The organism is Spirosoma luteolum (genome assembly GCF_054778875.1).
Window position 1 is genome coordinate 516,579 of sequence record NZ_BAAGZE010000005.1, and the last position, 177,796, is coordinate 694,374.

The 177,796-nt window shown below is 57.5% G+C and carries 142 protein-coding genes and 1 tRNA gene (1 of these 143 running past the window's edge); 76 read left to right on the forward strand and 67 right to left on the reverse strand.

Going from position 1 to position 177,796, the window contains the following annotated elements:
* Positions 1–117, forward strand: the end of a protein-coding gene (locus ACYVAC_RS09800) for a Yip1 family protein (protein ID WP_461097452.1). Its footprint begins 537 nt before the window's first position; the window shows 117 of its 654 coding nt (coding positions 538–654); its start codon lies beyond the left edge, outside the window; the stop codon is at positions 115–117.
* 30 nt (positions 118–147) lie between these two features.
* Here ACYVAC_RS09800 and ACYVAC_RS09805 read toward each other — a convergent pair whose 3' ends face one another.
* Positions 148–507 (reverse strand): DoxX family protein, encoded by a 360-nt coding sequence (locus ACYVAC_RS09805; RefSeq protein WP_461097453.1) that lies wholly within the window; start codon positions 505–507, stop codon positions 148–150.
* 104 nt (positions 508–611) lie between these two features.
* Between ACYVAC_RS09805 and ACYVAC_RS09810 the strand changes: the two genes are divergently transcribed.
* Positions 612–995, forward strand: a complete 384-nt coding sequence (locus tag ACYVAC_RS09810) for a winged helix-turn-helix transcriptional regulator (RefSeq protein ID WP_461097454.1) — start codon at positions 612–614, stop codon at positions 993–995.
* On the opposite strand, the gene uvrA is transcribed toward ACYVAC_RS09810, so the two are convergent.
* From uvrA to ACYVAC_RS09870, 12 genes are all read right to left on the reverse strand, one after another.
* Positions 992–3,526, reverse strand: a complete 2,535-nt coding sequence (uvrA, locus tag ACYVAC_RS09815; RefSeq protein ID WP_461097455.1) for an excinuclease ABC subunit UvrA — start codon at positions 3,524–3,526, stop codon at positions 992–994. The two genes, ACYVAC_RS09810 and uvrA, sit on opposite strands and share 4 nt — an antisense overlap.
* Before the next feature lie 75 nt (positions 3,527–3,601).
* Positions 3,602–4,918 carry a gluconate:H+ symporter gene (locus ACYVAC_RS09820; RefSeq protein WP_461097456.1) on the reverse strand — a complete coding sequence of 439 codons (1,317 nt, stop codon included), beginning with the start codon at positions 4,916–4,918 and terminating at the stop codon, positions 3,602–3,604.
* 42 nt (positions 4,919–4,960) lie between these two features.
* On the reverse strand, positions 4,961–6,271 hold the full coding sequence (locus ACYVAC_RS09825) for an McrC family protein (protein ID WP_461097457.1): 1,311 nt from the start codon (positions 6,269–6,271) through the stop codon (positions 4,961–4,963).
* Between the two features lie 36 nt (positions 6,272–6,307).
* Positions 6,308–9,703 (reverse strand): VCBS repeat-containing protein, encoded by a 3,396-nt coding sequence (locus tag ACYVAC_RS09830; protein WP_461097458.1) that lies wholly within the window; start codon positions 9,701–9,703, stop codon positions 6,308–6,310.
* Positions 9,704–9,831: 128 nt separating this feature from the next.
* Positions 9,832–11,691 carry a RagB/SusD family nutrient uptake outer membrane protein gene (locus ACYVAC_RS09835; RefSeq protein WP_461097459.1) on the reverse strand — a complete coding sequence of 620 codons (1,860 nt, stop codon included), beginning with the start codon at positions 11,689–11,691 and terminating at the stop codon, positions 9,832–9,834.
* A gap of 13 nt (positions 11,692–11,704) precedes the next feature.
* Entirely contained in the window at positions 11,705–14,920 is a 3,216-nt protein-coding gene (locus ACYVAC_RS09840) for a SusC/RagA family TonB-linked outer membrane protein (RefSeq protein WP_461097460.1), read from the reverse strand.
* A 201-nt stretch (positions 14,921–15,121) separates the two neighbouring features.
* Entirely contained in the window at positions 15,122–17,230 is a 2,109-nt protein-coding gene (gene recG, locus ACYVAC_RS09845) for an ATP-dependent DNA helicase RecG (RefSeq protein ID WP_461097461.1), read from the reverse strand.
* A 90-nt stretch (positions 17,231–17,320) separates the two neighbouring features.
* A complete protein-coding gene (locus ACYVAC_RS09850; RefSeq protein ID WP_461097462.1) occupies positions 17,321–18,751 on the reverse strand; it encodes a DUF5723 family protein in 1,431 nt (476 codons plus the stop codon).
* A gap of 160 nt (positions 18,752–18,911) precedes the next feature.
* Entirely contained in the window at positions 18,912–19,514 is a 603-nt protein-coding gene (locus ACYVAC_RS09855; protein ID WP_461097463.1) for a NifU family protein, read from the reverse strand.
* 188 nt (positions 19,515–19,702) lie between these two features.
* A complete protein-coding gene (gene rpmA, locus ACYVAC_RS09860; protein WP_461097464.1) occupies positions 19,703–20,014 on the reverse strand; it encodes a 50S ribosomal protein L27 in 312 nt (103 codons plus the stop codon).
* Between the two features lie 98 nt (positions 20,015–20,112).
* Positions 20,113–20,430: a 50S ribosomal protein L21 gene (rplU, locus tag ACYVAC_RS09865; protein WP_461097465.1), complete on the reverse strand. Its 318-nt coding sequence runs from the start codon at positions 20,428–20,430 to the stop codon at positions 20,113–20,115.
* 167 nt (positions 20,431–20,597) lie between these two features.
* Entirely contained in the window at positions 20,598–21,047 is a 450-nt protein-coding gene (locus ACYVAC_RS09870) for a PaaI family thioesterase (RefSeq protein ID WP_461097466.1), read from the reverse strand.
* Between the two features lie 131 nt (positions 21,048–21,178).
* On the opposite strand from ACYVAC_RS09870, the gene ACYVAC_RS09875 reads away from it, so the two are divergent.
* The 6 genes from ACYVAC_RS09875 (at position 21,179) to ACYVAC_RS09900 (ending at position 28,798) form a co-directional block, all read left to right on the forward strand.
* The gene (locus tag ACYVAC_RS09875; RefSeq protein WP_461097467.1) at positions 21,179–21,943 is read left to right on the forward strand and encodes a phosphosulfolactate synthase; all 765 of its coding nucleotides are present in this window, start codon (positions 21,179–21,181) and stop codon (positions 21,941–21,943) included.
* 117 nt (positions 21,944–22,060) lie between these two features.
* Positions 22,061–22,702 (forward strand): DedA family protein, encoded by a 642-nt coding sequence (locus ACYVAC_RS09880; RefSeq protein WP_461097468.1) that lies wholly within the window; start codon positions 22,061–22,063, stop codon positions 22,700–22,702.
* A 281-nt stretch (positions 22,703–22,983) separates the two neighbouring features.
* Complete coding sequence (locus ACYVAC_RS09885; RefSeq protein ID WP_461097469.1) at positions 22,984–23,730, forward strand: shikimate dehydrogenase family protein; 747 nt, start codon at positions 22,984–22,986, stop codon at positions 23,728–23,730.
* Between the two features lie 119 nt (positions 23,731–23,849).
* Positions 23,850–24,134, forward strand: a complete 285-nt coding sequence (locus ACYVAC_RS09890; RefSeq protein WP_461097470.1) for a putative quinol monooxygenase — start codon at positions 23,850–23,852, stop codon at positions 24,132–24,134.
* Between the two features lie 54 nt (positions 24,135–24,188).
* Positions 24,189–25,403, forward strand: coding sequence for an N-acetylglucosamine-6-phosphate deacetylase (locus ACYVAC_RS09895; protein WP_461097471.1), 1,215 nt, complete (start codon positions 24,189–24,191; stop codon positions 25,401–25,403).
* 401 nt (positions 25,404–25,804) lie between these two features.
* Positions 25,805–28,798, forward strand: coding sequence for a TonB-dependent receptor (locus tag ACYVAC_RS09900; protein WP_461097472.1), 2,994 nt, complete (start codon positions 25,805–25,807; stop codon positions 28,796–28,798).
* 90 nt (positions 28,799–28,888) lie between these two features.
* Here the strand turns inward: ACYVAC_RS09900 and ribD are convergent, their stop codons facing one another.
* The gene (gene ribD / locus ACYVAC_RS09905; protein WP_461097473.1) at positions 28,889–29,941 is read right to left on the reverse strand and encodes a bifunctional diaminohydroxyphosphoribosylaminopyrimidine deaminase/5-amino-6-(5-phosphoribosylamino)uracil reductase RibD; all 1,053 of its coding nucleotides are present in this window, start codon (positions 29,939–29,941) and stop codon (positions 28,889–28,891) included.
* Positions 29,942–30,084: 143 nt separating this feature from the next.
* Here ribD and prmC point away from each other — a divergent pair, with 143 nt between their 5' ends.
* From prmC to msrB, 4 genes are all read left to right on the forward strand, one after another.
* Positions 30,085–30,933 (forward strand): peptide chain release factor N(5)-glutamine methyltransferase, encoded by an 849-nt coding sequence (gene prmC, locus ACYVAC_RS09910; RefSeq protein WP_461097474.1) that lies wholly within the window; start codon positions 30,085–30,087, stop codon positions 30,931–30,933.
* Positions 30,934–31,015: 82 nt separating this feature from the next.
* Positions 31,016–31,993: an AAA family ATPase gene (locus ACYVAC_RS09915; protein ID WP_461097475.1), complete on the forward strand. Its 978-nt coding sequence runs from the start codon at positions 31,016–31,018 to the stop codon at positions 31,991–31,993.
* A 57-nt stretch (positions 31,994–32,050) separates the two neighbouring features.
* Positions 32,051–32,632, forward strand: coding sequence for a Uma2 family endonuclease (locus ACYVAC_RS09920; protein WP_461097476.1), 582 nt, complete (start codon positions 32,051–32,053; stop codon positions 32,630–32,632).
* Positions 32,633–32,659: 27 nt separating this feature from the next.
* The gene (msrB, locus tag ACYVAC_RS09925; RefSeq protein WP_461097477.1) at positions 32,660–33,172 is read left to right on the forward strand and encodes a peptide-methionine (R)-S-oxide reductase MsrB; all 513 of its coding nucleotides are present in this window, start codon (positions 32,660–32,662) and stop codon (positions 33,170–33,172) included.
* Positions 33,173–33,195: 23 nt separating this feature from the next.
* On the opposite strand, the gene ACYVAC_RS09930 is transcribed toward msrB, so the two are convergent.
* From ACYVAC_RS09930 to ACYVAC_RS09965, 8 genes are all read right to left on the reverse strand, one after another.
* Positions 33,196–34,731, reverse strand: a complete 1,536-nt coding sequence (locus ACYVAC_RS09930; protein ID WP_461097478.1) for an MBOAT family O-acyltransferase — start codon at positions 34,729–34,731, stop codon at positions 33,196–33,198.
* 35 nt (positions 34,732–34,766) lie between these two features.
* Positions 34,767–35,735 carry a glycosyltransferase gene (locus ACYVAC_RS09935; RefSeq protein ID WP_461097479.1) on the reverse strand — a complete coding sequence of 323 codons (969 nt, stop codon included), beginning with the start codon at positions 35,733–35,735 and terminating at the stop codon, positions 34,767–34,769.
* Positions 35,736–35,833: 98 nt separating this feature from the next.
* Positions 35,834–37,549: a hypothetical protein gene (locus ACYVAC_RS09940; protein WP_461097480.1), complete on the reverse strand. Its 1,716-nt coding sequence runs from the start codon at positions 37,547–37,549 to the stop codon at positions 35,834–35,836.
* Positions 37,546–38,283: a glycosyltransferase gene (locus tag ACYVAC_RS09945; protein ID WP_461097481.1), complete on the reverse strand. Its 738-nt coding sequence runs from the start codon at positions 38,281–38,283 to the stop codon at positions 37,546–37,548. Before ACYVAC_RS09945 ends, ACYVAC_RS09940 begins: the two co-directional genes overlap by 4 nt.
* Before the next feature lie 65 nt (positions 38,284–38,348).
* Positions 38,349–39,773: a DUF6056 family protein gene (locus tag ACYVAC_RS09950; RefSeq protein ID WP_461097482.1), complete on the reverse strand. Its 1,425-nt coding sequence runs from the start codon at positions 39,771–39,773 to the stop codon at positions 38,349–38,351.
* Between the two features lie 27 nt (positions 39,774–39,800).
* The gene (locus ACYVAC_RS09955) at positions 39,801–40,718 is read right to left on the reverse strand and encodes a DMT family transporter (protein ID WP_461097483.1); all 918 of its coding nucleotides are present in this window, start codon (positions 40,716–40,718) and stop codon (positions 39,801–39,803) included.
* 85 nt (positions 40,719–40,803) lie between these two features.
* Complete coding sequence (locus tag ACYVAC_RS09960; RefSeq protein WP_461097484.1) at positions 40,804–41,880, reverse strand: LptF/LptG family permease; 1,077 nt, start codon at positions 41,878–41,880, stop codon at positions 40,804–40,806.
* Between the two features lie 90 nt (positions 41,881–41,970).
* A complete protein-coding gene (locus ACYVAC_RS09965) occupies positions 41,971–42,624 on the reverse strand; it encodes a metal-dependent transcriptional regulator (RefSeq protein ID WP_461097485.1) in 654 nt (217 codons plus the stop codon).
* A gap of 159 nt (positions 42,625–42,783) precedes the next feature.
* Here ACYVAC_RS09965 and ACYVAC_RS09970 point away from each other — a divergent pair, with 159 nt between their 5' ends.
* Together ACYVAC_RS09970 and ACYVAC_RS09975 are read left to right on the forward strand one after the other, a co-directional pair.
* The gene (locus tag ACYVAC_RS09970; protein ID WP_461097486.1) at positions 42,784–44,130 is read left to right on the forward strand and encodes an Nramp family divalent metal transporter; all 1,347 of its coding nucleotides are present in this window, start codon (positions 42,784–42,786) and stop codon (positions 44,128–44,130) included.
* Positions 44,131–44,226: 96 nt separating this feature from the next.
* A complete protein-coding gene (locus tag ACYVAC_RS09975; protein ID WP_461097487.1) occupies positions 44,227–46,002 on the forward strand; it encodes an ABC transporter ATP-binding protein in 1,776 nt (591 codons plus the stop codon).
* 127 nt (positions 46,003–46,129) lie between these two features.
* Here the strand turns inward: ACYVAC_RS09975 and ACYVAC_RS09980 are convergent, their stop codons facing one another.
* Both ACYVAC_RS09980 and ACYVAC_RS09985 read right to left on the reverse strand, forming a co-directional pair.
* Positions 46,130–46,462, reverse strand: coding sequence for a hypothetical protein (locus ACYVAC_RS09980; RefSeq protein ID WP_461097488.1), 333 nt, complete (start codon positions 46,460–46,462; stop codon positions 46,130–46,132).
* Positions 46,463–46,525: 63 nt separating this feature from the next.
* Entirely contained in the window at positions 46,526–47,815 is a 1,290-nt protein-coding gene (locus tag ACYVAC_RS09985; RefSeq protein WP_461097489.1) for a hemolysin family protein, read from the reverse strand.
* Positions 47,816–47,933: 118 nt separating this feature from the next.
* Here ACYVAC_RS09985 and ACYVAC_RS09990 point away from each other — a divergent pair, with 118 nt between their 5' ends.
* Positions 47,934–48,641 carry an NUDIX hydrolase gene (locus ACYVAC_RS09990; protein WP_461097491.1) on the forward strand — a complete coding sequence of 236 codons (708 nt, stop codon included), beginning with the start codon at positions 47,934–47,936 and terminating at the stop codon, positions 48,639–48,641.
* Positions 48,642–48,697: 56 nt separating this feature from the next.
* On the opposite strand, the gene coaD is transcribed toward ACYVAC_RS09990, so the two are convergent.
* From coaD to ACYVAC_RS10010, 4 genes are all read right to left on the reverse strand, one after another.
* Positions 48,698–49,153 (reverse strand): pantetheine-phosphate adenylyltransferase, encoded by a 456-nt coding sequence (coaD, locus tag ACYVAC_RS09995; protein WP_461097492.1) that lies wholly within the window; start codon positions 49,151–49,153, stop codon positions 48,698–48,700.
* 50 nt (positions 49,154–49,203) lie between these two features.
* Positions 49,204–50,094 (reverse strand): DUF3822 family protein, encoded by an 891-nt coding sequence (locus ACYVAC_RS10000; protein WP_461097493.1) that lies wholly within the window; start codon positions 50,092–50,094, stop codon positions 49,204–49,206.
* A gap of 39 nt (positions 50,095–50,133) precedes the next feature.
* On the reverse strand, positions 50,134–50,634 hold the full coding sequence (locus tag ACYVAC_RS10005; RefSeq protein ID WP_461097494.1) for an NUDIX domain-containing protein: 501 nt from the start codon (positions 50,632–50,634) through the stop codon (positions 50,134–50,136).
* Positions 50,635–50,764: 130 nt separating this feature from the next.
* Positions 50,765–51,202, reverse strand: coding sequence for a CBS domain-containing protein (locus ACYVAC_RS10010; RefSeq protein WP_461097495.1), 438 nt, complete (start codon positions 51,200–51,202; stop codon positions 50,765–50,767).
* Positions 51,203–51,359: 157 nt separating this feature from the next.
* Here ACYVAC_RS10010 and ACYVAC_RS10015 point away from each other — a divergent pair, with 157 nt between their 5' ends.
* The 4 genes from ACYVAC_RS10015 (at position 51,360) to ACYVAC_RS10030 (ending at position 55,609) form a co-directional block, all read left to right on the forward strand.
* Positions 51,360–52,874 (forward strand): ATP-dependent DNA helicase, encoded by a 1,515-nt coding sequence (locus tag ACYVAC_RS10015; RefSeq protein WP_461097496.1) that lies wholly within the window; start codon positions 51,360–51,362, stop codon positions 52,872–52,874.
* Between the two features lie 458 nt (positions 52,875–53,332).
* Complete coding sequence (locus tag ACYVAC_RS10020; RefSeq protein ID WP_461097497.1) at positions 53,333–54,163, forward strand: hypothetical protein; 831 nt, start codon at positions 53,333–53,335, stop codon at positions 54,161–54,163.
* Positions 54,160–54,975: a hypothetical protein gene (locus ACYVAC_RS10025; protein WP_461097498.1), complete on the forward strand. Its 816-nt coding sequence runs from the start codon at positions 54,160–54,162 to the stop codon at positions 54,973–54,975. The genes ACYVAC_RS10020 and ACYVAC_RS10025 overlap by 4 nt, the downstream gene beginning before the upstream one ends.
* Before the next feature lie 49 nt (positions 54,976–55,024).
* Positions 55,025–55,609 carry a DUF4126 domain-containing protein gene (locus tag ACYVAC_RS10030; RefSeq protein WP_461097499.1) on the forward strand — a complete coding sequence of 195 codons (585 nt, stop codon included), beginning with the start codon at positions 55,025–55,027 and terminating at the stop codon, positions 55,607–55,609.
* A gap of 77 nt (positions 55,610–55,686) precedes the next feature.
* On the opposite strand, the gene htpG is transcribed toward ACYVAC_RS10030, so the two are convergent.
* On the reverse strand, positions 55,687–57,546 hold the full coding sequence (htpG, locus tag ACYVAC_RS10035; RefSeq protein WP_461097500.1) for a molecular chaperone HtpG: 1,860 nt from the start codon (positions 57,544–57,546) through the stop codon (positions 55,687–55,689).
* Positions 57,547–57,715: 169 nt separating this feature from the next.
* On the opposite strand from htpG, the gene ACYVAC_RS10040 reads away from it, so the two are divergent.
* Complete coding sequence (locus tag ACYVAC_RS10040) at positions 57,716–58,102, forward strand: hypothetical protein (RefSeq protein ID WP_461097501.1); 387 nt, start codon at positions 57,716–57,718, stop codon at positions 58,100–58,102.
* Between the two features lie 41 nt (positions 58,103–58,143).
* On the forward strand, positions 58,144–58,452 hold the full coding sequence (locus ACYVAC_RS10045; protein WP_461097502.1) for a rhodanese-like domain-containing protein: 309 nt from the start codon (positions 58,144–58,146) through the stop codon (positions 58,450–58,452).
* A 98-nt stretch (positions 58,453–58,550) separates the two neighbouring features.
* Here the strand turns inward: ACYVAC_RS10045 and ACYVAC_RS10050 are convergent, their stop codons facing one another.
* The 3 genes from ACYVAC_RS10050 to rplS all read right to left on the reverse strand — a co-directional run bounded on the left by ACYVAC_RS10050 (position 58,551) and on the right by rplS (position 60,753).
* Positions 58,551–59,480: a bestrophin family protein gene (locus tag ACYVAC_RS10050; RefSeq protein ID WP_461097503.1), complete on the reverse strand. Its 930-nt coding sequence runs from the start codon at positions 59,478–59,480 to the stop codon at positions 58,551–58,553.
* Between the two features lie 40 nt (positions 59,481–59,520).
* Positions 59,521–60,300, reverse strand: coding sequence for a diaminopimelate epimerase (gene dapF / locus ACYVAC_RS10055; protein ID WP_461097504.1), 780 nt, complete (start codon positions 60,298–60,300; stop codon positions 59,521–59,523).
* Positions 60,301–60,375: 75 nt separating this feature from the next.
* Positions 60,376–60,753: a 50S ribosomal protein L19 gene (gene rplS, locus ACYVAC_RS10060; RefSeq protein WP_461097505.1), complete on the reverse strand. Its 378-nt coding sequence runs from the start codon at positions 60,751–60,753 to the stop codon at positions 60,376–60,378.
* A 114-nt stretch (positions 60,754–60,867) separates the two neighbouring features.
* On the opposite strand from rplS, the gene ACYVAC_RS10065 reads away from it, so the two are divergent.
* Both ACYVAC_RS10065 and ACYVAC_RS10070 read left to right on the forward strand, forming a co-directional pair.
* On the forward strand, positions 60,868–62,370 hold the full coding sequence (locus ACYVAC_RS10065; RefSeq protein WP_461097506.1) for an NAD(P)H-hydrate dehydratase: 1,503 nt from the start codon (positions 60,868–60,870) through the stop codon (positions 62,368–62,370).
* Positions 62,371–62,580: 210 nt separating this feature from the next.
* Positions 62,581–62,745 (forward strand): hypothetical protein, encoded by a 165-nt coding sequence (locus ACYVAC_RS10070; protein WP_461097507.1) that lies wholly within the window; start codon positions 62,581–62,583, stop codon positions 62,743–62,745.
* An 84-nt stretch (positions 62,746–62,829) separates the two neighbouring features.
* Here ACYVAC_RS10070 and feoB read toward each other — a convergent pair whose 3' ends face one another.
* The 4 genes from feoB to ACYVAC_RS10090 all read right to left on the reverse strand — a co-directional run bounded on the left by feoB (position 62,830) and on the right by ACYVAC_RS10090 (position 67,807).
* Positions 62,830–64,938, reverse strand: coding sequence for a ferrous iron transport protein B (feoB, locus tag ACYVAC_RS10075; RefSeq protein ID WP_461097508.1), 2,109 nt, complete (start codon positions 64,936–64,938; stop codon positions 62,830–62,832).
* Positions 64,939–65,031: 93 nt separating this feature from the next.
* Positions 65,032–65,256 carry a FeoA family protein gene (locus ACYVAC_RS10080; RefSeq protein WP_461097509.1) on the reverse strand — a complete coding sequence of 75 codons (225 nt, stop codon included), beginning with the start codon at positions 65,254–65,256 and terminating at the stop codon, positions 65,032–65,034.
* A gap of 173 nt (positions 65,257–65,429) precedes the next feature.
* Positions 65,430–67,142 (reverse strand): GMC oxidoreductase, encoded by a 1,713-nt coding sequence (locus tag ACYVAC_RS10085; RefSeq protein ID WP_461097510.1) that lies wholly within the window; start codon positions 67,140–67,142, stop codon positions 65,430–65,432.
* Between the two features lie 140 nt (positions 67,143–67,282).
* Positions 67,283–67,807, reverse strand: coding sequence for a gluconate 2-dehydrogenase subunit 3 family protein (locus tag ACYVAC_RS10090; protein ID WP_461097511.1), 525 nt, complete (start codon positions 67,805–67,807; stop codon positions 67,283–67,285).
* A gap of 180 nt (positions 67,808–67,987) precedes the next feature.
* Between ACYVAC_RS10090 and ACYVAC_RS10095 the strand changes: the two genes are divergently transcribed.
* The 3 genes from ACYVAC_RS10095 to ACYVAC_RS10105 all read left to right on the forward strand — a co-directional run bounded on the left by ACYVAC_RS10095 (position 67,988) and on the right by ACYVAC_RS10105 (position 73,458).
* The gene (locus ACYVAC_RS10095; protein ID WP_461097512.1) at positions 67,988–69,472 is read left to right on the forward strand and encodes a M28 family peptidase; all 1,485 of its coding nucleotides are present in this window, start codon (positions 67,988–67,990) and stop codon (positions 69,470–69,472) included.
* Positions 69,472–70,647 (forward strand): serine hydrolase domain-containing protein, encoded by a 1,176-nt coding sequence (locus tag ACYVAC_RS10100; RefSeq protein ID WP_461097513.1) that lies wholly within the window; start codon positions 69,472–69,474, stop codon positions 70,645–70,647. The genes ACYVAC_RS10095 and ACYVAC_RS10100 overlap by 1 nt, the downstream gene beginning before the upstream one ends.
* A gap of 135 nt (positions 70,648–70,782) precedes the next feature.
* On the forward strand, positions 70,783–73,458 hold the full coding sequence (locus ACYVAC_RS10105; protein WP_461097514.1) for an MGH1-like glycoside hydrolase domain-containing protein: 2,676 nt from the start codon (positions 70,783–70,785) through the stop codon (positions 73,456–73,458).
* Between the two features lie 99 nt (positions 73,459–73,557).
* Here the strand turns inward: ACYVAC_RS10105 and ACYVAC_RS10110 are convergent, their stop codons facing one another.
* From ACYVAC_RS10110 to ACYVAC_RS10120, 3 genes are all read right to left on the reverse strand, one after another.
* Complete coding sequence (locus tag ACYVAC_RS10110) at positions 73,558–73,845, reverse strand: hypothetical protein (RefSeq protein WP_461097516.1); 288 nt, start codon at positions 73,843–73,845, stop codon at positions 73,558–73,560.
* 35 nt (positions 73,846–73,880) lie between these two features.
* Entirely contained in the window at positions 73,881–75,584 is a 1,704-nt protein-coding gene (locus ACYVAC_RS10115; RefSeq protein ID WP_461097517.1) for a helix-hairpin-helix domain-containing protein, read from the reverse strand.
* Between the two features lie 228 nt (positions 75,585–75,812).
* Positions 75,813–76,379 carry a DoxX family membrane protein gene (locus ACYVAC_RS10120; protein ID WP_461097518.1) on the reverse strand — a complete coding sequence of 189 codons (567 nt, stop codon included), beginning with the start codon at positions 76,377–76,379 and terminating at the stop codon, positions 75,813–75,815.
* A 160-nt stretch (positions 76,380–76,539) separates the two neighbouring features.
* Between ACYVAC_RS10120 and ACYVAC_RS10125 the strand changes: the two genes are divergently transcribed.
* Positions 76,540–77,631 (forward strand): endonuclease/exonuclease/phosphatase family protein, encoded by a 1,092-nt coding sequence (locus tag ACYVAC_RS10125; protein WP_461097519.1) that lies wholly within the window; start codon positions 76,540–76,542, stop codon positions 77,629–77,631.
* Between the two features lie 103 nt (positions 77,632–77,734).
* Here the strand turns inward: ACYVAC_RS10125 and ACYVAC_RS10130 are convergent, their stop codons facing one another.
* Positions 77,735–77,941, reverse strand: coding sequence for a lmo0937 family membrane protein (locus ACYVAC_RS10130; RefSeq protein WP_461097520.1), 207 nt, complete (start codon positions 77,939–77,941; stop codon positions 77,735–77,737).
* A gap of 213 nt (positions 77,942–78,154) precedes the next feature.
* The gene (locus ACYVAC_RS10135) at positions 78,155–78,418 is read right to left on the reverse strand and encodes a hypothetical protein (RefSeq protein ID WP_461097521.1); all 264 of its coding nucleotides are present in this window, start codon (positions 78,416–78,418) and stop codon (positions 78,155–78,157) included.
* A gap of 264 nt (positions 78,419–78,682) precedes the next feature.
* Here ACYVAC_RS10135 and ACYVAC_RS10140 point away from each other — a divergent pair, with 264 nt between their 5' ends.
* Together ACYVAC_RS10140 and ACYVAC_RS10145 are read left to right on the forward strand one after the other, a co-directional pair.
* A complete protein-coding gene (locus tag ACYVAC_RS10140; protein ID WP_461097522.1) occupies positions 78,683–79,264 on the forward strand; it encodes a helix-turn-helix domain-containing protein in 582 nt (193 codons plus the stop codon).
* 197 nt (positions 79,265–79,461) lie between these two features.
* Entirely contained in the window at positions 79,462–80,355 is an 894-nt protein-coding gene (locus ACYVAC_RS10145; RefSeq protein ID WP_461097523.1) for a hypothetical protein, read from the forward strand.
* A gap of 672 nt (positions 80,356–81,027) precedes the next feature.
* Here ACYVAC_RS10145 and ACYVAC_RS10150 read toward each other — a convergent pair.
* Together ACYVAC_RS10150 and ACYVAC_RS10155 are read right to left on the reverse strand one after the other, a co-directional pair.
* Positions 81,028–83,934, reverse strand: a complete 2,907-nt coding sequence (locus ACYVAC_RS10150) for an SMEK domain-containing protein (protein WP_461097524.1) — start codon at positions 83,932–83,934, stop codon at positions 81,028–81,030.
* Between the two features lie 135 nt (positions 83,935–84,069).
* Positions 84,070–84,154: transfer RNA gene (locus tag ACYVAC_RS10155), tRNA-Ser, on the reverse strand.
* Between the two features lie 212 nt (positions 84,155–84,366).
* On the opposite strand from ACYVAC_RS10155, the gene ACYVAC_RS10160 reads away from it, so the two are divergent.
* The 3 genes from ACYVAC_RS10160 (at position 84,367) to purL (ending at position 89,057) form a co-directional block, all read left to right on the forward strand.
* Positions 84,367–85,476, forward strand: coding sequence for an XdhC family protein (locus tag ACYVAC_RS10160; RefSeq protein ID WP_461097525.1), 1,110 nt, complete (start codon positions 84,367–84,369; stop codon positions 85,474–85,476).
* Positions 85,477–85,497: 21 nt separating this feature from the next.
* The gene (locus ACYVAC_RS10165; RefSeq protein ID WP_461097526.1) at positions 85,498–86,637 is read left to right on the forward strand and encodes a cysteine desulfurase family protein; all 1,140 of its coding nucleotides are present in this window, start codon (positions 85,498–85,500) and stop codon (positions 86,635–86,637) included.
* Between the two features lie 155 nt (positions 86,638–86,792).
* Complete coding sequence (gene purL / locus ACYVAC_RS10170) at positions 86,793–89,057, forward strand: phosphoribosylformylglycinamidine synthase subunit PurL (RefSeq protein ID WP_461097527.1); 2,265 nt, start codon at positions 86,793–86,795, stop codon at positions 89,055–89,057.
* 75 nt (positions 89,058–89,132) lie between these two features.
* On the opposite strand, the gene ACYVAC_RS10175 is transcribed toward purL, so the two are convergent.
* Positions 89,133–89,840 carry a sulfite oxidase-like oxidoreductase gene (locus ACYVAC_RS10175; protein WP_461097528.1) on the reverse strand — a complete coding sequence of 236 codons (708 nt, stop codon included), beginning with the start codon at positions 89,838–89,840 and terminating at the stop codon, positions 89,133–89,135.
* A gap of 83 nt (positions 89,841–89,923) precedes the next feature.
* Between ACYVAC_RS10175 and ACYVAC_RS10180 the strand changes: the two genes are divergently transcribed.
* On the forward strand, positions 89,924–90,376 hold the full coding sequence (locus ACYVAC_RS10180) for a DUF2059 domain-containing protein (RefSeq protein ID WP_461097529.1): 453 nt from the start codon (positions 89,924–89,926) through the stop codon (positions 90,374–90,376).
* A gap of 8 nt (positions 90,377–90,384) precedes the next feature.
* On the opposite strand, the gene pheA is transcribed toward ACYVAC_RS10180, so the two are convergent.
* From pheA to ACYVAC_RS10200, 4 genes are all read right to left on the reverse strand, one after another.
* On the reverse strand, positions 90,385–91,458 hold the full coding sequence (gene pheA / locus ACYVAC_RS10185; RefSeq protein ID WP_461097530.1) for a prephenate dehydratase: 1,074 nt from the start codon (positions 91,456–91,458) through the stop codon (positions 90,385–90,387).
* Between the two features lie 102 nt (positions 91,459–91,560).
* Entirely contained in the window at positions 91,561–93,039 is a 1,479-nt protein-coding gene (locus tag ACYVAC_RS10190; protein ID WP_461097531.1) for a RagB/SusD family nutrient uptake outer membrane protein, read from the reverse strand.
* A gap of 20 nt (positions 93,040–93,059) precedes the next feature.
* Positions 93,060–96,236, reverse strand: a complete 3,177-nt coding sequence (locus ACYVAC_RS10195) for a SusC/RagA family TonB-linked outer membrane protein (protein WP_461097532.1) — start codon at positions 96,234–96,236, stop codon at positions 93,060–93,062.
* 277 nt (positions 96,237–96,513) lie between these two features.
* Positions 96,514–98,415: a DNA topoisomerase IV subunit B gene (locus ACYVAC_RS10200; RefSeq protein ID WP_461097533.1), complete on the reverse strand. Its 1,902-nt coding sequence runs from the start codon at positions 98,413–98,415 to the stop codon at positions 96,514–96,516.
* A 346-nt stretch (positions 98,416–98,761) separates the two neighbouring features.
* On the opposite strand from ACYVAC_RS10200, the gene ACYVAC_RS10205 reads away from it, so the two are divergent.
* The 20 genes from ACYVAC_RS10205 to ACYVAC_RS10300 all read left to right on the forward strand — a co-directional run bounded on the left by ACYVAC_RS10205 (position 98,762) and on the right by ACYVAC_RS10300 (position 122,840).
* A complete protein-coding gene (locus ACYVAC_RS10205; protein WP_461097534.1) occupies positions 98,762–101,359 on the forward strand; it encodes an SLBB domain-containing protein in 2,598 nt (865 codons plus the stop codon).
* A 15-nt stretch (positions 101,360–101,374) separates the two neighbouring features.
* Positions 101,375–102,493, forward strand: coding sequence for a hypothetical protein (locus ACYVAC_RS10210; RefSeq protein ID WP_461097535.1), 1,119 nt, complete (start codon positions 101,375–101,377; stop codon positions 102,491–102,493).
* A gap of 99 nt (positions 102,494–102,592) precedes the next feature.
* Entirely contained in the window at positions 102,593–103,423 is an 831-nt protein-coding gene (locus ACYVAC_RS10215) for an ABC transporter permease (protein ID WP_461097536.1), read from the forward strand.
* Positions 103,424–103,508: 85 nt separating this feature from the next.
* Entirely contained in the window at positions 103,509–104,759 is a 1,251-nt protein-coding gene (locus ACYVAC_RS10220) for an ABC transporter ATP-binding protein (protein WP_461097537.1), read from the forward strand.
* A gap of 101 nt (positions 104,760–104,860) precedes the next feature.
* On the forward strand, positions 104,861–105,949 hold the full coding sequence (locus tag ACYVAC_RS10225; protein ID WP_461097539.1) for a DegT/DnrJ/EryC1/StrS family aminotransferase: 1,089 nt from the start codon (positions 104,861–104,863) through the stop codon (positions 105,947–105,949).
* A gap of 16 nt (positions 105,950–105,965) precedes the next feature.
* On the forward strand, positions 105,966–108,080 hold the full coding sequence (locus tag ACYVAC_RS10230; protein WP_461097604.1) for an ArnT family glycosyltransferase: 2,115 nt from the start codon (positions 105,966–105,968) through the stop codon (positions 108,078–108,080).
* A gap of 94 nt (positions 108,081–108,174) precedes the next feature.
* Positions 108,175–108,873, forward strand: coding sequence for a WbqC family protein (locus tag ACYVAC_RS10235; RefSeq protein ID WP_461097541.1), 699 nt, complete (start codon positions 108,175–108,177; stop codon positions 108,871–108,873).
* A gap of 60 nt (positions 108,874–108,933) precedes the next feature.
* Entirely contained in the window at positions 108,934–109,590 is a 657-nt protein-coding gene (locus ACYVAC_RS10240; protein ID WP_461097542.1) for an acetyltransferase, read from the forward strand.
* 41 nt (positions 109,591–109,631) lie between these two features.
* The gene (locus tag ACYVAC_RS10245; RefSeq protein WP_461097543.1) at positions 109,632–110,819 is read left to right on the forward strand and encodes a glycosyltransferase family 4 protein; all 1,188 of its coding nucleotides are present in this window, start codon (positions 109,632–109,634) and stop codon (positions 110,817–110,819) included.
* Positions 110,820–111,938 (forward strand): acyltransferase family protein, encoded by a 1,119-nt coding sequence (locus ACYVAC_RS10250; RefSeq protein ID WP_461097544.1) that lies wholly within the window; start codon positions 110,820–110,822, stop codon positions 111,936–111,938.
* A 61-nt stretch (positions 111,939–111,999) separates the two neighbouring features.
* Positions 112,000–112,986 (forward strand): glycosyl transferase, encoded by a 987-nt coding sequence (locus ACYVAC_RS10255; protein WP_461097545.1) that lies wholly within the window; start codon positions 112,000–112,002, stop codon positions 112,984–112,986.
* 89 nt (positions 112,987–113,075) lie between these two features.
* Positions 113,076–114,023, forward strand: a complete 948-nt coding sequence (locus tag ACYVAC_RS10260) for a glycosyltransferase family 9 protein (RefSeq protein ID WP_461097547.1) — start codon at positions 113,076–113,078, stop codon at positions 114,021–114,023.
* Positions 114,020–114,853, forward strand: a complete 834-nt coding sequence (locus tag ACYVAC_RS10265; protein WP_461097548.1) for a DUF5672 family protein — start codon at positions 114,020–114,022, stop codon at positions 114,851–114,853. The genes ACYVAC_RS10260 and ACYVAC_RS10265 overlap by 4 nt, the downstream gene beginning before the upstream one ends.
* Before the next feature lie 8 nt (positions 114,854–114,861).
* On the forward strand, positions 114,862–115,887 hold the full coding sequence (locus tag ACYVAC_RS10270; RefSeq protein ID WP_461097549.1) for a glycosyltransferase family 2 protein: 1,026 nt from the start codon (positions 114,862–114,864) through the stop codon (positions 115,885–115,887).
* A gap of 15 nt (positions 115,888–115,902) precedes the next feature.
* Positions 115,903–116,934, forward strand: coding sequence for a hypothetical protein (locus tag ACYVAC_RS10275; protein ID WP_461097550.1), 1,032 nt, complete (start codon positions 115,903–115,905; stop codon positions 116,932–116,934).
* 106 nt (positions 116,935–117,040) lie between these two features.
* Entirely contained in the window at positions 117,041–118,156 is a 1,116-nt protein-coding gene (locus tag ACYVAC_RS10280) for a glycosyltransferase family 4 protein (RefSeq protein WP_461097551.1), read from the forward strand.
* A 4-nt stretch (positions 118,157–118,160) separates the two neighbouring features.
* Positions 118,161–119,060: a glycosyltransferase family 2 protein gene (locus ACYVAC_RS10285; RefSeq protein WP_461097552.1), complete on the forward strand. Its 900-nt coding sequence runs from the start codon at positions 118,161–118,163 to the stop codon at positions 119,058–119,060.
* A gap of 62 nt (positions 119,061–119,122) precedes the next feature.
* Complete coding sequence (locus ACYVAC_RS10290; RefSeq protein WP_461097553.1) at positions 119,123–120,493, forward strand: hypothetical protein; 1,371 nt, start codon at positions 119,123–119,125, stop codon at positions 120,491–120,493.
* Positions 120,493–121,653 carry a glycosyltransferase gene (locus ACYVAC_RS10295; protein ID WP_461097554.1) on the forward strand — a complete coding sequence of 387 codons (1,161 nt, stop codon included), beginning with the start codon at positions 120,493–120,495 and terminating at the stop codon, positions 121,651–121,653. Before ACYVAC_RS10290 ends, ACYVAC_RS10295 begins: the two co-directional genes overlap by 1 nt.
* Before the next feature lie 20 nt (positions 121,654–121,673).
* Positions 121,674–122,840 carry a glycosyltransferase gene (locus ACYVAC_RS10300; protein WP_461097555.1) on the forward strand — a complete coding sequence of 389 codons (1,167 nt, stop codon included), beginning with the start codon at positions 121,674–121,676 and terminating at the stop codon, positions 122,838–122,840.
* Here ACYVAC_RS10300 and ACYVAC_RS10305 read toward each other — a convergent pair.
* On the reverse strand, positions 122,837–124,825 hold the full coding sequence (locus tag ACYVAC_RS10305) for a sialate O-acetylesterase (RefSeq protein WP_461097556.1): 1,989 nt from the start codon (positions 124,823–124,825) through the stop codon (positions 122,837–122,839). The two genes, ACYVAC_RS10300 and ACYVAC_RS10305, sit on opposite strands and share 4 nt — an antisense overlap.
* 137 nt (positions 124,826–124,962) lie before the next feature.
* Between ACYVAC_RS10305 and ACYVAC_RS10310 the strand changes: the two genes are divergently transcribed.
* The 4 genes from ACYVAC_RS10310 to ACYVAC_RS10325 all read left to right on the forward strand — a co-directional run bounded on the left by ACYVAC_RS10310 (position 124,963) and on the right by ACYVAC_RS10325 (position 128,734).
* Positions 124,963–125,883: a glycosyltransferase family 2 protein gene (locus ACYVAC_RS10310; RefSeq protein WP_461097557.1), complete on the forward strand. Its 921-nt coding sequence runs from the start codon at positions 124,963–124,965 to the stop codon at positions 125,881–125,883.
* Positions 125,849–126,439, forward strand: coding sequence for a WcaF family extracellular polysaccharide biosynthesis acetyltransferase (locus tag ACYVAC_RS10315; RefSeq protein WP_461097558.1), 591 nt, complete (start codon positions 125,849–125,851; stop codon positions 126,437–126,439). Before ACYVAC_RS10310 ends, ACYVAC_RS10315 begins: the two co-directional genes overlap by 35 nt.
* Positions 126,440–126,546: 107 nt before the next feature.
* Positions 126,547–127,320 carry a glycosyltransferase family 2 protein gene (locus tag ACYVAC_RS10320; RefSeq protein ID WP_461097559.1) on the forward strand — a complete coding sequence of 258 codons (774 nt, stop codon included), beginning with the start codon at positions 126,547–126,549 and terminating at the stop codon, positions 127,318–127,320.
* A gap of 205 nt (positions 127,321–127,525) precedes the next feature.
* The gene (locus tag ACYVAC_RS10325) at positions 127,526–128,734 is read left to right on the forward strand and encodes a glycosyltransferase family 4 protein (protein ID WP_461097560.1); all 1,209 of its coding nucleotides are present in this window, start codon (positions 127,526–127,528) and stop codon (positions 128,732–128,734) included.
* A gap of 16 nt (positions 128,735–128,750) precedes the next feature.
* Here the strand turns inward: ACYVAC_RS10325 and ACYVAC_RS10330 are convergent, their stop codons facing one another.
* Positions 128,751–129,725 (reverse strand): zinc dependent phospholipase C family protein, encoded by a 975-nt coding sequence (locus ACYVAC_RS10330; protein ID WP_461097562.1) that lies wholly within the window; start codon positions 129,723–129,725, stop codon positions 128,751–128,753.
* 63 nt (positions 129,726–129,788) lie between these two features.
* Between ACYVAC_RS10330 and ACYVAC_RS10335 the strand changes: the two genes are divergently transcribed.
* The 4 genes from ACYVAC_RS10335 to ACYVAC_RS10350 all read left to right on the forward strand — a co-directional run bounded on the left by ACYVAC_RS10335 (position 129,789) and on the right by ACYVAC_RS10350 (position 132,380).
* Positions 129,789–130,289, forward strand: a complete 501-nt coding sequence (locus tag ACYVAC_RS10335; RefSeq protein WP_461097563.1) for a Dabb family protein — start codon at positions 129,789–129,791, stop codon at positions 130,287–130,289.
* Between the two features lie 105 nt (positions 130,290–130,394).
* Positions 130,395–130,661: a 30S ribosomal protein S20 gene (gene rpsT / locus ACYVAC_RS10340; protein ID WP_461097564.1), complete on the forward strand. Its 267-nt coding sequence runs from the start codon at positions 130,395–130,397 to the stop codon at positions 130,659–130,661.
* Positions 130,662–130,773: 112 nt separating this feature from the next.
* Positions 130,774–131,469, forward strand: a complete 696-nt coding sequence (radC, locus tag ACYVAC_RS10345) for a RadC family protein (RefSeq protein ID WP_461097565.1) — start codon at positions 130,774–130,776, stop codon at positions 131,467–131,469.
* A gap of 74 nt (positions 131,470–131,543) precedes the next feature.
* Entirely contained in the window at positions 131,544–132,380 is an 837-nt protein-coding gene (locus tag ACYVAC_RS10350; protein WP_461097566.1) for an MIP/aquaporin family protein, read from the forward strand.
* Between the two features lie 12 nt (positions 132,381–132,392).
* Here the strand turns inward: ACYVAC_RS10350 and ACYVAC_RS10355 are convergent, their stop codons facing one another.
* The 4 genes from ACYVAC_RS10355 to ACYVAC_RS10370 all read right to left on the reverse strand — a co-directional run bounded on the left by ACYVAC_RS10355 (position 132,393) and on the right by ACYVAC_RS10370 (position 136,678).
* A complete protein-coding gene (locus ACYVAC_RS10355) occupies positions 132,393–133,544 on the reverse strand; it encodes a site-2 protease family protein (RefSeq protein WP_461097567.1) in 1,152 nt (383 codons plus the stop codon).
* Positions 133,541–134,170 (reverse strand): HAD family hydrolase, encoded by a 630-nt coding sequence (locus tag ACYVAC_RS10360; protein ID WP_461097568.1) that lies wholly within the window; start codon positions 134,168–134,170, stop codon positions 133,541–133,543. The genes ACYVAC_RS10355 and ACYVAC_RS10360 overlap by 4 nt, the downstream gene beginning before the upstream one ends.
* A gap of 4 nt (positions 134,171–134,174) precedes the next feature.
* Positions 134,175–135,143 (reverse strand): acetyl-CoA carboxylase carboxyltransferase subunit alpha, encoded by a 969-nt coding sequence (locus ACYVAC_RS10365; protein WP_461097569.1) that lies wholly within the window; start codon positions 135,141–135,143, stop codon positions 134,175–134,177.
* 104 nt (positions 135,144–135,247) lie between these two features.
* Positions 135,248–136,678, reverse strand: coding sequence for an MBL fold metallo-hydrolase RNA specificity domain-containing protein (locus ACYVAC_RS10370; protein ID WP_461097570.1), 1,431 nt, complete (start codon positions 136,676–136,678; stop codon positions 135,248–135,250).
* Between the two features lie 357 nt (positions 136,679–137,035).
* Here ACYVAC_RS10370 and dacB point away from each other — a divergent pair, with 357 nt between their 5' ends.
* Positions 137,036–138,565, forward strand: coding sequence for a D-alanyl-D-alanine carboxypeptidase/D-alanyl-D-alanine endopeptidase (gene dacB / locus ACYVAC_RS10375; RefSeq protein ID WP_461097572.1), 1,530 nt, complete (start codon positions 137,036–137,038; stop codon positions 138,563–138,565).
* 4 nt (positions 138,566–138,569) lie between these two features.
* On the opposite strand, the gene ACYVAC_RS10380 is transcribed toward dacB, so the two are convergent.
* From ACYVAC_RS10380 to ACYVAC_RS10390, 3 genes are all read right to left on the reverse strand, one after another.
* A complete protein-coding gene (locus ACYVAC_RS10380; RefSeq protein WP_461097573.1) occupies positions 138,570–139,037 on the reverse strand; it encodes a response regulator in 468 nt (155 codons plus the stop codon).
* A 426-nt stretch (positions 139,038–139,463) separates the two neighbouring features.
* Positions 139,464–140,003 carry an ATP-dependent protease subunit HslV gene (hslV, locus tag ACYVAC_RS10385; RefSeq protein WP_461097574.1) on the reverse strand — a complete coding sequence of 180 codons (540 nt, stop codon included), beginning with the start codon at positions 140,001–140,003 and terminating at the stop codon, positions 139,464–139,466.
* A gap of 81 nt (positions 140,004–140,084) precedes the next feature.
* Positions 140,085–140,561: an Lrp/AsnC ligand binding domain-containing protein gene (locus ACYVAC_RS10390; RefSeq protein ID WP_461097575.1), complete on the reverse strand. Its 477-nt coding sequence runs from the start codon at positions 140,559–140,561 to the stop codon at positions 140,085–140,087.
* Between the two features lie 502 nt (positions 140,562–141,063).
* Here ACYVAC_RS10390 and lepA point away from each other — a divergent pair.
* Positions 141,064–142,851, forward strand: coding sequence for a translation elongation factor 4 (gene lepA, locus ACYVAC_RS10395; RefSeq protein WP_461097576.1), 1,788 nt, complete (start codon positions 141,064–141,066; stop codon positions 142,849–142,851).
* 50 nt (positions 142,852–142,901) lie between these two features.
* Here the strand turns inward: lepA and ACYVAC_RS10400 are convergent, their stop codons facing one another.
* Entirely contained in the window at positions 142,902–143,894 is a 993-nt protein-coding gene (locus ACYVAC_RS10400; protein WP_461097577.1) for a gluconolaconase, read from the reverse strand.
* Positions 143,895–144,062: 168 nt separating this feature from the next.
* On the opposite strand from ACYVAC_RS10400, the gene ACYVAC_RS10405 reads away from it, so the two are divergent.
* The 6 genes from ACYVAC_RS10405 (at position 144,063) to ACYVAC_RS10430 (ending at position 150,159) form a co-directional block, all read left to right on the forward strand.
* Positions 144,063–144,422, forward strand: coding sequence for a hypothetical protein (locus ACYVAC_RS10405; protein WP_461097578.1), 360 nt, complete (start codon positions 144,063–144,065; stop codon positions 144,420–144,422).
* A gap of 120 nt (positions 144,423–144,542) precedes the next feature.
* The gene (gene queA / locus ACYVAC_RS10410) at positions 144,543–145,586 is read left to right on the forward strand and encodes a tRNA preQ1(34) S-adenosylmethionine ribosyltransferase-isomerase QueA (protein ID WP_461097579.1); all 1,044 of its coding nucleotides are present in this window, start codon (positions 144,543–144,545) and stop codon (positions 145,584–145,586) included.
* A 122-nt stretch (positions 145,587–145,708) separates the two neighbouring features.
* Positions 145,709–146,356, forward strand: a complete 648-nt coding sequence (locus ACYVAC_RS10415; protein ID WP_461097580.1) for a 2-C-methyl-D-erythritol 4-phosphate cytidylyltransferase — start codon at positions 145,709–145,711, stop codon at positions 146,354–146,356.
* A gap of 30 nt (positions 146,357–146,386) precedes the next feature.
* Positions 146,387–147,367 (forward strand): methylmalonyl Co-A mutase-associated GTPase MeaB, encoded by a 981-nt coding sequence (gene meaB, locus ACYVAC_RS10420; protein WP_461097581.1) that lies wholly within the window; start codon positions 146,387–146,389, stop codon positions 147,365–147,367.
* 197 nt (positions 147,368–147,564) lie between these two features.
* The gene (locus ACYVAC_RS10425) at positions 147,565–148,644 is read left to right on the forward strand and encodes a plastocyanin/azurin family copper-binding protein (RefSeq protein WP_461097582.1); all 1,080 of its coding nucleotides are present in this window, start codon (positions 147,565–147,567) and stop codon (positions 148,642–148,644) included.
* 6 nt (positions 148,645–148,650) lie between these two features.
* On the forward strand, positions 148,651–150,159 hold the full coding sequence (locus ACYVAC_RS10430) for a PQQ-dependent sugar dehydrogenase (protein ID WP_461097583.1): 1,509 nt from the start codon (positions 148,651–148,653) through the stop codon (positions 150,157–150,159).
* A gap of 9 nt (positions 150,160–150,168) precedes the next feature.
* Here the strand turns inward: ACYVAC_RS10430 and ACYVAC_RS10435 are convergent, their stop codons facing one another.
* The 3 genes from ACYVAC_RS10435 to ACYVAC_RS10445 all read right to left on the reverse strand — a co-directional run bounded on the left by ACYVAC_RS10435 (position 150,169) and on the right by ACYVAC_RS10445 (position 152,853).
* Complete coding sequence (locus ACYVAC_RS10435) at positions 150,169–151,794, reverse strand: ArnT family glycosyltransferase (RefSeq protein WP_461097584.1); 1,626 nt, start codon at positions 151,792–151,794, stop codon at positions 150,169–150,171.
* Positions 151,795–151,871: 77 nt separating this feature from the next.
* The gene (locus ACYVAC_RS10440; protein WP_461097585.1) at positions 151,872–152,267 is read right to left on the reverse strand and encodes a hypothetical protein; all 396 of its coding nucleotides are present in this window, start codon (positions 152,265–152,267) and stop codon (positions 151,872–151,874) included.
* Positions 152,268–152,328: 61 nt separating this feature from the next.
* Complete coding sequence (locus ACYVAC_RS10445) at positions 152,329–152,853, reverse strand: hypothetical protein (RefSeq protein WP_461097586.1); 525 nt, start codon at positions 152,851–152,853, stop codon at positions 152,329–152,331.
* Positions 152,854–153,603: 750 nt separating this feature from the next.
* On the opposite strand from ACYVAC_RS10445, the gene ACYVAC_RS10450 reads away from it, so the two are divergent.
* From ACYVAC_RS10450 to ACYVAC_RS10460, 3 genes are read left to right on the forward strand one after another with little or no spacing between them, the layout of a single operon-like run.
* Entirely contained in the window at positions 153,604–156,759 is a 3,156-nt protein-coding gene (locus tag ACYVAC_RS10450; protein ID WP_461097587.1) for a SusC/RagA family TonB-linked outer membrane protein, read from the forward strand.
* A 42-nt stretch (positions 156,760–156,801) separates the two neighbouring features.
* Positions 156,802–158,256, forward strand: a complete 1,455-nt coding sequence (locus ACYVAC_RS10455) for a SusD/RagB family nutrient-binding outer membrane lipoprotein (RefSeq protein ID WP_461097588.1) — start codon at positions 156,802–156,804, stop codon at positions 158,254–158,256.
* 54 nt (positions 158,257–158,310) lie between these two features.
* Positions 158,311–159,135: a BT_3044 domain-containing protein gene (locus ACYVAC_RS10460; protein ID WP_461097589.1), complete on the forward strand. Its 825-nt coding sequence runs from the start codon at positions 158,311–158,313 to the stop codon at positions 159,133–159,135.
* A gap of 237 nt (positions 159,136–159,372) precedes the next feature.
* Here ACYVAC_RS10460 and ACYVAC_RS10465 read toward each other — a convergent pair whose 3' ends face one another.
* Positions 159,373–160,878 (reverse strand): SusD/RagB family nutrient-binding outer membrane lipoprotein, encoded by a 1,506-nt coding sequence (locus ACYVAC_RS10465; RefSeq protein WP_461097590.1) that lies wholly within the window; start codon positions 160,876–160,878, stop codon positions 159,373–159,375.
* A gap of 93 nt (positions 160,879–160,971) precedes the next feature.
* Complete coding sequence (locus tag ACYVAC_RS10470) at positions 160,972–164,205, reverse strand: SusC/RagA family TonB-linked outer membrane protein (RefSeq protein WP_461097591.1); 3,234 nt, start codon at positions 164,203–164,205, stop codon at positions 160,972–160,974.
* A 505-nt stretch (positions 164,206–164,710) separates the two neighbouring features.
* Between ACYVAC_RS10470 and ACYVAC_RS10475 the strand changes: the two genes are divergently transcribed.
* The 3 genes from ACYVAC_RS10475 to ACYVAC_RS10485 are packed head-to-tail and all read left to right on the forward strand — an operon-like array spanning position 164,711 to position 170,355.
* A complete protein-coding gene (locus ACYVAC_RS10475; RefSeq protein WP_461097592.1) occupies positions 164,711–167,968 on the forward strand; it encodes a SusC/RagA family TonB-linked outer membrane protein in 3,258 nt (1,085 codons plus the stop codon).
* Positions 167,969–167,982: 14 nt separating this feature from the next.
* The gene (locus ACYVAC_RS10480; RefSeq protein WP_461097593.1) at positions 167,983–169,497 is read left to right on the forward strand and encodes a SusD/RagB family nutrient-binding outer membrane lipoprotein; all 1,515 of its coding nucleotides are present in this window, start codon (positions 167,983–167,985) and stop codon (positions 169,495–169,497) included.
* A gap of 12 nt (positions 169,498–169,509) precedes the next feature.
* Entirely contained in the window at positions 169,510–170,355 is an 846-nt protein-coding gene (locus ACYVAC_RS10485) for a BT_3987 domain-containing protein (RefSeq protein ID WP_461097594.1), read from the forward strand.
* A 110-nt stretch (positions 170,356–170,465) separates the two neighbouring features.
* Here the strand turns inward: ACYVAC_RS10485 and ACYVAC_RS10490 are convergent, their stop codons facing one another.
* The 4 genes from ACYVAC_RS10490 to ACYVAC_RS10505 all read right to left on the reverse strand — a co-directional run bounded on the left by ACYVAC_RS10490 (position 170,466) and on the right by ACYVAC_RS10505 (position 177,126).
* The gene (locus ACYVAC_RS10490; RefSeq protein ID WP_461097595.1) at positions 170,466–171,950 is read right to left on the reverse strand and encodes a glycoside hydrolase family 130 protein; all 1,485 of its coding nucleotides are present in this window, start codon (positions 171,948–171,950) and stop codon (positions 170,466–170,468) included.
* Between the two features lie 125 nt (positions 171,951–172,075).
* Positions 172,076–174,397: a glycosyltransferase family 4 protein gene (locus ACYVAC_RS10495; RefSeq protein WP_461097596.1), complete on the reverse strand. Its 2,322-nt coding sequence runs from the start codon at positions 174,395–174,397 to the stop codon at positions 172,076–172,078.
* Positions 174,398–174,682: 285 nt separating this feature from the next.
* Positions 174,683–176,674, reverse strand: a complete 1,992-nt coding sequence (locus ACYVAC_RS10500) for a sialate O-acetylesterase (RefSeq protein WP_461097597.1) — start codon at positions 176,672–176,674, stop codon at positions 174,683–174,685.
* Positions 176,675–176,823: 149 nt separating this feature from the next.
* Positions 176,824–177,126, reverse strand: a complete 303-nt coding sequence (locus ACYVAC_RS10505) for a DUF4286 family protein (RefSeq protein WP_461097598.1) — start codon at positions 177,124–177,126, stop codon at positions 176,824–176,826.
* 72 nt (positions 177,127–177,198) lie between these two features.
* Between ACYVAC_RS10505 and ACYVAC_RS10510 the strand changes: the two genes are divergently transcribed.
* On the forward strand, positions 177,199–177,633 hold the full coding sequence (locus ACYVAC_RS10510) for a cytochrome B (RefSeq protein ID WP_461097605.1): 435 nt from the start codon (positions 177,199–177,201) through the stop codon (positions 177,631–177,633).
* Positions 177,634–177,796: the final 163 nt, after the last annotated feature.

The following is a 177,796-nucleotide window of genomic DNA, read 5'->3' on the forward strand; positions in this document are numbered from 1 at the left end:
GCGACGGCCGAGCTGCAGCGGTTCTCGACCGGCAAAGCCATTCTGAATCTGGTGCTGCCCGCCCTCATCCTGATCGCCGTTGTCCTGCTGATCGTGCTGCCCGCCAAGCTGCTGTAATGCACTGGGCGGGCAGTCATCACTGTATGGTCAGGCTTCGGCCGAAGGCAGCAGCACCTGTGGATCGCGCAGCAAGGCGGCCACCCATACCAGCACCAACGGAATAGCCGCGTTCAGAACGGGGCCATTGTGCGACAGCTCCGTGGCCATGGCACCCGCGAAATAGCACGACAGCAGCACGAAGCCAATTTTCATGGTCTTTGGATAGAGAAACAGGGCGGTGAAGCCAATTTCCATCAGACCCAGACCCGTGATGTAGGGGCCTACCCCCACCTTTTCCAGTGTAGGTACCACCTGATCGCTTCCAATCAGTTTCATGATACCGCTGCCCACCACCATGAGGGCAGCCAGGGCCGTTACGCCCATCGTCATTCCTTTTCGTACAGTCATCTGTTTAGCTATTTCGGGCAAAACTATATACATTCGCTTACCTTTTGTTAGCACTAAACAAAAGGTAACCAGTATCCTTTTGTTTAGTGCTCTCTGCGATGACAATGCCCGAACGATTGCTGCCCGACCAGTCGGCCCCTACCCAGTGTGAAAACAGCCTGATGGCCGTTGGCGATGCACTCTACGCCATTGGCGGCAAGTGGAAACTCCGGATCATTATTGCCCTGTCGGGAGCGCGGCTGCGGTTCAACGAACTCCAGCGCGCCATTCCTGGCCTTTCGGCCCGGGTGCTGTCCAATGAGTTGAAGGAACTCGAACTGAATGGATTTGTGAAACGCAGCGTACAGACCGATCCGGCCATTCTGATCACCTACGAGCTGACGCCCTACAGCCATACGCTGAAAAACGTAATCAGCGCCCTGCACGACTGGGGCCTGATGCACCGTGCCACCATTCGGGCGCAGGCCAGTCAGGCCCGCGAGCGCTAACCCAGAAAACGGCGGAGGTAAGGTGCCGTGCGGCTTCTGGTCGACCGGGCTACCTGCCGGGGCGGCCCCTCGGCCACAATCTGACCGCCGGCCACACCCGCCCCCGGCCCGATGTCGATAACCCAGTCGCTGCCGGCCACCACACGCATGTCGTGCTCGACCACAATCACGGTATTACCGGCTTCGACCAGCCCGTCGAGCTGCGCCACCAGCTTTTCCACGTCGGCCGGATGCAGGCCCGTCGTTGGTTCGTCGAGGATGTAGAGCGTGTTGCCGTGGCCAACGCGCTGTAGCTCGGTAGCCAGCTTGATGCGCTGAGCCTCCCCCCCCGACAGTTCGGTAGCCGACTGACCCAGCCGCAGATAACCCAGCCCCACCTCGCGCAGCACGTGCAGCGACCGCCGAATCGTCGGTTCTTCATCAAAAAAGTCGTAGGCTTCGTCGACGGTCAGGCCCAGCACATCGGCAATGGATTTATCGCGGTAGGTTACCTCCAGCGTTTTGGCGTTATAACGGGCGCCGTGACAAACCGGGCAGGGCGTATAAACACTCGGCAGAAACAGCAGCTCGACCATAACCATGCCTTCGCCCTGGCACTTGGCGCAGCGCCCTTTGGCCACATTGAACGAAAACCGGCCGGCATCGTACTGGCGCGACCGGGCCAGTTTGGTGCCGGCAAAGAGTTTCCGCACGTGATCGAATAAACCGGTATAAGTGGCCAGATTCGACCGGGGGGTGCGCCCAATAGGCTTCTGATCGACCTGCACAAGCCGCCGGATTCGGTCGAGTCCCGTCTCGATACGGCCGCCCAGCGTGACCGGTTGGGCGTCCTGCAGGAGGTCACCTTCCTCCTCCGCCGGCCGTTCGCTCCCCAGCGCATCGGCCACCAGCTCGACCAGCACCTGACTGACCAGCGTTGACTTACCCGAGCCCGACACCCCCGTTACGGAGGTCAGCACGCCAAGTGGAAACGCCACGTCGAGGCTGTTCAGGTTGTTTCGCGTAACGCCCGTCAGCCGTAGCCAGCCCACAGCCGGGCGTGGATCAGGGCTCGCAAAGGGTCGATTGTCGAACAGGTATGGCGCCGTTTTCGACGCGGCCACGCCCATCAGTCCTTCGGGCGGCCCACTGTACAGTACCTGCCCGCCCCGTTCGCCCGCATCCGGCCCCACGTCGACAATCCAGTCGGCCCGGCGAATTACGTCCAGTTCGTGCTCGACCACAAACAGCGAATTGCCCGACGCCTTCAGCCGGTCGAGAGCCCGCAGCAGCGCCTGGGTATCGGCGGGGTGCAGGCCCGCCGAAGGTTCGTCGAGCACATAGACCACCCCGAACAGATTGGAGCGCACCTGGGTGGCCAGGCGCAACCGCTGCAGCTCGCCGGGCGACAGCGTGGGCGTACTCCGGTCGAGTGAGAGATACCCCAGTCCCAGATCGAGCAGCACGTCGAGACGCGCCGTCAGGTCGGCTGCGATGCGTTCGATCACCACCGCTTTTTCGGGCGCCGTCCGGGCCAGCGTTTTCAGACTTGGTTTTTCCGGGTCGGCGTAGGGCTGCAGCCGGTCGGCCAGATCGGCCAGCGGCAGTTGCGCCAGCTGGGCAATATCGAGCCCAGCGAAGGTAACCGACAGCGACTCCTGACGGAGCCGCTTGCCGTGGCAGACCGGGCAGTCAGCGCTGCGCATGAACTGCGACACCCGTTTTTTCATCAGGGCGCTGGTCGTGGTGGCAAAGGTCTGCATCACGTATTTACGGGCGCCCGTGAAGGTGCCCATGTAACTGGGCGTGAGTTTACGTTTGAGTGCCCGCTCTACCTCGGGGCGTTCCCAGCCCGAATACACCGGCACCACGGGCTGCTCGTCGGTAAACAGAATCCAGTCGCGGTCTTTTCTGGGCAGATCGCGCCAGGGTGTGTCGATGTCGTAGCCGAGCGTAATCAGGATTTCGCGCAGATTCTGCCCGTGCCAGGCGGTGGGCCAGGCGGCAATGGCCCGCTCCCGGATCGACAGCGACGGATCGGGCACCATGGTTTCTTCCGTCACGTCATATACCCGTCCCAGCCCGTGGCACTCGGGGCAGGCCCCTTCGGGCGTGTTGGGTGAAAACGATTCGGCGTAGAGAATCGACTGGCCGGCGGGGTAATCGCCCGCCCGCGAATACAGCATCCGGATTAGGTTGGCCAGTGTGGTTACGCTGCCCACCGACGAACGTGTGGTGGGGGCGCCCCGCTGCTGTTGCAGGGCCACCGCCGGGGGCAGCCCGTCGATCTCGTCGACATCGGGTACGGCCATCTGGTTGAACAGCCGCCGGGCGTAGGGCGATACCGATTCGAGGTACCGGCGCTGGGCTTCGGCGTAGAGGGTGCCGAACGCCAGGCTAGATTTCCCCGATCCCGATACGCCCGTAAACACCACCAGGGCATCGCGCGGAATCGACAGGTTTACGTTACGCAGGTTATTTTCGCGGGCACCGGCTACCCGGACAAAGCCGGTCTGGATTTCGGTGGTGGAAGCTGGTGGTTCGTTGTGCATCGTGTAGCAGTGTCGTTGCATACACACTGCCTATGCTTAACCCCAAAAGACGGGTATAAGGTTATGCCATCGGCCCTAGACCACCAGATTGAGCGCCAGTACGCCCAGCAACCCCAGCACCGATACCAGTGTTTCCATCACCGACCAGCTGCGGATGGTCTGGCCGATGGTGAGGTTGAAATACTGTTTATAAAGCCAGAACGCCGGGTCGTTGATGTGCGAGAACATCAGACTCCCCGACCCGATCGCCAGCACCATCAGCTCAGGCTTAATGGGTTGCGACTCGATCAGGGGCAGAATGATGCCTACCGTGGTGAGCCCCGCTACGGTAGCCGACCCCACGCAGACACGAATGAACGCAGCCATGCCCCAGGCCAGCAGCAGGGGCGGAATGTCGACCCCGGCCAGCAGGCTGCCGATGTATTTGCTGGTGCCGCTGTCGCTGAAAATCTGCTTCAGCGCCCCCGCCCCGGCAATGGTCAGCAGAATGGGTGCCACGGCCTTCACGGCCTCCTCCAGGTCTTTGGTCACCTCCCCCATGCTCAGGCCCCGCCGGATACCCAGCGCGTACATGGCCGTCAGCACCGACAGCAGCATGCCCATGTAGGGCTCGGCCAGCAGCGTAACGAGTGGCTTCAGTGCCGACTCGTCGGGCACGGCGTTTTTGAGGGGGCCAAACGTGGTGAGCAGCAACACGGGCAGCAGGGCCACAAAAAAGCTGATGCCCGCGCCCGGCAAATCGTGGTCGGGTACGTCGCGGCTATTGAACAGGTCGCGGTTGGGTGTGGCCCGGGTGTTCATCAGCGTTTTGCCGAACAGCGGCCCCGCCACAATGATAGCCGGAATGGCCACGATAATACCGTAGATCAGGGTGAGGCCCAGGTTGGCGTTGAGCTGGGCCGCCACCGCCGAGGGCGACGGGTGGGGCGGCAAATAACCATGTGCCACCGACAGGGCTGTCAGCATGGGAATGGCCACCGAGAGCAGCGGCAGCCCCGACGAAGCCGCAATGGTAAAAATCAGCGGGACCACGATGATAAAGCCGGCGTTGTAGAACAGCGGAATCCCCACTACAAAGCCGGCCAGCGCCAGCCCCCACCGGATGTGCTTTACGCCAAACAACCCGATGAGTACATTGGTGATGCGCCGGGCGGCTCCGCTCTCGGCCACCAGCCGGCCCAGCATGGCCCCGAAGCCGATAATCAGGACCAGATCGCCCAGGGTACTGCCGATGCCCGCCTGAATCGACTTCCCGACGGCCACCACATCCATGCCCGATGCCAGCCCAATGCCGAGTGCGACAAGCACAAAGGAAATAAACGTGTCGAGCCGGGCAATGGCCACCAGAAAAACCAGGGTCAGGATACCGACCAGCGTCAGAATAAGCGGCATACGGGAAGAGGCAGGGAAGGTGCAGAACACACCCGGTGTGTGTCAGGCCGATAAAGCGTACTGCGCCAGTTTTTCTACTTCTGCCGCCAGGGGCTGCGCCGGGTCGAAGGGCAGCACGTGCAGGTGCGTATCGGGATCGTAGCCAAAGAGGTCGAGCGGCTCGCGAAAGGTGTCGCTGGCCGGATAAATTAGAAACAGGTGGGCCGCGCCGTACTTCTTGCCGTAGGCGTAGAGCTGGTAGAGGTCGGCCTGGTCGATGCCATACATACCGCGCCGGTCGGTGCTGTCGAGCGCTTTCCACTTGGTGTCGAGCACCAGCACCCGGCCGTCGGTCTGCCGGATGAGCAGGTCGGGCCGCAGCCGGAATCGGGGCGTGCCGCCGTGCTGATCGACCAGGTGGGCCGAGCTTTCCTGCACCGTTACCCGGCCGGCATCGGGCCAGTAGGTACGCACACCGTGGGCCACGTAGGCTTCGAACACCCGTGCCATCGGAAACAGCAGCGCGGGGCTGTCGATCGTGCCGCGCTGCGCCCCGAAGGCCATCCCCCCCAGCAGTACCTCGGCCCAGCGCAAGGCCGGCCCGTAGCGGCTGAAGAGCCGTCCCAGCCGCTGGCAGGCCCGCCCATCGGCGGCCACGCTGGCCGAGGGAGGCACCGCATCGAGCCAGCCCAGCCATTGGCGCACCCGCGCCCGCACGGGCGAGCCCTGCAGCCGCCCGTCGACCGATAGCAGGGCTGTTTTCAGCAACCGGTTGGCCGGCACATTGACCGTCAGCTGGTCGTAGCGCATGGCCAGTCGCTCGGCATGGCCAGCATTTTCGCGCAGGTGCCGGGCCGCCTGAAACGCCCCTTTCCAGACAGGTTCGTTCTGTTCCGTCGGGCAGTAGGCCCGTTGCAGCCCCTGCTGGCTGAGCGTCGTCAGCGTGTCCAGAAACGCGAGCACAAACACGTCCCAGAGTGGCAGTCGGCCGGGCCCGCTGGGCACCATAGGCAGGGTTCGAAAGGGCGTGTTGGGCAGGTAGCGCAGCATGGTCAGCAGCGCTGATCGGGCCTGAGCGGGCGTGCCGATTTTGGGCAGTATATCGAGCTGAGTACCATCGGCCAGCTGAATCAGCCCCACGTAGGGGCCGATCCGGATGGCCTCCTGCCCTTTTCGGGTGAAAAGCGTCAGCCAGTCGGCTCCACCCGCCGGGTCGAGGGCGTAGGCCCGCAAGCCGGCAAAGGCAGTCGCCGGCAAGGGCGTGACGCCCTCGGGAGTCGGGCTGACCGGCCCCACAGCGTCGTCGGTCAGGGACGACGCGACCAGCACGCTCTGTTCAGTAATTTCGATGGGTAACTGCGTTCGACGGGCCATGGGTACGAGCGTAAACAGCCGTTCGGGGCAACCGGTTCAGCGGCTGACGGGGCTGTAGGCCTGCACCGGCTGCTGGTTGATACCGAACAACAGCGTATTGCCTATCGATACCACACTCCGCACATCGCCCGTGAGCCGGAACCCCGATACCTGCTGGGATACGGCTGTAAATCGTCCCCCGCCGGCATTACGCAGCAGCACGCCCGCGTTGGCATCGGCACGGCCAAAGCGCAGCCGGGTCTGCATCGTGTTGCCGCACAGCAACAGGTCTTTACGACCGTCGTGGTCGTAGTCGAGCGCGGTAATCGTAAACACCGGTGCCACCTGGGCAGGCAGGGGCAGCGCCGTTTCCGTCAGCTTCCCCCCGGCCGAGCTAAGCAGGCAGAGCGTCTGCAGCCGATTGGCGGTCAGGCGTTTGGCATCTTTCAACTCGTCGGCCGTAAATACGTCGGTCAGGGTAGCATTGGCGTAGCTGTCGTAGTTGACAAAGCGTTTCCGCAGCATACTCACCTGATCGAGCAGTTCATCGCGTGTGGCGTGGGGGTAGCTTTTGCCCTGCACGTACAGGCAAAGCACCGGGTCGATTTTGCCGTTGTTATCGAAATCCTTGTACACCAGCTCGGCCGGTTCGCGGTCGGTGGCGCGGCACTGGGTATTCAGCCCCTGGTTGCCGATTACCAGATCGGGCCGCCCATCGCCATTCAGATCGTCGACGAGCAGTTTGTTCCACCAGCCCCGGTATTCGGTGCCGAGCAGGGCTGTGGTCTGGTCGGTGAGCGTATGGTCGGGCTGGCCGCTCAGCACCGTCACGGGCATCCACTCACCTACTACCACAAGCTCGGGCCGACGGTCGTTGTTTAGATCGGCCCAGGCGGCATCGGTTACCATGCCAATGGTAGTGAGCATGGGCGCCAGCCGCGCCGTCTGATCGCTGAACCGCCCCGCCCCGTTGTTGATGAGCAGGTAGCTGCGGGGGGCTTCGGGATACCGGCCCGGTACCACCCGACCGCCCACAAACAGATCGGGTTTACCATCGCCGTTCACATCGGCCACGCGGGCGCAACTCGTGCTCGTATGCATAACCGGCAGAGCATCGGCGGCTTTCGTAAAGGTGCCGGTACCATCGTTCAGGTAGAGCCGGTCCTGCAGCCGGGCATCGTTGGGCTCGAACGTACCGTAGCCACCACTGCACACGTACAGGTCGGGCTTGCCGTCGCCATTGGCGTCGAAAAATACGGCGTCGGTATCCTCGGCCTGCCGGTCGGCGTCGAAGGCGGGTACCGGTTTGCGGCTGAACCGGCCATCGGCCTGCTGCAGAAACAAGGCCCCCGGCTGACCACTGCTGCCTCCGGCATACACATCTTCCCGCCCGTCGCCGTTTACGTCGGCTTTGGTCAGGCAGGGCCCACCAAACGACTGCGCATTGACGAGCAGCGGCTGCCGTTTGAAATCGTTGGTCGTTACGGCCGGGTAGCTGTGCGCCAGTGGCGTGGCTATGGGTTTAAACAGCGCCGGGGCCGACCCGGGCGCGCGGTAGGTAGTGCGGGCATCGGTTTGCTTAAGCGTCAGCAGCTGATCGGCCTTGACACCGGTGAGCAGCTGCTGTTTGCCGCCTGGCCAGACCACCCGCACCGAGTCGATGATGGGATCGGTGCCGAGCCCTACGTGCAGCCGGGGCGATACGCTCGACTGGTAGCCGCGCGTAGGCATCTGCTCTACGTACTGCTGCCGGCCCGCCCGGTACACCGTCACGGCAGCGCCTACCCCCTGCGTATTGCCCCCGCTGCCAACCAGCCGGATGCTCAGGTAGTGGTGTTTGCGAACGCTGTTGCTCTTGTTCTGAAAGACATACGCCGGCTGGTTGGTGTTGTTGACCACCAGATCCAGGTCGCCGTCGTTGTCCAGGTCGGCGTAGGCCGCGCCCGTACTGTTCGACACCTGATCGAGTCCCCACGCTTTGCCAATATTGGCGAAACGAACCCCCGCATCGGGACGGCCGCTTTCGTTGTGAAACATGTAGTTGGCTACGTTCGACGACGGCATTTTCTGCACCAGGTTCAGCACATCTTCCCGCGTGGGGTTGGCCGGGCGGTTCTGCATGAAGTCGTTCATGAACTTCAGAAAATCCTGGTTGGTATAGTCACGCACGTAGCCGTTTGTGATATAGAGGTCTTTCCAGCCATCGTTGTCGTAGTCGGCGAGCAGCGGTGCCCAGCTCCAGTCGGTGTTGGAAATGCCCGCCAGCTGCCCCGTTTCGGCGAAGGCCGGCAACCGCCCCGCCCGACGCGCACCAACCGACCCCTGATTCAGGTGCAGCATGTTGCGCATGTACTGATGATGAAAACCCGACTGCACCGTAAAGGCAAATTTCTCGTAGTTGTCGGCCCCCATCAGCAGCTTCTGCCGGCGGTTGTCTTCGGGCAGCATGTCGAGCGTGACAATGTCGGGGCGGGCGTCGTTGTCGACATCGGCCACGTCGTTGCCCATCGAGAAGTTCGACGTATGACCCATGCTCTTACCCAGTTCATCGGTGAAGGTACCGTCGTGGTTGTTGAGGTAGAGGTAGTCGGGCACCGAATAATCGTTGGATACGTAGATATCGGCCCAGCCATCGCCGTTCAGGTCCGACACGCCCGCGCCGAGGCCATAACTCAGTACCGAACTGCTCAGCCCCGACCGCTCGGTTACGTCGGTGAAGTGGTTGCCCGTATTTCGGAACAGCCGCATCCCGATCTCGGGACTGCTTTGTTTGCGCAGCGCGGCCGTACTGACCTGATCGAGTACGGGTAGTGATTTGGGGTTATGGTTCAGCAGAAAAAGGTCGAGATCACCATCGTTGTCGTAGTCGAAAAAGGTGCCCTGCGTGCTCTGAGCAGGTTTGTCGAGGCCAAAGCGAGCGGTCTGGTCGCTGAAGTGAGGAACGCCCTGCGCGTCGGGTCCGTCGTTGATCAGCAGTTGCGGACTGCGTTTTTCGGGGCGCACATTGCCCGAGTAGCACAGAAACAGATCGAGCCGCCCATCGCCGTTTACGTCGGCCATCGACACGCCGGTACGCCAGGGGCCTTCGCGCCCGGCGGCTCCGGCGGCCGCCGTTATGTCGGCAAACCGCATGCCCCCTTTGTTCAGGTACAGCTGGTTGGGTACCATGTTGCCGCTGAAATACACATCATCCAGGCCGTCGCCGTTGAGGTCGCCGGTGGCAACGCCCGCCCCGTTGTAGAAGTACTCATACATCAGGATGTTGGTATTAAGCCCTTCGGTAAGGTTATTGGCGAAGGTAATGCCCGTCTGGTCGGGCGACAGGAGCGTAAAGAGCGGGGGGCCGGCGGGGGGTTCGGCGGGCTGGCCGGTTGCCGTTGAGTCGGTCGAGGGCCGGCAGCCAGCCGCCAGCAGCAGGCCGGCGGCCAAAGCAAAATAAGGTAAGCGTTTCACGGAAGGGGTCAGTAAAACCGCACGTTACGGGTACGGCGGGCGATCGAGTCGTTAAACATAACCAAAAATGCCAGCACTCGAAAGCGCTGGCATCGTTGGCACCGGTACATCAGGCCGTGGCCAGGAAATTAATAGCCTGGGTTTTGCACCAGTTTATTATTCCGGTTCATTTCGTCACGACTGATCGGCAGGAAGTACATCTTGTCGAGCCAGGTGCGGTTTTCCTTACCGGGATCGATTTCAAATACTTTATACGAGTAGTCGTAACTGGTGGGGTCGTAGCGGTAGAGCGACACCGATTTGCCGGGCTTGAGCGTTCCGGTCACGTTGATTCCGTTGGCTTTGCGGCCCAGCGTGGCGGGTGCAATCATCCACCGGCGGGCATCGTGGTAGCGCTGCTCTTCAAACACCATCTCGACCCGGCGTTCGTTGCGGTAACGCTGCCGCAGGGCATCGCCCGATTCGGTCAGGGCGGGCATACCGGCGCGGTAGCGGATTTTGTTCAGCCACGTGCGGGCTTCGGCATCCTGCCCCAGCTCGATACAGGCTTCGGCGTAGTTGAACACCGCTTCGGTATAGCGGAAGAACGGCCAGGGAATTTCCTGGAAGGTGTTCTGGTCGACAATAGCCGGGTTGGGATCGATAAACTTACGCATGTAGTAACCCGTGTAGCTGCCGTTCCAGTCTTCGACCGTACTCTTACGGGTATCGAGACCAGCCACGTTTACCTTGCCGCTGCCGCTCGTGATTTCGTACTGGCCGGTCTGAATCTGGTTGGCGGGGTCCTTGCCAGCTACGTCGGCCGTACGGGGTTTCCAGGGCGCTCCGTCGTACAGAATCGAACCGTAGAAACGGGGATCGCGGTTAACGTAGGGCGTGGTGGCTTTGGCCGGATCGCTCCAGCTGAATTTCGAGCCGTCCATCATCTCATAGTCATCGACCAGCAGCGATACGGGCGTATTACCCGCCCAGTTGTGGTAGCCGTTGGGACCGTTGAAAAGCCCCTGCTGACCGCCCCCTTCCTGCTTCCCGTTGATAAACGAACGCGAGAAAATCACGTCTTTCTCCCCGCCGTTGCGCGACAGGGCGATGTTCATGTAGTTGGTCGTACCGTCTTCTTTCGAGGCTGGCGCGGCCAGGTTGAGCTGCGAGCCGTAGCTGGTCAGGTCGAGTACGGCCTTGGCCGCATCTTTGGCTTTCTGCCAGCGTTCGGCCCGGCTGCCGGAGGTGTACCCCAGCAGTTCAGGCTTGGCAAAGGCGGCATGGGTCGACGATTTGCTCTTGGCCGTGGCCGCGTCGTAGAGATCGCTGGCGGCATAGACCAGAATCCGCGACTTCAGCGCCAAAGCAGCCGCTTCGTTGGCCCGGCCCTTGGCCAGCGACTGGCCTTTGAGCAGCGCAGCAGCCTCATCGCAGTCTTTCACGATGAAGTTGATACACTCTTCCATCGTGTTGCGGGGCGTCGTGTAATCAGCCTCACCGAGTCCGTACGACTTACTGATCAGCGGCACCCCGCCGTAGTAGCGCACCAGCTGCTGGTAATAATAAGCCCGCATAAACTTGGCTTCACCCGTCAGCCGCTCCACGATTTTGTTCGTGTTGGTAAAGCCCGGTTTGGCCAGATTCTCCAGCGCCAGGTTACAGGCCCGGATGCGCAGGTACATATTGTTCCAGTCGATGGTTTCGTTGATCCAGCCGGCATCGGCGGGGTTCGACCGCGACTCCGTGATGGTTGTAATACCCCGACCCGGGTGGGTAAAGAGCGTTTCGTCGGTCAGTGAGGCCAGCTGCTGCTCGTTGAAACCGCCCTGCCCCAGCCCGGCGTAGATGCCCGTGACGAAAGCCTCGGCCAGCGCGGCATCGTTCCAGACGGCCGAACCGGCTACCTGATCGAGGGGCTGGGTGTTGACGAAATCATCGTTGCAACCCGTGACAGCCATCGAAGCCATCAGGAGCGCCAGACTTATTGTTTTAAAATTGCGTATCATATCAGATAAAGGGTTAGAAGCGAAGCGATAAACCGGTGTTTATGATCCGCGACTGTGGGTAGTACTGCCCGGTAGCGTTGTCGGCTTCGGGGTCAAACGAGCCCAGTTTGTTGACCGGCGTCCAGAGGTTCAGGCCGTTGACGTAGATGCGCAGGCTGCTGATACCGACTTTTTTGCCAAACGTTTCGGGAATGGTGTAGCCGATTTCGAAGTTTTTCAGCCGGATGTAATCGGCCGACCGCAGCCAGTAAGTGTTGCCACCCGAGAAATACTGATCGCTCCGGTTGGCAATGCGGGGGTGCACGCTGCTGGGGTTATCGACCGTCCAGCGGTTGGTATAGAACTCCTGCAGGTAGTTACCGATGTTGCCCGACTCACCCAGGCTGATGTACTGCTGCGCTCCGGCCGATCCCTGAAAGAGAATGGTCAGGTCGAAGTTCTTGTACGAAGCCGTCATGTTCAGACCACCCTGGAACAGCGGCAGGTTGGTGCGGTTGTTCCGGACGCGGTCGTCGGGGGTGATTTTACCATCACCGTTATAATCCACATACTTCATGTCGCCGGGCCGCAGCGTGTTCACGATGGCTTTGTAATCGAGCTTGTTGGCGTCGATTTCGGCCTGATCGCGGAATACACCATCGTACAGGTAGGCCATGTACGAATTGATAGGCCGACCGGTAGTGCGCTGCCACTCAGGGGCACCGGGTGCTTCATCCCAGAAAATGATTTTGTTCTGGGCATAGCCACCGTTGACACCCACGCTGTAGCGCAGGGCGCCCGACTGACCGTTGTAGCTGATCTGACCGTCGAAGCCGCTGTTGCGTACCTTCCCGATGTTTTCGGGGGGCAGCACCAGACCGGTCGTGCGGGGTACCGATGCGTTCCGGGGGTACAGAATCGAGGTCCGCAGGTTATTGAAGTAATCGAACTCGAAGCTGATCTTGCCGTTGAACAGCTGCCCTTCGATACCGATATCGGCATTGTTGGCCACCTCCCAGGTGATGTTCGTGTTCGGGATCCGGCTCTCAGTCAGCGTTTTCTGCTGACCATTGTTAATAATGTAGGTATTGAATCCGTAGGTGGCCAAGTACTGGTAGGTAGCCAAGGTTGTGGTACCGGGGAAATAAATCTGATCGTTACCCAGCTGTCCCCACGAAGCCCGCAGCTTCAGGTAGTTGACTACAGGAACCGAATTTTTCCAGAAGTTTTCTTCCGAAACAACCCAGCCGGCCATGAAGCCTGGGAAGAACCCATAGCGGGTCTCCTTGGGGAAGATGTCCGACCCATCGTAGCGCCACAGGAACTCGGCCAGGTACTTATCTTTATAGTTGTAAGCCACCCGACCAAAGTAGTTCAGACGTGCCCGGTTGAAGGCTCCACCCCCGTTGTCTTTGCTGAGGTCGCCCCCGGCAAACAGCTGGTCGATGGCCGGCGAAATAAAATACCGACGGAATGCACCGAAGTTATCACCCGAGATCGTTTCGCGGTTTACCCCTGCCAGTACCGTCAGGCCGTGGTCGCCGAACTTGCGCTCGTAAGTACCGATACCACCCAGCAGAATGTTCAACTGCGTGTTGTTGCCCAGTGTCAGGCGAGGCTCAGCCGGACCGCGCACACTGGCAATCAGGTTCGGGTTGCCGTTAGCATCCACACCCGAACCCCGCTCATACAGCGTCCAGGGCGTCTCCCAGCGTTTGTTGTTCTGGTTCAGCTTGTCGATAGCCGCCGTTGCGGTGAACTTCAGGCCTTCAACACCCGGAATTTTGATATCCAGCTGCCCGTTGGTCTGAATGTAATCACGTTTGTCGCGATCGTAACCGGTTGCGTTGGTTGTGATCACCACCGGGTTTTCACCGTTCTCGATGTCCGGACCAGGCCGACCATCGGGCCAGAAAGCGGGCTGGTTGGGCTTACCCCGCATCTGCATCCGGAAGATAGCCCCGGCACCCCGCGTAGGATAGTACCGAAACTCCTCGCGACCCAGGATGCCCAGGCCAACGTGCACATACTTGTTGATGTTACCGTCCAGGTTGATCCGGATATCGTACTGCTTGTAGCCCGTTGCCGAGTTTTTGTAGAACGCATCCTGGTTCTGGTAGCCCAGCGACGCGAGGTACTTGAAATCGTCGGTACCACCAGTCAGCTGCACGTTGTGTCGCGACTGGGGCGACCACGTTTTGAGCGTAGATTTATACCAGTCAGTGTTGGGGTGGCCCCAGGGGTCCGACCCGTCGTTGTACTTGGTAATATCGTCGGGCGAGTAGGGTGCCTTCCGGATCGTACCGTCGGGGCGGGTGTACGAGCCCGTGCTCTGGTACGCCTTTGTCGCTGCCGACCACTCAGCCGTGGGCAGTTCGTACACGCTCAGGTCGTTGAGCATGGTGGCATACTGAGCGGCATTGGCCAGCTTAGGAATCACCGTTGGCTGGGCAAACCCCTGGTTGAAGGTGTAGGACAGCTGCGGTTTACCCGTTTTACCCCGCTTGGTGGTAATCAGGATAACGCCGTTGGCCGCCCGCGACCCGTAGATGGCCGCCGAGGCATCTTTCAGTACCGAAATCGTTTCGATATCGGCGGGGTTGATGCGGTCGAGACCACCCGCCCGGTCAGGAATACCGTCGACTACCACCAGGGCACTGTTGTTGCCCAGCGTGTTTGTTCCCCGAATCCGGATTGTCGAGCCATCATAGCCCGGCTCACCGCTGCGGTTGACCGCCGTTACGCCCGGCAGCCGCCCGGCCAGCGAGTTCGACAGGTTGGTGGTCGGCGATTTCACCAGGTCGGCACCTTTAACGGCTACAACCGAACCCGTAATGGTTTCCCGGCGCTGCGTACCGTAACCCACCACCACCACTTCGTTCAGCGACTTGGTGTCGGTGGCGAGGGTGATGTTGATGGTACCTTTTCCCGAAACGGGTACTTCCTGCGACACGTAACCGATGTAGGAAAACACCAGCGCACTGGCACCAGCGGGTACCGTGAAGCTGTAGCGTCCGTCGGCATCCGTTACCGAACCTGTTGTGGTGCCCTTCGCCACAACGCTCACACCGGGCAGCCCCTGCTGCTGGTCATCGATCACCCGGCCCGATACTTTGGACTGAGCATAAGCACCTACCGATAGGATCGTCAGGAAAAGCAGGCTGAGCAGCCCTATTCTCCAGATCGCACCTATAGACGTAGTTCCCCTAAGGTCTGGAGAAGCCCCTCTACGAGTAGATTGTTTTGGCATGTTTTTGAGTAGTTAACTAGGTTTTAATCCTACTCAAAAGCCATACAGTGGCCTATCTACTGCTAAGAAAGTCCATTTTTAAGATAAATTATTTATACTCGAACCGAACCAACATAGGGTTAACCCTACATTCACCAGAACTAATACAGAATTACCGTATTTACTCAATTTTACCCTGAGTAGCGTCGAAAAGCAGCTAACTCAGCTAATCCGGCCCCAGTTGTTCTCATTCTGGCGAACATTGTCGACGTGATTGCGGATTGGGGCGTGCTGGGGCAGCACCAGATCGGGGTCTTCGGCCAGTATAGCCTGGGCCGACTCGCGGGCAGCCGTCAGAATGGCGCCGTCTTTGGCCAGATCGGCAATCATCAAATCCATCACACCACTCTGCTGCGTACCGGTCAGGTCGCCGGGCCCACGCAACTGCAGGTCGACATCGGCAATCTCAAAACCGTTGTTGGTACGCACCATCGTTTCGAGCCGGGTGCGGGTGTCGGCGCTCAGCTTATAGCCCGTCATCAGGATACAGTACGACTGCTCGGCCCCCCGCCCTACCCGCCCACGAAGCTGGTGGAGCTGCGACAACCCGAACCGCTCGGCGCTCTCGATCACCATCACACTGGCGTTCGGTACGTTTACGCCCACTTCGATTACGGTAGTGGCCACCATGATCTGGGTTTCACGTTTCAGAAAGCGCTTCATCTCGTCGTCTTTCTCATAGGGCAGCATTTTGCCGTGGAGCATACCCACTTCGTACTGGGGCCGCGGAAACGCCCGCTGAATGCTCTCGAACCCATCCATGAGGTCTTTATAATCAAGCTTCTCCGATTCCTCGATCAGCGGGTACACCACGTAGACCTGCCGGCCCAGTTCGAGCTGCTGCCGCATAAAACCAAAAATTTCGGAGCGGTGCTTATCGTATTTATGCACGGTCCTGATGGGCTTACGGCCTTTGGGCAACTCGTCGATGGTCGATACGTCGAGGTTGCCGTAGAGGGTCATGGCCAGCGTACGCGGAATGGGCGTTGCCGTCATGACCAGGATATGGGGCGGCACCGTTTCGTTTTTACGCCAGAGTTTGGCCCGCTGCGCCACCCCGAAGCGGTGCTGCTCGTCGATAATGCAGAGGCCCAGGTTCTTGTACTGCACCGCGTCTTCGAGCAGAGCGTGCGTACCTACCAGAATGTGCATTTGTCCCGACTGCAGTTCGTCGTGCAGTACCACGCGCCGTTTTTTGTTGGTCGAACCCGTCAGGATGCCGATGTTAAGCCCCATAGCGTCGGCAAAGGGCTTGAGCCCATTGTAATGCTGATCGGCCAGAATTTCGGTGGGCGCCATCAGGCAGGCCTGTGCCCCGTTGCCAATGGCCATCAGACAGGCAATAAACGCCACAATGGTTTTGCCACTGCCCACGTCCCCCTGCAGCAGCCGGTTCATCTGCTTGCCGGTCAGAAAATCGGCATAGATTTCCCGGATCACGCGCTGCTGCGCCCCCGTCAGCTCGAAGGGCAGCAGTTCGTTGTAGAAGTGCTTCATCAGCGTTGTGTCTCGGAACACCTGGCCCGGAAACTCTTCTTTCTGAATCAGCTTGTTTTTGATCAGCCGGAGCTGGTTGTAGAACAGCTCTTCGAACTTGAGCCGGCGCTGGGCCTGTTTGAGCCACGCCTGATTCTGCGGCAGGTGGATGTTCCAGAGGGCTTCGCGCTTGCCCACCAGCCGAAACTGCTGGATCAGTGAATCGGGCAGGGTTTCGCGGATATGCGGCCACGACTGCTCGAGCAGGGTACGCATCACTTTGCCAATTACCTTGCTGTCGAGGTGTCGCTTGCGCAGCTTTTCCGTAAGGTTGTAGACAGGAAAGAAGCCGGGTTCGTTGCCCGATGCGGTGGCGATGTTTTCCAGTTCGGGGTGTACGATGCTGTACTGCCCATTGAACGACTGGGGCTTGCCATAGGCAATGTACTCGCCGTCGCGCCGGAGGGTTTTTTCGATGTAGGTAATGCCCTGAAACCAGACCAGACTCATAGAGCCTGTACCGTCGGTAAAGGTTCCGACCAGCCGCTTTTTAGGGCCCTCTCCTTCCAGATACCAGTCGCGGAGCCGCCCCCGAATCTGGGCCGAGGGCATCGAATCCATCAGTTCGCTGATGGTATAGAACCGGCTGCGATCGTCGTAGCGGAACGGGTAGTACTGAATCAGGTCCCCGTAGGTAAACAGGTTTAGTTCTTTGTTGAGCAGCTCGGTGCGTTGTGGCCCCAGGCTTCTCAACTGCGTGAGTGGCGTATCGAAAAAAGTGGTGCGTTCGGTCATAGCAGCCCCCAGCGCCCCGGTTTAAGGGCGGGACTAGCCCAAATTTACGCAATTTTTGGCAATCGGTCCGGTCTCCGCCCCCCCAGGTTGTTACTCCTCGTCGGCCCGCCCCAGCCCAAACGCGACCCCGCCATACACGTCGAGTCCCCGCGGCTGAATGCCGTTGCTTTTGTTGCCGATGAGGCCCAGAAAGTTATCCGTTCCAAGCCAGGCCGGTCCAACCCGTACTGACGCACCCGCCGTGAAACCCCGGTTGAGGTAGGCCACCGGTAACGATACGCTTACCCAGCGGGTGTCATAATGGGGCGTTACGGCTATGATGGTTGGCTGGTGAACGGCGGCAGAACCCAGCCCCCGTACGTCCTGCAGATAGGTTACGCTCAGCCCCGCCCCCGACGGGTCCTGGTAATCGGCCGTCAGGTTGAGCGACGTGGGCAGACCCACCCGAAAGCTTGTTTTGTCGGGCAGGCGGCCGGCACTGAGTTTCTCCTGCACCACCTGCGCCAGTTGCGACGTGCCGTTGATGTTATTGAAATCGCTGCCCTGGAACCGGATCGGCCGCTGTTGCAGATCGGCACTCGTATAGGTGTAGCCCGGCCCGGCATAGCTTAGCCCCCCGATGTCGGCCACGGCCACCCCCAGGCGTAGCGCCGGGCTGTCGGCGTCGTATTGCCGGATATAGGTTAGGCCAATATCGGCACCGATCCCTTTGCCCGGAATGTCGGTGCTCAGCAGCGTCCGCGGACTGATCGACCGATCGCGCAGAAAGGTGGTGTAGTTTAGCGTGGCATCGAGTCTGGTAACTTCCAGATAAGGCATGTTGGGCGTGGCGGCATCGGCCGTAACGCGGTAAGTCAGGCCCTGATTCACGAAACTCTGGGCGTTGTATCCGATCAGCACTTTAGCGGTAGCACCCAGCAGCAGTTTGTCGCCATCACCTTCCCAGATCGTACTGGCATACGTCAGACCCAGCTCGGCATATGTATTGGTGTTGGCGCTGAACTGGTTGTTGGTACTCGGAATGCCGTAGAGTGTACCGTCGCTCAGGCTGGCCCGCAGCGCTGACAGCAGCGGTTCGGAGGCCCCCAGCACCTGTGCCATAGCCCGGAAGCGGGTTGTCACGGCAAAGGCACTGCGTTCACTTGTCTTGAACAGAATCGATGGGCCCCGTACCTCACCCAGCAGACTGCCGTTTTTAGGTCGTCCATCAATGATCTCGCGGGTATACGACTCATCAAATTTTACCGTACCATCGGAGTTCTGGTACTGGGCCGGCACCCGGCCACTGATCAGGCGTAGCAGTGAGAAGGGGGCCTGATAGCGAACGTAATTATTATCGAGGTGGGCACTGGCTGTAGCCACATTGACAAACAGTTTTGACGGCGAATCGGCAGCCAGAGCCGGATTGATATAGAGTCGATTGGTCCCCCCGTAGCGGCTGGTCGAGATGCCGAGCAGGTTCTGGGCCGACGCGGCCGGAAGGGTCAGCGCCAGTGCGCCCAATACGAGTAAATGCTTCATGTAGTGTGTTTCGATGGGAGATCAGTATCAGTATAAACGGCAAACCGTCTCCAGGGTTAACCAGAGACGGTTTTTTTTCAGATTGGTGTCCGTTCGGCCAGCCGGCGGCCAGCCTCGTTTAGACGAAAAAAATGGCCGGTGGTTACACGGGCGGAGTACCTTACACGCCTTCGGCTTCAACCAGCTTTACTTCGGGCACAAGCCGGGTCAGCAGGTTCTCGATGCCGGCTTTCAGCGTCAGCGTCGACGACGGGCAACCGCTGCACGATCCCTGCAACAGGACCTTCACGACCCCGCTGGTTTCGTCGAACGAGTGAAAGTTGATGGCCCCCCCATCGGTTTCAACAGCGGGCCGGATGTACTGGTCCAGTACGGCTTTGATTTTCTGCACCGTTTCCGAATCCATATCCAGCCTGGTGGTATTGACATCCACCGTGCGCTGGGCAAAAACGGGCTGCTGAGCACCAAAGTATTCTTTCAGAAACTGCTTTACCTCGAAAAGCACTTCATCCCAGTCAGTTTCATCGTCTTTGGTAATGGTGACGAAGTTGCCGGCGATAAACACGCGCTTTACAAAATCGAATCCGAACAGGGCAACGGCCAGGGGCGATGCTTTGCCTTCCACCAGGGCATCGCCCGGCGTTGCGTAATCGAACGACAGACCGCTGGGCACCAGCTCAACGCTCACCACGAACTTCATGGAGTTGGGGTTGGGGCTACCTTCAGTAAATACAGATATAGGACGACTCAGCGCAGGATTCATAAAGTTGTGAGTTGTATTGTCGAGATGGTATACAGGCAGTGGGTTGCCACGCGGGGCCCATTGCTCACCGCAGCAGCGGTTGTCTGGGCTAACAGACGGGTTTCCATTTTAGTTTACCCCTACATGCGAAAACCCGCCTGACGATCATCAGGCGGGTTTTCGCGTTTGCAAATCGGGAACGAAATGCCTTATTCGACCGGAGCCGCTACGGCAGCCGCAGGAATTGCTGAGGCTACTGCCGACGGACCAACGGGCAGGATATCGACATACGAACGGCCAGCGCGACCGGGACGGAATTTTACCGTGCCGTCGACCAGTGCAAACAGCGTATAGTCTTTACCCAGACCTACGTTTTTGCCGGGGTGATGCTTGGTGCCCCGCTGACGAACAATGATATTACCGGCAATAGCCGACTGGCCACCGAACAATTTCACGCCCAGCCGTTTGCTGTGCGAATCGCGGCCGTTTTTGGAACTACCTACACCTTTCTTGTGTGCCATTGTTAAAGGAGTTTATAGTTTGTGGTTTGTAATTTATAGTGACTACCGCGCAACTAATGCCTCAGGAACTATAAACGACGAACGACAAACCAATTGACTTAAAGTGTGATATCTTCGATCAGAACTTTGGTCAGGTACTGACGGTGACCGTTTTTCTTTTTGTAGCCCTTCCGGCGCTTCTTCTTGAAAACGATTACTTTTTCACCTTTGAGGTGCTCAACGATCTTGGCCGATACAACGGCACCGGCTACGGTAGGCGCACCAATGCTGATGCTGCCTTCGTTGTCAACAAGGAGAACTTTCACCTTGTCGGAGGCAAGCGCAGCGTCCACATCGCCCTCTAACCGGTGGGTATAGATGGAACGACCCTTCTGGATCTTGAATTGCTGCCCTGCGATCTCTACGATTGCGTACATGATTTCTGTATGAAATTGGAAATGAGGGGCAAAAATAGCGTTTTCTATAGAAAAAGGCAACTGCGCCCGATTTTATTTACGACTCCGCCCGGAGCCAGCATAGCGGGCAGTTCTTGTAGCGCTCCCGCCATACCGGCCGCCCCGTCCAGACCGGCCCGTGGTTCCCCTCAAAACGGCAGTTTAACGCTCGTCTGAATCAGGTTGGTGGTGCACTTGGCGATAATTTTGCCATCACTGGCCACGATACGGCCTTCGCAGTGAATGATGTTTTTGCCTGCCCGCAGCACTTGTGCGGTGGCGGTTATGGTTTCGCCGGCGCGGGCCGCGTGCAGAAAGTCGACGTTCAGGTTGACCGACGTGTAGGCGTTTTCGCGCCCCAGCGTAAACACCATCGCCCCGATCAGATCGTCGAGAATGGCACTGGCCATACCGCCGTGCAGCACCCCTGCCGGGTTGGTCATGTCGTCGCGCACCCGGTACTCGGCCACCAGCTGGCCGGACTCTACCGCCCGGAGCGTACCGTTGAGCCAGCGCCCCAGGGGCGAGATACTGGTCTGCATATCGGAACCGATCATGGCTCTGAAATACTCGAGCCGCGTGTTTGTAAGCGTATCCATAGGGAGGCAAAAATAGCATTAAACTAAGTAAACAGGCCGTTAACGGCTATAATTGGTGTACTTTATTGGGGGGTTTTCAAGACTTATGCTACTTTTGGGCGTTTTTGAGCATCCCTATTCGATCAAACCGAATGAACTATACGCTTACGCAGCTCCCTGAACGTACGACCAAACCACGCCAGAGCGGCCTGACCATGGTCATGGACAAGGGACTTAGTCTGCGCGAGGTAGAAGACTTCCTGTCAACTTCCGCCGACTACACCGACATCGTTAAACTAGGCTGGGCCACGTCGTTTGTGACCCCCAAACTGAGCGAAAAACTAGCCATCTACCGCGAAGCCGGTATCCCGGTTTACTTCGGCGGTACCCTGTTCGAAGCCTTCGTTGTCCGGAACCAGTTCGATGAATACCGCCGGTTGCTCGACCGGTACGGCCTCGAACACGCCGAAGTATCGGATGGGTCGGTCGACATGAACCCCGACGACAAGTGTGAATACATCCGACAGCTGGCCACCCAGGTAACGGTGCTGTCGGAAGTGGGCTCGAAAGACGAAGCCAAAATCATCCCGCCTTACAAGTGGATTCAACTGATGAAAGCCGAACTGCAGGCCGGTGCCTGGAAAGTAATCGGCGAAGCCCGCGAAGGCGGTACGGTTGGTCTGTTCCGCGCCAGTGGCGAGGTGCGGCAGGGTCTGGTCGAAGAGATTCTGACGCAGGTGCCCTTCGAAAGCATTCTGTGGGAAGCCCCCCAGAAAGAACAGCAGGTCTGGTTTGTGAAGCTGCTGGGCGCCAACGTCAACGTCGGCAACATTGCCCCCCACGAGGTAATCCCGCTTGAAACGATTCGCCTGGGCCTCCGGGGCGACACCTTCTCGCATTTTCTGGACAAACTGTAAAGTAGTTTGTAGTTCGTTGTTCATGGTTTGTAGTCGACGTAGCCGGCATGGACTTTGTCTGACTAAACCAACGCAGGAACTACAACCCACAGACTGCAAACCACGAACTATCATCAAATGGACCTGATCAAATCGTTACTCGATTTCTTACTGCACCTCGACCGTCACCTCGACCTCTGGGCCAACGAATACGGCGTGTTGCTGTACGCGATCCTGTTTCTGATTGTGTTTACCGAGACTGGCCTGATCGTGATGCCGCTGCTGCCCGGCGATTCGCTGCTGTTTGCGGCCGGCGCGCTGGCCGCCCGCGACACCAACGAACTAAGTGTGGGCGTCATCATTCCGCTGCTGATTGTGGCCGCCCTTATGGGCGACAACGTCAACTACTTCGTCGGTAAGTTTTTGGGTACGAAGATCAAGATGCGCGAGCGTATCCTGTTCTTCAAGCGCGAATACATCACCGAAACCGAAAAATTCTACGCCAAACACGGCGGTCGCACGGTAATCATTGCCCGGTTTATTCCCATTGTGCGCACCATCGCGCCTTTTGTGGCGGGAGCGGGCAGCATGCTCTATAGTACGTATATCCGCAACTGTATTCTGGGCGCGGTCCTGTGGGTAACGAGCATCACCCTGGTTGGTTATTTCTTCGGCAACCTGGAGTTCGTCAAGAAGAACTTTGAATTCGTTGTCTTTGGTATCGTGGGGCTGTCGCTTCTGCCTATTCTGTTTGAGTTCGTCAAAAAGCGGATGGCGTAAGGGAGAGAGTGGTTTGTGGTTTTCGGTTTACAGTATTCAGTATTCCGTTTTCAGTACACTGGAAAACCCCATCGCCTGCTGGGAGTCGGTTTACAGTATTCCGTTTTCAGTACACTGGAAAACCCCATCGCCTGCTGGGAGTCGGTTTACAGTATTCCGTTTTCAGTACACTGAAAAACCGCATCGCCTGCCGGGTATCGCTCGCAGAGGAGTAACGGCAGCCACTGTAAACTGAATACAGTAAACTACAACCTGTACACTACAACCTGTAAACCACAACCATGCACACCTACGGCCTGATTGGCTTCCCGTTGACCCACTCCTTTTCGCAGCGCTACTTCACCGAGAAGTTTGCGCGGGAGGGGATTACGGATGCCCAGTACGAGCTGTTTGAACTGCCTGACGTGGCCACCGCTCTCCCCGACCTGCTCAGCCGGCCGGGGCTGCGGGGCCTCAACGTTACCATTCCGCACAAGCAGGCCGTACAGCCCTACCTCGATACGCTCGACGCGTCGGCCCGAAACGTCGGCGCGGTCAACGTCATCAAGATCAATCCCGATGGCACCCGCACGGGCTACAATTCCGATTACTACGGCTTTCGGCAATCGCTCGAGCGCTGGCTGCTGGAACTGGGCCGTTCGACCGATAGCCTGCGGGCGCTGGTATTGGGCACCGGGGGCGCATCGCGGGCGGTAACGGCTGCCCTGCGCGATTTGCAGCTGCCCTATCAGCTGGTGTCGCGTACCCGAACTGCCGACACCGTGGCCTATGCCGACGTGCCGGCGCTGCTCGACCAGCACCAGCTGCTCATCAACTGCTCGCCCGTCGGGACTTATCCGAACACCGACGCAGCGCCCGATCTGCCCTACACGCAACTCACCGACCGGCATCTGCTTTACGATCTGGTTTACAACCCCGCCGAAACCCGCTTTATGCAGCTCGGCCGGGCGCAGGGGGCCGCTGCCCTCAATGGCTATGAGATGCTGGTGCTGCAGGCCGAGAAAGCCTGGGCCATCTGGCAGGAGTAGATCGGCGGCCGGTGCGGGTTATGTAGGTTTACGCCCCGATGCCCAAACCAATCGGCGCCCGGGCGGTTGTCAGAGAACCGGTGCTTGCTGCCGGTCACTAAAACCTAACACCAGACACGATGCCACTGTCCGTTTTTGCCGTCATCAAAGCGCGGCCCGGTGCCGAAGCCGACCTCCGCAACAGCCTGTATAACCTCGTTGCTCAGGTACGCGAAGAAGAAGCCTGCCTGCACTATGAACTGTTCGAAAGCACCGAGCACCCCGAGCATTTTATCATGCACGAGCTCTGGACCGATCAGGCCGGGTTGCAGGCGCATAGCCAGATGCCCCACATGAAAGCGTTTGGCCAGCAGGCGCAGGCCTGGCTGGCGGGCCCGCCCGAACTGACAACTAAGGAAGTATAAACGCTGCCTCTGGTCCGACCCGCTCCCGCCGGTCGGACCTTTTTTTACCTACCCATGACCAATATTCTCTTTCGCAACGCTACCCTGTTCACTACCGACCGGTTTGTAGCCAATGCATCGGTGCATATCGCCGATGGGCGCATCGTTCAGGTTTGGGATACCGACACCGATGCCGTGCCGCCCGACGCCACCGTGATCGATCTGGACGGCGACTACCTGGTGCCGGGCCTGGTCGACCTGCAGCTGTACGGCGGCTCGTGGCAGTTTCTGAATGAAAACCCCACGCCCGACGTGGTCCGGCATATCTACGCCACCCACGTTGCCAACGGTACCACCACCCTGCTGCCCACTATCCACTCTACCTCGCTGGCGGTGATGCAACAGGCCATGGCGGCCGTGCAGGTGGTGCGGACCGAACAGCCGCTGGCCGTACCGGGCATCCATATCGAAGGACCCTATTTCAACCCGGTGAAACGGGGCGCCCACAGCGCCAGCTATGTACGGGTGCCCGACGAGGCTGAACTGGACGCCCTGTTCAGCACCAACGCCGACGTGATCCGGATACTGACACTGGCGCCCGAAATGCTGCCGCCCGAACGGATGGCCCAGCTGGTGCGGCTCAAACACGCCAATACCCGTCTGTCGCTGGGGCACTCCAACGCTACCTACCGGCAGGCCACCGATGCCCTCAACTCGGGGCATGTGCCGTTGGGCACCCACCTTTATAATGCCATGCGCGGTTTCGAGAGCCGCGAACCCGGCGTAGTCGGTGCACTCTTCGACCATCCTTCGGTTTGCGTGAGCATCATTGCCGACGGCTACCACTGCGACCCGGCTACGATTCGCATTGCCCGGCAGCAGCTCGGCGACCGGCTGTTCCTGATCTCCGACGCCCTCTTCGCACCGGGTCCCCGACTGGATGGTCCCCGACTGGATGGTCCCCGACTGGATGGTCCCCGACTGGATGGTCCCCGGCCCACGTTTACGCTGGGCGAGTTTGTCGTTCATTTCGAAGCCGATCCCGACGGACCGGGGCGCTACGTAAACGACGTGGGCAACCTGGCGGGCTCGGCGCTGTCGCTGATCGACTGTGTACGGGTCTGCGTGGAGAAAGCCCGGCTGCCGCTTATCGATGCGCTCCGTATGGCCACCAGCATTCCGGCTTCGCTGATCGGGCTGGGCGATCAGATTGGTACCATCCGGCCCGGTTACGCAGCTCATCTGGTGTGGCTTAGCCCCGATCTGCGCGTCGAAGGCGTCTGGCACTGAACCCAAAACCACTCGCTCAGGCCTGCCTGTGTTCCTGCTCATGCCGGGACAGGCAGGCTTCTTTATAATCAAAATTGCACTACTAAAGTTTTCTATTGTCTAATTTCAAAAAATCAGTAGTATATTTTATTTTTCTATTGAAAGTCAAAATAAGTATCGGCATATTTGATCAGGTACAACAAACCAACTTCGTTTCGCGCGACAATGAATTCTGCTGAAGCCACCCCCGTGGCCTGCTTGCCCCGACACTGATCCGGCCGGATCAGCTGCGGACCATTACCCTCAAGGCGTACATAGTTTCGATTGCCAGAACAGCCCTAACCGACTGACTGATAACCTATTGCCCGGAGTTCGACAACCTGTTTCAGCCAACTCAATTTTCATCACAACCTGCTTTCCCTATGAATCGATCTGTACACCTGGGCCGAAACGCCCTGTATATGCTGTTTTTCAGTTGCTGCGCCCTGGTGAGTATGGCCCAGACCCGAACGATATCGGGGCGGGTAACCTCGCAGGAAGATGGCACCCCCATCACAGGCGTCAACGTGGTACTGAAAGGCACCAACACGGGTGCCAGCACCGATGCCCAGGGCCAGTATAAACTGACGGTGCCGGGCGACGGTGGCTCGCTGACATTCTCGTTTATCGGCTTTGCGACCCGCGAAGTAAAACTCACCAGCGAAACCACGCTCAACATCACACTCATTGCCGACACCAAGCAACTGGCCGAGCTGGTCGTTATCGGATCGCGCAACAGCAGCCGCACCAAACTCGACACCCCGGCCCCGGTCGATGTCATCAACGTGTCGAAAGCCGCGCAGACTATGCCCCAGACCGAGCTGTCGCAGTTGCTGAAACAGATTGCCCCTTCGTTCAACTCGCTGAAAGTACCCGGTGCCGACCTGGCCTCGCACGTCGACGCGGTACAGCTGCGCAACCAGCCCCCCAACCAGACGCTGGTGCTGCTCAACGGCAAGCGCCGGCACACGTCGTCGCTGCTGCTGGTGGCCAACAACGCCGGCCCGTCGACAACCGTCGACATGCGGACCATTCCGCTGGCAGCCGTTGAGAGGGTGGAGATTCTGCGCGACGGCGCAGCCGCCCAGTACGGCTCCGACGCCATTGCGGGCGTGGTCAACATGGAGCTGAAGAAAAGCGTGGGCGTGTTTACGGGCATGTACAACACGGGCCTTTATGCCAACGTGGGGCTGGCCAAAAACAAAGACATCGACAACTTTGGTACCGACGGGCGGCTGCAGCAGTTCATGGGCAACTACGGCTTTGCGCTGGGCGAAAAAGGCGGCTATATCAACCTGACGTTCGAACTGAGCAAACAGGGCAGCACCAGCCGGGTGCCCAAGGGGGGCTATAGCGGGGTGGTGTTCGACGCGACGTACCTCAACAACACCCGCAAAGACGCCAACGGAAACCAGATCATCACCAACCCCGAAGCCCTGGCCAATCCCGACAATGCTGCGCTGCGCACCGACAAAGGCCTGCAGGCAGCACGCGGCCTGACGCCTAAAAGCTTCGAGATGATCAACGGGCTGAGCAAGGTCGACAACGGAACCATTTTCATGAACATGGGCATCCCGCTCAGCGCCAAAGGAGCCGAGTTCTACGCATTTGGGGGCATGAACTACCGCAACACGCTCAGCGGCTGCTACTACCGGTTTCCGCGCCAGCAGGATCGCTTCATCAACGAACTGTATCCCAACGGTTTTCTGCCCCAGCTAACCTCCAACGTAAGCGATAAATCGCTGACGGCCGGTATCCGGGGCCAGCTGGGCGGCTTCGATCTCGATTTCAGCAACACCTTCGGATCGAGCAAGTTTGCCTACGGTATGGTCAACACCATGAACGCGTCGTACGGGCCGGCTTCGCCCACCACCATGCGGCTGGGCGATAACAACTTCACCCAGAATACCACCAACATCGCCCTCAGCCGACTCTACAGCGAACCGATGGGTGGCGTACTGAAAAGCATGAACCTGGCCTTCGGCGCCGAGATGCGGGTCGAGAACTACCAGATCGTGGCAGGGCAGGAAGAATCGTACACAAAGGGTACCTACGGCACCTTTACCGCACCCGAGGATAACTTCAACTACACGCAGCGCATCAACAAGGATGTGAAGGCCGAGAAGGTAATTACCAACCCCGACGGCACCCAGACCACCACCTACGTCGACCTGATTATTCCGTACCGGGGTGGCACGGTCGACATCAAAGGCTACTCGCCCAACTGCCAGTGTTTCCGCGGGTTTGCGCCCGATCAGGCGACCAGCGCGTTCCGGTCGGTGATGGCTGCCTATGCCGACGTAGAAGTCGACATTACGAAACAGTTCATGATTGGTGTGGCGGGTCGGTTCGAGAATTACAGCGACTTCGGTAACGTGCTGACCGGCAAGTTTGCCACCCGCTATTCGGTGGTGCCGGGTGTCTTTGCGCTGCGCGGATCGATCAGTACGGGTTTTCGGGCGCCGAGTCTGCAGGAGCTGTTCTACGCCCAGACCTCTACGGGTTTCACGCCGGGCGGTGTGCCCTTCGATCAGGGCTATTTCACCAACAACAGCACGGCGGCCAAAGCCCTCGGCATTCCGAAACTCAAGCAGGAACGGTCGACCAACATCAGCTTCGGCATGACCTCGCAGCTGATGCAGGGCCTTGAAATCACAGCCGACGCCTACTACATCAAAATCCGTGATAAAATCATCCAGACGGGAGGCTTCTCGGGCAGCGACATCGGGGGTGCGCTCAAGAGTGTGATCACGGCCGACGGCATTGCCCAGTTCTTCACCAATGCCGCGGATGTCGAAACGAAGGGGATCGACCTGGTGGCCAACTACCGCACCCGGGCCGGCTCGGGTCAGCTGACCTACTCGCTGGCCGCCAACTGGAACCAGGTCGCTTTCACGCGGGTCTATCCGGCCACGCTGCGCATCGGTGCCGACAACCAGCTGCCTGCCGACCCCACGCTGCGGGCCCAGTACCTGTCGGACATCTACCTGAACCGCAATTCGCGGGGCAGCTTCGAACACGGCAGTCCCCGCCAGAAATACATCGGTTCGATTGTGTACCAGAAGGGACCATTTTCGGCCATGGCACGCGGTATTTACTACGGTGCGGTGCAGTACTTCAGCAACTACCACGAAACCGACGACATCACCTCGCCCTATGCCGATTACAACCTCGGCGCCCGCGCCACGCTCGATCTGAGCGTAGGCTACCAGCTGCTGAAACAGGCGCGGCTATCGATTGGGGGCGACAACGTGACCAACACCTACCCCACCCGTACCCGCGCCGACCTGACCGACTCCGGCCGGTTTGCCTACGATAACTACCAGATGGGTTTTCAGGGCGCCTATTACTACGCCCGGCTCAACGTTCAGTTCTAATCATCGGTATTCATTGCTTCTACCACCCCGTCTATTGAGTGTATCGGTTTTTGAAATAGCTCTGGCCACAGGCCGGGGCTATTTTTGTGTTTAGCGGGACCGATAGATCGACAGTTCATCGAGCCCAACGGCTTCGCGGTGCAGCAGCTGCCCCGCTACCCGGGGGGCCGGCACGCCATCGCCCAGCATCACTGGAGCCCGGAACACCCGCATCTCATCCCACAGACCGGCCGCCACAAACGCTCCGATCACCTGCGCGCCCCCCTCAACCAGTACCGACTGAATACGGCGTTGCTGCAAATCGGCCAGCAGCGCCGGCAGATCGCTGGCGGCAGCATAAGTCAGGTTTGGGCGGGAGGCAGGGGGCGTCAGATCAGCGCGGTGGTACACCAGCGTCGGCACCGAGCCGTCGAACAGGTGCAGCGTCGTCGGTAGCCGCAGCGAAGGGTCAAGCACAAGGCGGGTCGGATGACGTAGCGCCGGATCGGCCATCGGCCACAGCCGCACGTTCAGCCGGGGGTTGTCGGCCGCGGCTGTGTTGGCACCAACCAGAATGGCATCTTCCTCGACCCGCCAGCGATGAGCAAGCCGCCGACTGAGCGGTCCACTGATCTGTACGGGCTGTCCACCCCGGCCGGCAATGAAGCCATCGGCCGACTCGGCCCACTTGAGCACGATGTAGGGGCGGTTCTGCTCAATCATGGTAAAGAACCGGGCGTTCAGATCGCGGCCCTGTTCGGCCAGTACTCCTGTCTCGACCGGAATGCCGGCCGCCCGCAGCCGGGCGAACCCCTGCCCGCCCACCAGTGGGTTGGGATCGTCGTTGCAGCATACCACGCGGCCAATACCCACCTCGACCAGCAGATCGGCGCAGGGGGGCTGCTTGCCGTAGTGGGCGCAGGGCTCCAGCGTCACGTAGGCCGTAGCCTGCCCCAGCAATGATCGGTCAGCGTCGGCCACGGCCAGCACGGCATTCCGTTCGGCGTGGGCCTCCCCATAGCGCTCGTGCCAGCCTTCGCCCAGGATACGGGGGCCGGTCACGGGATCGTCGTACACGATAACGCAGCCGACCATGGGGTTGGGGCTGACCCGGCCCCGGCCAAGAGTGGCCAGTTCGAGCGCACGCTGCATGTATGCATTCATAGGCGAGAGAGTGGTTGATGGCGGTAACTGGTTTCGGGAGTTGGCGGGGCCGGCGGGGATTGTCTGGCCCAAAAACCGCGTACCGAAAACCGAAAACCATCAACTAACCTTTAGATTTACGCAAAATTACACCTCCGAACTGAATGGCTACTGCCAAACCCCTATACGATCGCTTAAGTAAGAACATCACGGCCTACCCGCCCGAAGAAGCGCGGGAAATGGCGTTTATGCTGCTCGATCACTACTTCGGCCTCCGCAAGACCGATGTACTTACCGATAAACCCCTGCCGCCCAACCGCACCGAGCCCGACTGGTTCAAGATTCTGGAACGGCTCAACCGGCAGGAACCGATTCAGCACGTGATCGGGACGACCATTTTCTGCGGCCTCGAATTTGAGGTGTCGCCCGATGTCCTGATTCCCCGCCCCGAAACGGAAGACCTCGTGCGGCTGATCATGCACGATTTTGCCGACCGTACCGACGATGTGCCCATTGTCGATATCGGTACCGGCAGCGGTTGCATTGCCATCACGCTGGCGCGTTTCCTGCCGCAGTCGGTGGTCACGGGCTGGGATGTGTCGGAGCAGGCGCTGACGCTGGCCCGGCACAATGCCCAAAGCCTCAACGCCGATGTGCAGTTCGCCATCCAGGATATCCTTAACGTACCGGGCGACTTTACGCAGCGGTTCGACTGTGTGGTGAGCAACCCGCCCTACGTAACCCGCTCCGAAGCCGCCGACATGGACCGCAACGTGCTCGACTACGAGCCCGGTCTGGCGCTGTTCGTCGACGATGCCGACCCGCTGGTGTTCTACAAAGCCGTGGCCGATTTCTGCGGGCGCCACCTGACGAAAGACGGGGCTTGCTACGTTGAAATCAACGAGCGTTTTGGCAATGCCACCCGCCAGGTCTTCGCTGACCGGGGCTTCAGCCGTATCCAGGTCTACAAAGACATCCACGGCAAAGACCGCAGCATCCGGGCTACTTTTTAAAACGGTTGGCAGTTCGTGGTTAGTCGTTTGTCGTCTATAACAACTGCTAACCGCAAACGACCAACCAAGAACCACGATTAGCATGCAACCTACTCCATCGTTTACTTACCATGCCAAAATTCGCGAGGTGTTTCGTGAGATGAGTCAGGTTGTTGTGGGGCAGGATCGCCTGCTCAACCGACTCCTGATCGGGCTGTTTACGGGTGGACATATTCTGCTGGAAGGGGTACCCGGCCTGGCCAAAACCCTGACGATCAACACACTGGCCAAAGTACTGGAACTGGACTTTCAGCGCATTCAGTTTACGCCCGACCTGCTGCCCGCCGATCTGATCGGCACGATGATCTTCAACCAGAAAACCGCCGAGTTCGAGGTGAAACAGGGCCCGATCTTCGCCAACCTGATTCTGGCCGACGAAGTCAACCGGTCGCCGGCCAAGGTACAGGCGGCTTTGCTCGAAGCCATGCAGGAAAAGCAGGTCACCATCGGCGAAGAAACGTTTCTGCTCGACCGACCCTTCCTGGTACTGGCTACGCAGAACCCCGTGGAGCAGGAAGGAACCTATCCCCTACCCGAAGCCCAGGTCGACCGGTTTATGATGAAAGTCTTCGTGGATTACCTCAGCCGGGAAGACGAACTGGAGGTGATGCGCCGGATGTCGAACATGAACTTCGATTACGAGGTACAGCCTGTGCTGGGCAAAGACGACCTGGTGGCCATTCGCGATGAAATCAACGGCATTACCATTTCCGAAACGCTCGAGCGCTACATCATCGAACTGGTATTTGCCACGCGTCGGCCCCTCGAATACAACCTCCGCGACGAAGCCCGCTACATTCAGTACGGCGTGTCGCCCCGGGCCAGTATCAACCTCAACCTGGCCGCTAAAGCCCTCGCGTACTTCGACCGGCGCGACTACGTGCTGCCCGAAGACATCAAGGAAGTCGCCCCCGACGTGTTTAACCACCGGATTTTGCTCAACTACGAAGCTGAAGCCGACCAGATCACCCCGCTGCAAGTAATCGACGCCATTCTCCGGAAGGTCGCCATCGGGCGGTAAGGACTGCGGTTTTTAGCGGTCCGTATGTAGCTTTACGTGGCCAGCAAACTGTCTTTTATGATCACCGACCTCTCGCAACTCGATCCCAACGGCACCTATACCTACGCCGATTATTTAAAATGGCAATTCGATGAACATGTTGAACTGATCCGGGGCAAGATACTGGCCATGTCGCCCGCGCCCCGGCGAATGCACCAAAGCGCGTCAGGCCATATTTCGTACGCCATCCGGCATCATTTCGACGGCAGGATTTGTCAGGTTTACGACGCTCCTTTCGACGTTCGGCTTCCCGTTCAAAACAGAAAGAAGCCTGAGCAGATTTACACCGTGGTTCAGCCCGATATATGCGTGGTTTGCGAGCCGACCAAGCTAGATGATTACGGCTGCCTGGGCGCTCCCGACTGGATCATCGAAATCACCTCGCCCCGAACCGCTAAGCATGACTTCGATGAGAAATTTCACCTCTACGAACAGGCGGGCGTTCGCGAGTACTGGATTGTGCAGCCGACCGAAAAAGTAATTAACGTGTATGTGCTCGAGGGCGACGAATTTGCACTGGTCGACATCTACGAATCGGGCGACATTCCCTGCCGCATTTTTCCGGAACTGATTATCCCGCACGAACGTATTTTTCGGTAGAGAGGCCTGTGCTTCTTCGCCGGACGCATGAAACAAACACAGTTGTTCTTACTGGTTGCCGCCCTGCTGGCCGGGGGGCTCTGGCTATACGGCACGTACGTGGCCAAACCACGCCCACCCCACCGACGCCCCGCCGGCGCAACCTCGCCCAACAACCGCCGGGTCGACAAAACCGACGCTGAGTGGAAGGCCTTGCTGACGCGGGCCCAGTACAAGGTGATGCGGGAACGCGATACCGAATGGCCCAACAGCAGTTCCCTCACCGATGAGCACCGGGCGGGCGTGTACGTGTGCGCAGCCTGCCGCAATCCGCTGTTCCGCTCCACCACCAAGTTCGACTCGCGCACAGGCTGGCCCAGCTTTTACGCCCCCATTGTCGAGAACGCCGTGTACACCGAACCCGATGGCAACCGCACCGAAGTGCGCTGCGCGGTCTGCGATGCGCACCTGGGCCACGTATTTGCCGACGGCCCCGCTCCCACCGGGCATCGCTACTGCATGAATGGCACGGCGCTTCTGTTCGGTCCGGCGGCCGAGTAACCGCCCAACCGCGCCCCGGGCTCCTAGAACTGGAAGTAGATAAACTGGTTCGACGAGAACACCCCGAACAGGTACGTGGCGAAGGTGATCAGCGTAAACAGCACCAGAAACGACAGCGTCCGGCGGGTCGGTATGGTCAGGTAAAAGTATTCCTTGATGAGCAGGAACGCGATCAGACCGACACTCAGCCACATTTCGGTGTGGTTCATGGGACTGCTGATGGTATCTGACCACGACAGCGTGGCAATACGTTGCAGAATGAGCAGGGCATCGTTCAGGTTGCGGGCCCGGAAAAACACCCATGTCAGCATGATGAGCACAAACGTGATAAGCACGTTGACTACTACCATACCTGGCGACCGGCCAGCATGGGGCTCACTGGCGGGCGAATGAATCTGCCGGGCCGGCACGCCCCCAAAACCCAGCCGGGCCAGCACCTTGTCGCGCAGCACGGCCAGCACCTGATACAGGCCGTTGAGACCGCCCCAGATCACGTAGGTCCAGTTGGGGCCGTGCCACAGCCCACTGGCCAGAAACACGATCAGCATGTTGATGTACTGCCGGACGGGTCCTTTGCGGTTGCCCCCCAGCGGAATGTAGAGGTAATCGCGAAACCAGGTCGAGAGCGAAATATGCCAGCGACGCCAGAACTCCGATACCGACTGGGCAATGTAGGGGGTCCGGAAGTTTTCCATCAAATCGAAACCCATCACCCGGGCCGCTCCGATGGCAATGTCGGAATAGCCCGAGAAGTCGCAGTAGATCTGGAACGTAAAGAAGAACGTGGCCACGAGCAGCGTCAGGCCGTTATACTGGCCTGGATCGTCGTAGGCATAGCCCACCAGCATCGACAGCCGGTCGGCAATAACGAGTTTCTTGAACAAGCCGAACGCCATCTGCATAAGCCCCGATTTCACCTTTTCGGCGTCGTACTGAAAATACGAATGGAACTGCCACAACACGTTCTGCGGGCGCTCGATGGGGCCGGCCACCAGCTGCGGGTAAAACATTACGTAGAGCGCATAGATACCGAAGTGCCGCTCGGCTTTCTGATTGCCACGATACACCTCGATGGTGTAGCTCATGGCCTGAAACGTATGGAATGACAGCCCGACCGGCAGAATACTGATTACGTTGTCTTTAAACGAGCTGACATCGGTCTGGCCAAACAGCCGCAGCACTTTCAGAAACACCCGGTTGCTGCCGTTGGTGACCAGATCGGCCAGGCCGGGCAGGTGCAGCTGATCGAACAGCCAGGCTACGTTTTCGGTAAAGAAACCCAGATACTTGAAGAACGCCAGAATGCCCAGGTTCGACACCAGCGACAGAATGAGCAGCCACCGCCGGGCGGGCCCCTGGGTGCGCTCGATCCAGATGCCGGCGATGTAATCGATCACGATCGTCAGCAGCAGAATCAGAAAATACGCCGGCTTGAAGACCATGTAGAAGTAGCAGCTGGCAATCAGCAGCAACAACCACCGCCCCTGCCACTTCAGACTGAAGTAGGCCAGCGTGACAACGATGAAAAAAAGTAAAAACTGGAGAGAGTTAAATAGCATTGGTTTGTTGGGAGTCGTTGGTCAGACCAGCCCTGTCAGTAGATCGTTTCGACCCGTTCGACAAAATCGTGGTACTGGCGCGCCGGAATAAACTGAATCTGGGTGCGGTACGACAGCACGATGAAAACCAGCAGCAGCGAAATCAGAAACGCCTGCAGAATCACGATCAGGAACGAAAAGACCAGGTAGCTCGTCCAGCCGGGCACGGCCGCCTGTGTGAACAGCTTGAGATAAACAACCACCCCGATGCCCAGCACCGACGCGGCCACCATCACCACGCAGAACAGCACCAGCCGCACGGCGGTCGTATCCATCAGCACCGATACCGCACTAAGGCCGTGCATGATAAGCGATACGAAATTCATTTTGGACTCGCCCGCCAGCCGGCGCCCCCGTTCGAGCGGTACGGCCGTATACGGCAGCCGCGACCGAATCACGCCCCCCGGGTAGTTGTTCCAGATTTCCGACACGTGGGCCAGCTTGCGCAGTTGCCCGGCCGGAATCAGACTAAAATTGCCGAACGTGATCACCTTGCCGGTCAGGAGCTGAAACACGCGTTTGTAAATCTCGTAGAACACCCGAAACAGCAGGCTCTCGTGGCGCTTGGCCCGGTGGGCAAACACAATACGCCCCGGCTGTTCAACACCCCGCTGAATCAGCTTGTCGATGTCTTCGGGCCGGTCCTCGCCGTCGGCATCCATCACAATGGTTGGATGCGTCTGGGACTGATCAGCCAGGTAGGAAAGCCCCAGCGCAATGGCTTTCTGATGCCCCACGTTGCGATACAGCCGCAGGATCGACAGCGACTGCCCAACCCCCGCCGGCAGGCTTTCGTAGTTGAGCACCGAGCAGTCATCGACAATCAGAAACGCCAGCCGGCTGCGCAGGGGCTCCGCCACAACCGTCCGGATGCGTTCGAGCAGCATGCCAACCGCCTGCCAGTCGTTGAAAAGAGGGATGACGATGTTGATACGGTCGGGAAGTGGATCGGGCGTAGAAACCAACGTAGTGCGAAAGCGTTATGAGCGACAAAAATAGAAGTTTATCCCAACATCCGTCGGTAGTCTGACCCAGTGGCACCACCCCCGGAGCCGGGCCGGCATCAGGGAATGTCGACAAAGCGGTCGGTGTACTGCGTGGCGGTATGATCCGGATACGTCCGGAACAGCCCGATCCGGTAGCGCCCGGCCTGCACCAGCGCCGTAGGCATGGCCGCCGAAAAACCGGGCGCTGCCCGCCAGAACCGGCGTCCCAGCGGCCGGTTGCGGTTGGCCAGCATCAGGTAGGTTTGCCGCTCCGATTTCAGGATCAGGTACGTAGCCTCGTTCATGCCGATGTGGTAGTCGGGCTCCTGGCTATCGACAACCACGTAGTCGGGCCGCTGCGTCACCCGGAGTGGCACCGTGGCTCCGGCGGCTCCGGCGGGGGCTGTCAGGCCCCGTTCGTCGGGCGTGATGGCTGGCTGGGGCAGGTCATACCAGCCCCGGTCGTGCATCAGTTTGGTCAGGTCGGCAATGTAGCGGGCCAGGTAACTGTTGCGCGTACCGCCCAGCCCGATGCCCGTATAGTGCTGATCGAACGTAATGCCCTGCATATGTTTCCGGCGCTCAACGGCTTCGGGTACGTAGGTGAGGTAGCTGATCACGTTGAGTGCCAGCACCCCGAGCCACAGCAGCGGCCACCACTGCCGGCGCCGTGACTCGTGCAGGCGGCTGAACAGCAGTACCACTGCCATCGACCACAGTACCAGCGAGTAGGTCCGGTACGAACTGTGGAGCACCATACCAAAGTAGAACCGAATCCGGAATACGGCAATCAGGCCAATATTGGCCAGCAGAAACAGCAGGCAGCCAAATACGAAAGCCTCGAAAAAGGAGGTGTTGGGTCGCGTCTGCAACAGCGTCCGGGTAAGCCAGTAGCCCAGGCCGGTCACGCCAATCAGACCCATCAGAAACGGCAGGTAAGCCCGCTGTTCGATGGGCAGCATCGGCAGCAGGTCGAATACACTGCCGGCAAACACAAGAAAGCCGGCCACCGTCTGGAACGGGTGCTGGGTAACATAGGCAAACCCTTCGGCATTGCCCTGCTGTACCGGATAGCCCAGAAAATACAGATAGCCCGACAGAACGCCCACGCCGATCCAGATACCCAGCGGCAGCCATCGGCGCTGGATAAACAGCAGACCCGCCCCGGCCGGCCACAGCAGCAGCCCGTTGCCCATACTGAACGTGCTGAGCATGCCCAGCGCCAGCGCCAGCCCAAAATGCAGCGGGCGGTTGGTGGCCAGCACAAAGAACGTCAGTACCACCAGCACGATAATGGCCAGGTACTGTAGGGTATAGATCGCCGTGAAGGTGAGCAGGTAATTCTGCGCCGTGAAGAGCAGCAGCGGCACCGGCAGCAGACCCAGCAGGGCTTTGTTACCCAGCGCGCGGGGCGTAAGAGCCTCCGCCGACGTATCGACGGCCCGGCGCAGCGCCCGGTAGATGAGCCAGAAAATAAGCACCAGCCCCAGGTTACCCCACAACATCAGGCCGGCAAAGTTGAGGCCGCCCGTCAGCACGTACTGTCCCAGCACCACCAGCCGGGCATACAGTACGCGGTGTTCGTTGTTGGGTCGCAGCAGGGCCGCCATGCGATCGCTGAAGCTGGTGGCGTTCAGAAACCGATCCAGAAAATACGGAATGTTTTCGTACTCGTCGAACCAGGGGATGTTGTACCTCAGGGCAAAGAAGTACACGAAAAAAACTGCGATGGGCAGCAGCAATAAAAGCAGGGTTACCGGCCGACTGGCCAGCAGCGCGTAAACTCGACTCATACGTTTCGATAAGTTCGTTGAATCCGGTACAGTTCGTACCACATCTTAACCATGTAGCCCGAGCTGATGCGCGAATCGCTCTGCTCGACCCACTGGCGCAGCGGACGTTCCACCACGCGTCTTTTTACCTCCTCCCGGCCGTGCTGCTGAATGAGCCGCGCCAGCAACTCCACGTCGAACAGCCACGGACTGATGAACGGCTCCTGAAACAGCGTGGCAACGGCCCGCCGGCGAAACAGCTTGGCCCCACACTGCGTGTCGTAGACGGGTAGCCGCAGAATGTTACTGATAAACGTAGCCACCACCCGACCGGCATAATGCCGGTAGATTTTCCGGCGAATGTCGGCCCCGAGAAATTTGATGCGCGACCCCATTACCAGATCGAGTTCGGCACGCTGGTTGAGCGAATCGGCCAGATCGCCAATGGCGTCGAGCGGGGTGGCCAGGTCGGCATCCAGAAAGCCGACATAGTCGAACGACTGCTGTGCCACGTGCAGCATACCGGCCCGTACAGCCCCGGCCTTACCCCTGTTCTGAGGCAGAATCAGCGCTTCGATCCGGCCCGGCCGCTGCGCCTGCAACGACTCCAGCACGGCACGGGTCTGATCACGGCTGCCATCGTCGACAAAGCAGAAATGCACGTCGGGGGTATGGTCGGTATAGTGCAGAAAGGCGTCGACGGGGAGCCGGGTCGCTTCGTTGTAGCAGGGAACGATAACGCAGGTGGTTGGCATGGATTCGTTACGGTTTACGGTTGATAGTGTTTACCCGGTCTGGAAATACAAACAGTAAACCAAACTCATTTTTCAGGCCGCAACAGCACTACCTGGTGCCCATAAAACCCGGCCTGACAGCGATTCCACCAGTGCTGCCCCTCGGTTTTAATATCTTCGACCACCAGCGTCGGGGGATACACGCTGATGGGGGCCAGTCGAAGCGTATCGGCGGGTTGCTGGAGTTGCTGGCGTCGCTGGGTCATTTCGCGGTCGTAGGTAGCCGCGTCGCCACTACTCAGATCGCCATATACCTGCCGGAGCGTGGGGCTGATCCACAAACTCAGGACAATCCAGAGCGCGGCTACACCCGTACCCAGCGCCGGCAGGGGTGCGCCGGCGGCAAGCCAGCGCCCGGCAGCCGTGGACCCGCGCATGAGCCAGCCCACCCACACCGCCAGCGTGTAGAACCAGCCCAGCACCAGTACCAGCCAGGTCAGGTTGAGCACCCGCCCCGGTGCCACCCCCAGCCCATAGACCGACGGAAATGTGATGACCAGCAGCACGGCACCCAGCACCAGCGTGAGCAGCAGCGCCGGCACCCGAAACAGGGCCTGCACCGAGCTGTCAGCGCGGTTGAGCCGGGCCAGCAGGGGCAAACTCAGCAGCGACAGCGGGACCAGCGGGGTTTGCACCAGCCACAGGCCTACGGTCGTCACCAGAATGCGGATGGTCAGCAGCAGCGACGCCAGCACGTTACCCTGGATCTGGTTGGAACCCAGCCGGATGGCATTGCCCGGGGCGCCGAATACCAGTGCTGCCGACACCAGCGCCACCACCAGCAGTCCGGCCATAAACCAGTCGAGCGTACGCTGAAACAGCAGCCGATACCCCACGATGGCCATAATCAGGCCCACCTGCAGAATCAGGATGGTTTCGCCCGAGCCCACGATAAAAAAGACGAGCGTTGCCGCCCAGATAGTAGTCAGGGTTTTGAGCCCGCCGGCGGGGAGCCGATACCAGCGGATTACAACGGCCAGCCAGTAGAGCGTCAGGGCAATGGGTAAGGTATAGGCCACGATGGCCGACGTCCAGAAAAAGCCTTCGACCACGCTTTGCAGCGCCACGATGATTGTTACAAACAGCAGCCCCGTTGCCACCAGGCGGGTACGCAGCGGCTGCTGGCGCAACAGCTCGGCCAGCAGGCTGTAGAGCGCGGCCACCAGCCCCGTAACGGTCAGGGCCGGAATCAGCCGGTAGCCATCATACCAGCCCCAGACCAGCGGGCTGCCGTGAACGAGCATGTTGGAGAAATAGCGCCCTGTCCAGCCGTTGTAATACAGTTTCTGCGCCTGCCAGAATCCGTAACGAAGCGCCGTGTCGGCAAAGCAGTAATCGTCGGCAGCCGAAGGGTGATTGTGGGTCGACAGCACCAGCAGCGGCCCGTAAGCCAACAGAAAAAGCAATGCGGTCGTAACGGCCACCAGCCGGTCAGAAAACAGGTGTTTCATGCAGTGTAGTATCGGTAGGTCGGTGGGTTACCCCCGCGCCGGATCGACCGGCTGGCAACGGTCCAGAAACGGGTAGGCCAGCACCGCCAGCAAAATAACCAGTGTACCGAAGTAGAAGCCGGCGGTCATGTGCTCGGTGTCGCCAAAAATCAGCACCGCCAGCAAAATCCCGTACACTGGTTCCAAATTTACGGTTAATATGGCCATGTAGGGCGAAAACTTACGGAGTAGCCTCACGCCGACCGAGTAGGCATAGACCGTACAGACCATGGCCAGCAGCAGCAGCCACAGCCACTGCAGCGCCGAATCGGGCGCGTACTGAATCACATGACTGGCCGCCAGGGGGTCGGTAACGCGGGTTAGCCCCACCAGCAGCAGGGCGCCCACGGTAGCCCCGGCCATCTCATACCACGAGATCACGAGGGCATCGTACCGCTGGGTAAACCGACTGTTGATGATGGTAAACAGCGACGACAGCATGGCGGCAAAAATGGCCATGGCCAGCCCGGCCACCTTGTCGAACTCGAAGCGAAAGATCAGGTACAGCCCCGAGAGCACCACCCCGCCCAGTACAATCTCGACCAGCCGCACGCGCCGGCGCAGCAGTATGGGTTCGAGCACACTGGCCCATAACGAGCTGGTGGCCATACCGGCCAGACAAACCGATACGTTGGCGAGCCGGGCCGCCAGAAAAAACGCCACCCAGTGCAACCCGATGAGCAAACCGGTGCCCAGCAGTCGCCACCGGTCGGCCGGATCGACCCGGATCGACTGCCGCCGAATGGCCAGCACAACACCCAGCCCCAGCACGGCCAGCGCTGTCCGGTACAATACGATGGCTGATGAATCGAGCGGCTGAAGCAGCTTACCCAGAATGGCGGTAAAGCCCCAGATCAGTACAATAAAATGCAGCTGGAGGTAATCGGTGGCTGTCGCCTTGGTCATGAGAGTGGGGTCGGGAGTGCAGCGCCGGCCTTACGCCACAGGGCAGCCGGCCGGGCCAGTACGGCCCAACCGGCAGGCCGGTTGGTTAGCGGGGGATGGTATTGTAGAGCAGCACCCCGATAGCGGCAAAAATAGCGTTCGGCAGCCAGACCGCCACAATCGGATTCAGGAAGCCCTCCTGCGCAATACCCTTGGCCAGCATGAAAAACAGCAGGTAGGCAAAGGCCAGAAAGAACCCGAGCGCCACCTGCCAGCCCACACCCCGGCGGCTCTTGCGGGCCGACATAATCACGCCGATCACGGTCAGGATAATAATGGCAAAGGGTCGCGTATCGCGGCTGTACTTCTCGATCAGGTAAGTCTCGACCCCATCGGCCCCGCGGCTTTGCAGCAGCCGGATGTGGCTGTCCAGTTCGGGCAGGGTGAGCGTTTCAAACAGGTTGAAATCGGAGCTAAAATCGTCGGGTTTCAGGTTGAGCGTCGTGTCGAGCCGGGCACCGGGCGTGAGCGTTTCGGTTTGCCCGCTGATCGACCGAATCTTGTAGTCATATACGCCCCACTTCTTTTTCTTGGTGTCCCACTCGATGCGGTCGGCCGACAGTTTCTGCTTCAGCTGATTGCCTTCGATTTTCTCCAGCGTAAACTTATAGCCCGTGTTGCTCAGGTTATTGTAGCTTTCCAGGTAAGCGTAGGTGTTGGGCGCAATCTTGATGTGTACGTTCCGGCCCGAGTAGGTATAGGGGTTGTTGATGTACTTCACCTCAAACGCAATCCGGGTTTTGTTGGCACTCGGAATGATGTAGTTGACCATGAAGTACGTCAGCACGGCCAGCACCGAAGCGCCGAGCATGTACGGAAACAGCAGCCGGATAAAACTGACCCCGCTGCTCAGAATGGCAATGATTTCGGTACGGGCGGCCAGCCGCGAGGTCAGAAACACGGTGGCAATAAACACCATCAGCGGACTGATGTAGTTGGCCCAGTACGGAATGAAGTTGAGGTAGTAATCGCCCAGAATGGCACTCGTAGGGGCGTTGTTTTTATGAAAGTTATCGACCTTTTCCGTGTAGTCGATCATAACCACCACCAGCACAATCACCAGCACCACAAACAGGTAGGTTTGCAGAAAGCGTTTCAGAATATACCAGTCGAGTAATTTCATGTACAATTGTTTATTGTTCAAAACCGGGGTTTACCGGTCAGTGTGCCCCGCCCAATGACCTGGCCCGGTAGACTGCACGTCTCAAACGGGTCATTCAACCAACAAATTCCGGGCAACCTCGAAGCTGACAAACACGCGATCGCCGGCTTCTGTGGTAATCATCATCGACCGGTCGAAGGCGTTGATATCGTCGAGGGTTACGGCACTGCCCAGCGTGAGCCGGCAGCGGTCCAGGTGCTGCAGAAAGTCGGTCGAGTGTTCGAGCACGCCCATCAGCCGCACCACCGCCCCCGCCCCCACCTCCGACAGCTTGCGGTAGCCGGTTTTAGGCATCTGCCCCGCCGGCGTCGGAATCGGGTCGCCGTGCGGATCGAACTTGGGGTGATTCAGAAACGCGTCGAGCCGGGTCGTCAGTTCGTCCGACCGGATGTGCTCCAGTTCTTCGGCAATGTCGTGCACGGCATCCCAGCCAAACCCCAGCGTTTCGACCAGAAACACCTCCCACAGCCGATGCCGCCGAATCACCTGCAGGGCCAGTCGTTCGCCCTCGTCGGTCAGCCGGACACCCTGGTACTTTTTGTAGTGAATAAGCTCTTTATCAGCCAGTTTCCGCAGCATATCGGTCACCGAAGCAGCTTTGGTAGCGGTTACTTCGGCCAGTGCGTTAGTACTCACCACCCCATCCTGCCGGAGGGCCAGTGAATAAATCGTCTTCAGGTAATTTTCTTCCGTGAACGAATGCATAGAACGCCGGCTGCCTGTTAGAACGACCGAACAAAGGTGAAGAGTTTGCGGGCAAAGGTAGTTTTTGTGTTAAACTTTCTAAAAATTTAGACTCGCCTAAATTTTTATTTCAACAATACCTACCTTTGAATCGTTATCATACGAGGTTTAGTACACTGTATGAACGTTACGAATACAACGACACCAAAAGGCTGGCGGCATCATACCGACGAAAATGCGCCGTCGGACACCCACCGGACCATCCCGGTTCCGGTCAATGCGGGTTTCTTTAAAACGCTGATGGCCTACGCCGGCCCCGGTCTGATGGTGGCGGTGGGCTATATGGATCCCGGCAACTGGGCCACCGATATTGCCGGTGGTGCCCGCTTCGGTTACCGTCTGCTCTCGGTTGTCTTTATTTCCAACCTGTTTGCCATGCTGCTGCAGCACCTGGCCCTGCGGCTCGGTATTGCCACCGGCCGCGATCTGGCTCAGGCCTGCCGCGATCACTACAGCAAACCCGTATCGGTCGGGCTCTGGGTGCTGGCCGAGATTGCCATTGCCGCGACCGATCTGGCCGAAGTCATAGGCTCGGCCATTGCCCTCAACCTGCTATTCGGCCTGCCGCTGGCGGTGGGCATTCTGATCACGGCCGTCGATGTGCTGCTGCTATTGTACCTGCAGAACAAAGGCTTCCGCGCCATCGAACGCATTGTGGCCAGTCTGATCTTCCTGATTCTGGGCTGCTTCGGCTACGAGCTGATCGTGTCGCGGCCCGACATGGGCGCCGTGCTGAACGGGCTGGTGCCACGTGCCGAAGTGGTTACCAACCCGGGTATGCTCTACATCGCCATCGGGATTCTGGGTGCTACCGTTATGCCCCACAACCTGTATCTGCACTCGAGCATCGTACAAACCCGCGACTACCCCCGCACCGACGCAGGCCGGCAGTCGGCCATCAAATTCGCCACCATCGACTCAACCGTATCGCTCTTTCTGGCCTTCTTCATCAATGCGGCTATTCTCATGCTCTCGGCGGCTGCGTTCCATTATTCGGGCAACCAGACCGTGGCCGATATCACCGATGCGCACCGCCTGCTCGACCCGATTCTGGGCGTAAAGCTGGCCGGTATTCTGTTTGCCGTGGCCCTGCTGGCCTCGGGCCAGAATTCAACCCTGACGGGCACGCTGGCGGGACAGATCGTGATGGAAGGGTTTCTGCAACTGCGCGTGAAACCCTGGCTACGCCGGCTGCTGACGCGGCTGCTGGCCATTGTGCCGGCCCTGATTGTGGCACTGCTCTACGGCGAACGGGGCACGTCGGAACTGCTGGTTTTCAGTCAGGTCATTCTATCGCTGCAACTGAGTTTTGCGGTGGTGCCGCTTGTACGCTTCACCGGCGACAAGCTGAAAATGGGGCGTTTTGCGAGCCCTGGGTGGATGCGCGTTACGGCCTGGGTGGTGGCCGGGCTTATTATCGGTCTCAACGGCTACCTGCTCTGGGATACCGTCAGCGCTTGGGTATAGGCCCCGGAGTTCTCCCCGCTGACGCAATAAGCCGGCACCCGGAAACGTTCGGCGCGCCAATTGGGTTATCCTGCTGAACGCTACGCCCTGTTTTCCGTGAATCAAGATACCAAAAGCGCAGACTCACCGGCTGGCCGGATTTTCGATCTGGCCATTCTCCGACGCCTGTACGATTTTGTCCTGCCCTACCGCGGCCGGTTCTTCAGCCTGGTTGCCATTATCATGCTGGCCGCGTGTCTGGCCCCCATTACCCCGCTGCTGATCCGCTATACCATCGACAACGTGATCGGCGCGGGCAATTACGGCCAGCTGACCACCATGCTGGCCCTCATGATCGGGGTGCTGGTGGTGCAGGCGGTAGTGCAGTTTTCCAATACTTACCTGTCGGGCTGGCTGGGGCAATACGTGATCCGCGACATTCGGGTGCAGCTCTACCGCAAAATTCTGCACCTCCGGCTTAAATTCTTCGACAACACGCCCATCGGCCGGCTCGTTACGCGGGCCATTTCCGATGTCGAAACGCTGGCCGATGTGTTCAGCGAAGGCATGGCCGCCATTGCCGGCGATATTCTGCAACTGGTGCTGGTGATCGGCGTTATGGTGTACACCGACTGGCGGCTGGCCCTCATCAGCCTGTCGACCATTCCGCTGATGCTGATCAGCACCTACATCTTTAAAGAGAAAATCAAGAAGTCGTTCAACGAAGTGCGGACGGCAGTGGCCAATCTCAACTCGTTTGTGCAGGAGCACATCACGGGTATGAACATCGTCCAGATTTTCGGAAGTGAGAAAATCGAAGCCGAAAAATTCCGCACCATCAACGATCAGCACCGCAAGGCCAACATCCGTTCCATCTGGTACTATTCGGTTTACTACCCCGTAGCCGACATTATCTCAGCCGTGGCCGTGGGGCTGGTGGTGTGGTATGGCGCGCGGCAGATTATCCAGTCGGATATTACGTTTGGTACCGTAACGGCGTTCGTTATGTTTATCAACCTGTTTTTCCGACCCATCCGGATGCTGGCCGACCGTTTCAACACCCTGCAGATGGGCATCGTGAGCACCGACCGCATCCTGAAACTCCTCGACAGCGACGAATTTACGGTCGACAATGGTACCCATGCCCCGGCCACGCTGCGGGGCGACGTTACGTTCGACCATGTCTGGTTTGCCTATAACAACGAAGACTGGGTGCTCCGCGACATCAGTTTCCGGGTCAACGCGGGCGAAACAGTAGCGTTTGTGGGCGCTACCGGCGCCGGCAAATCATCGATCATCAACCTGCTCAGCCGCTTCTACGACATCAACAAGGGCGATATCAAGGTCGACGGGGTCGATATTCACACCTATGAACTGGGGCATCTGCGCCGGAACATCGGCGTGGTGCTGCAGGACGTTTTTCTGTTTTCCGACACCATCGAAAACAACATTACCCTGGGCGATTCGCGCATCAGCCGTGAAACCATCGTGGAAGCTGCCAAACTGGTGGGGGTACACGACTTTATCGAGCGGCTGCCCGGCGGCTACAGCTACAACGTGATGGAACGCGGCTCGACCCTCTCGGTTGGGCAGCGCCAGCTTATCTCGTTTGTGCGGGCCATGGTGCAGAACCCCAAAATCATTGTGCTCGACGAGGCTACCTCATCGGTCGATACCGAAACCGAAGAGATGATCCAGAACGCCATCAGCAAGCTCATGAAGGGCCGTACCGCCATCGTGATTGCGCACCGGCTGTCGACCATCCAGAAGGCCAATAACATTATCGTGGTCGACAAGGGCCGGATTGTGGAGCAGGGCAACCACGAGCAGCTGCTGCAGCGCGAAGGGGCCTATGCCAACCTCTACCGGATGCAATACAAGGAAGTGGTTTAGAAAACGTAGCTGTCGCCAATACCCTGCCCGTATCGGTATCGCTAGGGTAAAACCTGGCGACAATCACCCAAAAAAATGCGGCTGCCAAACGCTGTTGGCAGCCGCACGGATACGTTGCAGGGCTTTACTAATCGGGGCGGAGATTGGCTTCCTCCTCCTCGGGGCCGGCGCCGGTGATGCCTTCGGAAATCACCTTGTGGCCCTCTACCTGGGGCGTAGCACCCGTTGGGCCGGGGCCACTGCCATCGAGGGCATAGGCTACTGCGTCGGCCAGGTTATCGGGTGCGATCTTGCCCGGCTCGGCAGGCGGACCCGATAACTCGGTCTGGGTAGCCGTTGGGCCACCTTTCTCCTGATCAATGATTTCTTCGTCGGCGTTGGGGTCCTGATCGAGACCCGATGGGATGTCGCGCAGTGGCGTTCCGCCGGTATCGGACGTGTCGGGGCTGTAGTAGCGCATACCTGTTGTCGATTGATGTATGCCCTTATAACCCGCTGGCCCAACCCGCTGTTTGAGCGGGGCTTACTCCTCCTCGTTTTTCCAGACCAGAATCTTATCGATCCGGCTCTTGTCCATATCGATGATCTCGAAGCGATACCCCTGCCAGCCGAAGGTTTCGCCCGTCTGCGGAATATCCTCCAGAATGTGCAGCGCAAAGCCGCCCAGCGTATCAAAGCCACTCAGGTCGCGCCGGTCGTGGGGGGTCATGCTAATATCGAAGTACGACAGAAAGTCTTCAAACGGCAGCTGGGCGTCGATCAGGTAGGTGTCGTCGTCGCGTTTCCGGATTTCGTAGTCCGAGTCGGTATCGTCGGTGATATCGCCCACCAGCACGTCTAGAATATCGTTGAGCGTTACCATACCCAGCACCCCGCCATATTCATCGACAATGATGCCAACGTACTGTTTGCGCTCGCGGAACCGCTCCAGCACCTGATAGGCCCGGTTGTTTTCGGGCACAATCAGCGCGTCGCGCTTCAGCTCGATCAGCCGGTTCAGTTCCACGTCGAGGTCTTTGCCCAGAAAGTCTTTCGTGTAAATCAGCCCCACCACATCGTCAACGGTGCCGTTGCAGAGCGGAAATACGGAATGGCGGTGTTCAATGATCTTGGCTTTGTTATCGGCCAGATCATCTTCCAGATCGAGGTACACGATCTCCTGCCGGTTGGTCATCAGCGAGGTAATCCGGCGGTCGCCGAGCTGAAATACGTTTTGTACGATTTCCTGCTCGATCTCCTCGATGGCTCCGCCGGTGGTACCTTCCTGAATCAAACTCTTGATTTCTTCTTCCGTAACGGCGCTGTCGTTGGGTTTGATATTGAGCAGCCGGATGAGCGAGTCGCTCGAGAACGTGAGCAGGGCAATAAAGGGTGAGGTAATCCGCGAGAGCAGCATCATGGGCGCAGCCATGGTTTTGGCAATCCCCTCCGGATTCGACAGGCCGATGCGTTTGGGCACCAGTTCGCCCAGCACCAGCGACACGTAGGTCAGAAACACCAGCACCAGCACCACAGCCAGCGTATGCGCGTAGGGCTGCAGCAAAGCCACCCGGGCCACCAGCGCTTCGGCGTCGCTCGTGAGCTTGTCGCCCGAAAAAATACCAAGTAAAATACCGATCAGCGTAATACCGATCTGGACCGTCGACAGGAATCGGTTGGGCGCGTTGGCCAGCGCGAGGGCCGCCTGCGCCTGTCGGTCGCCGGCTTTGGCAGCGGCTTCGAGCCGCGATTTACGGGAGGATACCAGGGCGATTTCTGACATGGAAAAAACGCCATTCAGAATCGTCAGCAATAAAATAATGAGAAGTTCCACAAAGGGTTAGCATTGGCCCGGCGCAAAAATAGCGAAACGCCGATGGTTTCCACGTACGTCAATCATACGATAGCCAGTCTGTTTCACTACTTTTACACCGTTAATCACTTGCATATTCATGATTGTCTTTATCGACGACCGTCCGATCCGACTAGTAGGGCTGAAAACGGCCGCCCAACTGACGGGTTCGCCCGCCCAACCGTCGACCACCGATTTCGACCTGATCGTCGATGCCCGTCTGGAAGCGCTGAAAGATGAGATGCTGCACGGGCACGTGCTGGTGCTGAACGCGACACCCGCCACCGTCGACAAGTTGCTGGCGCTGCTGCAGAAAGCAAAAGCCGGACGGCTGCTCTCCATTACACTGGGCTGCCGCGACAAAGGCGACTGCGAAACGGCGTTTAAAAAGAACTTTAAAGTGATTAAGGCCGCCGGCGGGGTCGTCAACAAAGATGAAAAGGTGCTGATGATGTTTCGCCGGGGCGTCTGGGATCTACCCAAAGGTAAACTCGACGACGGCGAATCGTCGCGGCAGGGCGCGGCCCGCGAAGTCGAAGAAGAAACGGGCGTTCGGGTCTATGTCGGCGATCGGATCTGCACCACCTGGCATACCTACTCGCTCAATGGCAGCCGCATTCTGAAACGCACCAAATGGTACCAGATGCGGGTAATCAACGACGCCAACATGGCCCCGCAAGCCGAAGAAGGGATTGAAAAGCTGGCCTGGCTCGATCCGCGTCAGACCAAACAGGCTCTGACGAACTCGTTCAGTTCGATCCGGTATGTGATCGACGAAGCGGCCAAAAGCATCCGCCTGAGCGAATAGCCCGGTTTTGTCTATACAGCAAGGCGCCCGGCTCAGTTGAGCCGGGCGCCTTGTGTTTAATCGATTTTGTAGGGCAGAAACGCATCGACCTTGTGGCCATATCGGTGCAGATCGCGAATGATGCTCGAACTGATGGGCGCCAGCCGGGGCGAGGTGATGAGGAATACGGTCTCGACCTCGTCGTTGACGTAGCGGTTGACCTGCGAGATGCCATTTTCGTATTCGAAGTCGGTGGTGTTGCGCAGCCCCCGCAGCAGAAAGCGGGCGCCAATATCGCGGGCCACGGAGGCCGTCAGATCGTCGTAGCTGATGACCCGCACGGCCGGCTGATCCTGGAAGGCCCCTTCGATCAGACTAATCATCTGGTCGAGCGGAAAGTAGCGCTCTTTGCGGGCGTTGCGGCCAATGCCGATCACTACCTCATCGAACAGCTTGAGACCACGCCGGACGATGTCTTCGTGACCTTTTGTAAACGGATCGAACGACCCGGGAAACAAGGCAATTTTTTTCATAGAGTCAGCACCGCCGGCAACCCGTGGGCCACCCGGTCGGCCGGGGTTAGCTAGTCGCCCATCAGGCACAGTCCGTAGAGGCTCAGGTACCGATGATCGGGCAGGTCGTTGAATTCGTGGGTCAGCGCCAGCGCGGCCGGTCGCTGCCCAAACTGCAAAGTCGGCAGAAAACGGCTCAGCTCGGTATAGGCATCGGCGAAGGGCGTAATCTCACCGTACAGGCTGATGGGTGTGGTATCGAGATCGAGCTGTAGTTCGGTCAGCACATACAGCAGGTAATAGACCAGATCGTGCGCGTTTTTATAGCCGAAGCGGTTACAGTACTGCAGCGCCCCCGCCCGCCGGCCGATGGCCGTTACAAACTCATCTTCGAAATACAGGCTGATGGCCGTTTCCGGGGCGCTGGTGGCGGGCAGAGCCGCCGTAGCCGTCAGCAACGCACCTACCTGATGGATAAACGTAACCGGCTGCAGCGGATACACTTCCGAAAAGTAATCGGCTACGGTATGGCTCATGTTGAACACCGACAGATACCCTTCGGCCGGATGGGCGTAGGCCTGCGCAAATTCATGGGCGGGCAGGGCCGTACCCCGCATCAGCTCCAGATAACTGCCTGCATATTCTTTCCGGAACAGCGGCTGCGGAATCAGGGTAAACGAGGGCGAATTGATAGCCACACGGATTTCCTGCCACGGACCGGCCGTCAGGATCGGGTGTGTCCGCACAATATCGGCCAGCACGTCGGTTGGCATGCGCTCGGTCAGCAGGGTCGGGAAGGTATAGTCTTCGAGCCAGCACCCGCGCTGCCGCCGATCCTGCACCATAAACCGAAACCGGTCGCGGCCAACCTCGAGACACAGCACCGACTGGGACGCCTGGGTTGGCGCAAAGGAGTCGGAGCGAATTCGAACGGTTGGTGTGGGCATCTGGGTTATCTGCACAGCGGTAAAGGCAAAAGGCACGTTTGTACTACATCCAGGTTAGCGGGGCAGGTACCCCCGGAGCCGAAACACATCGTCGAGCGTATCGCAGTAGCGAAACAGGGCATGCACTTCGTCGGGCGGGCAGGCCTTGATCTCGTCGAACGACATCAGCCGAACTTCCTCAATAATCTGGCCATCGGGACTCATCTCAGGGTCTGTTCCGGCGCGCAGCTGACCACCCAGGGCATTAACGCGGAAAAACAGCTCCAGCGCGTGCAGGGGTGGCAGCATAAATTCGTTGACAAACTGGAGTTCGCCCACGGCAATGGTCAGACCCGTTTCTTCGGCAAACTCGCGCACCAGCGCATCGGGTGCCGCTTCGCCAAACTGAGCCCCGCCCCCCGGCGGACACCAGAAAATGTTGGTAGGGCCGATGCCGCGGTGACGCACCATCAGCAGCCGATCATCTTCACAGTAAAGTCCGCACACGCGGAGCCGCAGCCGGTTGCCGTAGAGAGCTACCACTTCCTGCCGGGGTTTGTCGAGTACCTTGGTCACAGTTGTCTTGTTGCCTTTTGGGACGCAAAGGTAGGACTTTCGGTTTTATGGTTCGTTGTTTGTCGACGGGGGTTTGTTACCGGGCCGGCCGGGTTCTGGGCCCCACCGCCTGCCGGCCCGCCCCGACCCGTCAGTAGGGGCTTCCCGAAATATAGCTTTCCAGCGAGTCGATGCGGGTTTTCTGATCCCGGATGATGGCCGCCACCACGTCGTTGATCGAAATGATTCCGACCAGTTTGCCCTGTTCCATAACGGGCAAATGGCGAATGTGTTTATCCGACATGATCTGCATGCCCTCTTCCAGCCGCTGTTCGGGCTCGATGGTAATCACGCTGCGGGTCATTACATCGCGCACCAGCGTATCGTCTGAATGGCGCCCCTGCAGCACAATCTTGCGGGCGTAGTCGCGCTCGGAGAAAATGCCGCTCAGCTGCCCCTCATCGACCACCAGCACGGCACCGATATTTTTATCCGCCATCACCTTCAGCGCGTCCAGCACGGTATGCGCCGACGAAACCGTGTAGAGGGCATTGATTGTCTTTCCCTGTAGTATCTGACGTATATTCATAGAAATGAGGGGTTTAAGTGATGCCTCAATGTACAACAATTTGGTAAAAATCCGGAGCCTCCCACCAAAATCTACGCAGTTGCCGGAGGGCTCGATCCGGGGCAAATGCGCGGGGCGACCCCTTCCGGATCCGGGTCTTTTTTCGTATCTTAGACCCATGAACGAAACCCAGACGGCCGCCAGTTTGCTGGCGAAACGTTTCCCCTTCAAACCCACGTCCGGGCAGCTGGCCTTCTTCGATCAGATCAGCGATTTTATCGCCCGCGATGACACCGACGAGGGGCAGCACTACCGCGATTGTTTCCTGCTCCGGGGCTACGCCGGTACCGGCAAAACCACTCTCGTCGGTACCCTGATCAAAGTACTCCCCCGTTTTGGCTATAAATCGGTGCTGCTGGCCCCCACCGGCCGGGCCGCCAAGGTGATGACCAACTACGCCAAAAAACCCGCCCAGACCATCCACCGGAAAATTTACCGGCAGGTGGCCGATCCGGCCTCGGGTACGCTGGCGTTTCAGCGGCAGAAGAACTACCACGAAAACACCCTCTTCATTGTCGACGAAGCCTCCATGATTTCCGACGAAGCCGACTTCGGCGGTAAAGGCCTGCTGACCGACCTGATCGACTTCGTGTTCGAAAATCCCGGCAACAAACTCATGCTCGTGGGCGATACGGCGCAGCTGCCGCCCGTGGGTCGCGACCTGAGCCCGGCCCTCGATCAGGGCTTTCTGGCCAGTTCGTTCGGCATGTATGTGTTCGAGCAGGAACTGACCGAGGTGATGCGGCAGGACGAAGAATCGGGCATTCTCTACAATGCCACCGACCTGCGCACCCTGCTGGCCGAGCGGGGTATTGGCACGCCCCCGCCCCGCGTGGTGGGCTTCGACGCGCTGCTCACCGACGGCCCCACGGCTCCCGTTGGCACCATGCCCGACATCCGGCTGCAGGTGAGCGCCTTCCGCGATATTTTCCGGATGCCGCTCACGAAACTGGAAGACGGCATTCGCTATGCCTACAACAAATACGGCCGCGAAAACACCGTGATTATATGCCGCTCCAACAAGACCGCCGTACAGTACAATCAGTTTATCCGGCGCATGATCGATCAATGCGAGGAAGAACTCGACGCGGGCGATATGCTGATGATTGCCCGGAACAACTACACCATTCTGGGCGATGATTCGCCGGCGGGTTTTCTGGCCAATGGCGACTTTGTGGAAGTGCAAAAAATCCGGCACCACGAAGAAGTCCACGGGTTTCGATTCGCCACCGTGACGCTCCACCTCGTCGACCACGACGATCAGCCCGACTTCGACGCCAAGATCATGCTCGACACCTTGCATTCGCCCGTGCCCTCGCTGGGTCAGGAACAGTCGCGGGCGCTGTATGAGAGCGTGTCAAAAGATTATTTCTACATCAAGAGCAAGAAAGAACGGGCCGAAGCCATCCGGCGCGACCCGTATCTGAACGCCCTGCAGGTGAAGTTTGCCTACGCCCTCACCTGCCACAAAGCGCAGGGCGGGCAGTGGAACGCGGTGTTTATCGACCAGGGTTTTCTGCCCGAAGGCCAGGTCAACCACGAGTTTGTGCGTTGGCTCTACACGGCCCTCACCCGCGCCACCGACGAAGCTTATCTGATGAATTTCAATCCCCAGTTTTTTGGTCAGCCGTAACGGCGGCCCGACAGTCGCAGGCCCTAACGGCAACGGCCGCGCTCCCGGTTGGGTGGCGCGGCCGTTGTTGTTCCGGCAACTCCGTTTCGGGAGCTGCGTGGCCCGGGGCCTCATGGTGTGGATAGTAACAAACGCTTTTGTAAGACTGTCTTGAAAAACAGGTTTACAAAGGTTGTTCAGGGCGGCCTCCGGGGCAGTGCCTGGTACAGACCGGCCCGGCGGGCGCAGTCCGTACCCCGGGCTGGTGGGAAGGGAATCGAACACATAGCTTTGGTGTGGATAGAATTAGCCGTAAGGTCCGGTATCAGACTGAACAGGTGTCCGGCGCCGATCAGCAACCCTGTCAAATATTATATTTATGTCGATACGAACGTTGATTAAGGTTTTCGCTTAATTTCCGGTTCCGTTTCGTTTTTTCTTCGCTTGCCTTCTATCCATTTCCGCTTTATGATTCGCCTATGGAGTTGCCTTCTAACCCGTTCGCAACCAGCGATATCCAAACGCTGCGCATTCGACTGAAAGCCAAATACAATTCATATCATCAGGCCGATCCAGTTCGATTTCCCCGGTTCGACTATAACACCAACCGCGTCAATTACGAACCACTTCGAAACGCGTTTGAGCATGAGTTTTTTATCATTCGTTCACTTGAACGCTCCAGCCCGACAATTCACATTCCGAGTACGACAACCTTATCGTTACTGTTCACCAACGACCAGTATAGTCCGGGCAAAAAAATAGAAAACACCTGCTGGTCTTTTGCCGATGGACCCGGCGCTATTGAGTTACAACCAGGGCCGGCCATAGCGGCCAAACCGATAACGGCTGACTGGTTCAGAAAGCCGCTCTGGCTGGGTGCCGGCGCCCTGCTGCTGCTGGGGCTGGCCGGATTTGCCGGGTACTCTCTTACCCGCCCCCGCCCCTCCGCCATCCGGCTTATGCGACCGGAGCCGAATGGTGTAGTGCAGCAGGCAACCGTCGTTGCCGGAATGGCCGAACATGCATCGCTGATCTGGCTGGTTGTCCATCCGGCCAACATGCCCCGCTACTGGGTTCAGCAACCTATCTATGTCAATCCAGACGGGTGGTGGGTTGGCGCTGCATTCGTCGGAGGTACTACGAAAGAAAACGAGGGGCTTACCTTCGAGATTCGGGCCTTTGTCAATCCAACGGCCGAACTGCATACCGAGCAGATGCTCACCGACTGGCCCGAAGCCGAACTATCGTCGGCGGTGGTGCGCGTTACGCGGTCCGTCGACACGCCAAAACCCTCCGCCCCGGTCCCATGAGCACAGCCCCCCCGCCCGACGACTCGCTCCACCAACTGCGTATGGGCATCCGCAACAAGTACCAGACCTACCACCGGCAGAACCGCGATCGGTTTCCGACTTTCGAGTACAATACGAACCGGGCCAACTACGCCCCGCTTGTCGACTCGTTTACCGAAGAACTGTTTCGGGTAAGGCAGCTTGATCCAACCAGAGCGGCCCTGCACATTCCAAGCTCCGATACGCTGGCTCAGCTTTTTACCGATCCGCAGTACAAACCGGGCAAAAAGATTTACACGACCTGTCTGCTCTACATCGGATCCGCTACCGGGCAACCCGCTCCTGCCGAGCCAAAAACTGCCCCGGTCAAACGGCTGTCGATTCGGCAGGTGGCTTATGCGGGTTTGGCGCTTGGCCTGTTGGCAGGTGGCTATGCGGTTTTGTCGCTCAGGCCCGTTCGGTCGGTGTTGTTTCCATCCAAAGACCTGGTCATTGAAAGCCCCCGAAGCGGCTCCGTTTTACCGCGCACCTTTCGGGTGAGCGGCACGGTATCCAACGCCGACATGGTGTGGGTAGTGGTGAAGCCTGAGCAGCGTCCCGATTACTGGCCGGTTGGCCTGACCGTCGATAAAACAGGGCACTGGCATGGCACGGTCATTATCGGCAACCTAAGCGCTGAATCGGTGGGCACGCACTGGCAACTTCGGGCGTTTGTTGAGCCAAATCCGTCGCTACACTACAGCGACACCCTGATTCATGCCTGGCCCAACGCCCGCCTGTCGACAGCGGCCATCGATGTGGTGCGGGGCCCCGCCCTGCTGCCCTCACCGTAACCAATCGGCCCGTTGTGACGTTCTTAGCGTAACTATCGTTTTCGTGGCTATGAGTATCGACTGGATTATGAGCGCCTGTCTGGGTGTAGGCCTGGCCGCCTGTTGCGGTTTCCGCGTCTTTGTACCGCTGCTGGCGGCCTGTCTGGCCACGCGGCTGGGCCTAATTGGCCCCATGCCTGGCTTCGAATGGCTGAGCGGCACCCCGGCCCTGCTAGGCCTCTCGGTCGCCACGGTGTTCGAACTAGGCGCCTACTACATTCCCTGGCTCGACAACCTCCTCGATACCGTGGCCACGCCCGCATCGATTATAGCCGGTACACTGCTCAGCACGTCGTTTCTGCCCATCGACAACCCGGTACTGCACTGGGGGCTAGGCCTGATGATGGGTGGTGGTTCGGCAGGCGTTATTCAGGCGGGCACGAGCCTGCTGCGGCTGGGCTCGACCGCCACTACCGGCGGCCTGGCCAACCCGGTTGTGGCTACGGGCGAAAATGTCGCATCAGTGGGTTTTTCGCTGCTGTCGATCTTTCTGCCGCTGTTCGCCTTTGTCGTTATCGTGCTGGTCGTGCTGTTTTTTATGGCCCGGCTCGCCACCAAACGGAAAGTCTGGTTCTCGCGCCGGCCCCAGGCCTAAGCGGTATTGGACGCTAACTAAACGCAACGCCCCCACCCGGTTGACCGGGTGGGGGCGTTGCATTGGTCATCGGTTATTTACAGGCTCGCTACCGTCCGGCGCACAAAGGCGGTCAGATCGGCGCCCGTCAGCATGTTCTGCGCCAGCAGGGCCAGGTCGTAGGTTTGTTTCACCAGGGCCTTCTGGGCGTCGGCATCGGGTTCGGCCAGCAGCCGCGCCACCAGCGGATGGTTGGCGTTAACAGCCACATTGTACGACATGGGGAAGCTGCCGTAGAACGACTGCTCGCCCGACAGCGCCGACATATCCTTCATCCGGCGCATAAACTCGGGCTGCGTGATGGTCACGGGCATTTCGTCGGCGGGCTGCGCCACTACGCTTACGTTCAGCGTCTTGCTGTCGAGGGTTTGCTCGTACAGTTCTTTCAGCTTCGTTTGGTCGTCGGTCGAGAGCACGCTTTCGTTGCTGACACCGGTGTCGATGAGCTTATCGAGCGTATCGGCATCGACCCGCTGGAAGGTTACTTTCTCCAGCTTGCTTTCCAGGGCATTGATAAAATGGGCATCGATCACGTTGTCCATCAGCAGCACATCATAGCCACGCCGGCGGGCCGATTCGATGTAAGCGTCCTGCTGCTTGCGGTCCGACGCGTACAGCATCACCACGCGCTCGTTTTTGTCGGTCTGGTTGGCCTGCACCTTCTCGCGGTATTCGTCGAGGGTGCTGAATTCGCCTTCGGTATTCTTGAGCAGCACAAAGTTTTTGGCTTTGTCCCAGAATTTCTCGTCACTCAGGATACCGTATTTGATGAACAGGCCAATATCGTCGAACTTCTCCTCAAAGCCTTTACGGTCGGCGTTGAACAGGTCGTTCAGTTTGTCGGCTACCTTACGGGTAATGTAACCGTTGATTTTCTTCACGTTGGCATCGGCCTGCAGGAAACTCCGCGACACGTTGAGCGGAATATCGGGCGAGTCGATTACGCCGTGCAGCATCATCAGAAAATCGGGCACCACATCTTTCACCTCATCGGTGATGAACACCTGCCGGCTGTAAAGCTGGATCTTCTCGCGCTGGAACCGCAGTTCGTTTTTGACGCGGGGGAAATACAGAATCCCCGTCAGGTTGAACGGATAATCGACGTTGAGGTGAATCCAAAACAGCGGCTCTTCGCTCATCGGATACAGCTCGCGGTAAAACGATTTGTAATCCTCGTCGCTTAGTTCCGAAGGCGACTTCACCCAGATCGGCGTGGTGTTGTTGACCACCTTGCCGTCGAACTCAACCGGGATAGGCAGGAACCGGGCGTACTTATCGAGGATACTTTGCAGCCGGTCTTTGCTCAGAAACTCTTCAGAATCGGGGGCTACGTGCAGAATCACATCGGTGCCCCGCTCGGCCCGTTCGGCCGCGCTCAGTTCGTACTCGGTCGATCCGTCGCACACCCACCGGGCCGCTTCGGCACCCTCGCGGTACGATTTCGACACGATTTCGACTTCGCCCGCAACCATAAAGGCCGAGTAGAAGCCCAGCCCGAAGTGGCCAATGATCTGACCCTTGTCGTCGGTTTTGTCCTTGTATTTTTCGAGGAAGTCCGACGCGCCCGAGAACGCAATCTGGTTGATATACTTCTCGATTTCGTCGGCGGTCATACCGATACCATTGTCGCTGATGGTAATGGTTTTGGCCGCTTCGTCGAGGCTGACGGTTACTTTCAGTTCACCCAGTTCGCCACCAAACTCACCGAACGACGACAGTTGCCGCAGTTTCTGCGTGGCATCGACGGCGTTAGAGACCAGTTCCCGCAGAAAAATTTCGTGGTCGGAATACAGGAATTTCTTGATAATCGGGAAGATATTCTCGGTGTGGATCGAGATCTGTCCGCGTTTCGACGCACCCGTTGGCGTATCGTTTGTTTCGTTTTGTACGGTTTCCATAGATAATCAGTTGTCAGGGAATCGAACAGGTAAATAGCTGGCTAAGCGCCCGACAAACGGTGTTCCAGCCCGGCTCCGGCTGACACATTGACAGTTTTTGGCCGAAAATCAGCCACCCTTTCCAACCTCTTGACAGCATTTGCGGGTCATTTGGCTAAACCCGACACCTATGAACTACCGCCTGAGCCTGTTACTTCTGCTCCTGACCGGTTGCCAGTTTACGTCTCCGCTGGTCATCGGCGGCCCTGACAAACCAGCGCAAACCTCGGTTGCTTTTATCTGGCCCAATCAATTGGCCACCGATGGCTGCGCAGCACGAATTCAGCTGCAGGGTAATTTGGACCCAGGTACGCAGCCGATTAACCTGACACCAACGCCGGCCACGCAACCGCTGCTGGTTCGGGCACTCAACACCATTCCGGTCGACCCAACAACGCACGCGCAGCGCGTTCTGATCCGCTTCCGGTCCACCGGCCGTACCGTTTCGATTGCCTGCGGCTGGGGCGCCCAATTACCCGCTCAGGAAATCGACGTACAGCGAATCAGTCCTTATTAGGTTGTTCGAACTGGAGCCGGGCACAATGCGTTTTACAGCTGATGACAGCCACTGGTTACTCCGATATTTCGCTCGATAGGCTCGAGCAGCTGCGCCAGCAGCCCCATACGGCCCTGATCGACGTACGCGATACCTGGGAGTTCGAGGAATTTAACCTGGGAGGCATCAACATGCCGCTGCCCGACATCCGGGCTCGTAAAGCTGAGCTACTGTCCTACGATACGTTGCTGGTGGTCTGTACCAACGGGGTGCGCAGTCGCATCGCCGTCAAAGACATGCTGCGCCAGCCCGAACTGCAGCACAAAACACTCTACCACCTGCACGGTGGCCTCATCGGCGACGTAGGGTAATAGGCTAACGATTGGTCTGGGCTTGGCATTCCCCTCTTCCCGGCAAACGACCCGGACTGTATACGCTGAGTCGTCGGGCACTCCCGTTTGCCCCTCCCCTACGTCACAATCACAAAACCGGGCCGGGCCGCTTCTTTTTCAGCGTTGGGCAACGGAAACTGCAGAATGTCGTGCACGTTGACGCGGATAAGCTGGCTGATTTGGTTTAGCGGTAGATCGTTGCGGTCGACGCCGAAGGGCTCTTCGATCTCGACACCGATCATTTCCAGCCCAATCAGAATGTAGGAGGTCAGGATCACCGCCGGCACGGTCATGTAACCAAACGCCTGAATCACCGTAAACGGCAGCACCATGACGTACAGGGCGATAAACACCTTGATAAACAGGTTGTAGGAAAACGGGATGGGGGTACTCTTGATGCGCTCACAGACCCCCGTAACGTCCATCATGGTGGTCAGGTAGCGGTTGAGGTTGATGTGCTGCGATTCAGAAATAATGCCTTCGCGATACAGCTCCTCCGTACGGCTCCAGATCAGACTGGCCACCCCCGCCGGTTTATGGTCCTGCTGGGCCAGCATCAGCGCGTCTTCGTCCGACACCAGTTCCAGTTCATCGCTGCCGGGCAGGCCCCGCAAATGATTTTTCAGCGCGAAGGGGAAGCTGGAAATCATTTTGGTGAAGAACAGCCGGTCGTCCTGCCGCTCGATGGGCAGCACCGCCTGCAGAAACAGCGCGAGATTACGGCTGTTGTTGACCAAACCGCCCCAGACCGTGCGGCCCTCGTAGAAACGATCGTAGGCCGTGTTGGTGCGGAAGATGAGCAGCAGGCTGAGCAGAATGCCCATCGCCTGCAGAAACGTACCCGGCGTATCTTTCAGCCGCAGATCGAGGTAGTACAGCTCCATCACGGTAATGAAAATCACGTAGACGGCCACAACGATCAGCCGCTTGAACAGCGCGATGGCCGTGGGCCCCGTGTGAAAATGCCAGATGGCCGGCAGCCAGGTCTTGGCTTTGTAAGAAATCATAGAAACGCAGGGGGTTAGCCAAACGACCACCTGACGTTTGTCAGACGGTTACCGTACCGATAAACACGCGTTTAGCCGGACCGATCAGGTAAATGTTATCGAACGCGCCCGAAGCCAGCGCATTAAACGAAACCCGCAGGTTGCCGCCAAGCGTCCGGATCGATACGGGATCGGCCATGCCAAGCTGCCGATGCGCTGTCAGGGCTGCGGCCGTCACACCCGTACCGCATGAGTAAGTTTCGTCTTCGACCCCACGCTCGTACGTTCGCACGAAAAGCGACTGGGCATCGAGCGGCTGTACAAAATTGACGTTGGTACCGCCGGGGCTAAACGCTTCACTGTAGCGAACGGCTCGCCCATCGGCAACCACATCCAGACTGTCGAGGTCGTCGCTGAACCGGATCACGTGGGGCGACCCTGTATTGGCAAACGGCTCACCGCCCCGCGTTTCCAGGGCAGCCACATCGCTCATTTTCAGAAAAATCTCTTCTTCACACGCCACGGCAAGGTGTTCGCCATCGACCGCCCGAAAGCGGGTCTCACTCTCGAACAGGCCGAGGTCATGGGCAAAGCGCACGATGCAGCGCCCCCCGTTACCACACATGCTGCCTTCGGCCCCGTCGGCATTGAAATAAACCATCCGGAAATCGTAGTCCGGGTCGTTTCGCAGCAGAATGAGTCCGTCGGCACCGATACCGAACCGGCGGTGGCAGAGCCGCTCAATCAGCGCCTGATCGTGGGCCGGAAACGTTTCGCTCCGGTCGTCGATCAGGATAAAGTCGTTGCCGGTGCCCTGGTATTTGAAAAAGTCGATGGTCATGGTCGGAACAGGTCAAAAAAAAAGCTGCCGTTGACGGCAGCTTTCTCACGAATGTGTGTCGACGCCAACAGGCGATTAAGCCGCTGCTACCGTTGGTTTCGGCTTGCGCTCTTTCAGGCGCGCAGCTTTACCCTGACGACCGCGCAGGAAGAACAGGCGGGCACGACGAACTTTACCCATGCGCACGACTTCGATTTTATCGACGTTGGGCGACAGGATCGGGAAAATACGTTCTACCCCTACTCCGTTCGATACTTTGCGGACGGTGAAGGTTTCGCCACCGCTGCTTGGGTTCCGGCGCTGAATAACCGTACCCGTAAATACCTGAATCCGTTCTTTATTTCCTTCGCGGATTTTGACGTGTACGTTCACCGTATCACCCGCCCGGAACGTAGGCAACTCGGTGCGACGCTGCGCATTGTCTGCCTCCACTAATTTGATTAACTCGCTCATGACCGTATATAAATCGCCAGATAACTATTTGCGAAATGAGCCGCAAAGATAGCAAACTTTCGGCGCCCAGAAAATACTTTTGTAAAATTACCCCTGTCAGCCGACACCCTGCTCATGAAAATACTGAACGTTGATCAAATCCGGGCCCTCGACCAATCGACCATCAAAAATGAGCCGGTTGCACCTATTAACCTTATGGAGCGCGCAGCTCTGGGATTTGTCGACTGGTTTGCCGATCATTTTTCGCCTACGGCGCTAACCAAAATTTTCTGCGGACTGGGCAACAACGGGGGCGACGGACTTGCCATTGCCCGCCTGCTGATGGAACGCGACTACCCGGTCGAGGTCCATGTAGTGCGCTACGCCCCCCGCGAATCCGACGACTTCATGCACAACCATCGGCGGCTCAAGCTGCTGACCGAGCATATCAACTACATCGAGTTTTCGCGCGATATTCCGACCCTGCGCCACAACGAAGTTATCATCGATGCTATCCTCGGATCGGGGCTGTCGCGGCCGGCCGAAGGCATTGTCAAAGCCACCATTCAGGCCATCAACCGGGCCCCGGCCACCGTGGTCTCGGTCGATATTGCCAGCGGGCTTTACACCGACCAGCCCAACCAGCCCGACGATGTGATTATCGAACCCGACCATACGGTGTCGTTTCAACTGCCCAAGCTGGCCTTTGTGCTGCCCGGCAACGGTCGCTACGTGGGCGACTGGCACCTGGTCGATATTCAGCTTCACAAGCGCTATATCGACCTCGCCCCCACGCCTTACTACTACACCCAGCCCGCCGAAGCTCGTCTGCTGCTCCATAAACGCGGCCGCTACGCCAACAAAGGCACCTTCGGCCACGCTCTGCTGCTGGCCGGCAGCTACGGTAAAATCGGGGCTGCCGTGCTGGCCGCCCGGGCCTGCCTGCGCTCGGGCGTGGGCCTGCTGACGGTGCAGACACCCCAGTGTGGCTATGCCGTGCTGCAGACGGCCCTGCCCGAAGCCATGTGCCGCCCCGACGGGCACCAGACCGTGCTGACCGGAAGCAGCCGGCTGGCCGGGCCGCCACCGGCCGAGTACGCGGTGGTGGGCGTAGGGCCCGGTATCGGCAAAGCGCCCGAAACGCTGGCCATGCTCCGCGAACTGCTGCCCACCCTCAAAAAACCGATGGTGATCGATGCCGACGCCCTTAACCTGCTGGGCGAAAACCGCGATCTGCTCAAACAACTGCCGCCGAACAGCATTCTGACCCCGCACCCCAAGGAGTTCGAACGCCTGACCAGCGCCTGGGCCAACGATTACGACAAGCTGGCCCTGCTGCGGGCGTTTGCCCAGGAACACCGCGTGGTAGTGGTGCTGAAAGGGGCCCATACGGCGGTGGCCACCCCCGACGGCGATATACACTTCAACTCGACGGGCAACCCCGGACTCAGCACCGGCGGTACGGGCGACGTGCTGACGGGCGTACTGACGGCATTGCTGGCCCAGGGATACGACCCGGTCGAAGCAGCCGTACTGGGTGTGTACAGCCACGGCCTGGCCGGCGATCGGGTTGCTACCGAACGGGGACAAATCGGGATGACTGCCTCCGACGTGATCGATGCCCTGCGCTGGGCCTGAGTGTGGTGCGGGCAACACAGAAGTGTAGATTATTTTCTACATCTGCCGTCGGGCTCAGCCAAAGCCCCCCCTACCGTTTACGAAATAAGCAGTCGGGAATGCCGGACGAACGGTCTGGTCTGGTGCCGAATACTCAAGCGAGTCTGAACGCCCCCGGGGGCGGTATCAAAATTGTGCTTATCTGGGTATTCCTGTTTAAAGACGCCCGATATGAAACACACAGCTCAGCGCCCCTGGACTTCGACTCGCCCCTCGCGCAAGTCACGGGTATTTTTCGATCAGACTACGGCTCTGGCCGGTATTACGATTGCCCTGTTTACGTACATCGTTTATCATTTCATCTATCCCATGGCTTCCAAGGGACTCCTCTGGTAACCTCCGTTTTCATAGTCTTACTGTACCGCATAGAAAAGGCCCGGCTGATTGTCAGCCGGGCCTTTTCATGACGCAACGAACGTATCAGCGCATCAGTTGGTAGGTAATAAAAGCCGCGCCATAGGCCAGCAGCATCATGTAAGCCAGCTGCACACCGGGCCATTTCCAGCTGCGGGTTTCGCGCTGTGTTGCCGCCAGCGTACTCATGCACATCATGGCAAACACGTAGAATACCAGCAGCGACCACGCCAGCGCCGGCGTGTACATCAGCCCCCCCGTTTCAGGGTTTCGCTCCTGCGCCAGCCGCTCCCGGATCGTTACGCCTGTGTCGTCGGTGCCGATGCTGTAGATGGTCGACATGGTGCCAACAAACACCTCACGGGCCGCAAACGAACTCAGCAGCGCAATGCCAATTTTCCAGTCGTAGCCCAGCGGCCGGATAACGGGTTCGATAAAATGGCCAAAGTGGCCGGCGTAGGAAGCTTCGAGCCGTTCGGATGCGATGCGGTTGTTCAGCACATCGGCGGCCACAGCCGGCTGTTCGCGCCGAACGCGGGTTTCAGCTTCGTCCATGGCGTTGCCGGGGCCGTAGCTGGCCAGCACCCACAGAATGATTGAAATAGCCAAAATAACCCGGCCCGCTTCCCACACGAATGACCGAACGCTTTCCCATACCGTCAGGGCAACGTGGTTCCAGCGCGGCAGTTTAAAGGTGGGCAGTTCCATGATGAAGTAGCCCCGCTCCTGCGTTTTCAACACCAGCTTCAGCACATAGGCGGCCAGCAGCGCGCTGATCAGCCCCAGCATATACAGCCCCATCAGGGCCAGCCCCTGCAGGTTGAAGAGCCCCAGCACGCGCCGGTCGGGCACCACCAGCGCAATCAGGATCGTGTAGATCGGCAGCCGCGCCGAACAGCTCATCAGGGGTGTTACCAGTATCGTGATGAGCCGGTCGCGCCGGGTGCCAATACTACGCGTCGACATGATGGCCGGCACGGCACAGGCCACGCCCGAAATCAGGGGCACCACGCTGCGGCCGTTGAGCCCGAACTTGCGCATGATGCGGTCCATGATCACCATCACCCGGGCCATATAGCCTGATTCTTCGAGCAGCCCGATCAGCAGAAACAGAAACGCGATCTGCGGAATAAACACCAGGATACCGCCTACGCCCGACAAAATACCATCGGTGAGCAGATCGGTGAGCGGGCCCGCCGGCAGGCCTTCTTTCAGCTGGCCGTTGAGCCAGGCCACCCCCGTGTCGATAGCGTCCATGAATGGTTCAGCCCAGGCGAAAATAGCCTGGAAAATCAGCAGCAGCACGAAGCCGAAGAGGGCATAGCCCCAGACTGGATGCAGCAGTACCCGATCGAGTTTCTGACTCCAGGTGGGCTCCCCGATAGGCCGCTGATCAGTCACGGCTTCGCTGACAATCTGCGCGATGCGCTTGTAACGGGTAATGGTTTCCTCGGCCTGAAACGGTACCTCCCGAAACTGGTAGGCACTGATAAGCAGATCGAGACCCTCGCGCTGCTGCTGGTTCAGGAAGGTGAAGCCATCGTGCTGGATGAGGTACTGCAGCGCCAGGTAGTTATTGCGCAGCCCGTACTGCAGGCGCGTGGCCTCGATCAGATCGGCTACTTCCTCGGCGGGATCGAACAGCAGTTTGCCCGGCAGCACCGGCTCCTGCATCTGCCCCAGCACGGCTTTGCGCAGCAGATCGGCGCCTTCGCCGGTGCGGGCATTGATACGCACCACCGGCACGCCCAGCCGCATGGCCAGCCGCACCGAATTTATTTCCTTGGCCTGCTGCTGCGCCACGTCGAGCATGTTCAGGGCCAGTACCGTTGGTACGCCCAGATCGGCTACCTGCGAAAACAGCAGCAGGTTGCGGTGCAGATTCGACGCATCGACCACCACGACCGCCACATCCGGATAATCAGGGTGGGCCGGATTAGCCAGAATATCGGTGACGATCTGTTCGTCGAGCGATTTGGGATAAATGGAATAGACACCGGGCAAATCGACTACGGTGACCGTTGTCTGGGCATCGACGACCCACGACCCGGACTTGCGGTCCATGGTCACGCCGGGGAAATTGCCGGTTTTCTGGCGAAGGCCAGTCAGTTGATTAAAGAGCGACGATTTACCGGCGTTGGGGTTACCGATAAGCGCTATCGTGGGGGACTTCAACTCAGCTTGCGTTTACGTTCACATCGTCAGCTCGCTGTTCTCAGCAGGTCGATCACTGGCGATAACTGAAAACCGTAAACTGCGAGCGGAAAACTAATCGACTAAAATGGTAGCCGCTTCCGACTTACGCATCGACAGGCAGTAGCCCGATACGTGCAGACAGATAGGGTCACCCAGCGGAGCTTTGCCGTTCAGACAGATTTCGGCACCTGGCAAACAGCCCATCTCCAGCAGTTTAAGCGACATAACCTCGTCGTTGAATGCCTGGATGATCGCCCGCTCGCCAATTTTCAGATCTGCTACACTGCGCTTGCTCATGGCCCCGATGCCGTGGTGAGACGGCGTTACCTATTTAGATTCAGTTTAATTAACGCAACATTACGACGGAAAGTTTAGAGAAGCAAGACGGGCCGGGTTTGTCGTTCGTGGTTTTTGGGTTGCCGACAGCCAGACGGCAGCCGGCCCACACACCACGAACGACAAAGGCGGCTTTAAAGCGCTCCCTTTTTCATTTCCTTCACGGCATAGTCGACCGAGCGGGCGGTCATGGCCATGTAGGTGAGCGAGGGGTTTTGCGTTGAGGTAGATGTCATGCAGGCCCCATCGGTCACGAATACGTTTTTGACCGAGTGAATCTGGTTCCACTTGTTCAGAATCGACGTTTTGGGGTCTTTGCCCATGCGGGCGCCCCCCATCTCGTGAATGTCGAGGCCCGGGTTGCGCCCATCGTCGCGGGTGCGGATGTTGGTAAACCCCGCTTCGTGGAACATCTCGCTCAGCTGCTCCTGATAGTCCTTGATCATCTTCTCGTCGTTATCGTCGTAGGCGATCGCGATTTTGAGCTGGGGAATACCGAAGGGATCCTGCAGGGCGGGATCGAGGGCCACGTAGTTTGTTTCTTTCGGGATGGTTTCGCCCATCATGTGCGACCCCACGTGCCAGCCCCCCAGTTTGGGGTTGAGCAGATTTTGCTTGAGGTCGGCCCCGATGCCGCTCTGGTCGGTATGCGAACTGCGACCGGCCGAAAAGCCGGCTGCATAGCCGCGCAGAAACCCCATTTCCTGCTTATACACGTTGCGGAACCGCGGAATGTAGGGGCTGTTGGGCCGACGTCCGTCGGTTGTCATGCCCAGGTCGCCGTCGTACTCACCCGATACGCCCGCCCGGTAGTTGTGAAAAGCCACGTATTTGCCCAGCACCCCGCTGTCGTTGCCCAGCCCGTTGGGAAAGCGCGACGATTTGGAGTTGAGCAGCACCAGGTTGGAGTTGAGCGCGGCCGCGTTGAGGAAAATGATCCGGGCGTAGAATTCGACCATCTGTTTGGTTTGCGCGTCGATAACGCGTACCCCGGTGGCCTTGCCTTTTTTCTCATCGTAGATGATCGAATGCACCACCGAGTGGGGGCGCAGGGTCATCTTACCCGTTTTGGCCGCCCACGGAATGGTACTTGCGTTACTGCTGAAGTACCCCCCGAACGGGCACCCCCGCTCGCAGATGGTGCGGTGCTGGCACTGCGCCCGCCCCTGCTGCAGGTGAATCGGCTGGGGCTTGGTGATGTGGGCCGCCCGGCCCATGATCATGTGGCGGTCTTTGTAGCGGCCAGCCACTTTTTTCTGAAAATGCGTTTCGGCACAGTTCCACTCGTGGGGCGGCAGAAACTCGCCGTCGGGCAGCGTGTCGAGGCCGTCTTTGTTGCCCGAGATACCGGCAAAGCGCTCCACGTAGCTGTACCACGGCGCCAGATCGGCGTAACGGATAGGCCAGTCGACAGCAAAGCCATCGCGGGCGGGTCCCGTAAAGTCGAAGTCGCTCCAGCGCTGCGTCTGCCGCGCCCACATCAGCGACTTCCCGCCTACCTGATAGCCCCGAATCCAGTCGAACGGTTTTTCCTGCACGTAGGGATGCTCGGCATCTTTCACGAAAAACTGCTCGGTGCCTTCGTAAAAGGCATAGCACTTGCTGATGATGGGGTTCTGGTCGCGAACGTCTTTGGTCAGTTGCCCGCGGTGTTCAAACTCCCAGGGCTGCATATTGGTGGTTGGGTAGTCGGTTACGTGGCGCACATCGCGGCCCCGTTCGAGAACGAGCGTACGCAGGCCCTTGCCCGTCAGTTCCTTGGCGGCCCAGCCTCCGCTGATGCCCGACCCGATTACAATGGCGTCGTAAGTATGCTGCGCCTTCGCGTCGATATTAAGATTTGCCATCCGTTGGATAGGTCAATGTGTAGAGTTGCGGGTCAGGGTCATAGATCAGCTCGGGCCAAAATTCCCTGCCCCCGAGATCAAGCGTTAAGAATGGCTGATCTGACCACAACGGGCCAGCCAGCTGGTAGCGGCTTCAGCTGCTACGATTGCTTTACGGGCACACAGCCGTGGTAGCGGCTGGGTATCATTTCGTAGTGCGTCAGGTTGGTCATCACGTATTCGGAGTTCAGGTAGCCCCGAATGGTGAGGCCTTTCACCAGCCCGAAAAATTCTTTCTGAGCGGCATCAGGCGATTGTTCCATACCCGTGAGCAACTGGACACGTTGGGGGGTATCGCCCCCGGCAAACGGGTTGCCGTAAGCCTTGCGGGCCAGCTCGTCGGTAAGCGACAAACCGCTGGCCAGCAGGTCCTGCGTTTTTTTGTCGTAGCAGTCGGCCACCACTTTCTGAATAAACTGGGGTACCTGCAGTTCGCGGGCGCCGGGCGTATCGGTGGCCGGAATGATGGTATCGACGAGGGCGGCCAGCGTATCGCGCTGATCGACCGATAAGAGGGCGGGTAGCTGGCCAAGCGACTCGGCCGACCAGCCCGTTGCCCAGGCCGGTAGGGTAGTCAGCCCGCCAACCACCGTGGCCAGCGTTTTGAGGGCGTTTCTTCGTAGCACCAATGAGTTCGTTTAGGAATAAAGGAGCCAAAGGTAAGCACCATAGCGTACTAGATAGGTTGAATAGGATTAAAAGTAGGTTAGCTGGCTAAACGGTCAAATTTGGCGCATGAACGGGAAGCGTTGCGGGATAATCCTGTAGCTTTGTTTCAACCCATATATACAGACGACCCTTTTCGTATGATCCGACCTTGTTTACTGTTGCTGGTGGGCAGCGCCCTGCTGTTACAGACACCTTTACAGGCTCAGAACCGGCCCGCGGCAACCCCAACCCCGGCCACGGCCGCCATCCGTGAAAGCGATATCAAACGCGACCTTTTCGCCCTCGCCGGCGACCATTTCCGGGGACGCGAAGGAGGCTCGCTCGATGAACTGAAAGCGTCGGCCTGGATTGCCGATCAGCTGCGCGCCATTGGCCTGCAGCCCGCCGGCGACGATGGCACCTTTTTCCAGTTTTTCCACATTCAGCGGACCCGCATCACCGAAACCAGCCGGCTCAACATCGGCACCCACCAGCTCACCCACGGTCAGGACGCATTCTTGCTGGCCCCCGCCATTGCCTCGGTCGATGCCCCCCTCGTCTTTGTCGGCACGGGTACGCCCGACGAGCTGGCCAAAGTCGACATCAAGGGCAAGGCCGTGGCGCTGCAGTTTTCGGGCACCGGCCCGGCCGAGCTAAGCTACCGCCGGTTTCTGTTCGGCACCATGAGCCGCCGGGCCGCCGAGCTGATCAAGGCCGGCGCGCTGGCCGTGGTATGGGTGTCGGACAAGGAAGCCCAGTCGTATTTCGAGCGCTGGACCACCGGCCTCGAACGGGGTCGCTACGACCTGCCCGGTGGCCCCAATACCCGCGTGTTTTCGCAGGCGCCCACGGTATGGCTGCCCATGAGCGCCCTCGACTGGATCAAACAACCCGGCCAGCAGTTCACCAACGTCGTCAACGTCGAAAGCTTTAGCTACCCCTCGGTCAACATTGTAGCCAAAGCGCCCGGCACTGATCCCAAACTAAAAAACGAATACGTGCTGTTCAGCACCCACCAGGATCACGACGGGGTGCGCCGGGCCGTGGCCGGCGACTCGATCTGGAACGGTGCCGACGACAATGCCAGCGGCTGCGTGGCGACCATGGCTATCGGACGGGCCTTTGTGCAGAAGCCCGGCAAGCGCTCGGCCCTGTTTGTGTTTCACGGTGCTGAAGAGCGGGGCCTGCTGGGCTCGCGCTACTACGTGGAGCACCCGACCGTGCCAAAAGAATCGATTGTGGCGGTGCTCAACGCCGAGATGATTGGCCGCAACGCCCCCGACAGTGCCTGTATTCTGGGTCAGCAGCCGCCCCACCGCAACTCCACCGATCTCGTCGATGCCGCCCTGGCGGTCAACAACAGCACCACGCACTTTAAACTCGATATGCTCTGGGATAAGCCCGAGCACCCCGAAGGCTGGTATTTTCGCAGCGACCATCTGCCCTACGCCCGCGCCGGTGTGCCGGCCATTGCCTTTACGTCGTTGCTGCACCCCGACTACCACACGCCTAAAGACGAACCCGATCGCATCAACACGGCCAAGGTGACCCGCATGGCGCAGTGGATGTACCTAACCGGCTGGGACATTGCCAACCGACCCACCCGCGTACGGGTCGATCCCGGCTTTAAACTCGAACGCTGATGCACCCGCTTTGTACGAACCGGGCCGGCAGCCTGGTGCTGCTGCTGGCGCTGTTGCTGTCGGCCTGCCACCGGCCGGCGTCGACCGGGGTTTATTTCCCCGCAGCCGGGTCAAACTGGGCGCATCGCACGCCAGCCCAGGTGGGTATGAATGCCAGCCGGCTGGCCGACGCCGTGGCCTTTGCCCAAACGCAGGAAACCACCCAGATGGCCCCCGACTTTTCGACCCAGGAAGCTATTTTCGGTAAGCTGCTGGGCCCCATGCCCACGAGCCGGGCCGCCACCAACGGCATCATTCTGCGCCACGGCTACATCGTGGCTGAGTGGGGCGATACCGAGCGCGCCGACCCTACCTATAGCGTGGCCAAAAGTGTACTGTCGACCGTACTGGGTATCAGCCTAGAGCGGGGGTTGATCCCCGACATCCACCGCCCCGTGGCCGAGCTGATCCACGATGGTGGCTACGACTCCCCGCAGAACCGCCCCATTACGTGGGAACACCACGCCCGGCAGACAAGCGAGTGGGAGGGCGAACTGTGGGGCAAAAACAGCGATTTTGTGGGGAAGGAAGCCTTCGGGCGGGGCGAGCGCAAGCCCCGGGCGCTGCAGCCGCCCGGCACCTACTACGAATACAACGATGTCCGCATCAACCGGCTGGCGCTTTCGCTGCTGCGGCTCTGGAAAAAGCCGCTGCCCGAGGTGGTGCGCGACGAGATCCTGAATCCCATCGGGGCGTCGAACACCTGGCAGTACATCCCCTACCCCAACGCCGTAGCCACTGTCGACGGGAAGCCGATGCCATCGGTCAGCGGGGGAACCCGCTGGGGCGGTGGCCTGCGCATCAGCGCCCGCGACGAAGCCCGCTTTGGCTACCTGTTTCTGCGGCAGGGCCGCTGGAACGATCGGCAGATCGTTTCGGCCGATTGGGTGAAACAAGCCACCACGCGCGGTACTGTGGGCCCGGCCTATGGCTACCTGTGGTGGCTCAATACGCCCGCCAGCCCGACCGAAGCCAAACCCTGGCCCGACGCCCCGACTACCAGTTTTGCCGCCCTCGGCGCCGGCCAGAACACCATCTGGGTCGATCCCCAACACGACCTGGTTATTGTCTGGCGCTGGCACGACGGCAACCCTAACGAACTGATCAAACGCGTTTTGAGCGCTGTTGACCGATAGTGCTGCGTTGTTGCCGGCGAATTTCGCCAAACCGCCTTTCCGGCACGAATGATGCCGGATACCATACTGGCCTATTATCTTTGACAGCTTACCGTCTTTATCACGGAAAGCACCTGCCGTCTTTACTATACGATTATGACAACCATTGCTGAGAAAGCCCGCGTTTACGAACGCTCCGACAACAAGGGGTGGAAAAAATGGGGGCCTTACCTGTCTGACCGGGCCTGGGGTACCGTTCGTGAAGATTACTCGCCCTACGGTGATGCGTGGAATTTTATTACCCACGACATGGCCCGCTCCAAAGCCTACCGCTGGGGCGAAGAAGGCATTGGCGGGGTGGCCGACAACAAGGGCCACATCTGCTTTGCCCTGTCGTTCTGGAATCATCAGGATTCGATTCTGAAAGAACGACTCTTCGGCCTGTCGGGGCCGGAGGGCAATCATGGCGAAGATGTTAAAGAGCTTTATTACTACCTCGACAGCACGCCGACGCACTCGTACATGAAGATGCTGTACAAGTACCCGCAGCAGGCGTTTCCTTATAACCAGCTCGTTATCGAGAGCGCCCGGCGCGGTCGGCAGGACCCCGAGTTCGAACTGACCGACACCGGCATTTTCGACAACGACCAGTATTTCGATATCTTTATCGAATACGCCAAAGCCGACCAGAACGACTGGCTCGTGACGGTAACGGCCCACAACCGCGCCAGCCACGACGCCCCGCTTACGCTGCTGCCCACCCTCTGGTTCCGCAACACCTGGTCGTGGGGCTATGAGCAGTATAACGCCCGGCCCATTCTGAACGGCATCGGCAACCGCCAGATCGAGGTCAACCACAAGCAGCTGGGCAAGTATAAACTCTACTGCGACGAGCCCGACGGCTTGCTTTTCTGCGACAACGATACCAATACCGAGCGGCTCTACGGCCGGCCCAACGTGGCGCCCTACCCCAAAGACGGGATCAACAACCACATCACGCAGGGCGGCAAGAAAGGCTTCGTAAACCCCCATCAGATCGGCACTAAGGCGGCCGCGCAGTACACGCGTATGGTGCCCGCCGGCGGCAGCACCTCCATCCGGCTCCGGTTCAGCGACCAGACCACGCTCAGCCAGCCCTTTGCCGATTTCGACACGCTCTGGGCACAGCGGCTCGCTGAAGCCAACGCGTATTTCGACGACCTCCAGAAAAACGTGACCGACCCCGAGCTGCGCGCCATCCAGCGGCAGGCCTACGCGGGTATGCTCTGGAACAAACAGTTCTACTACTACAACGTGAACGAATGGCTCAAGGGCGATCCCAAGATGCCCATTCCGTTTCAGGGTCGGGTCTACGCACGCAACGAGAGCTGGCGGCACATGTACACGGCCAACATCCTGTCGATGCCCGACAAATGGGAGTATCCGTGGTTTGCGGCCTGGGATCTGGCGTTCCATACGCTGACGCTGGCCCGGCTCGACCCCAATTTTGCCAAGCGGCAGCTGGCGGTTATCCTGCGCGAGTACTACATGCACCCCAACGGCCAGATTCCGGCCTACGAGTGGAATTTTTCGGATGTGAACCCGCCCGTACACGCTTGGGCTACCTGGAAAGTCTACGAGATCGACCGCGACATGAACGGCACCGGCGACATCGGCTTTCTGGAGCGGGCGTTCCATAAGCTGCTGCTCAACTTTACGTGGTGGGTCAACCGCAAAGACGTGGAGGGCAACAACATTTTTGGCGGGGGCTTCCTCGGCCTCGACAACATCGGGGTATTCGACCGGAGCCAGCCGCTGCCCATGGGCGGGCGCATCGAACAGGCCGACGGCACGGGCTGGATGGCCATGTACACGCTCAACATGCTGCGGATTGCCTGCGAAATCTCGCTGACCCGACCCGTGTATCAGGATATGGCCAGCAAGTTTTTCGAGCACTTCCTGCACATTGCAGCGGCCATGAATAACCTCGGCAAGCAGCACATCAGCCTCTGGGACGAAGTCGATCAGTTCTACTATGATGTGCTGCACACCCCCGATCAGCACTCGCGGCTGCTTAAAATCCGGTCGATGGTGGGGCTCATTCCGCTTTTCGCCGTGGAGATTCTCGACGAGGAACTACTCTCGAAGCTGCCCGACTTCAAACGGCGGGTCGAGTGGGTACTGAACAACCGACCCGACCTGGCCTCGCTGATTTCGCGCTGGAACGAGCCGGGCAAGGGCCAGACGCACCTGCTCAGCCTGCTGCGCGGCCACCGCATGAAAATGATTATGCGCCGGATGTTCGACGAAACTGAATTCCTGTCGGACTACGGGATCCGGGCGCTGTCGAAGTACCACGAAAAAACGCCGTACCAGTTCGAGCTCAACAGCGAGATTTTTCAGGTGCGCTATGTGCCCGCCGAGTCGGAGATGAGCATGTTTGGCGGCAACTCCAACTGGCGCGGTCCCATCTGGTTCCCGGTCAATTTTCTACTGATCGACTCGCTGCTGAAGTTCTACCAGTATTACGGCGACGACCTGGAAGTAGAATACCCCACGCACTCGGGGCACGTAATGAGCATCAAAGACGCCACCATGCACGTAACCGATCGACTGCTCAACATTTTCCGGCGCGACGACAGCGGCCGCATTGCCGCCTACGGTGTCGATGAAAAAATGCAGCACGACCCCCATTTCCAGGGGCTTTACCTGTTCTATGAATACTTCCACGGCGACGTGGGTGCCGGCCTCGGCGCCAGCCACCAGACCGGCTGGACGGGCCTCGTTGCCGACCTGATCGAGTACTCGTACAAGTATAAAACGGAGCTGCTGGCCCTGCCCGAGGGGAAATAGCCATCCGCCAGGGCGACCGGCCCGGTCGGTACACCACAGAGGTGTATCGGCCGGGCCGGTTCATTTGGTGCCATATGGTAAATTCGATAATGGGCTTCGTTAGCGGTGCCGCTGCTGCCGGCGCTGGGCCAGTTCGGCCGACGCATCGGTAGCCGGGCTGCCCCGACGGGCCGCTTCGACTTCGTAGTCAAGCTCGTGCCGCAGGTAATCGGTCGACTCGTGCAGCGCGGCCGCTTCTTCGACCAGATTGACCAGCAGCCGGCGGGCGTGAGCTTCGTCGTTGAGGGCCGTCATCAGCTCGTCGAACTGGCGGGCAAAATCGCCGTGCAGATACGGCGTGGCGCCCCGCTCGACCGACAGTTGCACCTGCCGATACGTTTGGGACATGAAGTAAAGAATCTGGTTGTGATGGCTCATGGGACTTACTTAACCCGGCTGGTGCGCCGTTGTTGCAAAAAGGCCGCCATTTCCGGCAGCGACAGAGCATTGAAGGTCATGGCCGTGGTCAGGCCCCCCTTCCGACCCACCGCCACACCATAGTGCATATCCAGTAATCCGTGCATACTATGGGCATCGGGGTTGATGCTGAGCATCACGCCCTGCTTCATGGCGTACTCGATCCAGCGCCAGTCGATGTCGAGCCGGTAGGGACTGGCGTTGATTTCGAGAATAACCCCGTGGGCCGCACAGGCATCGATCACGGCTTTGTGGTCGATGGGGTAGCCGGCGCGGGCCAGCAGCAGCCGCCCCGTGGGGTGCCCCAGCACAGTCGTATACGGGTTCTCGATGGCCTTGATGAGCCGGGCGGTGGCTTTCTCGCTGGTCATCGTCAGCGTCTGGTGAACCGAAGCCACCACGTAGTCGAACGTAGCCAGCAGATCATCGTCGTAATCGAGCGATCCATCGCCCAGAATATCCGATTCGATGCCTTTAAAAATCCGGAAGCTGTCGCCGAAGCCCGCGTTGAGCGCGTCGATTTCGGCCTGCTGGGCCAGCACCCGCTCGGGGCTCAGGCCGTTGGCGTAGCTGGCCGTTTTGGAGTGGTCGGCAATGCCGAAGTACGTCAGCCCCAGTTCCCGGCAGTAAGCCGCCATCTCGGCCACCGACTGCGTACCATCTGACCAGGTGCTGTGGTTGTGCAGCGTACCGCGCAGATCGGCCCAGCTGACCAGTTCATCGGGCTGGTGCCGGCTCGCCCAGCGAAACGCAAAGTCGTCTTCCCGCATTTCGGGCACCACGTAGGGCAGGCCAGCCCGCTCGTAGATGGCTGTATCGGTGGGGTCGGGGGCGGTGTAGGCTGCCTGCAGCAAGGTAGTGCCGTCGGGCCCCGCCTGCCGCAGGTGGGGCTCGGCCGCCGACAGCATAAACAGCTGCCGGTCGAGCTGGTCGGGCGCGTACAGCCGTAGTTCAACGGGTACATCGACGCCCTCAGCCCGGCCGCGCCATATAAACGGCGACGACTGCCGCTCGTCGATGACCAGTCCCGGCACGGCCCGCAACTGGGTCAGGGCCGCCACGGGGTCGGCGGTTTCGAGCAGCAGCTGAACCTGATCGACCTCCTGCGCCCGCCGGCGTACCTGTCCGCTTACCTCGACCCGCGCAAACAGCGGGTTCAGCAGTTCGGTCAGCCGGCCCACCAGTTCGTCGGCCCGGTCCATGCGGAGCTTGCCCTGCTGCTGTTCCAGAAACGTCAGCGACTCCAGAATTTTATCCTGGGTACTGACGCCAAAGCCTTTGATGGCCGCAATCCGGCCCGTTTCGCCCGCTTCGCGCAGGTCGGCCAGCGATTCGATACCCAGTTCGCGCCAGAGCGTCCGGACTTTCTTTACGCCCAGCCCTTTGATCCGAAACATGTCGAGCACCCCGGCCGGTGTTTCGGCCAGCAGTTCGTCGAGGTCGGTCAGGTGCCCCGTCCGGGCCATGTCGTGAATTTTCTGAGCAACGCTCTTGCCCACACCGGGCAGCTTAACCAGCTCGTCGACAGCGAGCTCGGTCAGGTTGGCCGTACTTTTATCGAGGTTGAACGCAGCCGTCTGAAAGGCGCGGGTTTTGAACGCGTCGCGTTCGTGAAGTTCCATCAACCGGCCCGTTAGTTCGAGCCGATCGACAATAGCAGCGTTTGTCATGTGCAGGCTTATCAGCCCGCAAGATACGGAATTGACGGGGGCCACGGCCATGCATCCAGCCTACGCGGCCCGGCCTGCGCGGCCCGACCTGCGCGGCCCGACCTACGCGGCCCGGCCTACGCGGCCCGGCCTACGCGGCCCGACCTACGCGGCCCGACCTACGCGGCCCGACCTACGCGGCCCGACCTACGCGGCCCGACCTACGCGGCCCGACCTACGCGGCCCGACCTACAGCGTTTGGCCGACAGTCAGGGATTGCTGCGGCTGATAGACCCGGGCCACGCGCCGACGCAGCGAACTGCGCAGACTGTGGGGCCGGGCCACAATGCGGGCGCCCGTCCAGGTCGACGCGATCACCATGCCGGCCGCAATCAGAATAATATCCTTGATAATGTACTGAGCCGCCAGCGTGGGCGCGTAATACGGCAGCCGGAACAGCTCGCCCGGATACAGAAACAGGGGCGACATGGCTCCGATCATCTGAAAGGCCATGAGCCACACCCCCACCCGTAAAAACCGACCCGTCAGGAAGCTCAGGCCAATGAGGCACTCGAGCGTAGCGACGAAATCCATAGCGTAGTGGCCCGACAATATACCGGCGCTCAGCGAACGCGTGGTCTTGGTGGCCAGTACTTCGATGGGGCTGATGCCGGGGAAAAATTTAAGCACCCCAAACCCGAGAAAAACGATACCCATGCCGATGCGCAGCAGGGTAATACTGTTGGCTACCAGCCAGCGATTCATGCGGGTATCGAGCCGGTCGAACCAGTGCAAGCCTTCTTTTACGTGTCTCATAGCGCGGGCAGTTTGGTTACTTACCCTATCATACGCAGGTACTGGCCGCCGGGATTTATGGCCGCTCTAATTTGGCAGCTGTGGCATTTACTGCCCCCCGCCGAAACCTACGACCCGGTAAGTAAGTTAGCTACATCACTGCCATTCCTGATCGCCCTCTATGAATACGCCCGAAACCGTGCTGCTGGCCTATGCAGCGCTGATTACCGTTGTTTCGTTTCTGAACCTGATCCGGATCGATTACTGGTGGATCCGGATATGGGATTTTCCGCACCTGCAGCTTACCGTGCTGGCCTTTACCGGACTGGTGGCCTGGGGCGCGCTGGGGGCGCCTACCCACGATTGGTTCTGGCTCGTTCCGGTCGGACTACTGGCAGCCCTAACCTATCAGGGCTGGCTTATTTACCCCTTCACCCCCCTGCATAAACCGCTGGTTGCGCGCGCCAAACCCGCCCCCACCCAGTCAGAGCAGGACCCGAACGCCCCGGTGCCCATCCGGCTGCTTACGGCAAACGTGTTTATGGATAATCTCGAAAGTCCGCAGGTGCGGTCGCTGGTCGATGCTCACGCGCCTGATCTGGTGCTGGTACTCGAAACGAACAAGCGGTGGCAGAACGATCTGAAACCCATCGAGGCCAACTACCCCTACCGCGTACACTGCCCCCTCGAAAACACCTATGGCATGCTGTTTTATTCGCGCCTGCCGATTCTGCACTCCGAACTGCGTTTTCTGATTCAGGACGATATCCCGTCGGTCTACGTGCAGCTCGACACCGGCAACGGGCAGCGGCTTCATTTCTACGGGGTACACCCCATGCCCCCCAGCCCCACCGAACACTACCGATCGACCGAACGCGATGCTGAACTGCTGCTCGTGGGGCGCGAAGCCAAACAACAAACCGAGCCGGTTATTGTAGCCGGCGACCTCAACGACGTAGCCTGGTCGCACACCACGCGGCTTTTTCAGCGCATCAGCGGCCTGCTCGATCCCCGGGTTGGGCGCGGTCTCTATAACACCTTCAACGCCAAGTACTTTTTTCTGCGCTGGCCCCTCGATCACGTCTTTGTGTCGGGGCACTTCCAGCTGGAACGGATGCGCCGGTTACCCAACTGCGGCTCCGACCATTTTCCCATGTTTATCTCGCTGCTGCTCAACGGCACCCCGCAGGAACCAACCGCGGAGAAGCCGGCTGCCGATGCCGACGATCAGGCTGAAGCTCGCGAAACCATTGCCGAAGCCACCAATACGTAATCTGGCTGTGGCAGCCATAAAAAAAAGCCCATTGCTGCGGAGCAAGGGCCTATCAGATATAGGTAAGATGTTACGGTGAGTGGAGGTGCCGGGCGCTGGCAGCTTATCGGCTGCCCGATCGAAATGGCAGCGGGTGGGGTTGAGGCTCAGCGACGAGCTCAAAAACAAGCGCAAACAGGGCCATCACCGGCAACACATGAATAAGCCCGCCCAACCCCAGAAGAGGAAGACCAATGTGGTTGAAATAGACCATGCCGGCCAGCCAGAGGCCAGTCAGCAGCAGCGCAATACCAGTAAATATGTTTTTCATAACATATAGATTTAGTGATATGATGTATATACATAATCAGCTGGCATTTTGTTCACACTATTCCACAAAAAGACAATTTATTAGTTAATTATTCTGCATTCTTTGCAAAAATCGATACTACCTGTGCAAAAAGCGCCAAATACCAATAATGTCTACATTCTATGTATACTTATCTTGCCCAACCGTAACACCCACAACAATTAGTTGATACCTTCAGGAGCGCGTGTGTCTTTTTAGTTGTGCGCTGATCGCCCGGCGTTTACGGTCAACGTCGATCAGGGCCGGTACCATGGCCCAGCCGGCCACCGCAACCATATAGGTGTCAATGATACAGGCAGTCGACATGACCAGTGCCAACAGCGCCAGCAGGCCGAAGCCCACCCGATAGAGCCGCGATTGCCGGGCGCGTAGCTGACTGGCCGACAGGCTGGCCAGTGTATGGGTGTCGTACGCGCAGGTAGGAAAGAAAGTTGCCATGGCAGAAGCTGTTTTTTGGGTAAAGCTATGACCCCCCTGCGCCAGCCATCCCCTTACATGATCAACGGCTACGGGTGTAGCTAACCGGTAGGCGGGCCGTTTACTTCCGCAAACCATCCCCCGCTGACCGAGCCCCGTCGGCGCCACCCGCATGCCGGGGTCCCGATTTGCCTTCTTTTAGCCAGGCTACTGTTCGTGACCATTGAAAGCCCCGCCGGCCGTCCTTACTTTGCAAAAAGTACCGATATGTCGCTTGGCCCTCAGTTGACCGCGTTAAGAAAACAGGCAGGCATCACGCAGGAAGAGCTGGCCGAACGAACCCAGGTGACCGTACGCACCATTCAGCGGATTGAACGGGGCGAAAGCATACCCAGAGCATTTACCCTGAAACGGATTGCCACGGCCCTGGGCGTCCCGTTCGATCAGCTACACGACAGGGAGTTGAACGGCTCTACCCCACCACAGCCGCCCCCCCTACCCGCCCCGGCCCGCTATGCCGTGCCCGACAAACAGTTCCTGACCGGTTTTTACCTTTCCTGCTTTGCGTTCCTGATTATACCCTACGTGCATGTCCTGATCCCCCTGTACCTGCTGAAAAAAAGCCGACCCGTAGCCCCGTCGATCCTGCGGCTTACCCAGTCGACGCTCCGGCAGCAGATCGTCTGGGTAATTCTTGTCAACGTCTTCCTGCTGGCCGCTCTGGCCTACAATACGACCAGGGTGCAGGCCGGCTACCACACCTATCTGGTGAGTTATCTGGGCATCGCACTTCTGATGTATGCCCTCAACGCCCTCCTGCTCGGCTTCCATCTGCTGAACGTAAACCGGTATCTGGCAGCCGCATAACCAGGCCTGTACCGCTGCTGATGGCCTTTTTACGCCGGAATGTCGGGTAAATGTCGGGCAGAGCCCCCCGCCGGTGCGCCTACCTTTGCCGACTAAACCGCGTAACCATGTTATTTGTATCCATGCGTTTTAAGGCGCTCGTTCTGGGCGTTCTAGCAATGGCCTGCCTCTGCCGGCCGACAAGCGTTGCCCAACCCATGCCGGCCCTGCCCCCCAACCTGCTGACGCTTCCAACGGCCAGCTACGAGATCGACATGGTCTGGCAGGGCGATTCCGTAAACAGTCGCTGGGAGCCCCGGTATGCCCTGCTGCTCCCTGTGACGATACCGGGCTGCAACCGGCAATTCTACATGCAGTTCGATACGGGCTCACCCAGCACCCTGTTCTATAGGGCAAAGCTGCAGCAGATACAGGCCCGCTTTCCAAAAACGGTCACGGTGGCCGACACGGCCAGCACACTGTCGGCCTTTGCGTTTCGGGTTGGGGCAATGCCGGTATCGGCCCGGCAGGTAAAGCTGATCGATTACGCAAGTGCCGCCATACACTGGGAAAAACCAGACGAGATTACCATTATCGGCACCATCGGCACCGACTTTATCGAAAATCGGATTATCGGGATCGATTACCCCGCCCGGAAACTGTTTACAGGCCTGACTACTCCTGACAAATGGAGCGATAAGGTCAGGTGGGCCGATTTTATCTTTGCAAACCGGGCTATTCTGTTGCCTGCCCAGCTCCGGGGCAAAAATACCCTGCTCTATTTCGACACAGGCTCCAGCGCCTACGCCCTGCTGACGGACAAAAAAACAACCGATTTGCTGGCCATACCCGGTGCCCAGCGCGAGCAAAACAGCAGCCGATCCTGGAACAGAACGCTAACGGCTAACTCGGTAGCGACAGCCGACAGTATGCTGGTCGCTTTTCACCGGTTGCCCATCCGTTCGGCCACCTACGTAGAAGGCTCCACCCAGCGCCAGATCGACCAGATGATGAAAATGGGCATGGGCGGCATGACGGGCAATAAACTATTTACCCAATCCATCCTGCTGCTCGATACCCGAACGAAGAAATTCGCCCTGCTTGGGTTGTAGCGGGTATTTACACCTGGATAGCATACACTTATCAGACAATCCTGTACGCAATCGCACACGGCTCTTACACACTAAACCGGGGCTCGGAATGAGTGATTTCGAACCCCGGTTTGGTGTCTGCAGTGGGTACTTTACGTACGGCGATATTTTTCATAAAAAAAGCCCGATACGGGTCAGTATCGGGCTTTCATTGAATTATTCCGGCTGTTGTAAGCACTTTATATAAAGTACAGCACCTTAAGGCATCAGGAGTGAATACCGCTAACCGGTCAAATCTGTACGCCAAATTCAAAGACTTCAACCAAATGATTTCCGCTTAAAGTCTAAAAAGCCCTTATATAGCTAATACGGGGGTTTTGCAGCGGTATTGCAACGGTTTTACAAGGATTGTGCAAGGCTTATCGAGTCCAACCATCATCTAAATCATTACTCCCAATGGAAAAGCAGACAAAGACCAAACCAGTACGAAGCTTCAAATATAATCGCGCCGAGAGAGTAGGACGTAAAGTTTATTACAACAAAACGTGCATACACTGCAATGGCAAGCAATGGCAAATTTGAGAGTATAAGGATGGATGCGGCATTTTGCTGCTACAGGTGCGCAAAGGCAGCACGAAGATATAGATACCACAATCTGTAATCATTTCTACTACATTGATCGCGGAGAAAACTTTACCTCGTCGTAAATCTTCCGCCGCGACCAATGTAGTAAACATTATCTTCTTTAGAATAGGTTTTTTCCCGGTAGGCTTTCAAAATTTTTCTTAAAACTTCATCTTTTGTATGCTTCGACAAACTGTTAATATCTTTGTGAGAAACTTTCGAAGTAACTTCGCACTTTTTTATTGCTTCTAAGAAATATTGTTTTGTAACACCTAATCCTCTTAGTCTTTTATAATTTTTTGCCAAAATTTGTATATCACTATGCGAAAACAATGCTTTGTTTATCCAATTAAAGCTAATATCCTCATCAAATATATTTGCATAATATATAGGAGTATAATTCTTAGCCAATAATTTAATGCCATATTTTTCTAAAAACCGAGTCAATACAATGAAGAAATCATCCCAATCCGCTAGTCTCCCATAGTTACATAGTATATATTCATAGGGGCTATTCTCGTCCATTAAAACTATACTATTAAGTAATGAATGTTCTGCTTTAATATAAAAATAATATTGCTCGTATAAGAAAGCACGGGCATTATTATTGTACTCTGCAATTGTATTACTATCGACAGCCTTCGAATATGCTTCCTCGTAAGCAGAACTAAATCTAGAATTTAATCTTAGTAAGCAGATACTTTCGAAACAAATTCTACATTCTGTAGGATTTGTTTCTACGTTTACATTTTGAAATACAATATTAAAAGCCTTTTGTAATAAATCTTTTATAATTGTTTGACTAATGTTCTTTAAATACTTTATAGTTTGCAAGAAAAAATTAATTGATTTTAAATTATTATCACTAGTAATTTCATCTATATAAGAATCTATAATTTTAGAATTTCTTACTTGAGCATCTATTTCGCAAAACAATAATTCAAAAATCACTGACCAAGAAGCACCACCAATATGCCTAGTCATCAATTCAAACAAAAACTTCCTATCTGTACTGTCAAGAAAATACTCAGTATAAATATAATGGGAAGCAAAATATTCTAAAAATGTTTTGTGTGTAAACGCATTTTCAAAATATATTGATCTAACTTTTGCAAATTCAATAAACTCTTTGGCAGCAGCTTCAGCCAAATCAATATCTGCAAAGTCAATTTGCAGTTCAGCTTTGAGAAAGTTTATAACATCACTGTTTGTAATTTGTTTCTTATCTTCGTTCTCCTGTGAAAATTGCCAATAAGCTAAACTTGAGAATACTCCTATCTTATTTAAAACAGCCGTTTTGTAATCAATACGTTTTTCTTTTTTATCTCTTGTTTCTACTATTGTATTAGTACACCCCTTGTATATATCAAACTTCGAAGTAGGCAATTCTCTTTCGTTTCTGTAAATGACTAAAATCAAAGTGAGCAGCAAGGGGTTTTTTATTAATTCTTTATCAATCTTATTAAGCTCTACTCTGAAATTTTCTATCTCTTCATTCTTGTATACTTCCTCTTTCTCAACTACTGTATACCATTTGTCTATATACAAATTTATTTGTTCATCATTAAATCCATTTAATTCATAAGTCGAGAATAGTTTACTATCGAAAGGTACTTCAGTGTTAGACTCAAAGCGGCTTGTTACAACTACCTTACATTTTAAATGAGATTTTACAAATATTTCTATATCATCTCTTACACTTATTCTATCTTGAACATCAAATATTTCATCTAATCCATCAAAGAAAACGACGCAAGATAAATTATTAAGCATATACCTTATTAAATCAATAGATATATTACTTACTGCTAATTCCCCATTAATATACCTGAACAAGTATGAGTAAATATTATCAGAGTTTTTCTTCTTTTCCTGATTATAATGATATAGCTGTACTCTCAAAGGTATATGATTGAGTGAACTTTCATTATCAAATATCTTACTAGATTTATTTAATAATTGTAAAGTTATAAATTTAACCAGTGAAGATTTACCAGCACCAGGTTTACCCAGTATTACTGTTTTATCAACAAACGAGAAAAAACGACCAATTGTGTAGGGCTCTTCATCAAAGAAACTATGAAACAAATTATTTCTCAATATACTCGTTTCAAAACTAGATGAAACTTCATTTTGCAAAATTTCTAGTCCCGGAATCCCAGTAATTTCTTCGCTACTGTCAGATCTTTCAAATTTTATTCTTTGTTCGTCTATATGTAGTTTTGTATCAAAAACAATATCTTGAAAGCCAACGAAAACTTCTTGTGATAACGTTTTAGAATGCTTCTTAAAATGTGACGGGACAAATAATGATTCTAGATCAACTTCGCTTGGTTTAGAGGACACATCCAGACCAAAAAAATTTATTCTTTTATATTTAATATTTATACTATTTTTATATTCTTCAAAGAAATTTATAACGTCATTGAAATGATTAATTTTACTTGTAACTTCATCAAACTGAACTTTCAATGTATCTCTTATTGACAGATAATCATTGGTGTCATTAAGTTCCACAATTAGTCCATACAAGTCATTTAAATCTATAACATTTTTCTTAATATCAAATTCATACTTATTATTAACAACGTTTTTTATTTTGTTAATTGTGGGTGTACTATATTGTTTTTTATCATATCCTATTAATACGATATAAAGTTCTTTATATTTTTCACTCCAACTATATTTAACAAAACTAGAAAGACTGTTTATAATTTTATCATTGACATTGGTAGAAGTAATCTGAAACGCAAAACGTCCATTTTCGTCAAATAAATCAAAGCTATCATTATTCTTCTTTATTGACTTGCCAGAATTTAGTATTTTACATTTGAATAAAACTGAGAGTATTCTCCTTAAAAGATTCTCTGCATGAATGTTTATGTCTGTTTCATTACTTGAATTTGATATTGTAACTTCAGTTTTGAGCCTTGCCAAGTAGGCTTTTATTTCTGATAAAATTATTGTGTCATTCATATACAGGAGCAATAAATGTTGAACAATATATTCTCGTTTAAGATCAATTCTAATAAAAATATTTAATATCTATTATGTATCAAATTAAAAAAAGCACTCAAATCATTGATTTTGAGTGCTTTATCTTTTCTTATGCAGAGAGAGAGGGATTCGAACCCCCGGACCTGTTACAGTCTTCGGTTTTCAAGACCGACGCAATCGACCACTCTGCCATCTCTCTTTGGTAGCACAAAGGTAATGCGTTTTTCGAGTCGGCGCAAGAGCCGCGCCGGGCGAGTCCCAAAAACCAGTTGCCGAACCGTTCGGGGCGGGCATGAAACCAGGCGCTGCTTTTACTAGTTTTACACCCGCAGGCTGGTTTGTCCGTCAGGGTAGAGCCGGTCTGCCCCCGATGCCTTATGCGGCCGGGCCACCGCGCCCGGCAACCCCATTATGAAAGAAATAAATGCCATTATTGCCGCCTACACGGCGCTGGACTCGATAACCAAAGCGGCTCTGGCTACCGTTGTGCGGGTCGAAGGGTCGTCGTACCGGCGCACCGGTGCCCGCATGCTTATTCTCGACAACGGGCAGTGGGTGGGTGGCATCAGCGGGGGGTGCCTCGAAGGCGATGCCCTCCGGCGCGCCCGGCTCGCCATGGCCCAGGCTACGCCCACGCTTGTTACCTACGACACAACCGACGACGACGACTATCAGATTGGCGTGGGCCTGGGCTGCAATGGCATTATCGATGTGCTGATAACGCCCCTGCAGGCCGGCCGGACAAATCCGCTCGATACGCTCAAGGCCTGCGTCGACCAGCCCCGCCTGACGCATATTCTGCTGACAGTCACCAACCTCAGCAACCCCAGTCCGCTGCTCAGCCGGGGCGATGTGCTGCGGTACGACGGCCCCGACAGTCTGGCGCCCCTGGGCGATGCCCCCACCCGCGACCTGATCGAGCGCAAGATCCAGCAGTACCTGAGCAAGGGCAAATCGGCCCCCTTCACGTTCGACCTGCCCGACGGGCAGACCCTTGAGCTGTTTATCGAGATTTTGCTGCCCGTGCCGCACCTGGTGCTGATGGGGCAGCAGTACGATGTGCTGCCTATGGTTCGGCTTATCAATGAACTGGGCTGGACCGCCACGGTGGTTGCCAACCCCCAGAAAGTAACGCAGACGCTGTTTGCCGCGGCCCACGCCATTGTGCCCCCCACCGACTTCGACCAGATCAGCATCGACCCGCAAACGGCCATTATTCTGATGGCCCACGATTTCAAAACCGACAAGGCCAACCTCCCCAAAGCCCTGGCCAGTCCCGCCCCCTTCATCGGGATGCTCGGCCCCCGGGTTCGGTCAGAAAAAATTTTTGATGAGCTCCGCAGCGAAGGCGCTTTTGCCGACGAAACCGACCGCATTCACGCGCCGGTGGGCCTCGACATCGGCGCGGCCACGCCCGAAGAAATTGCCCTGTCGGTAGTGGCCGAAGTGCGGGCCGCCCTGTCGGGCCGGGCGGGCACGTTCCTGCGCGACCGCCCCTCGCCCATTCACGAGCGTGACTAACGTTCTTGCCCGATTCAACCCATGGAGTACCCCATATACCTCGATTACAACGCAACCACGCCCGTCGATCCGGTTGTGCTCGAGCAGATGCTGCCTTATTTTACCGAGCATTTTGGCAATGCGGCTTCGCGCACCCACGTCTTTGGCCTGAAAGGAGCCGACGCCGTGGAGGTAGCCCGCGGTCAGCTGGCGCAGTTGCTCGACGTAACCAGCAAGGAACTGGTATTTACGAGTGGCGCTACCGAATCGATCAACCTGGCGCTGAAAGGCGCCTTCGAGCAGCAGACCCGCCCCGGCCGTCATTTCATTACGGTGGCAACCGAGCATAAAGCCGTGCTGGACACCTGCGCGCATTTGGAACAGCTGGGCGCAGAAGTCACGTACCTGCAGCCCGGCCCCGACGGGCTGATTACGGCCGATCAGGTAGCCGACGCCCTCCGGCCCGACACCCTGCTGGTATCGGTTATGGCGGCCAACAACGAAACGGGCGTCTGCCACCCCATCGAGGCCATTGCCCAACGGGTGCGGCAGCACGGCGCCCTGTTTCATACCGACGCTACGCAGGCAGTCGGTAAACTCCCCCTGTCGATGCAGCAGCTCCCGATCGACCTCCTCAGTCTGTCGGCTCACAAGCTCTATGGTCCCAAAGGAGTCGGCGCGCTGGTGATTCGGCGCGGAGTTGCCCTGACGGCCCAGCAGGATGGCGGGCGGCACGAGCGGGGCCGCCGGTCGGGTACGCTCAATGTGCCGGGCATTGTGGGGCTGGGTGCAGCCGCCGAACGCTGCCGGCAGCAGCTCAGCCACGAGGCCATCCGCCTGTCGGCCCTGCGCGACCGGCTCGAAGCAGCCATTTTGCAGGGCGTGCCGGGCACCACTGTCAATGGCAACCGGGCACACCGCCTGCCCAACACCACCAACATTGCCTTTGCCGACACCGACGGCGAGCTGCTGCTGACCCGACTCAGCGCCATTGCGGCTTCCAATGGATCGGCCTGCACCTCGGCCACCACAGAACCATCCTACGTGCTGACCGCCATGGGCCTCTCCGACGATCTGGCCTACAGCTCGGTTCGGTTCAGCCTGGGCCGCTTCACCACCGATGACGACATCGACCGCGCCATCGCCCACATCATACCCGTTGCCAACAGCCTCCGCAACTGACGGGTCGTTGCTCTCTCCCGATTAGCTGGCCCCGGTTCATAACCTCGACAGCCTGCGGGCACTAGGGCGCTGGCTCTAAACCGAAATCCGGAAGGCAGACCCTGCCTTTTCGCGGCAATGTCGTACTTTTGCGGCTTCACGTCTTAAGCCACCTTATGTCTGCCGACGCAACCGAATCACTGCCCACTCTCGAAACCGCCCGCAAACTGGGCCTGCTCCCCGACGAATTCGACCGTATCGTCTCCATTCTCGGCCGCCAGCCCAACTTCACCGAACTGAGTATCTTCTCGGTGATGTGGTCGGAGCACTGCTCGTACAAAAACTCGATTGTCTGGCTGAAGACCCTTCCCCGCGATTCTGAGCGGATGCTGGCGAAAGCCGGCGAAGAAAACGCGGGCCTTGTCGACATTGGCGATGGCCTGGCTTGTTCGTTCAAGATCGAATCGCACAACCACCCCTCCGCGCTCGAGCCCTACCAGGGAGCGGCTACCGGCGTGGGCGGCATCAACCGCGATATTTTCACGATGGGCGCCCGACCCATTGCCCAGCTCAACTCGCTCCGGTTCGGCAGCCTCGACGTGCCCAAAACCAAACGCCTGCTGCGCGGGGTGGTCAAAGGTATCGGCGACTATGGCAACGCCTTTGGTATCCCGACCGTTGGGGGTGAAATTTACTTCGACGAGTGCTACAACACCAACCCGCTCGTCAACGCCTTTTCGGCCGGTATCGTCGAAACGGGAAAAGTGGCCAAGGCAACATCCTACGGCGTGGGCAACCCTGTCTTTATCGTAGGGTCGGCCACCGGCAAAGACGGTATCCACGGCGCTACGTTTGCCTCCGAAGATATTTCGGCGGCTTCGACCGACAAGCTGCCGGCTGTTCAGGTGGGTGACCCCTTCATGGAGAAGCTGCTGCTCGAAGCCACCCTCGAAATCATCGCCACGGGCTACGTGATTGGTATTCAGGACATGGGCGCGGCCGGTATCATCTGCTCGACATCGGAGATGAGTGCCAAAGGCGAACACGGTATGATTATCGACCTCGATAAAGTACCGACCCGCCAGCCCAACATGGCGCCGTTCGAGATTCTGCTGTCGGAGTCGCAGGAGCGGATGCTCGTTGTGATCGAAAAAGGCAAGGAATCCATTATCCAGGGCATTTTCGACAAGTGGGACCTGAACTGCGCCCAGATTGGCGAAGTGACCGCCAAAGGCGAAAACGACCTCGGCCGCCTGCACTTCTACCGCTACGGCGAACTGGTTGCCGATGTTCCGGCCTACGACCTCGTACTGGGTGGCGGAGCCCCGCAGTACCATCGCGAATACAAAGAGCCAGCCTACATCAAGGAGTTCGCCCAGTTCGACCCCTCGTCGGTCGATGATCTGGAAGCCGACGAGCTGACCGACGTGGCGAAACACCTGCTGAGCCACCCCAACATCTGCTCGCGGAAATGGGTCTATGAGCAGTATGACTCGATGGTTGGTACGGCCAACCGGAGCACCAACGCGCCGTCGGATGCGGCGGTGGTTCGGGTGAAAGGCCCCGGCCTGCCCGCCACCGATAAGTCGATCGTGATTACAGTCGACTGCAACAGCCGCTACGTGAACGCCAACCCGCGCCAAGGTGCCATGATCGCCGTGGCCGAAGCCTGCCGCAACATCGTTTGTACGGGTGGCGAGCCGCTGGCCGTTACCAACAACCTGAACTTCGGTAACCCCTACGTGCCCGAAGTGTACTGGCAGTTTGTGGAAGCCGTTCAGGGCATGGGCGAGGCCTGCAAACGCTTCAGCATCCCCGTTACGGGCGGCAACGTAAGCTTCTACAACCAATCGTCGGACGATGGTCCGGTGTTCCCGACCCCAACCATCGGGATGCTGGGGCTGATGGAGCACCCCGACCACCGGATGACGCTTACTTTCAAAACCCCCGGCGATCTGATTTATCTCGTGGGTCCAACGACCGATGACATTGCCTCGTCGGAGTACCTCTACTCCTACCGCGGCATCAAGGCATCGCCCGCGCCGGCCTTCGATTTCGACAGCGAGTGGCACACGCAGGAAGCCATCAGAACCATGATCCGCAACGGCTGGCTGCAATCGGCCCACGACGTGTCGGATGGTGGTCTGTTCGTTACGCTGGCCGAGTCGGCCATGGCGGGTGCTACCGGCTTCTCGATTACGACTCAGGAGCGCAACCGCCTGGACGCGTTCCTGTTTGGCGAAAGCCAAAGCCGCGTGGTGATTTCGGTATCGCCCGAGAACCGGGAGCATGTCGAAGGCTACCTGACCGACAGCATCCGGCCCTTTACCTTCCTGGGCACGGTCACCGAAACCGGTTTCCGGGTCAACGAGCAGGACGTACTGAGTTCAGCAGCCGCCAAAAGTCTGTACGATAACGCCCTGGGCACGATCATGCAGTAACCCATATGGCGATTATTAACGGCAAAGGCCCGGCAGTGATGCCGGGCCTTTACCGTTGTTATGGAGTTGTCTGACTTAGGAGTAGCGGTCGTTGCGCCAGGGGTAAGCCGTGTTGGAATACCCCCGTTCTTCCCAGAAACCAAGTCTATTTTCGTTCAGAAACTCAATGCGTTTGATCCACTTGCTGCCTTTCCAGGCGTATAGCTGCGGGGTAATCATGCGCAGCGGGCCACCGTGTTCGCGGGTCAACGGCTGCCCGTCGGCCGTGTGTACCAGCAGCACATCGGGTTTGAGGGCTTCTTCGAGCGAGACATTGGTCGAGTAACCGTCATAGCCGTAGCACATTACATGCGTGGCCGTGCCTTTCGGATCGACCAGCGCGGCCAGGTCCATAAACCGAACGCCCACCCAGGGCACGTCAAGCCGCGACCAGGTTGTTACGCAGTGAAAATCGCTGGTATCTTCGACCTGCGGCAGTGCCATCAGATCGTCCCATTTGAGCCGGACGGGGTGGTTCACTTCGCCGTCGATGGCCAGTTGCCACTTGTCGAGCGGAATGCTGGGCTGGTAACCCAGATCGAGTACCGGCCATTTGGTCGTTACGGTTTGACCGACCGGAACCGCCGGCATACCGTGCCGGTTAATCGGCCCTGTGCCGCGGGGTTTCTGCTGGCCGTCGGCCCCATCGGCCATCGAGGGTGTCTGCGCCATTTTTTCCTCAAACCGCCGTTTGAGTTTCATCCGCGCATCGATGATCCGATCGGTTTTGTCGTTATTTTCCATGGTTTACGTTATCTTGCCCAACACCTTTACCCCTATAAAACAACGAATTGTTTCATCTGGTTTACCCACACTCTAATCCGCTTATGCGCCCAATTGTCCTTACCGTTTTGCTCCTTGTCGGCCTCCCGTTTGCAGGCAGTGCCCAGTCGGCCCCTACCAAGCAGGAGGATATCCGGCAATTGGTAGCCGTCACCGGCACGATTGATCTGATGAAACAGAGCATGCAGCGGATGATGGGCCAGTTTCGGCAAACCATGACCCAGATCCCCGAGGCCTTCTGGACTGAACTGGACAAGGAAATCGACTACAACGAGTTGCTGAACAAGCTGCTACCGGTCTACGACGCGCACTATACCCACGACGACATCAAGGCGCTGCTGGCTTTTTACCGATCGCCCATCGGGCAGAAATCGATTCGCGAACTGCCGGCCATCATGCAGGAGTCATCGGCCATTGGCCGGGCGTGGGGCGAGGCTGCCGGCCGCCGGGTTGCCGAAAAAATTCAGCGGGCCCAGGCCGACAGCACCGCGCACTAGCACTGGTATCAGGCCGTCCGGACGTAGCTGCCCAGCAACTTCAGTTCGTCGGCGTAATGCCCGATAATGTCGCGCAGCGCCGGATCGTCGGCATGGCCTTCGCATTCGAGCAAGAACCAGTAGCGGAAAGTCGCGCCTTCTTTGAGAGGGCGGCTTTCGATCTTGGTCAGGTTGATGCCGCGCGCGTTGAACTCCTGCAGAAACGACGCCAGTACCCCCGGCGACTGCGTGTTGGCCAGCCGGGCAATGAGCGTGGTTTTGTCGTGACCACTGGGCTGATTGACGAAATCCTTGGCCAGAATCAGGAAGCGCGTCCGGTTGAGGTCGGAGTCTTCGATGTTGTCGAACAGCACCGGCACGTCGAACAGCTTGGCGGCAATGTGCGAACAGATGGCGGCCGTTTTGGGCTGCTGCCCCGCCAGCCGAGCCGCTTTCGACGTCGACTCGACCGGTACCAGTTCGGCCTTCAGCCCATCGAACGAATCGTTCAGAAACTTGCTGCACTGCCGGAACGCAATGTCTTTGGAATAGATATGGGTGATTTCGGCCAGGTTTTCGGTCTGCGTGGCAAACGTGAAGTGCACTGGAATCTGAGCCTCGGCGGCAATGCGCAAATCTTTTTCGAGCAGCAGGTCGATGGTTTCGTTGACTACCCCCTCCTGGTTGTTTTCGATGGGTACTACACCAAACCGCACCCGGCCCGTTTCGACGCTTTCGAACACCGACCGAATGGTAGGCAGCGCCATGTAAGCACTCATGGCTCCAAACCGGCTCTCGGCGGCCTGGTGCGTAAAACTCCCCTCAGGACCCAGGTACGACACCCGCTCGGGCAGTTCGAGATTGCGCGATACGGCAAAGATTTCCAGAAAAATGGCCTCGATGGCGCTCTGGTTCAGCAGGCCCGTATTCTGGCTGTGCAGCCGGTCGAGGATTTGCTTTTCGCGTTCGGGCCGGTAGATGACCGTATTCGCCGAGCGTTTCAGCTCGCCCACTTTCCGCACCAGTTCCATGCGCTGATTGAGCAGCGTCAGCAACTGGTCGTCCAGGGTATCAATGTTGTTCCGGAGTGATTCGAGAGTCATTAAAAACGGTTGTGGTTCGTAGGTCTTGGATTACAGCGGTTGCGCAAGGCAATCGCTCGTCCACAAAACTACGAACCACAACCCATAAACTACGAACAAGCCCTACAGCGGATTCTGGACAATCGCGGCATTGGCGTTGATTTCACGGCGTGGAATCAGAAACTCCCATTGATTATCGCCGGGCGCCACATCGAACAGAACGGCCACGGCCGTGTTCACGTTGGCACCGTTGCGGTTGAGGGGCAGATTCATCCGTTTCAGATCGGTAAAGCGGAATCCTTCGCCCCAGAGTTCGACCCGCCGATGAAACAGAATTTCATCGAGCAAGGCGGTGCCGGTTTTCGTCGATTTGATGTAAGCAGCATCGCGCTTGCTCACCATGTCGAACAGGGCGGTGGCTGCGGCTGCCGCGTTGCCCAGCCGGGCCTGCGCTTCGGCTTCGATCAGGTACATTTCGGCCACCCGCATGTACGGAATATCGCCCATGGTACTGGTCGAGGGCGTGCCGGGCAGTCTGAACTTCTGGTTCATGTAGGCCACCCGCACCCCGCCCGTCGGCACCACCGAGTTGGTGGCCGTTGGCGCCTTGACCCACAGTTTCGACCGCACATCGGTTGTCGGAATCTGGTCGTATAGCCTGCTGTTGATGGCTTTGGGCGTAACGCGGATGTTGGTCGAGTTGAAGTTGCACGACATGTAGGAGTGAAAGGCGCCAAAGTACTCTGTCTGGTCCTCAACGTGGTCGAAGCCCCACATCCACTCGGGGTTAGCGATGTCGGCAAAGCCTTCCTGATACTGGGCCGCCGTCATGAGTGTATAGCCCGTACGGGCCTGCGCGGCAAACCGGGCGGCATCGGTCCAGTTTTCCTGCGTCAGCGCCACCCGGGCCTGGAGCCCCCGAATCACCTCCAGGTTGATGTGCGACTTATAGGACCGGGCCGAGGTCAGCAGTGTGGCGGCCTGTGTCAGGTCCCGGTTGATCTGGGCGTATACCTCTTCGACAGTGGCCCGGGCCTGCCCTGTTGTGGTTGGCTCCAGAATGAGCGGCACAGCCAGCTGACTGTTTGGCTTGACGGCCGCGTTATACCGCTTGCCGAAAAGCTGTACCAGGTTGAAGTACGAAAAAGCCCGCAGCCCGAGCGCTTCGCCTTTGATCTGGTTGCGCTCGGCCGGCGTGCCGGCGGCATTGTCGATACGGGTGATGGCGATGTTGGCGTTGCCGATCAGCCGGTAATACAGCTCGTAGGGTAGCTGATCGCCGGTGGCCGTTTCGGACCGGTGCGCCTGCCAGCGGGTTTCGGGCAAATGCCAGGTATTGGACGTGTTGCTGATAATCACGTCTTCGCCCAGTACGTCCAGAATAATCATCATGGCGGGGTGGCCAAAGTGCCCCTGCGAGCCCAGGTAGCGCACCACCATGGCCCGGTAAATACCGTTGATGGCAGCCGTTGCATTTTTGGTGGTGGCATAGGCAGCCGCGGCATCGACACTGCCCGTGGGGGCAGTGTCCAGGTAATCTTCTTTGCACGATGCGGCCAGCAGCCCCGCTGCCAGCGCAATCGTCAGGTATGTTTTTTTCATGAGTGGTCTGTATCGGAGGGTTAGAGTGTAAAGGATACACCCAGCACTAAGCTTTTGGCCGGGCTGAATACGTTGCTGGTAACACCGCTGAAGCCTTGCTGCACGTTCATGCCTTTGCGTCGCGACAGCATCAGCACGTTTTCGCCACTGATGTAGACCTGTGCGTTCTGTAGGAATACTTTTTTGGCGAGTACGCTGGGGATGCTGTACGACAGCGTAATGTTGCGCAGGTTCAGGTAGCTGGCGTCGATGAGCCAGCGATCCGAAGCGCCGTCGAAATCCGACGTACGGGCAGCATCCATGCGGGGAATGTCGGTGATATCGCCCGGGTTGCGCCAGCGGTTCAGAATGTCGATATGCTTCGCGTTGCCGTAACCCCCCGAACTCATCAGGGCCGCGTAAGCGCCGTCGTAGGTTTTGCCGCCAATCTGGTAAACCATCAGAGCAGACAGCGACAGCCCTTTGTAGCGAAACGTGTTGGTTATGCCGCCCGACACGGCCGGAATCGACGTGCCAGCGTACCGATACCGGGCATTGTTGATGCTGGTGGTCAGCGTATCGCCCGTTTCGGCCACGATCCGGGAGTTCGAGGCAACATAGCTGGCGGCCCGGTACTGGGCTTCGCCCGTGGTTGGATTAACGCCTTTGTATTCGCGCAGCCAGTAGTCGTAGATCGAATGGCCGACCGCCAGTTTTTTGGTACCGTCGATAATCTCGGGGTTTTCATCCGGCATTTTGGTAATGCGGTTGCGGAGGCTGGTGGCGTTCAGATCGATCCGCCAGCTGAAGTCCCGCGTACGGACGGGTTCGATGCCCAGTTCGAGTTCGATGCCTTGGTTGTACATTGTGCCGATGTTGCGCGTCACGGTGGAAATGCCCGCCGACAGCGGCAGCGGCACGGCAAAAATCAGGTTCGACGACCGGCGGTCGAAGTACTCGATGGTCCCCGATAACCGGTTGTTGAACAAGCCGAATTCAAGACCAACGTCGAAGGCATTGCTCGTTTCCCACTCCAGATTGGTGTTGCCCAGACTCGTTTGCAGAATACCGGCTTCGGCCGCATTGTTCCAGCCCAGCCCGTACAGGGGTTGCCAGGCGTAGTAGCTAATGGCTGCACCATCGGCCGTGTTGCCCGCCCCATCGTTACCCGTCTGCCCGTACGACGTCCGCAACTTCAGCAGGTTAATGGCCGATACCGACTGGATAAATCGTTCCTGATCCAGTCGCCAGGCTCCACTAACCGAGTAGAAATTACCCCAGCGCGTATCCTGAAAGAATTTGCTCGACCCGTCGCGCCGAATCGACCCCGACAGAAAGTAGCGTTGATCGTAATCATAGTTGACCCGCGACAGGTAGCCTTCGACCCGCCGTACGTTCGCTACCGACGACAGGTTGGTCGTAGTTGTAAAATTGACCAGTTCGTAGTTGCCGTCCAGAATCTGCTGCGAACGCGAGCCGGCCAGGTTGTTGTCGCGCACCTGAAAATTTTCGTGCCCGGCAAGTACCTCAACGTTATGCTTGCCAAACGATTTGCCGTAGTTGAGCAGCTGGTTCAGGTTGTAGCTGTTGATGGTCTGGAACTCGTGCGACGCCCGGCCGGCCGGTGCGCCATCGCCTACCAGCGTATTCCCAAACGTGTAGCCGTTGTAATTGGTAATGTCGGTCCCGACGTTGGCGGTAAACTTGAAATCCTTCAGAAACGTCACTTCCGCAAAACCACGGGCGCTCAGCACGTTCCGGCGGAAGTAGTTCTGATTCAACAGCGTTTCGGCCAGCGAATGACGCCCTCCAAACGCAGGCCGGGCCGGCAGGCCAAGCGCCGTGAGATTGCCCAGATCCCAGATCCGGTTTCCATTGGCATCGGTCAGGAATGTGCCCGGGCTGGCCGGATTATAGGCATAGACGGGGTAGATGGGGCCAATGTTGCGGGAGAAATAAAAGGGGTTTACAAACGAAGTACTCCCATCCGCGTCGGCCTGATTCGATTTGGTGATCGTAGCAGACAGGTTGCCCCCCGTTCGGAACCAGGGTTTCATCTGGGTGTTGATGTTCAGCCGACCCGTAAACCGATCATAGTCGGAGCGAATCAGGTAGCCTTTGTCATTCAGATAGGATACCGACATGAAATAGTCTGATTTGCCTTGCCCACCCGAAAAACTGGCGTTTAGTTCGTCGCGGCTGCCCTGCCGCATCAGTGGCTTTTCCCAGTTCAGTTCATCAGGGGCATAAAGCACCTGCGCGTTGGGGTTCAACTGCCCGTTCACGTCGACCACCTGATTGTCGGGTACGTTGTATGCATTGTAACCGACCAGACTGATCAGCCGATTGGTGGCATCCTGACTCGCTGTTGACAGCGCAACGGGGTTGGTGGCGCGGTAGGCAATACTGTTACGGTACATTTCCCACATTAGCGGGTAATAGTCGGCCACGCCAACCCGGTCGTATTCGGGCAGGCCGCGGGTGCTGATTCCCTTTGTGTAGCGGATGTTGATCACGCTCCGGTCTTTCTGGCCCTTTTTAGTCGTCACCACCACAACGCCGTTGGCCGCCCGCGACCCGTAGAGCGCCGTCGAAGCCGCATCTTTCAGAATCGTGATGCTTTCAATGTCGTTGGGACTCAGGTTGGCGGTGCTACCCGTATACGGGATGCCGTCGACGACATAAAGCGGATCATTGCCCGACGAGATCGAACCGAATCCCCGAATCCGGATTTCAGGCGCCGTTCCGGGCTGGCCACTCCCGGCGGTTGTCTGTACCCCCGGCGCTGCGCCCGAAATCGCCTGTATCACATTCGTAATGGGTCGGTCGGCTAGTTGCGCAGCCGACACGGTGCCTGCTGAGCCCGTAAACGAGGATTTCCTGGCGACACCAAAGGGTACGATAACTTCGGCCAGCTCGGTGGCACTCGCTTCCAGCCGTACCGACACCGTAGATTGGCTACCCAACACGATCTCCTGCGTGGTATACCCGATAAAGCTGTACACGAGCCGCGCACCAGACGATGCATTGAGTCGGTAGTTTCCTTCCGAATCGGTGGTGGTACCCCGACTCGTACCCTTTATCTGTACGCTCACACCGGGCAAACCCGTCCCATCATCGGCAGACGTTACCCGGCCACTAACCGTAGTGTTCTGGGCCAGTACAGGCAGCGTCAGTCCCACTGCCAGCAGCCAACACAACAATAAAATTTTTCTCATAACTTTTGGGCTAACAAAGTGTATTAATACGATTTTAATGCAGCACCAAAAGTATTAATTACTCGATTAAGTCAATATATTATTCTGTACTTTTACTATAAAACCAATTATAATTTATATAAATATCCAATATACTTACATTATTAATAAAGTTAAATACTTCATAAAATTTGTGCAAAATGAAGATTAGCAGAGTTGGGCGCACATGAAAAAGCCCTGCCTGAATCGGGGCTGATTCAGACAGGGCTTGCTGATTGATGGTCGGCCAAGACCGTTGTCAGCTGACCAGAGCCGCTTCGTCGACGTCTTTTTCGATACGCAGGTTATCGATAATAAAGCGCTGCCGGTCGGGTGTGTTCTTGCCCATATAGTAACTCAGCAGCTTGGCCACCGATGTTTCTTTCTGCACGATCACCGGCTCCAGGCGCATGTTCTCGCCGATGAACAGCCCAAACTCCTCGGGCGAAATCTCGCCCAGGCCCTTGAAGCGCGTGATCTCTACTTTCTTGCCCCCTTTCATCAGCTTGTCGATAGCTGATTGCTTTTCGTCGTCGGAGTAGCAGTAGGTGGTTTCCTTGTGATTGCGCGGGTTACGCACCCGAAACAGCGGGGTTTCCAGAATATACAGGTGCCCGTTCCGCACCAGATCGGGGAAGAACTGGAGAAAGAACGTCAGCATCAGCAGCCGGATGTGCATGCCGTCGACATCGGCGTCGGTAGCGATCACGATTCGGTTGTAGCGCAGCCCTTCGAGCCCGTCCTCGATGTCGAGGGCGTGCTGCAGCAGGTTAAACTCTTCGTTTTCGTATACCACTTTCTTCGTCAGCCCGAAGCAGTTGAGGGGCTTACCCCGCAGGCTGAAAACGGCCTGCGTCTGCACATTGCGCGACTTGGTGATCGATCCGCTGGCCGAGTCGCCCTCGGTAATGAACAGCGTCGACTGGTAGCGATCTTCGGCTTTGAGGTCGGGCAGGTGGTTGCGGCAGTCGCGCAGTTTTTTGTTGTGCAGGCTAGCTTTTTTGGCCCGGTCGTTGGCCAGTTTCTTGATACCGGCCAGTTCTTTACGCTCCCGCTCCGACTGTTCAATGCGTTTGCGCAGGGCATCGCGCACGGTTGGGTTCATGTGCAGGAAATTGTCGAGCCGCTCCTTCACAAAATCCTTGACGAAGGAGTTGACCGACTGCGCATTGGGCTCGGGCGACATGTTGATCGAACCGAGTTTGGTTTTGGTCTGCGATTCGAAGACCGGCTCCTGCACCCGAATACTGACAGCGGCAATGATCGAGGCCCGCACATCGGCCACTTCGTAGTTTTTGTCGAAGTGCTTCCGCACCGTGTCGACGATGGCCTCGCGCAGCGCCTGCAGGTGTGTACCGCCCTGCGTGGTGTACTGCCCGTTGACGAAGGAATAGTATTCCTCGCCATACTGATTACCGTGGGTCATGGCAATCTCCAGATCACCGCCCTTGAGGTGAATGATCGGGTAGCGCAGCGACTCCTCGTCTTTTTTGGTTTTATCGCGCAGCAAATCGAGCAGCCCATTCTGGGAAACGTACTTCTGCTTGTTGAACGTGATAGTGAGCCCGGCGTTCAGGTAGCAGTAGTTCCAGATCATGTTCTCCAGGTACTGCGGGATGTAGTGGAAATTTTTGAACACCGTATCGTCGGGTTCGAAGCACATCAGCGTGCCGTTGCGTTCGGTGGTGGGCTCGTCGCCCTGCTGCACCAGCTCACCCCGGTTAAACTCGGCCCAGACCGTACGCCCGTCGCGGAACGACTGCACCCGGAAGTAAGCCGACAGCGCATTGACGGCCTTGGTACCAACGCCGTTCAGGCCCACCGATTTCTGAAACGCCCCCGAATCGTATTTACCCCCGGTATTGATTTTGGATACAACCTCGACCACCTTACCGAGCGGAATGCCCCGGCCGTAGTCACGTACTTCGACCCGGTGGTCGGTTACCCGGATATCGATGACCTTACCAAAACCCATCACGTGTTCGTCGATGCAGTTGTCGACGGTTTCTTTGAGGAGTACGTAAATGCCATCGTCGGCGGCCGAGCCATCGCCGAGTTTACCAATATACATGCCCGGCCGGAGCCGGATGTGTTCGCGCCAGTCGAGCGAACGGATACTGTCTTCGTTGTACTGTACAGGCTGATTTGCCGTTTCTGCCATTTTAACTAGGTTTATAGTAGTAGCCTTACACTACCTGCCCAACGCCAGGCGTTCTGCTGCTGTAACTCGGAAAAGTCATAGACGGCCCGCGAAAGATCGTAAAAATCCGCAGCCTAAGAAATCGTTTATAATCCGATAAAAGTTCGTTTACTTTGCCGGCTGAACTATGAGACGTACTAAGCGTTCAATCATGCCGTTACCATCAGGCCATCACGTCCCCGTTTCTGGTTGCATTCGGCATCTTAAAAATATGCAAAAAACGCGAATTTACCCCATCTCCACCCTAAAGTTTTTTTCGAGCGCTTCTCTCCCTTCTTTCCTGCGTGCTATCCCCGGATTTGTTCTGATGGGTGGGCTTCTGGCCGGGCTTAGCGGACAGGCTCAGGTAACGACAGGCGGTACCACAGGTGGTGGCACCACCGGCGGTTCGACCGGTAGCGGATCGACCGTACAACCCGCCGGTGGCGCTACGCTCCCCGGCAATATCAATCCGGCTACCCTGCCTCCGGCTGTTCGCCAGCAGATCCAGCAGCGGGGCGGCCAGGTACCCGGCACCAATGTCAACACCGGCCGTACCAATTCGCAGGTCACCAATCAGCCCGGCGCTACCCAGAATGGGCAGACAGGTCAGAACGGACAAACCGGCCGCACGGTTACCGACGCCAACGGCAATGTTGTGCAGCAGCCGGCCGCCGGCCAGACCGTCGACGCCAACGGCAATGTCATTAACGACACGGAAGCCGAACAGCAGCCTACCACCACGCAGGAAGCCATCGAAGACGGGTACGAAGCAGCCCGCGTGCGGGAGCGCAACGAAACCCGCCGGAAGCTGTTTGGTTATACTATCTTCAACGATCCAACCCTGGCCGCGACGTTCCAGCCCAACACGTCGATGGCTACCCCCCGCAACTACATCGTGGGGCCCAACGATCAGCTAAACATCCAGCTCTACGGTTATTCGGAAGCCGACTTTACCCAGCGGGTCTCGCCCGAGGGTTACGTTTACTTCAAGCAGGCCACCGGCATCGGCCCCGTTTTCGTGTCGGGGCTAACCATCGAACAGGCTAAGGCCCGCATGGTGAGCCGACTGGCCACCAAGTTTGTCGGCCTGCGCAATTCATCCTACGGTCCGCAGAACACGTTCCTGGAAGTATCGCTGGGCAGCATTCGCAGCATTCGGGTAACGGTAACGGGCGAGGCTATCCGCCCCGGCACCTACTCGCTCTCGTCGCTGTCGACGGCCATGAACGCCATCTACCAGGCTGGCGGTCCCAACGAACTCGGTTCGTTTCGGAGCGTACAGATTATTCGTAACAACCGGGTCGTAGCCACGCTCGACCTGTACGATTACCTGCTCAACGGTACCCAGCGGAACGACCTGCGCCTGCAGGACAACGACAATATCCGCTTCACGACGTACAAAGAGCGGGTCGAAATTACGGGGACGGTTAAACGCAACAATATTTTCGAACTGCTGCCGGGCGAGACGCTCGACCGTTTGCTGTTCTACGCCGGCGATTTTGCCGCCAACGCTTACAAGGGTCGTGTGAAAGTGCAGCGCCTGACCGACCGCGAACGGAAAATCGTGGACGTTACGACCTCCGAGTTCAAAACCTTTGTGATGCAGGACGGCGACCAGGTGACGGTCGAACAACTGCTCGACCGCTTCGAGAACCAGGTAACGATCGAAGGCGCCGTGTTCCGCCCCGGGCAGTATTCGCTCGACCAGAGCAAAACGCTGCGTGGTCTGATCAAACTGGCTGAAGACCTGAAGGGCGATGCCTTCACGGGCCGCATTACCATTATCCGGACCCGCGAAGACCTCGCGATCGAAAACATCACTGTCAACCTGGCCAACGTACTGGCCGGCACTGACCCCGACGTTGTGCTGCAGCGCGAAGACCAGGTCATCATTCCGTCGCGGTTCGATCTGGCCGAGCAGGCTAATATCACCATCCAGGGCGAAGTGAACCGCCCCGGTCAGATGCCTTTTATGGCCAACATGACCCTCGACGATGCCCTGCTGCGCGCTGGTGGTCTGAAAGAGTCGGCTGCAGCCTCGCAGGTAGAAGTTGTCCGCCGGAAAAAAGACGTTGATCCCAAATCGGCTTCGGCTGCGGTTGCCGATATCTTCCGGTTCAATGTCAACCGCGATCTGTCGATCGGTACCGACAACAACCGCTTCGCGCTGGAGCCTTACGATCAGGTTATCATTCGCCGGTCGCCCAACTACCTCGTGCAGACGTATGCCAACGTAGAAGGCGAAGTGATCATGCCGGGTTCGTACGCTATTCAGCGGAAAGATCAGAAGATTTCGGATCTGGTACAGCTGGCCGGTGGCCTGACCCCACAGGCTTACGTGGAAGGGGCCACGCTGGTACGGCAGGTGCGCCTGAGCCCCGATGAGCTCGACCGGCAGCAGCGGTCGGTGGCTGAACTGGCCGACGACAACCGCAAGTCGGTCGTCGACATCCAGCAGCCCTCGCCCGACCGGCCGGAATCGATCGGTATCAACCTGAAGCGCATCCTGGAGCGTCCCGGCTCGGCCGAGGATATTCTGGTGCAGGAAGGCGACATTCTGCGCATTCCGAAACTGCTCGAAACGGTACGCGTTGATGGCGAAGTGCTGCTGCCCAACACGGTGAAATACCGCCCGGGTCAGACCTTCCAGGATTACATTGCCAACGCCGGTGGGTTTACCGAGAAATCGCAGCGCAAGCGGGCCTTCGTGGTCTACGCCAATGGCTCGGTCGATCGCACCCGCAAGTTTATGTTCTTTAATATCTACCCGCGCGTCGAGCCCGGTTCGGAAGTGGTGGTGCCCCGCAAAACCAGCGTAGCCCTGACCCCACAACAGATCCTGAGCACCACCGCCGGTACCATTTCGTCGCTGCTCTCGGTTATCGGGCTTGTGATTGCCCTGAGTGCTACCGTGAACCGCTAATACGCTCTTTCGTCCATGAATTCATCGAACCTGACACCGAACGATCCGAACAATATGGTTACCCGACCACCATTGCCACCGGACCAGATTTCGCCCAAGTCAGTTGTGCTGCGCCTGTTTCAACTGAAGCAGGTGGTGCAGCGCAACTGGATCCTGCTGCTGGCCATGGTGGGCATCGGCGCCGTTATCGGCTTTATTTACGATCAGTTTAACAAGAAAGCGCCCATTTATACCGCCACCATGACCTTCAACCTGGGGGGCGGGGGCGCATCGAGTTCGTTCGGGGGTGACCTGGGTGCACTGGCCGGCGCCTTCGGGATCGGACAGGGCGCGCCCGATGCCAACATCTTCGTCGGCGAAAACTTCCTGGTCTACGCCAAATCGCGGCCCGTGGTTGAAAAAACGCTGATGAAAACGGTGAAGATCAATGGCCGTGACACGCTGCTGGTCAACTACTACATTCAGCACAGCGGCATCCGCGACAAAGAGTGGGAAAAGAGCGATTCGCTTCGGGCCTTTGCTTTCCCCCGCGCCAAGAAGCCCTCAGAATACACGAAGATGGAGCGTGTTGCGATGTCGCAGATCTACGGCCGCATGAAAAGCGAAATCGGCGTGGTACAGCCCGAACGGAAATCGTCGTTCATGGAACTGCGCTGCGGTATGGAAGACGAGATGCTGGCAGCCAGCTTCATCGAGAATCACCTCGTGACGATCGAAGAAGATTACCGCTCGAAGCAGACCAAGAAAACCCGCGAGATGTATGAACTGCTGACCTCGCGCGCCGACTCGATTGCCCGGATCATGAATGGTACGGAGCAGAAACTGGCCCAGTATATGGACCAGAACCAGCAGATGGTCGTGGCGCAGGGCCAGATCATGCAGAACAAGCTGACCCGCAATTCGACCTTCCTGACCACCATCTACTACCAGGCGCTGCAAAACGCCGAGAACATGCGCCTGTCGCTGATTCGGGAAGCTCCGCTCTTCACGATCATCGAGCCGGTGCAGCTGCCCCTCTACCGCGAAGTAGTAACCCCCGTCGGTATGCAGGTTGGTATCGCCCTCGGGTTGGTGCTGGCGCTTATTGTGATATTTTTGCGTGAGACGTACCGCTCCATCATGCAGGGAGCCTAAGAAAACAAGACGTCAGCCCGGCTCGTGGTGCCTTCGGGTCTCCTCTACCGGGCTGACGTCTGTGCATATCGATACCGGAATACCGTAAATTAGTCTTCATTGAAAACACACGAGGTAATTATTCAGCCGGGCCGCTCGGAGCGGCACTACTGGCGCGACCTGTGGCGCAACCGCGAACTGCTGCTGATTCTGTCGATGCGCGACGTATCGGTTCGCTACAAACAAACGGCGCTGGGTATGGCCTGGGGGCTTATCCGTCCGCTCACGACCATGCTCATCATGGTGTTTGTGTTCAGCAAAGTGGCCAAACTGAAAGGCGATCCGGGTATCCCCTACCCACTCATGGTACTGGCCGGTATCACGATCTGGACATTTTTCTCGACGGCCTTCACCCAGATCAGCAACAGCGTTACGCTCAATTCGAACCTGGTTACCAAGGTATATTTTCCGCGGCTGCTGATGCCGCTCAGCTCCATCGCTGTCAGCTTCCTCGACTTCCTGGTATCGCTGGGGCTGTTCGTGCTGCTGATGATCTGGTATCAGTTTATTCCCGACTGGCACCTGCTGCTGGTACCGGTGTTTATCGTGCTGGCGGTGCTGGCGGCTTTCGCGTTTGGGCTGTTTTTTGCCGTGATTAACGTTAAGTTTCGCGACATTGGTCAGCTTATTCCGTTTATCGTACAGGTTGGTTTCTACGCCTGCCCCATTGCCTACACCAGTCAGCTGGTAGCGGGCGAGCGCTGGTACCCGATCTATATGCTCAACCCCATGGTGGGCATTATCGATGGGTTCCGCTGGGCGCTGCTGGGCGGCAAAGCCTACTTCAATCCCCAGAGCCTGATTATCTCAACGGTACTGGTGCTGATTTGCCTCGTTATGTCGGTGTATTTTTTCCGGAAGCGGGAGAATACGTTTGTGGATGATATTTAATTACCGTCGACGCCTGTCTGACCCGTACCCTGCCCCACTCGGGCCGGGCCTACTGGCCGGGCTCCGTTGACCAGACTCGCCTATTATGTCGGTTATTACTGTCGAAAACATCAGTAAGCAATACATTATCGACCACCAGAAGGGCAAGGGGGTAAATACCCTGCGCGATATGGTGAGCGAAAACTTCCGGCAATTGTTCGGCGGCAAAAAAGAAAAGCAGGACGTTAGCCACGAAGAATTCTGGGCGCTTCGCGACGTCAGCTTCTCGGTGGAGCAGGGCGACCGGATCGGAATTGTCGGCCACAACGGGGCAGGCAAATCGACGCTGCTCAAAATTCTGAGCAAGATTATCGAACCCACCAGCGGATCGGTTCGCATCAAAGGCCGGGTAGCCTCGCTGCTCGAAGTGGGCACGGGTTTCCACCCCGAGCTGACGGGCCGCGAGAACATCTTCCTAAACGGGTCGCTGCTGGGCATGAGCCGCAGCGAAATCCGGAAGCAGTTCGATGAGATCGTTGCCTTCGCCGGCGTCGAGAAATTTCTCGATACGCCCGTCAAGCGCTACTCGTCGGGGATGTACGTCCGGCTGGGGTTTGCCATTTCGGCCCACCTCGATCCCGAGATCATGATCGTCGATGAGGTACTGGCCGTGGGCGATGCCGAATTCCAGAAAAAGAGCCTGGGCAAAATGCGCGACAACTCGGCTAGTGGGCGCACCATTCTGTTCGTGAGCCACAACCTGACGGCTGTGCAGGCGCTCTGCAACAAGGCGCTGTATTTCGAGCGTGGCCAGTTGCTGGAGCAGGGCGAAACCAACCAGGTGGTTGCTACTTACCTCAGCAAGGTATCGCGGACGCGGCTGCTGCGCGAGTGGGATACGCCCGAGTCGGCGCCCGGCAACGACCTGGTGCGGATCAAGCGCATCGAACTGATTCCGGAATACCAGGATGAGCTGACGCACATCGACGTGCGAACCCCCATGAAGCTGCGCTTCGAGTTCTGGAACATGATGGATAAGGCCAACCTGAACCTGTCGATGCACCTCAACTCGCTGACGGGCGAATGTATTTTCAACATCGGCACCGTGTCGCAACCCTACGGGCGGGGCGTCATTGCCGGCGAATGTGTGATTCCGGGGTATTTTCTGAACGATGGTTCCTATACGATCTCGGTCATGATCGTAAAAGATACCGCTACGGCACTCTACAACATGGAGGAAGCCATTACCTTCGACGTTGAAGACTACCGGGAAGGCATTGCCTGGTATGGCAAGTGGCCGGGCTACGTGCGGCCGCAGTTCCCCTTCACCATCGGTATGCTCGAAGAAGCGATTTAATGCGTCGGCCGATAGGTTGTCAGTGGCAGTGAGCGGGAACCGGATAGCCGGTGCTTCGTATCGTCATCGCCGGGACCCTGTCTGCCAACCGACTATTCTCTATGATCAACGTCACCAAGTCATACTTACCCGACTTCGAAGAATACACGGCTCTGCTGAAAGGCGTCTGGGACCGGGTTCACCTGACGAACGACGGCCCCCTGCTGCAACGGCTCGAAGCCGAGATGAAGGCGTACCTGGGGGTGCGCAATCTGCTCATCTGTACCAACGGTACGGTGGTGTTGCAGATGGCGCTCAAAGCCCTCAACATCACCAAAGAAGTCATTACCACGCCGTTCTCCTACGTGGCCACCACAAACGTGCTGCTCTGGGAAGGCTGTACGCCGGTCTATGCCGACATCCGGCCCGATGATTTCTGCATCGACGTGCAGAAAATCGAACCGCTGATTACCGAGAACACCCAGGCCATCATGGCCACCCACGTGTACGGTAACGCCTGCCGGATCGACGAGATTCAGGCGCTGGCCGACAAATACAACCTGAAAGTGATCTACGACGCGGCCCATACATTTGGGGCCCGCTACAACGGACAGGCCATTCTGAACTACGGCGATGTAAGCACCTGTAGTTTCCACGCCACCAAAGTATTTCACAGTGTCGAAGGCGGCTGCATTGTAACCGACAACGACGATCTGGCGCTGACCCTGCGCCGGTACCGCTCGTTCGGGCACCGCAACGACGATTATTACAGCGTGGGTATCAACGCCAAAAACTCGGAAGTTCACGCGGCCATGGGCCTGTGCGTACTGCCCAAGGTTCCCGACCTGATTGCGGCCCGCAAACAGGTGTTCGAATGGTACGATGCCCGCCTGAATTTCGACAAGATCAGCCGGCCCACGCTCACCCCCGGTGTCGACTACAACTACGCTTACTATCCGGTGGTATTCAAGTCGGAAGAAACGCTGTTGCGGGTAGCCGACGCCCTTAAAGCACACGAGATAACCCCCCGGCGTTATTTCTACCCCTCGCTCAACACGCTGCCGTTTGCCGTGCCGCCGGGCGCGGGTCCGGCGCAGGCCTGCCCCGTGTCGGAATCGGTGGCGCTGCGGGTGCTGGCCCTGCCCATGTACCCCGACCTGCCGGAAGCCGATGTCGACCGGATTGCGGCCATCGTGAACGCTCATGTCTAACGCAATCGGTACCGTAATGCTCCTGACCAGTCTGACCGATAGTTTGCTGTCGATTTTTCAATTCGGGCTGACCCTTCTATTTCTGGCGTATCTGGGCTGGCTATCGGCCCGTATCAGTCGCCCTTCACTGGTCGAGTGGCTGCTCATCCTCTTCCTGCTCGGCGCGGGCAGCGTTATCCTGACCGGCTTCATTTTGTCGGCGATGTACCTCACGGCCAACGCCCTGGTCTGGTCGGTAGCGGTATTCGGTACGGCCACCGTGATCGGCATGGCCGTGCGCTGGCTGGCCGGCACTCCCCCCCCCGTGGCGGTACGGGCGCTGCTGCGCGACCGACTGCATTCCGCCCAGCGCTGGTTTACGGCCCTGCCCACCTATCAGCGGCTGCTGTTCTCGGCTATGCTGCTGAGCCTGACCATTATTGCCCTGACCAATATCCTGCTGGTGCTGTTTACCGTGCCTAACGAATGGGACAGCATGACGGGCCACCTCAACCGGGTGATGCAGTACATGCAGCGCGGGTCGATGCGGCATTTTGGCGGCACCAACTGGAACATCGATACCTATCCCAAAAGCGTTTGTACGCTCCAGATTTACGGGTTTCTGATGACGGGCCATTTCGAAAATGGCTTCAAACTGATCCACCACCTGAGTTACTGGACGGCCATCGTTGCCGTTTTCGGCATTGTGCAGCGCATAGGCCGCATCACGGCGGGCCAGTCGAATTTGTCGGCGAGTTTTTTCTGCGCGCTGGCCTACGCCCTGCTGCCCGATTTTCTGATGCAGGCCATCACCACCGAGACCGACATTGTGCTGACGGCTTACCTGAGCGTACTGATCTACCTGCTCTTTACCTACCGCGAAACCCACGACGCCCGGTATCTATACCTGGCCGGTATGGCGTTCGGTATTGCGTTTGGTCATAAAATCACGTTTGCCCTGCTGTTGCCGGCCGTATTTATGATCATGGTCTACACCGTGTTCCTGTCGGACTCGCTGGCGACCACCGTGGGGCGCACACTGCGGCTGGCGGGGGCCATCGTGGTCGGCGTCGGCCTGTGGACCCTGCCGACGGGCTACCTCAAAAATATCGAGGTATTTGGCCACCCCATCGGTCCCCCAACGGCGCTCAAACACCAGTCGGTCGAGCGGGCGGGTTCGCTGCGTAACCTGCTCGAGCAGGGTAGCCGCAACGTGGTACGCTATGGCTACGACCACGTCAACCTCGACGGCATTCGCAACGTACCGGTGGGTGCCCGTGTCAATCACATTATGCGGGAACCGCTGGTCTGGCTCGAAAACAAGCTGCACATGCGGCTCGACGAAGAAACCGACTTTTCCATTCAGCCGTTTGCGTTCGACCGGAAGTTCGTTTTCTACAATGCCAACCCCTACTGGGGCATCATCGGCTTCGGGCTTATGCTGCCGTTGCTGCTGCTGGTGCTGGTACGCTGGCTGCGGTTGACACCCCGCTTCCTCGACGATCCGTATGTGTTTATGGCGGTGGCGGTGCTGCTGCATTTCGCGGCCCTGTCGTACTCTGCCCCGTACGATCCGTTCAAAGGCCGTTATTTTATCGAAACCGGACTGCTGACGGTGCCCTTTCTGGCCCTGCTGTTTCTGAGTCCGAAGCTGTCGCTGGCCCGAACCGGCCACCCCATTGGCAAGGCCTACGTAGGACTGGTGGTCGTGCTGGGCTGTCTGTCGGCCCTGATGTCGGTCTTTCTGAATACGCGGGCGCTGCCCGTTGCCTGGACGGCACCCGATGGCAATCACTTTCCGTCGGCTTTTGCGTCGGACCGTATCCGGCAGATGACCCTCGGTCGGCCCGATATCTACACGCCTTATAAGCGCTTCGACGAACTGGTACCGGAAAACGCCACGGTGGCCCTGGGCACGATCAACGACGATTATGAGTACCCGCTCTACGGCCCCCACCTGTCGCGCCGGCTTATTGCCATCAACCCGTTCGAGCAGGGTCTGCAACCAATCCCGAAGTCGGCCGACTACCTGTTTTTCGACAAAAGCGTACTGGCACCCCAACCCGGCGACATCCGGCTGGGTACCGACACCACCATGCGCCAGTCGGTTATCGTGCCCGGCGAAGATTATTACCTGCGGAAGCTGAAATGATTGGTTTCAGGGTTAACGGTTGAGGTCTGAGGTTTTGCGACAGACGACCCTGAACGTTACACCCTAAACCCTAAACGTCAAACCACAAACCCATATGACCCTCGCCATCATGCAGCCTTACTTTCTGCCCTACATCGGCTACATGCAGCTGATGAGTGCGGTCGATACGTTTGTGCTTTACGACGATGTGGCGTTTATCAATCGGGGCTGGATCAACCGTAACCGACTCCTCATCAACGGGCAGGAACACCTGTTTACGGTGCCCCTGCGCGACGCCAGTCAGAACAAACGCATCAATGAGGTGCATCTGGCCGACGACCCCAAGTGGCGCAGCAAACTCCTGAAAACCATTGAACAGGGCTACCGGAAAGCTCCGCAGTTTGCCACCGTTATGCCCCTGGCTGAAACCCTGATCAACGTTCCCACCGACTCGATTGCCGAGCTGGTACACAGCAGCCTGGTCTCCATCAACGAGTACCTGGGTCTGACTACCCGGCTCGTAGCCTCGTCGTCGATCTACAACAACGTCGAGCTGAAGGCGCAGGAACGGATTCTGGATATCTGCCGGCAGGAAAACGCCACCCGCTACATCAACCCGATTGGCGGCATGGAGCTCTACGACAAAGAAACGTTTACGCAGGCGGGCATGACCCTCAACTTCATCAGATCGGTGCGGGCCGAGTACCCCCAGTTTAAAAACGAGTTTGTGCCCTGGCTGTCGATTCTCGACGTGCTGATGTTCAACGACAAGGACGCCACGCTGGCGCTGTTGAAAACCTACGAACTGGTCTGATCCAGTCTTATATTCGCTAAAAAACGGATCCGTTCCGGCGGGTCGATTTCCCCTCTACGTATGGCAAAGGTTATTGTTTTCGGAATAATGGACACGGCCGAGTTGGCCCACTTCTACCTCACCCACGATTCGGAGCACGAGGTGGCGGCCTTCACCGTCAGCCGCGACTACATGAACGAGCAGACCAGCTTCAAGGGGTTGCCCCTTGTTGCGTTCGAAGATGTCCAGGATTTATTCTCGCCCCGGGAGTATAAGTTTTTTGCGCCCATGACCGGCCGCAACATGAACCGCAACCGCGAGAAGATTTACCTCGATGCCAAAGCCAAAGGGTACGAGTTTATCTCCTACATCAGCTCGAAAGCCACCCTGTTCGGCAACGAAATCGGCGAGAACTGCTTTATTCTGGAAGACAACACCATCCAGCCATTCACCACGATCGGTAACAACGTGGTGCTCTGGAGCGGCAACCATATCGGCCACCACGGCCGCATCAACGACCACGTGTTCTTCACGTCGCACGTTGTCATGTCGGGCCACTGTACCATTGGCTCTTACTCGTTCTTCGGCGTCAACAGCACCATCCGCGATTACCTCAACATTGCGCAGGGTACGTTTCTGGCCATGGCGTCGGCCGTTTACAAAGACACCGAAGAGTGGGGCGTTTATCTCGGCAACCCCGGCAAAAAACTGCCCAAGCCGAGCTACGAAACGTATTGATCCGACGTGGCCCCGGCGGGCTACACAGGCCGAATTCTGCCTTGAAAACGATTCTCCTCCTTGGTCATGATGCCAACCGGGCCGGCGCTCAGCTGGTGCTGCTAAACCTGATGCGCCTGCTGCGCGAACGGGGTTATGGGCTGCATCTGCTGCTGGGCGAAGGCGGCCCGCTGCTCGACGACTACCGCGCCATCTGCCCCGTCACGCTCTGGCCCGCGCCCGAACGCTATGTGGCCGGTCCCGTTGCCGATAAGGTGTTGGGCAAGCTGGGCGTCTGGCACACGCTCTACGGACGGCAGCAAACGGCCCGGCAGCAGCAGATTCGCACCGAACTGAGCCTCGACACGGTCGATCTGGTACTGGTCAATACCGTAACGGGGAGCCATCTGTTTGCGCAGCTGGACCTGCCCGCCACCACACCCGTCGTTACGTTTGTGCACGAACTGGCCATGTCGGTGCGGATGTACACGAAGCCCGACGAGCTGGCGGCCCTGCTCCGGCGCACCAACCGGCTGCTCGCCGTTTCGACGGCCACGGCCCGGTACTACGAGCAGGAGCATGGCTTCGACCCCGCCCGCATCACGCGCTATACCCTAATCGATACACCCGCGCTGGTCGACGCGATTGCCCGGGCCCGGCAGCGCCCCGATGTATTCGACAGCCTGGGCCTGCCGCCCGACGCCCTCATCGTGGGGGGGTGTGGCAATGCCGAGTGGCGCAAAGGCAACGATCTGTTCGTGAGCCTGGCCCGGCAGGTAATCGGGCGCGCCGGTACCCAGCCCGTGCATTTTGTCTGGGTGGGTATGCCGGCGGGGCCGCTGCGGGAGGATTTACTGCTCGACATTCGCAAGGCCGGTATAGGCGACCGGGTTCACCTCATTCCGCCTACGCCCGACGTGCTGCAGTACATGCGTCGGTTCGACGTGTTTGTGCTGTGTTCGCGCGAAGACCCGTATCCGCTGGTCGTGTTCGAAGCGGGGCTCAACGGCGTACCGGTGGTTTGTTTCGACGGCGCGGGCGGCTCGCCCGAACTGGTTGAAACCGACAGCGGTTTTGTGGTGCCTTACCTCGACCTCGACGCCATGAGCAGCCGGATTCTGGACCTGCTGAACCAGCCCGCCCTGCGGCAGACCATGGGCCGGCGGCTGGGCGAGAAAATTCTGGAGCGTCACCCGGCGCGCCAGAGTGTCGATACCCTTGTTTCGCTCTTCGACCAACTCACCCGCTGAATGGACAGCCGCGCTACTCCCACCGTTCGTGTGCCGGCCGGGCACATGCCCCAGCTCGACGCCCTGCGTACGTTTGCCGTGCTGCTGGTGGTGATCTACCACTGGTTTCCAACGGGTGAAGGCATTAACCGACTGCCCAACGGAACCATTGGGGTCATGGTTTTTTTCGTGGTGAGCGGGTTTCTGATCACTCGTATTCTGCTGGGCAACCGCAACCGGATTGCGACGGGCCGCACCACGCTGGGCGATACCTACCGCAATTTCTTTATCCGGCGGGCCCTGCGCATTTTTCCGCTGTATTACCTGGTTATCACGTTTGTCTGGCTGGTGCTGCCCCAGGCATCCGACATCGATACGCATCCCCTTTACTATTACCTCTACGGCTACAACATCCTGCTGCACCAGACCGGCAACTGGTCGGATGTACTGTCGCCATTCTGGACCCTTGGGGTCGAAGAGCAGCTGTATCTGGTCTGGCCCTGGGTCGTGCTGCTGACACCCCGCCCCGTTTTCAAAACCGTGGTACTGGTACTGATTGGCATGGGTGTGCTCTTCCGGGGCATCGGCTACTTGACTGGCGATCTGGACGGCGTACTGACACCCGCCAGTTTCGACGCATTCGGGCTGGGGGCGCTGTGGGCCTGGACCGTCACGGAGCGCCCCGATACGGTTCCGACGTTTCTGTCGCGCCTGACCTGGGTAGCGGTGGCCGCGCTGGTGCTGCTGACCGCTCTGCTCCTGACCCTTCCCGGCGATCACCTGCTGATCGTGCTGTTTCAGCGGCTGCTGATTTCGGTGGTGGCGCTGTGGCTGGTAGCCCAGGCCAGCATCGGCTTCACCGGCCTCCCGGGGGCCGTGCTCAACAACGGCGCCCTGCAGTACATTGGCCGCATCAGCTACGGCATCTACGTATTTCACATGCTGGTGCCGGGTTTTGCGGTGCCGCTGCTGCTACGGATCAGCAACCGGCTGGGGGTGAACCTGGTGCTCGGCTACTGGTCGCACCGGCTGGTTAGTCTGGCCATTCTGCTGGTGCTGGCAACGCTTTCGTGGTACCTGTTCGAGAAACCCATCAACGGCCTTAAACGCTACTTTGCCTACGGGCCACCCGCTAAGTAAGCCGGTGCCCGGCCGGGCCGGGCTTTTAATTCGGCGGTCGTCACGCTATCTTTACTCTCGTATGACTCTTGCGTTTACGATCTGTTCAATCAATTACCTGGCTCAGGCCCGCACCCTGGGCGACTCCCTTCGCCAAACCAACCCCGACTACACCTTCGTGATCGGGCTGGTCGATAAGCTGAGCGTGGCGAATCTCCCCCCCGACCTGGTGCCCGATTATCCCATGCTGGAAATCGACCAGATCGGCATTCCGGATTTTGCGGCCATGTGCGACCGCTACGACATTACAGAGCTGAACACGGCCGTTAAACCGTTTTACATCGACTATTTCTACCGGACACGACCCGAGGCCACGGCGGTCATTTACTTCGACCCCGACATCATTGTGTTTCAACCCCTGACCCGGCTAAACGACGCCCTGACCCGGCACAGCCTCGTGCTGACGCCACATACCTGCTCGCCCACCCCCGACTGGGAGCGGCCCAACGAACAGCACCACCTCAACACCGGCATTTTCAACCTTGGTTTTATTGGCCTGCGGGCCGATGCCGAAGCCCGGCAGTTTATCGGTTGGTGGAAAGAGCGGCTGGTTTATGAATGCCGCATCGACCTCTGCGAAGGTCTGTTCGTCGATCAGCACTGGGTCAATTTCGCGCCGGTTTACCACCGGTCTGTCTGCATCGAAAAACACCTGGGCTATAACGTAGCCTACTGGAACCTGCACGAGCGCCCCATGCACCAGCAGCCCGATGGCACCTGGGTGGCCGGCGAGGGCGATGTGCTCCAGTTTTTCCATTACAGCGGTTATAACCCGTTCAAACCCGACGACATCTCGAAGTACCAGACCCGCTACACCTTTGCGCAGCGGCCCGATGTCAAACCCCTGTTCGATCTGTACTGCCAGCGGCTGCTGGCCAACGCCAATGAACAGTATCGGCAGTACCCCTGCATCTACATCAAACCCCCGGCATTAAAACGGTACCAACGCGTACGCAAAGCCCTGCGCACGCCGATCAACCGACTGATTGCCCTGTTAGAGACAACCTGATTATGACTGACTGGTCGCGAACACGGACCCTATGGACGTACCGATACCATAAATACTCCCATATTTTCGGCAAGTTCCGGAGCGTTGCCATGCGCACCCTGGACCTCCGCCGGATGAAAGCGCTGGCGGGCAATCGCCCCTTTATCGCCATCATCCTGTCCGAACAGATGGGGGATATTATTGCCTGCGAACCCGTTATCCGGGCCGTGCGCGAACGCTATCCCAACGGTTATCTGGTGTGGTTTGTGCGCAAACCTTACGTCGAGCTGGTCCAACACCACCCCGACCTGGATAATTACCTGACCGAAACCTGCCCCAGTCAGCGGATGTGGTTATTGAAACTGAACACGTTCGATGCGGTCTTCAACATGCATATTTCGCACCGCAAGTGTAAATACTGCCCCGAAGACATTGTCAACCCCACGGCCGACGCCATCAACCTGACCTTCGACAATTACTACAACCGGGGCGACCTGCTTTATATGTTCTCGCAGGCAGCCGGCCTGCCTGCCCTTACCGACGAGCCCCGGATGCATATTCCGGCCTCGGTGAAGCAGCGCATTGCCGACCGTAACCTACCCAAAGCCCCTATCGTAATCCACTGCCAGTCGAGCCACGTGGCCCGCGACTGGCCCGCCGGTAACTGGAACCGACTGGTGGAGTGGCTGCTGGCCACCTACAACGTCCCGGTTATCGAGATTGGCCTGCAGTCGATGGTAACCGTGCAGGACTCCCGTTTTATTAACCTGTGTGGTCAGCTAAGCCTGCTGGAGACGGCCACGGTCATTGGATCGGCCCGGCTCTTTATCGGCATCGACAGCGGCCCGGCCCACATGGCCAACGCCACCGGCCGCGAGGGGGTTATTCTGCTGGGACAGCTGTTCGACTTTGTCGATTACCTGCCCTACTCAGGGCGCTACAAACGGGGCGAAGGCGTTACCATCCTGAATAACTTTGGCCATCCCTGCGCCGAGTTACCGTATGACTGGGTGCAGCATGCCGTGCAGAAACACCTCGACCAACCACTAGCCGCATGAACCCTACCCCCACCCAGCCGGTCAGTGTCAACGTGGTGATTCCGGTGTATAAACCGCAGCTGACCCCGTACGAACAGATTGCCCTCACGCAATGCATGCGCGTGCTGGGTCACTACCCGGTTGTGCTGGCCGCCCCTCAATCCCTCGATCTGACGGCCTACCGGGCCCTGTACCCAAACCTGACTGTGCGTACGTTCGACGATCGGTACTTCACCAACATTCAATCGTACAATCAGTTAATGCTATCGACGGTTTTTTACGAAGCCTTTACCGACCAGACGTATATGCTGATCTACCAGCTCGATGCGTTTGTCTTTCAGGACGATCTGGCCGACTGGTGTAGTCGCGGTTACGATTACATTGGCGCTCCCTGGCTCCGCGACTGCGACTTTAGCGGCTGGCGCGACGAAGCCTGGTTTAATCTGAAAAAACAGGCAGCGACCCTTCTCGATCTGAAAAAAACCGATGGCGTGACCCCCCGGGAAATCGTAAGTCAGAACGCTGTAGGCAACGGCGGCTTTTCGCTGCGCCGGGTGCCGTCCATGCTACAGGTACTGGGGCGTTTTCGTCGGAAAATTGCGCAGTATGAACAAAACCACACCTATCACTTTAACGAAGACGCGTTCTGGGGAATCGAAGTCAATCGATACTGGCCCCAGCTACGTATTCCATCCTTCCGCACAGCCCTCCGCTTCAGTGTAGAGTTCTTTCCCGAACGGGCTGTTGACTATTATAACCAGGGGCAGTTGCCTTTCGGATGTCATGCGTGGGATATTCATGGTACAGCCTACTGGCGCCCGATTTTCGCGCGGTATGGCTACCAAATTTGATCGTTAGAATGACAACTCCGGCTAGACCGAAACTATCTGTAGCGCTCTGCACCTATAATGGTGAAGCTTACCTGGCTTCGCAGTGGCAAAGCGTGGTCGATCAGCAGCTGCTGCCCGACGAAGTAATTGTTTGTGACGACCGCTCCACCGACGGTACCGTTGCGCTGCTGCACCAGCTGGCGGCCAGTGCCCCCTTCGACGTGCGCATCTTGGTCAACGAAGCGCAGTTGGGCTACAACAAGAATTTTGAAAAGTGCCTTTCGGCCTGCACCGGCGATCTGATTTTTATCTGCGATCAGGATGATTTTTGGTTTCCGGAAAAAATCCGGAAAATGACCGATTTTATGCTGGCCAGCCCCGACACGCTGCTCGCCTTCTGCGACGCCTGGGTGGTCGACGAAAACCTGACCGAACGTCAGAGCCGGTTCTGGCCCTGGGTACGCTTCGACGAAGCAACCCGGGCGCGATGGGCGGGTGGCGATATGATGGACGTGATGCTCGATGGTAACCGGGTGATGGGCTGCGCAACCGTTATGCGCCGGGCCCTGCTGGATAAAGCCCTGCCCATTCCGGCCCAGGTGCCCGGCTATATCTACGACGGCTGGATTGGCCTCGTGGCGACGGCCTACCTGTCGGCCAAATTCGTGGATGAGCCCCTTCAGCTCTACCGCACGCACACCCAGCAACAGGTAGGCATTAAGTCGAAAGCCAGTTTACTCGACCGGATCCGGCTACGCGACCGTTTCGTCCGCAGCCGGCGTGTGAAGCTGGCTCCCCTGCGGGAGAAACAGGCGCAGCTGGCCACCATCAATCAACTGCTGTCGGAACGAATCCCGGCTACGGCGCCGGGCATGCCGCAGCTGCACCGGCGCCTGGCCCATTACACAATGCGCAGCTGCCTGCCCCGCGATCGGTTCCGGCGCGTACAGCCAGTACTGGTCAGTTTGCGGCAGGGCGATTACAAACGGTATGCCGACGTATCGGCCAACTGGTATGCGCCCTATCTGGCGGCCTTGGGTGATATGTTTGAATAACCTAGTTTTGCGCCTGTGCTGTTAACCATCTGTTCGATTTCTCAATTGCCACAGGCGCTTGCCCTGGCGGCCAGTTATATAACCCACCAGCCGACCCGTGCAACCGATCATCCGGATGTGGTGATCGGACTGGTCGACGAGCTGGCCCAGTTGCCGGCCGACGTAGCCATCCCGTACCCGATTATTGCACTGGGTGAGCTCTACCCGGCCGATCGGCTCGCCCGGCTGTCGGCGCAGTACAGTCCGGTCGAGTTGGCAGGTGCCTGCAAACCCCGCTTTATCCGGGAGGTGTTCCGGCGGTATCCGACGGTCTCGCAGCTGCTCTATGCCGATCCAAACGTGCTGTTTCTGCACAGCGTGACCGCCCTGTTTACGGCCCTGGCGGGCCAGACGCTGCTCCTCACCCCCCACCTCCTCCAGGCTCCCGGCGACACCGGACCCCGGTCAGACCAGTGGCCTGATGAGAAAGCACTGCAGAATGTGGGCCTCTACAGCGCCGATTTTCTGGCCTTGGGCCGCTCGACCGAAACCGACCGGTTGCTCGACTGGTGGATCGACCGGGTCGAAGAACGTGCTTACATCGACTACTGCGAGGGCCTATGCACCGACCAGATCTGGCTCATGCATACCCCCGTTTTTTTCAGTGGTGTGCAGATCATTCATGATCCTGCCTGGCACGTTGCGCTCTGGAATCTACCCCAGCGCCGGCTCAGAGCCAGCGGTACTGGCTGGCAGCTGACCGACACCCAGCAGCCCGTACTATTTGCCAACCTGAAGGGCCTTTACCAGCCCAACGAGGGATTTTTCCCCTACCAAACCCGGTTTCGCCTGGCGACCCGACCCGATGCCCAAGCGCTGCTCACCGCCTACCGCCAGCAGGTAGCCGCTACGGGCCTGGCGCGGCTCGCATCGATCAGGCCCGCCTATGGAGCGCGTCCGGTAGTCCCCATCGTGCGGGGCTGGCGCCGGTCGGCCGCGCAGGCACTGCGGTCGGTCAATGGCTGGATCACCGCCGTCGACCTGCCCCGTCTGCCCGGTTTCCGGTAGCACAGTCCGACCCGGTCGATTAGCGCAGTTTTGCTAATTAATCGTACTTTTACGGCCTGAATTCTAAAAAAAATACAAACTCAATCAGGATCAGCGGGTCCCACTCATGACTGTTTTATACGATCATCAGTGCTTCACAGGAGCGACATACGGCGGAGTTTCGCGGTATTTTTTCGATCTGATGCGCCACTACGTCAACCGGTCCGACATTCAGTTTGAGCTGTCGCTACTGCTGTCCAACAATGAGTACCTGCGTCAGCAGTCGTTCAGCCGGCACTGGCGCTACCGGCCGCTGGCCCATCAGCGCAACGTCAACCGGGCAGCCTCGCTGCTCAACCGGCAGTTCAGCCTGCGCCGGATAAAGGCAGGGCATTACGACGTCTTTCACCCTACCTATTACCATCGTTACTTCCTGAATGCCCTGGGCCGTAAGCCCTTTGTACTGACCTTTCACGACGCCAGCAGCGAGCGCTTTGGCGATAAATACCCCGAGCTGGGCGCCGGCCTCTACGAAACCAAAAAGATTCTGCTGGCCCGGGCCGATGCCGTGATTGCCGTTTCGCAGTTTACGAAAGACGAAATTCTGCGGTTCTTTTCAGTCGACCCGGCCAAGATTCACGTGGTGCCGCTCAGCACGTCGATGGGCGAGTTAACGACCTCGGCCGCGCTGGCTCATCAGCCCAAATTGCCTTACCCCTACCTGCTTTTTGTGGGCAAACGCGACCTGTACAAAAACTTCACCGGCTTTTTTCGGGCGCTGACCCCAGTGATGGCCCAACACCCCGATCTTCGGCTGGTCTGCGCGGGGGGCGGCTCGTTCAGTGCGGCCGAACAGGCGCTGTTTCGCAACGCGCAGCTGACCGACCGGGTGGTGTATGCGCCTATCGCGAGCGATCTGACCCTGCTACACCTCTACCAGCATGCGCAAGCGTTCGTTTTTCCGTCACTTAATGAAGGGTTCGGCATTCCGGTACTTGAAGCCTTTGCCGGTCAGTGTCCGGCCATTCTGAGCGAACGGAGTTCCCTGCCCGAAGTAGCGGGGCCAGCAGCCGTTTACTTCGATCCCGAGCGCGAGGAGTCTATAACCGACGCCATCGGCCGGGTAGTCGGTAACGATACGCTCCGGGCCGAGCTGGTTCGGCTGGGTACCGAACGACTTACCCATTTTTCGGGGCAGAAAACGGCCGAACAGACCCTGGCTGTCTACCAATCCTTACGCTAATCCCATGCCCGCATCTCCCGACCGGCTTCGTCCGTTTGTTACTCAGCCTGTTTCGGCCGCTCCCCGGTCCGACAACCGGGCCTACCCGAAGCTGACCGTTGTTACGCCATCGTTCAATCAGGCCGAGTACCTCGAGCGGACCATTCTCAGCGTGCTCAACCAGGGCTACCCCAACCTCGAATACCTGATCATCGACGGGGGCTCGACCGATGGGAGTCTCGACATCATCCGGAAATATGAGCCTTGGCTGGCCGGCTGGGTCAGTGAGAAAGACCGCGGCCAGACCGACGCCATTAACAAAGGGTTTCGGATGGCTACCGGCGACTACGTGGCCTTTCAGAACTCCGACGACATTTTTGCGCCCAATGCGCTGGCCCTCGTAGCCGAGGCCTGGCGGCAGGCCCCCGAAACAGGCGTTTTTTTCGGTGACATGTATATCATCGACGAGCAGGACGTTATACTGGAAGAAATGCGGGCTCCGGCTTTCTGCGCCGAATGCCAGATTTACGAGGGCATGCAGGTCTTCAACCAGTCGCTGTTCATCCGGCGCACGCTGCTCGACACCTACGGGCTGCTCGACGAGAGCCTGCGCTTCGTGATCGATTACGAGATTATCGCCCGGCTGGGTGTACAGCCCGACGTTACGTTTCGGCACATCGACGGGTTCTGGGGGGGCTTCCGGGTGCAGCCCGCGGCCAAATCGTCGACCATTGCGGCTACGGTTGGCGTACAGGAACACAGCCGGATTCGGGATAAGTATCAGCCTCAACTCCGCTCGTCGCTGGGGAGCTGGTTCTGGAATCGCTACTGCCGGCTCCGCAAACTAACGGCTTTTGCCCTGCAGGGCGAATGGGGCTATATTCGGCACCGGCTTAGCCTGCGGCAGGCGCGGAACCGTCGCTGACCCCCCGCTCCGCTCAACGCGTCTTTTTTATTGCAGCGGTACACCAGTACCGACCCAGCTATATGACAAAGTTTATCAAGCTTCTGGAGACAATCAACCTGATGCGCCTGGTCGTGGGCATCTGTATCCTTGTGGATGGCTATCCGTTGATTTTCTTTGTTCGGGAAACCCTGAAAGTAGCCCCGGGCAGCACGGTCTTCACCGCATCGGTGTTTGCTTTCGGCCTGATTCTGATGGTGCCGTTTACGGTACTGCGCCGGCTCTACCGGCCCAACATGCGCATGTTCTGGATGGGCATCGGTTTCATTACCCTCTGCATCCTCTACATGTTTCTCTACCTGGGCGATCCGGGCTTCAGGGACTATGGTAAAGACATGATTTACTTTACCTACGCCATTCTGTTTCTGTTTCTGCTCATCAACATTCCGAACGACATTATCCGGGTCTTTATACCGGTGGTCGTACTCTTTACGCTGGTGTCGAATCTGGGGCTGATCTACTCGCTGATCACCAACCCCTCGTGGGCCATCGGGCAGCGCGCTACCATCACCCTGGGTACCGACGACGACGGTGGGAACCCCCACGTGTTTTCCCGTAATGCCTTCATGGGCGTGGTGGCCTGTGCGATCTGGATGCTGCGTTCCGACACCAATATCCTGTTCCGGCTGCTGTCGTTCTTTTCGCTGATTATCAATCTGGCCGTACTGGTACTGACCCAGACGCGCTCGTCGATTCTGGCGCTGATAATGGCCTTCGTGCTGTTTCTGACCTTCAACGTACGGCCGGCCCAGATCAAGTCGCTGGTGCGGAGTCTGTTCAGGCCCGTTACAATCGTGGTGGTGCTGGTTGGCTTTGCCGTACTCAGTGTTTTTCTGCGCAAATACTATGACGTCTATGGCGTGCTGTATGGCTACGTGATGGGCTTTGCCGAACGAAACCTGGAAAACATTTATGCCCTGCTCGGCCTGAAAGTAAAAGGGGCCGGCTATCAGGCTACGCTCGACGACTCGGCCGCCAACCGCTCGGTCAGTGCGCTGTTTTTCTCGAACGTACTGACGGGGCATATTCACATGCTTATTCTGGGCTTTGGCTACAAATACCTGTACCTCGACGTACCTATTCTGGAATCGCTGACCAACATGGGCATTCTGGGTTTCGGTTTGTTTGGCGGCCTCAATGCCCTCTGTTTCTACCACGGTCTGGGCATCATGCGCACCAACCCAAACCAGTTGAGTGTCTTTCTGGCGTATTTCTACATGCTCATCTTCGTGGCCGCCTTTACCGGCGGGCGACCGAACGAAATATCCTTTCTGATTCCGCTTGCCATGATGATCCGTTTCATGGGCGTCGAGCACCTCTTTCCCGACCGCGTTTCCGACAACCGGCACCCGGCCGTTACCACTGCCATCGACGTTGTTCCCAGTCCTGCCTGATGCGTATTCTGATTGTGCATAACCTGCTGTGGGCACACTACAAAGCCAGTGTGTTCGAAGCCCTGCAACAGATCGTCGATCAGCAGCCCGATGTTACCCTGAAGGTGTTACAGCTGGCGCGCAACGAGCGGTCGCGGGCGGGGATGGAAACCGATCAGGCCGCCCCCGTTTACCGGTATACCTACGAGCTGCTCTTCGACCGGTTTCTGGAAGACGTGCCGGTGGTGGAGCGTACCCGTACGTTGCTGCGTCGCGTGGCGGCCTTTAAACCCGACGTGATTAACCTCACCGGCTATTACGACCCGGCGCAGGTAGCGGTGCTGCTGTGGGCCAGAGCCCGGGGCATTCCGGTAGTGATGCAGAACGAAAGCACCACGGCCGACAACCGGCGGGGGGGCTGGAAAGAAACCCTCAAGCGCCGGATCATTGGCCTGTGCAGCGGCTTTTTCTGCTTCGGCAACCGCTCGGCCGATTACCTGCTTAGCCTCGGCGTACCGGCCCACAAGATCCTGCTGCGCAAAAATGCGGTCGACAACCGCACCATCCGGCAAGTGTATGACCAGGCCCTGCCCACGCGCCCCATCCGGCAACAGCAACTGGGACTGCCGCCCAACAATTTTATCTACATCGGCCGGCTCATCGGCATCAAAAACCTGCCCACGCTACTCGATGCCTTTGCGCAGGCCCGCCAGCTGGCGTCTGCCGCTCCTGCCTGGGGTCTGGTGCTGCTCGGCGATGGCGCCGACCGACCAGCCCTACTGGAGCAGATTGCCCGGCTGGGCCTGGCAGACGTGGTGTCGATTCAGGCGCCGATGCCCTGGTACCGCGTACCCGAACTGATGGCGTTGAGCAATGTGCTGGTGCTGCCCAGCCTGTCGGAACCCTGGGGACTGGTGGTCAACGAGGCTATGGTTTGTGGACTGCCGGTGCTCGTATCGAACCAGTGCGGCTGCGTGCCCGATCTGGTCGACGATGGACAGACCGGCTTTGTGTTCGACCCGAACGATGTAACAGCCCTGGCCGGCCACATGGCCGATTTTATGAATAACCGGGTCGACGTACCGGCCATGCGGGCCGCTGTCGAACGTCGGATTGCGCCCTATGCACCCGAGGCCGTTGCCCGGGAAATGCTGGCCGGGTTTAGGAAAGTCACCGCCTAACTCGCTACTTTGTACCCCCTATGCGAATCCTGAATATCTGCGCGTACAGCTGGGAAATCGGCGGCCCGCCCAAAATTATCTTCGATCATACCCAGGTAGCGCTGCGTGAAGGGCATCAGGTCGACATTCTGAGTCCGATTTCGCCCAACGAACGCCCCTACCCCGTTCCTGAGGGAGCCAACCTGATTCTGGTACCGCGTACGCAGCCCGTTGGCCGGTTCTTCCGGGAATTCTCGGTCGGGCTGTATCAATATCTGCAAAAAAACATCCGGCAATACGACGTAGTCCATTGCCACGGCCTCTGGCACTTCGGTGCCCTGGCCCCGTTTATGGCCGATAAGTCGGTGGCGAAAGTCGTGACCATCCACGGCGTTCTCGATCGCTGGGCCTATGCCAACAACAACTGGAAGAAAACGCTGATCGACCGGCTGGCGCAGAAAGCGTATCTGCAGCGGGCCGACGTCATTCACATCAACAACACCGACGAGCGCGAAGACCTGCTGCGTTATTTTGGCAATCACCACCCCCGCATTGTGCTGATTCCGAACGGCGTGCGCATGAGCGACTTTGCCACCATGCCGCCCAAAGGCCAGTTCCGGCAGCAGTACAACCTGCCCACCGACCGGAAACTGGTACTCTTTATGAGCCGGCTGAATGTAAAAAAAGGTCTGGGACTGCTGCTGCCGGCCTTTCGCGACTACGTTAAAACCCACCCCGACACCGTACTGGCCGTGGCAGGCCCCGACGACGGATACGAAGCTACGACCCGGCAATTCATCGATGAGCACCAGCTACAGGACTCGATCCGGCTGGTTGGTATGCTGACGGGCGAGGCCAAAAAAGCAGCGCTGGCCGACGCCGATGTGTTTACGCTCCCCTCCTTTTCGGAAGGCTTCTCGATTGCCGTGCTCGAAGCCATGGCCGCCGGCACACCTGCCCTCGTATCGGATCGGGTGGGGTTTGGCGAGGCTATCCGTCAACACGAAGCCGCCGGACTGGTCGAACTAAATCCCGACAGCGTGCGGGCCGGGCTGGAGCGACTGCTGGGCGACGATGCGCTGCGAGCGCGCATCAGCCAGCATGCTACCGCCCTGCTCCGAAGCCAGTACGATATGGACATCGTAGCCAACCAGATGCTCGATGCCTACCGGCAGGCCATCCAGCACCGCAAGCAACAAACCGCCTAAGGCACAACCACCCGCTGCCTGATCTGGCGTCCGGCGCCGGCTTCAGCCGATAACAGGTAGATGCCCGGCGCCAGTGTCTGCATATCCAGTACAGCGCGCCCCTGTCGTACGGATGGCCACCACCCGCACGGTCGCCCCTGCGCATCGTACAGCGTAAGACTGGTTATGTAGCCCGCCGTTAGGGTTATCTGCAGCTGCCGTTCGGGACCCACCGGGTTCGGATAGAGCTGCAGATCGGGGAGCGGATCCGGCTCAAGGGCCAGCACCAGCGGCCGGGCCTGGGCCACATTGCTGTAGGGCGATTCAGAGAGTGAACTTTCGACCCGAATCCGATACCGGTAAACGCCCAGCAGATCGGGCAAACTGATGTCGGTATATGTGTCTGCTGTTGCGGACAGCGTAGCCAGGCGGGTAAACGCCCCCGCTGCGCCCACCGCCCGCTCCAGATACTGTGTCCCGCTGGTCGCTACCGGTGTCCAGTTTAGCCGTATAAGCTTGTCGCTGACGCCCGTTGCCACCAGCACTGGCGCTGGCAACAGATCGGCAATGGGTACATCGCTGAACGTGAAGGCCCGCATTCCCCGCTTGTTCTGGAGCCAGGTACCATTGTAGAAGGGCGACAGGGCGTCCGAAAAATAAGGTGGTGTGTACGTGAGTCGTCGGGCAGCCGATGGTTTTCCCAGCGCCAGCCAGACCCGATTGCCGGTAGCGCCCCCCGCCACCACCTGCCCGCCCTTTCCATCCAGATAAAACAGATTGCGCAGTTCGCGGCTGCCCAGCTTCTGACCGGTAGCAAAGCTGTAGTAGGCCGTGTCGCGCCAGACCAGCTGCTGCCCCTCATCGAACACCAGTTGCACAGAGTCGCGCCGGGCATTGTAGATGCCCTTCTTCACGTCGGGCGAGTTGATCTGCGCGGTGTCGGCCGACCCGTATATGTCGCGAGCCAGCAGCCTGAATTGCTCGGCGGCCAGTTGCCGGTTGCCCGGGTCGGCGTAATGAACCCCATCGTAGCCACGCGCCCCGGCCGTAGCTACCGCTTCGACATTGGCAAATACCTGTCGGGTTCGGCGCTGAAAATCGCGCAGTGCGCCGGCGCTATCGCTCCCACTTTTCAGCAGATTGATCTGACCAACATATAGGCGGGCATTGCCATAATCCTCCCGCAGTTGTTTGTAAAGTGCGGCAAACTTGCTGGCGTATCCCGGCGCCATGCCGCCCGCTTCGGCTTCACCCTGTTTCCAGATGATCGCTTTGAGGCTGCGTGCCACGCCCGCCCATTGCGCCCGGAAGAGCAGGCGCCCATAGGCCGTGGTGAGAGCCGCGTGGTTAGCCGCATCACGGGCCGACAATTCGGTAATGGTAGCGCCCCCAATGGCCCCGTTGATAATCGCCGTTGGTATGCCGTAGGTGTCCAGAATCAGGCGCTGCAGATTCAGCCCGAACGTACCTACCGCCCCAAACGGTTCTTTGGCTGCGTACCACGCCATCGTACCCGGAATATCGGTGGTACCATACGCATACGTAACCGTGCGCAGGTAGCGATCGTCGAACGTAGTTGTGTAAAAGTCAGCCAGACCCGCCCCGGGTATAGCGTTAGACTGCCCATACAGCAAATACACATCGCCACACAGAAGCCGCTGCCGGTTGGCCAACAGCGTCGAGTCGGTGGCTCGGTAAAGAAATACACGACAGGCGTATTCGGCCCGCTCGGCCCGGATCGTGGCGGTCAGCGAGAACGACTGCAGCGCGCTCGTGGTCGACAGGGCCTGATTGCTGACAGACAGCAGTTTGTTTTCGCGCCAGAGCTGCAGACCGATGCGCGTATAGCCCGGGCGGGTTACGCGGCCACTAACCACAACGGCCGCATCGTTGCGGGCCGAACGGGCGAAGAGCTGCCGATCGGCTGGCAACCGGTCGAAGCTGACCTGCGCCCGGCACAAACCGATGGGTAGAATAAGTAGCAGGGCGATGCGGATACAGGCCACGAATTTCCGGTAATCTTAAAAAAGTGATAATATTGCGGTGCGAATCAGCGAATTACCTTGTCCTGGAAAGATACTTCATTCGGGCTCTGCAACAGCCCCGTTGAATAACTGCTTTAGGGAACGGTGATTTTTTTCATATGTCCGACGTATCCGTCATTATTCTGACTCACAACGAGGAAAAACATATTGTCCGGTGCCTGACCAGCCTACTGGCCTTTACCGACAAAATCTTTATCGTTGATTCCTTTTCGACCGACAAAACCGTCGAGATTGCCCGCTCGATGGGGGCTGTGGTGGTACAGAACCCCTGGGTCAATTATGCTACGCAGTTCAACTATGGCATCGCCAACAATCCGTTCCAGACCACCTGGTTCATGCGCATGGATGCCGACGAGTACGTGCTGCCCGAACTGGCCGACGAAATAAACCGGCGCATGCAGACCCTACCGGCATCGGTGTCGGGGGTCTATGTAAAACGGCGGGTATTTTTCATGGAACGCTGGATGCGCCACGGTGGGTTTTATCCAATTTGGCTACTGCGGCTGTGGCGCCCCGGACACGGGTTCTGCGAGAACGTGTGGCACGATGAGCATATCAAACTGACGCAGGGCGACACCATTCAGTTCGAGCACGATCTGGTCGATCACAACCTCAACAACTTCACGTGGTGGACCCAGAAGCACAATCACTACAGTATTCTGGAGATGATTAACCTGCTCAACTACACCTACCACTTCGACAACGCCGAAACCGTGCAGCCGAAGCTGTTTGGTGGTACGCAGGATCAGCGGGTGCGTTACATCAAGCTCAAATATGCCCAGCTGCCGCTCTTCACCCGCCCGATTCTGTATTTCCTGTACCGGTATTTCGTGCGGCTGGGTTTTCTGGATGGCAAGCCCGGCTTTGTCTGGTGCTTTTTTCAGGCGCTCTGGTACCGGATGCTGGTCGACGCCAAGCTGATGGAAGTGTTTTTGCGGGCCGGCCGCGACAAGCAGGCAATCATCGATTATTTCCGGGTTCAATATGGAAAAGACCTCACCCCCCATGACCGCGCCTAAGCCCGCGTCGGGCCAGACCGACCTGTCGCGCTACGACAACAGCTGGTTTAACCCGGGGCCGCGCTGGAAAGTAATCGGCTGGTTTCTGGTCAATTCGCTCGTGCTCAACAACTACCTGCCACTGCCCGTGTCGCTCAAAGTGGCCGTGCTGCGGTGGTTTGGGGCCCGGATCGGCACTGGCTGCGTCATCAAACCGGGGGTCAACATCAAGTACCCCTGGCTGCTCACCATCGGTAATCACGTCTGGATTGGCGAAAAAGTCTGGATCGATAACCTATGTCTGGTCGAGCTGGGCGACAATGTCTGTCTCTCGCAGGGCGCGCTCCTGCTGACCGGTAACCACGACTACCGCCGGTCGACGTTCGACCTGACGGCGAAACCCATCACGCTCGAATCGGGCGTCTGGATTGGTGCACGGGCCATTGTAGGGCCAGGTGTTCGGGCTGGCTCACACGCGGTGCTGTCGGCGGGGTCTATGGCGTCGAAAGCGCTTGAGTCCTACGGCATCTACCAGGGCAACCCGGCGGTGCGCGTGCGCGATCGGGTGATCAGCTAGCCCGGGGCAACTTGTATTGGAGTGGCCCAACCCGCTACCTTTGTCCTATCAGTCGCAGAAACCGACGCTGCCAGACAGGCCCCGGTTTTCTGCTTACCGTTTACTACGTGACGATATCCATCATTACCGTTGTCTACAACGGGGCCGCTTATATCAAAGACTGCATCGAGTCGGTGCTGGGCCAAACCTATACCGACATCGAGTACATCATCATTGATGGCGGTTCAACCGACGGCACCGTCGAACTGGTTCAGGCATACGGCGATCGTATCAGCCGATTTGTGAGCGAGCCCGACCGCGGTCTCTACGACGCCATGAACAAGGGCGTTGGCCTGGCTACCGGTGAGGTCGTAGGGGTACTGAACGCCGACGATTTTTACCCCAACTCACAGATCATCGAACGGATCATGGCCCGCTTTGCCGAAACCCAGGCCGATGGGGTCTATGGTGACATTGTGTACGTTGATCGGTCTAATACAGAAAGGGTCACCCGGTACTGGAAGTCGGGCGCCTACCGGCCAAACGCCTTTCTGTGGGGCTGGATGCCCGGGCATCCGGCGTTTTTTGTCCGGCGCCGACTCTACCAGGAACACGGTCTGTTCCGGCTCGATATGAAAAGTGCTGCTGATTACGAACTGATGCTGCGTTTCATTCACAAACATCAGGCTACGCTGGCCTACCTGCCCGAAATCACGACCGTTATGCGGGCGGGCGGGGTGAGCAATGCCAGTCTGGCCAACCGCTTAAAGGCCAATCAGGATGATCGTTTGGCCTGGAAATTGAACGGTTTACGACCATACGCGTTAACTCTCTGGATAAAGCCGCTGCGCAAGATTGGGCAGTACTTTACTAAGCCACCGGATACCTATCGCTCGAAATAGATCAGTATCAGGCCGTTCGATCAAATTATACCTATCTTTCTGCACGAACGTAGGACATTTGTTCACGGCATAATACAACAGATTACCAGCTGCCTCCATCAACGTTTCACCGCCAGTTTGGGAATCGTTCAACGGAAACCGGACCGGCAAAGGCAACTGCACCGTATCTACCTTAACCAGTTGAAGCTACCTACTACACAAGCCCATGAACATCGACTTACTGATTGCCTACCTGCAAAGCAAGTTTAGCGACGATCTCTTCAAGCTGGGTCTGTACCAATGTATTCTGTCGTTTCTGGTGGCCTGCTTCGTTTCCGTACTGGCCATTCCGGTTGTCATCAAGATTTCAGAACTCAAATCGCTCATGGAGAAACCCGGTGAGCGCCGGTCGCATACGACGCCCACCCCCACGCTGGGCGGTATCGCCATCTTTGCAGCTGTTCTGATCGCTTATTTTCTATGGCCCAGTCTGGACCAGACCGACGTGTACCGCACCAACCTCTCCATCGCGGGCATGACGATCCTGTTTTTTACGGGTATCAAAGATGACCTGGTTGGTATCGACCCCAACAAAAAAATCCTGTTTCAGGTACTGGCGGCCATGATCCTGATTTTTTTCGGCGACCTGCGCGTTGATTACCTGTACGGCATCATGGGCTTTCACCACATCGAAGTCCTGGTGAGTATTCTGCTGACCTGTTTCATCTTCATTGCCCTGACCAACGCCATCAACCTGATCGACGGGATCGACGGGTTGGCGGGGGGGATTGCCACCATTGCCAGCGGCACGTTTGGCGGCTGGTTTCTGCTGACCAACCACTTCGCCATGGCCTGCATGGCCTTTACCCTGACCGGTGCGTTGCTGGGCTTTCTTCGGTTCAACTTCTCACGCACCAGCAAAATCTTTATGGGCAATACAGGTTCGCTCATCATCGGTTTCATGCTGGCGTTTTTCGCGGTTCGTTTTGTCAGCCTGAACGCTTCGTACCGGTTCGAACCAACCGCTTTTTTCAACGCCCCCATCATTGCCATTGTCATTCTGATCATTCCGATCTTCGACACGATGCGGGTGTTTCTGGTACGGATTCTGGCGGGCCGGTCGCCGTTCTCAGCCGACCGCAACCACATGCACCACATCCTGCTCGACAACGGGCTGTCGCACATTCAGACAACGACCGTGCTGTGTCTAACCTCGTTGTTCAACACGATACTGTTCCTGCTGTTCCACCGCAATATCTCCAATACCGAGTCGCTGCTGATTATTGCCGGGCTGTTCGGTCTGTATATGCTTACCAGCTTCACGCTTAAAATGCGGGCCATGTACGTTTCGACCCACCCACGCCGTCGGCGGGCGGTGCTTCGGCGCGAGTTGCAGAGCGGCCTCTTCGGCCGGCGTATCATCGATTACCTGTAGGCGTCGCCAATCGATTTTAATTTTCCTCTCTGGCTGAAAACAAGCGTTTCAGCCAGTTTTTTTTATCTGCTTCATCAGCCGCAACCTCCGCCGGACTATCGGCCTGATGCAGCAGCGGCTCCAGATCGGGCTGGCCCGCATCGACCCAGCAGGTGTACCAGAAGTCGCCCACCATCTTTATCGACGCGCGCATCTGTCGCTCAACCTGGCCACGCAGGCGCTCGTGGTATTGCTGCGCAAAATCGGCTGCATAAACTTTTCCTGTCAGGCCGTTGCGCTCTTCGAAACCAAACTTCCGCCTGTCGCCCAGTTCGAGCGTCAGCTCCCGTTCCAGCCGCAACACCGAATCGAGGGCTGCGTTGGCGCGGAATACGGCCTGCCACGCCCGGCGCTGGGGCGACATTACGTAGTCGGCAGGGCCGGTCAGGAAATCGTAATTCCCGGCAAACAGTTCGGGTAATCGTGACTCCCAGAACCCATGAATACCCTGCTGCCCGGTCAGTTGTCCGTTGTAGTTGCTGGTCGTATGGAGCGGCACATTGGCATCGGCAATGTAATGCCCCAGATCGGCCGCCATGCGTAGTATCTGACGGCTGTTGCGCGTCCGGAACGCTTCGGTCAGCTGATACTTGGCCAGTTGAATGTGCCACGGCACCAATCCATGCAGGGCCAGTGTATCAGCTCCATATCGGGTATCCGCGTCTTGATAGAACCGGGGCAGGGTGGCGGCCGAGGTGTCGGGATAGGCATCCAGGTCAATGAAGTGGCGGGGAGCTTCACCTACCACTGCGTACCGGCGCTTGTCGGGGTTGACCGCGTTGTCGGTCAAAAACTGAATATGCTTCTTGAAGAACGGCATCATCTCCAGCGGCAGGGTAAAAACCGCCAGTCGGTTGATCTGCTGATGGGCGTAGAAGCCCCAGGCGGGTCGGCCCGCAGGCAGTGGCCGCCTACATGCATCATGGTTGCCCGCCCAGGCTGACGGAACCATCAGAACGGGTGCAGACAAAAAAATCAGGGCGCGAACAAACAACCGAATAAAACAGTTGTACATTTGCCTATTCATGGTATTATACGGATAATTTATTTAACTATTCAGCAAAAACTCCGTAAATATCAGAATATTATTCTGAAAAATCGACAAAATAAACTCAAGATGAATACCAAATCACGCGGTTACTTCCTTATTGTCGTACTCATGTGCGCTTTTGCCCTTACAATCTATGGTGCTTACTCCCCGGCCCGTAAAGCCCAGAAACAGCAGATTGTATGCATAAAATTTAAAAAAGGGGTCGAAAACGCAGCTGTTGAGCAGCACATGAACGGTTTTGCGACCCTAAAGCACGAAATTCCACAGGTCGTAGGATATACGTCGGGTAAGACCATTTTGCCGAATCAGGCGGCTTCTGAGTACGATGTAGTGCATTATCTGACCTTCCAGAGCGAAGCCGATCTGCAGGCGTTTGAAAAAAATCCGGCTTACCAGGCGTTCGTTCAGCAGAACAGTGGCAACTGGGCGAAAAAGCTGATCGTCAACGCCGACATTCGCCCGTAAGGCGCTGACATTTACATAAATTCGGCCGGAGTAATTGCAAACTCCGGCCGAATTATTTATTTTTGCGCCCTCATATCGCGATAACGAACTTTACAGTATATATCGATGGCAAATCACAAGTCAGCAAAAAAAGCAATCCGGTCGAGCGCCAAGAAGCGTCTTCAGAACCGCTATCAGCACGTTACGACCCGGAACATGGTCAAGAAACTGCGCACCACTACCGATCATGCAATGGCTGTTGAGCTGTTCAAAACGGTTTCGTCGGCGCTGGACAAACTGGCCAAACGCAATATCATTCACAAGAACAAGGCTTCGAACAACAAATCGAAACTGGCCCGTCTGGTGAACAGTCTGAAACCTGCTCAGGCGTAATCACCCGAGGCTATCGCCTTTCTCCTGCTTTGCGCAGAAACCTTACCTGTTGACGGGTAAGGTTTTTTTGTGCACTTTGGAAACGTATACCACCCGTAACCACCTCGTTTCCATGACGTATCAATCTTCCGGCTCCATCCAGAGCTGGGCAGAAGAAGACCGCCCGCGCGAAAAACTCATGCTGAAAGGCAAGGCCAGCCTCTCGGAAGCCGAGCTTATTGCTATCCTCATCAATTCCGGCACCGTCGACCTCACCGCTGTCGATGTGGCTCGTATCATCCTCAAAAGCGTTGGCAACAATCTCAACGAACTCGCCCGACTCAGCATAAAGGACCTGTCGAAATTTCGGGGTATTGGTGAGGCCAAAGCCATCAGCATCGTTGCCGCGCTGGAACTGGGCCGCCGACGCCGGGAGCAGGACCGGCCGCAGCGGGCGCGCATCACATGCTCGCGCGATGCCTACAACGAAATGCTGCCCCACCTGCTCGATAAACCCCACGAAGAATTCTGGATTTTGCTGCTCAACCGGGCCAACGAAGTGATGCGCCCCATCCAGATCAGTACCGGCGGGGTGTCGGGCACCGTAGCCGACCCCAAGCTGATTTTCAAACAGGCAATCGAGCACCTGGCTTCGTCAATTATTCTGCTGCATAACCACCCATCGGGCAACCTGACACCCTCGCAGGCCGACAAAGACCTGACCCGCAAGCTCCGCGACGCCGGCCGCTTACTCGACATTCCAGTACTCGACCACCTCATCTTCACCGACAAGGCGTATCTGAGTTTTGCCGACGAAGGGCTGCTCTAGGCCGATATCCCCCTGATCTGGTAACTATACCCGGTTTTGTGGGTTGATATGAACAGGCCTTCTCCCTGATACGTATGTCGACTCACGCTAGAAACTGGTGTGGCGCCCTGCGCCGGAACTGGCGCAGTTATGCGGCCGAGGCCTTTGGCGTTACCCTGTTCATGATTGCCTCCTGCGGAACCGCCGTGCTGCTGCATCACCCCGATCTGCCCGGCCGGCGGTGGCTGGGCGAATCGGCTCTGAACCGGCGGGTGGTGCAGGCGCTGCTGATTGGTGTAGTGCTCATACCGGTCAACACCAACGCCTGGGCCAAACGCTCGGGTGCTCACATCAACCCGGCTATTACGCTGGCTTTTCGGTCGATGAATACGATTTCGGCTGTCGATGCCGGCTGGTACATTGTGGCCCAGTGTGCAGCAGCCGTTGTTTCGGGACGTATTCTGTTCGACCTGCTGGCCACCTGGTACCCGCATACCGAGGTCAACTTCAACCTGAGCGGGCCCAAGCCGGGCTTTGGTGGCTGGCCGGTGGCGCTGCTGGCCGAATTTCTGATTTCGGCCCTGCTGATGTTCGTTACCCTCGTTACGCTGCACAACAACCGCCTGCGCGCCTACAGCAGCTGGTTCGGTATTGTGCTCATCATGCTCTTCATTGTATTCGAAGCGCCGTTTTCGGGCATGAGTACCAACCCCGCCCGGTCGCTCGGTACGGCCGCGGCTGCGCTTTCATTCGATCTTTACTGGATTTACGTACTGGCCCCGGTGAGTGCCATGCTCCTCACCACCTTCCTCTTCCAACGCTACTGGCTTCCTGCCCGCGCTGGACAAACGTCTCAACCGGCAAAAGCGAGCCACTGGTACAGACCCGATACGGCCCCGCCGGTGTTCCCGGTCGAACAGCCGGATGCCTGACTGACGCCCTGTTCAGGAAAAGACAAACGGCCGGGGGCTAAAACAAAGCACGAACACCACGAGGGCCAGCCAGCCGAGTGCCTGCCGCTTCAGATCGAGGGGCTCCTGTAGTTCAGTCGATGGGTGCTGGATACCCAGAAAACGCCCCAGGATAAAGACAAACGCCAGAAAGTTGGGATACCCTTCGATGTCCGGCCAAATCTGCGTGCACACCAGCTGCACGACTACTACACTCAATGCTACCAGTAAGGCGGTCATTCGACGCTCACTGATTCGGGAAAAGGCCAGGTACATCACACCAATGTAAAGCGCAAAAGACCCCAGCTGATCGAGGAAAGCTTCGTCGTTGATGACGGCAAAATCAGACGCTTTGAAGAACCCCAGTCCGGCATAGAAGGCGAACACGACAAACAGCAGGGGCGAAAACCACCGGAACCGTTTCTCACCGATCAACGCGTACAGAATATGTCCACCGTCGAGCTGGCCAATGGGAATCAGGTTGAGCGACGTAAAGAACAAGGCCAGATAACCCGCCAGCAGGTATGGGTAATGTACCATTTCGAAGGTGTGCGGCACCCGGGCCGGATCGGCTACGTATTGCTTGAAAAACGAGAAGAGCAGGTTGTCGCCCAGGCCCATGGCAGCCCCTTCGGGCAGGTTTTTATAAGCGTAGCGCCCGTAGTCGAGGCCCCACTTCTTGTATTCGGGGTGAATGGTAAAAATAAAATCGGCCGGCGGCAGGTGGGTGAAACCGTACCATAGCACGCCCAGCGCAACCACAAACCCCGCCAGCGGCCCCGCCACACCAATGTCGAAATACTGGCGCCGGCTATTGATATACGATTTGATGCGAATAAACGCGCCCAGCGTGCCGATACTCTGTCCAATACCCAGCCATAGCGGAATGTAATACGGCAGCGTTACCCGAACCCGGTTGGCCCGGGCCACGAAATAATGACCGAATTCATGCACGGTCAGGATGGCCAGGAACGGTAGGGAAAACTGAAATCCACTCACAAACTCAGTCCAGCCCAGCTGAAGCATCCCCTCAATGGGCAGAAACAGCCGGCCGTACATCCATTCGGCGCCGGCCAGCGTGGTGGTGACCAGGGTAAGTAAAAAAAGACCTCCGTGAAGGAGGTACGTTTTTGTTTGCTGACTCATAAATGCGCGGTGTACTCCAGAATCGTCTTGGGTGGCTGTACGTGCACAGCCTCAATACCTAACGCTGCCGCTGCCGCGATATTGGCCGCATTGTCGTCGAAAAAGGCCGTTTCGGCCGCGTCCAGACCTGCTTCGGCCAGCACATGCTCGTAGATGGCCGGCGACGGCTTGGCCATGCCCACAGCATGGGAGTAAAACACGCGCTCGAACAGATCTTCGAGCGTTGGCTTGCCCAACTCCGTCAGCACCCGGTTGACCTGCCGGATGTGAATGGCGTTGGTATTGCTCAGCAGAAACAACCGATACCGACCGGCCAGCGCCTGAATGCGCTCGACGCGTTCGACGGGGAGTTCAAGCAGCACCGAGTTCCAGGCCGTCTCAATCACCTCGTCGGCCCAGGCATCGGTCGTGTGCTGCCGAGTCTGCATCAGCTGCCGAATCTGGCTACGAAAGCCCTCATCGTCGACCAGGCCCGTTTCGTAGCGGTTCCAGATGTCGTGTTCACGCCAGATCGCTTTTACGTCGTCTTCGGGCAAATTGGCCAGGGTAGCAAAGTTGCGCAGCGGAGCCGACAGGTCGATGGGGATAATGACATCGCCCAGATCGAAGATGAGGTTTTTAAGCATAATCTTATTCGATCACTACGCCCATATCGCAGAACTTCTCAATCCGCTGATCGATGCGGGTCTGCGGATCAATGGCGTTCAGTTCGCTCAGCGTATTCAGAATAATGTCTTTAAGATGGTTGGCCATGGCCTGGTGGTCATTGTGCGCCCCCCCTACCGGTTCTTCCACAATCTCGTCGACAAGTTTATTGAGCTGCATATCGCGGGCGGTCAGCTTCATGGCTTCGGCAGCCTGCTCCTTGAAATTCCAGCTGCGCCACAAAATGGTAGAGCAGTTTTCGGGCGAAATAACCGAGTACCAGGTATTTTCGAGCATCATAACCCGGTCGCCGATAGCGATACCGAGGGCACCCCCCGAAGCGCCTTCACCAATCACGATGCAGATAACCGGTACCGTGAGCATAAACATCTCGCGGAGGTTACGGGCAATAGCTTCGCCCTGACCACGTTCTTCGGCTTCGAGACCCGGAAAAGCACCCGGCGTGTCGATAAGCGTGATGATGGGCTTGTTGAATTTTTCGGCCAGTTTCATCAGCCGCAGCGCCTTGCGATACCCTTCCGGATTGGGCATCCCGAAGTTGCGGTGCTGCCGCTGTTTGGTGTTACGGCCTTTCTGCTGGCCAATGATCATTACCGTCTGGCCCGGTTCGCCATCGCGGCCCAGTTCGCAGAAACCGCCCACCATAGCCGGATCGTCGCGCACGGTACGGTCGCCGTGCAGTTCGATAAACTGATCGCACATGAGCGAAATATAATCGAGCGTATAAGGCCGGTCGGGATGCCGCGACAGCTGTACACGCTGCCAGCGGGTCAGGTTCTGAAAAATCTCCCGGCGCAGCTTGTCGATGCTTTGTTCGAGCGTCGTTACCGCATCTGAAACATCAACATTGCTGGTCTGCGCAAGCCGCTTGGTTTCTTCCAGCCGCGCTTCGAGGTCGGCAATAGGTTTTTCGAAGTCGAGGTATGTTCTCATTTAGTCAAGTTTCGCCCGGTTGTTGACGGAAGTTGTAAAAGTATACCGTTGGTTCGTTGTAACGTAGCTACAGGATGCCGGTCAGCGTGTGCCAGCGCCAGGCCTTACAGCGTAAACGTTTCGCCCTTTTTCGGAATGACGACCTGCGGATAACCCGCTTCGGCCAGCGTATCCCGAAAAGCCTCCATACTGCTGTAATCGCCGTGCACCAGAAACAACGATTTCAGTGTTTCGGGCGACTGCATGGTCACGAAGTTCATCAGATCGTCGCGGTCGCCGTGGCCACTGAACACATCTATTTTTTCGATATTGGCCAGTACCTGATGCTCCTTACCCTTGATCGTCAGGGTCGACTGCCCGTTGAGCAGGCGCCAGCCCAGCGTACCTTCGGCGCAGTAGCCGATAATCAGGATGGTCGAGTATGGGTTGCTGATGTTTTCGGCCACGTGGTACTCTACCCGACCGCCCTGCACCATCCCCGACGAGGAAATGATAATGCAGGGTTCTCCGTAATTCGACACGGCCTTGCTGGCTTTGGCCGACTCCAGAAACTGAAAATTCTGAAAATCGAACAGCGTTTCGTTTTCCTTATAAAACTCTTTGGCTTCCCCACTCAGCATTTTGATGTGCTGCAGGTAAATTTTCGAGCTTTCGAAGGCCATCGGGCTATCCGAAAAGACCCGGATGGGCGGAAAATCGCGTTCGGTATAAAGGCGGTTCAGGGTATAGAGCAACGCCTGCGTACGGCCTACGCTGAACGACGGAATAATCAGCCGGCCCGGAATATCGATACAGGTCCGCTGAATGACATCGGCCAGCGCGTCTTCGGGCGTGGCATTGTCTTCGTGCAGGCGATTGCCGTAGGTGCTCTCGCAAACCAGGTAGTCGACGGGGGGCACCGGTGCCGGATCGACCAGCAGCGGATAGTTCTTGCGGCCAATATCGCCCGAGAAGCAGATGCTTTTCTTTTCGCCGTTTTCGAGCACGTTGATAACGATGTGTGCCGCGCCGAGCAGGTGCCCCGCCGGAATGAACGTCACATCGACCCCGTCGGCCACTTTAAAGCGCCGGTTGAAGGCAATGGGTACCACGTTTTCCATGGTTTCGCGCACCTGCCGATCCAGAAACAGTTCTTTCTGGAGTTGCACCTGCCGGTCTTTGACCCGCTGCTTCTTGCTGCTGTTCAGTTCGTTAATCCGCTTCTGATTGAGCGATGCCGCATCTTTCAGCAGCACACTGGTCAGGGCGTAGGTAGGCTCGGTACACAGCACCTGCCCTTCGTAGCCTTCGCGGTACAGGTTGGGCAGATTACCCGAGTGATCCACGTGAGCGTGGGTGAGTAACACCAGATTTATACTGGAAGCCTCAAACGGGAAAAAACCCAGATGAGGAGTAGTTGGAACGGTTTCACCGTTCGAGCGGGATCTCTCCAGGTCCGACCCGCAGTCGATCAGGATGCGGTAGTCATCCTCCAGTTCCAGCAGGTACATGCTGCCCGTTACTTGCCGGGCCGCCCCCAGAAACGATAATTTCATGCGTACAGCTTACTATTCAATGTCTGTTTATTCGATGTCTTATCAACCGCAAAGGCCGTACAGGTGGGGCAATCAGGTTTACCTAAGAGTGCAAAACTACAACATTACCGGTTAATAACGGTGTCTGCTTCGATTCCTCTCTGGTCCGTTGCGGGCAGACCTGTGCCGCCTGATTCTGATCTAACACGTTTGTCGGTCAATTAGGTTGCCGGCGCTCTTTATTTGGGGTGACGTGGCCGGGGCCAAACCGGCCCGTTGGGCCTCTTTTTGATTTTCTGGCCCGGCCGGCTAGGTATTCTGGGGCCGGTAGCCCGATTTTTGTACAGTCTGCTTTATTCGCTGTCTGTTTTGCTGCTCATGCCTCTGTTTCCCCTCCGGTTGTTTTTACTGCTCTTTCAGTCGGCCGTTACAGGCCCGGTTCCGGTACCGCCCGGCCCCAGACCCGTTGTGGCCCCGGCCGATACCGTAGCTACCCGCCAGCTCCTGAGCCTGGTCGATTCGTTCCAGGCCAGTTCGGCCGTACGGTACGGGACCGTTGCCCTGTCGGTCCGGCGCATCCGCGACGGGCGGGAAGTAGTAGCCTACAATGCCCGGCAGAGCATGCCCTCCGCATCGACCCTCAAACTGATTACAACGGCTACAGCCATGGCCGTACTGGGCAGCGACTACAGCTATACCACCACCCTCGAATACGACGGTACGGTTAAAGACAGCGTACTGACGGGTAACCTGTACATCCGCGGTACGGGCGATCCTTCGCTGGGCAGCTGGCGCTTTCCGAGTTACTACGAACTGCCGGCACTGCTCAAAAACTGGTCGGCGCAGGTGCGGGCAGCCGGCATCCGCCGGATTCGCGGACAGGTGGTAGGCGATGCCTCCCTGTTTCCCGATCTGACTACTCCCGACACCTGGCCCTACGGCGACCTGGGTAACTACTACGGCGCCAGTCTGAGCGCGCTCAACCTCAACGAAAACCTGTACCGGGTTTTCTTTAGACCAGGGCGTTCGATCGGCAGTCCGGCGCGGCTGCTGCGCACCGATCCGGTACTCCCTTATCTGTCGCTGCAAAACAACGTGTCGACCGATGCGGCCGGCACCGGCGACCAGGTCGTTATTTTCGGGGCGCCTTTCCAGAATCAGCAGTGGCTGACGGGGAAAGTGCCGTTGGGCGAGGAATTCAGTGTGAAGGGCGCCTTGCCGGAGCCAGCCTATTACGCGGCCTACGCGCTCCATCAGCAGCTCACAGCCGATCGCATACCGGTAGAAACCGCACCCGTGGCTGTTGGCAGTGGTGCCCACACCAGCGTAACGGGAGCCGGCAAACGCACCACCATCAGCGAGCACAAATCGCCCCCACTTACGGAACTGGTGCAGCAGACCAATTTTCAGAGTATCAACCTCTACGCCGAGGCTCTGCTCCGGACAACGGCGCTGCAACTCGACAAATCGGTACGTTCGACCGAGGGCAGTGTGGATGCGCTTGTGGGCTACTGGCAGCGGAAAGGCGTTGATCTGGGCGGATTCCGTATCAAGGATGGCAGTGGCCTGTCGACGGTGGGGGCGCTGGCGGCCAGCAACATGACCGGCATTCTGAGCGCCATGGGCCGCGAATCCGCCTTCACGGCGTATCTCAATACGATACCCGTAGTGGGCCAGACCGGTACGGTTCGGAACCTGGCCAAAGGCACGGCGGCAGCCGGTAATATCCGGGCCAAGAGTGGTTCGATTGAAGGCGTACGGGCGTATGCCGGCTATTTCACCGCAACCAACGGCGAGCGCATGAGCTTCTGCGTGCTGGTCAATAAGTTTACGCCCGGCCAGAGCCGGTCGGTGACAACCGGGCTCGAGAAAGTATTCGTTGGACTAGTCCGGCTATCGGGGAACTAGCACCTTATTTTTCGCCTTCGTTGTGGTCACATACCGTAACGACATTGAACCAGTACTGGCCAATGGTACGGGTAACCTCGCTCAGCCGCTGAAACGTGGGCGGTTTGGTAATGAAACTGTTGGCGCCGTTGAAATATGACGTTTCAATATCGTCGCGGGCGTCGGAGGTGGTCAGCACCACAATCGGAATATGCCGTAGTCCTTCGTTCGTCTTTATTTCGCGCAGAGCCTCCCGCCCATCTTTACGGGGCATGTTCAGGTCGAGCAGAATCAGGTCGGGCAGGGGATGCGATGCGCCCGCATGCTGACCGTTGTAGTTCAGAAAATCGAGCATTTCCTCGCCATCTTCAGCAAACGAGATCCGGGTTGTTGGGTAGTGTTGCTGAAACGCTTCACGCGTTAGAAAACGGTCGTCCTCATCATCGTCTACCAGCAGGATATGAATGGGCTTTGACTGATGTTGATCGTTCATAGTATGTATTGACAGCGCCTGGATTGCGTACCCGACAAACGTTACACTCGGTCATTCAGGCGGGTTGGCCTGTTTACTGAACATCCTGCTACCCCTACCGGCTGACCGATCGATCGAACAGCGATCCACGGCCTGCCGGCATTCGTCAACACTACGCATACAGCGGGGAATACGTAAACGGAGATCGATCAGGTCCACTGGACCGCTGGCACTGACGGGTACCAGCCAGGTTGATCTGATGCACGGAGCATACCACTCGACGTCTGAGCCAACCGAAGAGCACCAGCAGGCGGGCACCGATGCGAGACCGGGGGCCACCGGGGGGCTTTTTATCTGAAGTCATAACGTTAAGCGGCAGAACCGCACAAATATAAAAAAACTCTGCACCAAACCTGACCGCTATACGCATCTGCCAGTTTCGTGCCACTAGAGCGATTCGACCATCAGATTGTGGTTGGTATAGATGCATACATCGGCCGCAATATGCAGACTTTCGCGCACCATTTCTTCGGCCGTCATGGCAGGAGCGTGTTTTTTAAGCGCAATAGCAGCCGACTGGGCATACATACCGCCCGAACCGATGGCCGCAATTTCATGGTCGGGCTCGATCACGTCGCCAGTGCCCGACACCAGCAGCAAATCCTCTTTGGAGGCCACAATGAGCATGGCTTCGAGTTTGCGCAGGTAGCGGTCGGTACGCCAGTCTTTGGCCAGTTCGATGGCGGCCCGCTTGAGGTTGCCACCATAGGCATTAAGTTTCTCTTCAAACCGTTCGATCAGCGTGAAGGCGTCGGCCGTGGAGCCGGCAAAACCGGCCAGTACCTTACCGCCCATCAGAACGCGGACTTTCCGGACGTTGCTTTTGGCAACCGTGTTGCCCATAGTAGCCTGCCCGTCGGCGCCAAGGGCGACCTGCCCATTGTGCCGGATGCCAACTACGGTTGTTGCGTGAATTTTGGGTTGCATGACTGCGTGTTGATTCGGCTGCATAACACGCAGCCGGCGGGTTCGGGTTCAGCCCGCCGGTGCCAAACCGAACGTACGCCCTCAGCCGACTTCGCTGAACGGCACCGGTCGATTCACACTTTCCTCGAGCGAGATAAACGTTTCGGTACGCTGGATACCGCTCACTTTCTGGATCTTGTCGTGCAGCACTTCGCGCAGGTGCTGGGTATCGCGGCAAACGATTTTGGCGAAGATGCTGTAAATTCCGGTCGTATAATGAACATTGACTACCTCCGGTATTTTTTCGAGCTGCTGAGATACTTCCGCATACAACGAACTTTTATCGAGATAAATACCCAGGAAGGCACTGATGTCCCAGCCAAGTTTGGCACTGTCGATGACGAGCTGTGAGCCCCGCACAATGCCCATTTGCTCCATTTTTTTCATCCGGACGTGTACGGTGCCGCCCGATACGAAGATGCGCTTGCCAATTTCAGTATAGGCCATGTTGGCGTCCTGCATCAGCAAACTCAGTATTTTGAGGTCTGTGTTATCAATTTCTAAATTTTTCTCTGACATACAAGGCCCTATTTTTATTTTTCACAACAAATGTACTAAATCATTCAATATATCATAATTTTTCAGAAATTTACGTACCAAATTTGCAATGAAACAGAAACTCACCTTACCTTTGTCATGTTGAAGCGGTTGGCCAGGGTCAACGGGTTGACTGCTTCGACATCTTTTCACACTGTAGGATGTCGAAATTGGCAGACGTGCCCTCCTGTCTCGGGGGTGGTGATAAAGGATAAACGCAGCATAATGCCGCCCTCGTGGCGACTGGGGTTGACCACCAGAGTTGTACTGTAGCTAACTGCACCGTGGGCGGTTCGAGTCCCCCTCCTACAGCGCTAAACTGGCTTGCCAGTTGGTTTTTAGTTTGTTGATGAAGTGTAATCAGACACGCCGGTCTCCATTGAGGCCGGCGTTTGTTTTTTGTGCCTACCCCACCCCTCAGCGAACCACCCGTTTTTTTGCTTAATTTTGTGGCTTACTTCAGCAGATAGCTCCGTTTTCCAGCGTGAAACATATTCGTAATTTTTGCATCATTGCCCACATCGACCACGGCAAAAGCACCCTCGCCGACCGATTGCTGGAATTTACTCAGACAGTGGGCGCCCGCGACATGCAGGCGCAGTTGCTGGATGATATGGACCTGGAGCGTGAGCGTGGTATCACCATCAAGAGCCACGCCATCCAGATGAATTATGTGCACAAGGGCGAAACCTACGTCCTGAACCTTATCGACACGCCCGGCCACGTCGACTTCAGCTACGAAGTCTCGCGGTCAATTGCTGCCTGCGAAGGGGCATTGCTGCTGGTCGATGCGGCACAGGGGATCGAGGCTCAGACAATTTCGAACCTGTATCTGGCCATGAACAGCGATCTGGTCATCATTCCGGTGCTGAACAAGATCGATCTGCCCGGCGCCATGCCCGAAGAGGTAAAGGACGAAATGGTCGATCTGCTGGGCTGCGACCGCGACGACATCATTCCGGCCAGCGGCAAAGAAGGCATCGGCGTTCCCGAAATTCTGGCCGCCATTGTCGAACGCATTCCGGCTCCCCAGGGTGACCCCAATGGCGAACTTCAGGCGCTGATTTTCGACTCGCACTTCAACTCCTACCGGGGGATCGAAGTAATTTTCCGGGTTAAAAATGGCCGGATCCGCAAAGGCGACCGTGTGAAGTTCATGAACACCGGCAAAGAATACATTGCCGATGAAGTGGGCACCCTCGGTCTGGTGCAGGTGCCGCGCAACGGTATCGAGTGTGGCGACGTGGGTTACCTGATTTCGGGCATCAAAGTGGCCAAGGAAGTCAAGGTGGGGGATACCATCACGCAGCTCGATAATCCGGCCAAAGAAGCTATTCAGGGCTTTTCGGAGGTTAAGCCCATGGTTTTTGCCGGTATTTACCCGGTCGAAACAAGCGAGTTCGAGGACCTGCGCGACGCTATGGAGAAACTCCAGCTCAACGACGCGGCCCTGATCTGGGAACCCGAAACATCGGCCGCCCTGGGCTTTGGGTTCCGTTGCGGCTTCCTGGGCATGCTCCACATGGAGATTGTGCAGGAACGGCTCGAGCGGGAATTCGACATGACCGTGATTACCACCGTACCATCGGTGCGGTTTGAAGTCGTTACCACCCGCGACGAGATCTTGCAGGTGTCGGCCCCAGCCGAGATGCCCGACCCCAGCACCATCCGCTGGATCGAAGAGCCCTTCATCAAGGCACAGATCATTACCAAGGCCGATTATGTAGGGGCGATCATTGGCCTCTGCATGGATAAGCGTAGTCTGCTCAAAAACCAGGTATACCTGACCCAGGATCGGGTCGAGTTGCAGTTTGAGATGCCGCTGGCCGAGGTCGTATTCGACTTTTTCGATAAGCTCAAGACCATTTCGCGTGGGTATGCCTCGCTCGACTACGAGTTTATCGGCAACCGCGAGTCGCACATGGTGAAACTCGATGTCATGCTGAACGGCGAGCCGGTCGATGCCCTGTCGGCGATCGTACACCGCGAAAAAGCCTACGAATGGGGCAAGAAACTCTGCGAAAAACTCCGTGAACTGCTACCCCGTCAGCAGTTCGAAATTGCCATTCAGGCTGCCATCGGGCAAAAGATCATTGCCCGCGAAACCGTGAAGGCTCTGCGCAAAGACGTACTGGCCAAATGTTACGGGGGCGATATTTCGCGGAAACGCAAGCTGCTCGAAAAACAGAAAAAAGGAAAGAAACGGATGCGCCAGGTGGGCAACGTCGAAATCCCGCAGGAAGCCTTTATGGCCGTTCTCAAGATCAACTAACAAGAAAGCCCGGTCGCAAAACCGGGCTTTCTTGTCTAGAGCAGTCTCCTTTATTTGAAACGCTGAATGCTATAACCACTGGCCTGCAGCAGAGCCGGGTTTTTGGCCGTGGCCGCAGCGCTGGTTTCGCCGATACGGGCGTTGAGCGAATAGATCTGACCGTTCAGCACCGTATTGGTGGTGGTCTGGTCATAGCCCGTCGAATCGGTTTTCACGAGCGAGGCCGTTGCCCAGCCGTCGGTGCTCCGTACCTGCGACACGCGGTTGCGGTTGTTGACCACGTACAGATCGTTGTTATACAGCACCATACCATCACCACCGGGCAGGCTCACGCCCGTAACTTCGGTGATCGCGTTGCTCTGGTTCAGATTTACTTTGAACAGCTTGCCTTCGTTTGCTTTGGCTACAATCAGGTAGTTATCGGGGTGCCAGACGATACCATTGAGGTTGAAGCCCTCGCCCTGAAACCGGGTACTGTTGACCAGTACGGTTGCGGGCAAGCTGGCGTCGGCCGGTACGCGGTAGATAACCGGCGAAAACGAGTCGGTCACGTAGGCGTTTCCCTGCGCATCAAGTGCCAGATCGTTGGCATAATGGTTGGCAGTGGGCAGCAGCGTCGCCAGATTAACGCGCCGGATAGCCGTACCCGTTTTCAGATCATAGATATACAGCCCCGCCGTTTTCATGGCCGACGTGGTCGTCGTCTTGGTCGATACGCCCAGATCACCGTGGCACACGTAGAGCCGTTCGTTCTGTACTTTCAGACCAACGGCGGCAATCAGGAGCGAATCCCGGATAAGGTCGGTGTAATTGCCCTGCTGATCCACGGTTCCGATTTTACCCTGCGTAAGCGAGCTAACCAGAAAGCGGTCGAGCGTGGGGGCATAGGCGATGCCCTCCGGATATTGCCGGGCGGCCGTGAAACTGATGCGGTCGGGGTAGGTAATGGCACTGAAGACAGGATCGTCGGAGTTGCAGGACGACAAAGCGGCCGTGCCGACGGCCAGCGCCAGAAGGGCGCCTGAGATTCGGTTGCATTGCATAGCACAGATACTATTTCGTTGAGTATTCCTGTAGACAACGGCAAAACCCCGGGTTATTGTTGTCGGTCGGTGCGTCAGTGGGCGGGTGAGAGCGGCCACAAATCGGAGCGATTTTTCAAACTATCCGTCCGGTGGCGGGTTTTAATCTCTATAAAAACACAACGTACTATGGCTCACTACGACACCCTTACCCAGGCAATGGAGGCTCTTCACAGCAAGGGATATACGCATGAATTTGCACCCAACAAAGATTTCCTGGAAGAGAAAAGCACCGATACGAAGCTGAAAGGCGATGAGTTTATGGTCGAGGAATTTCACCGCTTTGAAGGCACCTCAGACCCCGGCGACGAAATGACCCTGTACGCCATTACGGCCAGCAACGGTATGAAAGGCGTTTTTGTATCGGCGCAGGGTACCTACTCGAACGAAGTTTCGCCTGAACTGATGGCTAAATTCAACGTGGGCGAGCGGCCAACCGTGAATACGGAAGGAGCCGTACAACCAATTGACCCGATCGGCACCAATTAATACGAATTTTACCCACATTTGCAACAAAAAGGCCCGGATCATAGCAAATTTTCCGGGCCTTTTACCTATATTTGCGCCCTTTACCAAAAAGAAAGCCGTTCTTTTTCGTGCTGATTTGCTATGAAGTTATCCGAATTCAAATTTGATTTACCCGAGAGTCTCATCGCCAAATACCCGGTTGAGCGGGGGGAATCACGGCTGATGGTCGTTGACCGTAAAACCAAAACCATCGAGCATAAGCAGTTTTCGGATATGCTGGGCTATTTTAACGATGGTGATGTGATGGTCATCAACAACACCAAGGTATTCCCGGCCCGGCTCTACGGAAATAAAGAAAAGACGGGTGCCAAAATCGAGGTGTTCCTGCTGCGCGAGCTGAACCGCGAAATGAAACTGTGGGACGTACTGGTTGATCCGGCCCGTAAGATCCGTGTTGGAAACAAACTCTACTTTGGCGACAGTGATCTGGTAGCCGAAGTCATCGATAATACTACCTCGCGCGGCCGTACGATCCGGTTCCTGTTCGACGGCAATCACGAAGAATTTATGAAAGCGGTGGATGAACTGGGCGAAACACCCATCCCCCGCGAGATCAACCGCGAAGCCGAAGCCGCCGACCGCGACCACTACCAGACGGTATTTGCCCAGCATGTAGGGGCCGTAGCCGCGCCAACCGCCGGGCTGCACTTTACCCGCGCCATGATGAAGCGTATGGAGATCAAAGGCATCCATTTTGCCCCCGTAACGCTGCACGTTGGCCTTGGTACATTCCGGCAGGTCGATGTCGAAGATTTGACCAAGCACAAAACCGATTCGGAGAATTACCGCATCAGCGACGACTCGGCCAAAATTGTCAACACCGCCCTAGATGCCGGCAAACGGGTTTGTGCCATCGGTACCACTTCGCTCAAAGCCATGGAATCGTCGGTATCGGCCAACAGCCGGCTAAAGCCCGTAGAAGGCTGGACCGACCGGTTTATTTTCCCGCCCTACGACTTCAAAATTGCCAACTCGCTGCTGACCAATCTGCACCTGCCCGAGTCGATTCTGATTATGATGACCTCGGCTTTCGGTGGTCATGAACTGATCAAGGAAGCTTATCAGATTGCCATCAAGGAGAAATACCGCTTCTTCAGCTACGGAGATGCCATGCTGATTCTGTAGCCAGCCTGGCGGTAGGTTCTGTACCCATACAGCCGGCGACCCAGTTTTGTAAAGTCGTCAGGTATTAGTCAGTCATCGTCTGTAATTTTGTACGATCGACAACGACTAGTATCTGACGACTTTTGAGTTCTTACGCCATCATTGTTGCCGGGGGTAGCGGCAGCCGCATGAAAGCCGATATACCCAAGCAGTTTCTCCTGTTAGCGGGCAAACCCATTCTGCAGCATACCCTCGAGCGGTTTCTGACGGTGCTGCCCGCCCGGCAACTGGTGCTGGTGCTGCCCGCCCGCGAGCAGGCCAGCTGGCAGACCCTGTGCCGGCAACACCAGTTTTTTCCCGACATTCAGACCGTCAACGGGGGTTCCTCCCGGTTCCAGTCGGTGCGCTGCGGCCTGGCGGCTATTCCGGCCGATGCGACCCTGGTAGCCGTCCATGACGGGGTTCGCCCGTTTGTATCGCCCGTGATCATCCGGTCGGGTTTCGAAACCGCTGCCCGCCTGGGGTCGGCCGTAACGGCCGTACCGGTGAAAGATTCGGTGCGGGTTATCGGGCCCGACGGGCACAGCCGCGCAGTAGACCGCAGCCGCTACCACCTCGTGCAGACGCCCCAGACGTTTCGACTCGACTGGTTCCGGCAGGCGTTTGCGGCCGAAGAGCAGGCTTTCTTCACCGACTGTGCCAGTGTACTCGAACACGCGGGTTTCCCGATCACCCTGATCGAGGGCGCTTACGAAAATATCAAAATCACGACTCCCGACGACCTGCGCTAACCACGCCGGTTTTGCCCGATCTGCTTCTCTATGCGCCAGCGCCTTACGTCCGACCAGTACGCTACGGCTATTCTTGCCGGCGACCGGCTCACGCTTAGCCGGGCCATCACGCTCGTTGAGAGCCGGCGGGCCGACGACCAGGCGCTGGCCCAGCAGGTGCTGGCGCAAGTGCTACCCGCCACCGGCCGGGCCATCCGGGTGGGTATCACGGGCGTACCCGGGGTGGGCAAAAGTACCTTTATCGAAGCCTTCGGCAACCACCTCATCGACCTGGGACACCGGCTGGCCGTACTGGCAATCGACCCGAGCAGTCAGCGGTCGGGCGGGAGTCTGCTCGGCGACAAAACCCGCATGGAAACGCTGTCGATGAACCCGGCGGCTTACATTCGCCCCTCCCCCGCCGGCGATTCGCTGGGCGGGGTGGCGCACCGCACCCGCGAAACCATGCTGCTGTGCGAAGCCGCCGGTTTCGACGTTATTCTGATTGAAACAGTGGGCGTTGGCCAGTCGGAAACGGTGGTACACGGCCTGGTCGATTTCTTTCTGCTGTTGATGCTGGCGGGTGCCGGCGACGAACTACAGGGTATGAAACGCGGCATTATGGAACTGGCCGACGCGCTGGCCATTACCAAAGCCGATGGCGACAATACGGGCGCGGCCAACCGGGCTCGTGTCGAATACCAAAACGCGCTGCATCTGTTTCCGCCCACCGAAACAGGCTGGTCGCCCCCCGTCCTGACCTGCTCGGCTCAGACGGGCGCCGGTATCGGCCCGATCTGGACCATGCTTCGCGAACATCAGGCGCAGATGACGGCCGGCGGGCACTGGCAGGCCCGCCGGCAGGCCCAGCAACTGCTCTGGTTTCGGTCGCTGCTGCGCCAACAACTCGACGCCCGTTTTTTCGGACAGCCTGGCATTCAGGCCCGGCTCAGCGAGCTGGAAACTCAGCTGAAGGCCGGAACGCTGCTGCCGGGTGCCGCTGTCGACGCGCTGTTGAACGCGGTGGTCTGATGCTTACGGGGCTCGATCAGATGAATCAGGAGCCGGTCTGATGCGGATTTCCCGGAATTTATTGATCCGGCATACTTAGGACTATTCCCTTCTGTGCTTTTATACGTATGCATTCCCCTTCCACTCAACGAACCCACTTTGGTTACGTCGTTCATAGCTACCCTGCCGAGTCGTGCCGGCGTGACTCCTCCGTCTGGATGTCCTGGCTTTTGGCGTGCCTGTTGCTGACCGCCCCCTTGCTGACGATGCCGGCACGGGCGCAACGCGACACCACCCTGCGGGTATCGGCCGTGGGTGGCCTGCAGTTCAGCCAGAAACGATTTGTCGTTCGCCCCAATACCCGCGTCCGGATTGTCTTTCAGAATACCGATGACATGGCGCACAATCTGGTGGTGACCAAACCCAATGCCCGGGCGCGCGTGGTTGAGTTTGCGCTGGCACTCGGGCCGAAAGGACCGGCGCAGCACCACGTACCCATCATGGACGACGTGCTGGCGCATACGACCAGTGTCGAGCCCGGCAATACCGACTCGCTGCAGGTACAGCTGACCAGTGGTGCCTATCCCTTTGTGTGTACTTACCCCGGTCACGGCTCCATCATGTTTGGGGTTATCTACGCTACGGCATCGCCCGCCAGCCTGCCCCCTCCCGAGCAGGACCGCAACCTGCCCAACCTGGACCGGGTTGCCGACGCCCATGCACACGCCCACCACGAGGTACCCTCGGGGCACCCTTATGCCCTGCAGCTGCCAGCCGTGTACCGCACCTTTATGGCCGATTGTGGTCCGGCGGCCATCGCCGTTGGCCTGCCCGGTCCGGAGGGAGGCCAGTCGTATGTATTCGACGCGGGTAGCTGCCGGCTGCGCTATGCCTGGTCGGGTGGGTTTGTCGATAATACCGAACAGTGGGATGGGAAAGGCCAGCGCTACACAACCGTGGTGGGCGACATCTACTACCGCGACACCGACGGATTTCCGTGGCAGGTGGGTAGCCGCGCAGCCACACCCCAGTTCAAGGGCTACCGCCTGATCGACCGCTATCCCGAATTCCGGTACCTGATCGAGGGGGTCGAAGTGCGGGAACTGATTAAGCCCCTGCCGCGGGGACGGGGGCTGGTACGCACCTTTACCATTGCCCCCACCACCCGCATGCTGACCTTTAAGGCCCGGCCGCAGCCCGGTATCCAGTACAGCAGTTCGGCCGGGGCTCTGCGAAACGATCAGATCAGACTCCCGGCGGGTACCCGTCGGTTTACGCTCACGCTTTCTACCCGTTAACGACTTATGCTGACTGCCCTGCTGACAGCGTTTTGCCTGTGGGCGGCTCCTGCCCCCGCCGATACCATTACGGATTATTACGCCATCGAGACCATCAAGACCCCACCCGGTCTGGTAGCCGAAACCGGTGGTTTGTCGTTTTTGCCCGATGGTCGGCTGGCGGCCTGCTTTCACCGGGGCGAAATCATGCTGTATAACCCCAGAACCAAAGTGTGGTCGCTTTTTGCCGAGGGGCTGCATGATCCATTGGGTGTACTGGCCATCAGCAATCGCGAGCTACTGGTTATGCAGCGCCCGGAGCTGACCCGCCTGACCGATACCGACGGCGACGGCCGGGCCGACACCTACGAGACCGTTACCGATCAGTTCGGCATGTCGGGCAACTACCATGAGTTTGCGTTTGGTCCCGTCCGCGACAGCAAGGGGAATCTCTACATCAGCCTGAACACCGCGTCGAACGGAGCCGGCATCCGCGAGGAACTGCGCGGCCGTTTCGATTCGCTGGGGCGGCCGGGCCGCATGTACGCCTGCGTGCCCTACCGGGGCTGGGTCATGAAGATTGCCCCCAACGGCCGGGTCACACCCTACGCCAGCGGATTTCGATCACCCAATGGCATCGGGTTCGATGCGCAGGGGCGGCTGCTGGTTACCGATAACCAGGGCGACTGGCTGGGCACAAGCAAACTCTACCACGTGGAAGAAGGGAAATTTTACGGTCATCCATCGAGTCTGGTGTGGCGCCCCGGCTTTCCGGCTATCGACCCGCTGACACTTTCAACCCACACCCTCGACAGCATGCGAACGGTCGAGAGTATTGCTTTTCCGCACGAGGTCATGGCCCACTCACCTACCCAGCCCGTAGTCGACCGGTCGGGGGGCAAGTTTGGCCCGTTTGCCGGCCAGACGTTTGTGGGCGATATGGATTTTCCACACCTGATGCGGTTGCTGCCCGATGTTGTCGATGGACAGCTGCAGGGCGCCTGCATCCCGTTTTTCGCCCGGGGCGGCACCAACGGAACACCCCTGCGCATCGGTAACAACCGGCTGGCCTTCGCGCCCGATGGCAGCCTGTGGCTGGGCCAGACCGATCACGGCTGGCTGGGCGACCGGGGCATTCAGCGCATTCGGTACAAGGGCGGAGTACCGCTCGATTTGCTGGCTATGACCCTGACCCCGACGGGATTTGACCTGACCTTTACGCAGCCCCTCGACGAAGCAGCAGCCCGGCAGCTGGCAGCCTATCAGCTTACATCGTACTACTACGAATACCACCGGGCTTATGGCTCGAAGCAATTCGACGTGCAGCCTGTTTCCGTATCGGCGGTAACGCTTTCGGCCGATCGCCGAACAGTGTCGCTTACGGTGCCCAACCTACGGGCCAGCCGCATCTATGAATTCCACCTCGGCCCACTGACCGCCGAACAGGGGCGTAAACGCATCATGAATCCGCTTGTCTGTTATACCCTCAACCGACTCCGAACAGCCACATCGGCTACCCCCAACCGCGCCGACTAACCGGCCGCCTTACCGGGCTTCGACCAGCCGGGCCCGGTGCTTGTTGAAAAGCCGCAGCGTATCGAGGGTACGGTATTGGAGCCCTATAAGACTTGCCGAATCGGCAATGTAGAGCCGCCCCGGCCGCAACACCGAATCTTTACGCAGAATGCTGCCCCGCACGACCTCAATGTGAAACGAATTGACGTCGGTTTCCTGATCGGTTGGCCGGCCAATGGTTTGACCGAGGCCATACAGCGGGCGTCCCAGCGTTTCGCGCGCAACCCGCTCCGACTCGCGCTGGTAATACGCCCGCGACGCATACCGACCGGGTATGACCAGCCAGTTGAACCCCAGCCGGATGGCCAGCATCATCAGCATCATCTGCCACAGCCGATCGTCGGCCGAGCGCCAGAGCCGGTAGGTCGTCACCATCAGCAGCAGCGACACGACGCCCGTTTTCCAGACAATGCCCGGCACCCAGGCGGTTTTGGGATGCCAGACAAAGGTCCAGACACCAACCGCCAGCGCTGCCGACAAGATTACCCACAGCCGCTCGACCCACAGCCGGGCGCCGTCGGCGGGCGTACTGTAGTGATAATAGACAGACACAATTACCACAAACAGCAGCGGCAACAGGCCAATGAGGTAGCGGGCGTATACCTGAGGAGACGTCCAGTAGACCAGTACGTTCAGGCAGAACGCCAGTGCGCAGAAGCACACAAACGGATCAGCGGCCAGCTCTGAGCGGCTACCCCGGCGCACCAACAGGAAGAGCAGCAGCGCGTAGGGTGTGAAGTGATACAGCATCTCGAACGGGAACGTGACAAGGTGCAGCAGGGTGGCCCCGATGCCAAATTCAGAGACGGTCCGTTTGGTACTCTCGTGTAGCAATACCCCCGCCACGTCGGCCCAGGCAATGGCATTGCGGGTAAAATACGCACTATAGTAGCTACCCACCAGCGCCAGAAACACCCCGATGCCAACCGCGTGAGCCGGATGCATGAGCAACCGGGCCTGCCGCCGGTAAAGCAGCCAGCCAGCCAGCGTGAGTCCCTGACACGCCAGTGCCGGCAGCCCCTTGATCAGAAAGGCGATGGCCGTCAGCGCGTACGAAACCAGAAACAGCGCCCAGTATTGCCGCCGGTGCCCGAAATGATAAATGAGCAGCATGGATGTGCCTATTACCCACCCGAACGTGATGTCGATAGTGGCCCACCAGGTATCGTAGAGTAACACCCGGGCATTGGTCAGCAGCAGCATGGCCACTACAAAAGCCATACGCCCTGCGGCTGGACCCGGCATGTTGCGCCTGACCAGGGCAAACACTGTGGCACCAAAGCCCAGCAGCGACAGCAGCATAGGCAGCCGCAACGCCCATGATGCATAGGTTCCTGTCAGGCGGTACGATGCGGCAATAAGCCAGTTGTAAAGCGGGGGTTTGTTGAAATACCGTTCCCCGTTGAGCGTGGGGGTTATGTAATCGCCCGATAGCAGCATCTCGAGCGATACCAGCGCCCGCCGGGGCTCATCGGAACCCGTGTCGAGCGGCAGGTAGCCAAGGTGCGAACTGAGCAGCCCGATTGTTGCCAGAATCAGAAGCAGGGGCTCGTATACAGAACGGCCAGTGAGCGAGGTAGTGGCGGGAGCAGACACAGCAACGACGTTTTTAAGCACAAAAAAAGGGCGAACCAAAGTTCGCCCCGCAATATGTGGGTATGAATCGACTAAGCCTACGAGTTGCCCAGCGTACGATCCGGTTCGTTTGCCCGGGTTGCCGGGATAGCCCCTTCCTGCGTACTGCGGTTCCAGTCGGCATCCTCAACTGTGCCATCGGCCGCAGCTTCGGGCTGTTGATAGGCATTCATGGGGTTTTCTGCGTCGGTCGTTGCGTCTTCGGCATCGGCAGGCAGCTTGTTGTCTTCGTTTTCCGCGATCCGTGCGTCAATCTGCGCTACGTCACCCGGCACGTCGGTATCGTTGCTCGATGCGACCCGCGAAGGCAACTCGTTATCGAGGTTCTTGTCGTTGAGCTGCGCCAGTTCGGGCGCGATTCCCATGGTGTTGTGCATTTGCTGAGCCGCGTACGACTCGGTGCTTTCTTTCCGGCTATTGCTGCTGACACTCATAACGTTGGTTGTTTTGTTGTTCAAATTTATTGTTTACCGACCCGCAAACAGTGGATAATCACTAGTAAGAAGGCTGGTTGCTCAGATCGGTACCCGTCTGACTTACTTCCTCTTCATCGGCTTCGTCGTTTCCCGAAGGCTGCCGGTTGTCGGGCACTGTTTCGTCCTGCTCCTTGGCATCCTTCTGCGCGTCGGGCGTATCCACTTCGTCGGCCGAGCCATAGTCGCTGGGTCCGCTGGTTGTCACGTCGACCGTACTGGTGTTCACCCGGGGCGTATCGCCGGCGGTGGCACTCTTCATACCTTCTTCCGTTACAGCCATCTGGCTGTCGTCCTGATCGCCGGTACGCAGAAGGCCATTTTCGCTGTCCATGTCCGTGCTGCCGATGCCCCGGATGTTACGACCATCCTGGCCGCCCCGCACGGTTTCACTGTCGAGGCCATTCGCTGAATTTTCCTGAATAGCCCGGTGCTTGTTATCGCTCGAAGCCCGGTCGACATCGCTGCCATCCGTGCCGAGCGGCTGTTGATTCTTATCGTCTATCTGGGCGCTGTTGCGGGTTGTATCGTCTGTTTCGTCGTTCATGGTCAATGGGTTTGTTGTTTTAGTTATAACCTTAGCCATGCCGAAAGGTTTTGTTAGCGAGGACTACGCGGTGCATCGTATACATGTGCATGGCAGGTAATTTGCTTTACGCCAGATTATCCCCTGCAGCCTGGTATAGCGTATCTATCGGCAGCTAGCGCTACATAGTTACCCTTTAATTCTATATACTAAATACGAGTATTAATACTTAAAAAAATAAATATATGTAATGTATCGATTACTTAGAATTAATACTTATGTTTGCACGGTGGTTTAAAAAGGCAACTCGCTAGTTTTGAGTCAAGTACCCCCTTATTTACTAGACGGTACGTGATTTTCACTCAATAATCAGGTTACTTTGCAGTGTGTTCAGCGTCAACATACGGACTGAACATCATAGCATCGACATCTTCCAGCCTGTTCAGACGAACGGCTTTGCGATAAAATTTTTAATAGTTGGATAAAGCGTAATGTAAAAAGCGGACTGACTCTGTCGGTCCGCTTTTTTTTGTACCCGCTCTTAAAGCAGTGCTGTTGAGACCTGCTAATCAGCCCCGTAGTGGATGCTAATTCTACTTACAGCGCCCTTGCCATCTGGCCACTACCCTATTCGGCTTACAGAGCTTATCAACCAATTTTCTATCTGCTTATACCTGTACAGACGATTCGATATATTGTAATCCAGACATTTTGTATACTTTCGCGCTCCCATTTTAAGATTTCTTAATATTTTCAACAGACGCTTAGTTTATGAGAAAACTACTACTGCCTTTCTGGCTTGTGTTGGTCAGTACATTATGCGCGCTGGCTCAGGACGCGACGATTACAGGGCGTGTCACCTCGGCCGACGATGGCTCTCCCCTACCCGGCGTTAGTGTCGTGATTAAAGGTACAGCACGGGGCACCACGACCGATGCCACGGGTGCGTACCGAATCAATGCGTCGAGTGCGAACACCCTTACCTTCTCGTTTGTCGGTTTTGTTACCCAAAATGTTGCTGTTGGCAATCAGTCGACCATCAACCCCAAACTGGTGGCCGATGCATCCGTACTTAATGAAGTGGTTGTAACAGCCCTTGGCGTAGTGCGGCAGCAGAAAGAACTGGGTTCGGCTACCGAAGTCGTACGGGGCGACAAACTCGTACAGGCCCGGGCTACCAACGTAGCGCAGGCCCTGTCGGGTAAAGTTGCCGGTTTGCAGATCAACACTGTCAACAACGGTGTCAACCCCGGTACCCGTATTGTTCTGCGTGGCAACCGGTCGCTGCTGGGCAGCAACCAGGCGCTGGTTGTTATCGACGGTACACAAGTCCCTCAGGATGCCATTAACTTCCTCAATCCCAACGACATCGACAATGTATCGGTGCTGAAGGGTGCCAACGCAGCGGCCCTGTACGGCTCGGAAGCCTCGAACGGTGCACTGATTATCACGACTAAAAAAGGGCAGAACGGAGCGCCCCGTATCTCGTACCAGAATACCTCGTATCTGGAGAATATCAGCTTCATGCCAAAACTCAACGAGCGTTTTGGTGCCGGTACCGAAGCTTATAGCCGGGTGTATATTCCGTTCGAGAACCAGAGTTACGGACCAGAGTTTAATGGGCAGACCTACGATATCGGGCAGACCCTCGAAGACGGTACCATTGGCAAAGCGGTGTATTCGAACGTGCCTAACAGCAAGCGAAACGCCTACGACATCGGCAGCACCATGCAGAATGATCTGTCGCTGACATCGGGCGACGATAAAGGTTCGTTCTTTATCTCGCTGCAGGATGTACGCACCAAAGGGATTGTGCCGGGTGATCAGTATCGCCGGACGGGTGGTCGGTTCAACGCCACGCGGCAGTACGGCAAATTCCGGGGCGGTTTCAACATCGATTACCGGATCGGTACGACCAACTCCACGACCAGCAACTTCTACAACAACATTCTGAACACGGCGGCCAACATCAACCTGACCGACTACCGGAACTGGCAGCCATTCAAACTGGCCGATGGCACGCTGAACCCAGCTAACCCCAACAACTATTTCAACGATTACTTCGACAACCCATATTTCGCGAAGGACATCAACCGGCAGAACCAGATCAACCGGTACCTGACGGGTAACGTTGAGCTGCAGTATCAGGCGACGCCCTGGCTGAACTTCCTGTACCGGTTTGGGGTAACCAACCAGGGCTACGAAACCAAGTACTACTCGGCCAAGTACACCTACAGTGATTTCGCCAAAGCGCATATCTACCGTGCCAAAGATCTGGCCGGGTCGGTAACCGACAATACAGTGAACAACCAGCGTCTGAACCAGGACTTCTTCCTGACAGCCAACCGCACGTTTGGTCCGCTGAAAGCCACGCTGATCGCGGGTACCAACATTCAGGAGCGGTCGTACAAAACCCTGACGGCCTCGGCCAACGCTCTCGTTATTCCCGACCTGTACAATGTGAGCAACCGGGTGGGCGAACCCTCGGTTAGTGAATCCAATGCCAAAGCCCGTCTCATTGGTGCCTATGCCGACCTGACGCTGGGCTTCAAAGACTACCTGTTTCTGCACGTATCGGGCCGCAATGACTGGAACTCGGTACTGGCCAAATCGAACCGGTCGTTCTTCTATCCCGGTGCCGATCTGTCGTTTGTCCTGACCGACGCCGTTCCTGCCCTGAAAAACAACAACGTACTGTCGGGTGCCAAACTGCGCGCTGCGGCTACCAAAGTGGGTCAGGTCAGCCTGCCCGGTACGTTTGGTGCCTACCAGCTCGAAACCGTGTTCAACCCAAGCGGTGGTTTCCCCTACGGCAGCCTGGCTGGTTACACGATTGGCAACACGGCCAACAACCCCAACATCCAGCCTGAGTTCGTTACGTCGTACGAAGTTGGTGGTGAATTCTCGTTCCTGAACGATCGGATCAACCTCGACCTATCGTACTACAAGCAGCAGAACACCAACCAGACCGTCCGGATCGACGTATCGAACACGACGGGTTACAGCGGTGCGGTTATCAACACGGGCCGGCTCGACAACTCTGGTTTTGAAGTCGACCTGAAAACCACGCCCGTCCGGCTCGACAACGGTTTCCGCTGGGATCTGGGTGTGAACTACTCGCGCATCAGCACGGTGGTTGTCGATATCGCCGAAGGTCTGAACGAGATTAACCTGAGCTCGTACTACGGTGCCGTCAACTCGGGTCTGTACCAGATTTTCGCGGTGAAAGGGCAGCAGTTCCCGGTGGTAAAAGTGGTTGGCTATGAGCGCGAGCGCGATGCCCAGGGCAACATCATCCCGGGTGGACGCGTTGTTGTTGACCCTGCTTCGGGTTATCCGCTGAAAGCCGCCGAGCTGATCAATATGGGGTCGACCAACCCACCCGATCGCCTAGGCATCAACACCTCGTTCCGGTTCAAGGGCCTGAGCCTGTCGGGTACGGCAGAATACCGGGGTGGCAACGTAGTCGCCCATGGTCTGGCCGAATCGATGTGGTTTACGGGCTCTGCCTATGCCACCACGGTATACGGTCGCGAGCGGTTTGTGTTCCCCAACTCGGTTATCAAGAATGCCGATGGCAGCTATACCCCCAACACTACGATCGCAACGCGCGACGGTGGTCTGGGAGCCTGGGACAGCAACCTGCGCAACTTCGGCGAAAATTTCGTAACGAGTGGTGCCTTCTGGAAGCTGCGTGAAGTAGCACTGACCTACCAGCTGCCCAACGCCCTGCTGACCAAGTCGCGCTTTATCAAGAGTGCCACGATCGGTCTGGTAGGCCGGAACCTGGTTACGCTGCTGCCCAAAGAGAATATTTACACCGACCCCGAATTCAATAACACCACGTCTAACGCCGTTGGTGTGAACGCGACTAACATTACCCCGCCCACGCGCACCTACGGTTTCACGGTACAAGTCGGTTTCTAATCCCAGTCAACCACTATTATGATTCGTCATCTCAAACATATAATGCTCGTTGCAGTCGGCCTGTTTGCTGCCAGCTGTAAAGAAGGGTACCTGGACATCAACAAAAACCCCAACGACGCCGTCAGTTCGACACCTGAACTGGTGCTGTCGGCGGCCCTGAACAACACGGCCAGCAGCATGGTGGGCTACAACGAGATTGGCCACTTCTGGGCTGGTCAGTGGTCACCGTCGGGGTCGGTGTCGGGGTTCAACCCGGAAAAAACCTATGACCTGCCGTCGAACTTCCGGACGGGTCTCTGGACGGGTGCCTACGATAACCTGGCCGACTATAACTACATCGAGCAAACCGCCACGACGGCCAAAAAGCAGGCTTTCGTCGGTATTGCCAAGGTTATGAAAGCGCTGGTCTACCAGCGGCTGGTGGATGTGTACGGTAACGTACCGTATTCAGAAGCCCTGCAGGGTACGGCCAATCTGCGGCCCAAATACGACGACGCGCAGGCAATCTATGATAACCTGGCCAAAGAACTCGATGCAGCCGTAACGGCCCTGAACACGCCTATTTCTTCGGAAAACCCTTCGCCGGGTGCCAGCGACATCGTGTTTGCGGGTAACATGGGCAAATGGGTTCGGTTTGCCAACACCCTGAAGCTGCGCCTGATGCTGCGCCAGACCAACGTGTCGGGTAAGGAAGCAACCATCAAATCGGAGATTGCCAAAGCGGCAGCAGCGGGTGGTTTCCTGGCAGCGGGCGAAAACGCCCTGTCGACGCCGGGTTACCTGAAATCGGCGGGCAAGCAAAACCCCTTCTACGAAAACTATGGCTTCACGGCCGCCGGTACACTGTCGGGCAACCACGATTTCTACACCAACGCCGATTACTTCATCAGCCGCCTGGTGAGCACCAACGATCCGCGTCTGCCTTACTTTGCCGTCAAAGCCAGCGATGGTCAGTGGCGGGGTGTGCCGTTCGGCGAAGGCAGCGATCCGTATCTGTACGCCAAGACGTCGGGTTTTGGCCCGTCTATTCTGAAAGGATTCGACCAGTCGCAGGTACTGATGCAGTCGGCCGAGAGCCTGTTCCTGCAGGCCGAAGCCGCCCAGCGTGGCTACATCACCGGCGACGCGGCAACGCTCTACAAAGCAGGCATCCTGGAGTCGTTTAAGTTTCTGGGCGTAGCCAACGCAGCCACCGCAGCTGCCGAGTATACGGCAACGCCCCTCAGCACGATCGATTTCGCCACGTCGACCAACAAGATCGAGGCCATCATCACCCAGAAATGGATTGCCCTGGCGGCTTTCGGCGGGTTTGAAGCCTGGAATGAATTCCGGCGCACGGGCTACCCGGCCGTTCCCCTGTCGACGCGGGCCGTGGGTACCAAGCAGCCTTCCCGCTTCCTGTATCCTAACCAGGAGCTGGGTACCAACGAAGCCAACGTGAAAGCCCAGGGTACGATCAGCCAGTTCGACACCAAACTGTTCTGGGCGAAGAAATAATCCAACACCGGGGCCGGGCACAGCCTGGCCCCGATCAATCGATCAACAAAAGTCATGAAAAAGACTCTCCTCATTGGCCTCTGCGCAACTGGTCTGCTGACCAGCCTGAGCAGCTGCCTGAACGATAAAGGCTATACCGACATTATCGAAGCCAAGGGCGCTCAGCCCATTGTGAGCATCTTCGGCGGTGGCAGCGGCAACAAAACGCTCGGCGTCGACATCAGCGCCACGCCCGTTGCCAAAGAACTGTTTACGGTTAGCCTGGCGTCGCCCGAACTGCTGACGCAGGACGTGACGGCCACGGTAGCCGTAACGCCCGCGCTGCTGACCGGAACCAGCTACGAACTGCTGCCCGCCAGCACCTACTCGATCGTTAGTCCGCAGGTAACCATCAAGGCAGGCCAGCGCGACGTAGCGTTTGTGGTCAATTTCAACAGCACCCAGATCGACCTGAAAAAGACGTATGCCCTGCCGCTGACCATCACCGGTGCCAATGGGGCCATCGTGGCCAGCAACCTCAACACGGCGGTGTTTGCCATCAAGGTCAACAACATCTACTCGGGCAGCTACCAGTCGACGGGTAAGTTCAGCCACCCCACGGCGGGCAACCGCGACATCAACCGGGCCAAAACCCTGGCCACGATCAACGCGAACACGGTTGAAACCGAATTTGCCGACTTGGGTACGGCGGCCACCATGCAGCTGACGATCAACGCCGACAACACGGTGAAACTCGTTCCGGGTGGAACGGCCAGCACGGCGACGGTGCAGTTTGGCGAAAACCGCTACGATGCCGCTTCGAAATCGTTCATCCTGAACTATAAGTACGCGGGTGCCGGTGGTGATCGGATTATCACCGAAACGATCAAGAAAAAATAAACCCCATCAATAGGGTTTAGCCCAAAACGGGGGCTCCTGTCCGGTCGGGCAGGAGCCCCCGTTTTGCTTACAGGCCATTTGCAAACGGGCGGTTGACACTAACCCTGCCAGACCTGGCCTGGAGTCGCCCGATGGCACCCTTATCCGGTAGTCCGGTCTACGAAATAACCTGGCAGTCTTGTAAAGGCCTTCTCCCCTACCCGTCAGCCCCCCGTCGATCAGTCGGTCATCTGGTCCTTACGCGGTACATACAGCTATAAAGCCCGTCGGCCCGTTGCATTCAAATGCAACGGGCCGANACCAGACACGCGTGTACTGATCGTCTTTGCCCTGCGACTGAACAACGGCATCGTAGTTGGCTTTGTTGAGCGTTACTTCGGTAACCGGGTAAGCCAGTCGGCGCGGAATCTGGGTGCCGCCGTTGAGGGGCGAGGCCGCCGGTTTCAGCACCGGGAAACCCGTCCGGCGCCACGACGACCAGGCTTCGGTACCCTGGAAGAACAGGGCTACCCACCGCTGGTTGCCGATGCGCTCGATGGCGCTGGCCTCCGAATACGCTACGTCGGGCTGCGCGATGAAAGCCGTGTAAGCGGCTTCGGTATAGCTGGTGCCCATCCACTGCTGCAGCGATGCTTTTACAGCCGCTTCGTACAGCGTTTTTGCGTTGCCCGTGGTCCAGCCCAGCTTGGCGGCTTCGGCCTGCGCAAACAACACCTGTGCGTAGGTCATAATGTTGACCGGCGACGTTTGCTGACTGATAGCCGTCGCTGCCAGCGAGAAGTCCTGCGCTTTGCCCTGCGCCGGGAAAACGGCGTAGGGAACACCCCGGTACTGACCAACATTGTTCTTGTTGGCCATGTAGGGCAGCCGTGGGTCGCTGGTCTTGTTCAGGTAGCCAATAAACGTATCGGACAGACCGTAATCTTTCCGGTTCGTGGTCGTATAGTTATTGTAAAGCGGATTTTCGTTGTTGGCATCGGCCAGATACTGATACTGGACGTTGTCGGCGTTCGAGGTAAACACCCCGTCGGCCAGCGCAGCCGCAAACTCCTGCTTACCCAGCGTGGGGTCAGCTTTCGACAGGCGCAGGGCCGCGATCAGCCGCAGCGAAGCCGCAAACTTTTTCCAGCGGGCCGCATTGCCGTTCAGCAGGATATCGCCCTGTACCCGTGTCCCGTTGTCGAACTGGGCAGCCGCTTCTTTCCACTCCTTGAACAGATCTTTGTAGATGTCCTGCTGCCGGTCAAATTTAGGCGAGAAGTTCTGAGCCGCCTTCAGTGCATCGGTATACGGAATATCGCCCCAACGGTCGGTGATCCACTGGTAGGTGTACGCCTTCAGAATGCGCGCAATGGCAATCTGGTTGTTGTTCGATCCGTACGAAGCAGCCAGACCCCGCGTCGATTCGTTGGTATTCTGCTCGATAATCTGCTGCAGGTTGACCAGTGGTCCCGAATACAGGCTGTTATAGCTGAAATTGATGGTCTTGTAGCGCGAGTCTTCGATATACGTGATATCGCTGAACTGCTGCACATACAGCGCCGGCGTGATATTGAACCCGGCAGGTCCTACCTGACCATTCATGGCACCCACCGTTCGGATGGCGCCGGTAAACAAACTCCCCGTGTTTGGCGACGAGGGGTTGTTGGGGTTTACGTTGAGGTCTCCGAAGTCGTTACAGGCTGCTGTCGTTATCAGCAGGCCCGCCAGGAGCGCCGACGTTTTCGCTTTTATATACTTCATTGGTTGAATACGGTTGAATGTGTACTGGTACGACCGGATCGGCGGGGCCTGGTGACCCGTGGCCGATCCGGCAGACCAGCCTGATTGACTCATTTACAGACCCAGACGCAGGTTGATACCGTACGAACGAACCGGGGGCAGCTGACCACCTTCGTACCACAGCGTTTCCGACTCCGAGATATCAATACCGCCACCGATAGCGCTGTAGATCAGCACCGGGTTACGGGCGATGAAGGAAATGTTGGCCGATTTGATGCGGTTGCCCAGCAGGCGTTTGGGGAAATTGTACCCAAACGATACTTCGCGCAACTTCACGTAGGTTTTGTCGTAGATCCAGCGTTCGTTGAGGGCAAACAGCCAGTTTTCATACAGATTCTGGGCATCGACCCGGTAGGTGTTTGGCTGTCCATCGGTCGTTACGCCATCCAGCAGAATACCACCGCCCGAAGCCGGATCGTCACGCTTGGGCTTGCCCAGTTCGTTCAGCCCTGCCGTTTCTTCACCCAGACCCGAGTAGGCGTTAAACATTTTCGTGGTCGAGAAGAACTTGCCTCCTACCACAAAATCGGTGTTTACCCGCAGCGACAGGTTCTTGTAGGTGAACGTGTTGAGCCAGCCTCCCTTGAACTTGGGCAGTACCGAACCCAGTTCGACGTTTTCTTCTTTCACGTACAGACCGGCAATACCAGCCGCTACGTTGTCTTCGGTCGGTGCGTACACAACCGGCCGGCCGTTAGCATCTTTCCGGATACCCTGCCCAACCAGCGTACCCCAGTCGCGGGGCGTACCGTCGGTGCCGACGCGGGCGTTCAGGGTCAGCGTCCGCCACTGCGGCCCATCGATCTGGTAGTTGGTCAGACCGGGCGCCAGTTCAACCACCTGCGACCGGTTGCGGTCGGCGTTCAGGTCAAATTCCCACGAGAAACCGTTGGGATTCCGAACGGGGTTGGCGTAGATGTGCAGTTCCAGACCCGAGGTGCGAATCAGCCCCGCGTTGATGACGGCGTTTGTGTAGCCACTGGTGGGCGCAACCGGCAGCGGAATGATCTGGTTCTTGTTGTCGTTGCGATAGGCCGTAAATTCCAGACCGATGCGGTTACCCAGGAATTTCAGGTCGATACCGCCTTCGTACGACGACGACAGGCCCGGCTGCAGCGATGCGTTAGGCAGTGTGCCGGGCAGAAACTGCGTGGCACTGTTGCCATAGGCCGAACCAGAGGTGTATGCCAGCGATGTCTGGTACGGGCCAACGTCGGTACCTACCTGCGCGTAGCCCGCCCGGATTTTACCGTACGAGATCACATTGCTCTTCGGCAGCAGCTCCGTCACGATCAGACCCGCCGATACCGATGGGTAGAGATAAGCGTTGTTGGCCTTGGGCAGCGTCGACGACCAGTCGTTCCGCAGCGAAGCTTCCAGGAATGCAAAATCACGGAAGCCCAGGCTTACGTTACCAAATACACTGTTGATCTGGCGCTCGTAGAGGTAGTTGTTGGCCGTGGGACGGTTGATCGAGGCCGCAATGTTGTAAAAGCCGGGGGCCGATAAGCCACCTACGGTCGATTGGAACAGCGCGTCGGTACGGTTGTAACGAATGTTACCACCCGCGTTGGCTACGATCGAAAAGTCTTTCACAGCACCGTTGTACGTTGCCAGTACTTCGTAGTTATTCTCCCGGCTGTTGGCACCCAGGGTCGAAAAGCCACCCTTCTTACCTTCGTTCAGCGTACCGATGGCGATACGGCCTTCCTGGTAATAGTTGCTCTGGTCGCGCCGTACGGTTGCCGATACTTTCAGACTTGGCAGCACCTGATAGGTCAGCCCCAGGTCACCAAACAGCCGGTCGCCCCGGTTGGTGTTGGTGTTGGCATACGCCTGGGTATAAGGGCTGTCCCAGTACTTGGGGTTCGGATCTTCGGGACCACCAATGTTCCAGCTCCGGAAGGTGCCATCGGGGTTCTGGTAATTCCGTAGATCTTCGATACGCAGCTGCCGCTGGAACCACTGGTTAAACGAACCGATGGTCTGGTTGTAGCCGTTCAGAATGGGGCTGGTAATCCCGATCGGGCTGCTGCTGTTGGTTGTACCACCCGTTGAGCCATACCGGTCGGCCGGCTGGTTTTTGGTCCGGGTCGAGGTATAGTTGAAGTTTAAGTTGGCCGTCAGTTTTTTCGAGAACGTCAGCGAGTTTTTAGCGCTGATGTAGTCGCGTGTCTGTGATGAATTGGGAACGATACCGTTGTTGATGATGTGCGTATACGAAATGCGGCTCTGGAACTCATCGGTACCTTTCGAGAAAGCAATGTTGGTGTTGTTGCTGATTGGTTTCTCAAAGAAATCGCGCACGTTGTTAGGCTGTGCTTCGTAAGGCGTCTGCTGGCCGAACTGCGGGCCGGGCTGCCACGAAAAAGCCGACCGGTGGGGCTGACCATCCAGTTTCGGCCCCCAGCTTTCGTCGGCCGAGTAATCCAGAATACGCTGTCCCTCAAAGGCAGCCCACGATGCCGGGTGAATGGCAGGGTTGAATTTAAAGGTGTCGAACGTCTGCGAATAGCCACCGCCATACTCATTCTGATACCGGGGCAGCAGGGCTACCTGATCGAGCGTGGTGCTGTGGTTGATGTCGAGCCGCGTTTCGCCCGCCTTCGCCCGCTTGGTCGTAATCACGATAACGCCAGCCGACGCGCGGTTACCATACAATGCCGTAGCCGAAGGCCCCTTCAGTACCGACAGGTTCTCCACATCATCCATGTTGACCTGGCTGATGTCGGTAGGTGTACCATCGACAACGTAGAGGGGGTCGTTGCCACCCAGCGAGTTGATACCCCGGATCCGAATCGTTGGGTTACCGAACTTGGCTCCCGACTGACCCAACACCTGCACACCCGACACCTTACCGGCCAGGGCATTCCCGACGTTCTGATCGCGGGCAAAGTTCAGCTTGTCAGCTTTAACTTCCTGAACAGCGTAGTTGAGCGCCTTTTTGTCGCGCGAGATGCCCAGAGCAGTCACCACCACTTCCTGCAGCTGGGCCGCATCGCTCGCCATACTTACGTCGATGGCAGTCCGGTTCCCGATAGGTATCTCCTGCGTAACGAAACCAATAAAACTAAAGACCAGTGTCGAGCCAGCCGGTGCATTTAGCCGGTACGTACCTGATCCGTCAGAACTGGTACCACGTGAGGTACCCTTCACCGCAATGTTAACCCCCGGTAATGTCGACCCATCATCGGCCGATGTGACGCGCCCTGTGATAGTTACCTCCTGCGCAAGCAAAGGCAGACTAACCAAGCACAGGAAGAGCTGCACGATTAAACGTTTTTTCATGAAGCGGTTCTGTTAAGTTAACCTTTATTAATTGTAGATTAAAAATCAAAATTGTGCAAATTATAAGACACAACAAAATTCTGTTGACCATTAAGTCTACAGAATATTATGAATGACTTCGCCCTATGCGACAAATTAGTTAGACAAATTCATCACAATTAACTGATAATGAGCATATTAATTTTTATTAAAAATAAGTAATCAACATAAATAATCTGTTATTAAATAGAATAATTACAAGGTAAAATTTAGATTATTTGGCAATTACTTACCCCGAAATCCTAATTTTAAGTATATACCCTTTATTTGATTAGTCATATTTACTCAATTTTCTTTTAAGGGCTCCTTAATACCTTGGTAGCTTGTTAATTTACTGTGAACAAGCCGCCTAAATTGCCGTAAGCGATACGTTAAGATGCCCGCGTTATGGGCTCAGCAAGCCTATCAGGCAACAACTAACGGGGTCGTGCTTAACCAGTACAAACTAATTTTTCCATCAACTTTTATGAAAAAAGTTCTAATTGGAAGCTGGCTCCTGTCGGTGCTGTTCTGCCTGCCGTTGCTGGCGCAGGATGCTGCCGTGACGGGGCGGGTTACCTCCTCCGACGATGGGTCGACGCTTCCTGGCGTCAGTATCGTGGTCAAAGGCACCAGCCGGGGTGCCACCACTGATGCCAATGGTGCTTACCGCATCGCAGCCGGGCCGGGAACAACCCTCACCTACTCGTTTGTGGGTTTTAAAACGCAGGAAATCGCGGTTGGCAACCGGACCAATATCAACGTAGTGCTGCAGGCCGACGCATCGACCCTCAACGAAGTTGTTGTGACGGCGTTCGGTATCCAGCGCAACGAACGTGAAATTGGGGGCTCTGTCGCCAAGGTCAACAATCAGCAGATCACGCAGGCCGCGCCGATCAACGTAGCCACGGGGCTTACTGGTAAAGTGTCGGGGCTGCAGATCAACACCACCAACAACGGCGTTGGCAACAACGTCCGGGTGCAGCTGCGGGGGGCGCGTTCGTTTCTGGGTAACAACCAGGCGCTGCTCGTTGTCGACGGCGTCATTACGGACATCAGCTTCCTGAGCGCCATCAACCCCAACGATGTCGAAACCACAACCGTACTGAAAGGCCCGTCGGCAGCCGCCCTCTACGGGTCGGATGCGTCGAACGGGGCCCTGGTTATTACCACCAAACGGGGTGGCAATAACAACAAACCTCAGATCTCGTACAGCAACTCTACTCAGTTTGAAAGCGTCTCGTACATGCCGAAACTGCAGACTCAGTTCGGCTCCAACGGCGGTGAGGGCGCGCCCTACATCGACCGGAACGGACAACGTTTATACGTACCGTTCGAAAACCAGAGCTTCGGCCCCCTCTACAATGGGTCGCAGGTAGCGCTGGGCGGCCCCGTACTGGTACCGCGGCAGGGCGGTGGCTACGATACGCTGACGGCGCAGGTGCCTTACTCGGCCCAGTCGAAAGACCAGCGCCGGGCGTTCTTCAACACCGGTGTACTGACCCAGCACGATGTAAACTTCCGCGTAGGCGATGCAGGCAATTTCTTTGGTCTCAACCTGCAGCGCGTCGATCAGAAAGGCGTTATCCCAAACGACAAATACAGCCGGACAGTCATTGGCCTGAAAGGTGGTCGCGTGATCGACAAGTTCACAGTCAATGGTGGCGTCAACTTCACGTACTCTAATACCAATCTGGCCGGTGGCGACTTCGCGCAGGACCGCCCCGTGTACTGGAACGTGCTCAACACGCCCGCCCACGTACCACTCACATCGTATAAGGATATCACATCGCCCTATGCCGACGTGAATGGCTATTACAACGCTTACTACCCCAACCCCTACTGGCAGGTGTCGGGCGACAATTCACGGCAGCGGACCAATACCTATGCCATGCAGGGCTTCGCCGAAGCGTCGTATAAAGTGCTGCCCTGGCTGAGCGCTCTCTACCGGGTGGGTGGCCAAGCCCGCATCAGCTCGTATAAATACAACCGGGCAGCCGTTTCGTTCTCTGATTTTGCCATCAGCGACCCGGCGGGTGCCGGTAACATTGCCTCGTCGAACAAACTGGTCAACGCGCGCGTCGAAGACATCAATCAGCTGACAACCCGCTTCACGGGTGACCTGCTCGTCACGCTGAATCCGAAATTTGGCGATTTTGCCACCACGCTGATTCTGGGCCATCACCAGCAGCAGGATTACTACCGCTACCAGCGCGATTACGGCGCGTCGCTGCGGATTCCGGGCCTCTACAACATCTCGAACGTGATCGGGCAGCCCGAAGCCAACGAATCGTACCAGCGCAGCCGCCTGATCGGGGCGTTCGCCGACTTCACGATTGGCTACAAGAACTTCGCTTTCATTCACGCCACGGGCCGGAACGACTGGAGCACGCTGCTGGCCAAAGCCAACCGCTCGTTCTTTTACCCCGGTGTCGATGCCTCGCTGATTCTGACCGACGCGATTCCGTCGCTCAAAAACGTATCGTGGCTGAGCTACGCCAAACTGCGCGGAGGTATCTCGAAAGTGGGGAACATTAACGTTAGCCCCTACTCGCTCCAGAACACGTTTATACCGGGTACCAACGCCTACACCAACGGCACGGCCTTTCCCTACGGCAGCCAGTCGGGCTATCAGATCAGCAACCAGCAGAACGACCCCAACCTAAAACCCGAGTTTACGACCAACCGCGAGGTAGGCATCGAACTGGGCCTGCTGGGCCGCTTCAACCTGGAGATGGCATACTTCAAATCGAATACCATCAACCAGACTGTTCCCATCCAGATTTCGCGGGCGTCGGGCTACACGTCGGCCCTAATCAACACCGGCGAAATGCAGAACCAGGGCGTTGAGGTAGACCTGAAAATCCGGCCGATTATCCGGACGGGCCAGTTCCTGTGGGAAGCCAGCCTGAACTACACGTACCTGGAAAACAAAGTTGTATCGCTCTACGGTAGCGGGGCCAGCCAGCTCGACCGGCTGAACATTCCGTTCGCGAGCGGAGCGGGTTCCGACGTGTATGCTGCCCTGAACGTGGCTTATCCGGCCCTGTACGTGAGCGACATCTACCGCGTCAGCAGCGATCCCAGCAGTCCTTACTACGACAAAACGGGTCAGTATGTGGGCCGGCCGGTCGTAAACAGTTCGGGCGAAACCATGCTAAACCCCAACCTGGTCTACGCCGGTTCGACCCAGCCCAAACACCGGCTGGGTATTTCGAACACGTTCCGCTACGCCGATTTCGGGCTGACGTTTCTGTGGGATTACCGGGGTGGCAACGTGATCTACAACTCGCTGGGTAATCCCATCGAATTTACGGGTGTGGGCGAACGCTCCGCCGACAATGGCCGGCAGAACTTCGTATTCCCCAACTCGGTGGTACAGAATGCCGACGGCACCTTTGCGCCCAACACCAACCTGACCACCCGCGACGGCAACCTGACGTTCTGGACCAACTCGGCCTTCCACAACGCCGGTACCAGCTACATCACCAGCGCGGCTTTCTGGAAACTGCGCGAAGTGGCCCTGACCTACGATGTGCCGGTTGGCCTGCTGCAGAAAACGCGCTTCATCAAATCGGTGAACGTGGCGCTGACGGGTCGTAACCTGCTCATGTTCCGCCCGAAATCGAACTACTACACCGACCCCGAATTCTCGGTCGATCAGGGTAACGCTACCGGCGTAACGAACGAATACCAAACCCCGCCGACCCGCTTCTACGGGTTCCGGGTCAACGTGGGCTTTTAATTCAACAGACACACATGAAACGCATAAAACTCAGTGTTGCCGGTCTGCTAAGCCTGCTGCTGGTTGTCGCCACCAGTTGTAAGGAAGCGTATTTCGACATCAACAATAACCCCAACGCGGCTACCAGCTCGCCCGCCGAACTGGTGCTGCCCACCGCCCTCAACGCCACGGGGACGTACCTGAACACCAACTTCCCGTTTCTGAACCTCTGGATGGGGTACTGGAATTGGAGCGGTAACTACTCGATCGGTCAGTCGGATAAGAACTACCAGTTTACCAACGGCTATTTCAACGATATCTGGAACGATGCCTACACCCGGCTCAAAGACTACAACTACGTTGAGCAGCAGGGTAAGCAGAACAACCAGCCCTATCTGGAGGCCGTTGGCAAAATCATGAAGTCGCTGCATTACCAGATTCTGGTCGACACCTACGGCAACATTCCGTACTCGCAATCGCTGCAGGGCCTGGCCAACGCCCAGCCGACCTACGAAAGTGGCCAGACCATCTACGAAGACCTGATGGTAAAACTCGACAGTGCCCAGACGCTGATTCAGGCCGGTAACGCCCGGGTCAACAATGGCGAGTCGTCGCTGTCGCTGGGCACCAACGATATCATGTTTCATGGCGACATGGGCAAGTGGGCCCGCTTCACCAATACGCTGAAGCTGCGGATGCTGCTCCGCCAGTCGGAAAAAGCCGACCGGCAGGCTTACATTCAAACGCAGCTGGCCAAGCTGAAGGCGTCGACCATCGGTTTCCTGCGGGCGGGCGAAAACGCATCGGTCAACCCCGGCTATATCAACTCCGACAACCGGCAGAACCCGTTCTACAGCACTTTTGGCTACGCCGTCAACGGAGCCAATACGGAACTGAACAACCAGTACCGCGCCAATAAATACGCGGTCGATTTCTACCGGACGACCAACGACGACCGGATCGGTTTCTTCTACGCACCGGTCGGCGGGGGCTTTACCGGTACGAGTTTCGGCGATAACGTAAACGTGCTGCCCAATACCCGCACCTCGGCCATTGGCCCCGGTCTGCTCCAGAGCCCTGGCCAGGATGCCGTTGTACTGTCGTCGCACGAGGCTTTCTTCCTGCAGGCCGAAGCCGCCCAGCGGGGCTGGATCACGGGTTCACCCCAGACGTTCTACGAAACAGCCATCACCGAATCCTACAAAAATCTCGGTGTAGCAGACAGCGACGGAACGGCGGAGGAATACGCGGCTGCCTATTACGGACAAGCCATCAAAAACGTAGGCTGGACCGCGTCGACCAACAAGCTCGAAGCCATCATCACCCAGAAGTGGGCATCGCTCAACGGCTTCTCGCCGTTCGAAGCCTGGAGCGACTACCGCCGGCTGGGCCTGCCCGCCGTACCTATCTCGCTCGAGCCCAGCACCACCATCAAGCAAATCCCGATTCGGCTGCTGTATCCGCAGAGTGAGTATAGCTACAACAGCACCAACGTGGCCGCACAGGGTACGATCAGTCAGTTCACGTCGAAAATTTTCTGGGAAAAATAACCCATCAGCACCATGAGACATTTTATGACCCTGCTCTGCCTGGCGGGCACCGCGCTTAGTCTGACCGGTTGCCTGAACGACGACGAGCACTATACCGATTTCAAAAATGTCGGCGCCATTGCCGAAATTCCGTCGACGGCCTACGCCAGCGCGGGTGTGCTTCAGAACCGCAGCTACCTGCAGCAGACAGCCGTTGTCGATTCATTCGACGTCAACATTGCCTCGCCCCAGCCGCCTACGCAGGATGTGCAGGTAACGGTAGCCCTCAGCCAGTCGGCGCTGGCGGCCTACAACAATGCCAATGGCGATACGTACACGGTGCTGCCAGCCTCGCTGTTTCAGCTCATCACGCCTACCGTTACGGTGAAAGCCGGGCAGCGGCTGGCTTCGGTAAAGTACCAGATCAACACGTCGAGCCTGAAGTTTACCGATCATTACGCGCTGCCATTCCAGATCACCAGTGCCTCGGCGGGCGTTACGGTAAGCGGCAACTACGCTACCAAGGTGATTGGGGTTGTGCTGCGTAACAACTACGAAGCATCGTACACGTCAACGGGTTTCTTCACCCACCCCAACCCGGCTTCGTCGCGGGCCATCAGCCGGCAGAAAGACCTGACCAGCATCGATGCCACTACCAGCGAAACCGAGTTTGCCGACCTTGGCACGGGCTACCTGATGTGGCTTCGCGTCAATGCCGACAACACGGTTACCGTGATTCCGAAGGGATCGAGCAGCGCTACAACGTCGTCGGCGGGTGTCAACAAATATGACCCGACCACAAAGACCTTCACCCTGAACTACAAATACGCAGGGGCAGGTGGCGACCGGGTCATTACCGAAACGCTGAAACGCCAGTAGGCCTCGTGGGCCGGGTTGGCACCCGGCCCACGACGTAGCAGAACACCCGAAACGAAGCAGCCCGACCGGATCATCCGGTCGGGCTGCTTCGTTGCTCGCAGGCATTGATCTTAGCTGGCTTTCTCAGCCACCACCGCCTTATTCTGGCTCGTCAGTTCGGCCAGCAGTTCGGTTACGCTAACCGTGGCGAAGCTGCTGGCGTAGTCGGCCATAGCATAGGGAATAATCAGTTCGTCGCCGTTGATGAGGCCACCGCAGCTGTACACCACGTTGGGTACGTAGCCTTCACGTTCGTTCTCGTCGGGGCTCAGGATTGGTTCGGTGGTGCGGCCAATCACCTTGCTGGGATCGTTCAGGTCGAGCAGAAAAGCACCAATGGCGTATTTCCGCATCGGCCCTACGCCGTGGCTCAGCACCAGCCAGCCGGCTTCGGTTTCGATGGGCGATCCACAGTTGCCCAGCTGTACATACTCCCAGTGGTAGGTAGGTTTCAGAATCAGTTCCTTCGTCTGCCAGAAGTACAGATCGTCGGAATACATCAGGTAAATGTTTTCGCCGTCCTGCCGCGAAATCATGGTGTACTTGCCATTGATCTTGCGCGGAAACAGCGCCATCCCCTTGTTCGACACCTCGGCCCCGTTGAGGGTGCTGACGCTGAAATGGGTAAAGTCTTTCGTTTCGAGCAGCTGCGGAAACGTTACGCGACCGTTGTAGGCGGTATAGGTAGCGTAGTAGGTTATCTCGCCATTGTCGTCGGTAAACTGAACGAACCGGGCGTCTTCGATTCCGTTGGTTTCGTTGGGCGAAGTCGGAAAAATACACCGCTCATCGAGGCTCTGGTCGTCTTCGAAGTGAATTTCGTAGTTCGACTTGGCCAGGGCCAGCAGCCCGCTCGCGATGGTCTCGTATTCGGCGTTGTAGCGGTACTGCGCCGACACCCGTTTGATCTGCGCTTCCAGCTCGCTCAGGCTGAACTCATCGCCCAGCCCAACCATCATCTTCTCCTGAATACTATTCTCGAGCCGCAGTTCATAAAGCTTACGCTCGAACTGGGTCCGGTTGAATCGGTGATTGGAGACAATCTCGGGCGACGTGACGTAGCGCGACGGTTTGCGCAGCACAATCTTGCCGGCTTCGTCGATATACCCCATCCGAAACGAGATCGACGAGACGTGGCCCTCCCCCGTAGCGCGCAGGCTCAAAATAAACCGTTTAAAACCCGGTGGCACATTGGTCTGGTCGGGGTGCCAGATCATCGACGGGTTGAACAGGGCCGCCGACTCCAGCGAATACTCCATGGTGAAGTAAGCGCCCAGCAGCAGCTGCCGCTCGGCCGACAGGGGTTCATCGGTCAGCAGCTGGGGCTTGATTTGTTCGAAGCGCTGGAGCAGAAACCGCTCCAGTTTATAATGCCGCCCGCCAAACTCCCGAATAACCTCATCGAGCTTCTGCTCGGCTTCGGTATCGCTCATCGCGTTTACGCGGGCAATGATTTTAAGCGTTCGCGTTGAACTGCCCAGCTCAAACGGGCGGAATAAAACGCGGGTTGGATCGGGGCGCAGGACAATCCCCGTGCGGGTTGCTTTTACACTCATTAGCAATTCGAAGGTCGATTCGTAATACAAACTACAACGAAGAAGACGCCGAAAACAAGCTGTCGTCCGATTAAAACGACAGGACTTATTTTCGGCGTCCTGATAGTATGACTGATGGTCAGCGGTTAGGCATTGATCAGCGAAGGCATGTCCAGACTAACGGGCTTTGTTTCCTGCCGGCGTTTCTGAGCCATAAACAATTCGGCTAAAGCCAGCAGATACGACAGGGTCGATTCGGCACCCTGGTTCTTGTTGACCCGATCGATGTGAAGGCCGTCGCGACAGCCGCCCGTCTGCTGATCGTAGAGGGGCAGGCCCAGGTCGTTGAGACCAGTAAACCATTTGAACACCCGAATGGCCGTCCGGTTCCACTCCTCGTCGCCGGTGACCTGAAATGCGGTCAGACAGGCCGACACGGTCGACTGGGCTTCGAGTGGCTGCTGATCGAAGTAAGCCCGCGTTTTGCCACGCTCGTAGAATCCGTTGGAGCCGATTGGCTGGAAATGGCCGCGCTCGGCGGTCTGCATCGCCACAAGCCATTTAAGCGATTTCAGTCCTACTGCCTGCATCCGCTCATCGCTCGACCGGATCAGGGCATGCGCCAGAATCGCGTTGTCGTACGTCAGTTTAGACTCGAACCACGGCCACTCGTCGGTTGCCGTTTCCGAATAGCGGAACATCAGTTTGTCGAGCAGTTGCCGCTGAATGGTTTTGGCCAGCCGGTCGTCGTTAAATTTCTTCTGGTATTCATAGATACCGTGCAGGGCAAATCCCCACGCCCGGGGCGACGACATCTGGCCGATGCTGGGCAGTACTTTTTCGAGCAGACTCATGGCCCACGTCACCGAATTCAGATCGGTAGAGCGGCCAATACACACGCCAAGTGCCCAGATGGTGCGGCCGGTGCTGTCGTCGGAGCCAACGTCTTCCAGCCAGCGCCGGTCGTAGCTCATAAAGTTGCGGAATCGGCGGTGATCGTCGGAGTAGGCATGGTTCAGGAATGCACAGTAGTTGTCGGCTGCCTGCGCCAGCTTACGGTCTACAAACCCGGCTTCCTGCAGCATAATGGCCAGAATCAGCGCCCGGGCATTATCGTCGGTGCAATAGCCTTCTTCGTAAAACGGCAGGTGGTAGCGGGCGTGTTGCACGATCCCCGTCGAATCGGTTAACCGAAACAGGTGATCGAGCCGGATGGTGGGCAGCCGGAATGCCGATGTACCGTTGCCGCCCATGGTATAGGGGGCCTGACTGTTGATGGTGCTCATGCGTTCTCGACGGGCTTTAGCGAATGAAGAAGCGTATTCCTGAATGGTGCGCTCCCAAATCATTTCGCGGCCTACCATATACGCTTTTTTGCGCATGGCGTGCCGGGTCGATTCGTCGGTCAGCAAATTGATAATCTCGGCCGCCATGGCGTTTTCATCGCCAAAGGGCACCAGTACACCCCGGCCGTCGGCCAGCAGCTCTTCAGCGTGCCAGTACGGCGTTGACACAACAGCTTTACCGCAGCCAAAGGCATACGACAGCGTGCCAGACGTGATCTGAGCCGGATTAAGGTAAGGTGTTACGTAAATGTCGGCCGCTCCCAGGTATTCGAGCAGGTCTTCCAGTTCGACAAACTGGTTGTAGAAGCGGATATGGTCGCGCACACCACAATCGGCAGCCAGTTTTTTCAGGCTGTCGCGGTAGGCTTCTCCCTCATGCCGCAGCAAATGAGGGTGCGTGGCACCCAGCACCATGTACACCACGTTGGGATGCTGTTCCACAATCTTGGGCAGCGCCCGAATCATGGTTTCAATACCCTTATTGGGCGAGAGCAGGCCAAAGGTGAGTAGGGTCTGCTTCCCCTCCATCCCAAACCGATCCTTGTAGAAATGCGGATCGACAAACGACATATCGGGAATGCCGTGGGGTACCAGATCGATTTTCTCGGCGGGCACCTCGTATATGTTGATCAGAAAATCACGTCCTTTTTCCGACATGCAAATCACCCGCGACGACAGGTCGGCAATGCTTTTCAGCACCAGCAGCTGCTCTTCGTTGGGTGTCTTCAGAATGGTATGGAACGTAGTAACCACAGGCATAGTCAGGTTCCGAAGCAACGTCAGGATGTAGCTGCCAGCCGGCCCACCGTATATACCGTATTCGTGTTGCAGACAAACAACGTCTACATCTTTTGAATTGAGAAACTCAGCTGCCTTGCGGTACGCGTCGTGGTCATGCTGGTAAAAATCATACCGTACCTCAGCCGGATAATCGTATCCCTCGAGCGTGTCGTTGACCGATACGATCATAGCGTTTGAGTCGCGGATAAACGAATCATACGACGCAAACAGGTCAGAAGTAAACGTTGCGATGCCGCACTGACGGGGCAGGTAGTCGCCGATGAAGGCTACGTTTTTAGGATTGTGCTTCCAAACAGCCAGGTCGTTCGTAGGTGTAGTCATAGTTCTTGGTCAGCCGTCTTCATTATCAATCAGCTGTATCGTCGATCGACAAGTGCACCTGATTTGTATACTACAAAAGCTGCCAGAGCCCTATTTTGTTTGGTCATTTTACGAAATTTTGCAATCTGCCGTGACCAATAGCCCGGTAACGCTATGCAGACCGTCTTTTCTTGCACTTTTTAAGCACTTAGTGTGCAATTTTAGTCCGAAACGGTAGGCCTATACGCTACAACAGCACCTTCGAATAAGTCAATCGGCAGATACATCTGCCCGCGAAATGTCGGATTAGAAACCTGCCCGGATCAGCGCCTGCGCACAATCATCTTCCCCATTGGCAAAGCCGTTGTTCGGTATCGAGTCTGGATCGGATACACTGGCCGATTCGACCTGCGCCTGTAAGACAATCGTTCCCCGCTGCACAGCCTGCACTCGCATGGTCAACACCGTACTTGACCCCGCCGGGATGTTGGCTATCGCTCCGCGGGCGGTAGTGCCCGCCATACTCATCGACTGTCCATCTACGAACTGCAAACTGGCCGGAAGCAGGCAGCCGATCTGCACTGACCCCGATGGTTGTCCGCCCCGGTTCGTTACCACCAGACTCAGTGTAATGGGCTGATTGAGGACTGCCGTTAACCGATCCAGTTTCAGATCAAGACTTATATCGGCACGGGCCGGGTCGGGGGCAGGCTGATTGCTGGCTACGGCCGGCAGAGGCTCCGCGTTGATCGACGCGGGAACAGTATACTGCGGTCCGCTGCCCAGCCGAACCACCACACGGGCAGCATCGTCCTGCCCATCGTCGGGACTGGTATTCGGGCGAGAATCGAGATCGAGTTGCGCTGCACTCACAATTTCACCTGCCAGTTCATAAGCACCCTGCTGTGATGGTACGACGCTGAACTGACGCAACACAGTAGCCCCCGGCTCAATGATCGGCAGGGTCGTCAGCACGACGCCACGCTGGTGCGTCAGGTCTGTACCGCTCAGGAACGTTAAACCCGCGGGCAGTGCCGCCCGCACCCGTACCTGAGTTGCCGGCTTCGGACCATCGTTGCGCACCAACAGGGTCACTACAGCCGGCTGATTGGCTTGTACGGCGGACCGGTCCAGCGTCATCGTCAGGCTGAGGTCGGTCAGATCAACGTTCTGGGGCAGGCGGGGTAGTGCGTTGCGGAAGAAATCATCGTTCAGGTAATCGTTCCAGGCATCGCCCAGCTGAATCAGCCCCGGACCTGAGAAATGTACACCATCGGTGCGGGGCATTTGAATAATGTCGGTATCGGGTCCGTAGTAGGTGTTGGCAACGGTCTGCACGATTCGATTCTGGGCCGATACCACGGGGTCATAATGCGTCAGCCCGTAGTTTGCGTACAGATTGTTATCCATCGACGCCCGGGCTATTACCCACGGCACTGAAAAACCGGCATCCTGCCGCGACTGCCGAATCACTGTTTCAAGGTCACTGTAGTAGTTAGGGGCGGCCGGATCGGTGTCGTAAAACTCGGCTTCTCCCTGGTGCCACAGCACGGCCCGTATGCCCAGCAGCGGTACATAATCCTGCAAAATGCGTTTCAGATTCCCATAGGGCATCCCCGGTCTGAAATACTCGTTATAGGAGGTTGCCGTACTATCGGCCGTGATACTCTCCCGCCAGTTGCGGACAGCCGTACCCGACCAGGCTGAGTTCATAAAGAGCACGGGCACGTTCAGGCGGGCTGCCAGGCGGTCGCCCAGCCGGCCCCAGCACCAGCTCGTCAGGCCCCGGGGCCCAATCACCGTCGTCGCCGATACAGTTCTGGCCCGACCTGGTAGCGGCATTCGCAGCGTATCGGTTTTGTTGAGGTGCGGAATACAGATCACCCGCGTGTCGGCGGGGTCAGCGGCATCCCGATTGTCAATGCCCTGCCCATTCGACTGACCAGCCACCGCAAATACTTCGCCGATGCCCATTGGCTCAACGGATTGGATGGCCACCACCTGCCCCCCACGTATGGCCCGAACATCCAGCCGATACCATCCGCCCGAAGCAGTCATAAGACCCGTGAAATACCCATCAGCGGCAGGTGTGGCGAGCCGGCTCCAGTCGAGGTCCTGCCCTTGCCCGATAGTCATGGGCACGAGCCGGGCTTCCACATAATCAACCGTGGGGATGATCTGGCCATGTACCGGAAACCGGCTTTGATTGGCGTTGTCGCGCTGAAAAACCGAGCTAGGTGTGGGAAAAGAAACGGTAATCTGGGCATACAACTCAGGCGCAGCAAAAAAAACAATCACCTGTATAACCCACCTATAGACTTTTCGCTTTACAAGGGTACGTACAATCGTCATGAATGGTCAGGAGAGTACCAAGCGCGAAAATCCTGGCTAAACACCATTTACGCAAGATCATCTGAACCAATTTACTAGACGGCATCCCAGAAATTTCATATTTGCTCTAGCAGCGTTGAGAAGGCAGGCAATTGTCCGCCAAAGCGAAAGTGCATACGCTGTTGCAGATCCGATGCGTATTTCTCCAAAAATACCTCATAGTCCTTTAGCGTTTCAAAATCCAGCTGGACGGAGAAAACGGCGCCTTCCTGCCCCACGTCTGTCAGCAATTTCAGCAAGCGCGTGGCGACAACCAGCCCTCCTTCCCGAACCAGCGGCAAATATTCCTGCTGCATCCAATACAGCCACTCGTGCTGCTTCGCTTTATCAAGCGTATAGGTTGTGTTATACAAAATCATACAGGGGCAACAACGGAGCTGCCGTTGAAGTTGATTATTTTGGTTGTTTCTTTACGACAAAAACTACATCGTATGTATTCTGGACTTGTTCATGCCCACTCCGGCCTTCGCTGGATTGCGCTATTGCTACTCATTGTATCGGTCTTTACGGCATTCACCAAATGGCAGAGCCGTGGGGGCTTTACAGACGGAAATCGTAAGCTTTACCTGTTTACCCTGATCAGTGTTCACCTACAGTTAGTTTTGGGACTTGTCCTGTATTTCATTAGTCCCAAAGTCAATTTCAGCATGATGAGCGATAAACTTTATCGCTTTTATTCGGCTGAGCACATCACGGGTATGCTGATTGCCATTGTTCTCGTTACCATTGGCTATTCGCGTTCCAAACGTGCCACTGACCCTACGCAGAAACAACAACTGGTTGCTATCTTCTTCGGCCTCGGCCTTGTTCTGATTCTGTCGTTTATTCCCTGGCCGTTTCGCAATCTGGGTGCTGGCTGGTTTTAAACAAGCCTCAGATGCACACCAAAAAAGCCGCTTTAGTGAGCGGCTTTTTTGTTTTTCTTGACCCGTCCTGAAATAGGTTGACACTACCCCCAACTTATTTTATGGATAAGCCAATCAATCAACGACGTAAGCGCACTCAGGGCGACTACACCTTGGCCTTTAA

What these genes read in the sequence shown, in the direction of transcription:
- ACYVAC_RS09955 (WP_461097483.1), bottom strand. Translation starts at nt 40,718, where the DNA reads ATGACCAAGGCGACAGCCACCGATTACCTCCAGCTGCATTTTATTGTA.
- ACYVAC_RS10210 (WP_461097535.1), top strand. Translation starts at nt 101,375, where the DNA reads ATGAATTCATCGAACCTGACACCGAACGATCCGAACAATATGGTTACC.
- ACYVAC_RS09950 (WP_461097482.1), bottom strand. Translation starts at nt 39,773, where the DNA reads ATGAAACACCTGTTTTCTGACCGGCTGGTGGCCGTTACGACCGCATTG.
- ACYVAC_RS09930 (WP_461097478.1), bottom strand. Translation starts at nt 34,731, where the DNA reads ATGCTATTTAACTCTCTCCAGTTTTTACTTTTTTTCATCGTTGTCACG.
- ACYVAC_RS10505 (WP_461097598.1), bottom strand. Translation starts at nt 177,126, where the DNA reads ATGATTTTGTATAACACAACCTATACGCTTGATAAAGCGAAGCAGCAC.
- ACYVAC_RS10065 (WP_461097506.1), top strand. Translation starts at nt 60,868, where the DNA reads ATGAAAATACTGAACGTTGATCAAATCCGGGCCCTCGACCAATCGACC.
- ACYVAC_RS10190 (WP_461097531.1), bottom strand. Translation starts at nt 93,039, where the DNA reads ATGAAAAAAACATACCTGACGATTGCGCTGGCAGCGGGGCTGCTGGCC.
- ACYVAC_RS10325 (WP_461097560.1), top strand. Translation starts at nt 127,526, where the DNA reads ATGAACATCGACTTACTGATTGCCTACCTGCAAAGCAAGTTTAGCGAC.
- ACYVAC_RS09970 (WP_461097486.1), top strand. Translation starts at nt 42,784, where the DNA reads ATGAACGTTACGAATACAACGACACCAAAAGGCTGGCGGCATCATACC.
- ACYVAC_RS10270 (WP_461097549.1), top strand. Translation starts at nt 114,862, where the DNA reads ATGACAACTCCGGCTAGACCGAAACTATCTGTAGCGCTCTGCACCTAT.
- ACYVAC_RS10010 (WP_461097495.1), bottom strand. Translation starts at nt 51,202, where the DNA reads ATGAATATACGTCAGATACTACAGGGAAAGACAATCAATGCCCTCTAC.
- ACYVAC_RS10015 (WP_461097496.1), top strand. Translation starts at nt 51,360, where the DNA reads ATGAACGAAACCCAGACGGCCGCCAGTTTGCTGGCGAAACGTTTCCCC.
- ACYVAC_RS10350 (WP_461097566.1), top strand. Translation starts at nt 131,544, where the DNA reads ATGTCGACTCACGCTAGAAACTGGTGTGGCGCCCTGCGCCGGAACTGG.
- ACYVAC_RS10115 (WP_461097517.1), bottom strand. Translation starts at nt 75,584, where the DNA reads ATGACAAACGCTGCTATTGTCGATCGGCTCGAACTAACGGGCCGGTTG.
- ACYVAC_RS10440 (WP_461097585.1), bottom strand. Translation starts at nt 152,267, where the DNA reads ATGAGTGTCAGCAGCAATAGCCGGAAAGAAAGCACCGAGTCGTACGCG.
- ACYVAC_RS10450 (WP_461097587.1), top strand. Translation starts at nt 153,604, where the DNA reads ATGAGAAAACTACTACTGCCTTTCTGGCTTGTGTTGGTCAGTACATTA.
- ACYVAC_RS10175 (WP_461097528.1), bottom strand. Translation starts at nt 89,840, where the DNA reads ATGGAAAATAACGACAAAACCGATCGGATCATCGATGCGCGGATGAAA.
- ACYVAC_RS09945 (WP_461097481.1), bottom strand. Translation starts at nt 38,283, where the DNA reads ATGCCAACCACCTGCGTTATCGTTCCCTGCTACAACGAAGCGACCCGG.
- ACYVAC_RS09940 (WP_461097480.1), bottom strand. Translation starts at nt 37,549, where the DNA reads ATGAGTCGAGTTTACGCGCTGCTGGCCAGTCGGCCGGTAACCCTGCTT.
- ACYVAC_RS10490 (WP_461097595.1), bottom strand. Translation starts at nt 171,950, where the DNA reads ATGAGTGTAAAAGCAACCCGCACGGGGATTGTCCTGCGCCCCGATCCA.
- ACYVAC_RS10360 (WP_461097568.1), bottom strand. Translation starts at nt 134,170, where the DNA reads ATGCTTAAAAACCTCATCTTCGATCTGGGCGATGTCATTATCCCCATC.
- ACYVAC_RS10285 (WP_461097552.1), top strand. Translation starts at nt 118,161, where the DNA reads ATGCCCGCATCTCCCGACCGGCTTCGTCCGTTTGTTACTCAGCCTGTT.
- ACYVAC_RS10100 (WP_461097513.1), top strand. Translation starts at nt 69,472, where the DNA reads ATGCACCCGCTTTGTACGAACCGGGCCGGCAGCCTGGTGCTGCTGCTG.
- ACYVAC_RS10120 (WP_461097518.1), bottom strand. Translation starts at nt 76,379, where the DNA reads ATGAGACACGTAAAAGAAGGCTTGCACTGGTTCGACCGGCTCGATACC.
- ACYVAC_RS09825 (WP_461097457.1), bottom strand. Translation starts at nt 6,271, where the DNA reads ATGGCCCGTCGAACGCAGTTACCCATCGAAATTACTGAACAGAGCGTG.
- ACYVAC_RS09810 (WP_461097454.1), top strand. Translation starts at nt 612, where the DNA reads ATGCCCGAACGATTGCTGCCCGACCAGTCGGCCCCTACCCAGTGTGAA.
- ACYVAC_RS09990 (WP_461097491.1), top strand. Translation starts at nt 47,934, where the DNA reads ATGATTGTCTTTATCGACGACCGTCCGATCCGACTAGTAGGGCTGAAA.
- rplS (WP_461097505.1), bottom strand. Translation starts at nt 60,753, where the DNA reads ATGAGCGAGTTAATCAAATTAGTGGAGGCAGACAATGCGCAGCGTCGC.
- ACYVAC_RS10070 (WP_461097507.1), top strand. Translation starts at nt 62,581, where the DNA reads ATGAAACACACAGCTCAGCGCCCCTGGACTTCGACTCGCCCCTCGCGC.
- ACYVAC_RS10255 (WP_461097545.1), top strand. Translation starts at nt 112,000, where the DNA reads ATGACTCTTGCGTTTACGATCTGTTCAATCAATTACCTGGCTCAGGCC.
- ACYVAC_RS10040 (WP_461097501.1), top strand. Translation starts at nt 57,716, where the DNA reads ATGAACTACCGCCTGAGCCTGTTACTTCTGCTCCTGACCGGTTGCCAG.
- ACYVAC_RS10330 (WP_461097562.1), bottom strand. Translation starts at nt 129,725, where the DNA reads ATGGTTCCGTCAGCCTGGGCGGGCAACCATGATGCATGTAGGCGGCCA.
- ACYVAC_RS09870 (WP_461097466.1), bottom strand. Translation starts at nt 21,047, where the DNA reads ATGGATACGCTTACAAACACGCGGCTCGAGTATTTCAGAGCCATGATC.
- ACYVAC_RS10225 (WP_461097539.1), top strand. Translation starts at nt 104,861, where the DNA reads ATGATCAACGTCACCAAGTCATACTTACCCGACTTCGAAGAATACACG.
- ACYVAC_RS09890 (WP_461097470.1), top strand. Translation starts at nt 23,850, where the DNA reads ATGCCACTGTCCGTTTTTGCCGTCATCAAAGCGCGGCCCGGTGCCGAA.
- ACYVAC_RS10160 (WP_461097525.1), top strand. Translation starts at nt 84,367, where the DNA reads ATGAAAGAAATAAATGCCATTATTGCCGCCTACACGGCGCTGGACTCG.
- ACYVAC_RS10250 (WP_461097544.1), top strand. Translation starts at nt 110,820, where the DNA reads ATGGACAGCCGCGCTACTCCCACCGTTCGTGTGCCGGCCGGGCACATG.
- ACYVAC_RS10265 (WP_461097548.1), top strand. Translation starts at nt 114,020, where the DNA reads ATGAACCCTACCCCCACCCAGCCGGTCAGTGTCAACGTGGTGATTCCG.
- uvrA (WP_461097455.1), bottom strand. Translation starts at nt 3,526, where the DNA reads ATGCACAACGAACCACCAGCTTCCACCACCGAAATCCAGACCGGCTTT.
- ACYVAC_RS09960 (WP_461097484.1), bottom strand. Translation starts at nt 41,880, where the DNA reads ATGAAATTACTCGACTGGTATATTCTGAAACGCTTTCTGCAAACCTAC.
- ACYVAC_RS09915 (WP_461097475.1), top strand. Translation starts at nt 31,016, where the DNA reads ATGCAACCTACTCCATCGTTTACTTACCATGCCAAAATTCGCGAGGTG.
- rpmA (WP_461097464.1), bottom strand. Translation starts at nt 20,014, where the DNA reads ATGGCACACAAGAAAGGTGTAGGTAGTTCCAAAAACGGCCGCGATTCG.
- pheA (WP_461097530.1), bottom strand. Translation starts at nt 91,458, where the DNA reads ATGACTCTCGAATCACTCCGGAACAACATTGATACCCTGGACGACCAG.
- ACYVAC_RS10310 (WP_461097557.1), top strand. Translation starts at nt 124,963, where the DNA reads ATGTCCGACGTATCCGTCATTATTCTGACTCACAACGAGGAAAAACAT.
- ACYVAC_RS10355 (WP_461097567.1), bottom strand. Translation starts at nt 133,544, where the DNA reads ATGAGTCAGCAAACAAAAACGTACCTCCTTCACGGAGGTCTTTTTTTA.
- ACYVAC_RS10230 (WP_461097604.1), top strand. Translation starts at nt 105,966, where the DNA reads ATGCTCCTGACCAGTCTGACCGATAGTTTGCTGTCGATTTTTCAATTC.
- ACYVAC_RS09900 (WP_461097472.1), top strand. Translation starts at nt 25,805, where the DNA reads ATGAATCGATCTGTACACCTGGGCCGAAACGCCCTGTATATGCTGTTT.
- ACYVAC_RS10495 (WP_461097596.1), bottom strand. Translation starts at nt 174,397, where the DNA reads ATGACTACACCTACGAACGACCTGGCTGTTTGGAAGCACAATCCTAAA.
- ACYVAC_RS10390 (WP_461097575.1), bottom strand. Translation starts at nt 140,561, where the DNA reads ATGTCAGAGAAAAATTTAGAAATTGATAACACAGACCTCAAAATACTG.
- ACYVAC_RS10095 (WP_461097512.1), top strand. Translation starts at nt 67,988, where the DNA reads ATGATCCGACCTTGTTTACTGTTGCTGGTGGGCAGCGCCCTGCTGTTA.
- prmC (WP_461097474.1), top strand. Translation starts at nt 30,085, where the DNA reads ATGGCTACTGCCAAACCCCTATACGATCGCTTAAGTAAGAACATCACG.
- ribD (WP_461097473.1), bottom strand. Translation starts at nt 29,941, where the DNA reads ATGAATGCATACATGCAGCGTGCGCTCGAACTGGCCACTCTTGGCCGG.
- ACYVAC_RS10425 (WP_461097582.1), top strand. Translation starts at nt 147,565, where the DNA reads ATGTCCTGGCTTTTGGCGTGCCTGTTGCTGACCGCCCCCTTGCTGACG.
- ACYVAC_RS10030 (WP_461097499.1), top strand. Translation starts at nt 55,025, where the DNA reads ATGAGTATCGACTGGATTATGAGCGCCTGTCTGGGTGTAGGCCTGGCC.
- ACYVAC_RS10105 (WP_461097514.1), top strand. Translation starts at nt 70,783, where the DNA reads ATGACAACCATTGCTGAGAAAGCCCGCGTTTACGAACGCTCCGACAAC.
- ACYVAC_RS10365 (WP_461097569.1), bottom strand. Translation starts at nt 135,143, where the DNA reads ATGAGAACATACCTCGACTTCGAAAAACCTATTGCCGACCTCGAAGCG.
- ACYVAC_RS10460 (WP_461097589.1), top strand. Translation starts at nt 158,311, where the DNA reads ATGAAAAAGACTCTCCTCATTGGCCTCTGCGCAACTGGTCTGCTGACC.
- ACYVAC_RS10300 (WP_461097555.1), top strand. Translation starts at nt 121,674, where the DNA reads ATGCGAATCCTGAATATCTGCGCGTACAGCTGGGAAATCGGCGGCCCG.
- ACYVAC_RS09980 (WP_461097488.1), bottom strand. Translation starts at nt 46,462, where the DNA reads ATGCGCTACTACAGCCCCGACACGTCCGATACCGGCGGAACGCCACTG.
- ACYVAC_RS10455 (WP_461097588.1), top strand. Translation starts at nt 156,802, where the DNA reads ATGCTCGTTGCAGTCGGCCTGTTTGCTGCCAGCTGTAAAGAAGGGTAC.
- ACYVAC_RS10280 (WP_461097551.1), top strand. Translation starts at nt 117,041, where the DNA reads ATGACTGTTTTATACGATCATCAGTGCTTCACAGGAGCGACATACGGC.
- ACYVAC_RS10380 (WP_461097573.1), bottom strand. Translation starts at nt 139,037, where the DNA reads ATGAACGATCAACATCAGTCAAAGCCCATTCATATCCTGCTGGTAGAC.
- ACYVAC_RS10485 (WP_461097594.1), top strand. Translation starts at nt 169,510, where the DNA reads ATGAGACATTTTATGACCCTGCTCTGCCTGGCGGGCACCGCGCTTAGT.
- ACYVAC_RS09850 (WP_461097462.1), bottom strand. Translation starts at nt 18,751, where the DNA reads ATGAAGCATTTACTCGTATTGGGCGCACTGGCGCTGACCCTTCCGGCC.
- ACYVAC_RS09840 (WP_461097460.1), bottom strand. Translation starts at nt 14,920, where the DNA reads ATGCCAAAACAATCTACTCGTAGAGGGGCTTCTCCAGACCTTAGGGGA.
- radC (WP_461097565.1), top strand. Translation starts at nt 130,774, where the DNA reads ATGACGTATCAATCTTCCGGCTCCATCCAGAGCTGGGCAGAAGAAGAC.
- ACYVAC_RS10130 (WP_461097520.1), bottom strand. Translation starts at nt 77,941, where the DNA reads ATGAAAAACATATTTACTGGTATTGCGCTGCTGCTGACTGGCCTCTGG.
- ACYVAC_RS09920 (WP_461097476.1), top strand. Translation starts at nt 32,051, where the DNA reads ATGATCACCGACCTCTCGCAACTCGATCCCAACGGCACCTATACCTAC.
- hslV (WP_461097574.1), bottom strand. Translation starts at nt 140,003, where the DNA reads ATGCAACCCAAAATTCACGCAACAACCGTAGTTGGCATCCGGCACAAT.
- rplU (WP_461097465.1), bottom strand. Translation starts at nt 20,430, where the DNA reads ATGTACGCAATCGTAGAGATCGCAGGGCAGCAATTCAAGATCCAGAAG.
- ACYVAC_RS10150 (WP_461097524.1), bottom strand. Translation starts at nt 83,934, where the DNA reads ATGAATGACACAATAATTTTATCAGAAATAAAAGCCTACTTGGCAAGG.
- ACYVAC_RS10260 (WP_461097547.1), top strand. Translation starts at nt 113,076, where the DNA reads ATGCGCACCCTGGACCTCCGCCGGATGAAAGCGCTGGCGGGCAATCGC.
- ACYVAC_RS10180 (WP_461097529.1), top strand. Translation starts at nt 89,924, where the DNA reads ATGCGCCCAATTGTCCTTACCGTTTTGCTCCTTGTCGGCCTCCCGTTT.
- ACYVAC_RS09805 (WP_461097453.1), bottom strand. Translation starts at nt 507, where the DNA reads ATGACTGTACGAAAAGGAATGACGATGGGCGTAACGGCCCTGGCTGCC.
- ACYVAC_RS10195 (WP_461097532.1), bottom strand. Translation starts at nt 96,236, where the DNA reads ATGAGAAAAATTTTATTGTTGTGTTGGCTGCTGGCAGTGGGACTGACG.
- dacB (WP_461097572.1), top strand. Translation starts at nt 137,036, where the DNA reads ATGCCTCTGTTTCCCCTCCGGTTGTTTTTACTGCTCTTTCAGTCGGCC.
- ACYVAC_RS10290 (WP_461097553.1), top strand. Translation starts at nt 119,123, where the DNA reads ATGACAAAGTTTATCAAGCTTCTGGAGACAATCAACCTGATGCGCCTG.
- ACYVAC_RS09875 (WP_461097467.1), top strand. Translation starts at nt 21,179, where the DNA reads ATGAACTATACGCTTACGCAGCTCCCTGAACGTACGACCAAACCACGC.
- ACYVAC_RS10020 (WP_461097497.1), top strand. Translation starts at nt 53,333, where the DNA reads ATGGAGTTGCCTTCTAACCCGTTCGCAACCAGCGATATCCAAACGCTG.
- ACYVAC_RS09820 (WP_461097456.1), bottom strand. Translation starts at nt 4,918, where the DNA reads ATGCCGCTTATTCTGACGCTGGTCGGTATCCTGACCCTGGTTTTTCTG.
- ACYVAC_RS10200 (WP_461097533.1), bottom strand. Translation starts at nt 98,415, where the DNA reads ATGGCAGAAACGGCAAATCAGCCTGTACAGTACAACGAAGACAGTATC.
- ACYVAC_RS10220 (WP_461097537.1), top strand. Translation starts at nt 103,509, where the DNA reads ATGTCGGTTATTACTGTCGAAAACATCAGTAAGCAATACATTATCGAC.
- ACYVAC_RS10480 (WP_461097593.1), top strand. Translation starts at nt 167,983, where the DNA reads ATGAAACGCATAAAACTCAGTGTTGCCGGTCTGCTAAGCCTGCTGCTG.
- recG (WP_461097461.1), bottom strand. Translation starts at nt 17,230, where the DNA reads ATGACCGAACGCACCACTTTTTTCGATACGCCACTCACGCAGTTGAGA.
- ACYVAC_RS09855 (WP_461097463.1), bottom strand. Translation starts at nt 19,514, where the DNA reads ATGAATCCTGCGCTGAGTCGTCCTATATCTGTATTTACTGAAGGTAGC.
- ACYVAC_RS10165 (WP_461097526.1), top strand. Translation starts at nt 85,498, where the DNA reads ATGGAGTACCCCATATACCTCGATTACAACGCAACCACGCCCGTCGAT.
- rpsT (WP_461097564.1), top strand. Translation starts at nt 130,395, where the DNA reads ATGGCAAATCACAAGTCAGCAAAAAAAGCAATCCGGTCGAGCGCCAAG.
- ACYVAC_RS09835 (WP_461097459.1), bottom strand. Translation starts at nt 11,691, where the DNA reads ATGATACGCAATTTTAAAACAATAAGTCTGGCGCTCCTGATGGCTTCG.
- htpG (WP_461097500.1), bottom strand. Translation starts at nt 57,546, where the DNA reads ATGGAAACCGTACAAAACGAAACAAACGATACGCCAACGGGTGCGTCG.
- msrB (WP_461097477.1), top strand. Translation starts at nt 32,660, where the DNA reads ATGAAACAAACACAGTTGTTCTTACTGGTTGCCGCCCTGCTGGCCGGG.
- ACYVAC_RS10295 (WP_461097554.1), top strand. Translation starts at nt 120,493, where the DNA reads ATGCGTATTCTGATTGTGCATAACCTGCTGTGGGCACACTACAAAGCC.
- ACYVAC_RS10205 (WP_461097534.1), top strand. Translation starts at nt 98,762, where the DNA reads ATGGGTGGGCTTCTGGCCGGGCTTAGCGGACAGGCTCAGGTAACGACA.
- ACYVAC_RS09965 (WP_461097485.1), bottom strand. Translation starts at nt 42,624, where the DNA reads ATGCATTCGTTCACGGAAGAAAATTACCTGAAGACGATTTATTCACTG.
- ACYVAC_RS09885 (WP_461097469.1), top strand. Translation starts at nt 22,984, where the DNA reads ATGCACACCTACGGCCTGATTGGCTTCCCGTTGACCCACTCCTTTTCG.
- coaD (WP_461097492.1), bottom strand. Translation starts at nt 49,153, where the DNA reads ATGAAAAAAATTGCCTTGTTTCCCGGGTCGTTCGATCCGTTTACAAAA.
- ACYVAC_RS10510 (WP_461097605.1), top strand. Translation starts at nt 177,199, where the DNA reads ATGTATTCTGGACTTGTTCATGCCCACTCCGGCCTTCGCTGGATTGCG.
- dapF (WP_461097504.1), bottom strand. Translation starts at nt 60,300, where the DNA reads ATGACCATCGACTTTTTCAAATACCAGGGCACCGGCAACGACTTTATC.
- ACYVAC_RS10110 (WP_461097516.1), bottom strand. Translation starts at nt 73,845, where the DNA reads ATGTCCCAAACGTATCGGCAGGTGCAACTGTCGGTCGAGCGGGGCGCC.
- ACYVAC_RS10475 (WP_461097592.1), top strand. Translation starts at nt 164,711, where the DNA reads ATGAAAAAAGTTCTAATTGGAAGCTGGCTCCTGTCGGTGCTGTTCTGC.
- ACYVAC_RS10045 (WP_461097502.1), top strand. Translation starts at nt 58,144, where the DNA reads ATGACAGCCACTGGTTACTCCGATATTTCGCTCGATAGGCTCGAGCAG.
- ACYVAC_RS09880 (WP_461097468.1), top strand. Translation starts at nt 22,061, where the DNA reads ATGGACCTGATCAAATCGTTACTCGATTTCTTACTGCACCTCGACCGT.
- purL (WP_461097527.1), top strand. Translation starts at nt 86,793, where the DNA reads ATGTCTGCCGACGCAACCGAATCACTGCCCACTCTCGAAACCGCCCGC.
- queA (WP_461097579.1), top strand. Translation starts at nt 144,543, where the DNA reads ATGAAGTTATCCGAATTCAAATTTGATTTACCCGAGAGTCTCATCGCC.
- ACYVAC_RS10085 (WP_461097510.1), bottom strand. Translation starts at nt 67,142, where the DNA reads ATGGCAAATCTTAATATCGACGCGAAGGCGCAGCATACTTACGACGCC.
- meaB (WP_461097581.1), top strand. Translation starts at nt 146,387, where the DNA reads ATGCGCCAGCGCCTTACGTCCGACCAGTACGCTACGGCTATTCTTGCC.
- ACYVAC_RS10235 (WP_461097541.1), top strand. Translation starts at nt 108,175, where the DNA reads ATGACCCTCGCCATCATGCAGCCTTACTTTCTGCCCTACATCGGCTAC.
- ACYVAC_RS10400 (WP_461097577.1), bottom strand. Translation starts at nt 143,894, where the DNA reads ATGCAATGCAACCGAATCTCAGGCGCCCTTCTGGCGCTGGCCGTCGGC.
- ACYVAC_RS10025 (WP_461097498.1), top strand. Translation starts at nt 54,160, where the DNA reads ATGAGCACAGCCCCCCCGCCCGACGACTCGCTCCACCAACTGCGTATG.
- ACYVAC_RS10470 (WP_461097591.1), bottom strand. Translation starts at nt 164,205, where the DNA reads ATGAAAAAACGTTTAATCGTGCAGCTCTTCCTGTGCTTGGTTAGTCTG.
- ACYVAC_RS10445 (WP_461097586.1), bottom strand. Translation starts at nt 152,853, where the DNA reads ATGAACGACGAAACAGACGATACAACCCGCAACAGCGCCCAGATAGAC.
- ACYVAC_RS10135 (WP_461097521.1), bottom strand. Translation starts at nt 78,418, where the DNA reads ATGGCAACTTTCTTTCCTACCTGCGCGTACGACACCCATACACTGGCC.
- ACYVAC_RS10145 (WP_461097523.1), top strand. Translation starts at nt 79,462, where the DNA reads ATGCCGGCCCTGCCCCCCAACCTGCTGACGCTTCCAACGGCCAGCTAC.
- ACYVAC_RS10050 (WP_461097503.1), bottom strand. Translation starts at nt 59,480, where the DNA reads ATGATTTCTTACAAAGCCAAGACCTGGCTGCCGGCCATCTGGCATTTT.
- ACYVAC_RS10315 (WP_461097558.1), top strand. Translation starts at nt 125,849, where the DNA reads ATGGAAAAGACCTCACCCCCCATGACCGCGCCTAAGCCCGCGTCGGGC.
- ACYVAC_RS09895 (WP_461097471.1), top strand. Translation starts at nt 24,189, where the DNA reads ATGACCAATATTCTCTTTCGCAACGCTACCCTGTTCACTACCGACCGG.
- ACYVAC_RS10125 (WP_461097519.1), top strand. Translation starts at nt 76,540, where the DNA reads ATGAATACGCCCGAAACCGTGCTGCTGGCCTATGCAGCGCTGATTACC.
- ACYVAC_RS10240 (WP_461097542.1), top strand. Translation starts at nt 108,934, where the DNA reads ATGGCAAAGGTTATTGTTTTCGGAATAATGGACACGGCCGAGTTGGCC.
- ACYVAC_RS10405 (WP_461097578.1), top strand. Translation starts at nt 144,063, where the DNA reads ATGGCTCACTACGACACCCTTACCCAGGCAATGGAGGCTCTTCACAGC.
- ACYVAC_RS10080 (WP_461097509.1), bottom strand. Translation starts at nt 65,256, where the DNA reads ATGAGCAAGCGCAGTGTAGCAGATCTGAAAATTGGCGAGCGGGCGATC.
- ACYVAC_RS10430 (WP_461097583.1), top strand. Translation starts at nt 148,651, where the DNA reads ATGCTGACTGCCCTGCTGACAGCGTTTTGCCTGTGGGCGGCTCCTGCC.
- ACYVAC_RS10370 (WP_461097570.1), bottom strand. Translation starts at nt 136,678, where the DNA reads ATGAAATTATCGTTTCTGGGGGCGGCCCGGCAAGTAACGGGCAGCATG.